Annotated in this window: 210 protein-coding genes and 1 pseudogene (2 of these 211 running past the window's edge); 113 read left to right on the top strand and 98 right to left on the bottom strand. The window is 58.0% G+C overall.

Annotated features, from left to right (window positions below):
* Both pntA and pntB read left to right on the top strand, forming a co-directional pair.
* Nucleotides 1–854 carry the 3' portion of a Re/Si-specific NAD(P)(+) transhydrogenase subunit alpha gene (gene pntA / locus ACX3P5_RS09195; RefSeq protein WP_336755277.1) on the top strand. Its footprint begins 679 nt before the window's first position, so only the last 854 of its 1,533 coding nucleotides appear in the window; its start codon lies off the left edge, out of view; the stop codon is at nt 852–854.
* A gap of 3 nt (nt 855–857) precedes the next feature.
* A complete protein-coding gene (gene pntB / locus ACX3P5_RS09190; RefSeq protein WP_233984225.1) occupies nt 858–2,246 on the top strand; it encodes a Re/Si-specific NAD(P)(+) transhydrogenase subunit beta in 1,389 nt (462 codons plus the stop codon).
* Nucleotides 2,247–2,291: 45 nt separating this feature from the next.
* Here pntB and uspE read toward each other — a convergent pair whose 3' ends face one another.
* Entirely contained in the window at nt 2,292–3,248 is a 957-nt protein-coding gene (gene uspE, locus ACX3P5_RS09185; protein ID WP_159859383.1) for a universal stress protein UspE, read from the bottom strand.
* A gap of 117 nt (nt 3,249–3,365) precedes the next feature.
* Nucleotides 3,366–4,118 (bottom strand): FNR family transcription factor, encoded by a 753-nt coding sequence (locus tag ACX3P5_RS09180; protein WP_094119513.1) that lies wholly within the window; start codon nt 4,116–4,118, stop codon nt 3,366–3,368.
* A 315-nt stretch (nt 4,119–4,433) separates the two neighbouring features.
* Here ACX3P5_RS09180 and smrA point away from each other — a divergent pair, with 315 nt between their 5' ends.
* A complete protein-coding gene (smrA, locus tag ACX3P5_RS09175) occupies nt 4,434–5,000 on the top strand; it encodes a DNA endonuclease SmrA (RefSeq protein ID WP_458968609.1) in 567 nt (188 codons plus the stop codon).
* Here the strand turns inward: smrA and ACX3P5_RS09170 are convergent.
* Nucleotides 4,997–5,917 (bottom strand): LysR substrate-binding domain-containing protein, encoded by a 921-nt coding sequence (locus tag ACX3P5_RS09170; protein WP_233984227.1) that lies wholly within the window; start codon nt 5,915–5,917, stop codon nt 4,997–4,999. The genes smrA and ACX3P5_RS09170 overlap by 4 nt on opposite strands.
* A 322-nt stretch (nt 5,918–6,239) precedes the next feature.
* On the opposite strand from ACX3P5_RS09170, the gene ACX3P5_RS09165 reads away from it, so the two are divergent.
* From ACX3P5_RS09165 to ACX3P5_RS09150, 4 genes are all read left to right on the top strand, one after another.
* Complete coding sequence (locus ACX3P5_RS09165; protein ID WP_336755274.1) at nt 6,240–7,574, top strand: MFS transporter; 1,335 nt, start codon at nt 6,240–6,242, stop codon at nt 7,572–7,574.
* Nucleotides 7,575–7,641: 67 nt separating this feature from the next.
* Nucleotides 7,642–8,982, top strand: coding sequence for a 2-oxoadipate dioxygenase/decarboxylase HglS (hglS, locus tag ACX3P5_RS09160; RefSeq protein WP_458968608.1), 1,341 nt, complete (start codon nt 7,642–7,644; stop codon nt 8,980–8,982).
* 514 nt (nt 8,983–9,496) lie between these two features.
* The gene (locus ACX3P5_RS09155) at nt 9,497–11,017 is read left to right on the top strand and encodes a carboxylesterase/lipase family protein (RefSeq protein WP_458968607.1); all 1,521 of its coding nucleotides are present in this window, start codon (nt 9,497–9,499) and stop codon (nt 11,015–11,017) included.
* Between the two features lie 203 nt (nt 11,018–11,220).
* Nucleotides 11,221–12,888, top strand: a complete 1,668-nt coding sequence (locus ACX3P5_RS09150; protein WP_458968606.1) for a methyl-accepting chemotaxis protein — start codon at nt 11,221–11,223, stop codon at nt 12,886–12,888.
* Here ACX3P5_RS09150 and ACX3P5_RS09145 read toward each other — a convergent pair.
* On the bottom strand, nt 12,846–13,727 hold the full coding sequence (locus tag ACX3P5_RS09145) for a LysR substrate-binding domain-containing protein (RefSeq protein ID WP_458968605.1): 882 nt from the start codon (nt 13,725–13,727) through the stop codon (nt 12,846–12,848). The genes ACX3P5_RS09150 and ACX3P5_RS09145 overlap by 43 nt on opposite strands.
* A 125-nt stretch (nt 13,728–13,852) precedes the next feature.
* Here ACX3P5_RS09145 and ACX3P5_RS09140 point away from each other — a divergent pair, with 125 nt between their 5' ends.
* Both ACX3P5_RS09140 and ACX3P5_RS09135 read left to right on the top strand, forming a co-directional pair.
* Nucleotides 13,853–15,019 (top strand): methionine aminotransferase, encoded by a 1,167-nt coding sequence (locus ACX3P5_RS09140; protein ID WP_233984233.1) that lies wholly within the window; start codon nt 13,853–13,855, stop codon nt 15,017–15,019.
* 74 nt (nt 15,020–15,093) lie between these two features.
* Nucleotides 15,094–15,870, top strand: coding sequence for a transporter substrate-binding domain-containing protein (locus ACX3P5_RS09135; RefSeq protein WP_233984234.1), 777 nt, complete (start codon nt 15,094–15,096; stop codon nt 15,868–15,870).
* A gap of 36 nt (nt 15,871–15,906) precedes the next feature.
* Here ACX3P5_RS09135 and pepT read toward each other — a convergent pair whose 3' ends face one another.
* Nucleotides 15,907–17,133: a peptidase T gene (gene pepT / locus ACX3P5_RS09130; protein WP_458968604.1), complete on the bottom strand. Its 1,227-nt coding sequence runs from the start codon at nt 17,131–17,133 to the stop codon at nt 15,907–15,909.
* A gap of 127 nt (nt 17,134–17,260) precedes the next feature.
* On the opposite strand from pepT, the gene ACX3P5_RS09125 reads away from it, so the two are divergent.
* Nucleotides 17,261–18,856 (top strand): ABC transporter substrate-binding protein, encoded by a 1,596-nt coding sequence (locus ACX3P5_RS09125; protein WP_233984236.1) that lies wholly within the window; start codon nt 17,261–17,263, stop codon nt 18,854–18,856.
* Nucleotides 18,857–18,906: 50 nt separating this feature from the next.
* Here ACX3P5_RS09125 and ACX3P5_RS09120 read toward each other — a convergent pair whose 3' ends face one another.
* Nucleotides 18,907–19,821 (bottom strand): LysR family transcriptional regulator, encoded by a 915-nt coding sequence (locus ACX3P5_RS09120; RefSeq protein ID WP_458968603.1) that lies wholly within the window; start codon nt 19,819–19,821, stop codon nt 18,907–18,909.
* A gap of 145 nt (nt 19,822–19,966) precedes the next feature.
* Here ACX3P5_RS09120 and ACX3P5_RS09115 point away from each other — a divergent pair, with 145 nt between their 5' ends.
* The gene (locus ACX3P5_RS09115; protein ID WP_458968602.1) at nt 19,967–21,388 is read left to right on the top strand and encodes a M20 family metallopeptidase; all 1,422 of its coding nucleotides are present in this window, start codon (nt 19,967–19,969) and stop codon (nt 21,386–21,388) included.
* Nucleotides 21,385–22,653: an MFS transporter gene (locus ACX3P5_RS09110; protein ID WP_458968601.1), complete on the top strand. Its 1,269-nt coding sequence runs from the start codon at nt 21,385–21,387 to the stop codon at nt 22,651–22,653. The genes ACX3P5_RS09115 and ACX3P5_RS09110 overlap by 4 nt, the downstream gene beginning before the upstream one ends.
* A 35-nt stretch (nt 22,654–22,688) precedes the next feature.
* On the opposite strand, the gene aldA is transcribed toward ACX3P5_RS09110, so the two are convergent.
* Nucleotides 22,689–24,125, bottom strand: coding sequence for an aldehyde dehydrogenase (gene aldA, locus ACX3P5_RS09105; RefSeq protein ID WP_458968600.1), 1,437 nt, complete (start codon nt 24,123–24,125; stop codon nt 22,689–22,691).
* 196 nt (nt 24,126–24,321) lie between these two features.
* Between aldA and ACX3P5_RS09100 the strand changes: the two genes are divergently transcribed.
* Nucleotides 24,322–24,588, top strand: coding sequence for a DksA/TraR family C4-type zinc finger protein (locus ACX3P5_RS09100; protein ID WP_233984241.1), 267 nt, complete (start codon nt 24,322–24,324; stop codon nt 24,586–24,588).
* 3 nt (nt 24,589–24,591) lie between these two features.
* On the opposite strand, the gene ACX3P5_RS09095 is transcribed toward ACX3P5_RS09100, so the two are convergent.
* Complete coding sequence (locus ACX3P5_RS09095) at nt 24,592–24,690, bottom strand: YoaK family small membrane protein (RefSeq protein ID WP_008925225.1); 99 nt, start codon at nt 24,688–24,690, stop codon at nt 24,592–24,594.
* A gap of 43 nt (nt 24,691–24,733) precedes the next feature.
* Complete coding sequence (locus ACX3P5_RS09090; protein ID WP_458968599.1) at nt 24,734–25,057, bottom strand: hypothetical protein; 324 nt, start codon at nt 25,055–25,057, stop codon at nt 24,734–24,736.
* Between the two features lie 360 nt (nt 25,058–25,417).
* Between ACX3P5_RS09090 and rhaT the strand changes: the two genes are divergently transcribed.
* Nucleotides 25,418–26,452, top strand: a complete 1,035-nt coding sequence (rhaT, locus tag ACX3P5_RS09085; RefSeq protein ID WP_233984243.1) for an L-rhamnose/proton symporter RhaT — start codon at nt 25,418–25,420, stop codon at nt 26,450–26,452.
* Between the two features lie 44 nt (nt 26,453–26,496).
* On the opposite strand, the gene rhaR is transcribed toward rhaT, so the two are convergent.
* Nucleotides 26,497–27,369, bottom strand: coding sequence for an HTH-type transcriptional activator RhaR (gene rhaR / locus ACX3P5_RS09080; protein ID WP_458968598.1), 873 nt, complete (start codon nt 27,367–27,369; stop codon nt 26,497–26,499).
* An 11-nt stretch (nt 27,370–27,380) separates the two neighbouring features.
* Nucleotides 27,381–28,202: an HTH-type transcriptional activator RhaS gene (rhaS, locus tag ACX3P5_RS09075; RefSeq protein ID WP_233984245.1), complete on the bottom strand. Its 822-nt coding sequence runs from the start codon at nt 28,200–28,202 to the stop codon at nt 27,381–27,383.
* A 295-nt stretch (nt 28,203–28,497) separates the two neighbouring features.
* On the opposite strand from rhaS, the gene rhaB reads away from it, so the two are divergent.
* The 4 genes from rhaB to rhaM are packed head-to-tail and all read left to right on the top strand — an operon-like array spanning nt 28,498 to nt 32,375.
* Nucleotides 28,498–29,970, top strand: coding sequence for a rhamnulokinase (rhaB, locus tag ACX3P5_RS09070; RefSeq protein ID WP_233984246.1), 1,473 nt, complete (start codon nt 28,498–28,500; stop codon nt 29,968–29,970).
* Entirely contained in the window at nt 29,963–31,219 is a 1,257-nt protein-coding gene (locus tag ACX3P5_RS09065; protein ID WP_233984247.1) for an L-rhamnose isomerase, read from the top strand. The genes rhaB and ACX3P5_RS09065 overlap by 8 nt, the downstream gene beginning before the upstream one ends.
* Nucleotides 31,220–31,228: 9 nt before the next feature.
* Nucleotides 31,229–32,071, top strand: a complete 843-nt coding sequence (rhaD, locus tag ACX3P5_RS09060) for a rhamnulose-1-phosphate aldolase (protein ID WP_233984248.1) — start codon at nt 31,229–31,231, stop codon at nt 32,069–32,071.
* Nucleotides 32,061–32,375, top strand: coding sequence for an L-rhamnose mutarotase (gene rhaM, locus ACX3P5_RS09055; RefSeq protein ID WP_233984249.1), 315 nt, complete (start codon nt 32,061–32,063; stop codon nt 32,373–32,375). Before rhaD ends, rhaM begins: the two co-directional genes overlap by 11 nt.
* Before the next feature lie 82 nt (nt 32,376–32,457).
* Here the strand turns inward: rhaM and ACX3P5_RS09050 are convergent, their stop codons facing one another.
* Complete coding sequence (locus tag ACX3P5_RS09050) at nt 32,458–33,108, bottom strand: TetR/AcrR family transcriptional regulator (RefSeq protein WP_458968597.1); 651 nt, start codon at nt 33,106–33,108, stop codon at nt 32,458–32,460.
* A 299-nt stretch (nt 33,109–33,407) separates the two neighbouring features.
* On the opposite strand from ACX3P5_RS09050, the gene bhsA (ACX3P5_RS09045) reads away from it, so the two are divergent.
* Entirely contained in the window at nt 33,408–33,665 is a 258-nt protein-coding gene (gene bhsA, locus ACX3P5_RS09045) for a multiple stress resistance protein BhsA (protein ID WP_233984251.1), read from the top strand.
* A gap of 24 nt (nt 33,666–33,689) precedes the next feature.
* The gene (gene bhsA / locus ACX3P5_RS09040; RefSeq protein ID WP_458968596.1) at nt 33,690–33,947 is read left to right on the top strand and encodes a multiple stress resistance protein BhsA; all 258 of its coding nucleotides are present in this window, start codon (nt 33,690–33,692) and stop codon (nt 33,945–33,947) included.
* A gap of 43 nt (nt 33,948–33,990) precedes the next feature.
* Here bhsA (ACX3P5_RS09040) and ACX3P5_RS09035 read toward each other — a convergent pair whose 3' ends face one another.
* The 4 genes from ACX3P5_RS09035 to ACX3P5_RS09020 form a co-directional block, all read right to left on the bottom strand.
* Nucleotides 33,991–35,175 (bottom strand): sugar transporter, encoded by a 1,185-nt coding sequence (locus tag ACX3P5_RS09035; RefSeq protein ID WP_233984253.1) that lies wholly within the window; start codon nt 35,173–35,175, stop codon nt 33,991–33,993.
* Between the two features lie 174 nt (nt 35,176–35,349).
* A complete protein-coding gene (gene cybB / locus ACX3P5_RS09030) occupies nt 35,350–35,892 on the bottom strand; it encodes a cytochrome b561 (protein WP_233984254.1) in 543 nt (180 codons plus the stop codon).
* 102 nt (nt 35,893–35,994) lie between these two features.
* Nucleotides 35,995–36,255, bottom strand: coding sequence for a hypothetical protein (locus tag ACX3P5_RS09025; RefSeq protein ID WP_233984255.1), 261 nt, complete (start codon nt 36,253–36,255; stop codon nt 35,995–35,997).
* Between the two features lie 166 nt (nt 36,256–36,421).
* Nucleotides 36,422–37,675, bottom strand: a complete 1,254-nt coding sequence (locus tag ACX3P5_RS09020) for an MFS transporter (protein ID WP_233984256.1) — start codon at nt 37,673–37,675, stop codon at nt 36,422–36,424.
* Between the two features lie 97 nt (nt 37,676–37,772).
* Between ACX3P5_RS09020 and ACX3P5_RS09015 the strand changes: the two genes are divergently transcribed.
* From ACX3P5_RS09015 to ACX3P5_RS09000, 4 genes are all read left to right on the top strand, one after another.
* Entirely contained in the window at nt 37,773–38,666 is an 894-nt protein-coding gene (locus tag ACX3P5_RS09015; protein WP_233984257.1) for a LysR family transcriptional regulator, read from the top strand.
* 130 nt (nt 38,667–38,796) lie between these two features.
* The gene (gene mlc / locus ACX3P5_RS09010; protein ID WP_233984258.1) at nt 38,797–40,014 is read left to right on the top strand and encodes a sugar metabolism global transcriptional regulator Mlc; all 1,218 of its coding nucleotides are present in this window, start codon (nt 38,797–38,799) and stop codon (nt 40,012–40,014) included.
* 113 nt (nt 40,015–40,127) lie between these two features.
* Nucleotides 40,128–40,826 (top strand): dethiobiotin synthase, encoded by a 699-nt coding sequence (gene bioD / locus ACX3P5_RS09005; RefSeq protein WP_233984259.1) that lies wholly within the window; start codon nt 40,128–40,130, stop codon nt 40,824–40,826.
* 181 nt (nt 40,827–41,007) lie between these two features.
* Entirely contained in the window at nt 41,008–42,396 is a 1,389-nt protein-coding gene (locus ACX3P5_RS09000) for a nucleobase:cation symporter-2 family protein (RefSeq protein ID WP_233984260.1), read from the top strand.
* A 275-nt stretch (nt 42,397–42,671) separates the two neighbouring features.
* Here the strand turns inward: ACX3P5_RS09000 and osmV are convergent, their stop codons facing one another.
* The 4 genes from osmV to ACX3P5_RS08980 are packed head-to-tail and all read right to left on the bottom strand — an operon-like array spanning nt 42,672 to nt 46,109.
* Nucleotides 42,672–43,808 carry an osmoprotectant ABC transporter ATP-binding protein OsmV gene (gene osmV / locus ACX3P5_RS08995; RefSeq protein ID WP_233984261.1) on the bottom strand — a complete coding sequence of 379 codons (1,137 nt, stop codon included), beginning with the start codon at nt 43,806–43,808 and terminating at the stop codon, nt 42,672–42,674.
* Entirely contained in the window at nt 43,808–44,455 is a 648-nt protein-coding gene (gene osmW / locus ACX3P5_RS08990) for an osmoprotectant ABC transporter permease OsmW (RefSeq protein WP_094119542.1), read from the bottom strand. Before osmW ends, osmV begins: the two co-directional genes overlap by 1 nt.
* 9 nt (nt 44,456–44,464) lie before the next feature.
* Nucleotides 44,465–45,376 (bottom strand): glycine betaine ABC transporter substrate-binding protein, encoded by a 912-nt coding sequence (locus tag ACX3P5_RS08985; protein WP_233984262.1) that lies wholly within the window; start codon nt 45,374–45,376, stop codon nt 44,465–44,467.
* Nucleotides 45,377–45,392: 16 nt separating this feature from the next.
* Nucleotides 45,393–46,109 carry an ABC transporter permease gene (locus tag ACX3P5_RS08980; protein WP_233984263.1) on the bottom strand — a complete coding sequence of 239 codons (717 nt, stop codon included), beginning with the start codon at nt 46,107–46,109 and terminating at the stop codon, nt 45,393–45,395.
* A gap of 392 nt (nt 46,110–46,501) precedes the next feature.
* Between ACX3P5_RS08980 and ACX3P5_RS08975 the strand changes: the two genes are divergently transcribed.
* A complete protein-coding gene (locus ACX3P5_RS08975; protein WP_233984264.1) occupies nt 46,502–47,968 on the top strand; it encodes an MDR family MFS transporter in 1,467 nt (488 codons plus the stop codon).
* A 33-nt stretch (nt 47,969–48,001) separates the two neighbouring features.
* Here the strand turns inward: ACX3P5_RS08975 and ACX3P5_RS08970 are convergent, their stop codons facing one another.
* Nucleotides 48,002–48,298 (bottom strand): DUF1161 domain-containing protein, encoded by a 297-nt coding sequence (locus ACX3P5_RS08970; RefSeq protein WP_159859395.1) that lies wholly within the window; start codon nt 48,296–48,298, stop codon nt 48,002–48,004.
* Between the two features lie 45 nt (nt 48,299–48,343).
* Nucleotides 48,344–48,667 carry a DUF1283 family protein gene (locus ACX3P5_RS08965; RefSeq protein ID WP_233984265.1) on the bottom strand — a complete coding sequence of 108 codons (324 nt, stop codon included), beginning with the start codon at nt 48,665–48,667 and terminating at the stop codon, nt 48,344–48,346.
* 133 nt (nt 48,668–48,800) lie between these two features.
* On the opposite strand from ACX3P5_RS08965, the gene ACX3P5_RS08960 reads away from it, so the two are divergent.
* Nucleotides 48,801–49,127, top strand: coding sequence for a YnfA family protein (locus ACX3P5_RS08960; RefSeq protein WP_233988173.1), 327 nt, complete (start codon nt 48,801–48,803; stop codon nt 49,125–49,127).
* 28 nt (nt 49,128–49,155) lie between these two features.
* On the opposite strand, the gene ydfG is transcribed toward ACX3P5_RS08960, so the two are convergent.
* Nucleotides 49,156–49,902 (bottom strand): bifunctional NADP-dependent 3-hydroxy acid dehydrogenase/3-hydroxypropionate dehydrogenase YdfG, encoded by a 747-nt coding sequence (gene ydfG / locus ACX3P5_RS08955; protein ID WP_336755247.1) that lies wholly within the window; start codon nt 49,900–49,902, stop codon nt 49,156–49,158.
* 410 nt (nt 49,903–50,312) lie between these two features.
* Between ydfG and guaD the strand changes: the two genes are divergently transcribed.
* From guaD to dcp, 5 genes are all read left to right on the top strand, one after another.
* Nucleotides 50,313–51,641 carry a guanine deaminase gene (guaD, locus tag ACX3P5_RS08950; RefSeq protein WP_458968595.1) on the top strand — a complete coding sequence of 443 codons (1,329 nt, stop codon included), beginning with the start codon at nt 50,313–50,315 and terminating at the stop codon, nt 51,639–51,641.
* Nucleotides 51,638–53,080 carry a xanthine dehydrogenase small subunit gene (gene xdhA / locus ACX3P5_RS08945; protein ID WP_458968594.1) on the top strand — a complete coding sequence of 481 codons (1,443 nt, stop codon included), beginning with the start codon at nt 51,638–51,640 and terminating at the stop codon, nt 53,078–53,080. Before guaD ends, xdhA begins: the two co-directional genes overlap by 4 nt.
* Nucleotides 53,070–55,436, top strand: coding sequence for a xanthine dehydrogenase molybdopterin binding subunit (gene xdhB, locus ACX3P5_RS08940; protein ID WP_458968593.1), 2,367 nt, complete (start codon nt 53,070–53,072; stop codon nt 55,434–55,436). Before xdhA ends, xdhB begins: the two co-directional genes overlap by 11 nt.
* A complete protein-coding gene (xdhC, locus tag ACX3P5_RS08935; protein ID WP_233984270.1) occupies nt 55,423–56,199 on the top strand; it encodes a xanthine dehydrogenase accessory protein XdhC in 777 nt (258 codons plus the stop codon). Before xdhB ends, xdhC begins: the two co-directional genes overlap by 14 nt.
* 62 nt (nt 56,200–56,261) lie before the next feature.
* A complete protein-coding gene (gene dcp, locus ACX3P5_RS08930; RefSeq protein ID WP_458968592.1) occupies nt 56,262–58,304 on the top strand; it encodes a peptidyl-dipeptidase Dcp in 2,043 nt (680 codons plus the stop codon).
* Nucleotides 58,305–58,352: 48 nt separating this feature from the next.
* Here dcp and hpxO read toward each other — a convergent pair whose 3' ends face one another.
* Nucleotides 58,353–59,510 (bottom strand): FAD-dependent urate hydroxylase HpxO, encoded by a 1,158-nt coding sequence (gene hpxO, locus ACX3P5_RS08925; RefSeq protein WP_336755242.1) that lies wholly within the window; start codon nt 59,508–59,510, stop codon nt 58,353–58,355.
* A gap of 661 nt (nt 59,511–60,171) precedes the next feature.
* Here hpxO and ACX3P5_RS08920 point away from each other — a divergent pair.
* The 5 genes from ACX3P5_RS08920 (at nt 60,172) to ACX3P5_RS08900 (ending at nt 63,846) form a co-directional block, all read left to right on the top strand.
* Entirely contained in the window at nt 60,172–61,359 is a 1,188-nt protein-coding gene (locus ACX3P5_RS08920; RefSeq protein ID WP_336755241.1) for a glycosyltransferase family 4 protein, read from the top strand.
* A gap of 67 nt (nt 61,360–61,426) precedes the next feature.
* Nucleotides 61,427–61,672: a hypothetical protein gene (locus tag ACX3P5_RS08915; protein WP_233984274.1), complete on the top strand. Its 246-nt coding sequence runs from the start codon at nt 61,427–61,429 to the stop codon at nt 61,670–61,672.
* Between the two features lie 31 nt (nt 61,673–61,703).
* A complete protein-coding gene (gene ampC / locus ACX3P5_RS08910; protein WP_233984275.1) occupies nt 61,704–62,843 on the top strand; it encodes a class C beta-lactamase in 1,140 nt (379 codons plus the stop codon).
* Nucleotides 62,844–62,920: 77 nt separating this feature from the next.
* On the top strand, nt 62,921–63,373 hold the full coding sequence (gene parS, locus ACX3P5_RS08905; protein ID WP_233984276.1) for a type II RES/Xre toxin-antitoxin system antitoxin: 453 nt from the start codon (nt 62,921–62,923) through the stop codon (nt 63,371–63,373).
* Nucleotides 63,373–63,846, top strand: a complete 474-nt coding sequence (locus ACX3P5_RS08900; RefSeq protein ID WP_233984277.1) for an RES family NAD+ phosphorylase — start codon at nt 63,373–63,375, stop codon at nt 63,844–63,846. Before parS ends, ACX3P5_RS08900 begins: the two co-directional genes overlap by 1 nt.
* A gap of 24 nt (nt 63,847–63,870) precedes the next feature.
* On the opposite strand, the gene ACX3P5_RS08895 is transcribed toward ACX3P5_RS08900, so the two are convergent.
* The 3 genes from ACX3P5_RS08895 to ACX3P5_RS08885 form a co-directional block, all read right to left on the bottom strand.
* The gene (locus ACX3P5_RS08895; RefSeq protein ID WP_458968591.1) at nt 63,871–65,694 is read right to left on the bottom strand and encodes a glycoside hydrolase family 15 protein; all 1,824 of its coding nucleotides are present in this window, start codon (nt 65,692–65,694) and stop codon (nt 63,871–63,873) included.
* 92 nt (nt 65,695–65,786) lie between these two features.
* A complete protein-coding gene (locus ACX3P5_RS08890) occupies nt 65,787–66,680 on the bottom strand; it encodes an SDR family oxidoreductase (protein WP_233984279.1) in 894 nt (297 codons plus the stop codon).
* 261 nt (nt 66,681–66,941) lie between these two features.
* Nucleotides 66,942–67,976, bottom strand: coding sequence for a LacI family DNA-binding transcriptional regulator (locus ACX3P5_RS08885; protein WP_233984280.1), 1,035 nt, complete (start codon nt 67,974–67,976; stop codon nt 66,942–66,944).
* Nucleotides 67,977–68,193: 217 nt separating this feature from the next.
* Between ACX3P5_RS08885 and ACX3P5_RS08880 the strand changes: the two genes are divergently transcribed.
* From ACX3P5_RS08880 to ACX3P5_RS08865, 4 genes are all read left to right on the top strand, one after another.
* Nucleotides 68,194–69,222 carry an ABC transporter substrate-binding protein gene (locus ACX3P5_RS08880; RefSeq protein ID WP_233984281.1) on the top strand — a complete coding sequence of 343 codons (1,029 nt, stop codon included), beginning with the start codon at nt 68,194–68,196 and terminating at the stop codon, nt 69,220–69,222.
* Between the two features lie 88 nt (nt 69,223–69,310).
* Nucleotides 69,311–71,530, top strand: coding sequence for an ABC transporter permease (locus tag ACX3P5_RS08875; protein ID WP_458968590.1), 2,220 nt, complete (start codon nt 69,311–69,313; stop codon nt 71,528–71,530).
* Complete coding sequence (locus tag ACX3P5_RS08870) at nt 71,527–72,588, top strand: ABC transporter ATP-binding protein (protein WP_233984283.1); 1,062 nt, start codon at nt 71,527–71,529, stop codon at nt 72,586–72,588. The genes ACX3P5_RS08875 and ACX3P5_RS08870 overlap by 4 nt, the downstream gene beginning before the upstream one ends.
* Before the next feature lie 24 nt (nt 72,589–72,612).
* Nucleotides 72,613–73,407 (top strand): inositol monophosphatase family protein, encoded by a 795-nt coding sequence (locus ACX3P5_RS08865; protein WP_458968589.1) that lies wholly within the window; start codon nt 72,613–72,615, stop codon nt 73,405–73,407.
* Between the two features lie 48 nt (nt 73,408–73,455).
* On the opposite strand, the gene ACX3P5_RS08860 is transcribed toward ACX3P5_RS08865, so the two are convergent.
* On the bottom strand, nt 73,456–73,890 hold the full coding sequence (locus tag ACX3P5_RS08860) for a GNAT family N-acetyltransferase (protein ID WP_336755236.1): 435 nt from the start codon (nt 73,888–73,890) through the stop codon (nt 73,456–73,458).
* 188 nt (nt 73,891–74,078) lie between these two features.
* Here ACX3P5_RS08860 and hipB point away from each other — a divergent pair, with 188 nt between their 5' ends.
* The 6 genes from hipB (at nt 74,079) to ACX3P5_RS08830 (ending at nt 80,493) form a co-directional block, all read left to right on the top strand.
* On the top strand, nt 74,079–74,327 hold the full coding sequence (gene hipB / locus ACX3P5_RS08855) for a type II toxin-antitoxin system antitoxin HipB (protein WP_458968588.1): 249 nt from the start codon (nt 74,079–74,081) through the stop codon (nt 74,325–74,327).
* Nucleotides 74,327–75,640: a type II toxin-antitoxin system HipA family toxin gene (locus ACX3P5_RS08850; RefSeq protein WP_233984287.1), complete on the top strand. Its 1,314-nt coding sequence runs from the start codon at nt 74,327–74,329 to the stop codon at nt 75,638–75,640. The genes hipB and ACX3P5_RS08850 overlap by 1 nt, the downstream gene beginning before the upstream one ends.
* An 87-nt stretch (nt 75,641–75,727) precedes the next feature.
* Entirely contained in the window at nt 75,728–77,128 is a 1,401-nt protein-coding gene (locus ACX3P5_RS08845; RefSeq protein WP_458969176.1) for a M24 family metallopeptidase, read from the top strand.
* A 62-nt stretch (nt 77,129–77,190) separates the two neighbouring features.
* Nucleotides 77,191–77,829, top strand: a complete 639-nt coding sequence (locus tag ACX3P5_RS08840) for a LysE family translocator (protein WP_458968587.1) — start codon at nt 77,191–77,193, stop codon at nt 77,827–77,829.
* A gap of 146 nt (nt 77,830–77,975) precedes the next feature.
* A complete protein-coding gene (locus ACX3P5_RS08835; protein ID WP_458968586.1) occupies nt 77,976–80,021 on the top strand; it encodes an FUSC family protein in 2,046 nt (681 codons plus the stop codon).
* 220 nt (nt 80,022–80,241) lie between these two features.
* On the top strand, nt 80,242–80,493 hold the full coding sequence (locus ACX3P5_RS08830; protein ID WP_458968585.1) for a hypothetical protein: 252 nt from the start codon (nt 80,242–80,244) through the stop codon (nt 80,491–80,493).
* 220 nt (nt 80,494–80,713) lie between these two features.
* Here the strand turns inward: ACX3P5_RS08830 and ACX3P5_RS08825 are convergent, their stop codons facing one another.
* The 3 genes from ACX3P5_RS08825 to ACX3P5_RS08815 all read right to left on the bottom strand — a co-directional run bounded on the left by ACX3P5_RS08825 (nt 80,714) and on the right by ACX3P5_RS08815 (nt 83,865).
* Nucleotides 80,714–81,049: a gamma-glutamylcyclotransferase family protein gene (locus tag ACX3P5_RS08825; protein WP_233984291.1), complete on the bottom strand. Its 336-nt coding sequence runs from the start codon at nt 81,047–81,049 to the stop codon at nt 80,714–80,716.
* Between the two features lie 919 nt (nt 81,050–81,968).
* On the bottom strand, nt 81,969–82,484 hold the full coding sequence (locus ACX3P5_RS08820; RefSeq protein WP_458968584.1) for an O-acetyl-ADP-ribose deacetylase: 516 nt from the start codon (nt 82,482–82,484) through the stop codon (nt 81,969–81,971).
* Between the two features lie 361 nt (nt 82,485–82,845).
* Nucleotides 82,846–83,865: an alpha/beta hydrolase gene (locus tag ACX3P5_RS08815; RefSeq protein WP_233984294.1), complete on the bottom strand. Its 1,020-nt coding sequence runs from the start codon at nt 83,863–83,865 to the stop codon at nt 82,846–82,848.
* 441 nt (nt 83,866–84,306) lie between these two features.
* Here ACX3P5_RS08815 and uraH point away from each other — a divergent pair, with 441 nt between their 5' ends.
* A complete protein-coding gene (gene uraH, locus ACX3P5_RS08810) occupies nt 84,307–84,735 on the top strand; it encodes a hydroxyisourate hydrolase (RefSeq protein WP_233984295.1) in 429 nt (142 codons plus the stop codon).
* Here the strand turns inward: uraH and ACX3P5_RS08805 are convergent.
* Nucleotides 84,732–84,931, bottom strand: a pseudogene (locus ACX3P5_RS08805) (hypothetical protein); the annotation flags it as partial. The gene uraH and the pseudogene ACX3P5_RS08805 sit on opposite strands and share 4 nt — an antisense overlap.
* Before the next feature lie 261 nt (nt 84,932–85,192).
* Between ACX3P5_RS08805 and ACX3P5_RS08800 the strand changes: the two are divergent.
* Nucleotides 85,193–86,296 (top strand): NADH:flavin oxidoreductase/NADH oxidase, encoded by a 1,104-nt coding sequence (locus ACX3P5_RS08800; RefSeq protein ID WP_233984296.1) that lies wholly within the window; start codon nt 85,193–85,195, stop codon nt 86,294–86,296.
* A gap of 47 nt (nt 86,297–86,343) precedes the next feature.
* Here ACX3P5_RS08800 and ACX3P5_RS08795 read toward each other — a convergent pair whose 3' ends face one another.
* Complete coding sequence (locus ACX3P5_RS08795; RefSeq protein WP_458968583.1) at nt 86,344–86,928, bottom strand: NUDIX domain-containing protein; 585 nt, start codon at nt 86,926–86,928, stop codon at nt 86,344–86,346.
* Nucleotides 86,929–87,010: 82 nt separating this feature from the next.
* On the opposite strand from ACX3P5_RS08795, the gene ACX3P5_RS08790 reads away from it, so the two are divergent.
* Nucleotides 87,011–87,760: a DeoR/GlpR family DNA-binding transcription regulator gene (locus tag ACX3P5_RS08790; RefSeq protein WP_233984298.1), complete on the top strand. Its 750-nt coding sequence runs from the start codon at nt 87,011–87,013 to the stop codon at nt 87,758–87,760.
* On the opposite strand, the gene ACX3P5_RS08785 is transcribed toward ACX3P5_RS08790, so the two are convergent.
* Nucleotides 87,753–88,382 carry a glutamate racemase gene (locus ACX3P5_RS08785; RefSeq protein WP_458968582.1) on the bottom strand — a complete coding sequence of 210 codons (630 nt, stop codon included), beginning with the start codon at nt 88,380–88,382 and terminating at the stop codon, nt 87,753–87,755. The two genes, ACX3P5_RS08790 and ACX3P5_RS08785, sit on opposite strands and share 8 nt — an antisense overlap.
* Before the next feature lie 310 nt (nt 88,383–88,692).
* Entirely contained in the window at nt 88,693–89,085 is a 393-nt protein-coding gene (locus tag ACX3P5_RS08780) for a VOC family protein (protein WP_336755227.1), read from the bottom strand.
* Between the two features lie 93 nt (nt 89,086–89,178).
* On the opposite strand from ACX3P5_RS08780, the gene ACX3P5_RS08775 reads away from it, so the two are divergent.
* Together ACX3P5_RS08775 and ACX3P5_RS08770 are read left to right on the top strand one after the other, a co-directional pair.
* Nucleotides 89,179–89,709, top strand: coding sequence for a GNAT family N-acetyltransferase (locus ACX3P5_RS08775; RefSeq protein ID WP_458968581.1), 531 nt, complete (start codon nt 89,179–89,181; stop codon nt 89,707–89,709).
* Nucleotides 89,710–89,839: 130 nt separating this feature from the next.
* Nucleotides 89,840–90,478, top strand: a complete 639-nt coding sequence (locus ACX3P5_RS08770) for a LysE family translocator (RefSeq protein ID WP_458968580.1) — start codon at nt 89,840–89,842, stop codon at nt 90,476–90,478.
* Here ACX3P5_RS08770 and ACX3P5_RS08765 read toward each other — a convergent pair.
* Entirely contained in the window at nt 90,454–91,266 is an 813-nt protein-coding gene (locus ACX3P5_RS08765) for an AraC family transcriptional regulator (protein ID WP_458968579.1), read from the bottom strand. The genes ACX3P5_RS08770 and ACX3P5_RS08765 overlap by 25 nt on opposite strands.
* Before the next feature lie 224 nt (nt 91,267–91,490).
* Between ACX3P5_RS08765 and ACX3P5_RS08760 the strand changes: the two genes are divergently transcribed.
* The gene (locus ACX3P5_RS08760; protein WP_458968578.1) at nt 91,491–92,522 is read left to right on the top strand and encodes an NADP-dependent oxidoreductase; all 1,032 of its coding nucleotides are present in this window, start codon (nt 91,491–91,493) and stop codon (nt 92,520–92,522) included.
* A 40-nt stretch (nt 92,523–92,562) separates the two neighbouring features.
* On the opposite strand, the gene ACX3P5_RS08755 is transcribed toward ACX3P5_RS08760, so the two are convergent.
* The 7 genes from ACX3P5_RS08755 to ACX3P5_RS08725 all read right to left on the bottom strand — a co-directional run bounded on the left by ACX3P5_RS08755 (nt 92,563) and on the right by ACX3P5_RS08725 (nt 101,558).
* Nucleotides 92,563–93,423, bottom strand: a complete 861-nt coding sequence (locus ACX3P5_RS08755; protein ID WP_458968577.1) for a PfkB family carbohydrate kinase — start codon at nt 93,421–93,423, stop codon at nt 92,563–92,565.
* Nucleotides 93,424–93,425: 2 nt separating this feature from the next.
* Nucleotides 93,426–94,283 carry a MurR/RpiR family transcriptional regulator gene (locus ACX3P5_RS08750; RefSeq protein ID WP_233984308.1) on the bottom strand — a complete coding sequence of 286 codons (858 nt, stop codon included), beginning with the start codon at nt 94,281–94,283 and terminating at the stop codon, nt 93,426–93,428.
* The gene (locus ACX3P5_RS08745) at nt 94,283–95,254 is read right to left on the bottom strand and encodes an ABC transporter permease (RefSeq protein ID WP_233984309.1); all 972 of its coding nucleotides are present in this window, start codon (nt 95,252–95,254) and stop codon (nt 94,283–94,285) included. The genes ACX3P5_RS08750 and ACX3P5_RS08745 overlap by 1 nt, the downstream gene beginning before the upstream one ends.
* Before the next feature lie 32 nt (nt 95,255–95,286).
* Nucleotides 95,287–96,789, bottom strand: a complete 1,503-nt coding sequence (locus ACX3P5_RS08740; protein WP_458968576.1) for a sugar ABC transporter ATP-binding protein — start codon at nt 96,787–96,789, stop codon at nt 95,287–95,289.
* 16 nt (nt 96,790–96,805) lie between these two features.
* A complete protein-coding gene (locus tag ACX3P5_RS08735; RefSeq protein ID WP_336755222.1) occupies nt 96,806–97,846 on the bottom strand; it encodes a sugar ABC transporter substrate-binding protein in 1,041 nt (346 codons plus the stop codon).
* A gap of 65 nt (nt 97,847–97,911) precedes the next feature.
* Nucleotides 97,912–98,892 (bottom strand): TIM barrel protein, encoded by a 981-nt coding sequence (locus ACX3P5_RS08730; RefSeq protein ID WP_233984312.1) that lies wholly within the window; start codon nt 98,890–98,892, stop codon nt 97,912–97,914.
* A gap of 308 nt (nt 98,893–99,200) precedes the next feature.
* A complete protein-coding gene (locus tag ACX3P5_RS08725) occupies nt 99,201–101,558 on the bottom strand; it encodes a membrane-bound PQQ-dependent dehydrogenase, glucose/quinate/shikimate family (RefSeq protein ID WP_233984313.1) in 2,358 nt (785 codons plus the stop codon).
* 688 nt (nt 101,559–102,246) lie between these two features.
* Here ACX3P5_RS08725 and ACX3P5_RS08720 point away from each other — a divergent pair.
* Both ACX3P5_RS08720 and ACX3P5_RS08715 read left to right on the top strand, forming a co-directional pair.
* Nucleotides 102,247–103,227 (top strand): GT-D fold domain-containing glycosyltransferase, encoded by a 981-nt coding sequence (locus ACX3P5_RS08720; protein ID WP_458968575.1) that lies wholly within the window; start codon nt 102,247–102,249, stop codon nt 103,225–103,227.
* Between the two features lie 213 nt (nt 103,228–103,440).
* Nucleotides 103,441–104,766 carry an MFS transporter gene (locus ACX3P5_RS08715; RefSeq protein ID WP_458968574.1) on the top strand — a complete coding sequence of 442 codons (1,326 nt, stop codon included), beginning with the start codon at nt 103,441–103,443 and terminating at the stop codon, nt 104,764–104,766.
* A gap of 45 nt (nt 104,767–104,811) precedes the next feature.
* Here ACX3P5_RS08715 and ACX3P5_RS08710 read toward each other — a convergent pair whose 3' ends face one another.
* From ACX3P5_RS08710 to ACX3P5_RS08695, 4 genes are all read right to left on the bottom strand, one after another.
* A complete protein-coding gene (locus ACX3P5_RS08710; RefSeq protein WP_458968573.1) occupies nt 104,812–105,453 on the bottom strand; it encodes a DapH/DapD/GlmU-related protein in 642 nt (213 codons plus the stop codon).
* 612 nt (nt 105,454–106,065) lie between these two features.
* Nucleotides 106,066–107,367 carry a PQQ-dependent sugar dehydrogenase gene (locus ACX3P5_RS08705; RefSeq protein WP_233984317.1) on the bottom strand — a complete coding sequence of 434 codons (1,302 nt, stop codon included), beginning with the start codon at nt 107,365–107,367 and terminating at the stop codon, nt 106,066–106,068.
* A gap of 12 nt (nt 107,368–107,379) precedes the next feature.
* Complete coding sequence (locus ACX3P5_RS08700; RefSeq protein ID WP_233984318.1) at nt 107,380–107,787, bottom strand: DUF2231 domain-containing protein; 408 nt, start codon at nt 107,785–107,787, stop codon at nt 107,380–107,382.
* A gap of 165 nt (nt 107,788–107,952) precedes the next feature.
* Entirely contained in the window at nt 107,953–109,068 is a 1,116-nt protein-coding gene (locus ACX3P5_RS08695) for an ABC transporter substrate-binding protein (RefSeq protein WP_233984319.1), read from the bottom strand.
* Nucleotides 109,069–109,442: 374 nt separating this feature from the next.
* Between ACX3P5_RS08695 and ACX3P5_RS08690 the strand changes: the two genes are divergently transcribed.
* From ACX3P5_RS08690 to ACX3P5_RS08665, 6 genes are all read left to right on the top strand, one after another.
* Entirely contained in the window at nt 109,443–110,597 is a 1,155-nt protein-coding gene (locus tag ACX3P5_RS08690) for a mandelate racemase family protein (protein ID WP_233984320.1), read from the top strand.
* Nucleotides 110,598–110,720: 123 nt separating this feature from the next.
* Nucleotides 110,721–112,352 (top strand): ABC transporter substrate-binding protein, encoded by a 1,632-nt coding sequence (locus ACX3P5_RS08685; protein ID WP_458968572.1) that lies wholly within the window; start codon nt 110,721–110,723, stop codon nt 112,350–112,352.
* Nucleotides 112,349–113,380 carry an ABC transporter permease gene (locus ACX3P5_RS08680; protein WP_336755216.1) on the top strand — a complete coding sequence of 344 codons (1,032 nt, stop codon included), beginning with the start codon at nt 112,349–112,351 and terminating at the stop codon, nt 113,378–113,380. The genes ACX3P5_RS08685 and ACX3P5_RS08680 overlap by 4 nt, the downstream gene beginning before the upstream one ends.
* Nucleotides 113,377–114,282: an ABC transporter permease gene (locus ACX3P5_RS08675; protein ID WP_458968571.1), complete on the top strand. Its 906-nt coding sequence runs from the start codon at nt 113,377–113,379 to the stop codon at nt 114,280–114,282. Before ACX3P5_RS08680 ends, ACX3P5_RS08675 begins: the two co-directional genes overlap by 4 nt.
* Nucleotides 114,254–115,120 carry an ABC transporter ATP-binding protein gene (locus ACX3P5_RS08670; RefSeq protein ID WP_233984324.1) on the top strand — a complete coding sequence of 289 codons (867 nt, stop codon included), beginning with the start codon at nt 114,254–114,256 and terminating at the stop codon, nt 115,118–115,120. Before ACX3P5_RS08675 ends, ACX3P5_RS08670 begins: the two co-directional genes overlap by 29 nt.
* A 9-nt stretch (nt 115,121–115,129) precedes the next feature.
* Entirely contained in the window at nt 115,130–115,888 is a 759-nt protein-coding gene (locus tag ACX3P5_RS08665) for an ABC transporter ATP-binding protein (protein ID WP_233984325.1), read from the top strand.
* A 71-nt stretch (nt 115,889–115,959) separates the two neighbouring features.
* Here ACX3P5_RS08665 and ACX3P5_RS08660 read toward each other — a convergent pair whose 3' ends face one another.
* Complete coding sequence (locus tag ACX3P5_RS08660) at nt 115,960–116,598, bottom strand: RpiB/LacA/LacB family sugar-phosphate isomerase (protein ID WP_233984326.1); 639 nt, start codon at nt 116,596–116,598, stop codon at nt 115,960–115,962.
* A 139-nt stretch (nt 116,599–116,737) separates the two neighbouring features.
* On the opposite strand from ACX3P5_RS08660, the gene ACX3P5_RS08655 reads away from it, so the two are divergent.
* The 3 genes from ACX3P5_RS08655 to ACX3P5_RS08645 all read left to right on the top strand — a co-directional run bounded on the left by ACX3P5_RS08655 (nt 116,738) and on the right by ACX3P5_RS08645 (nt 118,531).
* The gene (locus ACX3P5_RS08655) at nt 116,738–117,079 is read left to right on the top strand and encodes a cupin domain-containing protein (protein WP_233984327.1); all 342 of its coding nucleotides are present in this window, start codon (nt 116,738–116,740) and stop codon (nt 117,077–117,079) included.
* A 387-nt stretch (nt 117,080–117,466) separates the two neighbouring features.
* On the top strand, nt 117,467–117,700 hold the full coding sequence (locus ACX3P5_RS08650; protein ID WP_233984328.1) for a hypothetical protein: 234 nt from the start codon (nt 117,467–117,469) through the stop codon (nt 117,698–117,700).
* A gap of 333 nt (nt 117,701–118,033) precedes the next feature.
* Nucleotides 118,034–118,531, top strand: coding sequence for an AAA family ATPase (locus tag ACX3P5_RS08645; RefSeq protein WP_458968570.1), 498 nt, complete (start codon nt 118,034–118,036; stop codon nt 118,529–118,531).
* Between the two features lie 18 nt (nt 118,532–118,549).
* Here ACX3P5_RS08645 and ACX3P5_RS08640 read toward each other — a convergent pair whose 3' ends face one another.
* On the bottom strand, nt 118,550–119,443 hold the full coding sequence (locus ACX3P5_RS08640) for a dihydrodipicolinate synthase family protein (RefSeq protein ID WP_458968569.1): 894 nt from the start codon (nt 119,441–119,443) through the stop codon (nt 118,550–118,552).
* 540 nt (nt 119,444–119,983) lie between these two features.
* On the opposite strand from ACX3P5_RS08640, the gene tcuC reads away from it, so the two are divergent.
* Nucleotides 119,984–121,294 carry a tricarballylate/proton symporter TcuC gene (gene tcuC / locus ACX3P5_RS08635; protein ID WP_458968568.1) on the top strand — a complete coding sequence of 437 codons (1,311 nt, stop codon included), beginning with the start codon at nt 119,984–119,986 and terminating at the stop codon, nt 121,292–121,294.
* Nucleotides 121,295–121,304: 10 nt separating this feature from the next.
* Nucleotides 121,305–122,126 (top strand): substrate-binding domain-containing protein, encoded by an 822-nt coding sequence (locus tag ACX3P5_RS08630; protein WP_458968567.1) that lies wholly within the window; start codon nt 121,305–121,307, stop codon nt 122,124–122,126.
* Here ACX3P5_RS08630 and psrA read toward each other — a convergent pair.
* Nucleotides 122,101–123,000 (bottom strand): L-proline-binding transcription factor PsrA, encoded by a 900-nt coding sequence (psrA, locus tag ACX3P5_RS08625; protein ID WP_233984333.1) that lies wholly within the window; start codon nt 122,998–123,000, stop codon nt 122,101–122,103. The two genes, ACX3P5_RS08630 and psrA, sit on opposite strands and share 26 nt — an antisense overlap.
* A gap of 24 nt (nt 123,001–123,024) precedes the next feature.
* Complete coding sequence (locus ACX3P5_RS08620; protein ID WP_458968566.1) at nt 123,025–123,510, bottom strand: MarR family winged helix-turn-helix transcriptional regulator; 486 nt, start codon at nt 123,508–123,510, stop codon at nt 123,025–123,027.
* Nucleotides 123,511–123,582: 72 nt separating this feature from the next.
* On the opposite strand from ACX3P5_RS08620, the gene ACX3P5_RS08615 reads away from it, so the two are divergent.
* Nucleotides 123,583–124,518: a quinone oxidoreductase family protein gene (locus ACX3P5_RS08615; RefSeq protein WP_458968565.1), complete on the top strand. Its 936-nt coding sequence runs from the start codon at nt 123,583–123,585 to the stop codon at nt 124,516–124,518.
* A 14-nt stretch (nt 124,519–124,532) separates the two neighbouring features.
* Here the strand turns inward: ACX3P5_RS08615 and ACX3P5_RS08610 are convergent, their stop codons facing one another.
* The 14 genes from ACX3P5_RS08610 to hypA all read right to left on the bottom strand — a co-directional run bounded on the left by ACX3P5_RS08610 (nt 124,533) and on the right by hypA (nt 136,155).
* Entirely contained in the window at nt 124,533–124,973 is a 441-nt protein-coding gene (locus ACX3P5_RS08610) for a thiol-disulfide oxidoreductase DCC family protein (protein ID WP_233984336.1), read from the bottom strand.
* Nucleotides 124,942–125,565, bottom strand: coding sequence for an AAA family ATPase (locus tag ACX3P5_RS08605; protein WP_233984337.1), 624 nt, complete (start codon nt 125,563–125,565; stop codon nt 124,942–124,944). The genes ACX3P5_RS08610 and ACX3P5_RS08605 overlap by 32 nt, the downstream gene beginning before the upstream one ends.
* Nucleotides 125,562–125,999, bottom strand: a complete 438-nt coding sequence (locus ACX3P5_RS08600; protein WP_233984338.1) for a PTS sugar transporter subunit IIA — start codon at nt 125,997–125,999, stop codon at nt 125,562–125,564. The genes ACX3P5_RS08605 and ACX3P5_RS08600 overlap by 4 nt, the downstream gene beginning before the upstream one ends.
* A 9-nt stretch (nt 126,000–126,008) precedes the next feature.
* Nucleotides 126,009–126,278, bottom strand: coding sequence for a hypothetical protein (locus tag ACX3P5_RS08595; protein ID WP_233984339.1), 270 nt, complete (start codon nt 126,276–126,278; stop codon nt 126,009–126,011).
* A gap of 111 nt (nt 126,279–126,389) precedes the next feature.
* A complete protein-coding gene (locus ACX3P5_RS08590) occupies nt 126,390–127,232 on the bottom strand; it encodes a class II fructose-bisphosphate aldolase (protein WP_233984340.1) in 843 nt (280 codons plus the stop codon).
* Nucleotides 127,219–128,586 (bottom strand): PTS sugar transporter subunit IIC, encoded by a 1,368-nt coding sequence (locus tag ACX3P5_RS08585; RefSeq protein WP_293003630.1) that lies wholly within the window; start codon nt 128,584–128,586, stop codon nt 127,219–127,221. The genes ACX3P5_RS08590 and ACX3P5_RS08585 overlap by 14 nt, the downstream gene beginning before the upstream one ends.
* On the bottom strand, nt 128,579–128,893 hold the full coding sequence (locus ACX3P5_RS08580; RefSeq protein WP_031377537.1) for a PTS sugar transporter subunit IIB: 315 nt from the start codon (nt 128,891–128,893) through the stop codon (nt 128,579–128,581). Before ACX3P5_RS08580 ends, ACX3P5_RS08585 begins: the two co-directional genes overlap by 8 nt.
* Nucleotides 128,894–128,903: 10 nt before the next feature.
* A complete protein-coding gene (locus ACX3P5_RS08575) occupies nt 128,904–129,884 on the bottom strand; it encodes a 6-phosphofructokinase (protein ID WP_233988176.1) in 981 nt (326 codons plus the stop codon).
* A gap of 453 nt (nt 129,885–130,337) precedes the next feature.
* Entirely contained in the window at nt 130,338–132,425 is a 2,088-nt protein-coding gene (gene flhA, locus ACX3P5_RS08570; RefSeq protein ID WP_458968564.1) for a formate hydrogenlyase transcriptional activator FlhA, read from the bottom strand.
* Between the two features lie 119 nt (nt 132,426–132,544).
* Complete coding sequence (gene hypE, locus ACX3P5_RS08565) at nt 132,545–133,567, bottom strand: hydrogenase expression/formation protein HypE (RefSeq protein ID WP_458968563.1); 1,023 nt, start codon at nt 133,565–133,567, stop codon at nt 132,545–132,547.
* A complete protein-coding gene (gene hypD / locus ACX3P5_RS08560) occupies nt 133,560–134,732 on the bottom strand; it encodes a hydrogenase formation protein HypD (RefSeq protein WP_458968562.1) in 1,173 nt (390 codons plus the stop codon). The genes hypE and hypD overlap by 8 nt, the downstream gene beginning before the upstream one ends.
* Nucleotides 134,732–135,010 (bottom strand): HypC/HybG/HupF family hydrogenase formation chaperone, encoded by a 279-nt coding sequence (gene hypC, locus ACX3P5_RS08555; RefSeq protein WP_233984345.1) that lies wholly within the window; start codon nt 135,008–135,010, stop codon nt 134,732–134,734. The genes hypD and hypC overlap by 1 nt, the downstream gene beginning before the upstream one ends.
* On the bottom strand, nt 135,001–135,780 hold the full coding sequence (gene hypB / locus ACX3P5_RS08550; protein WP_458968561.1) for a hydrogenase nickel incorporation protein HypB: 780 nt from the start codon (nt 135,778–135,780) through the stop codon (nt 135,001–135,003). Before hypB ends, hypC begins: the two co-directional genes overlap by 10 nt.
* Nucleotides 135,781–135,810: 30 nt before the next feature.
* Entirely contained in the window at nt 135,811–136,155 is a 345-nt protein-coding gene (gene hypA / locus ACX3P5_RS08545) for a hydrogenase maturation nickel metallochaperone HypA (protein ID WP_336755197.1), read from the bottom strand.
* Nucleotides 136,156–136,510: 355 nt separating this feature from the next.
* On the opposite strand from hypA, the gene ACX3P5_RS08540 reads away from it, so the two are divergent.
* From ACX3P5_RS08540 to ACX3P5_RS08480, 13 genes are all read left to right on the top strand, one after another.
* The gene (locus ACX3P5_RS08540) at nt 136,511–136,978 is read left to right on the top strand and encodes a formate hydrogenlyase regulator HycA (protein WP_233984347.1); all 468 of its coding nucleotides are present in this window, start codon (nt 136,511–136,513) and stop codon (nt 136,976–136,978) included.
* 153 nt (nt 136,979–137,131) lie between these two features.
* A complete protein-coding gene (locus tag ACX3P5_RS08535; RefSeq protein ID WP_458969175.1) occupies nt 137,132–137,743 on the top strand; it encodes a 4Fe-4S dicluster domain-containing protein in 612 nt (203 codons plus the stop codon).
* The gene (locus ACX3P5_RS08530; protein WP_458968560.1) at nt 137,740–139,644 is read left to right on the top strand and encodes a proton-conducting transporter transmembrane domain-containing protein; all 1,905 of its coding nucleotides are present in this window, start codon (nt 137,740–137,742) and stop codon (nt 139,642–139,644) included. The genes ACX3P5_RS08535 and ACX3P5_RS08530 overlap by 4 nt, the downstream gene beginning before the upstream one ends.
* A gap of 10 nt (nt 139,645–139,654) precedes the next feature.
* Entirely contained in the window at nt 139,655–140,608 is a 954-nt protein-coding gene (locus ACX3P5_RS08525; RefSeq protein WP_458968559.1) for a respiratory chain complex I subunit 1 family protein, read from the top strand.
* A gap of 43 nt (nt 140,609–140,651) precedes the next feature.
* The gene (locus tag ACX3P5_RS08520) at nt 140,652–142,376 is read left to right on the top strand and encodes a hydrogenase large subunit (protein ID WP_233984350.1); all 1,725 of its coding nucleotides are present in this window, start codon (nt 140,652–140,654) and stop codon (nt 142,374–142,376) included.
* 13 nt (nt 142,377–142,389) lie between these two features.
* Nucleotides 142,390–142,944 (top strand): formate hydrogenlyase complex iron-sulfur subunit, encoded by a 555-nt coding sequence (locus ACX3P5_RS08515; RefSeq protein WP_458968558.1) that lies wholly within the window; start codon nt 142,390–142,392, stop codon nt 142,942–142,944.
* The gene (locus ACX3P5_RS08510) at nt 142,944–143,741 is read left to right on the top strand and encodes an NADH-quinone oxidoreductase subunit B family protein (RefSeq protein WP_458968557.1); all 798 of its coding nucleotides are present in this window, start codon (nt 142,944–142,946) and stop codon (nt 143,739–143,741) included. The genes ACX3P5_RS08515 and ACX3P5_RS08510 overlap by 1 nt, the downstream gene beginning before the upstream one ends.
* Nucleotides 143,741–144,220 carry a formate hydrogenlyase maturation protein HycH gene (hycH, locus tag ACX3P5_RS08505; RefSeq protein WP_458968556.1) on the top strand — a complete coding sequence of 160 codons (480 nt, stop codon included), beginning with the start codon at nt 143,741–143,743 and terminating at the stop codon, nt 144,218–144,220. Before ACX3P5_RS08510 ends, hycH begins: the two co-directional genes overlap by 1 nt.
* Nucleotides 144,213–144,698 (top strand): hydrogenase maturation peptidase HycI, encoded by a 486-nt coding sequence (gene hycI / locus ACX3P5_RS08500; RefSeq protein ID WP_458968555.1) that lies wholly within the window; start codon nt 144,213–144,215, stop codon nt 144,696–144,698. Before hycH ends, hycI begins: the two co-directional genes overlap by 8 nt.
* Nucleotides 144,699–144,912: 214 nt before the next feature.
* Nucleotides 144,913–145,458 carry an electron transport protein HydN gene (gene hydN, locus ACX3P5_RS08495; protein WP_233984355.1) on the top strand — a complete coding sequence of 182 codons (546 nt, stop codon included), beginning with the start codon at nt 144,913–144,915 and terminating at the stop codon, nt 145,456–145,458.
* 23 nt (nt 145,459–145,481) lie between these two features.
* Entirely contained in the window at nt 145,482–147,653 is a 2,172-nt protein-coding gene (gene fdhF, locus ACX3P5_RS08490; RefSeq protein WP_233984356.1) for a formate dehydrogenase subunit alpha, read from the top strand.
* 129 nt (nt 147,654–147,782) lie between these two features.
* The gene (gene hypF, locus ACX3P5_RS08485) at nt 147,783–150,119 is read left to right on the top strand and encodes a carbamoyltransferase HypF (RefSeq protein WP_458968554.1); all 2,337 of its coding nucleotides are present in this window, start codon (nt 147,783–147,785) and stop codon (nt 150,117–150,119) included.
* Entirely contained in the window at nt 150,106–151,131 is a 1,026-nt protein-coding gene (locus ACX3P5_RS08480; RefSeq protein WP_458968553.1) for a HoxN/HupN/NixA family nickel/cobalt transporter, read from the top strand. The genes hypF and ACX3P5_RS08480 overlap by 14 nt, the downstream gene beginning before the upstream one ends.
* A 113-nt stretch (nt 151,132–151,244) precedes the next feature.
* Here ACX3P5_RS08480 and ACX3P5_RS08475 read toward each other — a convergent pair whose 3' ends face one another.
* The 8 genes from ACX3P5_RS08475 to ACX3P5_RS08440 all read right to left on the bottom strand — a co-directional run bounded on the left by ACX3P5_RS08475 (nt 151,245) and on the right by ACX3P5_RS08440 (nt 158,690).
* Nucleotides 151,245–151,829 (bottom strand): YceI family protein, encoded by a 585-nt coding sequence (locus tag ACX3P5_RS08475; RefSeq protein ID WP_233984359.1) that lies wholly within the window; start codon nt 151,827–151,829, stop codon nt 151,245–151,247.
* Between the two features lie 118 nt (nt 151,830–151,947).
* Nucleotides 151,948–154,311: a pyrroloquinoline quinone biosynthesis protein PqqF gene (gene pqqF, locus ACX3P5_RS08470; RefSeq protein WP_458968552.1), complete on the bottom strand. Its 2,364-nt coding sequence runs from the start codon at nt 154,309–154,311 to the stop codon at nt 151,948–151,950.
* Nucleotides 154,312–154,313: 2 nt separating this feature from the next.
* Complete coding sequence (pqqE, locus tag ACX3P5_RS08465) at nt 154,314–155,480, bottom strand: pyrroloquinoline quinone biosynthesis protein PqqE (RefSeq protein ID WP_409520415.1); 1,167 nt, start codon at nt 155,478–155,480, stop codon at nt 154,314–154,316.
* On the bottom strand, nt 155,443–155,721 hold the full coding sequence (pqqD, locus tag ACX3P5_RS08460; protein ID WP_458969174.1) for a pyrroloquinoline quinone biosynthesis peptide chaperone PqqD: 279 nt from the start codon (nt 155,719–155,721) through the stop codon (nt 155,443–155,445). The genes pqqE and pqqD overlap by 38 nt, the downstream gene beginning before the upstream one ends.
* A 3-nt stretch (nt 155,722–155,724) precedes the next feature.
* On the bottom strand, nt 155,725–156,480 hold the full coding sequence (gene pqqC / locus ACX3P5_RS08455) for a pyrroloquinoline-quinone synthase PqqC (RefSeq protein ID WP_458968551.1): 756 nt from the start codon (nt 156,478–156,480) through the stop codon (nt 155,725–155,727).
* Nucleotides 156,481–156,483: 3 nt separating this feature from the next.
* A complete protein-coding gene (gene pqqB / locus ACX3P5_RS08450) occupies nt 156,484–157,401 on the bottom strand; it encodes a pyrroloquinoline quinone biosynthesis protein PqqB (RefSeq protein ID WP_233984363.1) in 918 nt (305 codons plus the stop codon).
* A gap of 54 nt (nt 157,402–157,455) precedes the next feature.
* Nucleotides 157,456–157,527, bottom strand: a complete 72-nt coding sequence (pqqA, locus tag ACX3P5_RS08445; protein WP_009090272.1) for a pyrroloquinoline quinone precursor peptide PqqA — start codon at nt 157,525–157,527, stop codon at nt 157,456–157,458.
* A gap of 146 nt (nt 157,528–157,673) precedes the next feature.
* Nucleotides 157,674–158,690 carry a dipeptidase gene (locus tag ACX3P5_RS08440; RefSeq protein ID WP_458968550.1) on the bottom strand — a complete coding sequence of 339 codons (1,017 nt, stop codon included), beginning with the start codon at nt 158,688–158,690 and terminating at the stop codon, nt 157,674–157,676.
* A 188-nt stretch (nt 158,691–158,878) separates the two neighbouring features.
* Here ACX3P5_RS08440 and leuA point away from each other — a divergent pair, with 188 nt between their 5' ends.
* Nucleotides 158,879–160,588: a 2-isopropylmalate synthase gene (gene leuA / locus ACX3P5_RS08435; RefSeq protein WP_458968549.1), complete on the top strand. Its 1,710-nt coding sequence runs from the start codon at nt 158,879–158,881 to the stop codon at nt 160,586–160,588.
* Here the strand turns inward: leuA and ACX3P5_RS08430 are convergent.
* Together ACX3P5_RS08430 and ACX3P5_RS08425 are read right to left on the bottom strand one after the other, a co-directional pair.
* The gene (locus ACX3P5_RS08430; RefSeq protein WP_233984366.1) at nt 160,515–161,291 is read right to left on the bottom strand and encodes an AraC family transcriptional regulator; all 777 of its coding nucleotides are present in this window, start codon (nt 161,289–161,291) and stop codon (nt 160,515–160,517) included. The genes leuA and ACX3P5_RS08430 overlap by 74 nt on opposite strands.
* Nucleotides 161,288–162,151, bottom strand: coding sequence for an NAD(P)-dependent oxidoreductase (locus tag ACX3P5_RS08425; RefSeq protein ID WP_458968548.1), 864 nt, complete (start codon nt 162,149–162,151; stop codon nt 161,288–161,290). Before ACX3P5_RS08425 ends, ACX3P5_RS08430 begins: the two co-directional genes overlap by 4 nt.
* Nucleotides 162,152–162,162: 11 nt before the next feature.
* Here ACX3P5_RS08425 and ACX3P5_RS08420 point away from each other — a divergent pair, with 11 nt between their 5' ends.
* From ACX3P5_RS08420 to ACX3P5_RS08405, 4 genes are all read left to right on the top strand, one after another.
* On the top strand, nt 162,163–162,498 hold the full coding sequence (locus ACX3P5_RS08420; protein WP_458968547.1) for a hypothetical protein: 336 nt from the start codon (nt 162,163–162,165) through the stop codon (nt 162,496–162,498).
* A gap of 7 nt (nt 162,499–162,505) precedes the next feature.
* Nucleotides 162,506–163,063 (top strand): diguanylate cyclase, encoded by a 558-nt coding sequence (locus ACX3P5_RS08415; protein WP_233984369.1) that lies wholly within the window; start codon nt 162,506–162,508, stop codon nt 163,061–163,063.
* Nucleotides 163,064–163,292: 229 nt separating this feature from the next.
* A complete protein-coding gene (pqqU, locus tag ACX3P5_RS08410) occupies nt 163,293–165,419 on the top strand; it encodes a TonB-dependent receptor PqqU (RefSeq protein WP_458968546.1) in 2,127 nt (708 codons plus the stop codon).
* Between the two features lie 446 nt (nt 165,420–165,865).
* On the top strand, nt 165,866–169,036 hold the full coding sequence (locus ACX3P5_RS08405) for an autotransporter outer membrane beta-barrel domain-containing protein (RefSeq protein ID WP_458968545.1): 3,171 nt from the start codon (nt 165,866–165,868) through the stop codon (nt 169,034–169,036).
* Between the two features lie 62 nt (nt 169,037–169,098).
* Here the strand turns inward: ACX3P5_RS08405 and ACX3P5_RS08400 are convergent, their stop codons facing one another.
* From ACX3P5_RS08400 to ACX3P5_RS08390, 3 genes are all read right to left on the bottom strand, one after another.
* On the bottom strand, nt 169,099–169,653 hold the full coding sequence (locus ACX3P5_RS08400) for an isochorismatase family protein (RefSeq protein WP_233984372.1): 555 nt from the start codon (nt 169,651–169,653) through the stop codon (nt 169,099–169,101).
* Between the two features lie 11 nt (nt 169,654–169,664).
* Nucleotides 169,665–170,096: a MarR family winged helix-turn-helix transcriptional regulator gene (locus tag ACX3P5_RS08395; RefSeq protein ID WP_233984373.1), complete on the bottom strand. Its 432-nt coding sequence runs from the start codon at nt 170,094–170,096 to the stop codon at nt 169,665–169,667.
* Nucleotides 170,097–170,164: 68 nt separating this feature from the next.
* Nucleotides 170,165–170,719: a helix-turn-helix domain-containing protein gene (locus ACX3P5_RS08390; RefSeq protein WP_233984374.1), complete on the bottom strand. Its 555-nt coding sequence runs from the start codon at nt 170,717–170,719 to the stop codon at nt 170,165–170,167.
* 118 nt (nt 170,720–170,837) lie between these two features.
* Between ACX3P5_RS08390 and ACX3P5_RS08385 the strand changes: the two genes are divergently transcribed.
* From ACX3P5_RS08385 to ACX3P5_RS08370, 4 genes are all read left to right on the top strand, one after another.
* The gene (locus ACX3P5_RS08385; RefSeq protein WP_458968544.1) at nt 170,838–172,013 is read left to right on the top strand and encodes a benzoate/H(+) symporter BenE family transporter; all 1,176 of its coding nucleotides are present in this window, start codon (nt 170,838–170,840) and stop codon (nt 172,011–172,013) included.
* 162 nt (nt 172,014–172,175) lie between these two features.
* Nucleotides 172,176–173,489, top strand: a complete 1,314-nt coding sequence (locus ACX3P5_RS08380; RefSeq protein WP_458968543.1) for an SrfA family protein — start codon at nt 172,176–172,178, stop codon at nt 173,487–173,489.
* A gap of 2 nt (nt 173,490–173,491) precedes the next feature.
* On the top strand, nt 173,492–176,455 hold the full coding sequence (locus ACX3P5_RS08375) for a virulence factor SrfB (protein WP_458968542.1): 2,964 nt from the start codon (nt 173,492–173,494) through the stop codon (nt 176,453–176,455).
* Entirely contained in the window at nt 176,452–178,821 is a 2,370-nt protein-coding gene (locus ACX3P5_RS08370) for a virulence factor SrfC family protein (protein WP_458968541.1), read from the top strand. The genes ACX3P5_RS08375 and ACX3P5_RS08370 overlap by 4 nt, the downstream gene beginning before the upstream one ends.
* Here the strand turns inward: ACX3P5_RS08370 and ACX3P5_RS08365 are convergent.
* The 3 genes from ACX3P5_RS08365 to ACX3P5_RS08355 all read right to left on the bottom strand — a co-directional run bounded on the left by ACX3P5_RS08365 (nt 178,818) and on the right by ACX3P5_RS08355 (nt 179,949).
* Entirely contained in the window at nt 178,818–179,084 is a 267-nt protein-coding gene (locus tag ACX3P5_RS08365; protein WP_458968540.1) for a barstar family protein, read from the bottom strand. The genes ACX3P5_RS08370 and ACX3P5_RS08365 overlap by 4 nt on opposite strands.
* 2 nt (nt 179,085–179,086) lie before the next feature.
* Complete coding sequence (locus ACX3P5_RS08360) at nt 179,087–179,521, bottom strand: ribonuclease domain-containing protein (RefSeq protein WP_233984379.1); 435 nt, start codon at nt 179,519–179,521, stop codon at nt 179,087–179,089.
* 86 nt (nt 179,522–179,607) lie between these two features.
* Entirely contained in the window at nt 179,608–179,949 is a 342-nt protein-coding gene (locus tag ACX3P5_RS08355; protein ID WP_009090299.1) for a helix-turn-helix domain-containing protein, read from the bottom strand.
* Nucleotides 179,950–180,249: 300 nt separating this feature from the next.
* Between ACX3P5_RS08355 and ACX3P5_RS08350 the strand changes: the two genes are divergently transcribed.
* Together ACX3P5_RS08350 and oqxB are read left to right on the top strand one after the other, a co-directional pair.
* Entirely contained in the window at nt 180,250–181,404 is a 1,155-nt protein-coding gene (locus tag ACX3P5_RS08350) for an efflux RND transporter periplasmic adaptor subunit (protein ID WP_233984380.1), read from the top strand.
* Nucleotides 181,405–181,416: 12 nt separating this feature from the next.
* The gene (oqxB, locus tag ACX3P5_RS08345) at nt 181,417–184,569 is read left to right on the top strand and encodes a multidrug efflux RND transporter permease subunit OqxB (protein ID WP_336755172.1); all 3,153 of its coding nucleotides are present in this window, start codon (nt 181,417–181,419) and stop codon (nt 184,567–184,569) included.
* 110 nt (nt 184,570–184,679) lie between these two features.
* On the opposite strand, the gene ACX3P5_RS08340 is transcribed toward oqxB, so the two are convergent.
* From ACX3P5_RS08340 to ACX3P5_RS08325, 4 genes are all read right to left on the bottom strand, one after another.
* Entirely contained in the window at nt 184,680–185,039 is a 360-nt protein-coding gene (locus ACX3P5_RS08340) for a type II toxin-antitoxin system HicB family antitoxin (protein ID WP_233984382.1), read from the bottom strand.
* On the bottom strand, nt 185,032–185,346 hold the full coding sequence (locus ACX3P5_RS08335) for a type II toxin-antitoxin system HicA family toxin (protein ID WP_458968539.1): 315 nt from the start codon (nt 185,344–185,346) through the stop codon (nt 185,032–185,034). The genes ACX3P5_RS08340 and ACX3P5_RS08335 overlap by 8 nt, the downstream gene beginning before the upstream one ends.
* Nucleotides 185,347–185,462: 116 nt before the next feature.
* Nucleotides 185,463–185,957 carry an RrF2 family transcriptional regulator gene (locus tag ACX3P5_RS08330; protein WP_458968538.1) on the bottom strand — a complete coding sequence of 165 codons (495 nt, stop codon included), beginning with the start codon at nt 185,955–185,957 and terminating at the stop codon, nt 185,463–185,465.
* A 206-nt stretch (nt 185,958–186,163) separates the two neighbouring features.
* The gene (locus ACX3P5_RS08325; RefSeq protein WP_458968537.1) at nt 186,164–187,348 is read right to left on the bottom strand and encodes an MFS transporter; all 1,185 of its coding nucleotides are present in this window, start codon (nt 187,346–187,348) and stop codon (nt 186,164–186,166) included.
* A gap of 203 nt (nt 187,349–187,551) precedes the next feature.
* Here ACX3P5_RS08325 and tus point away from each other — a divergent pair, with 203 nt between their 5' ends.
* Nucleotides 187,552–188,481 carry a DNA replication terminus site-binding protein gene (gene tus / locus ACX3P5_RS08320; RefSeq protein WP_233984386.1) on the top strand — a complete coding sequence of 310 codons (930 nt, stop codon included), beginning with the start codon at nt 187,552–187,554 and terminating at the stop codon, nt 188,479–188,481.
* Nucleotides 188,482–188,529: 48 nt separating this feature from the next.
* Here tus and fumC read toward each other — a convergent pair whose 3' ends face one another.
* A complete protein-coding gene (fumC, locus tag ACX3P5_RS08315; protein ID WP_233984387.1) occupies nt 188,530–189,927 on the bottom strand; it encodes a class II fumarate hydratase in 1,398 nt (465 codons plus the stop codon).
* 200 nt (nt 189,928–190,127) lie between these two features.
* On the opposite strand from fumC, the gene manA reads away from it, so the two are divergent.
* Both manA and ACX3P5_RS08305 read left to right on the top strand, forming a co-directional pair.
* A complete protein-coding gene (gene manA / locus ACX3P5_RS08310) occupies nt 190,128–191,303 on the top strand; it encodes a mannose-6-phosphate isomerase (RefSeq protein ID WP_233988179.1) in 1,176 nt (391 codons plus the stop codon).
* A 133-nt stretch (nt 191,304–191,436) separates the two neighbouring features.
* Nucleotides 191,437–192,936, top strand: coding sequence for a YdgA family protein (locus ACX3P5_RS08305; RefSeq protein WP_458968536.1), 1,500 nt, complete (start codon nt 191,437–191,439; stop codon nt 192,934–192,936).
* 42 nt (nt 192,937–192,978) lie between these two features.
* Here ACX3P5_RS08305 and malI read toward each other — a convergent pair whose 3' ends face one another.
* A complete protein-coding gene (gene malI, locus ACX3P5_RS08300) occupies nt 192,979–194,004 on the bottom strand; it encodes a Mal regulon transcriptional regulator MalI (protein ID WP_233984389.1) in 1,026 nt (341 codons plus the stop codon).
* Between the two features lie 174 nt (nt 194,005–194,178).
* Here malI and malX point away from each other — a divergent pair, with 174 nt between their 5' ends.
* The 3 genes from malX (at nt 194,179) to add (ending at nt 198,096) form a co-directional block, all read left to right on the top strand.
* Nucleotides 194,179–195,768, top strand: coding sequence for a maltose/glucose-specific PTS transporter subunit IIBC (gene malX, locus ACX3P5_RS08295; RefSeq protein ID WP_233984390.1), 1,590 nt, complete (start codon nt 194,179–194,181; stop codon nt 195,766–195,768).
* 16 nt (nt 195,769–195,784) lie between these two features.
* Nucleotides 195,785–196,957, top strand: coding sequence for a MalY/PatB family protein (locus tag ACX3P5_RS08290; protein WP_458968535.1), 1,173 nt, complete (start codon nt 195,785–195,787; stop codon nt 196,955–196,957).
* Between the two features lie 143 nt (nt 196,958–197,100).
* Nucleotides 197,101–198,096 (top strand): adenosine deaminase, encoded by a 996-nt coding sequence (gene add, locus ACX3P5_RS08285; protein WP_458968534.1) that lies wholly within the window; start codon nt 197,101–197,103, stop codon nt 198,094–198,096.
* Nucleotides 198,097–198,400: 304 nt separating this feature from the next.
* Here the strand turns inward: add and ACX3P5_RS08280 are convergent, their stop codons facing one another.
* The 5 genes from ACX3P5_RS08280 to ACX3P5_RS08260 all read right to left on the bottom strand — a co-directional run bounded on the left by ACX3P5_RS08280 (nt 198,401) and on the right by ACX3P5_RS08260 (nt 204,274).
* Entirely contained in the window at nt 198,401–199,447 is a 1,047-nt protein-coding gene (locus tag ACX3P5_RS08280; protein ID WP_233984393.1) for an oxidoreductase, read from the bottom strand.
* Between the two features lie 226 nt (nt 199,448–199,673).
* Complete coding sequence (araC, locus tag ACX3P5_RS08275; protein ID WP_094121553.1) at nt 199,674–200,591, bottom strand: arabinose operon transcriptional regulator AraC; 918 nt, start codon at nt 200,589–200,591, stop codon at nt 199,674–199,676.
* 77 nt (nt 200,592–200,668) lie between these two features.
* Nucleotides 200,669–201,655 (bottom strand): L-arabinose ABC transporter permease AraH, encoded by a 987-nt coding sequence (gene araH / locus ACX3P5_RS08270; protein WP_031377613.1) that lies wholly within the window; start codon nt 201,653–201,655, stop codon nt 200,669–200,671.
* A 12-nt stretch (nt 201,656–201,667) separates the two neighbouring features.
* Nucleotides 201,668–203,188 carry an L-arabinose ABC transporter ATP-binding protein AraG gene (araG, locus tag ACX3P5_RS08265; protein WP_336755162.1) on the bottom strand — a complete coding sequence of 507 codons (1,521 nt, stop codon included), beginning with the start codon at nt 203,186–203,188 and terminating at the stop codon, nt 201,668–201,670.
* A 102-nt stretch (nt 203,189–203,290) separates the two neighbouring features.
* Entirely contained in the window at nt 203,291–204,274 is a 984-nt protein-coding gene (locus ACX3P5_RS08260; RefSeq protein WP_312056167.1) for an arabinose ABC transporter substrate-binding protein, read from the bottom strand.
* Between the two features lie 365 nt (nt 204,275–204,639).
* Here ACX3P5_RS08260 and ACX3P5_RS08255 point away from each other — a divergent pair, with 365 nt between their 5' ends.
* The 3 genes from ACX3P5_RS08255 (at nt 204,640) to ACX3P5_RS08245 (ending at nt 209,147) form a co-directional block, all read left to right on the top strand.
* Nucleotides 204,640–206,337: a ribulokinase gene (locus ACX3P5_RS08255; protein WP_233984396.1), complete on the top strand. Its 1,698-nt coding sequence runs from the start codon at nt 204,640–204,642 to the stop codon at nt 206,335–206,337.
* A gap of 146 nt (nt 206,338–206,483) precedes the next feature.
* Nucleotides 206,484–207,983, top strand: a complete 1,500-nt coding sequence (gene araA / locus ACX3P5_RS08250; protein WP_233984397.1) for an L-arabinose isomerase — start codon at nt 206,484–206,486, stop codon at nt 207,981–207,983.
* 696 nt (nt 207,984–208,679) lie between these two features.
* On the top strand, nt 208,680–209,147 hold the full coding sequence (locus ACX3P5_RS08245; protein WP_458968533.1) for a GNAT family N-acetyltransferase: 468 nt from the start codon (nt 208,680–208,682) through the stop codon (nt 209,145–209,147).
* A 36-nt stretch (nt 209,148–209,183) separates the two neighbouring features.
* On the opposite strand, the gene yjfF is transcribed toward ACX3P5_RS08245, so the two are convergent.
* Genes yjfF through ytfQ form a run of 4 tightly spaced genes read right to left on the bottom strand, consistent with a single transcriptional unit; the run spans nt 209,184 to nt 213,707 of the window.
* Entirely contained in the window at nt 209,184–210,170 is a 987-nt protein-coding gene (gene yjfF, locus ACX3P5_RS08240) for a galactofuranose ABC transporter, permease protein YjfF (RefSeq protein ID WP_458968532.1), read from the bottom strand.
* Nucleotides 210,167–211,183 carry a galactofuranose ABC transporter, ATP-binding protein YtfT gene (gene ytfT / locus ACX3P5_RS08235; protein WP_233984401.1) on the bottom strand — a complete coding sequence of 339 codons (1,017 nt, stop codon included), beginning with the start codon at nt 211,181–211,183 and terminating at the stop codon, nt 210,167–210,169. The genes yjfF and ytfT overlap by 4 nt, the downstream gene beginning before the upstream one ends.
* The gene (locus ACX3P5_RS08230; protein ID WP_233984402.1) at nt 211,176–212,696 is read right to left on the bottom strand and encodes a sugar ABC transporter ATP-binding protein; all 1,521 of its coding nucleotides are present in this window, start codon (nt 212,694–212,696) and stop codon (nt 211,176–211,178) included. Before ACX3P5_RS08230 ends, ytfT begins: the two co-directional genes overlap by 8 nt.
* A 54-nt stretch (nt 212,697–212,750) precedes the next feature.
* On the bottom strand, nt 212,751–213,707 hold the full coding sequence (gene ytfQ / locus ACX3P5_RS08225; protein WP_458968531.1) for a galactofuranose ABC transporter, galactofuranose-binding protein YtfQ: 957 nt from the start codon (nt 213,705–213,707) through the stop codon (nt 212,751–212,753).
* A gap of 604 nt (nt 213,708–214,311) precedes the next feature.
* Here ytfQ and ydgT point away from each other — a divergent pair.
* From ydgT to ACX3P5_RS08165, 12 genes are all read left to right on the top strand, one after another.
* Nucleotides 214,312–214,527 carry a transcription modulator YdgT gene (gene ydgT, locus ACX3P5_RS08220; RefSeq protein WP_233988181.1) on the top strand — a complete coding sequence of 72 codons (216 nt, stop codon included), beginning with the start codon at nt 214,312–214,314 and terminating at the stop codon, nt 214,525–214,527.
* A 111-nt stretch (nt 214,528–214,638) separates the two neighbouring features.
* Nucleotides 214,639–215,082, top strand: a complete 444-nt coding sequence (locus ACX3P5_RS08215) for a DUF2569 domain-containing protein (protein ID WP_458968530.1) — start codon at nt 214,639–214,641, stop codon at nt 215,080–215,082.
* A gap of 123 nt (nt 215,083–215,205) precedes the next feature.
* On the top strand, nt 215,206–215,787 hold the full coding sequence (gene rsxA, locus ACX3P5_RS08210) for an electron transport complex subunit RsxA (RefSeq protein WP_031377346.1): 582 nt from the start codon (nt 215,206–215,208) through the stop codon (nt 215,785–215,787).
* Nucleotides 215,787–216,365, top strand: coding sequence for an electron transport complex subunit RsxB (rsxB, locus tag ACX3P5_RS08205; RefSeq protein ID WP_233984405.1), 579 nt, complete (start codon nt 215,787–215,789; stop codon nt 216,363–216,365). The genes rsxA and rsxB overlap by 1 nt, the downstream gene beginning before the upstream one ends.
* A complete protein-coding gene (gene rsxC / locus ACX3P5_RS08200) occupies nt 216,358–219,006 on the top strand; it encodes an electron transport complex subunit RsxC (RefSeq protein WP_458968529.1) in 2,649 nt (882 codons plus the stop codon). The genes rsxB and rsxC overlap by 8 nt, the downstream gene beginning before the upstream one ends.
* Nucleotides 219,007–220,065 (top strand): electron transport complex subunit RsxD, encoded by a 1,059-nt coding sequence (gene rsxD / locus ACX3P5_RS08195; protein WP_233984407.1) that lies wholly within the window; start codon nt 219,007–219,009, stop codon nt 220,063–220,065. It begins immediately after the preceding gene.
* A gap of 3 nt (nt 220,066–220,068) precedes the next feature.
* Nucleotides 220,069–220,701, top strand: coding sequence for an electron transport complex subunit RsxG (rsxG, locus tag ACX3P5_RS08190; RefSeq protein WP_233984408.1), 633 nt, complete (start codon nt 220,069–220,071; stop codon nt 220,699–220,701).
* The gene (locus ACX3P5_RS08185) at nt 220,694–221,398 is read left to right on the top strand and encodes an electron transport complex subunit E (RefSeq protein ID WP_233984409.1); all 705 of its coding nucleotides are present in this window, start codon (nt 220,694–220,696) and stop codon (nt 221,396–221,398) included. Before rsxG ends, ACX3P5_RS08185 begins: the two co-directional genes overlap by 8 nt.
* The gene (nth, locus tag ACX3P5_RS08180) at nt 221,395–222,027 is read left to right on the top strand and encodes an endonuclease III (RefSeq protein ID WP_233984410.1); all 633 of its coding nucleotides are present in this window, start codon (nt 221,395–221,397) and stop codon (nt 222,025–222,027) included. Before ACX3P5_RS08185 ends, nth begins: the two co-directional genes overlap by 4 nt.
* 186 nt (nt 222,028–222,213) lie before the next feature.
* Nucleotides 222,214–222,936: an HPP family protein gene (locus tag ACX3P5_RS08175; RefSeq protein ID WP_233984411.1), complete on the top strand. Its 723-nt coding sequence runs from the start codon at nt 222,214–222,216 to the stop codon at nt 222,934–222,936.
* 199 nt (nt 222,937–223,135) lie between these two features.
* On the top strand, nt 223,136–224,479 hold the full coding sequence (locus tag ACX3P5_RS08170) for an MFS transporter (RefSeq protein ID WP_458968528.1): 1,344 nt from the start codon (nt 223,136–223,138) through the stop codon (nt 224,477–224,479).
* Nucleotides 224,457–225,803, top strand: coding sequence for an enolase C-terminal domain-like protein (locus tag ACX3P5_RS08165; protein ID WP_458968527.1), 1,347 nt, complete (start codon nt 224,457–224,459; stop codon nt 225,801–225,803). Before ACX3P5_RS08170 ends, ACX3P5_RS08165 begins: the two co-directional genes overlap by 23 nt.
* A 37-nt stretch (nt 225,804–225,840) precedes the next feature.
* Here the strand turns inward: ACX3P5_RS08165 and ACX3P5_RS08160 are convergent, their stop codons facing one another.
* Together ACX3P5_RS08160 and ACX3P5_RS08155 are read right to left on the bottom strand one after the other, a co-directional pair.
* Nucleotides 225,841–226,539, bottom strand: coding sequence for a CTP synthase C-terminal region-related (seleno)protein (locus ACX3P5_RS08160; RefSeq protein ID WP_458968526.1), 699 nt, complete (start codon nt 226,537–226,539; stop codon nt 225,841–225,843).
* Between the two features lie 301 nt (nt 226,540–226,840).
* Nucleotides 226,841–227,854, bottom strand: a complete 1,014-nt coding sequence (locus tag ACX3P5_RS08155; RefSeq protein WP_233984415.1) for a zinc-dependent alcohol dehydrogenase family protein — start codon at nt 227,852–227,854, stop codon at nt 226,841–226,843.
* Between the two features lie 180 nt (nt 227,855–228,034).
* Here ACX3P5_RS08155 and ACX3P5_RS08150 point away from each other — a divergent pair, with 180 nt between their 5' ends.
* Nucleotides 228,035–228,928, top strand: coding sequence for a LysR family transcriptional regulator (locus ACX3P5_RS08150; protein WP_458969173.1), 894 nt, complete (start codon nt 228,035–228,037; stop codon nt 228,926–228,928).
* Nucleotides 228,929–229,674: 746 nt separating this feature from the next.
* Nucleotides 229,675–230,686: the 5' portion of a dipeptide/tripeptide permease DtpA gene (gene dtpA / locus ACX3P5_RS08145; protein WP_458968525.1), read on the top strand. 485 nt of this gene lie beyond the right edge of the window; 1,012 of the gene's 1,497 nt are visible here — the first part of the coding sequence; the start codon lies at nt 229,675–229,677; its stop codon lies beyond the right edge, outside the window.

Here is a 230,686-nt window from a genome sequence, read left to right as displayed (position 1 = left end):
CCAAAGTCATGTCTGAGGCGTTTATCAAGGCCGAGATGGCGCTGTTCGCCAGCCAGGCCAGAGAAGTGGACATTATCGTGACCACCGCGCTGATCCCTGGCAAACCGGCACCGAAGCTGATTACCGAAGAGATGGTGGCCAGCATGAAGCCGGGCAGCGTCATTGTCGATCTGGCGGCGCAAAACGGCGGCAACTGCGCGCTGACCGTAGCCAACCAGGTGACCGTTACCCCGAACGGCGTGAAAATTATCGGCTATACCGATCTGCCCAGCCGCTTGCCGACCCAGTCATCCCAGCTCTACGGCACCAATCTGGTGAACCTGATGAAGCTGTTGTGCAAAGAGAAAGATGGCAATATTACGGTCGACTTTGACGACGTTGTGGTGCGCGGCGTCACGGTGATCCGCGAAGGCGAAGTCACCTGGCCAGCACCGCCCATTCAGGTGTCGGCGGCACCCCAGGCGGCACCTGCTGCGGCTAAGAATGTGCAAAAAGTGGAGGCGAAACCGGTCTCACCGTGGCGGAAATATCTGCTGATTGCGCTGGCGATTGTACTGTTCGGCTGCCTCGCCAACGTCGCGCCCGCTGATTTCCTGTCGCACTTCACCGTCTTCGCGCTCTCCTGCGTGGTCGGCTACTACGTGGTCTGGAACGTCAGCCATGCGCTGCATACGCCGCTGATGTCGGTAACCAATGCCATCTCCGGCATTATCGTTATCGGTGCCGTGCTGCAGATGGGGCACGGTGGCTGGGTCACGTTCATCTCCTTTATTGCCGTGCTGATTGCCAGCATCAATATCTTTGGTGGCTTTACCGTCACCCAGCGCATGCTGAAAATGTTTCGTAAGGGGTAATTCATGTCTGGCGGATTAGTAACTGCAGCCTATATTGTCGCTGCGATTCTGTTTATTTGTAGCCTCGCCGGTCTCTCCCGACATGAGACCTCAAAGCAGGGCAATCTTTTCGGTATCAGCGGCATGGCGATTGCGCTGGTGGCGACCATTTTTGGCCCCGACAGCGGCAACGTGGTGTGGATCCTGCTGGCGATGGTGATCGGCGGCGCGATTGGTGTGCGTCTGGCGAAGAAAGTCGAAATGACCGAAATGCCGGAGCTGGTGGCGATTCTGCACAGCTTTGTCGGTCTGGCGGCGGTACTAGTGGGCATCAACAGCTACATCGACCATGCTCCTGGGCTGCCAGCGGTGCTGGAAAATATCCATCTGAGCGAAGTCTTTATCGGCATCTTTATCGGTGCGGTGACCTTTACCGGCTCGCTGGTGGCGTTCGGCAAGCTGTGCGGTAAGATCTCCTCCCGGCCGCTGGCACTGCCGCATCGCCACAAGCTCAATCTGCTGGCGCTGGTGGTGTCGTTCCTGCTGCTGCTGTGGTTTGTTAACACCGAGAGTACCGTGGCACAGGTGTTCGCGCTGCTGCTGATGACGCTGATTGCGCTGGCGTTTGGCTGGCATCTGGTGGCTTCTATCGGCGGAGCGGATATGCCGGTGGTGGTGTCGATGCTCAACTCATACTCCGGCTGGGCCGCTGCCGCCGCGGGCTTTATGCTCAGCAACGATCTGCTGATCGTCACCGGTGCGCTGGTTGGCTCATCCGGTGCGATCCTCTCTTACATTATGTGTAAGGCGATGAACCGTTCCTTTATCAGCGTGATTGCCGGCGGTTTTGGCACCGAATCTGGCAGCAGTGATGAGAGCGAAGCGGCAGGTGAGCACCGTGAGATCAGTGCGGAAGAAACGGCTGAGATGCTGAAAGCCTCCTCTTCGGTGATCATCACGCCCGGCTACGGGATGGCGGTGGCGCAGGCGCAGTATCCGGTTGCCGAAATCACTGCCCGGCTGCGTGCGCTGGGGATCAAGGTCCGTTTTGGCATCCATCCGGTGGCGGGGCGTTTACCGGGACACATGAACGTGCTGCTGGCGGAAGCCAAAGTGCCCTATGACGTGGTGCTGGAGATGGATGAAATCAACGATGACTTCAGCGAAACCGATACCGTGCTGGTGATAGGCGCTAACGATACGGTGAATCCTGCCGCGCAGGACGATCCACGCAGCCCGATCGCTGGTATGCCGGTACTGGAAGTGTGGAAAGCCCACAACGTTATCGTCTTTAAACGTTCAATGAATACCGGTTATGCCGGAGTACAGAACCCGCTGTTCTTCAAAGAGAACACCCAGATGCTGTTTGGTGATGCCAAAGCCAGTGTCGAAGCGATTCTGAAAGCGCTGTAATAAAAAGGGCGGCTGATAAGCCGCCCGATTCTTTTCTGAAGAGGGTTAATCCTCCTCATCCTCTTCATCATCCAGATCGATTGGCGATTTGAAGTCGTCAGGTTTGATCGCCAGCAGATCGCAACGCAGATGATCAATCACCTGTTCCGCCGTATTGCCGAGGAAAGCGGCAGACAGGCCGGTCCGTCCGATAGTCCCTAACACCACCACGCCCGCACCCAGATGCACGGCCAGATCGGGAATGACTTCCTCAGGTAACCCTTTAGCCACATGGGTGAACTCTTCACCAATGGAGAATTTCTGCCGAAGCGCTTTCATTGCCACCAGGTGCTGGCCGCGGATGGCGTCGTTGTAGACGCTGGGATCAAAATCGGGCAGTTCGATAGCGATATTGATGGGCGTAATGGGGTAGGCACCCACCAGATGCACTTCGGTGTGATTCACGGTTTCCGCCAGCTTGACCGTTTCACGGATCAGCTTCTGATTCAGGCCATCGTGATGGGGTTCTTCACTGGCAAGGTTGACCGCCACAATCGCTTTACCGCCTTCCGGCCACGGCTGGTCTTTTACCATCCACACCGGGCACGGGCATTTCCGCAACAGGTGCCAGTCGGTCGGGGTAAAAATAACCGATTCCAGCCGGTCGTGCTGATGCGCCATTTTCAGCACTAAATCATGCTGATGGGCCAATACTTCCTGAATAATCGCTTCGTAGGGGCGGTTATGCCAGATCACTTTAATTTCGATCTCAACACCGGCATCCAGATAGGCGTGCGCCTGCTCGCGAATCCACTCGGTGCGCTGACTGATCACGCCCTGACGCATCGAGGCGCGTTCATCAGGCGAAAGCAGGGTGGTCATTTCGTAGGAGAAATCATAGATGGGCAAAAAGGCTTTGATTTTGCCGCCGATGAATTGATTCAGATAGACCGCACGCCGCAGCGCAGGCTGGTCGTCTTGCTGGGCATCGATCGCGACCAGAATATTTTGGTACTGGGACATGAGGAACTCTCCTTAAACCAGAGCGACTGGATTAAAGATAGCCTATGTTGCACAGCGGAAGAAGTGAAAAAGTTACTGCCGGATCAATAAAATAACAATTATTGATCCGGCCCGGTATCAGGCAGCCTGATGGCTCTGACCCGCTAACTCTTCCAGTAAGGCGTGGTTCTCAATGGTAATGTATTTACCCTTAACCGCCAGCATGCCTGATTTCTGGAAGCGGCCCAGCAGACGGCTGATAGTTTCTACCGTTAAGCCCAGATAGTTACCGATATCACCACGGGTCATGGTGAGACGAAATTCACGCTGGGAAAAACCACGCTGACCAAAGCGGCGTGACAGATTCCAGATAAACGCAGCCAGACGCTCTTCAGCATTTTTCTTCGACAGCAGTAAAATCATGTCCTGATCGCCTTTGATCTCACCGCTCATCAGTCGCATCATCTGCTGACGCAGGGCCGGCATTTTGCCTGACAGATCATCCAGCGTTTCAAACGGAATTTCGCACACCATCGCCGTTTCCAGTGCCTGAGCAAAGCTCGGATGGCTGGCACCCATAATGGCATCAAAGCCGACTAAATCCCCGGCCAGATGGAAACCGGTGATCTGCTCATCACCCTGTTCGGTGATGGTGTAGCTTTTAATGGTGCCGGAACGAATGGCGTAGAGCGATTTGAGATCGTCACCCGCTTTAAAAAGGGTTTGCCCTTTCTGAATCGGTTTTTTACGCTCAATGATATTGTCGAGCTGATCCAGCTCATGTTCATTTAGCGTGAAGGGGATGCAGAGCTGACTGATGCTGCAATCCTGGCAGTGAATGGCACAACCGCCCGACTGAATACGACGAATGCTGCGTTTTTCAGGGATCATAATGGTTTGCTCGACGATTATTGACTGGGGTCAATTTTAACATTTTTTGTGCTGAAGGGAACTCATCCGAGCAGTTTTAGGCTTACAAAAAGTATGGATGTGCAACAGGGCGCTAAACGCAGATGTGACGGGGCTCTCAGAATGACGCATCCTCTCACTGTCACGAAAAGTTGCCGCTTTTATGATCTGCTACCGGGATTTAATCTGCCCGGCGGCAGCGAAAAAGAGGATTAGCGCAGTGTCGTCAGCTTTTGCTACGCTTTCAGACTGAGCCTGTTTTGCCCTCCATCAATTTTAATCAGGTGTGAGAAAACCATGAACCTTGATGATAACGATCTTTTTCGAGACGCCATGGGAGATGTCACTCCGTTAAAAGACACCACCAGCACCTTGTGGCTGAAATCACCTTCCACCAAAGCGCCGCGCCATCCGCCGCGCGATCCCGAACAGGAGAATTTCCTGACCCGTGGCTATCTGGATATCGTGCCGCTGAACACGCCGCTGGAGTATAAGGCGGATGGTATCCAGCAGGGCGTGCTGGATAAACTGCGGAAAGGCGAGTATCGGCTGGATGCCAGCCTCAACCTGTTGCGTCAGCCGGTCGAAACCTGTCGTCAGGCGCTGTTTAACTTTATGGTGCAGGCGCATAAGCAGGGATTACGCAATCTGCTGATCATCCATGGCAAAGGCCGGGAGGATGAGTCGCACGCCAATATTGTGCGCAGCTATCTGGCGCGCTGGCTGACCCAGTTTGAGGATGTGCAGACTTTTTGCGTCGCCCAGGCGCAGCATGGCGGTGCCGGCGCGCTCTATGTCGGGCTGCGCAAGACCGATAAAGCGCGGCTGGATAACCGCGAGCGGCACGCCAAACGCAGCCGCTAGCTGTGGAATTTGCGCATGGTAGACATCAGCACTTCGGCGCTCAGGCTGAGCTGACTGCCGGTGCGGGTAATAATGCCGACCGGCTCGCCCGGCCCGGATGAGTTAATCGGCAGGGCGCAGACGGCGTTATGGTTAAGATCTTCCTTAATCGCGCCGGATGGCACAAACCAGATATAGTCGTAACGCAGCGCCAGCTGGCGCGCCAGTGAGGTAGAAGAGGTCTCGATACAGTGCGGTGGCAGTGAACAGCCCTGTTCGTCCAGCATTTGCTGAGCAATACGGCGGGGCGCGGTGCCTTCGGGTGAGATCACAACCGGCCACTGCATCGCTCGTGAAAGCGTGACATTGTCACTCAGAAGCGGGTGTTCGGGCCGCACCACCAGCTTCAGCGATTCGAGAAATAGCAGCTCATAGGTCAGTCCGGTCATCATTTCACTGTCTGCCATCCTGCCGATACCTATGTCGAACTCACCCGCCCGTAAGCCGGCTAACAGCACGTTATTATGTAAGGTTGCCACCTGAATAGTGGTGTTAGGTTGTATCTGATGAAAGCGATCGAGGATCTGCGGCAGCATCCCCATGGCGGCCGTGGTGAGCGCACCGAGCCGGATGATGGCTGGCTGGTCGGCAGGCTGCTCATTGAAACTCTGTCCGGCATGGTTGAGGGCGTCCAGTACCCGTACAGCATGAGTCAGGAACTGCTCTCCCATGGTGGTCAGCTGCGCGCCGAGTCGGCCGCGCTCAAACAGCCTCACGCCGGTCAGCTCTTCCAGCTCATTCAGGGTTTTCGACAGGGCAGGCTGGCTCAAGCTGAGCGTTTCTGCCGCCCGGCCCAGCGTGCCTTGCTGCGCGACCGCAACAAAGGTATGTAAATGGCGCAATCGAATGCGCTGATTGAAAAGGATATTTTTTTCCATCTCTCAAACTTAATGAGAATCACCGCTAACAGGCAACCTTTTAAAATGGATTTTGTTAACTTAGCTGCAAAATTATATTAACAAATAAGGCAAGGCGACAGGATTCGGGAGTAAGCCGCTGAAAATAAACGTGTCATATGAGAATGCGATGAAAGCAGTCCAAATCGGGAATGTGTCAGATCAACCGCTTAGCGATATAAAGTTGAATAATTCTCAATATCATATAAAAATCTGACGTCATAACCTTAACGATCGGCTATCATTGGCGCCGTTTTTTTTACTAAAACTGATGTCACATCCCGGTGCCAGAGAGGAGTTTTCATTGTCCAGCGTAGAGGCGGTAGATGTACGCCAGCTCATTAACCAGCAGGCGCTGAGTCGCTGGCAAAAGCGGTTAATTGCGCTCTGCTTTGTTGTGGTGGCGCTCGATGGTATGGACATCGCGATTATGGGCTTTATTGCGCCTACGCTCAAAACCGCCTGGGGCGTGACTACGCATCAGCTGGGGATGGTAATCAGCGCCGCGCTGATTGGTCTCGCACTCGGGGCGATGGTCGCGGGGCCGCTGGCCGATCGCTATGGTCGCCGGATGATGATTATTCTCAGCGTCTTCTTTTTTGGTCTCTGGACGCTGGCAACGGCGCTGTCACACAATATCGAACAGATGATGCTGTTCCGCTTTCTTACCGGGCTGGGGCTGGGTGCAGCAATGCCAAACGTCGGGACGCTGGTGGCCGAGTACGCACCAGAACGACGCCGGGCATTCATCATCACCGTGGTGTTTTGCGGATTCACCTTTGGTGCCGCCAGTGGGGGATTTGCGGCCTCCTGGCTGTTGCCTCGTTACAACTGGCATTCGGTCCTGCTGCTCGGCGGGATTCTGCCGTTACTGATCCTGCCTTTTCTGATCCGGGGTCTGCCGGAATCGGTGCGTTTTCTGATCAGCCGTGGCGCGCCTGCCGCGCGCATTCACGCCATTGTTGAGCGGATGATGCCGGGCACCACCCAGCCGGACAGCGCCTTTCATGCGCCGGAAGCCAGCGTCGCGGCACGGGGCGCCATCGGCACCGTCCTGTCGCGCAGCTATCTGTTTGGCAGCACCATGCTGTGGGGCGGCTATTTTATGGGGCTGTTTCTGGTCTATCTGATCGGCAGCTGGCTGCCGTCACTGGTCAACACCCTTGGGATGTCCGTCACCGAAGCGGCGATTATCACCGCCATGTATCAGGCCGGCGGAACCCTGGGATCGCTGTTTGCCGGCTGGCTGATGGACCGTTTCAATGCCAACCTCGCGCTGGCCGCTATCTACTTCTGCGGCGGGCTGTTCATTGTGGCGCTCGGCTTTTCACCGGCGGAAGTGGGCATCATGAGCGGCATCGCTTTCTGTAGCGGCTTCTGCTTCAACGGGGCCAATACCGGAATGAACGCCTTATCTGCCAGTTATTATCCGACCCATGCCCGTGCTACCGGTTCCAGCTGGATGCATGGCGTCGGCCGTGTCGGTGCCATTCTCAGCGCTTTTGTCGGCGCAGAAATGCTGTCGCTCGGCTGGTCGTTTAGTTTTATCTTCCTGCTGCTGGCCATTCCCGCTGTGATCACCACCCTGATGCTGGTGCTGAAAAACCGCTACGGCTTTAAGCCGATCACAAATTCGTGATTTTTTCCGCTGGCGCCAACGCGTTGCATTACATTAGCAACAACGCTCACGGTGTCAGGTAGAACAGATGGACAACTTTCTCAGTGCGGATGCAATCCGCACCCGCTTCTCTCAGGCCATGTCCGCCATGTATCAGCAGGAGGTGCCGCAATACGGCACGCTGATGCAACTGGTAATGGCGGTTAATGACCGCACGCTGGAGTCCGATCCCGCGCTAAAAGATCGCCTGGCAGCGGCCGATGATCTGAGCCGCCTTAACATTGAGCGTCACGGCGCTATCCGCGTCGGTAGCGCCAGCGAACTTGCCACGCTGCGGCAGATATTTGCGGTGATGGGAATGGTTCCGGTCGGTTATTACGATCTCTCACAGGCGGGCGTGCCGGTGCATTCCACCGCTTTCCGGCCGGTCGATGACGCTGCGCTGCGGCGTAATCCTTTCCGTGTCTTTACCTCTCTGCTGCGGCTTGAGCTGATTGATGATGTGGCATTACGTGAAAAAGCGGCAGCGATACTGGCGGCGCGCGACATTTTCACACCGCGCTGCCGGCAACTGCTGCAACTGCATCAGCAGCAGGGCGGATTCACCGCTGAGCAGGCGGCAGAGTTTGTCAATGAAGCGCTGGAAACCTTTCGCTGGCACGCGCACAGCAGCGTTGATAGCCAGACCTACCAGGCACTGAATCAACAACACCGGCTGATTGCTGACGTCGTCTGCTTCCCGGGCTGCCATATTAATCACCTGACGCCCCGCACGCTGGATATTGATCGGGTTCAGCAACTGATGCCATCCCGCGGAATCGAACCCAAAACCCTGATTGAGGGACCGCCGCGTCGTCAGGTACCGATTCTGTTACGTCAGACCAGCTTCAGAGCGCTGGAAGAGGCGATAATCTTTAAAGACGGTCATCAGGGCAGCCACACGGCACGCTTTGGGGAAATCGAGCAGCGCGGCGCAGCGCTGACCCCGAAGGGACGGGCGCTGTACGACCGGTTACTGCAACAGGCAGGTAGCGGCGAGGATAATCAGCAGCATCAGCAGCATCTTGCCGATGTGTTCCGGGATTTTCCCGACGATGAACAGACGCTGCGGCAGCAGGCGCTGGCGTGGTTCCACTATCGTCTGAGCGAAAAGGGCATTGCAACGCCGCCAGCCCGGGGCGAAACGCTCGACAGCCTGATCGCGCAAGGACGCATCATTGCCGAACCTATTATCTACGAAGATTTTCTGCCGGTCAGCGCAGCGGGCATTTTTCAGTCCAACCTCGGCGATCACGCGCAGGTGCGTTTGACCGGCCAGGCCAGCCGGGCGGCGTTTGAAGCAGCGCTCGGCAGTGCGGTGACAGACGAAATGACGCTTTATGCGCAACGTCAGCAACGTTCGCTGCTGCGATGTGGTGTGATGAACTGATCACGCTGAAGGGAATAAACGGGACCATCGTCGATGGTCCCGTTTAACCGCTGCGCATCGGCAATCGATCTGCACATTCTTTCTGACTCTGAATAGCGCAGTCTCAGCGTTATACCCTGTTAAAAATAGCTGGATAAGCAAAGCGATAGATAAGGTTTGCTGTAGGACGGGTGTTCCCTGATGCTGGCGTAAAATAATAAATTAAATTTAACTATAAAGGCGATAAGTGGCAGCGCAACCGCCGCGCTACGCCGATATGATTTGTTGTAATTAACTGTGTGCAGGCTTTTTTTATATTGCCATCCCTGTTTTACCGCACCGTAGCAATGCCGGTACTTTCTGGAAAGCGTTAATAAATATAAACAGAAAACGGGCGGATGCCTATTCAAACCTTTTGATAATGTTGTTCAGTGCTTTGCTTCAACCTTCGGCATAATCTGCAAATCTGTTCCGGACATGGACAATGTCTCAAGGCCTGCAAATAATGGAGAGACGTTTGAACAGGGAAACAGGAATGAAAAACGAAACAGGTCTGCGGATCATGACGGCAGAGGGTGAGTTGCGTGGATGCATGGATGACGACCTTTTCGTATTCAAAGGCATACCTTATGCCGCCGCGCCGGAAGGCGCACTGCGCTGGCGTCCACCGCAGCCGGTAACCCCGTGGCAAAACGTGCGTGATGCCACACAGTTTGCCGCTTCAGGCTGGCAAAACCGTGATTATTGCCGGGCGGTAGGGGGCGGCGATCCGGGCCAATTTAGTGAGGATTGCCTGTACCTGAATGTCTGGACCCCGGATGTTGAACCAGCTACCCCGCTGCCGGTGATGGTCTGGTTACACGGTGGCGGATATACCATCGGCGCGGGCGGCCTGGCACCTTACAGCGGCAAACCGCTGGCCTCGCGCGGCGCGGTGGTGGTGACCATCAATTACCGACTCGGCCATTTTGGCTTCTTTTCCCATCCGGCATTAGATGCGCAATATCCGGTTGCCGGTTCGGTCAATAATTTTGGTCTGCTTGATCAGATCGCCGCGCTGCAGTGGGTGCAGCGTAATATTCCCGCGTTTGGCGGCGACCGCCGTAATGTCACCCTGTTTGGCGAATCGTCAGGCGCTCGCAGCGTGCTGTCACTCTGCTGTTCGCCGCTGGCGGAAGGGCTGTTTCACAAAGGCATCGTCCAGAGCGCCTACAGTTTACCCGATACCCCGCTGAAAAAAGCGCGCCAGCAGGGCATGGCGGTGGCTCGCCATTTCGGCCTGCCGCCTGATGCCAGTGCCGATGCGTTGCGTGCTTTACCCGCTGATGCCTTCTGGTCGCTGGAGGGTGCGCTGGCGATCCAGCCGGTGCCGATCTCCGGCGATGCGGTGCTGCCTGAGCCGATGCTGAAAACCTTTCTGGCGGCAAAGCAGCATCGGCTGCCGTTAATGGCCGGCAGTAACAGCGACGAAGCCAGCGTGCTGGACTATTTTGGCGTCGATAGCACCGCCGTGCTGCATCAGCTGCGCGATAAAAATCGGGTGCTTTACCGGATGCTCAAGTGGATGTATGACCTCCATGACGATCGGCGTCTCGGTCGTGCGGTGGCGCGCGATATGGCCTTCAGCGTGGTGCCGTGGCTGGTGATGCGCGCCCAGCATAATAGCGGGATGCCTGGCTGGCGTTACTGGTTCGATTATGTTTCGGAGAATGCGCGCGATCTCTATCCGGACGGGACCTGGCACGGCAATGAAGTGCCCTATGTGCTTAATACCCTGAGTCAGATGCCCGATCCCAGTGAAAATCGCCCCTTCAGTGAGGAGGATCGGGCATTCGCCGCGCGCGTCAGCGACTACTGGTTCCGCTTCGCCTGCGATGCCAGCGAATATAAGCATCAGCTTGAAGGAGAGGTTGTCTGGCCAGCCTGGCACCCCGGCGAAGATGTGACAATGTCACTGGGTGAGGAGCGCCGCAGTGGTTTAGTCCTCAAAAAGAACTTTATGCGCGCCAGAATGCGGCTGTTGCGATTGCTGATGACCAAAATGGTGCGCCTTTAATTAGCGTGCTAACCATCAAATTGCGCGAATGGGATTATCAATGCCATTCGCGCATAATTTTCTGAAAAATAAAGAGATTAATAGAACTCCGCGCTAAAGACGCTGTAAAATTTTAGATAACAAAAGAGTTACATCTTCACTATCCACTGCCGATAGATCTCCTATGCCCGACACTTACGGGTCAACGTGTATAGGATTTTGGTATGGGAATGCTCAAAAATTTCACCATTCGCGCTGTGATGCTCTCCATTCTGGGCCTGTTCTGCTTACTGTGGAGCGGTGTCGGGTTATTCAGCATCCATTCTCTCGGCGCGCTGAGCGAAGGGAATGATGTTGACCGTCATCTGGTCGCGCAAATGACGGTGCTCAGTAAAGGCAACGATCAATATTTCCGCGTTATCACCCGTCTGTCGCGCGTGATGGACAGCAAGGCGGGCGGCAAAACGCTGTCCGATGATGCCTATGCGCCGGTACAGCAGGCGCTGGATAACATGACCCAGCAACTGGCGACCTTTAAACAGCTGGCACCAGGACCAATGAACCCGGATGTGGTCGACAGCGTGGTACAGAGCTGGCAGAAATTGCTGGATGAAGGCGTCACGCCGCAGTTGCAACTCGCCCGTCAGGATTCACCCGATGCCTATCGTCAGCAGGCCAATAATGTCACGCCGCAGCTCAGCCGGGCCTTTGGTGCCAGCGCTGAAAAATTCAATCAGGGCGCGGCACAGGTACTGGATCATACCCGGGTTGAAGTTGACCGCTTAACCGCACTGACCAAAATGATTATCACCGTAACGGTGATCCTCGGCCTGCTGATCCTGTTGTTCACCGATCGCTATCTGGTGGCGATGCTGGTCAGGCCGCTGGAAACTATCCGTAACCATTTTGCCACTATCGCCACCGGCGATCTGAGCCAGCCGGTGGCCGATTTTGGTCGCAACTGTGTCGGTAAACTGGTGCCACTGCTGAGTGCCATGCAGGATAGCCTGCGTGAAGCGGTCAGCGCGATTCGCAGCGGCACCGAGAACATCTCGCGCGGCGCGGCAGAAATCTCGGCGGGCAACAACGATCTCTCTTCGCGTACCGAAGAGCAGGCGGCGGCGCTGGAGCAGACTGCGGCCAGTATGGAGCAGCTGACTGCGACGGTGAAATTTAACGCCGACAATGCGCGTCAGGCGAGCCTGCTGGCGGAAACCGCCACCACGACCGCACAACAGGGCGGCCATCTGGTGAGCGAAGTGGTCAGCACCATGAACGGCATTTCTGGCAGTTCGAAGAAAATTGCTGAGATCACTAACGTGATTAATGGCATCGCCTTCCAGACCAACATTCTGGCGCTGAACGCCGCGGTAGAAGCCGCTCGTGCCGGTGAACAGGGGCGCGGTTTTGCCGTAGTGGCCTCTGAGGTGCGTAATCTGGCCCAGCGCAGCGCCAACGCCGCCAAAGAGATTGCTACCCTGATTGAAGATTCCGTTCAGCGGGTCGGAAAAGGGGCCGAGCTGGTCGGCACCACCGGCGGCACCATGAATAACATTCTGAAATCGGTGCAGGATGTGGATGCGATCATGAAACAGATCGCTGCCGCCTCGGAAGAGCAGAGTAAGGGGATCTCGCAGGTTGGGGCCGCCGTAACTGAAATGGACAGCGTGACGCAGCAAAACGCCTCGCTGGTTGAGGAAGTCTCGGCCGCCGCCAGCGCCCTGGCGCTGCAGACCGAAGCGTTACAGGCCTCAGTCGCGAAGTTCCGCCTTTCCAGCAACGTGAGCCAGGCTGCGCCCGCCGCACCGCTGAGGCCGAATGCGCCAAAAGCGCCGGCGCTGGCGACCGCTCAGGCTAAGCCTGCTGACAATGGCGACTGGGTGACCTTCTGATCCTGAACCAGCCACGCCACCAGTTCCGCCAGTAACGGCGGCGCTTCTCCGGACGGCCGCTGCAGTAAACTGTAGGCCGCTCCGGTTTTTACCTCGCCAGCGAAGGGTTTAACCAGCCTGCCGCTGGCGATATCACTCTCCACCAGATTGCTGTCAGCAATCGCCACGCCAAATCCCTGAATCGCCGCACTAATCGCCAGATCCATGGTGGAAAAGTGCTGATTGCGCTGCATCGTCACTGCGATCCCTTGTCCCTGTAGCCAGCATTGCCAGTCGCGCATATCGTCGGTGGGATGCAAAAAGGTCATGCCAGCCAGCTCTGCGGGTGAAGCGGGTAGCGACGTTCCCGCCGCCATCACCGGCGTCAGCGACTCCTCAAACAGCGTTATGGCATCACGGCGGGGTTTGCCATAAACGATAGCGGCGTCGAAGTTATCAAGCTGAGAAGCATGATCCAGCGTGGTGGTCAGCGCCACATGCAGCTCCGGCTGCCGTTGCTCCAGCGCCATCAGCCGTGGTACCAGCCAGCGCATCGCACAGGTTGGCGCTTTAAGGCGAATACTGGCCTGGGTGCGGCGCGCTTTTTCGCCGGCCTGAGCGATCAGTTCATAGCCCTGACGCCATTCAGGCAGCAGCGCCGCGCCCTGCGGCGTCAGGCGCAGGCCGCGGGCGTGGCGATCAAACAGACTCAGGCCGAGCCAGTGCTCCAGCGCCGCGATCTTGCGGCTGACCGCGCCCTGGGTTATGCACAGCTCCCGGGCGGCATGGGTCAGATTGAGGTGGCGGGCCGTCACCAGAAAAGCGTGAATGGCGTTAAGCGGCAGGGTTGAACGCGACACAGAGAACCTCAGCTATGCATTTTTATCATGGCTATTATGACGACATTTCGCTTGCCGACTCAAGTCACAGCCCGTTGAATAGCTATTTATCGTATTCGCTTATCTATGCTTCTGACGGAGAGATCATGTCCCTGAACACGCCTGTCGCCATTCACTCAAAGTTGCCAGATGTTGGCACCACCATCTTCAGCGTTATCGGTCAGCTCTCAGCGCAGCATCAGGCGATTAACCTGTCGCAGGGCGCACCCAATTTTCCCTGCGATCCGGCGCTGGTCGAGGCGGTCAGTCAGGCGATGCGTGACGGCCAAAATCAGTATGCGTCGATGACCGGCCTGCCGGCGTTGCGTGAAGCCTTAGCCAGCAAGGTGGCGACGCTCTACGGTCAGAAATATGATCCGGCCAGCGAAGTGCTGATCACCGGCAGCGCCAGTCAGGGCATCTATATGGCGATTACCGCGCTGGTGCATCCGGGCGATGAGGTGATTTTCTTTGAGCCAGCCTTTGACAGCTACGCACCGGTGGTGCGGTTGCAGGGCGGCAAGCCGATTGGCCTCAAACTTCAGGTGCCGTCATTTGCCATTGACTGGCAGCAGTTGCGCGCTGCGATTACGCCACGCACCCGGATGATCATCATCAATACGCCGCATAACCCCAGCGCTCAGGTGCTGACGCCAGAGGATCTTAATCAGCTGGCGGCACTGACGCGTAACACGGACATTGTGGTGCTCTCTGATGAAGTTTATGAACATATTTTGTTTGATGGGCGCAGGCACTGCGGCATGGCGACCCATCCGGAGCTGGCGGCGCGCAGCGTTATCGTCTCTTCGTTTGGCAAAACCTTTCACGTTACCGGCTGGCGGGTCGGCTACTGTCTGGCACCGGCAGAGCTGATGACGGAGCTGGTGAAAGTCCATCAGTTTATGATGTATGCCGCCGACACACCGATGCAGGTCGGCTTCGCGCAATATCTGCAGAACGCGGAAAACTATCTCTCGCTGTCGGCGTTTTATCAGCAAAAGCGCGATCGGCTGATTGCGCTGCTGCAGGATTCACCGTTTGAACTGCTGCCGTGCGCCGGTTCCTTTTTTATGCTGGCCAGCTATGGACATTTCAGTGACGAACCGGACAGCGAAATGGTAAAACGTCTTATCGTCGATCATCGGGTAGCCACTATCCCGCTGTCGGCGTTTTATATGGATGGCACCGACAACAAACTGATCCGTCTTTCCTTTGCCAAAGATGAGGCGACGTTACAGGCTGGCGCTGCGGCGCTGTGTGCCTTCCCGCAGTAACGGGAAACGTTGCCTGACGGCCGCACTGCGAAGCAGGACAGCGATCGGTTAAAACAATAATTTCGGGGTAAGTAATGAAAAAACGCAACGCACTCTTTCTGGCACTCGGCATGATGGCTTCAGTACAGGCACTGGCGCAGGATTTACGTTATGGCCTGGAGTCGCAGTATCCGCCTTTTGAAAGCCGCAACGCCAAAGGGGAACTGGAAGGTTTTGATATCGAGCTGGGCAATGCCATTTGTCAGGCCGGTAAATTTAACTGTCACTGGGTGGAAAGCAGCTTCGACGCGCTGATCCCGGCGCTGCAGGCGAAGAAGTTTGATGCCATCAACTCGGCGATGAACATCACCGAAGCGCGGGCCAAAAGCATCGGTTTCACCCAGCCCATCTACCGTATTCCCACCATGCTGGTGGCGAAAACTGGCGAGAAGCTGGCACCGACCGCTGAATCACTGAAGGGCAAGAATATCGGGGTGCTGCAGGGTTCGATTCAGGAAACCTATGCCAAAAAGCACTGGGAATCCCAGGGCGTGACCGTCACCTCCTATCAGGATCAGAACCAGGTCTATAACGATATGGTCGCCGGGCGTCTGGATGGCACGCTGGTGATGTCTGCTGCCGGTCAGTCGGGCTTCCTCGATAAACCACAGGGTAAAGGCTTCGGCTTTATCGGTAAGCCGGTCGAAGATGATGCCATTCTGGGATCGGGGATCGGCTTTGGTCTGCGTAAAGATGACACCCAGCTCAAGCAGTCGCTGGATGCGGCGATCGCCAAAGTGCAAACCGACGGCACGCTGAAAAAGCTGGCGGAGAAATACTTTCCGGGCATTGATGTCAGCGTGAAGCCATAAGCCAGAATCGGGCGCAGAGTGCGCCCGATTTGATTGTTACTCCGCTGCCAGATAACAGAGCTTCTCGGCCACCTGGTAGGATTTTACAAACGACGGCAGCGGCAGGAACTCAAAGCGCGAATGGAAGTTATGCGCGCCGGTGAAGAAGTTCGGCGTCAGCAAGCCTTTAGCTGACAGCGCCGCACCATCAGTGCCACCCCGCATCGGAATCACCTTCGGTTCAATATCCAGCGCGCTAAGCGCCTTAAAAATCAGGTCAATCGCCCGGCGATCTTCACCCAGCGCATTGCTGATATTGCTGTAGATATCGGTGAGGGTAATCTCGACCTTACCGGTTGGATAGCGAGCGGCAATTTCCTGCGCCTGCTGCTGAAGCTGCTGCTTGCGGTCGGCAAAGCTGGCGAGGTCAAAGTCGCGGATGGAGGCTTTCAGAATCGCCTGGCTGGCATTGGCCTGCATCTCATTGAACCAGATATAGCCTTCACGCCCTTCGGTCTGTTCCGGTGTCTGCTGACGATCAAACTGGCTGATGAAGTCATGGGCCATCAGCAGCGGATTAACCAGCACCCCTTTACCTGACATCGGATGCGCCGGCACGCCGGTGAAGCGAATCTCAGCAGCGGCGCCGTTGAAGTTTTCATAAACCACTTCGCCCAGTTCGCAGCAGTCGATGGTCCAGGCGAAGTCCACATTGAATCGCGTTTCCAGATCGAGCGCTTTGGCCCCGCGCAGGCCAATCTCTTCATCGGGGACAAACGCCACCACGATATCGCCATGATCGCCGTGCAGGTTTTCCATCAGCGTCATCACCACGGTTACCGCCGCTTTGTTGTCGGCGCCCAGCACGCTGGTGCCGTCGCTGAAAATGATCTCCTGACCGATATAGGGGGCGATCTCCGGATGCTGGTCGCGGCGCAGCCAGATATCCTCCCCGGCATTCAGGCAGAGATCTTCATCCTGCCAGCGCAGAATTTGCGGTTTGATATCGGGTGAGAGACCAACGTCAACGGTATCGATATGGGTAATGAACCCGATGCGTGGCGCGTTGGGACGGTTACCGCGTTTCACCGCCGTTACCGTAGCATGTTGATCAATTACCACCTGTTCCAGCCCCAGTTCACGCAGCTCAGCCGCCAGCAGCTCCGCCATGGCGTGCTGGCTCGGCGTGCTGGGCAGGCTGGTCGATTTCGCATCACTCTGACTGCTGACGGCAAGGTAACGGAAAAAACGCTCGGTGAGTTGGGTCTCAAGTTTGTCGGTCATCACTATTCCTTATTAGTCAGCTACGTGCGGGGTTCGCTATGGTGCCGAATCGTGCTATCAATGAAGCATCTGAATGATTCATTTAGGTATTCTGATCACCGGAAGTCAATACAAAGCGAGGATGATAATGAAAATGAAGATAGCCACCTTAGCGCTTGTTACGGCTGGGATGACGCTGGCGGCCAGCGTTAACGCTAAAACGCTGGTCTACTGCTCTGAAGGATCGCCAGAGAATTTTAACCCGCAACTCTATACCTCAGGCACCAGCGTCGATGCCAGCGCCGTACCGGTGTTTAACCGCCTGGTGGATTTTAAACCGGGCACCACTGAGCTGGTGCCCAGCCTGGCAGAAAGCTGGGAGATCACTCCGGACGGCACCGTCTATACCTTCCATCTGCGCAAAAACGTTAAATTCCAGAGCAACAAGCAGTTTAAACCGGGCCGCGACTTTAACGCCGACGATGTCATTTTCTCTTTCATGCGCCAGATGGACCCGAAGAATCCCTACCACAACGTCTCAGGCGGCACCTATTCCAACTTCGAAAGCCTGGAGCTGTCGACGCTGATCAAACAGATTGATCGGGTAGATGACCATACGGTGCGCTTCACGCTGTCGCATCCCGAGGCGCCGTTCCTGGCCGACCTCGCCTGGTATTTCGCTTCGATTCATTCCGCTGAATATGCCGATCAGATGCTGAAAGCCGGTACGCCGGAGAAAGTGGATATGAACCCGATCGGCACCGGTCCGTTTGAGCTGGTGCAGTATCAGAAAGATTCGCGCATTCTGTACCGCGCCTTCCCGGATTACTGGCAGGGCAAGGCGAAGCTGGATCGGCTGGTGTTCAGCATCACCCCGGATGCCTCGGTGCGCTATGCCAAGCTGGAGAAGAACGAATGCCAGGTGATGCCGTTCCCCAATCCGGCCGATCTGGAGAAAATGCGCGCCAATCCGGACATTACGCTGGAACAGAAAGCCGGACTGAATACCGGTTTCCTGGCGTTTAATACCACCAAAGCGCCCACTGACAATGTCCAGGTGCGTCAGGCGCTGGCGATGGCGATCAACAAACCGGCCATCATCGACGCGATTTTTAAAGGCACCGGCACGGTGGCAAAAAATATTCTGCCGCCGGGCGTCTGGAGCGCTGACAAGGATCTGAAGGATTACGACTACGATCCGGAAAAAGCCAAAGCGTTACTGCAACAGGCGGGGGTGAAACCGGGCACCGAGATCGCGCTGTGGGCGATGCCGGTCCAGCGGCCCTACAACCCCAATGCCCGTCGCATGGCCGAGATGATCCAGTCGGACTGGGCGAAGGTGGGTATCAAAGCCAATATCGTCAGCTATGAGTGGGGCGAATACCTGAAACGGGTCCGCAGCGGCGAGCATCAGGCGGCTTTGATGGGCTGGACCACCGCCACCGGCGATCCGGATAATTTCTTTGGCCCGCTCTACAGTTGTACCTCGGCCCAGGGCGGTTCGAACTCGTCAAAATGGTGCTATCAGCCGTTTGAGAAGTTAATTACCACCGCCCGTGCCGAACCGGATCAGGGCAAACGTACCGCGCTCTATCTGCAGGCGCAGCAGATGATGCACGATCAAATGCCGGCCGTGATGATCGCGCACTCGACCATTTTCGAGCCGGTACGCAAATCAGTCAGCGGCTATCAGGTCGATCCGTTCGGTAAACACCTCTTTTATCAGGTCGACATCAGGCAGTAACAGAGGCCCTGTTGCCCACCGCAAGCGGGACAACAGGGCGCTTTAACCGGTTATTCCTGCCGCAGTTGCCGATCGATTTCGCTTAACCGCTGCTGTAAAAAATCCAGAAACAGCGACAGGGCCGCCGAACGCTGGCGGCCTGATACCGTTTGCAGTTGCAGGGTACGCTGGCTGAGCTGATCGACCCCCATCGTCCGCAACACCAGATTTTGCGACTCGCGCTCAAACAGCAGGGTAAACGCGCTACAGATGGTGACCGCCTGCGGCGTGCGCAGCAAAAAGTGATACAGCGTGGCGAAATAATCACAGGTCAGCACCGGCTCTACCACGCTGCCGTTCATCTGACAGGTGAGATCAAACAGTTGCCGCACCGTGGTGTGCTGACCCGGCAATGCCAGCGGCCAGCGATGGAGATCGGCCAGCGTCACCTGGCGTGACGCCAGCGGATGGCTCTGATGCATCGCCAGCAGCACCGGCGCTGGCCATGAGCCGAGCACCTCTACGCTGCGTTCCGGATGCAGGCTGAGCTGCAGCGCAACGTCGCATTCACCGGCACGCACCGCTTCAGCCACGCCCTGCGAGTGAGTGACATTCAGCGCAAACAGCACGCCCGGATTGGCGAGGCGAAACTCAGACAGCAGGCCTGGCAGCAGGCTGAATGCCATGCCATCGGTACAGGCGATACGGATGCGGGTGCGGCGTACCGCTTTCAGTCCCTTGATCTCCGCCAGCGCATATTCCATATCCAGCTGACTCTTGCGCACATGGTGCGCGAAAATTTCCCCGGCCTCATTCAACACCATTCCGCGCGCATGACGTTCAAACAGCGGAACGCCCACCTGCGCCTCCAGCCGCTGAATCTGGCGGCTGATGGCCGAGACGGCAACATAGAGCTGCTCACTGGCCGCGCTGAGCGAACCACCGTTCACCACCGCCAGAAAATAGCGGATTTCACTGCTCAACATGGTCACTCCTTACCGACCGGACGCATTAAAAAGGGGCAGGCTGATGTTGCTTTAAAAGCAAAGCTCACTCGATAAATTGATAATTGTGGCAAAGCCCGAAGTTTGTCAAAGATAACTGACCATTAAAAAAACAAACAGGGCAAACATGACAGAGCAACAGGCGGTAAATCAGGCGATGCGCTATTTCGACAGCGGGGCGTTTCAGCAACTGCTGGCCCGACGCATTGCCTGTATCACGGAGAGTCAGCATCCCGGTCGTCAGGCGGAACTGCAGCACTATCTGCAGGCTGAGATTGGGCCTCAGCTTGAGGCACTCGGTTTTACGCTTCACCTTTTTGATAATCCTCAGCCGCAGAGCCCACCGTTTCTGATCGCTGTGCGGATAGAAGATCCGGCGCAGCCCACGCTGCTTTGCTACGGTCATGGGGATGTGGTGTCAGGCGATGCAGAGAACTGGCGCCAGGACTTATCACCGTGGCAACTGACCGCGGAAGGCGATCGCTGGTATGGCCGGGGCAGCGCGGATAACAAAGGCCAGCACTGCATCAATCTGGCGGCGCTGGAACAGGTGATGGCGGCACGCGGCGGCCGGCTGGGCTTTAACTGCAAAATCCTGTTTGAGATGGGGGAAGAGATCAGCTCGCCGGGACTGGCGCAGATATGCCAGCAGCAGCAGGCGCTGCTGGCCGCCGATCTGTTTATCGCCTCCGACGGCCCGCGGCTTAATGCTGAGCGGCCGACGCTGTTCCTTGGCTCACGCGGAGCCGCTAACTTTCGTCTGACTATTACGGCGCGCGACAACGCCTATCACTCAGGAAACTGGGGCGGATTATTAAGCAATCCGGGCACGCAACTGGCGAATGCGCTGGCCTGTCTGGTGAACGCGCAGGGCGTGTTACAGGTGACGGCGCTAAAGCCTGACTCACTGACGCCAGCGGTGCGCGACATCCTCAGTGACATCGAGCCAGGGGGCATGCCGGGCGATCCGGCGCTGGCTGAAAACTGGGGTGAACCGGGTTTAACCGCGGCCGAACGGTTATATGGCTGGAATACGCTGGAGGTGCTGGCGTTTGAAACCGGTCACCCGGCGCGGCCGATGAACGCCATTCCGGGCCGCGCCACGGCGGTCTGCCAGTTGCGGTTTGTGGTCGGCACCGACTGGCAGAATCTGACGCAGCACATCGACCAGCATCTGCGTCAGCACGGTTTCGATAATGTCAGCGTGGAGTTTATGCGCGGCTCGCCGGCGACGCGGCTGAATCCGCAGGACCCGCTGGTGGCATGGGCGCTCAGCAGCCTGGCCCGCAGCAGCGGTAAAAAACCGGCGCTGTTGCCCAACCTTGGCGGATCGCTGCCCAATGAGGTGTTTGCCGATATCCTCGGCCTGCCAACGCTGTGGGTGCCGCACTCTTATCCGGCCTGCGGGCAGCACGGGGTCAATGAGCATATGCTGACTTCAATCGCACGCGAAGGGCTGGAGATCATGACCCGGCTGTTCTGGCAACTGGGTGAAGAGGGCCAGCTGTTAATCGCCCGCCACCGTGACTGGCAGGAGAGTGGACAATGAGCAGCATCGCGCAGAGCACGCCACGGATCACGCCCAGCCTGCATAAAACCCTGTTTGCCACCTGTATTGGTAACGCGCTGGAGTGGTTTGATATCGCGGTTTATGGCTTTTTCGCCAGCTATATCGCCCACGCTTTCTTTCCGGTCAGCGATCCCTCGGTGTCGCTGCTGCTGACGTTTGGCAGCTTCGGTATTGCGTTTCTTATCCGCCCACTGGGTGCGCTGGTATTAGGTAACTACGCCGATCGCCACGGTCGTAAAAAGGCGTTGCTGCTGTCGATCAATCTGATGATGCTGGGCGGGGCGATCATCACCTTTATGCCGGGTTACGCCACCATTGGGCTGGCTGCGCCGCTGCTGATTATCCTGGCGCGGCTGATACAGGGATTTTCAGCCGGTGGCGAGTTTGGCAGTTCCACCGCTTTTCTGGTGGAGCACTTTCCGGAACGGAAAGCGTTTATCGCCAGCTGGCAGTTTGCCACCCAGGGCGCGAGCACGCTGATGGCGTCGGCGTTTGGGCTGGGGCTGACGCAGTGGCTGAGTGAAAGTGAAATCCAGGCATGGGGCTGGCGGATCCCGTTTGCCTTTGGCTTACTGATTGGTCCGCTGGGTGCCTGGATTCGCCGCCACGTTCACGAGCCTGCCAGTTTCGTGGCGCAGGAGAAGCACAGTGCGCCGCTTAAAACCCTGTTCGGTCGGCAGAAGGCGCTGATCACGCTGGCGATTGGGGTGATGGTTATTTCAACGGCGATCAACTACATGCTGAACTACATTCCGACCTATGCCACCAAAACGCTGCACTTGTCGGGATCGGTAGCCTTCACCGCTACGCTGGTGGCGGGGATCATCCTGACGGTCGTCACGCCAGTGATGGGGTTGTGGGCAGAGCGTATTGGCCGTCTGCCGCTGATGTGGGGATCGCTGTTACTGCTGATGGTGACCATCTATCCGGCCTTTAAAGGCATGGTCGATCACACCACGCCGACCACGCTGATTCTGCTGGTGGCCTGGATGGCGCTGCTGAAGTCCGTTTACTTCTCGACGGTGCCGTCGGTGATGGCCGATCTGTTTCCTGCCACCACCCGGGCCAGCGGTATGGCAATCAGTTATAACGTGGCGGTGACGGTGTTCGGCGGTTTTGCGCCGTTGATTTGCAGCATGTTGATCGCCGCTACCGGCAGCAGCCTGGCGCCAGGCTATTATCTGATGGCGGTCGCCGTCCTGAGTGGTGTGGCGCTGTCGCGCAGCCGTAAGCATCTGGGATAACAAAACGGGCCGCTATCATGGCCCGTTTTTGCTGTTTAGCTGAACTGAAGATAGGCGACGTGAGTCTGCAGATACTCTTCCAGCCCATGTTTGCCGTCGGCACCGCCAACACCCGATTTACGCCAGCCGGCATGAAAACCCTGCATCGCTTCAAAGTTTTCACGGTTGACGTAGGTTTCGCCAAACTTCAGCTGACGCAGCGCCTTCATCGTGGTGTTCAGATTCTGAGTATAGAGCGAGGAGGTCAGGCCATACTGGCAGTCATTAGCCAGCGCGATCGCCTCGTCCAGCGTGTTAAAGGCCATCACCGGCAGCACCGGACCAAAGATCTCCTCCTGCATAATCTCCATCTCCTGACGCACACCGGTGATCAGCGTTGGCTCAAAAAAGAAGCCTTTATCGCCAGCCCGTTTGCCGCCCAGCACCACCGTTGCGCCTGCCGCTACCGCATCCGCCACTTTCTGTTCGACACGCGCCAGAGCCGCCGCATTAATCAGCGGGCCCATATCGATATCGCTGTGCTGAGCCGGATCGCCCAGTTTCACCTGGCGGAACGCGGCGGTAAGGGCGGTGATAAATTTATCGTAGATGCCCTGCTGGACATAGACCCGTTCTGCACAGTTACAGACCTGGCCGCTGTTGATCATCCTGGAGCTGACGATTGCCCGCACCGCGAGATCGATATCGGCATCCTCCATCACGATAGCCGGTGCTTTACCGCCCAGTTCCAGTGACACCTTAGTGACATTTTTCGCCGCTGCCTGCATGGTCGCAATGCCGGCACCCACGCTGCCGGTCAGGCTGACCAGGCCCACTTTCGGGTTTGCCGCCAGCTCCTGTCCTACTTCCGGGCCATAGCCATAAACAAAGTTGATCACTCCGGCGGGCAGCTCAATCTGCTGTAAAATCTCAGCAAAAATAGCGGCGTTATTCGGGGTCAGTTCACTGGGTTTGATAACGATGGTATTGCCGGTGATCAGCGCTGGCGCGGCTTTACGCGCAATCAGGAAGAACGGGAAGTTCCACGGCAGAATACCGGTGGTGACGCCAATCGCTTTTTTAAACAGGAAAATATTCTCGTTGGCGCGGTCGCTGTTGATGATTTCTCCTTCGTAACGGCGGGCCCATTCAGCCATATAGTCGAGATAGTCTGCGGTAAACAGCACTTCGGTCTGCGCCAGCCCCTGCGTTTTTCCTCCTTCCGCCACAATGGTCCAGGTCAGCTGCGGTTCGCGTGCGCGAATCGCCGTGGCGATCTTATGCAACCAGCGACCCCGCTCCACTGCGGGCAGCGCTTCCCAGGCTGGCTGCGCCGCTTCGGCGGCGAGGATAGCGCGCTGTGCATCCTCTTTGCTGCCCTGCGGGATGCGCGACAGCAGCGCCTCAGTGGCGGGATTAATCACCTCAATCCACTTATCATTGTGATCGGCGATAAACTCGCCATTGATGTAATGTTGATGATGTGTTGTCATTCGCAGGACTCTCCGCTAACGGTACGTTGCAATAATGTGATAGCAGGGTGAAACAGATCCGGCGGGTCTACCTTTTCCTGATTGCCAGGCGTGAAGAACTGCTGGCAACCAATCACAGAAATCGGCGCGTTTTACGGCAAAAACCGCAAATTGTTATAGATTTAAAGGAGAGAAGCCGTAACAGGAGGATCACATCATGGCAAACGGATGGGCGTCGGAAGGCGCAGTACAGGAGCAGATCGACAGCACCGTCAACGACGGCATTGAACGTGTCCGGCAGTCAATCGGTCAGGGCGAAAGCGCCACCGAATGCGAACTCTGCGGCGAACCCATTCCCGAGGCGCGCCGTAAAGCGTTAAAAGGCGTACGCTACTGCGTATCCTGTCAGGAGAAGCTGGACAAGCAGCAGCAGAGTAGCAGCTTATATAACCGGCGGGGCAGTAAAGACAGCCAGCTGCGCTAGGCGTCAGGAGCCCGGCATCGCCAGGCCACTGCCAATAAACCAGGCCAGAAAGCCTACGCCCGCCACGATAATGGCGATAGGAAAGAGGATGCCAATTCTCATTATTTTCCTGCTGATAACAGAGAGGGTAAGGCGGGCGATCTTATCACGACAGCTGTAACACTGCGCGGTGGGTTTTCAACAGGGTAAACAGTTGAAACTGCGTCGCATCAGTAACCTCACGCAGCAGCTCCCCTTTTTTAAACACAATATGCTCAACGTGTCCCAGCTGACGCCAGATGACGATGGCTGCGGCGATCAAGGCACAATGCTGTTCAGCCTGCACGCATTCAATGGTGGCGTAGTGCGTTTCATCCAGCCCGTTGACAAAAACCTTCATGGCATCTGCGGGCAAAATCGCCCGCAGATCATCCAGCATCACCTGGCTGACTGCGCGTGAAAGAAACAGCGTTAACCACTTCGTCGTCATCCTAATCCCTGAATCCGATCAATTTCCCCCAGTTTATACGAACCTCGCCGCCGTAAGGAAAGGCTTCTTTGTTCTTTTGCCAAAATGATCGCGCGCATGGCAGCCAGGCTGATAATGTGCTGCGCCACACAGCAAAATCACAAAAAACACTGAATAATAAGCGACTTAGCCAGGAAAGCGTCCGGCAATCTGACAAAGAGCAATTTGTGATCCCTGGCGGGATTAATCGGGCAATTTTGCCATTACGTTGCGGCATCCGGCATTCATTCAAAGGCTGAGGAATTCCTGCAAAACGTAGACTGCCTGCTAAGCGGAAATCGTCTGGTTTCCGTCAGGCCTCAACCTAACCAGGAAAAAACAATGAACAGTGCCATTATTGCAGGAATCTTCTGGCATTTTGTCGGAGCTGCCAGCGCCGCGTGTTTCTACGCGCCTTTTAAACAGGTGAAAAGATGGTCATGGGAAACCATGTGGTCGGTGGGTGGTGTGATGTCGTGGCTGATTTTGCCCTGGGCGGTGAGCGCCATTTTGCTGCCCGACTTCCGCGCCTATTACAGTAGTTTCAGCCTGGCCCAGCTGATGCCGGTGTTTCTGTTCGGCGCGATGTGGGGGATCGGTAACATCAACTACGGTCTGACGATGCGTTATCTCGGCATGTCGATGGGCATCGGTATTGCCATTGGCATTACGCTGGTGGTTGGCACGCTGATGACGCCGCTGCTGCAAGGCCGGTTTGGTGAGCTGTTCGCCTCCGCCGGTGGCCGCTTAACCCTGCTTGGCGTGCTGGTGGCGCTGATTGGGGTGGGCATAGTGACCCGGGCTGGCCTGCTGAAAGAACGGGCGCTGGGCATTAATGCGGAAGAGTTCAATCTGAAAAAAGGACTGGTGCTGGCGGTGATGTGCGGCATTTTCTCTGCCGGAATGTCGTTTGCGATGGATGCCGCGAAGCCGATGCACCAGGCCGCCGCGCAGTTGGGCATCGATCCGCTCTATGTCGCGCTGCCCAGCTATGTGGTGATTATGGGCGGCGGGGCGCTGGTCAACCTGGCGTTCTGTTTCTTCCGGCTGGCAACCCGACCCGAACTGTCAGTGCGCCGTGATTTCTCGGTGGCAAAGCCCCTGCTGATGGCGAACGTGGCGTTTGCCGTCCTCGGCGGCACCATGTGGTATCTGCAATTCTTCTTTTACGCCTGGGGACATGCCCGAATCCCGGCGCAGTATGACTATGTGAGCTGGATGCTGCACATGAGCCTCTACGTGCTGTGTGGCGGTCTGGTCGGTTTGCTGATGAAAGAGTGGAAGTCAGCGGGTCGTCGGCCGGTTAGCGTTTTATCGATTGGTTGCGTGGTGATTATCATCGCCGCCAATATCGTTGGGCTGGGCATGGCAGCCTGACTGTAAACCGCAGTGAAGCGCGAGCCTGCCGATGCAGGCTCGCGCTATTGTGATTCAAAATCCGCGTTTTTTAATACGTGGCCGGGTGAAATGAAACGCTGACGCCAGGCGCTGGGCGTCAGGCCGGTATCGCGGGTAAACACCACCGAAAAGTAGTTACTGTCATCAAAGCCGCAGCGGGCCGCCACTTCACTAATCAGACAATCCTGGGTACGCAGCAGATACTTCGCCTGGCAGAGCTGCAACTGGCGCAGATAATGGCTGATGGTCATACCGGTCTGCTGGCGAAACAGCTGCCTGAGCGCCCGCTCGTTAAGCTGGTTATGCTGGCAAAACTCGGCGAGGTCAAAAGGACGGGCAATCGCCCCCTGTAATGCAGACATCAGCAAATCTAACTGCTCACCTTCCGGCAGCGCCCACGGGCGATCGGCAGCATAGCCATGACGGCGCAGGATCAGCGCCAGCTGCAAAAACAGCGCCTCAGACAGCTGCACCGACAGGGAATCGCTTTTGCGGCTTTCGCGTTCCAGCTGACTAATCACGCCGCGCGCCAGCGCCATACCGCGCGTGGTCAGACGCCAGTAGCCGGGCGCATCGGCGCCCTGGGGTGGCAGCAGCTGATTCCAGTCCAGCCCAAGGGTGAAGCGGTCACGACAATAGAGGATATTATCCAGCACCAGGTCGTTGACGCTGTCGTAGCTGTGGCAGTCACTGTCGCGGATATAAAAAACGTCGCCACAGGTGATTAGCCAGGGACGATCGTTGAGGAGATGCAGACCGTTGCCGCGCCAGACAATGACGATTTCGCTAAATTCATGTTGGTGCGGCGGAAAAGAGGGTTGGGGCATCCGTTCGGCCACCGCCACCGGTAAGCTGGTGGCAGGAAAATAATCATCCCGGCTGAGTATCAACGCCATACTGTGCTCCTTTACAACATCTGCTGGCGCTCCGCTCGCGGTGCGCAGCCAAATTCGCGCCTGAACAGGGTGGAGAAGTGGTTACTGTCACCAAATCCACACTGAAAGGCGATATCGGTAATTCGCATATCACTGTGACGCAGCAAATGGCGCGCCTGCAATAACCGCAGCCGGTTGAGGTAACGCTGCGGCGTGCTGCCGGTTTGCTGCTTCATTTGTCGATGCAGCGTGCGCAACGACAGGGAAAAACGATCGGCCAGTTCATCCCAGACAATCTCATCACTGTAGTGATCGTTGAGCCAGTCGAGCAGCCGATGCAGACGTGCCTCCTGATCCTGGCTCTGTTCGTCACGACACGCTTCACGCAGCAGCACCAGCAGTTGCAGAAACAGCTGCTCCTGGCGTGCCTGCTTCTCCAGTGACCAGACCTCATCCTGCCGCATCTGCGTCGCCACACTCAGCGCCTGGGCCATCACTTTGTGATTAATACGCCAGTGCGAAGCATAGTGTCCATCCTTATCACAGGGCAGCAGCGCCTGCAGTCCGGAGAGAAAGCGAAACGCACCCGGACTGCGATACAGCACGTTGGTCAGGCAGAGGTTCTCGGTCTGCTCATACAGGTGTCGATCGTGATCGCGCACAAAGCAGACGCAGCCAGCGCACAGCGTTTGCGGCTGCCCGTTGAACACATGAATGCCTGACCCATGCTCTACCAGCACAATTTCATGAAAATCATGATGATGTTCCGGAAAAGCCTGCTGTGGAACACGCGGCTCAATGGCGATTGCATAATCGCCTTCCGGGAAAAAATCCGCACTGTGCAAAATGGTCATTATCGCCTCTCGCCACTGTTAACAAAACCGTAACGGAGTCTAATCAGCACAGGGTCACCTTACCTTGAATTTTCCGCTCATCTCAGCAGTAATCTTGCTGATTATTCAAGAAATCCTCAGCAGTTAACAAATTTGCGGCAGGGGTCACATCGCCTTAGCTCTCGTCTCTGTGATCTCTCTCACGAACTTCTTTGCAAGTCTGCCAGTGGCCTTCGCCCGCTGGCACTGTCGGGAAGGTGGCGACCCGGCAGGATTTCTACTCTGTGACCATCAAATCACAGGAAAAAATGCTGCCATGACCAAGCGAAATATTGTTGCTATCGATCTCGGCGCATCCAGCGGACGGGTGATGCTCGCACACTGGGATGCCGCTCAGCGCCACCTCAGCCTGCGCCAGGTGCGGCGTTTCGCGAATACCCGCCAGCGTCGTGCCGGCTATGACTGCTGGGATGTGGCGATGCTGGAGCAGGAGATCCGGGCCGGACTGGCGCAGCTGGATGAAGAGGGCGTAGTGCCGGACAGCATCGGCATTGATACCTGGGGCGTGGACATGGTGCTGCTGGATAGTGACGGCGAGCAGGTGGGTGAAGCGGTCAGCTACCGCGATGCCCGCACCCACGGTCTGATGGAGCAGGCGCAGCGCGATCTGAGCCACAGTGCAATCTATGCCCGCACCGGCATTCAGTTTCTGCCGTTTAATACGCTTTATCAGATGCGTGCGCTGCACCAGCAGCAGCCCGACTGGCAGGCCCGCGTCGCGCATGCGCTGATGATCCCGGACTATCTGCACTATCGCCTGACCGGCAATCTCAACTGGGAATACACTAACGCCACCACCACCCAGATGCTGAATATCGACAGCGGCGAATGGGATCGCGATCTGCTCAGCTGGGCCGGTGTCGATGCCGCCTGGTTCGGCCAGCCACAGCCGCCGGGTAATACCGTCGGCCACTGGCTAAACGCCCGCGGTGAGCGCATTCCGGTGATTGCCGTCGCCACCCACGATACCGCCAGCGCGGTACTGGCGACGCCGCTAATGCAGGACGATGCTGCCTATCTCAGTTCCGGCACCTGGTCATTAATGGGCTTTGAAAGCCTGCAACCTTACGCGTCAGAGGCGGCACTGCGTGCCAATATCACCAATGAGGGCGGCGCGGAAGGCTACCGCGTACTGAAGAACATCATGGGATTATGGTTATTGCAGCGCGTCTGCGATGAACTTCATATCGACGATCTCAGCCCGCTGATTGCCGACACCGCCCGACAGCCCGCCTGCGTGTCATTGATCAGCCCGAACGATGCCCGCTTTATCAATCCGGACAGCATGGTCAATGAGATCCAGAATGCCTGTGCGGAGCAGGGTATGCCGGTGCCGCAGTCCGCCGCGACCCTGGCGCGCTGCATTTTTGACAGCCTGGCGCTGCTCTACCGCGAAGTCATCACGGAGCTGGCACAGCTGCGCGGCAAACCCTTCAGCCAGCTGCACGTTGTGGGCGGCGGCAGCCAGAATCATTTCCTTAATCAACTGTGCGCCGATGCCTGTCAGATTCCGGTGCTGGCCGGACCGATCGAAGCATCCACGCTGGGCAACGTAGGCTGTCAGCTGATCGCGCTCGGCGAGCTGACCGATGTAGCCGATTTCCGCTGCTGCGTGGTCAACAATTTCCCGCTCAAAAAATTTGAACCGCAAACAAACAGCGCTTTCGGTGCCAGTCAGGCACGCTTTGTGGCGCTGAGTCAACCCGCTAAGGAACTCGCTTATGACTAAGCAGATTGAACAGGCTTTTGAACTGGCTAAACAACGTTACGCCGACATCGGGGTTGATGTTGAACAGGCCATCCGCCAGCTGGATAGCATCCCGGTTTCCATGCACTGCTGGCAGGGCGATGATGTCCGGGGCTTCGAAAACCCGCAGGGCGAATTAACTGGCGGTATTCAGGCAACCGGTAACTATCCGGGACGCGCCCGTAACGCAGGCGAGCTGCGGGCCGATCTTGATAAAGCGATGTCACTGATTCCCGGCGCTAAACGCCTGAACCTGCACGCCATCTATCTGGAGAGCGACAAGCCGGTGGCGCGTGATGCGATTGAACCGGAACATTTCGCTAACTGGGTCAGCTGGGCCAAAGAGAACAAGCTGGGGCTGGACTTCAATCCGAGCTGCTTCTCGCATCCGCTGAGTGCCGACGGTTTTACGCTTTCCCATGCCGATAAAACCATTCGCCAGTTCTGGATCGACCACTGTAAAGCCAGCCGCCGGGTCTCCGCCTCATTTGGTGAGCAGCTGGGCACGCCTTCGGTCATGAACATCTGGGTACCGGATGGCATGAAAGATATCACCGTGGATCGTCTGGCCCCGCGTCAGCGTCTGATGAGCGCCCTGGATGAGATCATCTCAGAAAAACTCAACCCGCAGCACCATATCGATGCAGTAGAGAGCAAGCTGTTTGGCATTGGCGCTGAGAGCTACACCGTGGGCTCAAATGAGTTTTATCTCGGTTACGCCGCCAGCCGCCAGACGGCACTTTGTCTGGATGCCGGTCACTTCCATCCGACCGAAGTGATCTCCGACAAAATCTCCGCCGCCATGCTTTATGTCCCGCGTCTGTTACTGCATGTCAGCCGTCCGGTGCGCTGGGACAGCGATCACGTGGTGCTGCTGGATGATGAAACGCAGGCGATCGCCAGCGAGATTGTCCGTCATCAGCTGTTTGACAAGGTACACATCGGTCTCGACTTCTTTGATGCCTCCATCAACCGCATCGCGGCCTGGGTTATCGGTACCCGCAACGCCAAAAAAGCGCTGCTGCGCGCCTTGCTGGAACCCACCGATCGTCTGCGCCAAGTGGAAGCTGACGGCGATTACACCGCCCGACTGGCGCTGCTGGAAGAGCAGAAGTCACTGCCGTGGCAGGCGGTATGGGAAGCCTGGTGCCTGCGTCACGATGTGCCCGCCGATGCCAGCTGGCTGAGCGATGTCCGTCACTATGAACAACAAATCTTGAGTCAACGTTAAGGATTCACTATGCAAAGCATTCTTTCTTCCTGGTTTGTTCAGGGAATGGTTAAAGCAACCAGCGATATGTGGCTGAAGGGCTGGGATGAGCGTAACGGCGGTAACGTCAGCCTGCGTCTGCTGGAGGAGGAGGTGAAACCTTTTGCTGCCGATTTCTATGCACAACCGCGCTGCATTGAACTGACACAACCCGCGCCCGCGCTGGCAAACTGCTGGTTTCTGGTGACCGGATCGGGCAAGTTCTTCCGTAACGTGCAGCTCGATCCCGCCGATTGTCTGGCGCTGCTGCAGGTGGATGACAAAGGACTCTCGTTCAAAATTCATTGGGGACTGTCGAATGGCGGCCTGCCAACGTCTGAACTGGCCTCCCATTTCCAGTCACATGGCGTGCGTAAAGCGGTCAGCAACGGCGCGGATCGCGTCATCATGCACTGCCACGCCACTAACTTCATGTCCCTGAGCTATGTGGTTGAACTCGATTCAGCCCGCTTTACCCGTCTGTTGTGGGAAGGCAGTACCGAATGTCTGGTGGTGTTCCCGGATGGCGTCGGCATCTTACCCTGGATGGTACCCGGCACCGACGGTATTGGCGCGGCCACCGCGGAACAGATGCAGTCGCACAGCCTGGTCATGTGGCCGTTCCACGGCATCTTTGGCAGCGGACCCACACTGGATGAAACCTTTGGTCTGATTGATACCGCGGAAAAATCCTCTGAAGTGATCGTTAAGGTGCTGTCGATGGGCGGGATGCGGCAGAGTATCACCACCGAACAACTGGTGGCGCTGGGCGAACGCTTCGGGGTGAATCCGTGGCAGGCGGCGCTGGACGTGGGGCCAGCCAATGCTTCGTAAAGCCTTTGTGATGCAGGTGAATGCTGACTGTCACGCAGAATATGAACGTCGTCATTCTCCCATCTGGCCAGAACTGGCCGAAACGCTGAAGGCGCATGGCGCGCACAACTATGCCATCTGGCTGGATGCGGATCGCAACCTGTTGTTCGCCAGCGTTGAGATCGAGTCAGAAGCGCGCTGGAATGCTGTTGCAGAGACGGAAGTGTGCCAGCGCTGGTGGGCATCGATGAAGGATCTGATGCCTTCTAATCAGGACAACAGTCCGATCAGCCAGCCTTTAAAACCGGTTTTCTTTCTCGACTGATCGCCTTCGGGTCACAGACAGGCTATCGGCTCACCAACAATCAGGACGGTGTTATCACCGCCCTGATTTTTTTACGCTGATTTTACGCTTTGTGCTGACACAAGCCGGTCAGCGTCGGCCACATCGCCATCAGCGTATCAATGATGTTGTCCAGATCGGCCCGCGGCGCACCTTCGCGCGCCCGAACAGACATCCCCTGCAGCATACAACCCAGATAGCGCGCGACCGCCGCAATATTTACCGATTCGCTCAGTTCGCCACGTTGCTGACGTCTCAGCAGAAAATGGCTCAGCGTACTCTCCTGTGACTGATGCTGCTGCTGCAACATCGTGGCGATCTCAGCTGAGGCCGCTGACAGGGTGGTAGACGTACAGATAAAGAAGCAGCCGCCGGGCGAATCGCGATCGGTGAAGCAGGCCGCCGTGGCACGAAAATAGCCTTCGATCGCCTGATCGACCGGCAACTCATCGTTACCCAGTGACGTATCACGCCAGGCGCTGAACTTCTCCACGTAGCGCTCCATGGCTGCCCGGAATAATCCCTCTTTATTGACGAACTCAGCATAGAGCGTGGGTGCTTTTGCACCGGTTGCCGCCACCAGATCGGCCAGCGACGTCCCCTCGTAACCGTGGGTCCAGAACAGGTTCAGCGCCTTATCGAGCGCAGCTTCACGGTCGAAAACTTTGGGACGACCGCGGCACTTCTTCACGTCGCATTCCTGAATCTGGCTCATAGATCCTCTCGGGTAGTGAAATACCCTATTAAATTACCGATCATTAATAAAATGTGCAAGGGCCGGTTCACGCAGCCGCAATACCCATTGCCATTTTGTGCGACGGCGCTCGCTTATCGCCCCTAAGGTTAAGTGAAAAAGGGGGCCGAAGCCCATAATCACGCCACTTCGCGAATAAAATAACGCTCATTAAATAAATATTGACGACCTGCCACAAAGGGTTCTATCATTTAGTTAATGATCGTTAATTAAATAACGACACACATTTTCCACTACCGAATATGAAGAGAGAGAAACCCATGAAAAGTATCAAACTCAGCCTGGCCGCCATCGCACTGACTACTCTGACTTTTGGCGCATTCGCCGCTGAACAGGTCAGCAGTGACCCAATCAATCAGCAGCCTGTCGGCACTATTTCAGTCCAGGGCGGCAGCAACCTGCAGTCTGTTGAAGCACAGTTAAATGCCAAAGCGGATGAAGCCGGTGCCAAATCGTTCCGCATCACCTCAACCAGTGGTCAGAACAAATTACACGGCACGGCTGTGATTTATCAGTAATTGATTGTTGAGAAGGGGTTCGTTATGAAAAGGTTCACTATTATGGCGGTGGCTGCGCTACTCAGCAGCCTCTCCTTTGCCAGCGTGGCGGCCCAGCAGGTGACACATTCACCGCTGGATCAGCAAAAAATCGGCGTCATCAGCGCGACAGGCAGCACTAACCTGACCTCGCTGGAACAACAACTGTCAGAAAAGGCCAGCGATGTCGGCGCAAAGTCTTTCCGCATCACTTCGACCTCTGGCAACAACAACCTGCATGGCACCGCAGTACTTTATAAGTAAGCTGAAACAGGCTTCAGATAAACCCTTATCTGAAGCCTTTTTTCTAGCCGTTGCTGCGTAATTGCGGGTAGCGGCGGAAAATATAGACGCACCAGAGCAGCGCCACCAGACCAATCATCCCACCGACATTGCCCACATCGGCCATCTTAAAGTGCAGGCTGACCTGATTCCCCAGCAACGCACCTGCGCCAATCCCGATATTGTAGATACCCGACATCAGCGACATCGCGACGTCGGTCGCGTCCGGTGCCAGCGACAATACCCGCACCTGCATCCCCAGGCCGATCATCATCATCGCCATTCCCCAGACAATGCACAGGATGGAGATCGCCGTGGGGCGAACCGCAGCGAAAATCAGCAGCCCCATGCAGAGCGTAATCAGCGCTATCGCGGCAATCAGCAGGGCGGAAGGGAATTTATTGCCCAGCGAACTGAACAACAGGCTACCGATAATGCCCGCTGAACCAAACATCAGCAGCAGCAGAGTGGTGAAGTTCTCGCCCGAATGCGCAACCGCCTGCATAAAGGGTTCGATGTAGCTGTAGGCGGTGTAATGCGCCGTCACCACCAGCGTGACCAGCAGATACATGCTGACCAGCGCCGGACGACGGAACAGCATCGGTACGCTGCTCAGTGAGCCGGTGTGTTCACTCGGCAGACGCGGCAGAATCCGCACCAGCATGATCATCAGCACCAGCGCGGAAAGGCCGATAGCGCCAAATGTTGTACGCCAGCCCAGATACTGACCGACCACGCGGCCAATCGGTACGCCCAGCACCATGGCAAGCGCCGTACCGGTGGCGAGCATGCTCAGCGCCTGGGTTTTCTTACCGGCCGGGGCCACGCGGATTGCCAGCGAGGCGGTGATCGACCAGAACACCGCATGGGACAGCGCGATGCCGATGCGTGAAACGATCAGCGATCGGAAGTCCCAGGCTACCGTTGACAGCACATGGCTGGCGATAAAAATCAGGAACAGCACACCGAGCAGCATTCGTCGCTCAATATTGCGGGTCAGCAGCATCAGCGGCAGAGAGAGCAGCGCCACCACCCAGGCATAGATGGTCAGCATAATGCCAACATCAGCGGTCTGCATCGAAAAATCAGCGGCGATATCGGAGAGCAGGCCAACTGGCACAAATTCAGTGGTGTTGAACACAAAGGCGGCAATAGCCAGCAACACCACGCGAAGCCAGGCCGTTTTACGTGAAACAGTAGTTGATTGCATGAGGAGTCAAGTCAGTCAGAACAGCGAATCGGATGTGGCAGAAACATCCAGCGAAAGTGACCTGCGTCACAAATTACTGACTATTGTAGTGAATAAACCGGGAAGGGGAACCTTATAAACCGTTTTTAATCCTGATTATTTTTTATCGCCCGTTGGCCGGGCGATAGCCTGAGGTTATTGACCGCGTCGGCGTGCCGGCATCATTCGCAGCAACGTATTGTCCTTTAGCAGATAATGATGAAACAGTGCCGCCACCGCATGCAGTCCGATAAGCCAGTAACCCAGCGGTGCCAGCGTCTCATGCCAGTCAATCAGCCAGTCGGCGAGATCAAAATTGGGTACGGCTGCCACCGGCATACTGATGCCGAACAGCCACCACTCGCGGCCTTTCAGATAGCGTGACGTCAGCCCAAGAATCGGCAGCGTGATAAACAGAGCATAAATAAGCGTATGGGTCAGATGCGCCAGCCCGGTTTGCCAGCGACGTATAGCCGGCGTAATCGCTGGCGTACGATGACGGGTGCGCAGCACCAGACGGGCAATCATCAGCACCAGTACCGACGCGCCTGCGCTGAAGTGGGTAATGATCATGGCATAACCCTGCCACGAACCGCGCTGTGCAAAACCGCGCAGCTCAATCGTGGCATAGGCGATGACCACCAGCACAAAGGTCAGCCAGTGAAGGGCAATTTGAGATCCAGCATATTTTTCCCGCATGGTAAAACCCGCTAAACAGAATCAGGCCTTCTAACATAACGGAAAATAGCGGTAAATCTTAACAAATTAGCGCAGCGGGATAACTTTTCCGCCGCCACGACGCTAGCGTGACGTCAGGGTATGTTTCAGGGCCACGCTTTGCTGTTGATTAAGGCCGGATTTACCGTTCAGCGGACAGCAGGTATCGCAGCCCATCGCGCCTGGGTAATACTTTTTCGCCTGTAATAGAGCCGCGTTGACCTGATAAAAGCTGCCGAGAAACAGTCTGTCAGCGGGCAGCGGCAGAAACGCACAGCCAGCGGCATGGACCACATGGTTTTCGTTGTAGCCTGATTGTTTGTTCACGTAATAGTAGAGAGCCACAGGCGTTCCTTTTTGCTGTGTTAAGCGACAAATGTAAGCAAATATCACAATCAGACCGATTATAGCGGGAAAACCGCGTTTTGTTACGGCTGGATCTGAAGGTTGTGTCGCCTGCGGCAAAAGCGGCCCAAAAGCGTTCCGGGTCGCGCGGTCAGTCTGGCTGACCTCAGAGCTGTTTAGATTGCAGTCGCCACGCAACCAGCAGCGCCAGCAGCAGCAGGGCGCTGATAAACAGCGTGATGCCGATCCAGCCATAGTTGTGCCAGAACAGCCCGCCAAGCGTCCCGGCCACGCTGGAACCGACGTAATAGCTGAACAGATAGAGCGAAGAAGCCTGCCCCCGCGCCCGACGCGCTCGCGGTCCTATCCAGCTGCTGGCCACCGCATGAGCAGCAAAAAAGCCGGCGGTGAATAGCATCATGCCAGGCAGAATCAGCCACAGCGAATTAAATGCAGTGAACAGCAGGCCTGCCAGCATAATCGCGGTGGCACCGAACATCACCGGGCCACGGCCCATCCGGCCGGTTAACGCACCCGCTTTGGGGGAACTCCAGGAACCGGTGAGGTAGACCACTGACAGCAGGCCCACAACGGCCTGACTCAGGTGCCAGGGCGCAGCCAGCAGGCGATAGCCGATGTAGTTAAACAGGGTGACGAACGCGCCCATCAGCAGAAAACCTTCAGCAAACAGCCACGGCAACCCTTCATCGCGCCAGTGCAGGCGAAAATTAATCAGCAGGTTGCGCGGGCGCAGCGAGGTGGCGCGAAAATGGCGCGACGGTGGCAGGATTTTCCAGAACATCAGCGCCGAGGCCAGTGAAAAACAGCCGATAACCGCAATCGCAACGCGCCAGGAGTAGAAGTCAGTCAGAACGCCACTCAGCAGGCGACCACTCATGCCGCCGATTGAGTTGCCGCTGATATAGAGCCCCATCGAGAACGCGACAACCCGCGGTGACATCTCCTCGCTCAGATAGGTCATGCCGACCGCTGCGACGCCGCTCAGTGACAGCCCCATCAGCGCGCGCATAATCAGAATGCCGTGCCAGCTGGTCATGGTGGCGGAGATCAGCGTACAAATCGCCGCCAGCATCAGGGCGGTCACCATCACAGATTTACGCCCGACAGCATCAGAGAGCGGCCCGGTTACCAGCAGGCCGAGCGCCATCAGCCCGGTGGAGATAGAGAGCGACAGGCTGCTGGCCGCTGGCGACACGCCAAACTGCTGCGACAGCACCGGCAAAATCGGTTGCACACAATAGAGCAGGGCAAAGGTCGCCAGACCGGCTGAAAACAGGGCCAGCGTGACGCGCATAAATTGCGGCGTACCGCGGGTAATCCAGCCTGATGAGGCTGGTGAGGCTGTCGGTCTGCCGGCAACCTGATCCTCGACGGTAGCGGCCTGAGTAGTGCGACTCACGATCTTTCCTTTAGTGATAAAAAAACCTGTCGTCAGCTTAAAAAAGGGTGATTATGATGTCTAATATATTAATAATCTCAAATAAGACGTTTAACATATGAATATTGAGCTGCGTCACCTGCGCTACTTCATTGCCGTGGCCGAAGAATTGCATTTTGGCCGGGCGGCGTTGCGACTGAATATCTCTCAGCCACCCCTGAGCCAGCAGATTATTCAGCTGGAAAATGAGACCGGAGCCCGTCTGTTTAATCGCACTAACCGCAGCGTGCAGCTGACGGCTGCCGGACAGCAGCTGTTGCAGGATGCCCGCGCAATCCTGTTGCAGGTTGAACAGGCGTCAGATCGGGCGGCACGGCTGCATCGCGGTGAAGAGGGCGAACTGCGCATCGGTTTTACCTCTTCGGCACCCTTTACCGCAGTGGTGTCAGATGCGCTCTACCAGTTCCGTCAGCGCTGGCCGCAGGTGCATATTCAGATGCAGGAGATCAATACCCGTCAGCAGCTGGCACCGCTTCATGATGGGCGGCTGGACCTCGGGGTGATGCGCAACACGCCTTTACCGGCGGATTTACGCCACCAGCTGCTGCTGAGCGAGCCGCTCTATGCGGTGGTGCACTGGGCCCATCCGCTGGCGACAGCAGAGAAAATCTCCGTTGCCGCGCTGGCGGCTGAGCCTTTTGTCTTTTTTGATCCCCAGGTCGGCACCGCGCTCTACAGTGAGATTCTGGCGCTGCTGCACCGTTATCAGATCAAACCCTACATCACCCAGGAAGTGGGCGAGGCGATGACTATTCTGGGACTGGTGGCGACCGGGTTAGGCGTGTCGATTTTGCCAGCCTCTTTTCGCCGGGCGCAGCTGGCGGATGTGGTCTGGCTGCCGCTGGAAGAGCGCGATGCCCTTTCCGAGCTGTGGCTGGTCTGGTCCGCAGAGCGCGAAATAAATGAACAGATGCGCCATATGATGGCGTTGCTGCAGCAAAATAAGGCGTAACTTCGGCCAGTCTCCACGACAATATGTGCGATAAATCACATTTCTAATCAAATATTTGACGCTGCCGCCTGATCTGCCTCACCATGACGCATGTTTATTTAGAAGCGCGAAAATAACCGGGAGCAGGGTTGTGAATCTGGACAGTCAACCTGGCCATATTGACCAAATTAAGCAAACCAATGCAGGCGTCGTTTACCGATTAATTGATCAATACGGTCCTATTTCGCGCATCGAACTTTCCCGACGCGCCCAGCTTGCGCCGGCCAGTATCACCAAGATCGTCCGTGAAATGCTGGATGCCCATCTGGTCCAGGAAACGGAGTTTCAGGAGCCAGGTAGCCGGGGTCGTCCGGCGATTGGGCTGATTCTGGATACCGATGCCTGGCACTATCTGGCGATTCGCCTTCATCGCGGTGCCATGACCTTTACCCTGCGTGACCTTAGCAGCCGCGAACTGGCAGAAGATACGCTGCCGCTGCCGGACGAAGCGGCGCAGCCGCTACTGACCGCGCTGATTGAACAGGTTGACGCCTTCTTTATTCGTCATCAGCAGAAGCTGGAACGCCTGACCGCCATCGCGGTCACCCTGCCGGGCTTAATTAACGCCGCCTCTGGCGTGGTGCATCGCCTGCCGGGCTATCAGGTGCGTGACATGCCGCTGGGTGACGCGCTGGCAGCCCGTACCGGCTTACCGGTGTTTGTGCAGCATGATATTTCCGCCTGGACGCTGGCCGAATCGCTGTTCGGTGCTTCTCGCGGCGCCGAAGATGTGATTCAGATTGTGATTGATGAAACGGTAGGGGCTGGCGTTATCAGCGGCGGTCAGCTGCTGCATAAACGCGGCCGGGCGCTGGTGGAGATCGGCCATACTCAGATCGATCCTTACGGTCAGCAGTGTTACTGCGGGAATCATGGCTGTCTTGAGACGGTCGCCAGCATCGGCAGTTTGCTGGCGCTGGCTGCTCAGCGTCTGCCGACCCAGCCCGACAGCCTGCTTAATCAGCAGCCGCTGACGCTGGCATCGCTCTGTGAGGCGGCCCAGGCGGGCGATCGGCTGGCACGCGATACCATCGCCAGCGTCGGGCATCATGTCGGGCGAATCCTGGCGATGATGGTCAATATCTTTAATCCGCAACAGATTCTTATTGGTTCGCCGCTGAATGCCGCGGCAGAGGTGCTGTTTCCGGCGGTCAGCAACACCATTCTGCAACAGTCTCTGCCGGCCTACAGTGCCGTTATCCAGCTGGCACCCACCGCCTTTAGCGAGCCAGGCACGCTGGGTGGCGCGGCGCTGATTAAGGACGCGCTCTATAGCGGTTACCTGTTAGTGAAGCTATTGCAAGGTTAAGCCAGACTAATCTTGCGCTAACGCAATCTGTTCTCATCAACCATTCCTTAAAATGCCGCTTATCCGCACGGTTAATCGTCGATTAGCCATTAACGGTTTAAGAGGAGAGTGGAGTGAAGAGACTATTCGTTACCGGCACCGATACCGCAGTGGGTAAAACCGTGGTGTCACGCGCCCTGTTACAAAGTTTTATCAAGGCAAACTTCAGTGCGGTCGGGTACAAACCCGTGGCGCGCTGCGCAGTGAAAACCGCTGACGGCCTGCGCAATAAAGATGCGCAGGTGCTGCAAAGCGCGTCCTCTGTGGCATTGCCGTATCAGGCCATCAATCCGCTGCTGTTTGAAGAGCAGGAAATCTCAACCCACAACGGCCCGATTATTGATTATGACGCTCTGACTCAGGGCTTAACCAACCTGACGCAGCAGGCGGACCGGGTGGTGGTCGAAGGCACCGGCGGCTGGCGTAGCCTGATGAACGATGCGCGGCCGCTCTCCTGCTGGGTCATCGAGCAGCAACTCCCGGTGGTGCTGGTGGTTGGCATCCAGCCGGGCTGCATCAGCCATGCGCTCTTAACGGCAGAGGCTATCCTGCAGGATGGATTACCGCTGGTTGGCTGGGTTGCTAACCGCATCAATCCGGGGCTGGCGCAGTACAGCGACATTATAGAAGTGCTGCGTGAAAAAATTCGTGCGCCACTGCTGGGTGAACTGCCTTATCTGCCGCGTGCAGAGCAGCGCGATCTGACGCCCTATATCGATATTTCACTGCTGGATCGGCCTGACCTGCACGCTGTGAGTGCAAAGATCGCCTGATCATGAAACAAATTAACTCATATCTGCCGGTAGTGAACGTAACGTTGCAGGTTGATTACCGGCGTGTCACAAAAATATTATCTTAAATATTCAATCACCTGGCGGGAAAAGCGAGGTGAGGCTGACGTGATGGCGTAAAAAATGCATTAACTCCGCTAATAACTGTTGCCGGAGCACCATCATGTCGCAATCGCACGAGAAAGGTTTGTTGTACGGACTTGACGCCCGTATTGGTCCCGTCCCGGCGTTTTTCGCCGCCTTACAGCATCTGCTGGCCAGCGTCGTCGGGATCATCACGCCGCCGTTAATTATCGGTTCGGTGCTGGGTCTGCAGGCCTATATCCCTTATCTGATTAGCATGTCCCTGTTTGTTTCAGGCCTGGGGACATTCCTGCAGGCCAGGCGTTTTATGGGCGTCGGGGCGGGCATGATCTGCCTGCAAGGCACCAGCTTTGCCTTTCTTGGCGTGCTGATATCGGGCGGGCTGATGGTGAAAGCGCGCGGGGGATCGCCTGAAGAGATCCTGGCGATGCTGTTCGGCTGCAACCTGGTGGCGGCACTGATCCCGATTCTGATCAGCCGCTGCGTGGGTCAGTTACGAAAAGTGCTGACGCCGGTGGTGACCGGCACGGTGATTACTCTGATCGGTATCAGCCTGATTAAAGTCAGCATTACCGACTGGGCTGGCGGACACAACGCCCGCGATTTTGGCGCGCCGGGCAATCTGGCGCTGGGTGGGCTGACGCTGCTGGTGATTGTGGCGCTGAACCGTTCGCGCAACCGCTGGGCGCGCCTGATTGCGGTCGTGACCGGTATTGTGGTCGGCTGCATTGCAGCAGCATTAACCGGCCATCTGCAGCTGAAAGCGCCTGACAGCAGCGACTGGCTGGTGCTGCCCGCCTTGTTTAAGTTTGGCTTTGCCTTTGACTGGACCCTTTTCCTGCCGATTGCGCTGGTCTCGGTCATTGCCGTGATTGAGGCGGTAGGGGATCTCACAGCGAATTGCCTGATTTCACAACAGCCCATCAGCGGCGCGGCGTTTCAGCAGCGGCTGCAGGGCGGTATCGTCGCCGACGGCCTGAGCTGCGTGCTGGCTGCGATCTTCTCGGCCTTTCCCAACACCACCTTTGCGCAAAACAATGGCGTGATCCAGATGACCGGTGTCGCCAGCCGTTATGTCGGGATGGTTCTGGGCATGATGCTGGCGCTGCTCGGCCTGTTCCCGGCGATTGGCTCACTGTTGCAGCAAATCCCGCCGCCGGTACTGGGCGGGGCGACGATTGTCATGTTCGGCAGCGTGGTTGCGGCGGGCATCCGGGTGATGACGCAAACGCCATTAGGCCGTCGTGAGATGCTGATCGTGGCGGTGTCGTTTGGCGTCGGTCTGGGCGTTGAAGCGGTGCCGGAGGTGCTGAAGCAGCTTCCGCCACTGATCAATACCTTGTTTGGTCATGCGGTGACCACTGGCGGACTGCTGGCGATCCTGCTGAATATGGTGCTGCCAGACGAGGCGCGTGCCGAAACGGCGTCAGAGGCGTCAGCGCTGAGCGGCAGCGAAGAACAGGCATAACCTTTTAACAGCACGCACTGAAGCTCAGAGCAGGTTGATGCCGCTCCGGGGCAGGCAATCCGCAGCGCTGTACAGAATGAAGGAAAGCCCGCAGCACGCGGGCGAAAGGCGGGGCGGCACAGGATGTGCCATCCCGGCGGTCCGTCAGGCAGAATAAAGTGAAGGTACCGCGCGATGACCGCCAGCCCCGGAGCGGCACCAGAGTGCGTTATCACTGGTTGCCTCGCTGACGGGCATCAGGGCCGTGATGGCCCTTTTTTATGACGGATTTTTCATTACGGATTCAGGCGGCGGCGGGTCCGGCCTGAACTGAGGTAGTCCGCGATATAATCCTGCGAAATTTCACCGCTGTAGCGGCCCTCTTCATCGACGATCGGCATCCAGACGGTATTGTGCTCATACAGTTTTGACAGCACCACGCGCAGGTTCTCTTCCGCTTTACCGGTCACCTTAAAGGTGTGCAGGCGTTCTTCACAGCGGCCGCTGGCGTGACGCGCTTCACGTCGCTTCACAAAGCCGAGCGGTTTGCCATCCTCATCCACCACGGTGATCGAGCGCATGTCATTCTCATCCATGGTGCCGAAAGCCTCTTCGAGCGGAGTGGAACGCCGGACGGTGATGGTCGGCTGCTGATCGGTCACGTCACCCGCCTGCACCAGCAGCAGGCGCTTCAGCGTCCGGTCCTGGCCGACAAAGGAGCCAACAAAATCATTGGCCGGTGTCGCCAGCAGCTCATCCGGACTGGCGCACTGCACGATTTTCCCCTGACCAAAGACCGCAATCCGGTCACCCAGCTTCAGCGCTTCGTCGATGTCATGGCTCACCAGCATCACGGTTTTCTTCAGCTGACGCTGCATATCGAGAAACTCGTTCTGGATCACTTCGCGGTTGATCGGGTCAACGGCACCAAAAGGCTCATCCATCAGCAGCACCGGTGGATCTGCCGCCAGCGCACGAATCACGCCGATACGCTGCTGCTGGCCGCCTGACATTTCACGCGGATAGCGATGCAGGAATTTGCTCGGGTCGAGCGCCACCATGCTCATCAGTTCGGTGGCCCGTTCCCGGCAGCGCTTCTTGTCCCAGCCCAGCATACGCGGCACCACGGTTATGTTCTCTTCGATGGTCATGTTCGGGAACAGACCGATCTGCTGGATCACGTAACCGATGTTGCGGCGCAGGGTGGTGGTATCCTGGTTACTGGTGTCTTCGCCATTAATCAGAATCCGGCCGCTGGTCGCCGGGATCAGCCGGTTAATCATCTTCAGGGTGGTGGTTTTGCCGCAGCCCGACGGTCCAAGCAATACGCACATCTCACCGGCAGGGACTTCCAGGCTGACATTATCCACGGCTTTCATGGTGGTGCCGTTTTTCTGGGTAAAGGTTTTCGTCAGGTTTTCCAGTGTAATCATTATCGAATTCCCTTAGGAGTCAGCGCCTGCTGCAAACGGTGCAGCAGCCAGTCAAGAACAATTGCCAGCAGGCAAATCATTAACGCCCCGGCGATTAACATACGAATATCACTGCCGCTGATGCCATCCAGCAGCAGCTGGCCCAGCCCACCGGCGCCAATCACCGCAGCGATCGCCATCACGCCGACGTTCATCACCACCGCGGTGCGGATGCCGCCAAAGATCACCGGCAGGGCCATCGGGATTTCCACCCAGCGTAACCGCTGCCAGAAAGTCATGCCGATGCCGCGACCGGCTTCACGCAGACCGCCGGGCAGGTTCTCCAGCGCGGTATGGGTGTTACGCACAATCGGCAGCAGCGAGTAGAGAAACACCGCAGTAATCGCTGGCAGCGCACCAATGCCCTGACCGATCAGCGAAAACAGCGGGATCATCAGGCCAAACAGCGCGATGGTCGGGATGGTCAGCACCACGGTCGCAATACCGAGGATCGGCGTAGCCAGCCAGCGCACCCGGACAATCAGAATGCCGAGCGGCACGCCGATGACAATTGCCAGCCCGACAGCGACCAGCACCAGCCAGGTGTGTTGCCAGCTCAGCGTCAGCAGGCTGCTCCAGTTATCCATGATGTAGTGAAGGGTATCCACAGTGCCTCCTTACAGCATGTTTTTAGATTTAAGGAAATCACGCGCCACCTGTTCCGGTGACTGGTGATCGATATCGACCCGCTTGTTCATCTCGGTGATCGACTCATCGGTAATCAGCGGGGAGAGCTGGTTCAGCGCCGCTTCCAGGCCAGGATGGCTCTCCAGCACATCCTTACGCACCACCGGCGTGACGTTATAGCTCGGGAAGAAATGCTTATCATCCTCCAGCACTTTCAGGTCAAAGCCTTTCACCCGGCCGTCGGTGGTGTAGATCAGACCGGCATCGACGAAGCCATCGCGGATGGCGTTATAGACCAGGCCAGGGTCCATCTGGCGGATCTGCGGCCGATCCAGCGCCAGGTTGTAAGTCTTCTGCAGCGGCTTCATGCCGTCTGAGCGGCCGGAAAACTCCAGGTCCAGCCCCAGTCGCCAGTTATGGTCGGGATCGCGCTGGCGTACCTGTTCAATTTTTGCCACCAGTTGCGACATCGTGGTGATGCCCTCTTTCTCCGCCCGCTGCCGGGTCATGGCGAAAGCATAGGTATTGTTCATCGGGGCGGGCTGAAGCCACACCAGGCCCAGTTTCGCATCGAGTTTTTTAACCGTGTCATAGGCCTGCTCTGACGACATCGGCTGGTTGATATGGTTGAAAATGATCAGTGAAGTTCCGGTGTACTCCCACGTCATATCGATCTGCTTATTCAGCAGCGCATTCCGGCCAATAGTGGTGGCGATATTGCGCTTTGGGATCACCTCAAAGCCTTTCTTCTGTAACCACAGCACCGTCATCGCCGACAGAATGTGCTGCTCGGTAAAGCTCTTGGTGGCCATCACCAGCGGGGCCGCCGCCTGGGCGGTCTGACTTAATGCCAGCGTCGCCAGCAGGGTCAGGGCACTCTTTTTTATCCAGCGCGTAAGCATCGCAAATTCCTTATTGTTATGCCGCAGCGTGCGGACTGAGAAAGCGGCCGAGCGCGGCCAGCAGCATATCCAGCACCAGCGCCACCAGCGCAGTCGCCGCCGCACCCAGGATCAGCGTCGGGAAGTCGTTGAGGTAGATGCCGGGAAAAATCAGTTCGCCGAAGCTGCTGGCACCAATCAGAAACGCCAGCGGCGCGGTACCCACATTGATGGCTGTGGCAATACGCACGCCCGCGAGGATAACCGGCAGCGCATCAGGCAGTTCGACCTGGCGCAAACGCTGCATTTTGGTCATACCAATGCCGTTGGCGGCTTCGATCAGTGAAGAAGGGACCGCACTCAGGCCGGAGAAAGTGTTACGTACGATAGGTAGCAGAGAAGCGAGAAACAGCGCAATCAGCGCCGGACGGTCGCCGATGCCGATAATCACCATCGCTAATGCCAGCACCGCCAGCGGCGGCAGCGTATTACCGACGTTAAAAATCTGCATCACATATTCGGCCCAGCGACGGGCGAAAGGGCGACTGAGAATGATGCCGCTGGGAATACCGACCAGCAGAGCAAACAGCATTGACCAGAAGACTAAAAACAGGTGTTGCTGGCCGAGATAGAGCAGATCAACTTTTCTGGCGACTAACTGGTCCCAGCCAAGGCCCCAGATTAGCGCGCCAATCACCGCGGCCACAGCCAGCAGTGCCAGACCAGCGCGGCGGGCCAGTGAAGCATTTTGCATAAGGGACTCTCCCTGATTACGATCTCAATTGTTATACCCATCACTAGCAGCCCGACAGAAGCAGCAAAACCCGCCGCCGCTTCCAATACCGAAACTGCGATAAAATGCACATCAAATGACTGTTTATCGACGATTTTTAACTGAACGCTGAAAAACAGGCTTTAATGCTATAGCAGCCCTAAGCGAGCCGCGCTAGCTTTAACGCCCTAAAGCAGTCGGTGAAAAACAGGTTAAAATAGTGTTAAGGCCGCGTGGTGATTGGGCTAACACATCAATGAAAATTTTTCATCGACTTTTGGTGACAACGTCACACATTGCGCCCGTGATGCGCACTGACGGGAAACTGCATTCACTCAATCTGCGCTAGTGTTGCAGCTTAAAAAAGGATCTCTATGACTGAAAGCGCACAGATTCAGACCGGGCACCGCCACTGGATTTTAATCGCCTGTATGCTGGCCATGTTTATGGCGGCGATTGAGGTCACCATTGTTGCCACCGCGATGCCGACCATCATTGCTGAACTGGGCGGCTTTTCGCAGTTTGGCTGGGTATTCTCCATCTATCTGCTGACGCAGGCGGTCAGCGTCCCGCTCTACGGACGACTGGCGGATATCTATGGCCGTAAGCGGATGTTTTTTATCGGCACCACGCTGTTCCTGATCGGCTCGGTGTTGTGTGGCTTTGCCCATACCATGACCTGGCTGATTCTGTTCCGCGCTTTTCAGGGACTGGGAGCCGGTGCCATCATGCCGCTCAGCTCAACTATCGTGGCGGACATCTACTCACCGCGTGAGCGCGCCAGCGTGCAGGGCTGGCTCTCAAGCGTCTGGGGCGTGGCCGCCATCGTCGGTCCGCTGACCGGCGCCTGGCTGGTACAGCACTTCAGCTGGTCGGTGATTTTCTGGGTCAATCTGCCGATAGGGCTGATCAGTATGCTGATGCTGGCGCGCTGGTTACCGGCGCATCAACAGGAGGCGCAGGCGCAGCCGCTGAACCTGGCGGGCAGTGGCTGGCTGATGCTGTGCGTCAGCGCACTGCTGGTTGCGCTGCTGCAGGCTGAACAGCTGGGCTACTGGCTGATCCCGTTCCTGCTGTTTTCCCTGTTTGCTGGCTGGCGGCTCAAGCGCCACGAGCAGCAGGCTGACGCACCGTTGTTCCCACTGATTATCTGGCGCAGCCGGCTGATTATTGCCGGTAACGCCGGCAACCTGATCATCGGGGCCGCCATGATGGGGATCAGCGCTTTTCTGCCGACCTGGATTCAGGGTATCGGCGGCGGTTCGCCACTGCAGGCGGGCAGTGCGCTGGCGATGATGTCGATTGGCTGGCCGCTGGCCAGTACCCTGAGCGGCCGTCTGATGCTGCGCACCTCATACCGTTTCACCGCACAACTGGGCGCGCTGTTGCTGATTACCGGCAGTGGATTACTGCTGCTGTTGCAGCCTGACAGTTCGTTGTATCAGGCGGGCTTTACCGCGTTTGTCATCGGTACCGGTATGGGCATGACCAGCACCACCTTTCTGGTATCGGTACAGAATCAGGCGGATTACCAGATTCGCGGCATCTGTACCGCCTCGATTATGTTCAGCCGGATGATGGGTTCGGCGATTGGCACCGCCATCATGGGCGCGGTGCTGAACCTCAATCTGCAGTGGCGACTGCCGCAGGCGCAGGACCCGGTGCAGCAGATTATGGCGGATGAGAGTCGGCGTCAGCTGGCCCCGGAGACGCTACAGCAGATGGTGCAGGCGATTGCGAGCTCACTGCATTGGGTGTTTGTGGTGGCACTGGTGATAGCGCTGTTTGCGCTGGGCGTGGCGTGGATGATGCCGCGTCAGCGGCCGGAACATGCAGAATAGCGGAGCAGGGCGACAGGTCGTCGCCCTGGCAATTTACTGTGCGGGCGCGTCCTGTGAACTGCCGGCACTGTCTGGCACGCTGGCGTCATCGTCACGCCCCATGCGCTTATAAACAATCTTTTGTGTGTCGTTCTCACAATGTCCCACCACCTGACCGCCAGCCTGATCAACCTGATCGTTGGCGACGATGTCGAGACTAAAACCCGATTCGGGCACACCGTTCTGAATAATTTTCTGGCTGATCTCGGTTTTTACCGATTCACAGGATGCCTGTGCCAGTACCGGCAGCGCAAACAACGTCGCGGTTAACAAAACCCTCTGTAGCTTCATCACGTATTCCTTATGTTAGTTGTCCGTCATTACTATAGCTGAAAATCAGGGTGCAATCGGTCGGCCGGAGCGGCGATCCAGACAACGCAGGGTATTCGGCTCCCAGTAGGCGTTGAGATTCAGGCTCTGCTCACACTTATCGCGGGTATCAAAAGCACGATCGGTCTTATCAAACTCCTTCTCAACGCGGCTGTTCACTTTGTTACGCAGCATCCGCGTGTCATTCCACTGCTCTTTATCCTGACGCGCCGCTTCATTACTGGCGGCGCTGCTGCCATCTTCAATGATCAGGCGATTGGTGGTAGCGCTGGCATTGAATGCTGCCGCTGACAGCAGGCTCACCAACAGGACCGGGATAAATTTTTTCATTGCGCTTTCCTTCAGTTAACGCAGACATCACCAATGGGAACGGCTGTTGCCGCGGGTAGCCTTAGTATATCATCGCCGTTTCTTTGCTCACCAGCCGTGAGTGGTTTGTTTACGTTTATGAGAGGTCGGGATGCTGATCAAAACCGCCGTGCTGTTTTTTATCACCGCGCTGGCGGAAATCATCGGCTGCTTCCTGCCGTGGCTGTGGCTGAAAAAGGGCGGCTCCGTCTGGCTGCTGCTGCCCGCCGCCGCCAGCCTGGCGCTGTTTGTCTGGCTGTTAACGCTGCATCCCGCGGCCAGCGGACGGGTGTATGCCGCCTATGGCGGGGTTTACGTGCTGACTGCACTGCTGTGGTTACGGGTGGTCGATGGGGTGAAACTCAGCGCCTGGGACTGGAGCGGGGCGATCGTCGCCTTTATCGGTATGCTGATTATCGTGCTGGGCTGGGGACGCGGATAGGGCCAGCCGGTGCGGCTGGCCCTGAGGGTTACGGCTTGTGCACCTTGAGACCGGCCAGCGTCTGGCTGACGGGCATCATCTCAAGGGTATTGATGTTGACATGCTTAGGCAGCGTGGCGACCCAGTAGACCGCTTCGGTGACATCTTCCGGCGTTAAAGCGGTGGCGCCTTCATAGACCTGGCCCGCTTTATCATCGTCGCCCTTGAAGCGCACGTTAGAGAACTCGGTGCCGCCGACCAGTCCCGGCTCGATGTCGGTGACGCGCAGCGCCGTGCCGTGCAGATCGGTACGCAGATTCAGGCTGAACTGACGCACAAAGGCTTTGGTCGCGCCATAGACGTTGCCACCGGCATAAGGCCAGCTACCGGCGATTGAACCGATATTGATCACATGGCCGACGTTACGCTCCACCATCTGCGGTAGCAGGGCGCGCGTCATATAGACCAGCCCTTTGGTGTTGGTGTCGATCATGTTTTCCCAGTCTTCGACGTTGGCGCGGTGCGCGGGCTCAATCCCCAGCGCCAGACCGGCGTTATTCACCAGCACGTCGATGTCACGCCAGTCGGCAGGCAGCTGATTCACCGCCTCTTCAATTGCCGCGCGGTTCCGCACATCAAGCTGCACGGTATAAAGATGCTCGCCCAGCTCATCTTTCAGCGCTTTCAGCCGCTCGGCACGCCGTCCGCTGGCAATCACTTTGTGACCATTTGCGATAAAGCGACGGGTGATGCTTTCACCAAAACCGGCGGTCGCGCCGGTGACAAAAATAATCATCTCACTGTTCCTTATGCCATTTTCAGAGTCGATGGCTTCACCATAGCATTTCATTTCCGCTTGCGCCCGCCGAAAAACCGATCGGGTTGTAAAGGCATTTTACCGGCCCGTCAGCTGCGCTGTTTTGGGGCGCACTGCACACAAACGGGGCAGAGCAGGCGCGCATTCAGCCGCTTAAACCCACCCGATTCGTGACGAGCTTGCCAGGCAACCGATTGCGACTGCCAGGCAATCGGTTGCGGGGCCCTATTGCCCTGCATCAGTTGCGCAACAAGCAAGATTTTACTTAACTATTTGATAGTAAAAGTAAAAGTGGTGATTACAATCTGGCACGGCAGTTGCAACAGGGTATTAAGGCAATCATCTGCATAATGAAAAGAAGGCCGCAGTGCTTTCAGAAAGGAAAAGTCATGTCACCAGCGACAGATACGGCGATACGCGCCAGTTTTTTTGACTTCACCTCGGTGGCGGACCAGCCCGACGGGCTGCTCTCTGCCGCGCGCTATCTGGAGGATGGCGTGCTGCGGCTGCGCGACGGACGCGTGGTGGGGTTAGCGCCGTGGGAGGCGTGCAGCGCCGCACTGGCGGGTCAGCCGATCATTGACCTGCGCGGCAAGCTGATCGTACCGGGCTTCGTCGATACCCACATTCACTATCCGCAGACCGAAATGATCGGCGCGTTCGGCGAACAGCTGCTGGAGTGGCTCAACCACTATACGTTTCCGGTGGAGGCGCAGTATCACTGTCCGGACCACGCGGCCCGGATGTCGGCCTTTTTCCTGCATCAGCTGCTGTCGAATGGCACCACCAGCGCGCTGGTGTTTGGCACCGTGCATCCCCAGTCGGTTGAGGCGCTGTTCAGCGCGGCGGAAGCGCTGAACATGCGGCTGATTGCCGGCAAAGTGATGATGGATCGTAACGCGCCTGACAATCTGACCGAAACCCCGGAACAGAGTTATCAGCAGACCCGCGCGCTGATTGAGCGCTGGCACCAGCGCGGACGACTGAGCTACGCGCTGACGCCGCGTTTCGCCCCGACCTCCTCGCCACAGCTGCTGGAAAAAGTGCAGCAACTGCGGCAGGAGTTCCCGGATACCTGGCTGCATACTCATCTGAGCGAAAATCCGCAGGAGGTCGCCTGGGTGAAGCAGCTGTTCCCGGAGCGCGCCGGCTACCTTGATGTCTACCATCACTATCAGCTCACCGGGCGTCGCAGCGTGTTTGCTCACTGCGTCCATCTCGACGACGGCGAATGGCAATGCCTGCACGACACCGATTCCACCATCGCTTTCTGCCCGACCTCAAACCTGTTTCTTGGCAGCGGGCTGTTTAACCTTAAACGCAGCTGGCAGCAGGGCGTTAAAGTCGGTATTGGCACCGATGTGGGCGCCGGCACCACCTTCAGCATGCTGCAAACGCTGGGCGAAGCCTACAAAGTGGGCCAGCTGCAGCAGTATAAGCTGAGCGCCGCCGAAGCCTTTTATCACGCCACGCTGGGCGGCGCGCGGGCGCTGGATCTCGATCACGCCATTGGCAATTTCAATCCGGGTAAAGAGGCGGATTTTGTGGTGCTCGATCCGGCAGTTTCCGCCTTACAGACTTTGCGTATCGGCAACAGCAAAGATATCTGGGAAAAACTGTTTGTTCTGATGACGCTCGGCGATGACCGCAATATCGCCCAGACCTGGGTCAACGGGCGTCCGGTATGGCAGCGCGATGCGGGAGAGCAAGCGGCATGATCCAGTTCCTGTTAAATAATCAATTAGTTACCGAAGAAGCGTTAGATCCGAATCTGACGATACTTAACTATCTGCGCGGTCATCTGCGCCGCACCGGTACCAAAGAGGGCTGCGCCTCAGGTGACTGCGGTGCCTGTAGCGTCACGCTCGGTAAAGCGGTCAATGGCGCGATGCATTATGAAACGGTCAATAGCTGTCTGACGCTGGTCTCCACGCTACAGGGCAAGCAGCTGATCACCGTCGAGGATCTGCGTCACGGCGGTGCTCTGCATCCGGCGCAGCAGGCGATGGTGGATTGCCACGGCTCGCAATGCGGCTTCTGCACGCCCGGCTTTGTGATGTCGCTGTTCAGTCTGCAAAAATCGGTCAGCGGCTGGGATCGCCATCAGGCGGAGAGTGCGCTGGCGGGCAATCTCTGTCGCTGTACCGGTTACCGGCCAATCATGGTGGCCGCGCAGCAGCTCTGTTCACAGCCGGTCAGCGACCCGTTCGATCACCATGCGGCCAGCGTGGCGCAACGGCTGGCGGCGCTGGCGAATCAGGAGATGCAGCAGCTCAGCGGCGACGGGCGGCACTGTTATCTGCCTAAAACCCCGGCCCAGCTGGCGCAGATCTATCTGGAACATCCTGAGGCGCGGCTGATTGCCGGTGGCACCGATCTGAGCCTCACCATCACCCAGCAGCATCAGCGCATACCGGTGCTGATCGCGCTGGAGCAGGTTGCGGCGCTGAAAGTGTGCAGCGAATTTGACGATCACTATCTGCTCGGTGCCAGCGCCTCTCTGCAGCAGGTTGCCGAATTTCTGACCGACCGGATTCCGGGCATCAGCGAAATGCTGCAACGTTTCGCGTCGTTACAGATCCGGCTGCAGGGTACGCTGGGCGGCAATATCGCCAACGCCTCGCCGATTGGCGATGCCTCACCGATGCTGCTGGCGCTGAACGCCACTCTGCTGCTGCAGCAGGGCGAGCAGCAACGGCTGCTGCCGCTGGACCAGTTTTTCACCGGTTACCGGCAGACCAGACTGTTGCCGGGCGAGTTTATCCGGGCGATACGTATCGATAAAGTGACGGTGTCACCTGACTTTGTGGCCTGGAAAGTCTCTAAGCGGCTGGATGATGATATTTCAGCGGTGTTTGCGGCCTTTAACCTGGAGATTGAGCAGGGTCAGGTACGCGCGGCGCGCATCGCTTTTGGCGGCATGGCCGCGACGCCGAAACGGGCAACGCACTGCGAACAGGCCTTGCTGGATCAACCCTTTAACGCCGTGACGGTGTCACGCGCGGCCGCCGCGCTGGCGGAAGATTTCCAGCCGCTCTCCGATTTCCGCGCCAGCGCTGACTACCGCCTGCAGGTGGCGCGTAATCTGTTGCGGCGCTACTACCATCGCTACAACGGCGAATTAACCTGTATCGAGGTGGCCCGCTATGTCTCATAACCGTCCTGAACTGAGTGAAGAGGTGCGCAAAGCGCAGCATACCGCCGGCATCCAGAGCGGCGTTGGCCGCAGCAATAAACATGAAAGCGCAGAGATGCATGTCTCCGGTGAGGCGCGGTTTATCGACGACAAGCCTGAGCTGCCCGGTATGCTGCACCTCTGTCCGCGGCTGAGTGAACACGCCCATGCGCGCATAACCCGGATTGATGTTGAGCCGTGCTACGCCATTCCCGGCGTAGTCAGCGTGCTGACCTGGCAGGATGTGCCCGGCATCAATGATGTTGGTCCGCTGGAGCCGGGCGATCCGCTGCTGGCGCACGACAAAGTCGAATATATGGGTCAGATTGTGATTGCGGTGGCGGCCGATTCCCCGGACGCTGCCCGGCTGGGCGCCGCCGCTGCCGTGATTGAATATGAGGTGCTTGAACCGCTGCTGGATGTTGAACAGGCGCTGGCGCAGGGCAGCTTTGTGCAGGAGCCGCACGTTCATCGGCGCGGTGACGTTGATGCCGCGCTGGCACGCGCCCCGCATCGCATCAGCGGTTCCTTTCATATTGGCGGTCAGGAACACTTCTATCTGGAAACCCAGACGGCAATGGTCATTCCCGGCGAAGATCAGCAGCTGCAGGTCTTTTCCTCGACTCAGAATCCCACTGAAGTGCAGAAGCTGGTGGCGGAAGTGATGGGCATCAGCCTGAATCAGGTCACAATTGATATGCGGCGGATGGGCGGCGGATTTGGCGGCAAAGAGACCCAGGCGGCGGGCGTGGCCTGTCTCTGCGCCATAGTGGCGCGCCAGACTGGCCGGGCGGCGAAGATGCGGCTTTCCCGCCGCGACGACATGCGCATCACCGGCAAACGGCATCCGTTTTTTGTCCGTTACGAGGTGGGTGTTGAGGATGACGGGCTGTTATGTGGGGTGAAGATTGACCTGGCGGGTAACTGCGGTTATTCACTCGATCTCAGTGGATCGATCGTCGATCGGGCAATGTTCCACGCCGACAACGCCTACTACCTCGGCGATGCGCTGATAACCGGCTATCGCTGCCGCACAAATACAGCCTCAAATACTGCCTATCGGGGTTTTGGCGGTCCGCAGGGCATGGTGGCGATTGAGCAGATCATGGATCACATCGCGCGGCACCGCGGCCTCGATCCGCTGGCGCTGCGCAAGCGCAATTACTACGGTAAGCAGGATCGCAATATCACCCATTATCATCAGCAGGTTGAGGATAATCTGCTGGACGAAATCACCGAACAGCTGGAACGGAGCAGTGATTATCAGGCGCGGCGGGCGGAGATTCAGGCGTTCAATGCCCGCAGCCCGCTGCTGAAACGCGGTCTGGCGCTGACGCCGGTTAAATTCGGCATCTCGTTTACCTCCAGCTTCCTTAACCAGGCGGGCGCGCTGATCCTGATCTACACCGACGGCACGGTGCAGCTCAACCACGGCGGCACCGAGATGGGTCAGGGGCTCAACACCAAAGTCATTCAGATCGTGGCTGAAGTGCTGCAGATTGAGGTCGATAAGATTCAGATCACCGCCACCGATACCGGCAAAGTGCCGAACACCTCGCCGACGGCGGCCTCCAGCGGGGCCGATCTCAACGGTAAGGCGGCGCAGAATGCGGCGGAGATCCTGCGCGAACGCATGACGCAGATGCTGTGTCAGCTGCATCAGTGTGAAGCATCGGCGGTCAGTTTCCGTAACGGCATTGTGCGCGCCGGGGAAAAACATTACACCTTCGCAGAAGTGGCGCAGCTGGCGTGGTTCAATCAGGTGCCGCTATCCGCCACCGGTTACTATCGTGTGCCGGGCATTCATTACGATCGACTGGCCGGGCGTGGTAAGCCCTTTTACTACTTCGCTTACGGCGCGGCCTGCTGTGAAGTGGTGATCGATACCTTAACTGGCGAATATCGTCTGTTGCGCGCTGACATCCTGCATGACGTGGGGGCCTCACTGAATCCGGCCATCGATATCGGTCAGGTCGAAGGCGGTTTTGTGCAGGGCGTCGGCTGGCTGACCTGTGAAGAGCTGGTGTGGAACCACAAGGGGCAGTTGCTGACCGATGGGCCGGCCAGCTACAAAATTCCGGCCATCAGCGACGTGCCGGCCGATCTGCGGGTGACGCTGGTGGAGAACCGCAAAAATCCGCAGGATACGGTTTTCCACTCCAAAGCCGTCGGCGAGCCGCCCTTTATGCTGGGCATTGCGGCCTGGTGCGCGCTACAGGATGCGGTAGCCAGCGTGGCCGGTTATGCGCATCCTCCGCTGCTGGACGCGCCCGCCACGCCGGAACGGGTACTGAACGCGGTGCTGCAGCTGGCAGGAGCCTGTGATGATCTACCATGACTGGATAAGCGTGCTGCACCAGCTGCGTGAAAAGCGCCAGAGCTGCGTGCTGATCACCGTGCTCAGTGAGCGCGGTTCAGTACCGCGCGACAGCGGCAGCAAGATGGTAGTCACGCTGCAGGAGAACTTTCTGACGATTGGCGGCGGCCAGCTTGAATTTCAGTGCATTGCCCAGGCGCGCGCCATGTTGCAGAGCGGAGCCCGCGCACCGCATACCGAGGAGTACAGCCTCGGCGCACGGCTGGGTCAGTGCTGCGGCGGCAAAACCACGCTGCTGTTTGAGCCGCTGTTGCAGTGTCAGCCTGAGATCCTGCTGTTCGGCGCCGGTCATGTCGGCCAGGCGCTGGTTAATTTGCTGGCAACGTTACCCTGTCACATTCGCTGGATCGACAGCCGTCCCGGCCAGTTTGAGCGGGTGCCGCCAGGCGTGGTCACGCTGCAACCGGAAGACCCGCTCGACTGCGTGGCGCAGGCGGCTCCCGATAGCTATTTCATTATTATGACCCATCATCATCCGCTCGATTTCGAACTGTGTGAGGCGGTGCTGAAACGCGGCGATTTTCGCTATGCGGGCGTGATTGGCTCGCAGACCAAAAGCCAGCGCTTCCGCTACCGGCTGGCGGGCAAGGGCGCGCAGGCCGATCGGCTGGCGAAATTGCGCTGTCCGATTGGCCTGCCGGACGTCAAAGGCAAGCTGCCCGCCGAGATCGCCGTAGCGATTGCCGGTGAAGTGATCAGCGTTTATCAGCAGCACCTGGCCTGAGTTGTTCAACTGCCCGCAACCTGCCAGGATAAGGCTTTGCGATGCCCATTCAGGAGCGAATCATGAACGCCCGTCAGAATCCTTTCTTTAGCGTCAGCCCCTTGCCTTATCAGGCGCCGCCGTTTGACCAGATTCAGCAGCAGGATTTTCTGCCCGCCTTGCAGGCAGGCATTGAAGAAAAGCGTCGGGAAGTTGAGGCGATCGCCACATGCAGTGACGAGCCGACGTTCCTCAATACCTATGAGGCGCTGGAGAAGAGCGGGCAGTTGCTGAACCGGGTTAATCTGGTGTTCAGCGCCATGACCTCGGCGCATACCAGCCCCTATCTGCAACAGGTGGATGAAGAGATCGCACCGGAGCTGACCGCACTCAACGACGAGATCATGCTTAACCGACCGCTGTTCTCACGGCTCGATGCGGTCTATCTGCAGCGCGCCCAGCTTGATGCTGAATCCAGGCGGCTGGTTGAGGTGATCTGGCAGCGCTTTCAGCTGGCGGGTGCCAATCTGCCCGAAGCGCAGAAACAGCAGCTAAAAGCCCTGAATCAGGAAGCGGCGCGTCTCAGTACCCGCTTTACCAACAGGCTGCTGGCTGCTACCAAGGCGGGCGGTCTGGTGGTGGATCAGGCAGAGAAACTGGCGGGGCTTTCCGCTGCAGACCTGGCGGTCGCGCAGGCAGAAGCGCGCGCCCGCGGGCTGGAGAATGCCTGGCTGCTGGTGCTGCAGAACACCACTCAGCAACCGGCGCTGCAAAGCCTGAGCGATCGCGAAACCCGCGAGGCGCTGTTTAAAGCGGGCATGACCCTAACCGAAAAGGGCGACGAAAATGACACGCGTGAGCTGGTGCTGCGTCTGGCTCAGGTGCGGGCCGAACAGGCCAGGCTGCTGGGCTTTGCCAGTTATGCCGAGTGGAAATTGCAGGACCAGATGGCGAAAACCCCGGACGCTGCGTTTGCCTTTATGCGTAACATCGTGCCTGCCGCCCGTGCGCGGTCTGAACGTGAAGCGGCGGCTATCCAGCAGACTATCGATCGCCAGCAGCAGAGCTTTACGCTGCGCGCCTGGGACTGGAATTTTTACGCCGAACAGGTGCGTCACGCGCAGTACGATCTCGATGAGAGCCAGATCAAACCTTACTTCGAGCTGAACTCGGTGCTGCAGAATGGCGTGTTCTGGGCGGCCACGCAGCTCTATGGCATCCGGTTTTCGCCTCGCCAGGATCTGCCGGTTTACCATCCCGACGTGCAGGTATACGAAATTTTCGATGCCGATCAAACACCGCTGGCGCTGTTCTATACCGACTTCTTCAAGCGCGACAGCAAAGGCGGCGGGGCGTGGATGAGCAATTTTGTTAACCAGTCGACGCTGCTGGAGAGCAAGCCGGTGATCTACAACGTCTGCAACTACACCAAACCGCCAGCCGGTGAACCGGCGCTGCTGAGCTGGGATGAGGTGATCACGATGTTTCACGAGTTTGGACATACGCTGCACGGCCTGTTCGCCAGCCAGCGCTATCCGAGCCTGTCAGGCACCGAGACGCCGCGCGATTTTGTGGAGTTTCCGTCGCAGATTAATGAGCACTGGGCCAGTGAGCCGCAGGTGTTCCGCCATTTCGCCCGCCACTATCAGAGCGGAGAACCGATGCCCGCCGCGCTGCACGAAAAAATCATCCGCGCCGGAAAATTCAACAAAGGTTACGAGATGAGTGAGTTGCTGGCGGCCGCGCTGCTCGATCTGCACTGGCACAGTCTGCCAGGCGACCGGGCACCGCAAAGCGTGGACGGTTTTGAACAGCAGGCGCTTCAGAGCGACAATCTGGCGTTAGCGGCGGTGCCGCCACGCTACCGCTCCAGCTATTTTCAACATATCTGGGGCGGAGGCTATGCCGCCGGTTACTACGCCTATATCTGGACCCAGATGCTGGCTGATGACGGTTACCAGTGGTTTGTTGAACAGGGCGGACTGACACGGGAAAATGGCGAGATTTTCCGTCAGAAAATCCTCTCGCGTGGCAACAGCAGCGACCTGAAAACCCTGTATGAAAGCTGGCGTGGCGGCCAGCCGAAGCTGGAGCCGATGCTGAAGAATCGCGGCCTGGCAGAGTAGCTAATCAACGGGCGGTCATGCCGCCCGCTGATCTAAGAAACGGACGGGTTAACCCAGCGGTCCGCCTTCAATGGTTTCACACATGCCGGCCAGCACCCGCTCGCCGGTTTCACTTTTCAGCGAGCGATACCACTCTGCGGTCACCGCCGGATCTTTCGCATGGGTGACGTCACAGCGCTTACGCGCTTTCAGCACCAGATCTTTGACCCGCTCAACCCGGCGCGCCTGATAACGCAGCAGGGCATCTTCAATCCCCAATGAATGCGACGCCAGCGTAGAGGCGAGCACGATGGCATCTTCCATCGCTGCACAGCCGCCCTGACCGATATCAGGTGTGGTGCTGTGGGCTGCATCCCCCAGCAGGGCAACGCGACCTTTAACCAAGCGGCTGAACGGTTCGATATCGTGGATTTCGACCCGGTTGGTGGTGTCGGGATTGATCGCGGCAATCAGCTTCTGCACCGGTGCGGCCCAGCCGGCAAAATAGCCGCTCAGATCGGCTTTAACGGTACTACGGTCCTGCGGCAGCCCTTTGGGCAGCGGCACGTCGAAGAAGAAATAAAAACGGTTATCGCTCACCGGCATCAGCGACACGCGCTTGCCTTCGCCGACAAAGGTCGTCCACTGATCGGCAGGAGCGATGCTTTCGTCTATCGTCACCAGCCCGTTCCAGTTGACGTAACCGGCATAGCGCCGCTCCAGCGTCTGCTCCAGCACATAATCCCGGATCACCGAATGGGTGCCGTCCGCGGCAATCAGAAAATCACCCTGAACCTGGCTATTATCGGCAAAGGTGGCAATCACACCGTGATCGCCTTGTTCAACCTGAATGACCCGTTTGCCGAAATTGACCCGCTGACGGCCAAAGGTATCGATCAGCATCGCCTGCAGTTCAGCACGCGCCACCGGATAGGGGAACTCACCGACCTGCTGCACCAGCGGCGACATACTGAAGCGGGTCAGCGGTGCGCCGCTGACCGCATCGTGATAGGCCATGTAGGCCATATTGCCACCCAGTGCGCGCAGCGCCGCCTTCATGCCCAGCGCATTCAGGCATTTAACGCCGTTTGGCCAGATGGAAATCGCGGCCCCGACCGGCTTCATCTCTTTTACCGCTTCGAATACCTCAACCTCAAAACCCGCTTTCTCCAGCGCGATGGCGCTACTCATGCCGCCGATACCACCACCGATTACGATCGCTTTCATAGTTATCTCCTGTCTGCTTGCAACGGATACTGCAACTTTTGTACCAGTGCCTTACAACGCAGCCAGAAAATAAGGATTTACAGCCTTTTCAATAATATAGTACGTCACGACAACCTAAGGATGCTGCGCCAGAGGATGCTGGCGCACACTTATGTTGCAATGCGATGCGCTTAAACAGTGCATCGCAGGCAAAAAAAGTGGCTGCTGTATCATTTGTTTCATCAGGCAGGCGTCAGGAGATGAGGCAAACAATCACTGCTAATGACAGACGCTACCGTCAGATGCATAAAACAGGCCGATCTCTGAAAAGCCACTACAGGAAAACTGATTAGTTGAATTGTTATCAACTGATCGCCCCTGGGGCACGCCGGATTATTTTTAACAAATCTTTAAACTTACACATAATAAATGGCGCACCGGTTGACGGCGCTTTATTCCTCTTCATTAATCAACGAGTTAATTAATGAAATATGAGAACGGATGTAAAAATATTTCTGTAACCGTTACGCTGCTGCGACAGACCAGGAATAAACCCCGATCGGCAATCATAAATAAATTGCGCGATTGGCCGCTAAAAACATTTTTAGGATATTCTGCAGGCGCGCCTGCCGACATCGCATGATATAGATCTCCCGGGACTCAAGGACTCTGGAATACGATCATGAAAATCGGAATCACCAATAACCACTATCCGGAGCAGCGTAATATTTTAGTTAATCCGGAAAATGAATATATAAATCTCAAAAAGTACAATCTGTTTTACTTTATTAACCCGCTACGGACTCGCTTACTCAAAAAAAATAAATCCTTCGTTTTTCTGCCGCTGCCATTTTCACCCGCATCCCGGCCAGACGTCCTGCATCTGTTTAATGAAGTGGCGATAACCCGTCAGAAATGGGTTGCCTCGTTTGAAACGGAATTACCGCGCGTCTTACCGGTGCCGGGCGTTGCAAAACAGGATAACCCCGAACTGAAGCGGCTGATCCCGCATCTGCTGAAAGAGAACTGTCTTGGGCTGATAGCCATTTCGGACGCGACGCTGAACATACAGATGAAACTGTTCCCGCCCGGAGACGGCGTGGCGCAGCAGATCAGACGTAAAACGGTGGTGTTGCATCCGCCACAGACTCTGTTCACGCCGCATAAAGCGCCACGCCAGGCTGGCATATTCCGGCTGGTGTTTGCCGGCAACGAGTTCTACCGTAAAGGCGGGGCCGAAGTGGTACTGGCGATAAGTGAGCTGATTGAAGAGCGCAAGCTGGAAGAGTCGCAGCTGGATGTGCAGCTGATCGGCGATCTCACCAAACGTCATAACGTAGCGCACCGGCAACATCAGGACGATGAGGCATTCTGTCGCTCAATTGAGAGCCGCATCGGCCGTTATCGCTGTTTTACCCACCGCTCCCGGCTGGATAATGCCGCGCTGCTGCAACTGTTTCGTGACAGCGACATCGGCCTGCTGCCGACCTGGCAGGAGACCTACGGCTTTTCGGTGCTGGAGATGCAGGCGAACGGCTGCCCGGTGATCACCAGCAACGTGCGTGCCTTACCAGAGATTAATCCGGCCAGCGCGGGCTGGGTGATTGGTGGCGCGCTCAACGGCGATCGTGAATACAGTGTCACTACGCCTCAGGAGAAACAGCAGCTGCGTCAGGCGCTGGTGGCGGGGCTGAAACAGACACTGCTCGCCATCTTCGATCGGCCTGAGATGCTGCAGGAAAAAGGGGAGGCGGCGATTCTGCGCATCAAAGATCAGCACGATCCGCAGCGTTATATCGTCCGGCTGCACGATATTTATCACCGCGGCGTGATCAACGTCACTCAACATCCTCCGGTGATCCCCGTTTGATAAGATTTTCCAGACGACGCGTGCCAGATTAGTCATACTTAGTGCAGCGTTCATCTGGAGATTAATCATGAAAATAGTCATCAGCCTGCTGCTGTCCGGACTGCTGGGCAGCAGCGCCTTTGCTCAACCCTCATCCCCGTTTCCGGCGCGTGCGCCGCTGCCACAGTTGACGCCCGTCGCCGCACGCTGCGATGTCTCAGCCTGTCAGACCAATTGCTATGTCGAACGATCCCATTGCAACACCCGTGATACCGGAGCGTGCAGTTCACAGGCACAAATCTGTGTGCAGGCCTGTGCCGATCAGTGCAAATAATTTGAATCAGAGAAAAAACTGTTAATTGCCAATGAAAAAGTCTTTGTCTTACCTTGTTTTGTGGTCCCTTTCTGCCAGCTGTGTTGCCGCCGATCTCACCTCACAGCAGGTCACTTCTCTGGTTAAAGCCGCGATAGAACCGCTGATGGAGCAGCAGGAGATCCCCGGTATGTCGGTCGCGATCCTCTATAAAGGCCGCACCCAGTTCATCAATGCCGGCGTCGCGGATCGGGAGTCCGGCCGCCGGGTCACCGAAAATACTCTGTTCGAACTCGGCTCGGTGAGTAAAACCTTTACCGGCGTGCTGGCCGGCGTGATGATCCGCAATGGGGATATCGCGCTTAACGATCCGGTACAGAAATACTGGCCACAGCTGACCGGCACGCAGTGGCGGCACATCCGGATGCTGCATCTGGCGACCTATACCGCGGGCGGCCTGCCGCTGCAGCTACCGGATGCGGTAACCGATCAGGCCTCGCTGCTTAACTATTATCAGCAGTGGCAACCGCAGGCCGCGCCGGGCACGCTGCGTCAGTATTCCAATGCCAGTATCGGTCTGTTTGGTGCGCTGATGGTGAAGGGCGATTACGAGCAGGCGATGGAGAAAAATGTCTTTCAGCCGCTGCGGCTGACGCGCACCTATATTACCGTGCCGCCGTCAATGATGCTGAATTATGCCTGGGGCTACAAAAACGGTCAGCCGGTGCGGGTATCGCCGGGAATGCTGGACGCGGAGGCCTACGGAATCAAATCGACCGCCCGCGATATGCTGACCTTTATGCAGGCGAATGCCGATCCTAATCGTCTCTCTTCAGGAAATACCGTGCTGCGCAATGCGATTCGCACGTCGCAGTCCCGCTATTTTAGCGTGCGCAGTTTCTATCAGGGACTGGGCTGGGAGATCTACGACTGGCCGGTGAGCGCCGCCACGGTGATCGCTGACAGTGAAAACGGCGTCGCGCTTAAACCTCAGCCCGCCACGCCACTCAATCCCGTCGTGCCTTCTCAAAGCGCCAGCTGGGTGCATAAAACCGGTGCCACCAACGGTTTTGGTGCCTACATTGCGTTTATTCCCGGCAGGAATACCGGCATCGTGATGCTTGCCAACAAGAACTACCCCAATCCGCTGCGGATAAAAACCGCCTGGCAAATTCTTGAGGCGTTGCAGTAATCTCCGGCGTCACTCTCCGCTGGCGCGCCTTGTTCATTTGCGCTAAAATTTAAATCAAATGAACAGAGGGTGATGCTATGTCAATTGCCATTTATACGCCCGCCAGCAGTGGCCGCAACCGTTCACTGCTGCATGCGCTGAACCTGCCGGAAACCCTGCCGGATGCGCATCAGCGGATTGCCGTCGGCTTCAGCAGCGGGGTACTGAAACGTACCGCGTCGCTGTCCGCATTTGATGAAGCCTGGCTGTGCCGGCTGGCGGGCATCGATCGCAGCACCTACAACCGCAAAGTGAAAGATCCTGAGCAGACTTTTTCGCCCGATCAAAGCGGACGGATTTATATGCTAATCCGCGTGCTCTCTGCCGCCAGCACGCTGTTGCGTGACGATCCGGCGCGGCTGGTACAGTGGCTGGAAACCCCAGCCAAAGCGCTGGGCGGTAAAAAACCGGCAGAGATGACCACTACCGTTGCGGGCGCGGAAGCGGTACTGAATCTGATTGGTCAGCTTGAACATGGCGTCATTACCTGATGGCGTCAGTGCATTTTTACCGGCTGGTAAAAAGCGAATATGCGATGACCGCCTTTGATGGTTTTGGTGCCCGCACCTACGGCGGACGCTGGAATTCAGTGGGCACCGGCTGTGTTTATCTGGGGTCGAGCCGGGCGCTGTGCGTGCTGGAAGCGCTGGTGCATCTCACTATTCAGGATCTGGCGCAGGACTATTCGATGCTGTCGATCAGCGTGCCTGACTCGCTGATTGCCGAGCTGTCGCTGGCGGCACTTCCCGCCGACTGGCAGGCCGATCCCGCACCGCCATCGACGCGGGAGATTGGCGACGGCTGGCTGGCCAACCCGGATAACGGGCTGATACTGAAAGTCCCGAGCACCCTGACCGGAGAGTGGAATGCGTTGTTGAATCCTGCTCACCCGGCCGCGGCGGCGATTATCAGCAAGGTGGTGGTCGAGCCATTTTTCTTTGACCCGCGCTTCAGGCTGCAATAGCTCCTGACCGGTCAGGCCTGCGCCTCAGTGGGCAGCTCTGGATTCTGAAATGGCCTGCGCGGCACAGATCAGCGCCAGGTGACTCAGCCCCTGCGGCATATTGCCGCGCCAGCTCTGGCTGCGCACATCAAACATCTCGTTAAAAATGTCGACGTTGCCATGCCGGTCAAGCGTGGCGAGGATCTGCTCCATCGCCTGGTCGGCCTGCTCAATGTTCCCCATCTCGGCCCAGGCCTCTGCCAGCCAGAACGCACAGGCGAGAAACGTGCTCTCTTCCTGGTCGACGCCGCTATAGCGATAGAGCATGGCGCTGTCATTGCCCAGTTCATGATGGATGGCACGATAGGTCGAGAGCATCCGCTGCGGATTAACCGCGTTGCCGTAGCTGTGTACCAGCGCCAGCGAGGCGTCAAGGCGATCCTCACTGCCGACGTAAAACAGGTAAGCCTGCTTCTGTTCCGACCAGCAGTGCGTCTCAATCCAGTCCCGAATCCGGTCGCGTTCCCGCTGCCAGCGGCCCAGCCAGGTGGGTTCGATGTGCTGGTTTTCGGCCAGCGCGACCGCCTGATCCAGCGCCATCCAGCAGGCCATTTTGGAGTGGGTGTAGTGCTGTAAGTCCGGCAACTCCCAGATACCGCAATCCTTTTGCCGCCAGTGATCGGCACAGCAGTTCGCCAGCTCGCCCAGCATCCGTGAGGTGGTGATATCCAGCACGTGTCCCGCTTCGATAAACAGTTGCGCGGTGGCCAGCATGTCGCCATACATGCTGAGCTGCACCTGATCGCGGGCGTTATTGCCAACCCGAACCGGCTGAGAATCCTGATAGCCGCTTAACGGCGGAAAGCGTTCTTCCGGGACTTCATCGCCATTCAGCGCATAGCAGGCACGCAGCCTGACGCCGTGGCGCAGGATGGTCTGTGACAGCCATGAAAAGGCCGCTTTACAATCCTCCAGCGCGCCGAGATAAACAAAGGCTTTGATGATCAGACAGGCGTCACGCACCCAGGCGTAGCGATAATCATAATTCTTCTCGCCGCCAATGCCTTCCGGCAGCGAGGTGGTGGCCGCAGCCGCCAGCGCACCGGTCGGTGAGTACCAGAGAAACTTGAGTGACAGGGCAGAGCGCTTCACCAGCGCCGGATAGCTGCCGTCATAGCTCAGACTCTCCACCCAGCTGGTCCAGCCGGTGTGGCTGGTTTCGATCCGCTGATCGATGGCGGAGAGCTCAGGCACTGCCAGCGGCTCATTCTCGGTGATCAGCAGCGCGCAGAGTGAGCGCGAACCGGCCGAGGTCCGCAGCGTGGCACAGACCTGCTCATCATCCAGTAAGGTAATGCGGATATCGTCGCTGGTACGGAACATCGCCATCACGTCAGCAATGTGAAACACCTTGCCTTTCTCGGTGTCGGCAATCCACGGCGAACGGGTTTCAGCCGCAGTGCCGAATCGCAGGCTGATCTCCAGTTCAACGTTGCCGCTCACGCCTTCAATCCGACGGGCCAGTTCGCCCCACGGCAGTCGTCCCGCCAGCGTGCTGTTGATCGATTCGGTCAGCAGCACCGTGCCGCTGTCGGTCTCATACCGGGTTTCCAGCACATTGCTGTTATCGCGATAGCGGCGCGTGACCTGATAAGGCTCGCGCGGCACGATTTGAAAATAGCCGCCGACACCGGCATCCAGCAGACGGTCAAACAGCGGTTTAGCATCGAGGTTCGGGGCGCACCACCAGTCGATCGAGCCATCCGGCGCAATCAGCGCTACCGAACGCCCTTCACCAATGGCGGCATAATCACCCAGACCTGCAAAGCCATTATCCCGGGACGGCTGCCGGAAAATTTCGTTTTCCATGGTTTTCTTCCTTGTATCACTGTGACGACAAAGACAACAGGCGAAGGCAGGACAAAAAAGTGGCCGCATTATGCGGCCACCGGGGAACGGGTTTACAGGGTGCCGGTGCCGCCATCTGAGCACCAGACCTGGCCGGAAGAGTAACTGCTCTCCGTCGAGGCCAGCGTGACGTAGAGCGGGGCGATTTCAACCGGCTGACCGGGACGACCCATCGGTGAATCGGCACCAAACTGCTTCACTTTTTCCTGTGGCTGACCGCCGCTCGATTGCAGCACGGTCCAGTATGGGCCAGGCGCTACCGCATTTACCCGGATACCGTCGCCACCCAGCTGCTTCGCCAGTGATTTGGTAAAGGCGACAATCGCCGCTTTGGTCTGGGCGTAATCCAGCAGAATATCGCTGGGTTTAAAGGCCTGTACTGACGAGGTATTAATAATTGACGCGCCGCGTGGCAGATATTCCAGCGCCGCTTTGGTGATCCAGAACATCGCATAAACGTTGGTTTTAAACGTCGCGTCGAAATCTTCGGTACTCAGGGTACGAATGGACTCATTAAACTGCTGGCGTCCGGCGTTATTCACCAGAATATCCAGGCCGCCTAATTTATCGACCGCCTGTTTTACCAGCTGCTGACAAAATTCTTCAGAACGAATATCGCCCGGAATAGCGAAAACTTTACGGCCTTCCGCTTCGATTAATTTAATCACTTCATCGGCATCGGGCTGTTCTTCTGGCAGATAGTTAATCACCACGTCTGCACCTTCGCGAGCATAGGCAATCGCGACGGCACGGCCAATACCGGAGTCACCGCCGGTAATCAGCGCTTTGCGGCCGGTCAGGCGGCCGGTGCCGCGGTAGCTGGTTTCACCGTGGTCGGGAAACGGAATCATTTTGCTGACTAAGCCTGGTGCCTGTTGCGGTTGTTCCTCAAAAGGAGGCTTAGGAAATTGATCGAGATCGAGCGTCTTGTTCGTTGGTGTCGTCATTGTAAGCTCCTTGTACATCATTATCTGAGTGATTAAGCCTGGCACAAATGTGATATTTGTCACATCTGACTGCTTATTCATTAAGCAGTGGCGGTCAGGGTGAATTAATAATGCTGATCAAGAATAGTCATAAAATCGGAGGTTGTGCCGCCGGATGGCGATATTCTGGCGAGAAGAGGAGAGATATTTAAAGCGAAGCGTGAAAGAGAGTGAGGGTTATTTCACCGGCGCTCAGGCACCGGCAATAATATAAAAAAGGGATTACCCGCCGCGTACCGAACCCCGCCAGACCACATCAGCCTGATATATTCGCCGATCGCTTTGCTGTTCAGCGGCGGGCGTTAATTGGTCCTGCTGCGCTTCGCTCTCTGTCAGCCAGCGGATGGCGTCACGGGCAAACTGCTCCACCGGCTGGGCGAAGGTGGTGAGGTTATAGGATGACCAGCCAGACTGCGGGATATTGTCGTGGCCGACAATGCACAGATCTTCCGGGATGCGCAGGGCAAAACGGTGGCGCGCCTCATCCATAAAGCCGCACGCCAGCAGGTCGGTGGCGCAGAACACCGCGTCAGGACGGACTTTGCGGGTCAGCAGCCGCTGCGCCAGGATCTGACCGCTTTCATAGGAGGTCGAGCCAAAGTGTTCCACCTGGACCGGGACCCCGGCTCTCTCTGCCGCTGCCAGAAAATCCCGCTCGCGTTTCAGCAGGCTTGGGGTACCGGCCAGCGAATTAACAAATGCGATGCGCTGGCAGCCGGCCCGGACAAAGGCGTTGACCGCCATCTCCGCCGCCGGACGCGAGTCGAGGTTAATACTCAGCGAGCCGGGCAGGGATTCATCACGGTTAATCAGCACCAGATGCTGGCCGTGTTTATAGCAGAGCCGGGTGATGGCGCTGTCAGGCATGCCGGAAAGTATGATCGAAGCATCGGCGCGAAAGTTGATCGCTTGCTGTAACGCGGCAGAGACCCGATCGTCGGAGCGGTCGGTGTTGATCAGCATCGCTACCTTTCCCGCTTCCTGCAGGTACTGGGTCATCCAGCGGACCAGGCTGGCACGGTAGGGCGTATCCACTTCAGAGGCGATCAGGCAGACAATGCCGCTGCGGTTGCGCACCAGACCGCGCGCCAGATGGTTAACGTGGTAGCCCAGCTCTTCGGCGGCTTTCATCACCCGCGCCCGGGTCGCCTCCGACACGCTGGCGCCTGGCGTAAAGGTGCGCGATACCGCCGAGCGGGACACGCCCGCCCGGTCAGCGACATCCTGCGCACTGACCACCGCCTTGAGTTGATGCATGAGTTTCTCCCGCGTTATGCATGATCCGTTCTGAGTCTGCCTGAGTTTGCAAGGCTGTGCAAAAGTAATCTCGCTGCTGGTGTTGCAAATTTGTGACAGCGACTGTCAATTGCTTCACATGCCAATTGACAGGGCAATCGGGTCGCCTTACTACTTTGCACAGCAGTGCAAAATAAAAGCGCGTCCAGGCGCTATCCTCGCCCTCAAGGAGAACACCATGCGTTACTCATCTCTGTTCGCTGCGGTTATCGTCAGTTGTCCGGCTCTGCCGTTTGCGGCTGCCGCGGCTGGCAATCTCAACATGGTCTGTTCGGCGGATGTGGTGGTCTGTGAGCAGATGACCCGCCTGTTCAGCCAGTCTCATCCCGATATCCATCTCAGCATGGTGCGGCTGTCAGCCGGAGAAGCTTATGCGCGTATTCGCAGTGAGGCGCGTAATCCCCGTACCGATATCTGGTGGGCGGGCACCGGCGATCCGCACATGCAGGCGGCGGAAGAGGGATTAACCCAGCCCTACAAATCACCGCTGCTCGACCAGCAGCAGACGTGGTCGCAAAAAGTGGCGGAGATCTCCGGCTATCGCACCGTGGGCGTCTATGCCGGTGCGCTGGGCTGGGGTTACAACACTAAGCTGCTGGCGGAGAAAAAGCTGAAGGTGCCCGCCTGCTGGGCCGATCTGCTCGATCCGGGCTTTAAAGGGGAAATCCAGATTGCTAATCCTAACTCCTCCGGCACCGCCTATAACACCCTGGCGACGCTGGTGCAGATCATGGGCGAAGACAAGGCCTTTGATTACCTGAAAAAGCTCAACGCCAACGTTTCGCAATACACCAAATCGGGGTCGGCACCGGTAAAAGCCGCCGCCCGCGGTGAAACCACGCTCGGCATCGTCTTTATGCATGATGCGGTGGCGATGGAAGTGGATGGCTTCCCGATTAAACCGGTCGCGCCCTGTGAAGGCACCGGCTATGAGATTGGATCGATGTCGATCATCAAAGGGGCGCGTAATCTGGCGAACGCCAAAAGCTGGTACGACTGGGCGCTGAGCGCTGAGGCGCAGTCGCACATGAAAGAAGCGAAATCGTTCCAGCTGCCGTCGAACCGCAAGGCGGAGATCTCGGAATATGCGCCGCGCTTTGAGAACATCAAACTGATCGATTATGACTTCAAAACCTACGGGGATTCGGCGAAACGCAAAGCGCTGCTCGGACGCTGGGATAAAGAGATCGGTGCCAGCGCGCAGTAATGCTGTTTTTCGTCCGGCGATGCGAAGCCGGATACCTGCAGAACCGCGGTGGCGCAAGCCTGGTGTCCGCATCAGATCGAGGTGATTCATGAATGCGCACAATCGTCGCTTAACCGGCGCGTTAATGGCCGGTGCGGCTGCCCTGATGCTGTTGCCCTGGTACAGCCTGGAGCAGGGCTTTTTCTCGGGACACTGGCTGGTGTCGCTGTGGCGTGATGAGAACAGCGCGCCGGCGCTGTGGCAACTGATGCAGCATGGCTGGCTGGCTATTGCCGTGGCGCTGTGGCTGCTTGCTGCTGCCTGCGTATTTCTGCCACCCGGGCGCAGCCGCAGCGGCTTACTGTCACTGTTCAGCGTCTGCGGCATTCTGTTCCTGGTAGTGGAAGGCCATGCTATCGGGTTTAGCGGCTGGAACTGGCTGTGGCTGGAGAACCTCGCTGGCCCGCTGGAACAGGGGCAGCCGGCGATGGGTGCGGGCGCGCTACTGCTGCTGACGGTGTTTCTGCTGATTTTTTCCTTTGCGCTGGCCGAACGCGGCGTGCTGAAAGGTGATGCCTTTGTGGTGGCGGCGATTGTGCTGCTGGTGGCGCTGGTAACCACCTTTGTGCTCTATCCGGTCCTCAGCCTGTTTGTCGCCTCGGTGCAGGATATTGATGGCAGCTTTAAGCCTGACGGGCTGATCGCTAATCTGCAGGACCCGGCTATCTGGAGCGTCGCCTGTGTGACCGGCGGCACCTGCGGCACGGCGTGGCGCACGCTGGGCCTGGCGCTGATGACCGCCAGCGGCTCCACATTACTGGGACTGGCGTTTGCGCTGGCGGCGACCCGGACCTCGCTGCCGTGTAAAAAAGCGCTGCGGATGCTGACTATTCTGCCGATCATTACGCCGCCGTTCGTCATCGGCCTGGCGCTGATCCTGCTGTTTGGTCGTTCCGGCGTGGTCACCACCTCGCTGGCGACGCTGCTTGGCGTTGAGCCTGGCCGCTGGCTGTATGGCCTCACCGGGATCTGGCTTGCTCAGGTGTTGTCCTTTACCCCGATTGCGTTTCTGGTGCTGATTGGCGTGGTTGAAGGGGTCAGCCCGTCGCTGGAAGAGGCGTCTCAGACCCTGCGTGCCAGCCGCTGGCGCACCTTTTCCCGCATCTCTCTGCCGCTGATGGCGCCCGGACTGGCCAACGCCTTTCTGATCAGCTTTATCGAAAGCATGGCGGATTTCGGCAACCCGATGGTGCTGGGCGGCAGTCACGGTGTGCTGTCGACCGAAATCTTCTTCTCGGTGGTTGGGGCGCAGAACGATCCGAGCCGTGCCGCAGTGCTGGCGATGATCCTGCTGGGCTTCACCCTGACGGCGTTTCTGCTGCAGCGCGTCTGGCTGTCGGGGAAAAGTTTCGCCACCGTGACCGGCAAAGGCGACGGCGGCCGTCATGTGCTGCTGCCGCGCCCGGTGCGCTACAGCGTCTATGGCATGGTGATCCCGTGGGGCCTGTTCACGCTGGTGATTTACGGCATGATCATGATTGGCGGCTTTGTGCAGTCGTGGGGACTGAACAACGCGCTGACGCTGGATCACTATATCCGCGCCTTCAGCGTCAGCCTGAATCAGGGGCAACTGGTCTGGAGCGGCGTCGCCTGGAACTCTTTCTGGACCACGCTGGAGATCGCCCTGATTGCCGCGCCGCTTACCGCGGTGGTGGGGTTGCTGACTGCCTGGCTGATTGTGCGGCAGAAATTCGCCGGGCGGCAGACCTTTGAGTTCATGCTGATGCTGAGCTTTGCCATTCCGGGCACCGTCATCGGTGTGAGCTATGTGATGGCCTATAACCTGCCGCCGCTGGAGATCACCGGCACCGCGATGATCCTGATCGCCTGCTTTGTGTTCCGTAACATGCCGGTCGGAGTGCGGGGCGGCATTGCGGCGATGAGCCAGCTCGATAAAAGCCTGGATGAAGCCTCTCTGACGCTGGGTGCCAACAGTTTCCGGACCTTACGTAAAGTGGTGCTGCCGCTGCTCAAACCGGCGATCAGCGCGGCGCTGGTTTATGCCTTTGTGCGCGCCATTACCTCGATCAGTGCGGTGATTTTTCTGGTCAGCGCGCAATACAACATGGCGACCTCTTACATTGTCGGGCTGGTGGAGAATGGCGAGTATGGCGTCGCCATTGCCTACTCGTCGGTACTGATCGTGGTGATGTTAGCCATTATCGGGCTGTTCCAGCTGCTGGTGGGTGAACGCCGCCTGCGCCGTGCCAGTCAATCTGCGGCCGTTGCCGCACCTGTTCCCACTCTGACTCAGGAGAGAGCCGTATGACCCCCATCCATGCTGGATCGGTCGTTTTTGAACATGTCGCGAAACGCTTTGATGGCTTTACGGCACTGCCGGATCTTTCATTAACCGTGGAGCCAGGCACGCTGGTGACGCTGCTGGGGCCGTCCGGCTGTGGCAAAACCACCACGCTGCGGCTGCTGGCCGGGCTGGAGCATCCCACCTCGGGCCGTATTCTGATCGGCGGTAAAGATGTCACCCAGTTGCCGGCCAATGAACGCGACGTGGCGATGGTGTTTCAGTCCTACGCGCTGTTTCCTCATATGAACGCGCTCGACAATATCCTCTACGGGCTGCAGTCGTCGGGAATGAACAAGCGGGAGGCGCAGGATCGGGCGCGGGAAGGGTTGAAGCTGGTCGGGCTGGAAAGTCAGGGGCAGCGTCTGCCGTCTGAACTTTCCGGCGGACAACAGCAGCGTATTGCGGTGGCCCGCGCGCTGGTGCTGGAACCGCAGGTGCTGCTGCTGGATGAGCCGCTGTCGAATCTGGACGAGCGTTTACGGCGTCGGGTGCGGACGGATATTCGCGATCTGCAGCAGCGGCTGGGTTTTACCGCGGTCTATGTGACGCACGATCAGGAAGAGGCGCTGGCGGTCTCCGATAAAATTATTGTCATGAAAGAGGGCGATATTGCTCAGCAGGGCGCGCCGGAAACCCTTTACCATTCGCCCAACTCGGTGTTTATCGCTGACTTTATGGGCGAAGCCAATATTCTGCCGTGCGACATTGAACAGGCGGAAGCCGGTGAGGCGCTGGTTCGGGTCGGCAATCAGCGATTCCGGCTGCGCGATGCCGGAGCCACCATCGGCAGCGGTCAGCTGGCGGTTCGGCCGCAGTTTATCACGCTGTCCGGCGACGGGCAGGGCGCGCTACAGGGGGAAGTAATTCACAGCACCTGGCTGGGCGACCATATCGAATATGAAGTCACCACCGAGCTGGGGTCGCTGTTTATCATCGATCCTCACATGGAGCAGCGCCTGCCGCTTGCCGCCCGGGTTGGCGTTAATTTTAAGCCGCAAGGGCTGGCCCTGATTGCCCGCTAATCTGCTTAACCGCAAGGAGTCACAATGGAACTGCACGATGAAATGATGTCGCGTCTGGCGCTGGCTGAGACGGTCGCCCGCGCGGGCGGTGCCACGGCGTTATCCTACTTTTCCCGCCGCGACACGCTGGTGGTGGAAACCAAATATGATCTGCAGGATGTGGTGTCGATTGCCGATCGCGACGTAGAGCAGATGATCGCCGCCGCCATCCGAGAGGCATTCCCGGAGGATGGCTTTCTCGGTGAGGAAACGGGCCTGCAGGCGGGCCGGAGCGTCTATACCTGGGTAGTCGATCCGATCGATGGCACCAGCCCGTTTCTTAATGGGATGCCAAACTGGTGTGTATCGGTTGCCGTGCTGCGGGACGACGTGCCGATTATCGGGGTGATTTATGCTCCGACCTTTGATGAATGCTATGTGGCGGCGCTGGGCGAGGGCGCAACGCTTAATGGCCGTCGGTTGCAGGTTGATCCGGCACGCACCCTACAGAATCACGTCACGGGCTTTGGTGCCAACAGCTACGTCAGCCCACAGCAGGTTGGGGAGATTGTGGCGGCCTTGCTGACAGCGGGCGGTAACTTTATCCGCATCGGCTCAGGCGCCCTGATGCTGGCATGGGTGGCGGCTGGTCGGGTAGTGGGCTACTACGAACCTTATATGCACGCCTGGGATTGTCTGGCCGGTTACTGTCTGGTGAAAGAGGCGGGCGGTTGGGTGCATCCGTTCAACACCGACGGCGATCGCATCACCAAAGGGGCACAGGTGCTGGCGGTGGCTCCCGGTGCTGAAGCGGATTTGCGTCGCATCGCCGGCTTGTGACCCTGTCACGACGCTCAGGTCGGTACAGCCACCTCAGCGTCGTGATCTTTATCCCTTCAGCGTTTTGGTCAGGTAGTGGCGCTGCATACCGGTTTGCGGAAAGTCGGGCAGGGAGATCTGCTGCTGATAACCCTGTTTCAGATAAAACGGCAGCGCCTGAAAACTGAAGGTATCCACCAGCGCCTGCTGACATCCGTAAGTTATCGCCTGCTGTTCTGCTGCCCGCAGTAAAGCACTGCCCAGACCGGTGCCGCGCAGCGTATCGTCCACCCACAGATAATCGATACAGAGCCAGTTCCCCTTGCGCGAGGCCATTACGCCGCCGCGCAACTTACCGTCCGCGTCATGATCAAATACCGCCAGCGGTCCGTGGTTTTCACTGCCGATAAACTGCCGGTTGAAACTGCCGAGCCCGGCGAATAACGCCTCCCGGTCTTTGTCCTCTGGCTGCTGCGTCACGGTAAAAGTCGCGCTTAGTGTCATGATTTTCCTCCTGTCGTGCTACTTCACTGGGGTGCATATCCGCAACAGAGGATAATAAATCACTTATCCCCTGATGGGTATAAAATGATAATTATCCCTTATTGGGGATAATGAGCTAATTATCCTCTTTCGGGGATAATCGGAATGCGCTATGCTGATCGTCTGCCGACTTCGGAGGAACAGACACGATGATATACAGTCCGCTGCAGCTGGCTAACCGGCTGAAACTTATCCGTCAGCGTAATGGCTGGACCCAGAGCGAGCTGGCAAAAAAGGTGGGTCTGAAACAGGCGACCATTTCGCATTTTGAAAATGCGCCGGACAACACCTCGCTGGCGACGCTGTTTAAGCTGTTACAGTCGCTGGAGCTGAGCCTGGAGGTGCAGGAGAAAACGGTCGCCGCACCACCGCCGCTCAATGACGAGGATGACTGGTAATGCAGAAGCTGATTGCGTGGATGAACGGCGAGCGGGTTGGGGTGCTGACGCGTCAGCGCAATGGCGCGCACGAATTTCAGTACGATAAAGCGTGGCTGAGCAATCCGCTCGCCAGGCCGCTGTCGCTCTCAATGCCGCTGCAGGTTCCGGTCATCACCTCCCACGCGGTAATTAACTTTTTCGATAACCTGCTGCCGGATAGCCCGTTGATTCGTGACCGGATTGTGGCGCGCTACCAGATAAAATCCCGTCAGCCGTTTGATCTGTTGCAGGAAGTGGGACGTGATAGCGTCGGTGCGACCATGCTGTTGCCGCCGGAGATGCCGCTGCCGCCGTTACAGGTGCGTTACGAGCTGCTGGATGAGGCACGACTGGAGAGTGTGCTGTCAGCCTATCAGTCCGACATTCCGCTTGGGATGCTGCGCGAAGAGACTGACTTCCGGATTTCGGTAGCGGGCGCGCAGGAGAAAACCGCCCTGCTGCACACTGAGCAGGGCTGGAGTATTCCTGCCGGGGCCACGCCGACGTCGCACATCATCAAACTGCCAATTGGCGAAATTAAGCAGCCGGCGGCGACGCTGGATATGCGCGAAAGCGTAGAAAATGAGTATCTCTGCCTGGCGCTGGCCAGAGCGCTGGGGCTTAACGTTCCGCAGGCCTCCATTATCCGTGCTGGCGCGATGCGGGCGCTGGCGGTGGAGCGCTTCGATCGCCGCTGGTCACGCGACAGAACCCGGCTGATACGGCTGCCGCAGGAGGATTTCTGTCAGGCGCTGGGGCTGCCATCTTCCACCAAATATGAATCGGACGGCGGGCCGGGCATCGCGGAGATCATGCAGTTGCTGATGGGATCGAGTAATGCGATAGAGGATCGTTATCACTTCATGATGTTCCAGGTGTTTCAGTGGCTGATAGGGGCAACGGATGGTCACGCAAAGAACTTCTCGCTGTTTATTGAGCGCGGCGGCAGCTACCGGCTGACGCCCTTTTACGACGTGATTTCCGCCTATCCGGTGCTGGGCGGCACCGGCCTGAATAAGCGCGCGCTGAAGCTGGCGATGGGGCTGCGGGCCAGTAAGGGTAAAAAAACCGAGATCGATAAGATATTCCCGCGTCACTTTTTCGCTACGGCAAAAAGCGTCAATTTTGATAGCGGCAGCCTGCAACAGATTTTTGACTTCTTTATCCGGGCTTTTCCGCCAGCGGTGATCGCGGTGCGGGATGCGCTGCCCGCAGGATTTCCGCAACATATCGCCGATGCCATCTTCAGCCACTCGCTGATTATGCTGGAGCGGTTACGGCAGAAAGATTGATCGCGGCGGCAACAGGGCGGTCCGGAACCCCATAGACTGATTCTTTTTCCCGTTAGCCTGGAGCCTGTTATGCACACCGATACTGTCATGCACACTGATCGTTACGCTCTGGAAGTCATTGCGCCACCGCCGACCTTTCCTGACGCGGTAAGCCACGTCATGGCGGATGAAACCCTGCATCGCCGGCTGGCGGCGATAGTTCAGCGCATGAAACAGCATCAGATTGCGCACCTGATCATCTATGCCGATAAAGAGCACGGCAGCAACTTTGAGTATCTGGCGGGCTTTATTCCGCGCTTCGAAGAGGCGCTGCTGGTGGTTAATCAGCAGGGCGAACTGGCCTACATCATGGGCAACGAAAACCTCAAACTGGTGCCGTTTGCCCGTAATCCGGGCCGCTGTCTGCACGCGGCGCTGTTTTCGCTGCCCAATCAGCCGATGAGCGGTGAACCGTCGCTCTCCCGCTTGCTGAGCCAGGCGGGAATTGTGCCCGACAGGCGTACCGGGCTGGTGGGCTGGAAGTTGTTTAGCAGCCAGCAGCCAGCGATGTTCGATTTACCACACTTTATCTGTGCGGCAGCGGCTGAAGCGGCGGGCGGCATGGCACATCTGGTGAACGCGACCGGGTTATTTATCTCACCCGATGAGGGCGCGCGCTGCATTAACAGCGCCGATGAGGTGGCCTTTTACGAAGCGGGAGCGAATCGGGCTTCCACTGCCATGCTAACGGCACTGGATAGCGTAGCGCCAGGCATCAGCGAGAAACGCATTGGCGCGCTGCTGAACCGCGATGGCCAGCCTCACAGCGTGATGACCATTGCGGCTACCGGCGATCGCTTTGCAAACGCGCAGCTTTATCCATCGGATAAACAGATTGCGACGGGGGATAAGCTGTCGTTAACCGTCGGCTACAAAGGCGGGCTGACCAGCCGCGCCGCCTATGTGGTCAGCCAGGCTTCAGAGTTACCCTGTCACGTTGCAGACTGGCTGACCCGGCTGGCGATCCCCTATTATCATGCGGTGGTCAGCTGGCTGGAGCAGTTACGCATCGGCATCACCGGTGGCGAACTCTATGGGTTAATCGAGGCGGTACTCCCCAAAGCGCAGTATGGCTGGCACCTTAATCCGGGGCATCTGGTGGCTGACGAAGAGTGGCTCAGTTCACCGGTTTCGCCCGGTTCAGCCATTCCCCTGAAGAGCGGCATGTTGCTGCAGATCGATATCATTCCTTCGGTGGCCGGTTACGGCGGCTGCAGTATTGAGGATACCGTTGGTCTGGCGGACGCGGCACTGCGTGCTCAACTGGCGGCTGAATTTCCGGCGGTCTGGCAACGGATGATGCAACGCAAAACTTACCTGAGTGAGGTATTGCGGCTGAAGCTCTCCGATGAGGTGATTTTACTCTCTAACACGGTGGGTTATCTGCGGCCGTTTTTGCTGGATCAGCACCGCGCGCTGGTGCGGCAACCGATCAGCGACGGGGTTTAAAAAAACGTGGTCGGCTGTTAAGTTAATAGCCTGTTAACCCCGGATAAAGGTCAGGAGCCGTAATGTCCGATATTGTGCATTTCCCGCTATTTGTTGCCTCCATTTTACTGCTCTGTATTACGCCAGGCCCCGATCTGGCCTATGTAGTGGGACAAAGCGTCGCCAGGGGACGATGTTCCGGTATCCTGTCAGCCGCCGGGGTTGCACTGGGCAGTTGTACCCATGCCGTGGCCAGTGCGCTGGGGCTGACTGCGCTGATTGCCGCCTCGCCGCTGCTGTTCACGCTGATCAAGTATCTCGGTGCGGCCTACCTGATCTACCTGGGGGCCAGAATGATTGGGTCAACCTTTATTACATCCGCAGCAGCGGAGATCACGCCGCCGCGCGCGCAGCCGGGCACCCGCTTACTGCTGCTGCGCGGTTTCATCACCTCAATCACCAATCCCAAAGTGCTGTTGTTTTTTATCGCCTTCTTCCCGCAGTTTGTGGTGGCTGGAAGTGAGCATCACGCCAGTGCCTTCCTGTTGCTGGGGATGACCTATGCGCTGGTCGGCCTGATGACCGACGTGATGTTTGCGCTGCTGGCGGGCGGGGCCGCAGGCGCGGTGGCGAACAATAAGAGGTTACAGAAAGTGCTGGATCGGCTGGTCGGAGCCACTTTTATCGGCCTTGGGATCCGTCTGGCGCTGACCCGTCGCTGAGTCGAATCTGGTGCTGCCGGCCCGGTCAGCCGCAGCCTGAACCGGCCAGGGAAGGCCGGTAATAATTTGTATAATTTAACTGAGAGTAAAAGCCGCGCGCTTCTGTCAGGATACGCGCCACAGAAGTATTTCGGTCCTCTCATTCGATGAAATGGTTTACCAAAAACGCGGTTTTGTTTGCCTGCAAAACCTCCCTGGCCGCGTTTATCGCGTTATCTGTTGCTCTGATTCTTAACTTTGAAAAACCAGCCTGGGCGCTGACCACCGTATTTGTCACCTCTCAGCTTTATGCCGCCTCGACCGTCTCGAAATCGCTGTTTCGTCTGATGGGAACCGTGCTCGGCGGCGTCTTTATCCTGTTGATCTACCCGGAAACGGTGCAGTCGCCGCTGCTGTTCAGCCTGTGCGTCTCGCTGTGGGTGACCTTTTGCCTTTATCTGTCGCTACATGACCGCACGCCGAAAAGCTACGTCTTTATGCTGGCCGGTTACAGCGCGGCGATCATGGGCTTCCCGGAGGTAAACACGCCGTCGGCTATCGTGAATACGGTGATTTCCCGTATTGAGGAGATCACCCTTGGCATCCTGTGCAGCACCCTGGTTCACCGGCTGGTTTTTCCGGTATCGATGCACCATTTACTCGGGCAGAGCGTCGACCACTGGTTTCAGAATGCGCGTAAATTGTGTGATGAACTGGTCAGCGGCATGGCGAAGAATAAGTCTCTGGAGCGCGAGGATATTCTGATCCAGATGGCGGGCTATCCGCTGAATGTCGAAACGCTGCTGACACACTGCGTGTATGAAGGAGAGGCGGCGCGTAATGTTATCCGTCTGGTCAGCGTACAGTATCAGCATCTGACCTATCTGCTGCCGACGCTGACGGCGATCGAATCGCGGCTCGGGGTGCTGGCAGAACTGAATATCCGCTTTCCGCTCTGCGTCACTTCGGTGTTCCAGCAATTTCTGCTGTGGCTTAATCACGATCGGGTCAACGATATTGAAGGGCTGCGTAACGCCATCGCAGAAGGACAGGCGACGCTGGAACGTGACTGGCAGGCGGGAAACCTGGCGACCGAAGAGAGCCTGCTGCTGATTGGCTTGCTGGAGCGGCTGGCGAACTTTGTTCGTATTGCGGATGCTTATCAGAACGTCAGCGCCCGTGCCGGCGATCTCTACAGTCATGGCGATGGGGCGGCGATCAGGAATATCCGCGAGCATCGTCATATTGATAATGGGCTGCTGATCCTGTCGGTGCTGACGGCTTTTCTGGCGACCTTTCTCTCCAGCCTGTTCTGGATTGGCAGCGGCTGGGCGGATGGGGCGAATGCGCCGCTGATGGCCGCGATTATCAGCTCGTTTTTTGCCAGCGTGGATTCACCGGTGACGCCGATGAAACTGTTCGTTAAAGGGGTGGTGATTGCGCTGGTGGTCAGCCTGTTTTATATCGCCTTTCTGATCCCGCAGGCCAACACGCTGCAGGCATTGATGATTTGTCTGCTGCCGGGGCTGATGCTGCTGAGCCTGGTAATCGCTAATCCGGCCACTAACCTGATTGGACTGAGCGTGGCGATCCAGATACCGGGCTTTATCGGGCTGAGTCATCACTACGTGCCGGATCTGATCGTCACCCTGAATGCAGCTATCTCGTCGATGGTGGGCATTATGTTTGCGGTGGTGCTGACGGCGCTGATCCGTAACAAGCGGCCCTCGTGGATTGCCCGACGCGCGGTGCTGCGCGGACTACGTGACCTGCTGAGTTTTATTAAAAAAGTTGAACGTAATTCGGCCACGCTGCTGTCGCGGCAACAGTTTATTGCCCGGATGCTGGACCGGGTGAACGTTATTCTGCCGCGTAAACGGCTCGATCCGGTACCGGACATTGTGGTGGGTGGCTATCTGATTAGCGAAACCTGGCTGGGTGCCAACTGTTATGACTATTATGCCCGCTATCGTGAGGTATTAGAGGCACACCGTCTCGACAGCGGCCAGATGTTTCACGAGCTGGGACTCTATCTGAAGCGCAAAATGAAGTCGCTTCAGCTGCTGCCGCATCCGGATCTGCTGGAGGAGCTGGATCTGTTGCTGCTGCGGCTGGAGACCATCGCGCGGCAGGAGAGAGCGGCGGTGGCACCGCTGGTTCACCTGTTTAACATTCGTGTCTCGCTGTTCCCGCAACAGCGCTGGCCGGGCTGATCGTGTTATAAAAGTCGGCGAAAAGCACCGCTAACCCGAGGACGTATAACCCGATGTCACCGCAACCACAAACGCTGCCGAAACAGCCGAATCCCTGGCGCCTGGCGGGAAGTGAGAAGGGTGATCGCCAGTGTGTGCGGCGGGTCCGTCTGGAGACCGGCACGCAGCGTCATTCGAGGTCCGAAACCCTGGATCGCTGTCGGTAGCCGAACGGGTCAGCTTGCGTGGCGTAAAGCCTCAGAGTATACGGCTGGTGGAAGCTGAACTGGAAAGCCAGCCGCAGGTTTATCGCAGCAAAGATCCAGAGGATGGCCGCGCGCAGCGGATTGCGTTAACTCCACTGGCGGAAGTCGGCGCGGGCAGCCTGGCACAGGCGATTAGCCATCAACTGAACCTCACGCAGGAAGCGCGGCTCATTGTTCAGGCGGAAGGAGAGCGTCTCGCTGAAGTCATTAGAAATGTGCTATTTTAGTTACATCATACATAAGGCATATCTAATAATTATCTATCTGACATTGTACCTGTCTGTTTTTGTCGATCAGTTAGAGAGGCCGAACCAGGCGGTAATTCCGTGTGTAAGGTTAGCTCGCTGAACGCGGCACAAACCTTGTAAAGCAAACGTGAACAGCGACGATAACGAGCTAAAAGAGCAGGGTGCAGGCAACGAAAACAGTGCCGAATCCGTAAAGCTGTCAGGCGGATAAGGGCGGCTGCAGCTGGTAAATCCAGGCGGTTAGCTGCTGATTGTTCTCTGTTTTTACCGTGACCTCAACCCGATCGTAGCCGTCTTCAAATTCATCCAGCATCGGCCAATGCGCGTCGAGTTGCTCGGAGATAAACAGATAGCCCGGCACGGGTGCCGCCTGATCATCAAGGATAATGCCGGGGAAATCCGCTGCCGCACCCCAGCCACGCGGGTAGAAAATGCCGGTTACCGAACCGGCCAGCCATTCGCCGCCAATATTTTCCAGCAGATGCGCATTCTCGCGGCCAGGACAAAGCGTGCCATAAACAAATAAGCGTTTCATGTTTCCTCATCGGGAGTGAAAGCCGAAGCCGGAAACTGTAACCTGGCTGAAAGCCGTTGTCATGCAGGCCGGGTGCATTTCAGCGTTCACCATCAGGTGAGGTTTCAGTCAGTGATAAAATGGCGCGCTGTGATAAATTCTGCGGCCCATGAGCCACATAGCAGGCGCAGAATTTACGTAGCGTTGTCAAAAATGGGGTGTCTGACCGTGCGTTTTATGGCGATCGACTGCTAAGCGAGTAAGACCATTGGCTTTGAGCGCCGCCAGTGGCATAGATAATTTTCAGCGGCACGGGAGCGGCAAAACCCGATACAGTGCGCATGAGCTGGCCGAAAGAGAGCTGCGAAGCGCGTATTATCTGGCAGCACGGCTACAACCGGCAACGACGTCACGCCGTTTGAAATGAATGATGCTGGTCGCCGAACAAAGTTGCCGTTGCAGAAGAAGGTTTGTCGTAAGGCAAATCCGGCAGGATGTGTTGAAACAAAGGATGATGCTACAAGGCGTATTGATCGGGAAGTTCGTCGAAGAGAACGTTGTAGCGAATAAGACGGTAGCGAATAAATTTGGCAGCGCAGTACAGCGAAAAAAACAGCTGTCGTGGAGGCAGGCAGTTTATGCAGGGAACGCAGAATGAGAATCAGGTGTTAAAGGTGTATGGGCGTCGGATGAGTATGGGGCCAGGCGGCCATTCTGATAACGGAGGAAACCAATGCGGATTCATGCTGAAAGCACAGTAAACAGCAAAATCAAGCGATGTCCGGGCATCATAATCGGAGGGTTATCTAAGGGCGCATAATGTATATTATGTTAAATTTAAGGCGTACTTGTATTATGTCCACATTCAGTCCGTCTTACCTCTGGCAGGCTTTTGTGCTCTGGCTGATAAACATATCCCCTGACCTACCTGCGCCAATCCTTAGGCTAGTAGTTTAAGGTACAGATCATAATTTTCCGTATCAAAGCAGACTAAGTTAACCTTCCCGATTTTGCTGTTCTCAGCGATGCAATGTTTAATGACCTCTAAGGCAATCTCCGCAGCACGTTCTTTAGGGAAACCATAAATTCCTGTGCTGATGTTGGGAAACGAAACCGTTTTGATGCCATGCTGGTCGACGAGTTTAAAACAACTCAGGTAAGCACTTCTCAACAGCGCATCTTCGTCATGTTGTCCATCGCTCCAGCGCGGGCCAACGGTATGGATGACGTAATCAGTGGGCAAATTGCCTGCACCGGTAATTACCGCTTCACCGACTTTGCATCCACCCTGACGATTGCGGATTGCCTGACACTCAACCAGAATCGTCGGTCCGCCTGCGCGGTGGATTGCGCCATCAACGCCACCACCACCCAATAACGAAGTATTGGCCGCATTGACAATTGCTTCTGCCGCGACTTTAGTAATATCACCCTGAATTACGGTTATTTTATTCATCATATTCCACGATTTTTAACTTAAGTGATTGGCTCGTGCCACACTGACTGTGTGTGCTTCGCCGCCTTCAGCGGAAGATCTGTTGTCTCCTGATGTTAGGGAGAATTTTCATCAAAGCGTGATTATTGCTGACTATATATGATTCACTAAAGGATAGAACAGTCGTTCGCAATCCTGCAGAGAAATTGGTGAGGCTATTTAGCTATTCATCGAGAATGTCTGCTCGCTGCCCTGATTATTGCGCAGCATGGTTCCCCCTGAAACTGCTGTATAACCACGCACAAAGAAAATGCCAGTCAACTGGCTGCGATTTATAAAGGAAAGAAAAGAATCCGGGCGGCATCCTCACCGCCCGGCGCCCTTATTTCAGATGCGATCGCAGCGCTTCACCGGCCTGGTTGATGGCCGTTCTGACGGTGGGTTCCTGGCTCAGTGCGTTCAGCAAACCGTAATCATGGATCATGCCGTTATAGCGTGTCACGGTAACCGGCACGCCTGCCGCATCCAGTTTCCGGCCAAAGGCTTCACCCTCATCACGTAACACATCCAGCTCAGCGGTCTGAATCAGTGTTGGCGGCAATCCTTTCAGCTGCCCGGTGGTTGCACGCAGCGGCGATGCCAGGATGTTATTACGATCTTTCTCTGATGTGGTGTAGTTATCCCAGAACCACTTCATCATATTCTTCGTCAGGAAATGTCCGTCGGCAAACTGATCATAAGAAGCGGTATCAAAACGCGCGTCAGTAACCGGCCACAGCATCACATCATAACGAATGGCTGGGGTTTTAAACTGCTTCGCCTGCAAGGCAACGGCAGCCACCATATTTCCGCCGACGCTGTTACCGACCAGCGCCAGACGTTTACCGTCCACGCCAATTTCAGCGCCATGTTCGGCCACCCATTTAGTAGCTTCATAAGCCTGCGTAATCGCCACCGGGAAATGTGCTTCTGGCGACGGGTCATAATTAACAAATACGGCTGCCGCGCCGGATGCATTCACCATGTCACGGACCAGACGTTCATGGGTCGGGAAATCACCCAGTACCCAGCCACCGCCGTGGAAGAACATAAACACCGGCAACGTCGCGCTGGCATTCTCAGGTTTTACGATGGTCAGCGTCAGTGGCTTGCCCAGTACCGTAATGATTTTTTGTGAAACCTCTGCCGGCGGCAGTTCAGCGCCCTTTTGTGCCCCGGTCAGTACCGCACGGGCCTCTTTGACGGAGAGCTGCTCAATCGGCTTGCCGCCTCCGCTGTTGAGCGCCGTCAGAAAAGCGGCGACGCCAGCGGTCGGTTGCGGGCTATTTTCAGTGGGTGCTGCAAAAGCGGTACTCATCTGGCTGGCTAATAACAGTGCGCTGGCGGTCAGTTTCATGTTCATTATGGCTTTCCTTTAATTTGCTATTAAATAGTGTGCTATCTGGTTGACGCAACAATGCCACGCCGCAATTTGATTGTAAACTATTAGATAGCGCACTATTTAAAAGGCAAGTTTACCCTGCACATCATTTTCGTCGTTTATAGCGTAGTCTGCCGCCATCTGTGTCGATTACCCACCATTTTCACCCTTCCAGGGAGCAAGAAATAAATAAAAAAAAAGCCATCCGGCTCGCTTTTCTTACTGTATGGCGGATGAAGACCGCACTTTGTCAGATGATTGTTAGTTGAAAGAGTAAATGCATGATGTAACTAAAATCACTTATGACCACAATTTCTGACCGCTCCACCTCAGAAATTTCACATTTTCCGCCGCAAAATATCGCTTTGCGGTTATCCACCCTACTATTGCTGCAAATAAACCCCGTCAATAAAGGAAACATTGATGAAAACCTCACATGCTTTGATCGCAACTGTACTTCTGGCCACTGGCATTTCTGCTTCTGCTGTTGCTGCACAACCCGCGGCGGCTAAAAATCCGTTAAGCGTCCACGTCCTGAACCTGCAAACCGGCCAGCCGACCGCTGGCATTGAAGTGGAACTGGATCAGAAACAGCAGGATAACTGGGTGAAACTGGCCACTGGCGTCACCGACAATAATGGTCGCATCAGCGCCCTGTTCCCGCAGGATAAAATGGCCAGCGCTGGCAGCTATCGCGTCGTGTTCAAAACCGGTGACTTCTATAAGAAGAACAACCAGAAAACGTTCTTCCCGGAGATCCCGGTTGAGTTCAACATGGATGCCAACGGCGAGCACTACCACATTCCGTTGCTGCTGAGCCCGTTCGGTTACTCGACCTATCGCGGTAACTAAGATTCTGAATGAATCCGGCGCGCCTGCGTGCCGGATTGCCCTTCTCCCGCGACCCGCCGCAGAGCCAGTCAATAAACACCCGCAACCGATGCGTAACGTGTCGATTCTGAGGATAGACCAGATGAAACGGATAACCCGCTGGTCGCCAGTCAGGCAAAATTTCCACCATCTCACCCTGCTGTAAAAACGCCCCAAGGCGTTTGTCGATGGCGGCATGGCGCAGGTATGATCGTCAGCCCGCAAATAACCGCAAAGTTCGGCGCAGTTCGCCGGTTCTCTGCGGTTATTCGCCTTATCTCACCGCTTAGTCTGTCATCTGCGGCCCGACTCAACGCGGCAAAAATCCACCGCCAACCCGCGCGCTGACATAAAATGTCACCTTGCGCCGCACCCGATCCGCCCAATCGCCCGCTATAGTTATTCCCTGTCACGTTAGTCATAAAACCATGGAGATAACATGAGCCAACTTTTTTCACCTGTCTCACTGGGCGAACTTACCCTGGATAACCGCATTGTGATTGCACCGATGTGCCAGTATTCAGCCGATTCCGGCAACGCGTCTGCCTGGCACCGTATTCACCTTGGTCAGCTGGCCTTTTCCGGTGCCGGCTTGTTGATTATTGAAGCCACCGCCGTCGAAGATATCGGCCGTATCTCTCCCGGCGATTTAGGACTGTGGAACGATGACAATGAAGCGGCGCTGAAATCCGTGCTGGAGGATGTGCGCCGTTACTCCTCAATTCCGATTGGCATTCAGCTGGGACACGCCGGACGCAAAGCGTCATGCGCGGTGCCGTGGGAAGGCGGCAAACAGATAGCGCCTGATGCCCCCGAGGGCTGGCAAACCGTCGCGCCTTCAGCGCTGAGCTACAGCGAAAATGAAGCCAGACCGCTGGCGATGGATCGTGATGCGCTGGAGCGGGTTAAACAAGCCTTTGTCGACAGCGCCCGTCGGGCAGTGAAACTGGGCATAGAGCTGATTGAGGTACACGGCGCACACGGCTATCTGCTGCATCAGTTCCTCTCACCGCTGTCGAACCAGCGCAGCGATGAGTATGGCGGCTCACTGGAAAACCGGATGCGCTTCCCGCTGGAAGTGTTCCAGGCGGTGCGTGATGCGGTACCGGCGTCAATTCCGGTCGGCGTGCGCATCTCGGCAACAGATTGGGTAGAGGGCGGCTGGGAAGTGAATCAGTCGATCGCGTTCTCCCGCGAGCTGGAAGCGCGCAACTGCGCCTATATTCACGTCTCCAGCGGTGGCCTGTCGGAGAAGCAAAAAATCAGCGTCGGCCCGAATTACCAGGTGCCGTTTGCCCGCGATATCCGTGAGCAGGTCTCGATTCCGGTGATTGCGGTCGGCCTGATTACGGAGCCCCAGCAGGCGGAAGATCTGCTGCAACAGGGCGAAGCCGATCTGGTGGCGCTGGCGCGCGGTATTCTCTACGATCCACGCTGGCCGTGGCACGCAGCGGCTGCGCTGGACGGTAAAGTCCGGGTTCCGCCACAGTATCTGCGTTCAGAACCGCACGATGTTAAAGGCATTCTGACCCGCGACGAATAAGCTCATCGGCAGGCCGCGTCGCTGCGGCCTGCCAGCCTGACGGCGTACTAAAGAATACCCTTCAGCCGCAGATGCTGCAGCAGCATGATGGTTTTGGCATCCATGATTTCACCGTCCGTAATCGCCTGCAGCGCCTGGTCAAAATCCATCTCCAGTACCTCAATATCCTCGCCCTCTTCTGCGATACCGCCGCCTTCACCGCTGCGCTGCTGATCTGCATATTCAGCAATAAAGAAATAGAGCTTTTCCGTGACCGATCCGGGGCTCATAAAGGCTTCAAACACCTTCTCCACCCGCGTGACGCGAAAACCGGTCTCCTCTTCGGCTTCGGCGACAATGCGCGCCTCCGGCGAGGCGTTATCCAGTAACCCCGCCGCCGCTTCAATCAGAAAGCCGTGGTGACCGTTAAGGTAGATGGGGAAACGGAACTGTCGCGTCAGCACGACCCGTTTTTTTTCACGGTTATACAGCAGGACCACCGCACCGTTGCCCCGATCATAGGCTTCCCGGCTCTGCTCCTGCCACTGCCCATCACGTCGCAACAGCGAAAAGGTGTATTTCTTCAGGGTGTACCAGTTATCGGATAGCAACTGCTTGCTGATGATGCGCACTCGGTCAGAACTCTGCTGCATGATGATCTCCTCGATGGGTGGACAGCAGTCAAGCTATCATGCACAATCGTGCAATATCAAGAAAAAACAGGCAACCATAACTATGCTCTCGGGACAACGTAAACAGGCGATCCTCGCCCTGCTTGCCAGCGAAAAACAGGTGCAGTCGGGCGATCTCAGCCAGCGGTTTGGCGTCTCGGAAGATTCCGTTCGCCGGGATTTGCGGGAGCTGGCAGCCGAAGGATTGCTGCAGCGGGTTCATGGCGGCGCTCTGCCGGTTTCAGCGGCTCTGGCGGGTTTTGAAACACGCAAAAGCGTGCAAACTGATTCGAAACGCGCCATTGCGCAGAAAGCGGTAGCGCTGATTCAGCCGGGACAGATCGTCCTGATCGATGGGGGGACCACCAGCGCGGAACTGGTACGGCTGCTGCCCGCCACGCTGGATTTCACCGCCGTGACCCACAGCCCCAGCGTGGCGCTGACGCTGGCCGACCATCCGCGCGTCGAAGTGATTCTGATCGGCGGCCAACTCTATAAGCACTCGGTGGTGGCGGTCGGCGCAGCGATGCTGGAGTCGATCAACCGCATCAATGCCGACCTGTTTTTTATGGGTGTCACCGGTGTGCATCCGGCGGCAGGCTTTACCACCGGCAACTTTGAAGAGGCCACGGTAAAACGCGCGCTCGCTGGCCGGGCAGCGGAAACCGTGGTGATGGCCTCAGCGGAGAAGCTCAACTCCGCCTCCGCCTTTGCAATTGGCGATCTCTCGCTGGCCAGCACGCTGGTGGTCGATACGCCGCCGGGCGAGCCGCTGCAGCAGGCGCTGACTGCCCACGGCGTCACCCTTATCTGAGGGCGTAGCAGGCCTGCAAGGCCAGATGCGGCGCGGTGAGCGGTCGCTGGCCAACAGCAAACCGCTGCGCCACCGGCGTCATGGAACTTTGCGCAAGCGCCACCTGACCTGCTCCCTGTTGATAAGCCTGCTCTGCCGCGTCCGCAATCAGAGCAAAATAACGCGCATTATCCCCGGCTTTGAAGGCGGCCCAGGCACCGGCCACCAGCCGGACTTCAACCTCGCCGCCAGCCCGGTAAAACAGTGCCCGCGTCGCTTCAAGCGTCGATTCCGCTGCACAGAGCGCCACCGAGGGACCCTTATAACGCTGCAGCGCCTCGGCCAGCATTTTATCGCTGCGCAGCACCCAACCAGGCTGACCGGCAACGGCAAAGTCATCGGCGACCGGTGCCAGGGTTGAGCAGGTCATCACTATTGCCTCCATCTGCGGCAGCAAAGCCTCAATCAGCCGGGCAATCCGGGCGCGTAATTCCACGCTCATCCCGCCGCTACGCTCCGCCTCCGCCAGCCATTCCGGCATCACCAGATGGTTAAGCGGACGCGCAGTCACGCCCAGCGAGGCGGCAGCGTCATCGAAAATGGCGATATTACTGGCCGCAGTATGAAGACAGAGCAGATTCATGGTTCTCTCCGGGCAAGGCTAGCGGTGAGTTAAGTAAGCAGCTTACAGACTTACCGCGTTTGTTCGCCTTGTCCAGCGCCTGAGGCGATCCGCTGACGTAAAAAGTCGATAAAGCCCCGTACCTTCTCCGGAACGTGACGTGTATCCGGGTAGACGGCATAGATGCCCTGCATCGGAAAGGTGTAGTCCGGCTGAACATCACCACCAGCCAGGCCAGACGCCCATAGTCCGCTGGTCTAGCGTGCTGTTTACGCTGCAGGGTGAACAGCTGCTGTGGCGGCACCTGCACGAGACGCGCCAGCCAGAGTAGTCAGGGTTGCCAGGCGGCGTGCTGCAACACCACCCGATAGCCATCGGCATCAACAAAGGTTATTCCCTGCCGATCCCAGTACGGATTGAAGGCCGGCCGCCGCTGGAATCCCGCCTGATCCATCCGCTTACAGTGGGTCAGCCACTCTTCTCTGGCTGGAATATAGAGCACCAGCAGGTCGTCGTCGGAAACCTGCGGCGTCAGCGGATGCGCATCACAGCGGGTAAATTCCAGATGCCAGTTTAAATCGACCCGACCCAGCATCACGCCGCTGAATCCCTGATGCTGTTCAAACGCGCCAATCGGGCTGAGCGCCAGTCCGTGACAATACATCCTGCTGCTTAGGTTCAGATCGGCCACCGGCCGCGCGATACGCAGGTGTTGAATATTCATCGCTTTCTCTCCTCAGGGTTTACTGTTATTTATCACAGCATCCCGATCTCCCCGTTACGCCGGGTGCGCAACCCTATCCTACAGAGGCTGAAAATGTTGCAGAGTGAACGATTGCTGTTACGGCCGGTGCGGCCAGAAGATGAAGCCGATCTGTTTCGGATTTATGGCGATCCCGCCACCAACACCTTTAATCCGGCTGGCCCGATGCGCGATCGCCAGCAGGCCCATAGCGAGCTGCGTAACTGGCTACAGGGCTGGCAGGATGACGGCTTCGGCCGCTGGGCGATTGCCCGTCAGGCGCAGCCCGATCACCCGATCGGTTTTGGCGGGCTGAGCCTGCACCTGCTGGATGAGCACCGGATGAATAATCTGGGGTACCGCTTTGAAACCGCCGCCTGGGGCCAGGGATACGCCACGGAGTTTGCCCGCTTCACGGTCGATTATGGGTTTACCGTGCTGGGGCTAAGCACGATTGAAGCGCGGGTCAGAGAGCATCATCAGGCGTCGATTAAGGTGCTGGAGAAAGCCGGCCTGCACTATGTCAGTGAGATTCAGGATGTCACCGGTGCTCCGCCGAGCCGCCTTTATGCCCTGTCACAGGCTGAGTGGCTGGCCCGGCGCTAATCCAGGCGCAATTTTTTCCAATATTCCCCTGGCCGGTTAGTGATGAACTCGGGTTTTCTTCCAACAGATAACAGGAAACTCCGATGCTGACCCGAACGCTTTACGTGACTTCACTCTCAGGCGGTGAAGCATGATGCCCTTTTCGAATGGTTTTCTGCTGAGCCTGTCGCTCTGTCTGGATATCGGTATCGCTAACATCGCGATGATCACCCTGGCGATGCAGCGTGGCTATTTCCAGGGGTTCTGGCTGGGGATCGGCACCTGTATCGGCGATCTGTTTTATGCTCTGCTGGCGCTCTCCGGCCTGGCGGTGCTGCTGCAGTTTACTCCGGTACGCTGGGTGCTGTGGCTGGGCGGCAGTGCGATGCTGCTGTGGTTTGCGGTGAAAATGGCGATGGCTGCATGGCAACCCGCCGCGCAGATTGCCTTTGAAAAAGCCGCGCCGCCGCGCCCGCTGCGACAGGAATTTTCCCGTGGCGTGCTGCTGGCGATCTCCTCGCCCAGTGCGATTTTGTGGTTTGCCACCGTTGGCGGCGCGCTGATTTCCCGCATCGGTCAGCAGAGCACTGGCACTTCCGTCGCCTTTCTCAGCGGTTTTTTTATTGCCGGCGTGATCTGGACCGGCGTTCTGTGCCTGGTCGGGCATCTGGGCGGCCGGGCGCTGGGTCAGCGCTTACTGAAATATTGCGCCATCGCCTCGGCCATCATCTTCAGCTATTTCGCGATTATCGTGATCGTCTCTGGCTATCGGGAATTTATGCTGCGCTGACCGGTCTGTTGCGCGTAGTCGTGCGGCGTCACGCCCATCACTTTCCGAAACGCATTGATGAAATGGCTCTGATCGTAAAAGCCGAGTTCCAGCGCCGCCTCCAGCGGATGCACCCGATTGCGCAGCAGCTGACGGGCGCGATGCAGCCGCAGCTGCATGTGATATTGCAGCGGTGGCAGACCGGTATGGCGGGTAAAACAGCGCACCAGATGATACTTGCTGACGCCCGCCTGACTGGCCAGATCGTCCAGCGAAGGTTTGATCTCAGGCGTCGCCAGCAGCGCTTCTTTAACCCGGGCCACCAGCCGATGCTCCGTCCGGTCGGCGGGCTGTTCGGGTTGCAGCAGTTCGCCACACAGCGACAGCAGCCGCTGTTGCTGATCCGCCAGGTCATCGTCGCGGCTCGCCCCGGCGAAGGCACACAAGGCGCTAAACAGACGAGGTTCATCCAGCACGCCTTCACGCAACGCCGGAGCCTGATGGTGGCTGGTGAGGTTGTGCTGTGTGGCAAGGTTTTGCAGTAGCGCCTGCGGCAGATGCACGCTGATGAAGTTCACCTCCTGATGATCAAAGCGTGAGGCCTGCAGCGTGGCCGGATTATAAAGCGTGACCTGCCCGGCCTTCACCTCGGCGGTTTTGCCCGCCAGCCAGATCTGCTCAACGCCGGTCAGGTTAGCGCTGATCACATACTCGTCGTGCAGATGACGTGGAAACAGGGCGTCGCGGGCGCTGACCTGCGAGCATTCAATGCCGTTGAAACTGAACCAGGCCGAGGAGTGTAACGCCACGCTGTCGATCCTTTTGCAAGCGGATGTTTCTATCACGATGATTCATCACACCATTTTGCCGTGGCGAATGCAATTGCCGCCGCGCGCTGCATAACTCACGCCATCCCGAATCATTGCCGTTACCGCCCACAGCGCTAAACGCACACCGCCAGATGTCATCTACACTTTGTCGACGTTCACCCGGCAATGCACTGCGCATTGCCCCGCAATAAAAGGATGACAGCATGACTGAACACGCCAGCCAGAATCACGCATGGTTACTGGCTTCTCGCCCGCATGGCGAGCCGACCAAAGAGAATTTTCGCTATGTGGCGCAGCCCATCCCGGAACTGAAAGAAGGCGAAGTGCTGCTGCGCACCGTCTATCTTTCGCTCGACCCCTACATGCGTGGCCGGATGGATGAGGGAAAATCTTACGCCGCGCCCGCCGAGCTGGATCAGCCGATGGTCGGCGGTACCGTCTGTCAGGTCGCCGACTCAAAAAACAGTGACTTTAAGAGCGGTGACTGGGTGCTGGCGCAAAGCGGCTGGCAGGAATATGCCGTCTCGGATGGCAAAGAGATCGCGAAGCTGGGCAATGACCTGCCACATCCGTCATGGGCGCTGGGCATTCTCGGGATGCCGGGCTTTACCGCCTACATGGGGCTGATGGATATCGGTCAGCCGAAAACGGGCGAAACCCTGGTCGTCGCGGCGGCCACCGGACCGGTCGGCGCAACCGTTGGCCAGTTGGGTAAACAGCAGGGCTGCCGGGTTGTGGGTGTCGCAGGCGGAGAAGAGAAATGCCGTTACGCGGTGGAAACGCTGGGCTTTGATGCCTGTCTCGATCACCACAGCGCCGATTTTGAACAGCAGCTGAAAAATGCCTGCCCGGATGGCATTGATATCTACTTCGAAAACGTTGGCGGTAAGGTGTTTGATGCGGTGTTCCCGCTGCTGAATACCGCGGCGCGCGTGCCGGTCTGTGGTCTGGTTTCCGCCTACAGCCAGCGCGAGCTGCCGGCTGGCCCGGACAGAACCTCGCTGATCATGGCGGGTATCCTGAAACGCCGCATTCGTATGCAGGGCTTTATCATCTTCCAGGATTACGGTGACCGCTATCCGGAGTTCCTTGAAGCGATGCGTCCGCTGGTGGAGAGTAAAAAGATCCACTATCGCGAGCATATGATTGAAGGGCTGGAGAATGCGCCACAGGCGTTTATCGATATGCTGAACGGCAAAAACTTCGGTAAGACCGTGGTGAAAGTCGCGTCATGAGGTAAAGCGTGCAGCGTCACTGGCGCTGCACGCCCGCTAATCAGTGTGGCAGCCGCGAAACGTGCTCTGCCGCCGCCCGGTTCGCCTCACCCACCGCAGCCGCCAGCGTCGCCCCGTCGCTTAATTGCTGACACAACACTCCGACAAAGCAATCGCCCGCACCGTGCGTGCTGACCAGCGTCACTTTTTGCGCCGCCAGACTGACGGTTTCGCCCGCCTCGCTATACGCCACGCCATGTTCGCCTGCCGTGACTACCACCCGCGCAAAGCGTCTGCTCAGCGCCTCGGCCGCAGCCCGCGCTGAAGCCAGATCCTGCACGCTGATCTGACACATATCACGCGCCTCAATCGCATTCACCACCAGCAGATCAATACAGCTCTCGAACGCCGCCGACAGCGTTCTGGCCGGCGCGGCATTAACGCACACCGCTATGCCGCGTGCCCTGGCCGCCTGCGCCGCCCGCAGATTGACCGCTTCCGGCACCTCATTTTGCAGCACCAGCATCGTCACGTCCTGCCAGAAGGCGGGCTGCTCAAAAGCCGACAGCGCAATGTGCTGATTGGCGTTAGAGACCACTACCGCGCCATAATCGCCTTCGGCATCGGTAATCGCCACGCTCATGCCCGACGGCAGATGATCAATGATGGTAACGGCGGCGCAATCCACACCCGCCTGAAGCAGATGATCGCGCAGAAAGTGGCCCTGTGGATCGCTGCCCACTGCCCCGGCAAAGCGCACCGTTGCGCCCGCGCGGGCCGCGGCCACCGCCTGATTGCCGCCCTTGCCGCCAAACTTATAGTGACAGGCAGTGCCCATCACCGTTTCGCCTTTCTCCGGACGATGGGGCGCGTCCAGCATAATGTCATAATGAAGACTGCCGGTGACTGCAATTTTGCTCATAGCTAAAATTCCCGCAGATCCTGAACCGCATGCTGGGTTTTCATCAGGTTTTTTTCCGCCCGCTTTAAATCTTTTTTCGCGATAGCGACAAACAGCGCATCCAGAATATTGAGCTGGGCGATGCGTGACGCGGCGTTTTCCCCTAACAGATGCGATCCCTGAGACGTTGAATTGAGGACCACATGCGCGCTGCGGGCAATCGGCGATTCGGCATAGTTGGTAATGGCGATCACCTTCGCGCCATTCCGTCCCGCCAGTTTTACCGGATCGTTCACCGCGCGCGTGGCACCCGAATGACTGATAGCGATAACCACATCGTCATCAGATAACACCGCGGCTGACATCAGCATAATATGGGCGTCATCGTAGGCCGTCGACTTAATGCCAATCTTCAGCATCTTGTGCGAAAGATCGCGCGCAACGGCGGCCGAGCCGCCTACGGCATAAAGATCGATATGCCGTGCTTTATAGATAATGTCTGCCGCGCGATTAAATTCAGAGACATCCAGAATCGATAAGGTTTCTTCGATCGCCTGAATAGAGGTTCTGAATACTTTTGCCAGCAATTGTTCCGACGAGTCATCCGGCTCAATTTCCGCATGCAATCCCGCCACCTCAGACTGGTTGTAATAAATCAGGCTGCTTCTGAAATGCCGGAAACCGGTGAAGTTAAGTTTTTTAGTGATCTTAACAATCATCGCTTCAGAGACATTATTCTCTCCGGCAATCTCTTTTAATGACGACTGCTCGGTAATATCGGTTCTGGCGATAATCGCCTCAACAACACGGCGTTCTAACGGCGTCAGCTGGGGCAAACGCATACGAATCTGAGCACCAATGGCTCGCGGATCTTGCTTCATTACTTGCCTCGGGTCGCCCGGTCAATCAACATCGCTATGATAATAATAAGGCCGGTAGCGAGCAATTGGTAAAAGGCCTGAATGTTCAGTAAGGTCAAGCCATTACGTAACGCACCGAGGATAATCACCCCAATCAGCGTGCCGAATATGCTGCCCTTGCCGCCCATCAATGAGGCGCCGCCAATCGCCGCCGCCGCGATGGCATCCAGCTCCCACAGGTTACCAATGGTCGGCTCGGCTGCACCCAGTCGGCCAATCAGGATCAGCGATGCCAGTGACGCCAGCAGGCCGGAGAAGATATAGACCGTCACTTTGGTGCGCTTCACCGGGACACCGGCAACCCGCGCCGCCTCTTCATTACCGCCAATTGCCAGAATATATTCCCCCAGCGGGGTTTTATTCATCACAGTCCACAGCAGCAGCGCAATCACCGCCACAATCACAATCGGCGTCGGGATACCGAACAGCGTGCTGTTGATCAGGCTGCGAAATTCCAGCGGAATACCAAAGATCGGATTGCCGCCGGTGTAGATCAACGCAATGGCGCGGAACAGTGACAGGCCGCCCAGCGTGACGATAAAGGGTTGCAGGCCCGCATAGGCAATCAGGGTGCCGCTGAACAGACCACACAGCGCCCCGACGCCCAGCGTGGCGAGGATCGCCAGCGGCACCGGTACGCCCGACACCATCAGGGTTGCGCCGAGCACCGCCGATAGCGCCGCGCTCGGACCAACCGAGAGATCGATACCGCCGGAAATAATCACCAGCGTCATCCCCAGCGCAATTAAGGCGTTAATTGAGGACTGTTGCAGAATATTCAGCAGATTCGGCAGGGTAAAAAAGACCGGCGACAGAAATGAAAATGTCACCACGATGATTAATAATCCAATTAAGGTGCCGGCATCGCGCAGATTAAATTTCAGCAGCGCGGGCGTGCGTACACCCGCCGGCGTGGTGGTCTGAGTCATCATAGTTATAACCTTTAATAGAGTCCGATAAGAGGTCAGGCGGTCTGGTCAATCTCTTTAATGGCAAAGCGGGCAATATTCTCTTCGGTGATCGCGCTACCGGTTAACTCCTGGGTAATTCGCCCTTCGCGCATCACCAGCACCCGGTCGGAGATCCGCATGATTTCGGTCATTTCGGATGAGACCACCACAATGGCCTTGCCTGCCTGGGCCAGTTTTTCAATTAAGTGATAAATTTCAGACTTGGCGCCAATATCGATACCGCGCGTTGGCTCATCAAACAGAAACACCCTGGCGTCGGCGGCTACCCAGCGGCCAATAATGACCTTTTGCTGATTCCCGCCGCTCAGCGTGCCGATGCTTTTTTCGATATCCAGCGGGCGCAGTTTCAGATCGCCCATCACCGTCTGCGCTTTGCGGTTCAGCCGCACCTGACTGAGCAGGCCGCCGAAGGTGAAATGGTGCATCGAAGGCAGCGCCATATTCATCTTCACCGCCCGTTCCTTAATGATGCCCTCTTTTTTCCGGTCTTCCGGAACCAGACCGATGCCCGCTTTAATGGCGGCCCGCACGTTGTGATTTTTCACGGCGGTGCCGTTCACGCTCACCGTGCCGCTGGTGCGCTTGTCGATACCGGCAATCAGTTTCAGCAGCTCGGTACGACCTGCACCGACCAGACCGGCAATACCCAGCACTTCACCGGCCCGCACGCTGAAGTTCGCCGCCGCCACCTCATTGCCACGTCCGAGGTTCTCTACCCGCAGCACCTCGCGGTCACTGACGAAGGCCTGGTGATCGAGTTTGTCGATCTTACGCCCGACCATTTTGGCAACGATGCTCTCTTCATTCTCATCACAGATATTGACCACCCCAACCTGCCTGCCATCGCGCATGATGGTGGCGCGGTCACAGACCCGGAAAATCTCATTCATCTTATGTGATACGTAGATCAGTGAGACGCCGGTCGATTTCAGATCGGCAATCAGCTCCGCCAGCCGGTCAAATTCGGTTGGCGTCAGGCTGGAGGTCGGCTCATCCATCGCGATGATTTTGGCGTCATCGAGCAGCGCCCGGGCGATTTCAACGATCTGCTGCTGCGACACCTTGAGATTCTTAATCGGTGTGTTGGGATCGATACTCGGGTCCAGCGTTTTCAGGATCAGCGTGGCCCGCGCCAGCTGGGCCGATTTATCCACCCAGCAGCCACCGGCTCGGGTCAGCGGGCGACCGAGAAACATATTCTGCGCCACCGAGAGTTCCGGAACGTGCTGTAACTCCTGATGAATCATCGCAATACCGGCGTGACGGGCGCTGAGTGGATTCTTCATCTGCACCGGCTGACCGTTAACGCTGATTTCGCCACTGTCCGCCGCCCGCACGCCAGAAAGGATGTTCAGCAGCGTCGATTTCCCGGCGCCGTTCTCACCAATCAGGGCATGAACTTCGCCAGGCCGCACTGAAAAATCGACGCTCTGCAGCGCGGCGGCGTTGCCGTAGGTTTTACTGATGCCACGCATCATTAAACGATTCTGTTCCATACGCGCTCCGCCTGACTTATTGCTGGGTCAGTAACTGACGCAACCGGCTGTTGTCTTTGGTCGAAAAGGCCTCGACGTTCTCTTTGGTGATCAGCGCCTGCGGCGTCGAGATCACCCGCGAGAGTTTCTGGCCGTTAATCAGCCGAATCATCACGTCCATCGCCACTTCGCCAGTCAGCACCGGGAAACTGTCCACCGTGCCGGTCAGCTCACCGCGCTTGATCGAGGCGTACGCATCGGAGATACCGTCGGTGCCAAACACCGCCACCTGTGCCGCTTTGTTCTGCGCCCGCACCGCTTCCACCACGCCGAGCGCCATGGTGTCGTTGTTGGCGTAGAAACCAATCAGGTCCGGATGCTGTTGCAGAATGGTCGAGGCGGCGTTAAAGGCCTGCTCGCGGCTCCAGTTGGCCGGTACGCTGGCGGCAAGGGTGAATTTGCCGTTGGCCTGCAAGGTCTCTTTAAAGCCACGGGTACGCTGTCCGGCGGCATAGACGCCCGGCTGCCCTTCGATCACCGCCACTTTGCCGCCCTGTGGATGGTGTTCAATGAACCATTTCGCTACCCGCACGCCGTTGTCTTTCTGCACGTTACCGACGTAGTAGCGCGCGTTGGGCATCACCGCATCGTTGACGTTAACCACCGGGATATTCTTGCTGTTAGCCGTTTCCAGCGCCGGCTCCAGGTTGATGTCGGTCTGCGGGGAAACCAGCAGGCCGTTAAAGCCCTGGGAGATCAGGGTTTCGGCGATCGACAGCTGACCCAGCTGATCATCTTCATTGGCTGCCGCCTGATACGCAACGGTGAAGCCATATTTTTTCGCCACGTTCTGATAACCCTGGCCGAGGGAGCGCCAGTATTCATTGGTCAGGGTTTTCGATACCCCACCAATCTTCAGCGTCTTGTCCACTTTTGGCAGAGCGCCATATTTAGTATCAAGCTGGGTCCAGTCAGTGCGATCCGGTTCGGTGTCGGACTGCAGCGGTGCCAGTTCCGCCGCATAGACGGTGCTGCACAGCAGTGAGGAAGCAATGACGGCAAGCAGGAGTTTCTTCATACGATGACCTTTCTTCTCTGGGTGTTGGGTAGAGGTTTTTTTATTTTTTACCGGCGGTGTGACCGTTAGCGTGCCAGCATGATGTCATTAACGATCTGTTGTGAAGCCACCGCATCCTGACGATCGATTGCCGCCTGTAATGCTGCATTGTCATCCAGTTGCTCACACAATTTCAGTAAACGGGTGACGGTGGCGATATTGCTTTCCGCTTCCCGAATCGGGTCGAGTCCGCTGGCGTCCGGGAAGGTATCGAAATAGTACGCACCGCTGTAGCCGTCACGCTGCATCTGCCAGAGAAACTCCAGCGTGGCGCGCGGATTCACCGAGCCCACCATCAGCCCGTCATCGCGTTTACCCCAGCCGTCGTTCAGATCGAGCCCCAGCAAACGGGAACGGCGCGCTACCATCGCCGCGGCATAAGCCGGGATCTCATTGGCAAACAGTACGTGGGCGAAGTCGAGCGTAATGCCGAGGTTCGGAGAGCCCGCTTCCTCCACCGCCAGCAGACAGGTCGTGGCGTTAGGGAAAATGCTGTAAGCACGCGGCTCGTTGGGTTTGTATTCAATGCTGACGTCGACGTCGGGCGCATAGTCCGCCACTTCACGCACCGCACTGACCGCGTCTTCCCACATCTTTTTGTAATTCGCCTGGAAGCAGTAATCGAATCCATCCTGCCCCATCCACAGCGTCATCAGCCGTGAGCCAAACTCCCGGCCGGTATCAATGCCGCGCTTAGTCAGCTCGATTGCTTCACGACGGACTTTCGCATCGGGATGGGTAAAGGCACCGATTTTGAACTGCGGGGCATCCCAGCGCATCTGCATCCCATTGACCGCCAGACCGGCATCAGCAATCGCCTGACGCAGCGTGGCTATGTCGCAGGTAAGGTGCTGCGGGAAATTGAGATCGAGATGGGTCAAGCCTTTAACCTTACCGGCGCGGGCAATCATCTGCAGTACCGACGGTTTGCCCTGCAAATCGGGCCAGTAAAGATGAGCGCCCGAGGCGAAGGAGTTAAGACGGGTGGCAAATTTCAGTTCGGACATGAGGATCAATCCTTCAGATAGCGACTTGTGATGTACTTTCCGTATTCACGATTATTTGTGAAGTTATACATTAATCTACTCTCTGTGCTCAGGCGCGCAAGCATCTCCGGGCGGGATAATCGTCAAACTGAGAGAGCCATCACGAAATAGTTTCGCGAGGTTATTAAGTCAGATGCGGAGAGAAATCACAGGAAAGCATGAAGAAACAAGGCGTTAAGCGGGAAGGTCCGGCGAAGCGGCGAAGAGAAAAACGGGGGAAAGAAAATCAGGAAAGCTGAGCGCCAGCCACTGGCGCTCAGCCTGTCAGGTTACTTCAGTCGGAAAGCGACCACGCTGTCGCCCGCCGTGGTGCCGAGCGAACCGTGTCCGCCCGCGGCAATCACCACATACTGCTTACCATCTTTACCCATGAAGGTAGATGGCGTGGCCTGTGCGCCTGCGCTCAGTTCGGTCTGCCACAGCAGCTCACCGGTGGTGCTGTCATAGGCACGGAAGAAGTTATCCGCCGTCGCCCCGTGGAACACCAGATCGCCCGCAGTCAGTAACGGACCGCCGTGTGCCACCATCCCCATCGGGAAACCGATCGGGAAACGGCCCGGCAGGAAGCTGGTTTTCAGGTTTTTGGTGTTACCCACCCGACGCAGCCATTCGGTTTTACCGGTTTTCAGATCGACACCCACCATGCGTCCCCACGGTGGCGCGATGCACGGAATGCCCAGGCCGGAAGCCAGCTGCTGGATGTGAATCGCATAGTCGCCGTGGAAGTTTTCATTCCAGTACGGCGTGCCGTCCTTGCTGAAGGTACGCTGGGTTTCGGTTTCCGGCGTGCGCTTGATCAGGTTGTATTTGTAAGCCAGACGGACCGGCGCAGCAATCAGCATCTGACGCTGCGGATCGACGGCCACTGAGCCCCAGTTGAAGACCCCGATGTTGCCCGGGAAAATCAGCGAGCCTTTCTCAGTTGGCGGCGTCCACGGGTTACCGTCGTAACGCAGCTCACGGAAACTGGCCCGGCAGCTCATCTGGTCAAACGGCGTGATCCCCCACATCGACTTTTCAGTCAGCGGCTGCGGAATGAAGTTCAGGCTGGAGACCGGCTGAGTGGCGGCATACTGCTCGCCTTTGATGCCGTCAGTGGAAACCTTAACCTGCTCCACCGGATAGACCGGTTCGCCGGTCAGACGGTTCAGCACAAACAGGTTGCCGGTTTTGGTCGGCAGGATCACCGCCGGTTGTGACTTGCCCTGATAGTCGATATCAATCAGCGAAGGCTGTGAAGGGTTATCACGATCCCACAGGTCGTGGTTCGAACTCTGATAACGCCATTTGAAGGCACCGGTTTTCAGATCCAGCGCCACCAGCGCATCGCGGAACTTCTCGGTGTTGCTATTTGGATCGCGTTCGATGCCGACTTCATCCGGCGAAGCGTTGCCAAACGGCACATAGACCAGACCATTTTTCAGGTCAGCACTCAGGGTCGCCCAGGCTACCGGCGTATCCTGCGGATAGGTGGCGGCCGCATCAACCGGTGCGGTATTGGCCGGATTAGCCGGATCGAAGTTCCACACCAGGCGACCGGTGATCGCATCGTAGGCACGGATCACGCCAGATGGGTTGCCGGTGTTGAAACCGTTATCCATCACCGAGCCGCCAACAATCACCAGATTGCCTGCCACCAGCGGTGCCGCAGTCTGCATTAGCGCATGGGGACGCAGCTCGCCCATGTTGGCGCGCAGGTCCACCACGCCGTTGTCACCGAAGTCGGCGCAGGCTTTACCGGTATCGGCATCCAGCGCAATCAGGCGGGCATCGGTGGTGGCGTTGAAGATACGCTTGCGGCAGATCGCCGGCTGGGTGCTGCTCTGCTGCTGCGCCTGCTGACCGGCGTCGAAGTAGCTGACGCCACGACAGGTCTGGTGCTGCTGCAGATAGGAGCGGTTTTTATCCGGCGCAGTTTTCCACTTCACCGCACCGGTTTCCGGATCGAGCGCATGCACTTCGTTATGCGGCGTACAGAAGTAGAGCATCCCGTTGGCTTTCAGCGGCGTCGCTTCAAAGGTGTACTCGGTGGCATCATCACTCTGACGCAGATCGCCGGTATGATAGGTCCACGCCACTTCCAGATCTTTCACGTTATCTTTGGTGATCTGATTCAGCGCCGAGAAGCGCTGGCCGTCAGGGGTTCCGCCGTAAGCGCTCCACTCGTCTGCCGCGCCGTTGCTGGCTGCCGGCGTCCGGGCGTTATTGATGGTGCCCTGCTGAGGGATCGGATCGTAGAAACAGAGGCCGATCACCAGCACGACCATCAGCGCAACCGTACCGCCGAGGAAGGGATGGAAGCGGCGCTGTCCCTGATAGAGTGGACGAACCACCCACGGCAGGGCCAGCCAGACGCCCAGCACGCCAAACAGGTCACCGCGCGGGATCCACTGCCATTTATCAAAGCCCACTTCCCAGATAATCCAGAACAGGGTGATCCACATCAGCAGCGCATAGAGCGTCAGCGCGCTGCGCTTGTTCATAAACAGCAGGATAGCGCTGAGCAGAACGCCCACGCCAATCAGCGCATAGAATGCACTGCCTCCCACCAGCAGGAGTTGTCCTCCCATGTAAATCAGGGCGATAGCAAATATCGCCATGATTACACTGGTAATTTTGTTAATCATGATCCATCCTCGGGTCATTAGCGGCGGTAGAAAATCAAATTTGAAAACATAAAATCAACGGGATTTTAACTAACGTAAGAAATATGTAAAAACATGTCGAAAGGTAAGACATTAGGCTGACTTATTAATCTCACACTCTGTGATAGCGTAACGGCTGCTTTTTTTACTTTCCGAAGCGGTAAAACCGCGACATTCATCACAAAAAATTAATCATTGGGCAAAACAGACCGCACCTTTTGTTCAAAGGTGAAGATTAAACAGACAAATTTTGCTTCAGCAACTCCGGTCCGGGGCGATACGGCGCAGAAGAGGAATGTCAAAAAATAGTAATCAGTGGAGTGCCGTGTGGTGGCTATAAATCTTATGCCGCGGCGGGAATATCCAATGCGGGATTTACGCATTGCAAAATAAAGCTGAAAAATAATTCATTAGCACAACCGGTTAGCCCTGTGCGATTAGTCTTAATTAATCTCACCCCGACATTTTACAATACACAATCTTTTTACAAGCCATCCCGTAATCCCGAAAAAATATTAACCACCCTGTTAATTAAAGCGCGCAAAAACGCTTTAAGATATTCCTCAGCTTGGCAGCTAATTATGATGTGATATAAATAGAAACACATCCCCCCCTTCTTCTCTGCGGGCGCAGCAGGCTTTGCGTGGCAGGATAAACAGGCAGGCTAATCATGTCCGCACTACATGCTATTTATCGTAAATTTCGTTTCCCATTTAAATTCATCAATGCGGCGATGCGTTATCCGGCGGCGCAGGCGCAGGTTAAACGTTTTTCGGTCATGTCGATTGAAGAGACTATCGATCTGTTATTAGCGAACCCGCAATTATCGCTGGCACGCTACGGGGATGGTGAACTGGAGATGACCTACTATAAAAATATAGGTTTTCAGCCTTTTAACCCGCAGCTTTCGGCCAGGCTGAAAGCGCTGCTGCAACAGGGACCGCAGGCAAATCCTCACTGTCTGGTCTGCCTGCCGGATGCCTTTCGCACCACGCGAAATATGCGTTCAGGTTCGGCCCTGTTCTGGTTCTTTCACAAGTCATTTTATTTTAAATATTATGCTTCTCTGCTCAATTCTCAGTACCAGTATGGTAATACCTCTGTCACCCGTCCTTATCACGATTATAAAACTAAACAATTGTCCCAGACGATATTTGATAAATTTAAGCAACTCTATAAAGACCGCCGGCTGTTAATTGTTGAGGGAAGCGGAACGCGGCTGGGATTAGGCAATGATTTACTGGCAGATGCGCGCGAAGTTAAACGCATCACCACGCTCAACCGTAATGCCTTTTCGGTTTATGACCGTTTATTCGCCGCGATATTAGCGCACGCCTCTGATTATGATCTGGTCTTAATTTCATTGGGTCCTACCGCAACGGTACTGGCCTATGATCTGAGCCAGCATGGCATTCGCTGTATTGATAGTGGTCACGTTGATATTGAATATGAATGGATGCTGGCCAGTGCCACCACAAAAATGAAAGTGGCGGGGAAAAACGTTAATGAAGCGGGTGTGCTGCTCAGTGAACAGAGTGCAGTAGCCGATGCCGGTTATCAGTTGCAGGTGCTGCAACATGTCGGCGAAACGGCCGAACCCCCGGTAGTTCCGCTGCCCCAGGGCCCGCTGGCGCAGCACAGCGCGGCTTGATGGTTTTCCCTGCGCTCCCTGTTTTCAGGCAGCCACTGCACCGGATTGATGCGCAGGCGAATAATTAGCCGGGTAATTCTCCATCCCGGCTGTCCGATGCGGCAGCGGGAAACGTCCGTTGTCGCGGGCAAGCCGGTCCTTTTTCCCCTTTCCGCCATTTCCGGCACTCATTTTGCTTTATCGATCCTGTTATCCCCATTCAGGAGAAGTGAGATGAAGGCCAGCCGTTACCGTTACACCATATTTTCACTGTTGTTCCTGATCGCTCTGATCAACTACATCGACCGCGGCGCGCTCTCGTTTGCCGCCAATGCGATTGCCACTGAGTACCACTTCAGTAAAGTTCAGCTGGGCGCAGTGCTGGGCTACTTTGGCTTCGGCTATCTGTTTGGTTCGCTGTGCGGCGGCTTTCTTGCCGATCGCATCGGCACCAAAAAAGTGTGGTTAATGGCAGGCGTGCTCTGGTCACTGCTGGAGATTGCCACCGCCTGGGCCGGTGAGCTGGGTATCGCGCTGTTTGGCGGTTCCGCCCTGATGGGATTTGCCGCCCTGCGCATCCTGTTCGGCTTCTCGGAAGGCCCCGCCTATGCGCTGATGAACAAGGCGATTGCCCACTGGGCACCGGATAACGAGCGTGGTCTTGCGCTGGGCATTGGCCTGCTCTCTACCCAGGTCGGGGCACTGCTGACTGCGCCGATAGCGGTCGGGCTGCTGCTGCTGACCGGTGACTGGCGCATGATGTTTATCCTGCTCGGCGTTTTTTCGCTGCTGGCGATGGCGCTGTTTGCCCGCACCTTCAGTGATGGCCCGGAGAGCAGTCCTGCCACCAGCGCCGCAGAACGCAGCCTGATCCGCGACGGTCAGCGGCAGCGCGACTCCGATGGCGTGGCGCTGCCGTGGTGGCGCTTCTTCACCAGCCGCACGCTGGTGTGTAACGCGCTGGGCTATTTCTCTTTCCTCTACATCACCTTTACCCTGGTGACGTGGATGCCGAAATACCTGCAGGATAATTTCCATTACGACCTGCATTCACTGTGGTACGTGGCGATGATCCCGTGGAGCGGAGCCTGCCTGACCGTGCTGCTGGGCGGACGCATTGCTGACCTGCTGCTGGCGCGCTTTAACAACCTGCGGCTGGCGCGAAACCTGTTTGCCGCCGTGACGCTGTGCGGGACCGCCTGCTGTTTTATGGCGATCCCTTACGTATCATCAGCTGCCGGAATTATTGCTCTGATGACGCTGGGTAACGCCCTCAATGCGCTGGTGAATAATGTTTACTGGTCCGTGGTCATTAACGTGACACCCAAAGCCTCGGTCGGCACCTACAGCGGCATGACGCTGGCGATCGCCAACCTGGCGGCAATTATCTCGCCGATGCTGTGCGGCTGGCTGGCGGAATACTATGGCTATAACGCGATGTTCACCGTCACCGCGCTGATCGCCTTTGGCAGTATGCTGGCGATGACCCTGCTGCAACCGGAGAAACCGCTGGTAGCGGAGAGCCGGTCATCTGACGTAGCGGAAACCTCCGCCGCCTGACGGGTCGCCTCTTCGGTTAACGCCGGGGAGGCGTTTGATCTGACGTCAGGCTGATCGGGCGTCGTGACGCTGGCAAAACTGTTCAATATCGCCGTGCTGAAAGTCCGCCAGGTTGGCCAGCAGTTTCTCCAGCGGCCAGTTCCACCAGGCAATGCGTTGCAGGCTGGCGGCGATCGCCGGGGTAAACCGCACCCGCAGCGGTTTAGCCGGTACGCCGCCCACCACGCTGTAAGGCGCCACATCTTTGGTCACGACCGCGCCCGCGGCCAGTACTGCACCATCACCGATGGTCACGCCTGGCAGCACGATCACCGCGTGACCGATCCAGACATCATGACCGATGATCACCCGATCGGCCCGACGCGCAGCGAAGAAGCCGCGATCGCGCGTGGCGTCAGCCTGGTAATACTCCGGGCAGTAGGTGAAGCGATGCTGAGAGGCGCGATCCATCGGATGATTGGGTGCCCCGATGCGCACCTGATTGGCGATGGCGCAGAAGCGGCCAATCTGGCTATCGGCGATGCTGCAATGCTCCCCGACGTAGGAGAAGTCGCCCAGCTCGCAATATTCCAGCGTGGAATGCGCCAGAATTTCACACTGCTGACCGATGCGGGTTTCACGCATACGCACACTCTCATCAATCCGGGTCTGCTGGAGTCTGGCGGGCATAACGGCGGTCTCTGACATAAGGCTCCCGATAGCAAAAGGTGACACCGGGCTGGCGTCACGCTGCCGCCACACTCTACCCGGCCAGCATGACAGCCCGTTGACAACGAAAAAAGGCGGAGTGGTTAGCTCCGCCTTGTTTCAAGTTCCGGTTAACCTGCGTGACCGGTCAGTTGCATAAGGGCAACGATGATCTGCAAGATGACCCGGATGAGATCCAGAATCAGCTTAGTCAGTTCCATCACTTTCCTTCTCCTTTAACAGGAGCGCGCTGTTCGGCAACCGAGGCTTTGACTCTACCCGCCGGGCGCCTAAGCACATCTTTGTGGAGAGAGCTGAGCGGCACTCATGGTTAAAGCCACAGGCCAGCACCACCTGATGCCTGCCGGGATTTTGGAAACCGTGCCCCTGGGAGCGGCCAGTCGACAATGAGGCGTTGCCCAACACTCAACACATGTATAAACATACAGTATTTTGGCGAAACTTGAAATCCTTAGCCGCACATTTTACAATCTGCTGTGTGGAGAGGGCTGAGCACCTCGTTCGCAGCGCGGTTACCAGCCGGGTAGCGAACAAAAAAATAAAGGATTTGGCATCACGCCAAATCCTTTTTTTATGCCCGTCATACCGGTATTAGTTGGCGGCGCTGATCCGCCAGACTGTGTTGCCGGCGTCATCGGCGATTAATACGCCGCCCTGCTGATCGCTGGCCAGGCCAACCGGCAGACCGCGCACCTGCTTCTCATCCTCTGTCAGGAAGCCAGATACCACCGTTTGTGGCTGTCCGACCGGCTTGCCGTTTTCAAACTTCACCCACACCACTTTATAGCCGTTGAGCGGCGTGCGGTTCCAGCTACCGTGCTCGCTGATAAAGGCACCACCGCGATACTGCGGCATGTTATCTGCGCCGTAAAACAGCAGTCCCAGCGGGGCGACGTGCGAGCTCAGCGCGTAATCGGGTTTAATCGCCTTCTCAACCAGGTCAGGACGCTGCGGTTCGGCACGGCTATCGACATGCTGACCAAAGTAGCTGTAGGGCCAGCCGTAAAAGCCCTTATCCTGCACCGAGGTCAGATAGTCCGGCACCAGATCGGAACCAATTTCATCACGTTCGTTGACGATCGCCCACAGTTTGCCGCTCTGCGGCTCCCACTGTAAGCCGGTCGGATTGCGCAGTCCGCTGGCGTAGATACGGCTGGCCCCGCTGGCCGCGTCCACTTCCAGCACCGCCGCGCGCCGGTATTCCGCACCAATGCCGTTTTCGGTGACGTTACTGTTCGAGCCGACGCCGACATAGAGTTTGCTGCCATCCGGGCTGGCTAACAGCGCTTTGGTCCAGTGGTGGTTAATCGGGCCGCCCGGCAGCTCGGTCACCTCTTCTGGCGGCGTACGAATCTCCGTCTGCCCTTCCTGATACGGGAATTTCACCAGGCTATCGGCATTGGCGACATAAAGCGTATTGCCAATCAGCTGCATGCCAAACGGCGAATGCAGATTTTCAATAAAGCGGTGCTGTTCCCACTTCCCGTTGACGTTACGCAGCAACGTAATGCGATTTCCGCCGGCACCGCCTTTGCCTGACGCCTTCTGCACAATCCCCATAATCAGCTGCTTAGGACGGGTGGTTGGCTTCGGCGGTCCGTTGGATTCGGCGACCAGCACGTCATTATTCGGTAGCACGTAAACCTGCCGCGGATGTTGCAGATTCTCCGCGATTTTCTCGATTTTCAGCCCCTGCGCCACTTCAGGCATCTCGCCCGCTTTCCACGGTGTCCCTTCCGGCACCTGCATCGGCGGCATAAAGAAGTTCTGCGCCTGCGGCAGTTCCGGGTTGGGTCCGATCTGTTTTTGCGGATCGACCAGCGCACCATCATCACAGCCGGCCAGCAGAGCCGTCAGGGTGAGCGCCAGTAAGGATTTATGCTGCATTTTCATGGTGGCTCCTCCTTAAGCGCTACGCTGACGTAACGCAAGTTGCACATTCGCCAGCAGCAGCAGCGCCACCACCAGCGTGGAAAGCGTTACGCCAAGCGGTATCACGGCGGCGGCATCGCGGCTGTGAATAAACGCATTAACGATGGCGATGACAATCGCCACCAGCCACAGCCAGAAATGGCTCTTTTCTGCGCTGTCGCTGCCGCGAAACAGATAAACCAGCGCGATGAGTCGCGGCACAATCGCCAGCACCAGCCCCAGCGCGATCAGCCAGCCGGCCGCATCGGTCCAGAACAGCACAAAGGTCTGGCTATAGAGGATGTCAAACAGCCAGGCGGCGACAAAAAAGCCCAGCGGCACCGGCTCCAGCAGAGCGTACAGCGTCACGGCGAACGCCGATCTTCCCGAGGTATTGCGCATGTTTCTCTCCATTTTAGCGATGAAAGCGGATCGGGCCAGCCGTGAAGCTGCCGGCAACAACCGATCTCGCGCCTGTAAAAGATTAGTAAACATGAAGAAAAGCGAAGGGTTAATTCGGCAGGAAGTGAAAATCAGGGCGGTGACAGCGCCGTCACCGCCAGGGGATCAGGACTTATCGGCGGGCAGCGTCACCCAGTAACCCGGCTGATACGGCAGCGGCAGGAACTGCTGATGGAACGCGCGGAAGGTCTCGTCCGGATCAAGATCGGCAAACAGATCGGGATGCAGCCATTTAGCCAGCACCTGAATCGCGACAAACTGATACGGGCTGTCGTAGAACTGATGCCAGATGGCGTGTGCCTTGCCGTTATGTGCCACCGGCAGGGTTTTGAACGCGTCCCGCATCATCAGGGTTTTCAGTCGTGCAATGGCTTCTGCCTGATTAGCACCCGGTCCGACGCCGACCCATTTACCCACGGTGTTGTAGTTCTTCCAGTTTGCGCCGGTCACCACCACCACATCCGGCTGGCTGGCAATAATCTGCTCCGGGTTAACCGTGCCAAAGGTACCGGGGATCAGATCTTTAGCGATGTTACGACCGCCGGCCATCTCCACCATCTGACCGAAGTTTTCATTACCAAATGACATGCAGCACTCATCGCTGTAGCCGCCAGCCCGGTCAATCATTACTTTTGGCCGGTAGCCGGTGAAATTGGCCAGTTTTGAGGTGACCCGATCAATCTGCTGCTGGCGAAAATCGATAATCGCCTGCGCCCGCGCAGGTTTATTCAGCAGTTCGCCCATAATGCGGATACTTTTTTCCGCATTCACAAACGGAGATTCACGGAAATCGATAAACACCACCGGTACGCCCACCGCCTGCAGCTTTTCAATCAGCTTGCCTTCGTCGGTGGCCGCTTTCGACTCCAGGTTCATCAGCACCAGGTCGGGCTTCAGCGTTAACGCCTGCTCCACGTTAAAGGTGCCATCTTTCGCACCGCCAAAGGTGGGTAGCTGCCTGATCTGCGGATAGCGCTGCTCATAGGCCTGATAACCATCCCAGTCCGCTTTCGGAAAATCATCGCGCCAGCCAATCACCCGCTTAAACGGCGCGTCGGTATCAAACGCAGCCAGCAGGTAGATCTGACGTCCCTCGCCCAGAATGATGCGTTTTGCTTCCTGCGGCACCTCAACCTGACGACCTGCCACATCGGTAAGGGTTTTGGCTGACGCCATCCCTGCCAGCGTTATAAGCCCCAGCGCTAAAAACCATTTTTTCATTGTTAACATCCAGAGTAATGATAATGAGAATTATTAATGTCAATCGGCGTTACTATCACTTAAAAACAGCATCAGGGGAAGTGGTGGCAGGAAATGTTTTAGCGCCCGCATCAGCCGGGTAAATTGCGCCCGCCAGCGCATGGAGCGCTGCCTGACTTCCTTTATTCCCCGGATAACGCCAGAAAGCGGCTGTGTCACTGCTCACAAAATGGCCGGCTTTCGTGAATATGCTCACAGTGCCCAGGGCGATTGCCCACATATTCGCCATCAATGTAATCGCTTTGGCTAATGCGTTAACAAAATGTTGCAGTTAGATTGAAAAATGAAACGACGTTTTAATAATCGTCAGGACCGTCAGCCACAGGAGCTTAGCCGTGAAGATCAGCGCGATTGATGTCACTCTCTTTACCTACCCGACCCAACGCTGCAGCGACAGCGCCGGACATTCCCATCCCGGCCCGGAAAACGAGGCGCAGATGGCGCTGCTCACCCTGACCAGTGAGGACGGCACCTGCGGTTACGCCTTTGCCCCGCCTGAAGTGATTCGTTCGCATGTGGTCAACGCCTTCTTTCGTAAGGTGCTGATCGGTCAGAACGCCTTTGACCGCGAGCGGTTATGGCAGGATCTGGCGCACTGGCAGCGCGGCAGCGCCCATCAGCTCACCGAGCGGGCGCTGTCGGCGGTCGAACAGGCGCTGTGGGATTTGATTGGCCGCAAACTTAACCAGCCGGTTCACAAGCTGCTGGGCGGCTATCGGGAAAAAATCCCGGCCTATGGCAGCACCATGTGCGGCGATGAGCTGCACGGCGGCCTCTCAACCCCCGATGAGTATGCGCAGTTCGCTGAAAAACTGGTGGCGCGCGGCTATCAGGCGATCAAACTGCACACCTGGATGCCGCCGGTCTCGTTTGCCCCCAGCCCGGCGATGGATATCAAAGCCTGCGCCGCAGTGCGGGAAGCGGTCGGCCCGGATATCGCGCTGATGCTGGATGGCTACCACTGGTACAGCCGCAGCGATGCCCTGACCATCGGCAAGGCGCTGGAAAAACTCAACTTCGCCTGGTTTGAAGAGCCGATGGAAGAGGAAAGCATGGCCTCTTACGCCTGGCTGGCGGAGAACCTGTCGATTGACGTCCTCGGCCCGGAGAGTCTGGGTGGCAAGCATCACAGCCGTGCCGACTGGGTGCGCGCCGGGGCCTGCGACATTCTGCGTGCCGGGGCCAACGGCGTCGGCGGCATCTCTGCCACCCTCAAAGTAGCCAACCTCGCCGAGGCGTTTGGCATGGACTGTGAAGTTCACGGCAACGGTGCCGCCAGCCTGGCGGTGGTCGGCGCAATCCGCAACTGCCGCTGGTACGAACGCGGCCTGCTGCATCCGTTCCTCGACTATGAGACGCCACCCGCCTATCTCAACAGCCTGGTCGATCCGATGGATGAACAGGGTTTTGTCACTCTGCCGACCCGCGCCGGACTGGGTGAGGACATTAATTTTAGCTGGATCGAGACGCACACGCTGAACCGCTGGTAAATCGCACTACCGAAATACGTCAAACAATAATAACCCCGTCGCCCGCCTGCTGCCTGCCATCCCGTTGGCCAGCAGCAGGCAGAGTCGTAAACGGGAAAACCTCTGACCCGCTGGACTTTACCTATGACTCTGACACAACGATGTGGCGCGTGGCTGATCACGCTGCTGATGCTGACGGGCAGCGCGTCAATCCAGGCAAAGACCCCGGATGACCAGCTGATCGTCGGCATGAACATGAATAACCTGCTCACTCTTGATCCGGCCGCAATGACCGGTAATGAGGTGGTGGGCATCGTGGTTAATCTTTATGACGGGCTGGTGGAACTCAACCCGAAACAGCTGACCGACGTGCGTCCGGCGCTGGCCGAACGCTGGTCGGTCAGCGCCGACCAAACAACCCTGACCTTTCATCTTCGTGACAATGTCACCTTTCACTCCGGCAACCCGCTGACCAGTGACGACGCGGTCTGGTCGATGCGGCGGGTACTGCACCTTAATCTGGCGCAGGCGTCGGTCTGGAAATCCTACGGGTTCAGCCGTGACAACGTTGACCAGATGATCACCGCCCCTGACGCCCGCACCGTGGTTATTACCCTGCCGAAACCCAACGACCCACAGCTGGTGATCTACTCGCTGGCTGCGCTCGGCAGCATGGTGGTGCTGGATCGTAAAACGGTGCAGCAGCATGAGGTCAATGGTGACTGGGGCAACCGCTGGCTCACCACCCATGAAGCGGGTTCCGGTCCGTTCCGGCTGGATCTCTGGCAGGCAAAAGATGTGCTGCGCATGAGCCGGGCCGACGGTTACTGGCGCGGCGAGGCAAAAATGTCACGGGTGGTGTTCCGTCATCTGCAGGAGTCGCAGACGCTGCGACTGATGATGCAGAAAGGCGATCTCGACATCGCCAGTAATATGTCGATTCCCGATGTTCGCGCCCTGCGCCACGATCCCGATCTGGCGATTGATGCGGTCAGAAGAGGCACCCTCTACTACCTGGCGATGAGTATGAAAGATCCGCACTTTAGCGATCGCCGGGTACGCGAGGCGGTGCGTTATCTGGTGGATTATCAGGGGATCAACAAGAGCCTGATGACCGGCTATGGCGAACTGCATCAGCGGCCGATTCAGGCGGGTATGCCGGCCACGCTACCCGATCCCGGCTACCGGCTGGATGTGCCGCGCGCCAGAGCACTGCTGGCCGAGGCGGGTTATCCGGACGGTTTCGACACCACGCTGCGGGTGCTGGCCGATCAGCCGTTCCTCAATATCGCCATTGCCATTCAGTCAACGCTGCTGCAGGCGGGCATCCGCGCCAGAATCATCACCGGCACCGGTAATCAGATCTACGGGGCGATGCGCGATCGTCAGTTCAACCTGCTGGTCGGCCGCGGCGGCAGCGGCGTGGAGCCGCATCCGCACTCCAGCCTGCGTTCACTGGTTTATAACCCGAACAACGCCGACAGCGCCCGCCTGACCAATTTCCAGGGCTGGCGCACCGGTTTTTATGATGCGCAACTCAACAGCATGATCGATCGCGCGCTGTTGGAACGCGACAGCGCCCGGCAACAGCAGGCCTATTTCGCCATTCAGCAACGCTATGACCAGCTGGTGCCGGCGCTGATGCCCCTTTCCCAGATGCTCGATTCGGTGGTGGTCAACAACCGGGTGCAGGATTATCAGCCCCATCCGTCAGCCACCACCTTTCTGCGCGACGTCTGGAAAACCCCTGATAGCCTGGCCGGAGGTGCACAATGACCCTGACGCTCACCCGAAATCACTGCCGTCGCATCAGCAAACGCGGCCTGCAGGTGCTGATCACCCTCTCTGGCCTGCTGATGCTGACCTTCTTTATCGGGCGGGTGATGCCGCTTGATCCGGTGCTGGCGATTGTCGGACCGGATGCCGATCAGGCGACCTATCAGCAGGTTTATCATCAGCTCGGTTTTGATAAGCCGCTGTGGGTCCAGTTCGGCATCTACCTCAATGCGCTGCTGCACGGCGATCTCGGCCATGCGCTGCTCACCGGTCAGCCGGTGGTCAACGATATTCTGCGCGTCTTTCCGGCGACGGTTGAACTGGCAACGCTGGCGATTGTGCTGGGTGCCGGCCTCGGCGTGCCGCTGGGCGTGCTGGCCGCCGCCCGGCGTAACAGCGTGATCGATTATCTGGTGCGGATGATCAGCCTGGCGGGTTACTCAACGCCGATCTTCTGGGTCGGGATGATGGGCCTGCTGCTGTTTTATGCCCACCTCGGCTGGGTCGGTGGCGCGGGCCGGGTTGACTTCAGCCTGGATGGCGTGGTGCCACGCCGCACCGGCTTTATGCTGATCGACGCCCTGCTGGCCGCCAACAGCCAGGTATTCTGGAATGCGCTGAATCATCTGGTGTTACCCGCCTCACTGCTGGGCTTTCATTCGCTGGCCTACATCAGCCGCATGACGCGCAGCTTTATGCTGGCGCAGCTGTCGCAGGAGTTCATCCTCACCGCCCGGGTGAAAGGCTTAACCGAGTGGCAGGTGATCTGGCAACACGCCTTCCGCAATATTCTGGTGCAGCTGCTGACCGTGGTCGCGCTGGCGTACGGTTCGCTGCTGGAAGGCGCGGTGCTGATTGAAACCGTCTTCTCGTGGCCGGGCTTTGGTTCCTATCTGACCGGCAGCCTGATGCTGGGCGATATGAACGCGGTGATGGGCTGCGTACTGGTGGTCGGCCTGATTTTCGTGCTGCTTAACCTGCTCTCCGACCTGCTCTATCAGGTGTTTGATCCGAGGACCAAAGTATGACGATTTCCTTTGATACGCCAGCCACCAGCACCACGCGTGAGCGACTGGCGCGCTGCCGCCGTTTCGCTGCCCGTAGCGGATACTTTATCTGGCGCATGGCCTGTAATCCGCTGACCGCCATCGGCGGCGGCATTGTGCTGCTGCTCTGTATCGTGGCGCTGTTTGCACCGTGGATCGCCCCTTATCATCCGCTGATCCAGGACCTCAACAATGCGCTGATGCCGCCGGGTGCCGCACACTGGTTCGGCACCGACGAATTTGGCCGTGACATCTTCAGCCGGCTGGTCTGGGGGGCGCGTATCACCCTCTATATCGTGCTGCTGGTGTCGGTGACCGTCGGGCCGCTCGGCCTGCTGCTGGGCGTGACCGCCGGCTATTTTGGCGGCAAGGTTGATGCCGTACTGATGCGCGTCACCGATATTTTTATCTCCTTTCCCAGCCTGGTGCTGGCGCTGGCCTTTGTCGCCGCGCTGGGTCCGGGACTGGAGCACGTGGTGATCGCCATTACCCTTACCGCCTGGCCGCCGATTGCCCGCCTGGCGCGGGCAGAAACCCTGTCGCTGCGTCAGGCGGACTTTATCTCTGCGGTGCGTTTACAAGGGGCTTCGCCGCTGCGGGTGCTGTGGAAGCACATCATCCCGCTCTGCCTGCCGTCGGTGATTATTCGCATCACCATGAACATGGCGGGCATCATTCTCACCGCCGCGGGCCTCGGCTTTCTCGGCCTCGGCGCGCAGCCGCCCGATCCGGAATGGGGCGCGATGATCGCCAGTGGTCGCACCTACATGCTGGAGTGCTGGTGGGTCGTCACCGTACCCGGTCTGGCAATTCTGATTAACAGCCTGGCATTTAACTTCTTAGGAGATGGCCTACGTGACCTGCTCGATCCCCGCAGTGAGTAACGCTTCGCCGTTGCTCGACGTGCGCGATTTGCACGTAAATTTTGTTAACGGACGTCAGAGCACCCCGGCGGTACGCGGCGTCTCCTTTCAGCTCGGCCAGGAGAAGCTGGCCATTGTGGGTGAATCCGGCTCCGGTAAATCAACCGTTGGCCGGGCGCTGCTGCAACTGCTACCGGCGAAAGCGCGGATTGAGGCCAGCCGGATGCAGTTTGGCGATGTCGATCTGCTGCACGCTACGCCGGCCCGGATGCGCGACATCCGCGGTAAACGGATCTCGATGATCATGCAGGACCCGAAATATTCGCTCAATCCGGTGGTCCGGGTCGGCGAACAGATTGCCGAGGCGTGGCGCAGTCACCATCGCGGCCAGCAGGCGGCAGCCCGTCAGCGGGCGCTGGCGATGCTGGAGGTGGTACAAATCCGCGATCCTGAACGGGTCTATCAGCTTTATCCGCATGAAATTTCTGGCGGCCAGGGGCAGCGCGTGATGATAGCCATGATGCTGATTACCGAACCGGAGCTGGTGATTGCCGATGAACCGACCTCCGCGCTGGATGTGTCGGTGCGTCTGCAGGTGCTGGCGCTGCTCGACGATCTGGTCAAGGCGCGCGGGCTGGGGCTGATTTTTATCAGCCACGACATTAACCTGGTGCGCCGTTTTTGCGATCGGGTGCTGGTGATGTATGCCGGTCGCGTCGTGGAGTCGCTGGCCGCCAGCGAACTGGATCGGGCGCAGCATCCCTACACCCAGGGCCTGATGGCGGCGCTGCCGGACCTCGATCACCGTCGCAGCCGCCTGCCGGTGTTACAACGTCACGCAAGCTGGTTAACTGAATAAGGAAAAAGCATGATTACCGTCAACAATCTTAATCTCAGCTTTGGTGAGGAGAGCGCCCGCAGTCAGGTGCTGTTCGACGTCAATCTGCAGGTCAGCCAGGGCGAAATCTTTGGGCTGGTCGGCGAGTCAGGATCGGGCAAAACCACGGTGCTGAAATGCCTGGCGGGACTGTTTAACCACTGGCAGGGTGCGCTGGAGATTGACGGCCAGCCGCTGGCGCACTGCATCGATCGGGCTCGCTGCCGTCGGGTGCAGATGGTGTTTCAGGACCCCTACGGTTCGCTGCATCCGCGCCATACGATTGGCGATATCCTCGAAGAGCCGCTTCAGATTCAGGGCATCGGCCAGCGTCAGCAGCGGGTGATCGCTATGCTGGAGAAAGTCGGATTAAATCGCGCCTGGCAGACCCGTTATCCCCACCAGCTCTCCGGCGGTCAGCGTCAGCGGGTGGCGATCGCCAGAGCGCTGATTCTGGAACCGGCGGTGCTGTTACTGGATGAGCCGACCTCGGCGCTTGATGTGTCGGTGCAGGCGGAGATCCTTAACCTGCTGAGTGACCTGCAGCAGCAGGATAACCTGACCTATCTGATGGTGACGCACGATCTGGGCGTGGTGGCGCACCTCTGTCATCGGGTGGCGGTGATGCAACAGGGCAAGGTGCTGGAGACGCTGGATGTCCCGACGCTGGTGAGCAATCGGGCGAGTATGCCCTATACCCGAATGCTGGTGGAGGCGAGCCGCCACGCTACGCCGGTAACGGCGCACTGAATACGGCGACGGGCGGCAGGCATAAAAAAGGCCAGGTTACCCTGGCCTTCTGCTTCTGCACCCTGGCGCGTTTACTGAGTCAGCTGACGCACAAAGGAGACGATCTCTGCGTTCTGTCCGTGCTCAAACAGGCACTGTTGGAAGCGCGGGCCGCTGACCGCAGTCTTCACCAGTTCAGGATCGATGGCGCGCAGCGTATCCAGGTAGTTCTCTTTGATCACCGCCGCTTTCACCTGGTTCAGCAGACCGGCATTGCGCACCTGTGGCTCTCTGCGCTCTGGCGGATAGCCCATGCCTTTCTCGCCGGTAAAGGCTTTTTCGAAGATAAAGCGCAGGTTGAGCTCAGCGCCCCAGCCGAAACCTTTAGCGAACGGCAGCGCCAGCGCATTACCGTTATTAATCTGCGCAAACAGATAAGCATCAGCTGGATCGATACAGTATCCGCAGTTGACGCCCGGATGAATGTTGAGCGACATCAGCGCGCCCTGTCCGGTGCCGCAACCCGCTACGATGAAATCAACGGCCTTGCTGTTCAGCAGCAGGCTGGCCTGGATGCCGAGGTGAATATAGGTCAGATGGTGATCCTGCTCGTCGCTCATCCCGACGTTGAAGACCTGATGGCCCAGCGGCTGCGCGACGCCTTCCAGTTCTTTCAACACGATAGCGTTTTTAGCCGCCTGGCTGTTTTCCATCATTAACGCGATTTTCATGATCTGCCCTTAGCATTTAATTGAAACACCGTTTCATTTTAATGAAAAACCGCTAAAGTGCATGGACTAATTCACCTCCGCGCTGTGAGTAGCGTCACAAAACGGCTACCCTGGCGTCCACCTGCATAAGGAAGTTCTGATGTTTATCTATAAAAAAGAGCGGCCACTGGAAGATTTAGGCAACGGCGTAACCCGTCGGGTGCTGGCGTATGGCGGTACCCTGATGGCGGTCGAAGTCAGTTTCGAAAAAGATGCCGTCGGCCCGCTTCATCACCATCCGCATGAGCAGTTAACGTATGTGCTCAGCGGCCGTTTCGCCTTCACCATCAATGGGGAAACGCGGGAAGTGGGTCCGGGCGATACGCTCTACAAAGCGCCCGATGTGGTACACGGCTGCGTCTGCCTCGAACCCGGCGTGCTGCTGGATACCTTTACTCCACAACGCGACGATTTCCTGCCCGCCCGCGACGCCACCGCCTGACAAAGCGTGAATCAGTCGGCGTGCAACCTGTCGCGCGCTGGCTGATGCTGAATACTCTCCCGCATCGGTCTGGCGTGCCTCTGACGGCTCCGGCTGCCGCTGGCCGGACCGCGGATTATTTTTTCACCTTTTTTTTTCCGGCAGACTGGTTAGCTAACCAAATGATTAGCAGGCTTTTAATATTTACCCGCTACGCAATTCCCGGCGATTGCCGCTCCGCATCCCGCGCCAACCGGGGCTTGCTCAACTATTCTTATTTTCTTCACCCCGCCTCTGATACCCGTTGCGCTTAAAAAGATTCCCGTCAAAATCTGTACAAAAACACGTTTCATGTATAGGTTTAAAGGGTTCACCAGGTCATTTTTTAACCCAAAACAGGATAATTCTATGAACCATACAGAGAGCAATACCCTGGCCGTGAAGGAAAATGTCCACCTGATCAATCCGGCGTTTCACGCGACTGAACAGGATAAACTGAATTTTCTGGTCGAAGAGCTGATGGAAGCGGGCAAGGAAACCAGCTGTATGGCGCTGCTGCGTCATCTGGCTGCCGCAGACAGCGCGGAAGAAGAGGCGTGCTGCCGGGAGTTGCTGACCTTACTGATGGCGAAACAGGCGTGAAGGTGACCGTTTGCGGCAACGCGGTGACTGCGTCCCTTTGCGGGCTGCTGATAGCAGGCTGTCACCGCGCCCGCTGCTCCTCCGCCCCGGCAGCGCTCCGCCGCTGGCTGGCCCATTCCCCTTCAGCGCGGCGTGACCACAATTGCTGTCAGGCGGCAGCGGCGCGATATCTGGCTGCTTAATCCCGCAGACTTTGCTAGTCTCACAGGATGAACCGATACGCTTTACCCCAGTCAGAGATGATTAACACCGTCTGTATCGCGGTGGGATAGCCTGTCTCTTTCTCCCGCCGGTAAGGCGGGCCTTACCGGCGTTAACCCGATAAGGAACCCTATGAATCCTGATACCCTGACACCCGCAACGCTGCATCTGCTGTGCGGCAAAATCGCCTCCGGTAAATCAACCCTCGCTGCCCGTCTCGCCGCAGAGCCTGGTTGCGTCATTCTGAGTGAAGATCACTGGCTGGCTGCGCTCTATGCAGATCAAATGCAGTCGGTCGCCGACTATGTCCGCTGTGCGGCACAACTGAAAACGGCGATGACCCCGCACCTGGTAGCGCTGCTCCGGGCGGGCGTCCCGGTAGTGCTCGATTTTCCCGCCAACACCAAGGCGAATCGTGCCTGGATGATGTCGCTAATCAAGGCATCCTCTGCTGACCATCGCCTGCATTATCTGGACGTCCCGGATGCGCTGTGTAAATCGCGTCTGCACGCCCGTAATCAGAGCGGCGAACACGCCTTTGCCGCAACGGACGAACAGTTCGCGCTGATTACCCGCTATTTCGACCCGCCGCAGGAGGAAGAAGGCTTTAACCTGGTGCGACATGGTTAACGCCTTCTGAGGTGGGGATTAAGAGAGATCGAGCGCCGCGAGCACGGCAGCAATCTGCTGGCAATCCGCATCGGAGAGCGGCAGCAGCGGGCGCGGCAGGCAGTCGCGTTCGGTCAGGCCCAGCAGCCCCGCTGCGGCGCTGATTACCCGCAGGCTGCCGCCATGCTGGCGGAACAGTGCCCATAACGGTTGCAGCTGCGCATCCAGCGCGCTGACACGCTGATCATCGCCCGCCTTTGCTGCCGCGGTCATCGCCTGTGCGATCCGGGGAAACAGTCCGCCGCAGACCGAGTACCAGCCATCGCAGCCTGCCAGCAGACCGGTGGCGGCAAACGCATCGCCGCTGACCCCGATTGAGACCCTCTCCGGCAGCCGAGACCGCAGTTGTGCAATGCGCTCGCGGGCCGCCTGCAAATCGGCGGGTACGCCGGGAATTTTTATTGAGGCAATGCCCGGCAGCGCGGCGATGCGGCCAAGCAGCGCATCGGAAAAAGCAAAATGGGTGGTACCCGGATTGTCATAGACGCAGATCGGCACCGAGACGTGACACGCGACCGTCTGATAAAGCGTGAATACCTCTTCTTCGCGCAGCGCCTGATAGCCGAGTGGCGGCAGCAGTAATGCCGCCGCACCCGCCTGCTGGGCATCCTCAGCCAGCTGCAGCACTTCGGTCGTGCTGACCGCACCAATGCTCACCATCACCGGAATCGCCTCTGAATGGGCAACCGCCAGTTCGGTGATCCGCCTGCGCTGGGCGCGGGTCAGATAGGCGTAGCTGCCGGTAGAACCCAGCACGCCAAGCGAATCGACTTTCGCCTCCGTCAGCCGCTGCAACAGCCGTAAAAATGCCGCTTCATCCGGCTTATCCGCCGTAAAAGGGGTCAGGGGAAACGCACTCAGTCCGCTGAACATCGTCACTGCTCCATAATGGTGGAATACCTGGCTGGCTCATCGCGTCAGCCCAGGAAGATTTCGTTACTGGCCGAAGCATCCTGCCGCCCCGCCCGCTATGTTACTGCTGACTCCCACAGGAGGAGGCTGGTCTGAGAGTATGCCTCTGAACAGCACGTAAATGACACTGTTTGATCGCCCTGTGATGCGGCACAATCGCCCGGCATCCGCCTTTCTGCACCCGACCGGGCAGCCCGCAGCGGTGATGATCGCCTGGCGGCCACCATCGGGATATCGCCAGCCTCATCCCACGCCCGCTGTAACACAGTTATGAATCCTGTCACATTTCTGCAAACTGAGGTCGCGGCTAACATGGCCGGATTAATTTTGCGCCCGACAAATAATCACCTGATATTGCTGGCTTTATTGCTTCATCCTGTCTGAATCATGCAGTTCACGCATCAATCGATGCCCTTTTTGCACTTATTTACCGCCGGTCGCTGATCCACTCTTCGATGACAGGCGCGGTAAAAAGCGTCATTCACAGACTGGAGCTCACTGATGCAAATTCCCTCACCCTCTACGCTTTCCACCCGCGCCCGGATTGGCGCAATATTCCGTGTTACCTCAGGCAACTTTCTTGAGCAGTTTGATTTCTTCCTGTTTGGTTTCTATGCCACCTACATCGCCCATACCTTCTTTCCGGCCAGCAGTGAATTTGCTTCGCTGATGATGACTTTTGCCGTGTTTGGTGCCGGTTTCCTGATGCGTCCGCTCGGCGCGGTGGTGCTGGGGGCCTACATCGACAAAGTGGGTCGCCGTAAAGGGCTGATTGTGACGCTGTCGATCATGGCGGCCGGCACCTTCATGATTGTGCTGATCCCCTCTTACCAGAGCATTGGCCTGTGGGCGCCGTTGCTGGTGCTGCTGGGCCGTCTGCTGCAGGGCTTCTCCGCCGGTGCTGAGCTGGGCGGCGTCTCTGTCTATCTGGCTGAGATCGCCACGCCGGGCCGCAAAGGCTTCTACACCAGCTGGCAGTCGGGCAGCCAGCAGGTGGCGATCATGGTGGCCGCCGCGATGGGCTTTATTCTCAATGCGCTGCTGGCAGAATCGGTGATCCGCGACTGGGGCTGGCGGATTCCGTTCCTGTTCGGCTGCCTGATTGTGCCGTTTATTTTCGTGCTGCGTCGCAAGCTGGAAGAGACGCAGGCCTTCAACGCGCGGCGCAGCCATCCTGATGTGAAACAGGTGTTCCGCATCCTGCTCGCCAACTGGCAGGTGGTGATTGCCGGGATGTTGATGGTCGCGATGACCACGACCGCGTTTTACCTGATTACGGTTTACGCCCCGACCTTTGGCAAGAAAGTGCTGCTGCTCAGCGCCTCCGACAGCCTGCTGGTGACCCTGCTGGTGGCGGTATCGAACTTTATCTGGCTGCCGATTGGCGGCGCGCTCTCCGACCGCTTTGGTCGCAAACCGATCCTGATCGCCATGACCCTGCTGGCGCTGACGACCGCCTATCCGGCACTGAGCCTGCTGGCGGCGGCACCGGGCTTCTCAATGATGCTGGGCGTACTGCTGTGGCTGTCGATGATTTACGGTCTCTACAACGGCGCGATGATCCCGGCACTAACCGAGATTATGCCAGCCGAAGTGCGGGTGGCGGGCTTCTCGCTGGCCTACAGCCTGGCGACGGCGCTGTTTGGCGGCTTCACGCCGGTGATCTCTACCGGCCTGATTGAGCTGACCGGGGATAAAGCCTCGCCCGGCTACTGGATGAGTTTTGCCGCCATCTGTGCGCTGCTGGCCACTCTCTACCTCTACCGCCGGACCGGTGAACGCCTGCCGCAGACCCGCAACTCTTTCAGCTAAGGAAACCCGCATGAAAGGTTATTTTGTCTTATTCGCTCTGCTGATCAGCGTGGCGGGCAGTGTCTGCGCGCAGACCAAAGCAGTGACCGTGATGATCTCAGGCGGCTTTAAAGCGGCGTGGGATCAATTATCCCCGCGCTATGCGCAACGTGAAGGCATTCAGATCCGCACCGTCGCCGGTCCGTCAATGGGCAAGACGCCGCAGGCGATCCCGGCGCGGCTGGCGCGGGGTGAATCCGCCGATCTGGTGATTATGGTGGGCGACGCGCTGGCCGATCTGGAAAAACAGGGCCGCACGCTGCCCGGTTCACGGGTTGAACTGGCCGATTCCCGCATCGGTGCGGTGATCAGACAGGGTGCAACGCCGGTGATTATCGACAGCGAAAGCGCGCTGCGTAATACGCTGCTCAACGCCCGCTCGATCGCCTATTCAGACAGTGCCAGCGGCAAATATGTCAGCAGCCAGCTGTTCAGCCGGCTGGGAATTGCGAATCAGGTCAGGGCGAAGGCGTTTAAAGTCGAACGCATCCCGGTCGCCTCACAAGTCGCGGCAGGCAAATACAGCATCGGGTTTCAGCAGGTCAGTGAGCTGCTGCCGGTCGCTGGCGTGACTTTCGTGGGCGAGTTGCCGGACACACTGCAATACACCACCCGCTTTGCCGGTGCAGTGGTCCGGCAGTCCGCGCAGCCGGACCAGGCGCGTCAGCTGCTGCGCTGGCTCGCCTCGCCCGAGGTACAGCAGGTGGTACGTGAGACCGGGCTGCACCCGATCGTGACGTCGCAGCCGACCGGCGTCACCCGGCCGGTCAGACAGCCTGATACTGTTCAATAATCAGCGTTTCCAGCTCGACGGCCAGATGCGACAGCGTGCGGCCGCTTTTACGCAGCAGCCCGACGGTGCGCCTGACTGGCGGATCGGTCAGCGGCACCGAGGTCAGCGCAGAATGCCCGGAAACCGGCATCGACATCGCGGGCACGGCAGCGATGCCCAGCCCCGCTTCAACCATACCCAGCATCGTGGTGACATGCCGGGTTTCGCAGATGCAGGCTTTCTCCGGCACAATGTGCGCCAGCGCCTGATCGAGCAGGTTACGGTTACCGGAGGTTTTATCCAGCCCGATCCAGCTCTGCTGATAAAATTCGTGCCAGCTCAGGCTCGCTCTGGCCGCAATCGGGTCTTCATGCCGACAGGCCGCCACGTAAGGATCGTCGCGCAGCGGCAGAAAATGCACATCGGGCTGGCTGCGGCCGGAGAAGCTGATGCCAAAATCCGCCTGACCGCCTGTCACCGCGTCATAAACATTGGCGGCGCTGCTGTCGATCAGCTTGACCCGCACCCGCGGATAGCGAGCCTGAAACAGCCGGATAATATTGGGCATGAAGTAATAGGCAGCGGAAGGCACGCAGGCGACGGTGATCAGGCCGGTACGGGTCAGGCTGACCTCACTCAGATCGGCCATTACCTCTTCAAAATCCACCAGCAGCTTGTCCGATCGCTCGGCAAAGGCGTGTCCCTTTAGCGTCAGAGTGACCCGCCGCGTGGTGCGCTCAAACAGGCGAATACCCAGCGCCGTTTCGAGCTTGTCTATTCTGCGGCTCAGGGCCGACTGCGACAGGCAGATCGATTCCGCCGCGAGGCGAAAATTGCCATACTCCACCAGCGCGCGGAAGGCATAGAGATCGTTGAGATCGACATTAACCGGCATGGTGAGTTGCTCCTCTGTTGCGCATCAGACCTCCTCCCGCTCGTCGCCACGCAGCGCGCTGAAATCGGTGACGAAACGCTGCAGTAACTGTTCCAGCGCGCCACGATCTTCCTGCGGCCAGTGCGCAAACACCCGCTGGTAGATCTGCTCCCGTTGCGCATCAATTTTATCGGTCATCGCTTTACCGGCTGGGGTAATCGCCGCCTCGTTGATCCGTTTGTCGCTGGCATTTTTCTGGCGCTGCACCAGCCCGGTCTCTTCCAGCTTCGCCACCTGCCGACTGACGGTGGTGTAATCGCGCCCCACCCGATCGGCGAGCTCTCCAACCCCGATCGGACCGAACCGGCCGATCTGCACCAGCAGCGGAAACAGCGCGCGATCAAGTTCAATCCCGGCACCTTTGATCATGGCCAGGTCGCGCTGAGGGCGGTTAAACGCCCCGACCAGGGTCAGTAAGCTGTTGTGCAGCGGATCAAACTGACCATTATGTGTATTTTGCACCTTTTTCATTGACGCTATCCAGAGGCAGGAATAATGTGTGTAATCTACACTCATTAAGCCCACAACAGAAGGTCCATAGCCATGAAAGCAGCCATCATCGCGCAGCCAGGCGAAAAACCACACTACGGTGATTTTCCTGAACCCCAGGCAACAGCAGAGCAGCTGCGGGTCAGGGTGAAAGCCGCTGCCATCAGCCAGCTGGCAAAATCCCGCGCGGCGGGTACCCATTACAGTTCAGCCGCGCACTATCCGTTTGTCCCCGGCATTGACGGCACTGGCTATCTCGATAACGGCGATCCGGTCTACTTTCTGGCGTTTGACGGAAGCTGGGGCAGCATGGCAGAGACCACTCTGGTGCGTCGCAAAAGCCTGATTCCGCTGCCGCCGACGCTCGACCCGGTCATCGCTGCGGCGATAGCTAATCCCGGTATGTCTTCGTGGGCCGCCCTGACCCGCCGGGCGGCGCTGCGGCCAGGGGAAACGGTGCTGATTAACGGAGCTACCTCCACCTCGGGTCGGCTGGCGATCCACATTGCCCGTAGTCTGGGCGCGGGGAAAATCATCGCCACCGGCCGCAACAAAGAGACGCTGCAACAGTTACAGCATGAGGGGGCTGATATCACCCTGACGCTGGATGCGCTGCCAACAGCGCTGCCCGACCTGATGGCGCAAGGCGTGGATGTGGTGCTGGATTATCTGTGGGGTGACAGTGCGCTGGCGATTATGACGGCGGCGATGCGTGGCGGCGACAAGGTGGTGCGCTTTGTACAGATTGGTTCGCTGAGCGGACAGGAGATTCCGCTGCACAGTAAACTGCTGCGCTCATCCGGATTGACGCTGATGGGCAGCGGCCTCGGCAGCGTCTCTGATGGCGAGCTGATCGCCTCGATTGGCGAAATGCTGCGGGCCGCCGGAGCCCACCCATTCTCCGTGCCTTTCCGCACCCGTCCGTTAAGCGAGGTCGCGCAGGCGTGGGACGAAGACGACAGCCGCTGCCGGACGGTGTTTACGCTGTAATATCTCACGCCGCTTCAGCGCGACGGTTCCAGCGGATGCAAAAAGCGCTCAGGATAATCGGGCGTAATCGCCTGCTGGCTGTCGTAGCGACCAAACAGCTTATAGCGGTTTAAGGCGATGCGGTCGTAGGCGAAATTGCTGATGGCGTCAGGGAAATGGCGCAGCACGCCGAGGCCGCGCCAGGGTGCCGGCAGATGCCGCATGACGCGAAAGACCGCCTGCGCCCGCAGCCAGTGCTGGTCACCGGCGATATAGACAATGGTACTGACGTTCTCTTCCGGTAAGCCCGCCCAGCGCAGCAGCGCCTTGCCCTGCTCGCTCTGTACCGCCGCAAAACGAACCTGCCGCGCCAGTCGATGGCGCAGCAGGAACCGGACCCAGCCGTTGCACAGCTTGCAGACGCCGTCATACAGCACGGCACTCTCACCGGTTTGCAGATAAGGGGGTGATGACATCCTGCAACTCCTCAATGGGTGAACATTGAGGTGAAGTGTAGCTGTTTCTCTCCAGCTGTTGCTGTAACCAACGGGCGACCGCTGCCTCATGCAGATCGCAGGCATCAACCTGCAGCACCGGCCCCAGCGCCATCGGCTGCGCCTGTTGCGCCAGCTGGCGCAGTTCGGGCAGGTATTCCGCGCCGGGATGACCCGGAAGTCGCTGCGACAGCCGCGCCTGGTAACGCGCCACGGCCTCCTCCGGCGTGATCTGCATCCACAGCTCCAGCACCGCGCCAACGCCGGCCTGTTGCAGTCCCTGTTCCAGCAGCGCGCGCGGCTGGAAGCCGAACCAGGCATCTATCAGCCAGATCTGACTGGCTGGCGCCTGGCCGACAATGTTCCAGATCGCCTGATAGGCGGCGCAGCCGAGCTGCCGGTTGCGCTGCCGATCCACCGGCGCGAAGCAGGCCATAAAGGGTTCCTTGAGGCTGTCGAGCGTCAGCACCGGCCAGCCGAAGCGCTGGGAGAGCGCCCGCGTCAGCGTGCTTTTCCCCGAGGCGGGAATGCCGTTGACCAGCACCACGCGCTTTAACGAATTGTTGGTGGTCATAAGATGTCGATGACCTCCGCAACGCTGCTGGCCTGGCGCAATCTGACCAGCGTCTCCGCATCCTCCAGCAATGACACGATGGCGCGGATACCCTCTTCGATATGCGCATTACTGTCGCGAGCACCAAACATAATCACAATGTCCGCTTTATCGCTGCCGTCAAAGGCGATCGGCTCTGTCAGCACAATCAGGCTGAAACAATCACGAATCACTCCGGCTTCCGGCCGCGCATGGGGAATGGCGATCCCCTCTTCAAACACATAATAGGCACCATGCGCCAGGGTATTGGCGATCACCGCGTCCGGGTAACTGGCGTGAAGATAGCCACCGCTGACCAGCGGCTCGGCGGCCAGCGCGATCACCTGACGCCAGTCCGTGGCGTCAATCCCGACCTGAATCGCGTTGGCTTGCTGCAATAACTGCTTAATGCTCATCACGGCTCCTTAAATCGACTGGCGAATGACGTTGCGTAATTCATCGATTTTGACAAACAGCGCATCAATTTCATTGCGGTAGTGACGGCTTTTAGCAAATAACGTTAATGCCCGATTATATTCCAGCATTAATTGTTTTTGCGTTTCGCCATTACGCGGATCGATTGCCAGCTTATTTTCCAGCTCGGTTATTTTTTCACGGCTTAATTCCGCCAGATGATCCTGCTGATCGGCGTCTGGCTGATTGACCGGCGGCGACTTTTTTAAGAATCCAAACATAGCGTCTCCTGCCCCGAATGGCGCCGGGGCACCTCAGGTTATGGCTTAATTAACATTGGAACGGCCGGTGAAGAGATTGGCTGACGACTGACGCGCCCTTACCTTCGCCGGTTAACGGAATAACTGCATCTTCTCCACCAGCACGCTGGTTACCGCATCATTGGCAGGCACCAGGAAATTACGCACGCTGTCGTTGACCTTGCCTTTTTCAAAACTATTTTTGCACTGCGCCACCCATTGAACGTTCATTTCCGTGCCGACATTCACCTTTTCAATGCCGCTGCTGACCGCTAAACGCATATCTTCGTCACTGACGCCGGTCCCGCCGTGCAGCACCAGCGGCGTGTGGGTGGCGGCCGTGATATCCGCCAGCCGCTGATGCTGGATATGCGCTTTACCGGTATAGAGGCCATGCACGGTGCCGATTGAGATCGCCAGCATATCGACGCCGGTTTCTTCGACGAAGCGCCTGGCATCCTCCACCGGCGTAAAGGCTATCGCCTCCATCTCCACGCATTTACCATCTTCCGACCCGCCAATCGCCCCGAGCTCCGCTTCTACCGAGACATTGTGTGGCCGCGCCATATCGATTACCCGGCGGGTATTGGCAATATTCTCGTCAATCGGCAGGTGCGAACCGTCATACATCACCGAACTGAAGCCGGCATCAATGGCGGTCTGAATCGCCGCTAAATCGGAACAGTGATCGAGATGCAGGCAGGTCGGTACTTTCATACTCTCTGACAGCGATTTAATCGCATCAACCAGCAGCTTATGGCCGAGATATTTCGCCGTGCCGGTAGAGATCTGAATCATTAATGGACTATTGGTTTTTTCCGCCGCTTTAAAATAGGCGGGCAGCATCTCCAGACAGTGCAGATTAAATGAGCCGACCGCTTTAAAATCGCGTTGCTTAGCCAGCTGTAACAGATCGGCGAAATTATAAAGTTTCATGGATTTTTTCCTCTTGCGGCTTAGTGGATTTCCCGTTAACAAACCAGGCGAGTGCAGTAACAAAAGCGATAAACAGCGCGACAAACAGCCAGTTGTTCTGGAAGGCGTGGCCCAGTACCAGACCGGTGCTGATCACATCGGAGTCGCTGAAGGTGACACCGGTGAAGCCGTAGCTCTCCAGCATCGGTACCAGAATGGCGGGCAGCAGCGTGATGAACAGGCCGTGGACAAAGCCGCCAATCATCGCCCCGCGCCGTCCGCCGATGGCATTACCGAACACCCCGGCAGTGCCGCCAGCGAAGAAGTTGGTCAGCAGCCCCGGCAGGATCATCGCCAGGCCAAACATCGGAAAGATGAGCATGCCCACAATGGAGCCGAGCGTGGTGGCCAGGAAGCCGACGATCACCGCGTTCGGCGCGTAGGGAAACATCACCGGGCAGTCGAGCGCCGGTTTGGCGTCCGGCACCAGCCGCATCGCAATGCCACGGAAGGCCGGCACCAGTTCGTTCAGCAGCAGACGTACCCCGCTGTAGAGCACGAACACCCCGGCCACGAACTGAATCGACTGCATAAAGGCGTACATCAGGTAGTTCATGCCGTTACTGTACTGCGCGATAAACGCCGGACCGGCCGCCACCGCCGGGATCAGGTACATCGGCACCATCACCAGCGCCATTGACAGATAGGTGTCCTGCAGGAATTTAAAGTTATCCGGCAGCTTCAGGTCTTCGGTGGAGCGCGATCCCTTGCCGACCACTTTCGCCACCGCCGCCGTCACCAGATAGCCAATGGTGCAGAAGTGACCCAGCGCGACATCATCGGAATCGGTAATCCGCCGCACCACCGGCTGCGCCAGCGCAGGCATCACCACCGCCATAATCCCGCCAAAAATACCGCCGGTCAGGATCAGCGGCAGACCGGTCAGCCCGGCTTTGTAGCCAATCACTGCGCCAATCGTCGCCATCCACAGCAGCGCCTGGCCGGTAAGGAAGATGTACTTAAACGGCGTAATGCGGGCGATGATGATATTGACGATAAAAATCACCAGCAGCGTCAGCGCCACTTCCGATCCCAGTTCCCGGTTCGCCAGCCCGGCAATTGCCGCCACATCGGTGATATAGCCCTGCATGCCGAAGCCGTGGGTAAAGATGGTGTTAAGGAAGGTCAGCGTGCCGACGATGATATTGATCCCGGCCATCATAATTAAAAAGCCCAGCAGGGTTTTAAAGGTGCCTTCCACCACCTTGCCCGCCGATTTTTTTTGCAGCAACAGACCGATCAGGGCAATAAAGGCGATCAGAATCGAGGCCTGCCCTAATAAGTCTTTTACCAGGAAGTCGATCACACTATTCATGGGCAGCGACCTTCATATTGCGTTCTTTTAAAAAGGCCACAATCTTCTGCTCTATTTCCGCTTTATCGGTGAGCTTATTAAGAATAATGACCCGTTTGATCTGTTCCGGACTGGCGTCGGCATTTAACACATCGGCAAAGGCTTTTTGCGTCAGAATCATGTCTGATTTAAACGCATTGGCTTCTGAAATGGTGGTGTGGTCAATATCCGCGTCAATTTCCAGCTTTTTTAATACCGCTTTTGCGCTCATCTCAATCGCAAAACTGGACCCTAATCCGCAGCCACAAACACATAAAATTTTCAGCATGGTTATCTCCTCACAATATATTCAGTTGTTTAGCGAGTTTGTAATGATGCCCGTCAGTATCGACCAGGCGTTTTTGCATGCTTATTAAATCAATCGGAATCGGTTTATTGCTGCCATTAATAATGACGGCTTTATTACGCATTCCCGACTGAATACAACGAACCACTTCACTGGCCATAATGGTGCCCTGATAAATTTCCTCGCAGGTCGGTTCACCATTACGCAATCCGTAACCGAGAATGGTTTTGCGGATACGCACACCAATTAACGGTTCAAGCTGTTTGATTAAGGTATCGATCGCCCCCTGAAAACCGGGCGAGTATTCACGGGTGTAACCTTCTGAGCAGAGGATCACCACGCTGTTCTGCTGCGCCAGCCGCTGAGTGATACGCTGGGCCAGCTGCGGCAGCGGGATCTGACACTCCGGGATCAGGGCAAAATCGGCGTTGGATTTCAGGGCCGACTGCAGAGTTAGCTCGCCGCAATAGCCGCCGAGCAGCTCCAGCATAAAAACCCGTCCGGGCAGCGCACGTCCGGTATTACGCAGTTTTGCCACCTCCTTCAGGACCTGCTCGCAGGCGGTGGAAAAGCCGAGGGTATAGTCACTGCCAAAGACATCGTTATCTATCGTCATGCCGACGCCAAAACAATTCACGCCGAACTCCGACAGATGATGCAGAAATTGCAATGAACCATCCCCGCCCGCCATGATTAATAGATCAATGCGGGCACTTTTCAATTGACGGGCAATGAGTTCATATTCGCTGCGCAACAATTTTTTTTGCGTCCGGCCCGATTGCATCACCGGGATCGGGGCGATAGAAAAGTCGAGCAGATCGCGCGGACTAATATCACGATGCTGATGCGCTAATAAGCCTGGAATACCCCCATCGAATATCACGATTTCCGCCTGAGCCAGACGACCGAGCTGGAAAACAAAATTATTAATACCGCTGACATCGCCGCCGCTAATAACCATTCCGATCCGCATCATTTTCACCCCGCTGACGTAATTGGTGCTGGCGTTCATTGTTCCGGGATAAGGGGTTGTTATTTGCAATGAAGATCACAGTTACGCGCGGTATATTTCTGGTGAAGAGATTGACAGCGGATAATTAACCGGGTTATTTGTGAGTTGGATCACAAATTAAAGTCGAGACGGAGATTTACAGAACTTAAATAAATCAGGGGGTAAGGCTTTGACAGACGGGAATCAGGCTAAGGGTTCACCGGCCGCGTTAATCGCCGGGTGATGTCGTTACAGATTTGTGATTTCCGCCTCATTTTTTCCGGTTCGGCCAGGTTTTTCACCCGACAGGCCACGGAGAGGTGAATTAAAAACGCCCGGCGCGCGCGTTTTTAATTTCACCGATGAGAGGATAACGCGGGGAAGAAAGCAGCAAGATTCAGGTCAGCAGCTAAAACGTTCAGCCGTCTGCTATCGCTATGACGGGTTCACATCAATGCCCATTTTTTTCATTCTGGATAACAGCGTGGTTCGTTTCAGCCCCAGACGCACGGCGGCTCCGCGCGGTCCGGCAACGACGCCGTTCGTCTCCTTCAGCATGGCAATAATTCGCTGACGTTCATCCTCTTCGCTCAGGGAGGAAACGGGCGCGGAGTACGGCGCCCCGGATGGCAGGATTGGTGCAGCGAAGATCAGGGGCTGATTAAACTCTTCAAACGGCATCTCCAGCACCGTTCCACGCGTCAGCAGTACCGCACGCTCAATGACATTTTCCAGCTCCCGTACATTTCCAGGCCACGGCATCCGGCTCAGCAAACGCAGTGTTTCGGCCGGAATACTGTCGATCGTCCGCTTCATGCGTTTGGCGATTTTGTAGGTCAGAAACTTCACCAGCTGCGGGATATCTTCCGGACGTTCACGTAACGGCGGAATAACAATCGGGAAGACGTTCAGCCGGTAATAGAGGTCGCTGCGAAACTCTTTGTCTGCGACCATCTGTTTCAGGTCACGGTTTGTGGCCGCGATCATGCGGACATCCACCGAGATCAGTTTGTTACCGCCGACCCGCTCAAACTCCTGCTCCTGCAATATGCTCAGCAGTTTCGGTTGCAGCTCCAGTGGGATCTCGCCGACCTCATCGAGAAACAGCGTGCCCTGATCCGCCAGCTCAAAGCGCCCCATTCTTTGCGCCGTTGCGCCGGTAAAGGAGCCCTTCTCATGGCCAAACAGATCGCTTTCCATCAGCCCGGCAGGCATTGCCGCACAGTTCATTTTTACCATGCGACGATCGCGGCGATCGCCGAGATTATGGATGGCCCGGGCGATCAGCTCTTTACCGGTGCCGGTTTCACCGAGGATCAGCACCGAACAGTCGCTTTTCGCCACGATCTCCACCTGTTTCAACACCGCTGACATACGGGGGCTGCGCCCGACGATGTCACTGAAGTCAGGATTGTTGCTGTTGATCTGCTCGGTCAGATAGAGGTTTTCATGCTGCAGCTTCTCTTTCAGGCTTTTGATTTCCTGATAGGCCAGTGCATTATCCACCGCGATGGCGATGCGCTCGGCGATCTGCTGCAGCACCCGCAGGTTGGTGGAATTGAAATTATCGGGCTGACAGCGCGCCAGCTTTAACACCCCCAGCGTTTTATGCCCGAAGCGTAGCGGCAGAACGCACAGCGTTTTGGTTTGATCGCGCCACAGCAGATGGAACAGCGTTCGCTCTTCAGTTTCTCCCTCTGGCTTCAGATGCGTCAGCAGCATCTCGCCGCTTTTCATCACCTGCTGCTCCAGCGTGCCGGCCAGCGTCATCCGCGATTGCTCACGCTCCGCAACATCGGCCTGCAGGTAATGGGTGGCGTAAACATTTGCCTGCTCGCTCTCCTGACCGGCATCACATAACACGATGCTGATGGCGTTGATATGGAAGAAGTGATGAATGGTTTTGGCGATTTCGCCGGTCAGCTCATCGAGATCTAATTTGGACAGCACCGCATTGGTGATATCCACCAGAATACGAAAATCGTCACGCTCGTGACGCAGCAGGGATTGCTGCAGTAAGGCGTTTTCGCGCAGCTGAATCTGCCCGACCGCAATCGCCGCCAGCGTGGCGAGCTCATACAGGCTGTTCTCCTCCTCCTCACTGAACGGGGCGGCCTGCTGGCGGATAAACTCACACCCGCCCAGCAAGCCGGACGAGGCCAGCAGCGGCACCAGACAGTAGTCGCTAAACGGCGGATAGAGATTCAGTGCCGCCAGTTGCGGATAGCGAAGGTGCAGCGCTTCACTGCGCCAGACCTGGGTTTTTGGATTACTCCGCAATGCCTGCACCGGGCCGGTTGCCAGCAGGGTTTGATCCTGATAACTGATCGGCTGATGATGCGCGTCGAGGCCGTAAAAACTGACGCGCTCACTGTTGTTGTCGAACAACACCAGCGACACGCTATCTGCCATACCGGCGGTCTGAATCACCTGGTTCAGGGCTTGCAGCAGCGCTGGCATGGTCTGCTGAAGCAGTAACATACGTGTCAGTTCCAGTAATCCCTGGTGTGGGGAGGTGCTCATGGTTGCACTCTGCATAGCGTTGGCTCTGGATATCGAAATTAAGTGAAATAAGTTGTTCCTGGGGGGCGAACCGCGTTGAAAAGTCTACCGCTTTCCGCGCCGCCGTCGCCCTGATGAGATCAACAAATACGAGGTAATGGCTCCGAATGCGGCAACATCAGCTGGCGTGAAACACCCAGCGTCCCGCGCAGAGAGACCTGCGGCGTCCGGGTCACTTCACCTATGGTTGCGGCATCAGCACCCAGCGGATGCGTGCGCAGCAGGGAAAGCGCCTGCTCTTCTGCCTCTGCAGAGACCACCACCACCACTTTGCCTTCATTGGCGAAGTTCAGCGGTTCCAGTCCCAGCAGTTCTGCCAGGCCACGCACCGCTGGCTTAACCGGCAGCGCATCCTCATCAATGCAGAAGCCGCATCCGCTGGCCGCGCTGAACTCATGCAAAATGGCATTGATGCCACCGCGCGTCGCATCGCGCAGAGCATGAACCCCGCTCAGCCCGCGCAGCGGTGCAATCATCGGTGCCAGCACCGCGCAGTCGCTCTCCACCCCCAGCACCATTCCCAGCTTTTCACGCAGATTAAGGATTGCTGCGCCGTGATCGCCCAGCGTACCGCTGACGATCACTTTATCGCCCGCGCTAATCTGGCTGGCACACCAGTTAACCGCCGTCGGAATGACCCCGATCCCGGCGGTATTGATAAAAATTTTGTCGGCCGCGCCGCGCTGCACCACTTTGGTGTCGCCGGTGACAATCGCGATGCCTGCCTCACGCGCGGTCTGCGCCATCAGGCTGACGATCTGCTGCAAATCGGCGAGCGGTAAGCCCTCCTCCAGAATAAAACCGCAGGAGAGATAAGCCGGTGTTGCGCCGCTCACCGCCAGATCGTTGGCGGTTCCGCACACCGCCAGCTTGCCGATATTGCCGCCAGGGAAAAAAACCGGATCGATCACGTAGCTGTCCGTGGTAAACGCCAGCCGATCGCCCTGCGCGCTCAGGCTGGCCAGCGACAACCGCGCGCCATCTTCCTGCTGATTAAGCCAGGGATTGTCGAACGCCCGCAGGAAGATCTGTTCAATCATCTGCTGCATCGCCCGTCCCCCGCTGCCGTGCGCCAGGGTGACAACCTCGTTATCCTTACTCATTCAGGCCTGCCTTCTGTTGCTGAAGCTGTTGCTGCGGTGTTGCCGCCGTGGTCGTTTCCTGATGCCGGTACTGATACCACGCCGCGCACGCGCCTTCAGAAGAGACCATCAGCGCCCCAAAGGCGTTGTGGGGCGTACAATCGTTGCCAAACAGCGGACACTGATGCGGTCTGCAGCGCCCGGTCAGAACCTCACCGCACCGGCAGCGCGGATCGTCCGCGACCGGCTGCGCCTGCGGGCGAAAGCGCCGTTCCGCATCAAACGCGGCATAGGCTGGCGTCAGGGCTATTGCCGAGGTTTCGATCAGCCCCAGGCCGCGCCACTCACTGCTACCGGAGAGCGTAAAAACCTCGCGCATCGCCTGTTGTGCCAGCAGGTTACCCTGTTGCGTCACCACGCGGCGGTACTGATTTTCGGTTTTACAGGCCCCCTCGCAAACCTGGTTCACCAGCATCAGCACGCTTTGCAGCATGTCGAGTGGCTCAAAGCCGCTGATCACCAGCGGCTTGTGAAAGGTCTGATTGATGAAGCGGTATGGCGCGGTGCCGGTGATCATGCTGACGTGACCCGGTGCCAGAAAGGCATCAATCCGCACATCCTCCTGTGACAGCAGGCTGCGTAAGGTGGGCATCAGGCTGATGTGCTGGCAGAAGACCGTGAAATTGGTCAGCGCTTCTCGCCGCGCCTGTTGCAGGGTGACAGCCGTGACCGGCAGCGTGGTTTCAAACCCCAGCGCAAAAAACACCACCTGTCGTGACGGATTTTCCCGTGCCAGCTGCAGCGCATCGATCGGCGAGTAGACCACGCGGATTTCTGCGCCGCGCTCGCGCGCCTGCGCCAGCGATCCCTGTTTACCCGGCACCCGTAAGGCGTCACCAAAGGTGCAGAAAATCACTTCAGGATGGGCGGCAATTTCACAGCAGGCATCAATGCGCCCCATCGGCAATACGCACACCGGACAGCCCGGTCCGTGGATAAATTCCAGCTGCGGTGGCAGCAGTTTATCCAGCCCGAATTTAAAAATAGCGTGAGTGTGTCCGCCACAGACTTCCATAATCTGCATCGGCTTGTCGGGGCTAAAAGGCAGCCTCGCCGCCCGCTGATGCAGCCGTTCAACCAGCGCCTGCGCCAGTTGCGGATCGCGAAATTCATCGACAAAACGCATTAGCTTTTGGCTCCCGCAGTGAGAAACAGCGCGACATCAGCCTCGACTTCCCCCATCGCCTGCAGCGCCGCCAGCGTTTCCAGCGCTTCCTGTTGATCAAGCCGGCTCAGCGCGAACCCGACATGGATTAACACCCAGCAACCGATCAGCGCCTCGCGGTCACCTTCGCAGACCAGCGCGATATTCACTTCCCGACGCAGGCCGCAGACTTCGGCCCACGCGTGATCGATCCGCGTCTCATGCAGGGCAACAATCTGTCCCGGAATGCCTATGCACATCGCTGCTGCTCCAGCCAGGCCAGCCACTCCGCCATGCCAGCGCCGCGGGTGGCAGAGAGCGCGATCACCTCAATCTGCGGATTGATCTGCCGGGCGTAAGCGATGCAGGCGTCGACGTCAAAACTGACATAAGGCAGCAGGTCAATTTTATTCAGGATCATCAGCCGGGAAGCGGCAAACATATCGGGATATTTGAGCGGTTTGTCTTCGCCTTCGGTCACCGAAAGCAGCGCCACCTTGTGGCGTTCCCCAAGGTCAAAACTGGCCGGACAGACCAGGTTGCCGACATTCTCAATAAACAGCAGGCTGCCCGGGCTGGGCGACAGATGATGCAGCGCATCGTGAACCATCTGCGCGTCCAGATGGCATCCTTTACCGGTGTTGACCTGAATCGCCGCCACGCCCGTGGCACGGATGCGGTCGGCATCGCGGCTGGTTTGCTGGTCACCTTCAATCACCGTACAGACAACGCGGGCTGCCAGTTGCTCCAGCGTGCGGGTCAGCAAGGTGGTTTTACCGGAGCCGGGGCTGGAGACCAGATTCAGCGCCAGAATGCCCGCTGCGGCAAAGTGCGCGCGGTTGTGCGCAGCAATCTGATTATTCTTCGCCAGCACGTCCATTTCGATATCCACCAGCCGGCGCGGCGCAAACGGCAGGCCAGAAGGATGATGACCCGAAAGATCAGACGAAAAGGCGTGACCGGGACGATCGTCGCGGCTGACGCCTTCGATACGCCGTTCACCGCTGGCGCAACCACAGGTACTGCACATAGCGTTCTCCCCAGGCAACTGTGTTGCCGGTTATTCAATTTCGATGCGTTTGATTTTCATGCCGCTATCGGCCACCACCCGCACATCCTGGCCGCCGCAATGCGGACAGCGCAGCACGCCAGGGCTGAGTAAGCCGATGGCCTGCTGGCAGCGGTGGCACCAGCCTGCCGCCTCCGGCGTTTCCAGATGCAGCGTGCAGCCCTCGGCGAGCGTTTCACGGCACGCCAGCGCAAAGCAGAATTGCACCGCATCCGGCTCAACGCAGGAGAGCGCGCCGATTTCGATCCACACTGCGGTAATTCGGCTGGCGCAGTGTTGCTGCCCGAACTGTTGCATTATTTCTACCGCGTTCTGACACAGCGTAATTTCATGCATTGCGCCTCCTCTGCCTGGCGTTAAATAAAGCGGACACCAACGGGCGTTTGCAATATTGATGCCAGGAAAAGCAATGAAATAAAAAGCTGCCCAATCCTCTGTCAGAATAATGTCGTTCTTTCCGACATAAATGACGAAATAGCGACCATCGACACTTGCGGCTATTTGGTTGGCAGAATGAATAACGCTGATGAGGCCCGTAATCGCCTGATAATCATTCATTTAAGCAATGCGGTAAAAAGCTGGCCCGATTTATGCTTAGAGAGCGTTAATGCTGTCCTTTTTATTCATCGCCACCCTGGCAGCCAGAGGGATAAAAAGGCATTAACGCACCACTCAATGACGGGTAATGACAATGAGCACACTCAGCGAACTGACCAGCAAGGCGGATTACATCGCCTGCAAAAATGGTCATCTGAAATCACAATGGCGGACCTATCAGAACAGCCTGATACAGGCCATCACGCAGCTTAACAGCAAGATAAATCATGAGTTTAGCTGCGGGGAGCAGCAGGATGTCCGCTTCACGCTGTTTAACCACTTTAGCGTCAGCATTCATCTCAGCGACGACTTCTACAGCCAGAAGATCCTCTACAGCCTGAACATGGCACACGACGGCGAACAACCTGACTTCAGGCCGTTTACCGAGGCCTCGCTGAGTGAAGAAGGCTGGGTCGATCGCACCGTGGATATAAAAGATAAAAACGCGGTACTGGAACACTACCTCAATAAAATATCGGGGCTCTATCAGTGTATTTTTGACGCATTAAAAAATGACCAGCCGGTCTATTCCCAGCTGGAACAATTATTCATTCGTCGCTGAACCTGTTTCGGCTTTTAACTTTGTGGTTAAAACCGTAAGGGCTTTTATTGCCGGTCGTGTGCGCGAATCATTCTGACATAAATGTCGATTTAAGTGACGATTTCGTCAGCTTTGACGAAATTAACAGGAGACTTCATGAGCGTTAACGCTGCCATGAATCAATATATTATCGCTGACCCGAAACGGTGTATCGGCTGCAATACCTGTATGGCCAGCTGTTCACAGGAACACCAGCGCCACGGTTTACAATCCGCGCCCCGTTTGCAGGTGATGCGTAACCGGCTCGATTCCGCGCCGGTGATGTGCCACCAGTGTGAAGACGCGCCCTGTGCCCAGGTCTGCCCGGTCAATGCCATCCGCCGCGAAAACCACGCGATTCATCTCAATGAAAGCCTCTGTGTGAGCTGCAAGCTGTGCGGTATCGCCTGCCCGTTCGGGGCAATCAGCTTTTCCGGCAGTGCTCCGCTGGCAATTCCGCGCGACTGCAACAGCGCCAAAGCGCTGCCGGCTCCGCTGCCGCCGCGTGCCGTCAGCCCGTTTCTCGATTGCGTGCCGGGGCTGCGCGCGGTGGCGGTGAAGTGCGATTTGTGCAGCTTCAGTTCCGAGGGTCCGGCCTGCATCAGAACCTGTCCGACCCAGGCGATCACGCTGGTTACCGCGCAGCTGGCGGAAAAAGCCAGCCAGCAAAAACGACTGAATGCCATCAGCGTGCTGCCGGTCGGGCTGATCGCCCTGAGTGCCCCTGAGGGAGAGAGCCGATCATGATGTCACTGTTTGCTTTATCACCGGCGGCGCTGGTGACGCTGGCGCTGTTGCTGTTTGTTGGCAGTGGCCTCGCTGGCGGGTTACTGGCGGCGGCGGCACGAGTCAGCAGCCTGATTTCCGGCATCGGCGGCATGGTGGCCGCCGGCGCGCTAGCGTTAGCCGCCCTTGAGCTGCTGAACAGCGGCACATCGCAGACGCTGCCGCTGCCGCCGCTGCCTTACCGTGCGGCGTTCAGCCCGCTGAATGCGCTGCTGTTGCTGACGCTCGCCGTAACCGCCCTGTGCTGCAGCCTCTATGCCTGCGCCTGGCTGGCGCGGGTCGATCGGCGGCGTCGCGCCCGCACTGGTCTGCTGTGTAATCTGTTGCTGGCGGCCCTGACCGCCGCCACGGTTGCCGCCAATGCCGTCGCGCTGATCCTGATGATGGAAATCGCTGCGCTGTGTGCCTATTTCATCATCGTGCAGGTCGATGATGTTAAAAGCCGCCGTGCCGGTCTCAATCACTATTTATCCGGTCGTCTCGGCACGCTGTGCCTGCTGCTGGCGTTCGGGCTGCTGCATCACGCCGCGGGCAGTCTCGATTTCGACCTGCTGCGCCAGTCATCCCTGACGGCAGGCACGAAATCCGTGGCATTCCTGCTGGCGCTGGCCGGTTTCGGGCTCTACGCCGGCATTATTCCGCTGCACGCCTGGGTACCGCAGTCGCACGCCAGCGCGCCCGCTCACGTTGCCGCGCTGTTCTCTGCGGTGCTGATGAAAATCGGCATTATTGGCCTGGTGAAAGTCGGTCTGGACCTGCTGGGCGCGCCACCACTCTGGTGGGGAATAACGGTGCTGCTGCTGGCGATGCTTACCGCCTTTCTCGGCGGGCTCTACGCCCTGATGGAGCACGATATCCGCCGCCTGCTGGCCTGGCACACGCTGGAAAACGTCGGCATTATTCTGCTCGGTATCGGCGGCGCGATGGTCGGTGTGGCGCTAAATCTGCCGCAGCTGGCCTCGCTGGCGCTGCTGGCGGGCCTGTTCCATCTGTTTAATCACGGACTGTTTAAAACCGCGCTGTTCCTGACTGCCGGTGAAATCGAAATGCAGACCGGCATTCAGGATATGGAAAAGCTCGGCGGGATCGCCCGTCGGATGCCGTTTACCGCCATCGCCATGCTGATCGCCCTGATGTCGATGGCGGCGCTGCCACCGCTGAACGGCTTTGCCAGTGAATGGCTGCTTTATCAGTCACTGTTCCAGCTCAGCGCCAGTCACGCCATCATTGGACGCCTGATCGGACCACTGCTGGCGGTGGGTCTGGCGCTGACCGGTGCGCTGGCGCTGATGTGTATTGCCAAAGTGTTCGGCGTGACCTGTCTGGGTGTTGCGCGCAGTCAGGCGGCGGCAGAGGCCAGCCCTGCGCCGCGGGCCATGACGCTCAGCAGCAGCCTGCTGGCGCTGTTGTGCGTGATGAGCGGCATCGCCTCGCCGTGGATAGTTCCGCACTTCTCCGCCGTGGCCGCCTCGGTGCTGCATCTGCCGATGCTGGCGGCGGCCGGGCATGGCGTGACCTATTCCACCTCTTCTGCGGTCTCCGCGCCGATGATCGCTGTGCTGCTGCTGGCGATGCCGTTACTGCCGTGGATCATCGCCGCTCTGCTGCGCGGCCCGCGCCTGCCCAACCGGACACGCGGTGATGCCTGGGCCTGCGGCTACGCGCATTCCGCCGACATGGTGGTGACCGCAACCGGTTTTGCCCAGCCGCTGCGCGTGATGTTTGCCCCGCTTTATCGCCTGCGTCAGCAACTGACACCCGCCCCGCTGGTGGCTGCGCTGCATCGTGGCTGGCTCGCGGCGTTCTGCCGACGTCTGGCGTTTATCGAACTGGCCGTGCTGCTGGTGGTAGCCGTTGCCTGAGGAACTGACTATGAAAACTTCACTGCTGTTTGCCGGATCGTTATGGCCGCTGGCGCTGCTGCAGGCGATCGCGTTGCTGGCGCTGGCACCGCTGTTTGCCGGCTTCAGCCGGGTCCTGCGCGCCCGGCTGCAAAACCGGCAAGGGCCAGGCCTGTTACAGGAGTACCGCGACCTCGGCAAATTGCTTAAACGTCAGAGCGTGGCACCGGCCGCGGCGGGCATCGCGTTTCGCAGTATGCCCTGTCTGCTGATCGGCGGACTGCTGACCATCGCCAGCGCGCTACCGATGGTGACGCTGGCATCGCCGATGGGTGCGGCAGGCGATCTCATCACCGTGCTTTACCTGTTTGCCGTGGTGCGGCTGGTCTTTGCCCTTGCCGGGCTGGATACCGGCAGCCCGTTCACCGGCATCGGTGCCAGCCGTGAAGCCGTGCTTGGCGTGCTGGTGGAGCCGATTTTGCTGCTTGGGCTGTGGGTGGCGGCGCTGGTCGCCGGTTCCACTTCGCTCAGCGCGATAGCCGCCCGGGTGCTGCACTGGCCGCTCTCCTCGTCGTTAACCCTGATGCTGGCCGCGCTGGCCTGCGCCTTTGCCTGCTATATCGAGCTGGGCAAGCTGCCGTTTGACATGGCCGAAGCCGAACAGGAACTGCAGGAAGGTCCGCTGACTGAATATTCCGGTGCCGCGCTGGGCGTGCTGAAACTCGGCATCAGCCTGAAACAGCTGGTGGTGTTACAGCTGTTCCTCGGCCTGTTTTTCCCGTTCGGGATGGCACAACAGCTGACGCCGCTGGCGTTGCTGATTGCCGTCATCGCCTGTGTGGCGAAACTGCTGATCGCGCTGTTGGTGGTGGCACTGATCGAGAACAGCGTGGCGCGTCTGCGCTTTCTTAAAACCTCCCGAACCACCTGGGCAGGCTTCGGGCTGGCGTTTCTGGCGCTGGTTTCCTGGCTGGTCACAGGCTGATCCCCCCTTTTCTGCTCCCGCTGCGGCGGGAAGAGGCTTTGTCATGAATGAGTTCAGTAGCGCATTAAATCAAAACCCGGTCGGCAAAGAGTATCTGGCCGCGCTGGCGCAGCAGTTTCCGTCGGCACTTTCAGGCAGTGAATGGCAGACCGATACGCAGGTAACGGTCACCATCAGGCTCAACTGGCTACCGGAAGTGGTCGAATGGCTCTGCTACCAGCAGGGCGGCTGGCTGTCGGTGCTGTTTGGCAATGACGAACGCACGCTGTGCGGCAACTACGCGCTCTATTACGTGCTGTCGATGGAAAAAGGCGTGAAGTGCTGGATTACCGTGCGTGCCGAAGTGGACCCGGTGTCACTGGAGTTTCCTTCCGTCACCCCGCGCGTGCCGGCGGCGGTCTGGGGTGAACGTGAGGTCCGGGATATGTACGGTTTACGACCGGTCGGCTTGCCGGACGAACGGCGACTGGTGTTGCCGGATGACTGGCCGGACGATCTCTATCCGCTGCGGAAAGATGCGATGGATTACCGTCAGCGTCCCGCCCCGACCACCGACGAAGAAACCTACCCGTTTATCTCTGAAACCAGAGCAGGCAATAAAATTGTGCCGATCGGCCCGCTACACGTCACCTCAGATGAACCGGGACATTTTCGGCTGTTCGTCGATGGTGAAGATATTATCGACGCCGACTACCGCCTGTTCTACGTCCATCGCGGCATGGAAAAACTGGCTGAAACCCGCATGGGCTACAACGAAGTGACCTTTCTGTCAGATCGGGTCTGCGGCATCTGCGGCTTCACCCACAGCGTCGCGTACACCTCCTCGGTGGAAAACGCGATGGGCATTGTGGTGCCGGAGCGCGCCCAGATGATCCGTTCGATTCTGCTCGAAGTTGAACGCCTGCATAGCCATTTACTGAACCTCGGGCTGGCCTGTCACTTTGTCGGTTTTGATTCCGGATTCATGCAGTTTTTTCGCGTGCGTGAACAGTCGATGAAGATGGCGGAAATCCTGACCGGCGCGCGAAAAACCTACGGCATGAATCTGATCGGCGGCATCCGCCGTGACATTCTCAAAGACGACATGATCGCCACGCTGGCGCTGGCGGCCAGTATGCGCCAGGAGCTTAACCAGCTGGTCGATATCCTGCTCAGCACGCCAAATACCCGCCAGCGCAGCATCGGCGTCGGCATTCTCGACCCGCAGGTTGCGCGTGATTTCGCTAACGTCGGGCCGATGGTGCGCGGCAGCGGCCACCGCCGTGATATGCGCCAGGATCATCCCTACGCCAGCTACGCGAAACTGCCGTTCGAGCTCTGCAGCGAAACCGGTAACGACGTCTATTCCCGCCTGAAGGTGCGGATTCATGAGGTGTTTAACGCCCTGAATATGATCGAGTTCGGTCTGCAAAGCCTGCCCGGTGGTCCGCTGGCGGTTGACGGGTTTACCTATATTCCACACCGTTTTGCCCTCGGCTTCGCGGAAGCGCCGCGCGGTGATGACATCCACTGGAGCATGACCGGCGACAACCAGAAACTGTTTCGCTGGCGCTGCCGGGCGGCGACCTATGCCAACTGGCCGACGCTGCGCTACATGCTGCGCGGCAACACGGTCTCTGATGCCCCGCTGATTATCGGCAGCCTCGATCCCTGTTACTCCTGCACCGACCGCATGACGGTGGTCGATGTGCGCAAGAAAACCACGATCGTCGTGCCGTATAAAGAGATCGAGCGTTACGGCATCGAACGTAAAAATTCGCCGCTTTGAGGAGCCGCGCATCATGCTGAAACTGATTAAAAAAGTGCTCAAAACCGGGACCGTGACGGTAGCTTATCCGTTTAAGCCGCTGGATCTGGCCGCAAATTTTCGCGGCAAACCGCAATACAACGCCCAGCAGTGTGTCGGCTGTGGGGCCTGCGCCAACGCCTGTCCGTCAAATGCGCTGACCATGACCACGGCGGACGATGGCGCATCCCTCCGCTGGCAGCTGTTTCTCGGCCGCTGCATTTTCTGCGCCCGCTGCGAAGAGGTCTGCCCGACCGCCGCCATCCGGCTCTCGTCAGAGTTTGAACTGGCGGTGTGGCGCAAAGAGGATCTGTTCGAGAGCGCTGACTTCCCGATCTGCCGCTGCCGGGGCTGCGGTAAACCTTATGCGGTCCAGAAGGAGATCGATTTCGCGCTGAGTCTGTTACAGGAGAGCGCCGCGCTGAGTGACCAGCAGCTGGCTGACCGGCGTCAGCAGTATGAAACCTGCCCGGAATGCAAACAGCGGCTCAGGATTTGCGCCAGTGACCGGATTGATATCGGTCGCCATTTGATCGGGGAGGCCCACTGATGAGTCAACTGCCGATTGCGCCCCGCGACGAAAATGGTCTGCCACAGCCGATCACGCTGGACCAGAGTATCGCCCGACTGAAATCCACCTTACTGAACAGTATCCGCCGTTCAGCCTATGTCTACCGCGTGGACTGCGGCGGCTGTAACGGCTGCGAAATTGAGATTTTTGCTGCCATTTCGCCGCTGTTCGATGCTGAACGCTTTGGCATCAAAGTGGTGCCCTCGCCCCGCCACGCTGACATTCTGCTGTTTACCGGTGCCGTAACCCGCGCCATGCGGATACCGGCGCTGCGTGCCTGGGACAGCGCGCCGGACCCGAAAATCTGCATCTCCTACGGCGCCTGCGGAAACAGCGGCGGCATTTTCCATGACCTCTACTGCGTCTGGGGCGGCACTGACAAAATCGTACCGGTCGATGTCTATATTCCTGGCTGCCCGCCAACGCCAGCCGCGACAATTTACGGGTTTGCGCTGGCGCTGGGCCTGCTGGACCAGAAAATCAAAGCGGAGCCCCATCATGTGCTGGCGGCCGAACCGGCCGCGTTATTACATCCCGGACTGCCGCAGCCGCTGCGGGTACTGCTGGATCGCGAAGCGCGCCGGATGGCCGGTTACCGTTATGGCCGCCAGATTGCCGATCGGTTTATGGCGCTGATGACGGCGCAGGGCGCTCAGCCGGTGGACCAGCGCCTGTCGGCGTACCTTGAACAACAGGGCGATCCGCGTCTTAACGAAATCATCGGCCAGCTGCAGCAGATCTATCAGCAGGTTCAGCGTGGCGAGGTACGCCTGTAATGCGCACGGATAACGATCAGCGCTTCGCGCGCCATCAGCCGGTGGCCGGTCATCAGCCGCACAAAAACAAAGTGGTTTTCTATTCGCTGAGCAGCAAGTTTGTCGATGAGAAAAGTGCGCAGCAGCGCAGTGCGCAGCCGGTACAGGAGGTGGTCTATTACAGCCTGGCGATCGGCCATCATCTGGGCGTCATCGACTGCCTGCAATCCCGTCTTGAGTGCCCGCTTGATGACTATCAGCAGTGGGTAAATTGCCTGCCAGTAAACAGCGCAGCCCGGCACAAACTGGCTGGGGTGCAGCGCTTCGGGGAGATCACCATCGACAGCACGCATACCCATTTGCTGGCGCTGGCGCTGCGTGCGGCTCGTCCGCAGATGAGTGCCCTGCAGCAGGGCTGGAGCGATCGGCTCATCGCCCTGCTGACCCGGATTGAACACGACCCCGCCCTCTACCTGATGGTCCGGAGATACGATGCCTGATTTCACCTCGCGTTACGCGCTGCTGTGTGTCGGAAACAGCATGATGGGCGATGACGGTGCCGGTCCGCGCCTGGCGGAGCGGTGCGCTGAACATCCGCTGCCCGGCTGGACGGTGGTGGACGGCGGCGCGGCCCCGGAAAACGATATCGGGTATTTACGTGAACTGCGCCCGCAGCATCTGGTGATCGTTGATGCCACCGATATGGGACTGGCAGCGGGCGAGATGCGTCTTATCGACGAAGAGGATATTGCCTACCTGTTCATGATGACCACCCACAACCTGCCGCTGAGCTTTCTGATTCAGCAACTGCGCAGCGATATTCCGGCTATCACCTTTGTCGGCATTCAGCCCGACGTGGTGGCCTTTTACTACCCGATCAGCGCCGCTGTTGAGCGGGCCGTTATCGATCTGCATCAGCGGCTGCCTGCGCTGGAACAGGGGCTGGGAATCGCCCCTTTCCGGGCGGCAGGCGCCTGACAACGGCGTCGTCATAACTGTCGGAATGATGACGAAACCCGGCTGACGTCAGCAGCCGGTTTCGTCACTTCCGACGACAGCCGATATAACCCACTGAATAAAAAGTAAAAAAATTAAATCTGCAAGCTGGCACGCTTTATGTATTACCCCTACAGCCCTCTCGTCAGGCCGGTGTGATCCGGCGTCAGACGAAATCCCCAATCAGGAGATTCAGATGAACCGGTTTATTATCGCCGACCCGAAAAAATGCATCGGCTGCCGCACCTGTGAAATAGCCTGTGTGATGGCGCACAGTGAATCGCAGGATATTTCACAGCTTAACGCCGTTACCTTCGCACCGCGTCTGCACGTTATCAAAGGCGTCAATCTCAGTACGCCGGTGATGTGCCGCCAGTGTGAAGATGCGCCCTGTGCCAATGTCTGTCCGAACGGTGCCATTCTTCGCGCCGCCGATCATGTGCAGGTGATGCAGGAACGCTGTATCGGTTGTAAAACCTGCGTGGTCGCCTGTCCCTACGGCGCGATGGAGGTGATCACCCGACCCGTTTTCCGTCAGAACGGGGCAGCGATGGTCGCCACCTCAGATAAAGCCGAGGCGCACAAATGCGACCTGTGCCACACCCGCCCGGACGGCCCGGCCTGTATGCAAACCTGCCCGACCAAGGCGCTATTCGCCATTGATCGCAACCAGTTGCAGGAAATGAACGCAGAAAAACGCCGCCGTGCGGCGCTCGACAGCCCCTCTCCGCTGCTGTTTTAACCCCGGATTAAGGAAACCCTCTTATGAATAAAGTCACGACCGTCTGCCCCTATTGCGGGGCTGGATGTAAATTGAACCTGGTTGTCGATAATGGAAAAATCATCCGCGCGGAAGCGGCGAATGGCGTCACCAATCAGGGCGAATTGTGCCTGAAAGGTTACTACGGCTGGGATTTTCTCAATGACACCAAACTGCTCACGCCGCGGCTGACCCAGCCGCTGATTCGCCGTGAAAAAGGCGGTAAATTTGAAGCCGTCAGCTGGGATGAAGCCATCCGCTACACCGCGCAGCGCCTGGCGGCGATCAAACAAAAACATGGCCCGCGCGCCATCATGACCACCGGATCGTCACGCGGCACCGGCAATGAAACCAACTTTGTGATGCAGAAATTTGCCCGCGCGGTGATCGGCACCAACAACGTCGATTGTTGTGCCCGCGTCTGCCACGGACCCTCAGTATCAGGATTGCAGGCCACGCTGGGTAACGGCGCGATGAGTAACTCCATCGGTGATATCGAAAACTCAAAATGCCTGCTGGTGATCGGCTATAACTGCGCAGACTCGCATCCCATCGTCGCCCGTCGGGTGATCAAAGCCAAAGAAAAAGGGGCGCAGATCATCGTCTGCGATCCGCGCCGCATCGAAACCGCCCGGATTGCCGATCAGCACCTGCAAATCAAAAACGGCTGCAACATGGCGCTGGTCAATGCCTTTGCCCATGTGCTGATCGAGGAAGATCTGTATGACCACGACTATGTGGCGAAGTACACCGAAGGCTTTGAGGAATACCGTAAAAATGTCGCCAGCTACTCCCCGGAAGCCGTAGAGGAGCAGACCGGCGTCTCCGCCCGGCAAATCCGTCAGGCGATGCGCACCTACGCCGCCGCCCCGTCTGCCACCATCATGTGGGGCATGGGCGTTACCCAGTTTGGTCAGGCGGTTGATGTGGTGAAAGGCCTGGCGGGCCTGGCCTTACTCACCGGCAATCTTGGCCGGGCCAACGTCGGCGTCGGCCCGGTGCGCGGACAAAATAATGTGCAGGGTGCCTGTGATATGGGCGTACTGCCGAACGAATTTCCCGGCTATCAGTCGGTCACCGATCCGAAGATTCGGGCGAAATTCGCCGCAGCCTGGGGCATTGATGTGGATCAGATGGATGCCGAAATCGGTTACCGCATCACCGAAATTCCGCATCTGGCGCTGGAAGGCAAGGTCAAAGCCTATTACATCATGGGCGAGGACCCGTTACAGACCGAAGCTGACCTGGGGCTGGTACGTAAAGGCTTTGAGGCCCTGGAATTTGTGGTAGTGCAGGATATCTTCATGACCAAAACCGCGGAGCAGGCCGACGTCATTCTACCGGCGACCTCGTGGGGCGAACACGGCGGCGTCTTTTCCTGCGCCGACCGGGGATTCCAGCGCTTTGAGAAAGCCATCGAACCGAAATATAACGTCAAACGCGACTGGGAGATCATCAGCCTGCTGGCGACCCAGATGGGTTATCCGATGCAGTACCAGGATAACCAGCAAATCTGGGACGAAATGCGCAGCCTCTGCCCGCTGTTTTACGGCGTCACTTACGAAAAAATGGGTGAACTGGGACACGTTCAGTGGCCCTGCACCACGCTTGAAAGCCCAGGCACGCCCTGGCTCTACGCTGACAATCACTTCGACACCCCTACCGGTAAAGGTCAGCTGTTTGCCGCGCCGTGGCGCGCACCGGCTGAACTGCCCGACGGCGACTATCCGCTGGTGCTCTGCACCGTGCGCGAGGTCGGTCACTACTCCTGCCGATCAATGACCGGTAACTGTGCCGCCTTGCAGACGCTGGCCGACGAACCGGGCTTTGTGCAGATGAATCCGGCTGATGCGCAGGCGCTGAATATCGGCGATCAGCAGCTGGTATGGGTCGCTTCACGGCGCGGCAAGGTGATCTCACGCGTCAACTACAACGAGCGTATCAACGTCGGTGCGGTCTACATGACCTATCAGTGGTGGATCGGCGCCTGTAATGAACTGACGCAGGATAATCTTGATCCGATCTCCAAAACGCCAGAGACCAAATACTGTGCGGTCAACGTCGAGCAGATTGCCGATCAGCGCTGGGCCGAAAACTACGCTCATCAGACCTACAGTGATATGAAAGCGCGCCTGCGCAGCGCGGTGGAAGATGTGATCCCGATCGTCGCGGTCTGATGCTGACCAGCCTGCTGAGTCGCGGCCCGTTTCGTGCGGGTCGCGGTCAAGGCGCAACGCCCGGTATCCGGCTGGCAAAACCGCTCAGCCGGTCTGCCGCGCGAAACTGAAAAAAAGGAGTCGCCGTTCATGTCTGCTTCCGGCTTACGCATCCGCATTAGCGGTAAAGTTCAGGGCGTCGGCTTCCGGCCTTTTATCTGGCAGCTGGCCAGCCAGTTGCAGCTGCGCGGTGAGGTCAGCAACGACAGCGCCGGTGTGGAAGTCAGGCTGCTGCAACCGCTTAACATCGACGCCTTGTTAGCACAGATAGCACGCGACTGTCCGTCGCTGGCGCGTATCGATAGCCTGAGTGTGGAACCTTTCGACTGGCAGACGTCGCCGCAAAACTTCACGATCGCTGACAGCCGTCGCAGCCGGATGAATACCCAGGTGGTGCCCGATGCGGCAACCTGTCCGGCTTGTCTGCAGGAGATGGCGAGCACGGACGATCGCCGGTTTGGCTACGCCTTCACCAACTGTACCCACTGCGGCCCGCGTTTTACGCTGATCCGCGCCATGCCTTACGATCGCCCTTTTACCAGCATGGCCGCCTTCACTCTCTGTCCGGCCTGTCAGCAGGAGTATCAGAATCCCGCCGATCGGCGCTTTCACGCGCAGCCGGTCGCGTGTCCGCACTGCGGCCCTCGCGTCAGTGCGACGTTACAGAATGGCGATCTGCTGGCGCAGGATGCAGCAGCCATAGCGCGGGCCGCGCGGGCACTCCGGGCCGGCAACATCGTTGCCATTAAAGGGCTCGGTGGTTTTCATCTGGCCTGTGACGCCACGCAGCAGGCAGCGGTGATGCGTCTGCGGCAACGCAAACGGCGACCGTCGAAGCCGCTGGCGGTGATGCTGCCGGATATCAGCTGGCTGATGCGGTGCAGCGATGAAGGCGGTGATAGCGGCGCGCAGCCTGAGCGGCGTACGCTGCTGACTTCATCTGCCGCGCCGATTGTGCTGACTCCGCACAGCGCGACGTCACCGCTGTGCGCCGCGATTGCGCCCGGACTGGATGAGGTCGGGCTGATGCTGCCCTTTACGCCCCTGCATCATCTGTTAATGCAGGCCTGTCAGACGCCGCTGGTGATGACCTCCGGCAATATCAGCGACGCGGCACCACCGCTTACCAATGAGGCGGGCCGCTGTCAGCTCGCGGCGATCGCCGACCTGTGGCTGCTGCATAACCGGGATATCGTGCAGCGCGCCGATGATTCGCTGGTGCGTGCGACGCCAGCGGGAACGGAAGTGTTACGCCGGGCGCGCGGTTACGTACCGGACGCCCTGCCGCTGCCCGCCGGATTTGATCGCCCGCCGCCGCTGCTGGCGCTGGGCGGTGACCTGAAAAACACCTTCTGCCTGGTACCGGGTAAGCAGGCCATTCTCAGCCCGCATTTTGGTTCAGTCAGCTATAGCGATATTGCCGCCCAGCAGCAGCAGGCGATCGCCCATTTTCAGCAGCTTTATGACTGCACGCCGCACTACGTGGTCTGTGATGCGCATCCCGGCTCGGTCAGCCAGGCGCAGGCACAGCGCCTCGCCATCAGCAAAATTGAGGTGTTTCACCATCACGCCCACATCGCCGCCTGTCTGGCAGAACATCAGTGGCCGCTGGACGGCGGGACAGTGGTGGGACTGGCGCTGGACGGTCTCGGCTACGGTGAAGATGGGGCGCTGTGGGGCGGAGAATGTGTGCTGGCCGACTATCGGCATTGTGAACATGCAGGCGGATTACCAGCTGTCGCGCTGCCGGGAGGTGACCGTGCCGCCCGTCAGCCCTGGCGTAACTTACTGGCGCAGTGGCAGGCGTTTGTGCCGGACTGGCAGACGCATCCCGATGCACAGGCGCTGTCAGCACATCCGTGGCAGCCGCTCTCCAGAGCCATCCGCGCCGGCGTCAACGCGCCGCTCGCCTCCTCCTGTGGCCGTCTGTTTGATGCCGTTGCTGCCGCCCTCGGCTGCGCGCCCGCCACCCTGAGCTGGGAAGGTGAAGCGGCCTGCCGTCTGGAGACGCTGGCGCGACAGGCACAAGGCGCGAGGCATCCGGTCACGCTGCCGTTGCGGCAGACCCCGCAGGGCATCCGACTGGATCTGGCCCGCTTCTGGCAACAGTGGCTGGCGTGGCGGACATCCTCCGCCGAACGCGCGTTTGCCTTTCATGACGCCCTGGCGCAGGGCTTTGCCGCCCTCGCCCATTATCAGGCGCGGCGATCGGGCTGCAATACCGTGGCGCTGGGCGGAGGCGTGCTGCACAACCGGCTGCTGCGTCAGCTTTTGCCGCACTATCTGGCACCGCTTCGCGTGCTGATGCCGCAACAGTTCCCTGCCGGAGACGGCGGACTGGCGCTGGGCCAGGCGGTTATCGCCTGCGCCCGCCTTCAGCATTGTGACATTTCGTTTACTGACAAGGATCTCCATGATAAAGCGTGATTTTTTTCACACCCATCGTCGCGCCTGCTGGCTGTTAACCGGTCTGGTGGCGGTTAATTTACTCAGCTGGGGCTGGGCGCTGCTGCTGTTTCAGCACAACGCGGCGCTGATCGCGGCCGCGCTGCTGGCTTACGGTTATGGTCTGCGCCACGCCGTCGATGCCGATCACATCGCGGCGATTGATAACGTGACGCGCAAACTGATGCAGCAGGGTCAGCAGCCGGTGGCCGTCGGCGCTTTTTTCTCTCTCGGCCACTCAACCATCGTGGTGCTGGCCTGCGTGGCGATTGCCGCTACCGCGCTGATGTCCGGCCATAACATCGGCTGGCTGCATGATTATGGTGGCACCCTCGGCACGCTGATTTCGGCCCTGTTCCTGCTGCTGATGGCGCTGCTGAATGCGCTGATCCTGCGCGATGTCTGTCGCCGCTTTCAGCGGGTCAAACAGGGTAAAATCCCTGAGCGGCAGGTGGCGCTGGAGGAACTGCAAGGTGGGATCATGAGCCGGATATTCAGGTTTGCGTTTAATCTGGTGAACCGAAGCTGGCAGATGTATCTGGTCGGTTTTTTGTTCGGACTGGGTTTTGATACCGCGACTGAAATTGGTCTGCTGGGCATGTCGGCGGCGGGTGCCTCTTCCGGGATGTCGGTGTGGAGCATTCTGGTGTTCCCGGCGCTGTTTGCCAGCGGCATGGCGCTGGTGGATTCACTGGATAACTTCGTGATGGTCGGCGCATACGGCTGGGCTTTTAATAAGCCGGTGCGCAAGCTCTATTACAACATCACCATTACCGCCACCAGCGTGGTGATCGCGCTGTTTATCGGCGGGCTGGAAGCGCTCGGGCTGATGGCAGATAAGCTGGATTTACATGGCGGGCTGTGGGCGACCGTCGGCCAGCTGAACGACAATATGGGCAGTGTGGGCTACGTTGCGGAGGGGGCTTTTGTGGTGTTCTGGGCGCTCTCTGCGCTGAATTATCGCCGCAAAGGATATGATCGTCTGGTCAGTTAACCGCTGCCGGTCCGGCATCAGGGCGGATCGCAACAGCCAGGCCGATCGGCGTTATGGTGGCAGGTGACGGATAAACGCAATAAGGGCGGCTGCCCTTATTGCGAGGCCCGCACTTATTTAGCGTAGGCTTCGGTCGACAGGGTCAGCTCAACCTCATCACCCACTGCTGGCACATATTTATCCAGCTTAAAGTCGGAGCGCTTGATGGTGCCGGTGGCGTCAAAACCAATCGCCTGCTTCTTCACCATCGGATGCTCGCCCTGCTGGTTCAGCGTCGCGTGCAGCGTTACCGGTTTGGTGATCCCTTTCAGGGTCAGATTGCCTTCAACGTCAAATTTGTTGTCGCCCTTCGCCACCACTTTGGTGCTGTGGAAGGTCGCGGTCGGGTATTTGGCGGTGTCGAAATAGTCTGCACCGTTAAATTCTTTGGTCAGCGCCGCAACGTGGCTGTCGATTTTGCTGACGGGCAGCGTGACGTCAACGCGCGACTGCTCAGGATGGTCTTTATCAAACACCAGCGAACCGCTGGCATCCGGGATGTCCGCCGTCGGATGTGAGAAACCGAAATGATTCCAGCTGACCACTACCGAGGTGTGCTCCGGATTGAGCTGGTAGTGCATCGCTTCTGCCTGAGAGAAAGGGACATACAGGCTGGCAACGGCTAACAGGGGCAGCGCAACACGCTTGAGGTTCTTCACGGTAAATTCCTTGTACAACTCAAAATGTAGAGTGAGTGTGGTGCAATTCGGCGGGAATAAACAGTGAAGAGATTTGTCGGTAATTTTCAAATAAATTCAGCAACCTTGCCGATGGCGCTTACGCCGCGCCACCGGCAGTAAACAGTACCCGCCAGCGGCGACGGGCCTGAATCAGCTCCTGATGCAGCTGCTGCAACCGCGCGTGGTCCAGCGTCTCAATCGCCGCCGCATCCGGCTCAGCCAGACCATTCAGCTGGCGCAACCGGGCCAGCGCCTGGTCCGGGCGCTCACGGTGCAGAGCGGCCCTGATTGCCTCCAGGTCGCAGGTCGCCAGCGTCTCATTCAGCGAACGCAGAAAGTTACGGCAGTAGCGCAGCAGCGACAGCGCACTGTAATCGGGCGACTGCAACGCAAACAGCACGCCATCCTGATCGGCACAGCGCAGGTAGCGGCTGCTGACCACATAGCCTATCTGCTGTTCCACCCGGTAACGCTGAAAAAAACGCGGCTCATACAGCAGCGCCAGCGCCCGCAGCGCGACCCGTTGCTCCGCATCCTGTGGCCCCGAGCGGGACGCATTGTGCAGCGGAATAAACAGCAGCAAGGCGTTGTCGCGGCTGACATGCGGCAGCGCGGTCATGCCACTCTGTGCCGTCATCCGCATCGGCGGTAACGCCGGATTGACCGGCAGCGCCAGGGCGCTCAGCCGTCGGGCAATCAGCGTATGCAGCGCCGTGCTGCCGCCGGTCAGCAGGGCACGCCAGCAGCCCGGCGTAAAGTGGGTTGCCAGCTGGTAAGGCAACTGCCGGAGCAGCGCGCGGATGGCAATCGTATCAGGCGATGAGGGCGGTTCCACGCTGACCGGCGGCGTCAGCGCCAGCACCAGCTGATGCAGCGCCCAGTCCGCCACTTTCAGATCGGCGGTCAGTTGCAGCGTCAGTTGCCACACGCCCTCCACTTCCTGCCACTCGCCCCGGCCGCCCAGATGACGCAAGGCGGCAAACAGCGGACGCAGCCGACGACCATACGCCTCGCCTACGGCCTGGCTGAAGGTCGAAAAAAATTCCGGCCGCAGCAGCAGCGTGGCGGTGGGGTCGGCCGGACCGGCGTCGGGATCAGGGTCAGCGCCTGGAGTGGAGATCGGAACCGGGCTGGACGGGTCGGGAGCGGGATGACAATGCGGTAAGGGGACCGCCTGTGACGGCAGTGGCCCGGCGGTCAGTTCCGCCGCCAGCGGATAGAAGGTGAAGTCTGTCGCCTGGTGAGCAGCGGGCAGCGCGGGCTGCCAGGGATGCAGCGCCAGGCTGAAGCCCTGGGTCAGCACGTTTTCCGCCGCCGCCTGCGGGCTGCACACCAGCGTGGTGCCGGGCCCCTCTGCCAGCGTTGCCAGCAATGCCGGAAACGCCTCAATCGCCGCCTGCGGCTCAAAACCGAAAGCGCGCTCGCGTAACTGATCCAGCGGCGTCAGCGCCGTAAAACGCTGTTGCGCCAGCTGAAGGTAGTGCTGCTGCTGCGGCTCACCGCTGTGTCTGAGTGCGGTTAACCAGCGGTCGAATAGCGCATTGACCGCCTCAGGCTGATCCGTCTCAATGCCCATCGCCAGCCAGACCGCGTTATCCGCCTGATAGAGCCATTTCAGGCTCAGGTTCTCCGCCAGTTGCTGCTGGCGAAGCGTGGCCAGCAGCGAACCCGGTGCTTCATCCAGCAAAAACTCGCGCCACAACGTGACACCGTCACTGCTGTCCAGCAGCCAGCTGCGCCACAGCGCGGCCGGTTCGCTATTGCCAAGCCGGAATGCGGCGCTGGCGGGCAGCCTGGGGCGCGGCGTCTCCTGCTGCCACTGGCCCTGCGGCAGTGCTGCGGCAAAGGTGTGCGCCAGCTGTTCCAGCTGATCCAGTGACTGCGGTCCCTGCAGCCAGAGCCGCAGATTGCCGGCATAAAAATGACGCTGGTGGAACTGGCGTAACGCCTGTTGCAGCGCGGTCATCTCCTCGCCAAATGCCGCCCGGCTGCCCACCTGAAAGCGCTGAAACGCGGCCGGTGACGCAGCCAGATGCAATAACGCCGCCTCGGTACGGGAAGGCTGATGATGGGCTATCAGCTGATATTCGGCCTCTATCACCGCCACTTCCTGGCGGATCGCCTGATGATCGAGCAGCGGATGGGCGATCATATCCTGCAGCCGTGCCAGCCCGTCAGCCAGCTGGGGCGGCGCTACCTCAAAGAACCAGGCACTGCGCCGCGCCAGCGTGGTGGCGTTCACCCGGCCGCCCTGCGCCTGAATCCAGCTCATCAGTCGCCCATCCTCCGGCCAGCCCGCGCTGCCGGTGAACAGCAGATGCTCCAGCAGGTGCGCCAGTCCCGGCCAGCGGTCTGGCTCATCGTGGCTGCCCGCGCCGACCTGAACTAACGCGGCGGCCTGGCGCGCATCGGGCTGATGCACCAGTTCTATCCGAAGGCCGTTAATTTCCAGGCGGCGCACCGTTACAGATTCCGGGTCTTGTAGATCAGCTGGGAATTGCTGCGATTACGGAACTGCAGCTGACCAATTTTGATGTCGCTGCAATCCGCTTCGCGGCGGGCTTCAAGGATTTTGCCATGATGAGGCGATTTGCTGCAGACCGGATCGGCGTTGTCGGCATTGCCGGTCAGCATGTAAGCCTGACAGCGGCAGCCGCCGAAATCTTTCTCTTTTTCGTCGCACGAGCGGCACGGCTCAGGCATCCAGTCGTAACCACGATAGCGGTTAAAACCAAACGAGTGATACCAGATGTCGTCCAGCCGCTGATCGAGCACCGACGGGAACTCCACCGGCAGCTGGCGCGCGCTGTGGCACGGCAGCGCCGTCCCTTCCGGGGTAACGCTGAGGAAAATCGCGCCCCAGCCGCCCATACAGCCTTTCGGACGCTCTTCATAATAATCTGGCGTGACGAACAGCAGATTGGTCAGATTGCCGCTGGCGCTCATCTGCTCGCGGTAACGGCTGACCACGGCTTCAGCGCGGGCGATCTGTTCGCGGGTCGGCAGCAGGCCTTCCCGGTTGAGCTGCGCCCAGCCATAAAACTGACAGGTCGCCAGTTCAACATCATCCGCTTCCAGTTCGATGCAGAGATCGATGATTTTATCGATCTGATCGATGTTATGGCGATGCAACACGAAGTTCAGCACCATCGGATAGCCGTGCGCTTTCACCGCTTTCGCCATCTCCAGCTTCTGCTGGAAGGCTTTTTTCGATCCGGCCAGCGCGGCATTCAGGGTTTCATCACTGGCCTGGAAGCTGATCTGAATATGATCCAGCCCGGCCTCGCTGAACGCATCCAGCTTTTTCTCGGTGAGGCCAATGCCCGAAGTGATCAGGTTGGTGTAGAAGCCAAGGTCGCGCGCCGCTTTGATCAGCTCCGGCAGATCTTTACGCACCAGCGGTTCACCGCCGGAAAAACCGAGCTGCACGCTGCCCATAGCGCGGGCCTGACGGAACACCTCGATCCACTGTTCGGTGGTCAGCTCTTTCTCCTGCTGCGCAAAATCGAGCGGGTTCGAGCAGTACGGGCACTGCAGCGGGCAGCGATAGGTCAGCTCCGCCAGCAGCCAGAGCGGCGAATTGACGTCAGGTTTATGCGGGGTCACGGAACTGTATCCACTTCTGTTCATAGGCTGATTGCAGGAACTCTTTCACATCGTCACCGACGCCGCCCGCTTCCGGGAACTGGCTATCCAGCGTGGCAATGATTGCGGCGATATCCTGTTTACCGTCCAACAGCGCGAGGATCGCCGCCGCCGTTTCGTTGAGCTTCGCCATCCCTTCCGGGTAGAGCACCACATGGCTATCCTGCGCCGCTTCCCACTGCAGCCGGTAGCCACGGCGGAACACCGCTATCGATTTTTCGTTCATCATTTATACCAGTCGGGTGGTGTGCCACGCCGCCTTGTCGGTGACGGTGTGGTAAGGCGGCCGCTTCAGCTCATAGGCCATGGTCATCGCGTCGAGCATACTCCACAGAATATCGAGCTTAAACTGCAAAATTTCCAGCATCCGGTTCTGCTTTTCGGCGGTGGTACAAAATTCCAGCGCCAGCGCCAGACCATGTTCCACATCGCGGTTCGCCTGGCTCAGACGGCTGCGGAAGTAGAAATAGCCCTCTTCTTTGATCCACGGATAGTGCTGTGGCCAGCTGTCGAGGCGCGACTGATGGATCTGCGGCGCAAACAGTTCGGTCAGGGAGCTGCAGGCCGCTTCCTGCCAGTTGGCGCGACGGGCAAAGTTGACGTAGGCGTCAACCGCAAAACGCACGCCCGGCAGTACGTGCCGCTCAGAGATCAATGCTTCACGCGTCAGCCCGACCGCTTCGCCCAGCTGCAGCCAGGCTTCAATGCCGCCCTCTGCGCCGTTGCTGCCGTCGTGATCGAGAATACGCTGCACCCATTTACGGCGGGTGGCCGGATCGGGACAGTTGGCCATGATAGCGGCATCTTTCAGCGGAATGGTGGTCTGGTAGTAAAAACGGTTCGCCACCCATCCCTGAATCTGCTCGCGCGTCGCCTGACCGTTATGCATCGCGATGTGATACGGATGATGAATATGGTAGTAAGCGCCTTTGTCGCGCAGCGCCTGTTCAAAAGCCTGCGGCGAGAGCGTGTCAGTGATCTGCATGATTTAGTCCTGAAGGTGGATCGCCATCCCGTCCCAGCTTACCTCTATTCCTTGTTCTGTCAGGAACTGACGCTGAGGTGACTGCTCGTTGAGGATCGGATTGGTGTTGTTTATGTGGATCAGAATTTTGCGTTTAGCCGGCAGCGAGGCCAGCAGCGCCATCAGCCCCTGCTCTTCCGCCAGCGCCAGGTGGCCCATCGCTTTGCCGGTATTTTTCCCGACGCCGGTGGTCAGCAGCTCATCATCCTGCCAGACGGTGCCGTCAATCAGCAGGCAATCGGCTTTCTGCAGCCACGGCAGGATCACCGCATCCGGCTCTCCGAGGCCCGGCGCATACAGCAGCGTCTGACCGCTGGCGCGGTTTTCAATAAACAGCGCCACGTTGTGGCCCGGCAGTGGCCGATCGCGGTAAGGCGAATAAGGCGGTGCGTTGCTGAGAATCGGGATCGCGGTGAACTGCAGATCGCGGCAGACGTCAACGCTGAACGGCGTCAGCGGCGCAATGGGCCGGTGCTGCAGACCGCCGTTCCAGTGGGTCAGCATCGGGAAGATTGGAAAGCCGCTGCTGAGATCCTGATGCACTTCCGGCGTACACCACACCTGATGCGGACAGCCTTCGCGCAGGCTGAGCAACCCGGTGGTGTGGTCGATCTGGCTGTCGGTCAGGATAATGGCGCCGATCGCCGTGCCGCGCAGCACCCCGTGACGGACTAATTCAGGCGTATGCAGCATCTGCTGACTGATGTCGGGCGAGGCGTTACATAACACCCAGTCTTCGCCATTATCGCTGAGAATAATCGATGATTGCGTGCGGGGACGGGCCTGAATGGAGCCGGTGCGCACGCCGTGGCAGTTGGCGCAGTTGCAGTTCCACTGCGGAAATCCGCCACCCGCGGCCGAGCCGAGGACTTTAATAAACATGAAGGAAAACCAGAAGTTGAAACAAAATGCCCGCACAGAGGGCGGGCAGAATTATTAACGGTTGGAGATGTACAGCGTGACTTCCAGACCGAGACGCAGATCAACGAAAGTTGGTTTTTTCCACATGAGTTTTTTCCTCTTTAGTAACAGTAAATTAGCGGCCTTAAAAAACAACGGCCAGATGTGAAACGCGATCCGAGTCACAAAATTGCCGACAGATGTTGCGCCAATGGCGCGTCGAGATCAACCCGAAAGAAGTAAGGAAATTGTTATCACAGACCGGTTTGTCTTAAAACCCGCTGCCAGTTTCCCCACGCCAGCTTCTCTGTCAGTCTCTGATCATAGCCCGCTTCGCGCAAAGCGGCGAGCAGACGCGGTAAACCGCTGACATCGCCCAGCGCTGCCGGCGGCGTGATACCGTCGAAATCGGAGCCAAAGGCCACATGGTCGCTGCCCATTATCCTCATCAGATGATCACAATGCTTAACAATTTCTGTCAACGGAGTGTTATCGTCGCGCTGACCGTCAGCGCGTAAAAAGGCGTTGCCGAAGTTGATACCGACCAGTCCGCCGCTGTCGCGAATCGCCAGCAGCTGCGCATCGGTCAGATTGCGCGGCTGTGGACAGAGCGCATGCGCATTGGAATGGCTGGCGACCAGCGGCGCAGCGGAGAGCCGTGCGGTATCCCAGAACGCTTTTTCGTTCATATGCGAGACGTCGATCATCATCCGCAGCGCATTGGCCTGCTGGATCAGCGCTTCACCGGCCGCCGTCAGCCCCGGCCCGGTATCGGGCGAGCCGGGAAATGCGCCATTCACTCCGTGACCAAAGCGGTTCGGCAGGTTCCAGAAAGGCCCGATGCTGCGCACCCCGGCCTGCCAGAACGCCAGTAACGCCTCGCCGTCACCGTCCAGCGCATCGGCCCCTTCGATATGTGCCACCATCGCCAGCACGCCCGCGGCGCGGCAGGCTGCGATCTGCTCGCTGTCACGACAGAGTTGCGCCCGCCCGTCCGATTCATCGGCCAGCTGCTGCAATATCGCCAGCTGCTGCCACATGATCGCCTGCGGTTGCCACGGCTCTGCCGCCCGTTCCGGTGCCATCCGGGCGACATACTCCTGTGGCGGAACAAAAATCGCAAACAGTCCGCCGCCCATGCCGCCCTGCTGAATGCGTGGGTAATCGAGATGCCCGCGCGCAATGCCGTGATAAAACGCCTGCACGGGCGCATCGCGGTGATGCAGCCACAGGTTCAGCAGCAGATCGTTGTGACCATCAAAAATCAACATAAACACCCGACTGTAAGAAAGATCGCGCCATGCTACCGCTGCACGGCGGATTCATCAAACCACAGCGCACCCAGCGTTCAGTGACGGCAAAAGCGCACTTGTCACTTTTGCGCTTCAGGTTGTCAGCCTTGCGCGCGCGCCACTGCCGCGCTGCCGCCAGACTGATAAAAAACCACCAGGAGAGAACAATGCTGACCCATCCCGCTGAGAAGTACTGCCCATCCCCGCTGATTAACCTGCCCGATCGCCAGTGGCCTGCCCGTCAGATCACTCAGGCACCGCGCTGGCTGGCGACCGATCTGCGCGACGGTAATCAGGCGCTGGCGCAGCCGATGGATCGCGCCCGCAAAATGGCGTTCTGGGCGCTGCTGCTGCGCTGCGGCTTTAAAGAGATTGAGGTTGCCTTTCCCTCCGCCTCGCAGACCGATTTCGATTTTGTGCGCGACCTGATTGAACAGCGCCAAATCCCTGATGACGTGACCTTGCAGGTACTGACCCAGGCGCGCCACGATTTGATTGAGCGCACCTTCGAGGCATTGCAGGGCGCGCCACGGGCGATTGTGCATCTCTATAACGCCACCGCCCCGCTGTTTCGTGAACGGGTGTTTAAACAGAGCAAAGCGGAGATTGTGGCGCTGGCTACCCGCGCTGCGCAGCAGATCCGCGCCGCCTGCGAGGCGCAGCCGGAGACGGCGTGGACCTTTGAATATTCGCCGGAAACCTTCTGTTTTACTGAAATGGCGTTTGTGCTGGAGATTTGTGAAGCGGTGGCCGATGTCTGGCAACCTGAGGCCGACCGGCCGATGATCATCAACCTGCCCGCCACGGTAGAGGTTAATACGCCCAACGTTTATGCCGACCAGATTGAGCTGTTTTGCCGCCAGTTCAGCCGCCGTGATGCGGTCTGTATCAGCGTGCATCCGCATAACGATCGCGGGACCGGTGTCGCCTGCGCCGAGCTGGCGCTGCTGGCGGGGGCAGACCGGGTCGAAGGCTGCCTGTTTGGCAACGGCGAACGCACCGGTAATGTCGATCTGGTGACGCTGGCGCTCAATCTCTATACCCAGGGCGTGGCTCCGCAGCTTGATTTCAGTCAGATGAGTGAGGTGATCGAGGTGGTGACCCGCTGTAATCAACTGCCGGTCCATCCGCGCCACCCTTACGCCGGTGAACTGGTGTTTACCGCCTTCTCCGGTTCGCATCAGGATGCGATCCGCAAGGGCTTTGCCTGGCGCGCCAGCCAGCCGGAAACCCGCTGGCAGATGCCCTACCTGCCGCTCGATCCGGCTGATATCGGCTGCAGCTATGAAGCGGTGATCCGCGTGAACAGCCAGTCAGGCAAAGGAGGCGCCGCCTGGCTGCTGGAGCAGAATCACGGCCTGCAGCTGCCGCGCGGCTTGCAGCAGGATTTCAGCCGCTGCGTGCAACAGCACACCGATCGTCACGGCGGTGAAATGACCCACTACGCGCTGTGGCAGCTGTTTTGCCGCCACTATGGCGTAGACCAGCCGACGCTGCAGTTGCTGAATGCCAGCAGCCAGAGCGACAGCGGCGCAGAGACGACGCTGACCGCCAGCGTCAGCGATCGGTCGCGCACCCTGACGTTACAGGGCCGCGGCAATGGCTGGCTGTCGGCTGGCGTGAATGCCCTGCGGCAGTGCTTCGATCTGTCGCTGTCGATTGAGGATTATCATGAGCACACGCTGGGAAAACGCAGCGAGAGCCGTTCGGTCGCCTACATTAGCTGTCTGGATGCCAGTGGCCACCGCTACTGGGGCGTGAGCATCGATAACGACACGGCGCGCGCCGCACTGCAGGCGCTGTTTAATGCGGCGAGTCGTTTGAGGGAAAGTAGTCTGTCGGTGCCACGCCCAGCAGACGACGAAACATCGCGCTGAAGGCACTCGGGCTCTCATAGCCGAGATCCAGCGCCACCTGCAGCACCGAATCGCCCTGCGCCAGCCGCGTCAGGGCGATGGCGAGACGGGCGCGCCGGACCCAGTCGCTGAACTGCAGGCCGGTTTCGCGGCTGAAGTGACGCGCCAGCGTGCGTCCCGAGACGTTAAGGCTGTCACTGGCACGCTGCAGCGTCCAGCTCTCGCCTGGCGTCTGCTGAATCCGGTCACACAGCGCCTGCAGGCGGGCGCTGTGCGGCGCGGGCAGCGCAAACGGCAGCACGTCCATGCCGCGGATTTCATCCAGAATTAACTCCAGGATCCGTTCAGCCCGACTGTCCGCACTATAGGCGTCTGGCAAGCTCAGCGCACTGACAATCAGCTCGCGCAGTAATGGCGTGATCTGCACCACCTGACAACTGGCAGGCAGATCGGCGCGCGCCAGCGGATGGATAAACAGCGTACGGGCCGCCACCCTGCCGGTGATCTGCAACGCATGACGGGTAAAGGCCGGCAGCCAGACGCCACGGCTCGGTGGCACAATCCAGCTGCCATACTCGGTTTCGACCCGCACCACGCCGCTCAGCGTGTGGATCAGCTGGGCGCAATCGTGATGGTGCCACGGCTCGCTGGCACCGTGCGCATAATCATGCGCCAGCGGCACCAGCGGACGCTGGCTGAAGTCAAAGCCCGGCGGACAACTCATTGCGCCTTCAGATAACGATAAACCACCGCCAGATCCTGTTCGCCGAGGCCGTCATCCACCGCCTGCTGCCAGACATCCGCAATGTTTGCCAGCGCCGGCAGTGGCGTGTCGGAGGCTTCCAGCGCCAGCCGCGCATCTTTCAGCGCCCAGACCAGATTCATCTGCGGGGTATAGTCGTCGCTGGCGATCATGGCCAGCTTCATTTTTGCATAGGGTGCCGCCAGCGGACCGCCCTCCAGCACCTGCCACAGATCGTCGGTGGAGAAACCAAACTGCGCCGCCAGTTGGGTGCTCTCCGCCAGGCTCTGCATCATGCCGATCAGCCAGCTGTTGATCACCAGCTTCATGCGCGAACTTTTGCCCGCCTCGCCCAGCCACTGTGTGCCTTTGCCAATCGCAGCGAACACCGTTTCCGCCGCGGCTGCGCGGCTGCGATCGCCGCTGGCCAGCACCAGAATCTGCCCATTCTCTGCCGGCGCTTTGGTGCCGGAGACCGGCGCATCGATAAACAGCATATCGCTGCGCGCGTCAGCGAATAACGCGATCAGCGCGTCGGTTTTTTCCACGCCAATGGTGCCCATCTGGCACAGGATGGCACCCGATTTAAACGCATCCAGACTCTGCTGCAGCACCTGCTCCGTGGTTTCGCCATCGGAGAGCATCGCAATCACCACATCGGCCTGCGCCACGGCCACGGCCGGGGAATCGGCCAGCTGCAATCCGGCCTCCAGCAGATCCTCGCCGCGCGCGCGGGTGCGGTTCCAGCCATGAACCTTAAAACCTTTCTTCAGCAGGTTAGCGGCAAACGCGTGCCCCATTGCACCCAATCCCAGAACCGCCACTTCAGGTTGTTGACTCATGCTGACTCCCTTTGATCATTATCGAGGTGATGCGCCACCGCCCCGCAGGCACGTACGCATCATGGGTAAAAAAGGCCGTCTCCAGCCTGGCGGCAAACGGCCAAAAAATCCAGCGCAACAGAATGCGTCATCCCGGAGAATGCGGCGCGTCCATTGCCGGCAAAGAATATTCTTTCGCCAGCACGCTCTCTTTTTTATGTGTCCACACCCCAGGTTCAGATTTACCGCAACCGACCGGGCCGGGCAATATTGGGTATTCTGCCGCGGCCTCATTTTGCGTCCTGCCACCCCAGAACTATGCTTTATTCACTTTTATTTCTGAGAGCGCCCGCTATGCAGCAATTTGATCCGCAGATGCTTCTGTTACTTTATTTCGTATTACCCGTCTGGCTTATTGCTGGCTTTGCCGACTGGATCTGTCATCGGGCCACCGATATTGAAAACACCACCGGACTGAAAGAAACCTGGATCCATATTCTGATGTTTCTGGAGATGGGGCTGCCGTTATTATCGGCGCTGTTTCTGGAGGTGAATGCGCTGGTGATCGGTTTCATGATTGTGCTGTTCTTCTGCCACGAAGCCACAGCGCTGTGGGATGTCAGCTACGCGGTAACGGCGCGCGAGGTCAAACCGGTTGAGCAACATGTTCACAGTTTTCTTGAGATGGTGCCGCTGATGGCGCTGCTGCTGGTTATTTCACGGCACTGGCCGCAGTTCCAGGCACTATTTGGTCTGGGCGATGAGTCGCCCCGTTTTGAACTGAAGTGGCGCGCCGATCCGCTACCGACCGGTTATATTATTTTCGTGCTGTCGGCTATTTTCCTGCTGGAGATGCTGCCCTATCTGGAAGAGTACTGGCGCGGTAAAAAAGCCCGCAGGCGTGCCGCGAATAACCGCGCCGCCGGGGAATAACCGCCGATGACCTTATCGCCCGCTATTTTCATTTTGCTGACCGGCAGAAAACGAAATAGCGGTCGCCGGGCGCAGAACGGATAAAATAACGCCGACGGCCCCGCCGCAGGGTCTGCGCGGAATAAGCGTGACGCCACGTAAAAGGCTATACCCGACCCCGGCAAAGCATTACCATACGCGCCAATTGTTCCAGCTGGTTCATTGTTGATCTTTTCTCAGGCCGCTAAAAATGAAAATAACCTTACTGCGTCAGGCGACGCTGCCGCTGTTGATCCTGCCCGCCCTCTATCCTTTGTCGCCGCTGGCGGCGGAAAATGACAATACCCTGGTGGTCAGCGCGACCCCGGCGGAGAGCGGCCTGAACGTGCTTGATACGCCCGCCGCCGTCAGCGTGGTCAGTGGTGATGAGATGCGCCAGGCCGCGCCGCGCGTCAACCTGTCGGAAAATCTCAGCAGCGTGCCCGGCCTGCAGATCCAGAACAGACAGAATTACGCCCAGGATCTGCAACTGTCGATCCGCGGCTTTGGCTCCCGATCAACCTATGGCGTTCGCGGTTTACGCATCTATGTCGACGGTATTCCCGCCACCATGCCGGACGGTCAGGCGCAAACCTCAAATATTGATATCGGCTCCATCGATCACGTCGAGGTGCTGCGCGGGCCGTTTTCCGCGCTGTACGGCAATGCCTCCGGCGGCGTGCTGAATGTGACGACTCAGGCCGGGCAACAGCCGCCCTCGCTGGAGGCGAGTAGCTGGTACGGCAGCTACGGCAGCTGGCGCAACAGCGTCAAAGCCAGCGGCGCGACCGGCGACGGCAGCCACGCCGGTGATGTGAACTACACCGTTTCCGCCTCACGCTTTACCACGCACGGCTACCGGGACCACAGCGCCGCCCAGAAAAATCTCGGCAATGCCCGGCTCGGGGTGCGGATTGATGATGTCAGCACCTTAACGCTGCTGTTCAACAGCGTGCATATCGATGCGCAGGACCCCGGCGGTCTGACGCCCGCCCAGTGGCGCGACAATCCCCGTCAGGTGGTGAGTAATGTCTCGCTCTACGATACGCGTAAAACCGTTGACCAGACGCAAGGCGGCCTGCACTACCAGCGCCAGATGAGTGAAAACGACGATCTCAGCGTGATGGTGTATGCCGGTGTACGCGAAACCACCCAGTTTCAGTCGATTCCCGCCAGTGTTCAGAGCAGCCCCAGCCATCCCGGCGGCGTAATCGACCTGACCCGCCACTATCAGGGCATCGATACCCGCTGGACCCACCGCGACAGCCTGCTGTCGATTCCGGTGACGCTGACCGGCGGCCTCGATTACGAAACCATGACGGAACGGCGCAAAGGCTACGAGAACTTTACCGTCAGCAATGGCGTGACCCATTACGGCGATCAGGGCAACCTGCGCCGCAATGAGCGCAACCTGATGTGGAACCTCGATCCCTATCTGCAGACGGCCTGGCAACTGACCGATAAGCTGTCGCTGGATGCCGGCGTGCGCTTCAGCACCGTTAACTTCGACTCCAATGACTTTTATGTTCGTAACGGCAACGTTGATGACAGCGGCGATGCGCGCTATCACAAATGGTTACCGGCGGCGTCGCTGAAGTATGCGTTTGACCCGAGCTGGAACGCCTATCTCTCGGCCGGTCGCGGCTTTGAAACCCCAACGATTAATGAGCTGTCTTACCGTTCAGATGGTCAGTCGGGCCTCAATCTCGGCCTGAAACCGTCCACCAGCGATACGCTGGAGATCGGCAGCAAGAAACGGATTGGCAATGGCCTGGTCAGCGCGGCGCTGTTTCAGACCGATACCCAGGATGAAATTGTCGCTGACGCCAGCAGTGGCGGACGCACCACCTATAAAAACGCCGGCGAAACCCGACGTCACGGGCTGGAGTTAGCGCTGGATCAGCAGTTTGGCTGGGACTGGCAGCTGAAAATGGCTTATACCCTGCTGGATGCGCGCTATCGCAGCAACGCCTGCGGCAGTGACAGCTGCGACGGCAATCGCATTCCCGGCATCGCCCGTAATATGCTCTACGCCGGACTGGGCTATGCGCCGGAACAGGGCTTCTATGCCGGAGCGGAAATGCGCTACCTGAGCCAGATCGCCGCCGATGACCAGAATGAGGTCAATACCCCATCCTATACCGTCGTCGCGCTGAACAGCGGCTATAAATGGCAGGTCAGTGACTGGACGCTGGATCTGTTTGGCCGGGTCGATAATCTGTTTGACCGCGAGTATGTCGGGTCGGTGATCGTTAATGAGAGCAATGGCCGCTACTTCGAATCGGCACCTGGCCGCAATTACAGCGTCGGCTTAACGCTGGGTTACGCCTTCCGCTAATTAAAGAGGCTGGCTTGCAAAAGCCAGCTTATTTTCGCCCGCCATTCAGATTAATATAATCTCACCGCTTTATTATTCAACGCTGTTATTTAAGATAAATCGCGCTCCGCTTTATTTGGCTGCCTGATAGCAAAACATTTATAACCTGTTATTAAACTGTATTCTCTTTTGAGAATAAAAATGGAAATAGCGCCTCAATTAAAGTGACAGGAATCCGCCTGTTTCCTGATAGATTAGCGTCAAATTAAACTCATCAACTCAGCCGCTCATCTTGACGGCTTAAATCCTCAATTGTGCGTTGAGCTTTGATGCCATACAGGGATGCTTAGTCAATGAAAAAAATAAACACGCGTCATTTAACCCCATTAGCCCTATTAATAGGATTTATCCTGAGTGGTTCTGCTGCGGGTGAAAATATCGGAAGCCAGACAGGAACAAATATCACATTGAATAATGGCGACATCCTGACTGGTGATGCGCTCTATTCCGGCGGCCTTTACGGCATAATGAATCCCTATGGTCAGACTGGCATCATTAATTTAGGCAGCCAGTCAGTGATTAATGTTAATGATGCGGCTAATTACGCACGGGGTGTGGTCATCTGGGGCAGAAACAGTACGCTGACTGCCGATGGCCTTACCGTCAATGTCAGCGGCGATCGGGCTGTGGGTATTAATATCATCGGAGATAATGTCACCGCCAATCTGGGCAGCGGAACGGCCGTCAATGTGACCGGCACCGGCGATATGATTGCCAGCGGGGTGACCGTTAAAGGCGGGTCCTTTTTAACCGCCGATGCCCTTTCTGTTACAACCGTGGGCGGCACCGGCACCGGCCTCACAATTACCAATCCCGGCAGTGGCGCTGACCTGGGAAACCTGAGTACGATATCGACAAACGGTGATCGAAGCAGTGGGATTGTGGTTGATGCATTAAATGGAACGGCGTCATCCGCCCTTTCATCACTGAAGGCCAACCAGCTGAGCATTACCACCGCTGGCGATTATTCAAATGGCCTTGAGCTGCAGGAAAATACCCTCGCGGATTTAGGCGCTGGCAGTGTCATCACCACCACCGGCGCTGATTCAACCGGTCTGTGGAACTTTGGTGATCTCACCGCTGAAAGTCTGACAATTTCTACCTCTGGCGCTGACGCTATCGCTCTGGAAGTGAGAGGCAATGGTGTTGCCAATATCGGTGCCGACAGCCACGTCACTTCCGCGCTGGCGGGCGGTATTGTCGCCAGTGGTACCAACACAACGATTAATTTTAAGGGTACAGCAGAACAGCGGAATACCATCGATGCCGGTGGCTCTTATGGGGCTTCTGCACAAACCTCTGCCTCAACCGTTAATCTGGATGAGACCGATATTACCAGCGCCAATATGGGCTTATGGGCAATTAATTCGGGTCACATTACCGGTAATAACATCACCATTAAAAATGCAGTAACAGAACAAGCCGCTGTTTTTGCGATGGCAGGCGGTGATATCGATTTAACCGGCGATTTAGCGATTACCCTGCCCTCATCAGATGAGCTGGCTATCGCAACACAATATGACGCGGGTTACGCAGCGGGTAACATTAACGTTGATGGCAAACTGAATATGATGGGTTCAGTTTATTCCAACGGCGGAAAAATTGATTTATCACTGCAGCCGGGATCGGTCTGGGAAGGGAGCGCGTTCAGCGATAATATTAATAGCGGCTATTTAAACGCAACCCTCGATAATAGCGACTGGTATGTTAGCGGAACGTCAAATCTCGATCGGTTAACCCTCACCAACAGTAACGTTGACTTTAGCCGGGCAACCTCTGCCAGCGGGTATTCCACCTTAACCGTTGCGGATCTTCAGGGTACGGGTCATTTCAACATGCGTGTTGATCTGGTCGGTGAAGGAGATGGCGTAAATAACGGCGGTGATAAGCTGGTCGTCACCAACAGCAGTGCTGGCGATTATTCCCTCTCTTTTGTTAACCAGGGAAGTCTGGCTACCACGGGTAATGAGACATTAACCGTGGTGGAAACCCCAGATGGTCAGGCCAGTTTTACCTCAGACTCTGATGTCGAACTGGGTGGCTATCTTTATAGCGTAAGCAAAACGGGTAATAACTGGGCGTTAGCCTCTTCCGGTCGTGTGCCTGCGGTAGATCCGGTTACCCCGGATGAACCGGTAATTCCTGATGAACCCGTTACGCCTGCAGACCCGGTAACGCCGGATGAACCGGTAACGCCTGCAGAACCGGTTACGCCTGACGAACCTGCCACCCCTGCAGACCCGGTAACGCCGGATGAACCGGTAACGCCTGCAGAACCGGTTACGCCTGACGAACCTGCGACCCCTGCAGAACCGGTTACGCCTGACGAACCCGTAACGCCTGCAGAACCGGTTACGCCTGACGAACCTGCAACCCCTGCAGAACCGGTTACGCCTGACGAACCCGTAACGCCTGCAGAACCGGTAACGCCTGACGAACCTGCAACCCCTGCAGAGCCGGTAACGCCTGACGAACCTGCAACGCCTGCAGAACCGGTTACGCCTGCGGAACCCGCAACGCCTGCAGAACCGGTAACGCCTGGCGAACCTGCACCCCCTGCGGAACCCGCAACCCCTGCTGATGAACCCGTCACGCCTGAGCGTGGCGCGGAACCTGACGCTCCCGTTGTCCCGACTGCGCCGGCGGCACCTCAACAGACTAAACCGATCACCACCACCGCTGATGCCGGCGGCAATTTCCTGCACATCGGCTATCTGCTTAACTATGTTGAGAACCAGACGCTGCTGCAGCGCATGGGCGATATCCGTCAGAGCAGCGGCACAGGCAACGTCTGGTTAAGGGGCTATGGCGGTAAGCTGAGTTCTTTCTCAAGCGGAAAGCTGAGCGGTTTTGACATGGACTACAGCGGCTTCCAGTTTGGTGTGGATAAGAACCTGATTGAAGGTAAGAAGCTGTATGGCGGCTTATTCATGGGAACGACTCACGCCTCACCTAAATATCGCGGCGGTGACGGAACAGCAGAATCACAGCATTTTGGTGCCTACCTGACCTGGATGGCTGACAATGGCTTTTACATCGATCAGGTTTACAAAATTAACCGCCTCAGCAACCAGTTCGACGTTAAAGACAGCCAGCAGAATCAGGTTTCCGGTAAAGCAAAATCGACCGGCTACAGCGCCTCTGTTGAAGCGGGTAAACGTTTCAGCTTCTCAGCCGACAATCAGGGTTTCTACCTCGAACCCCAGGTTCAGCTGACCGCAGGCCGCCAGAAAGGCTCGCAGACCCGGGCAAGTAACGGTCTGGTGATTGCGTTCAAAGATTATGATGCGGTTAATGGCCGGATCAGCGCGCTGGCAGGCTACAGCGAGGATAAAGCGGGCAGCAAATATAACGTTTATGTCAAAACCGGACTGGTGCGTGAGTTCTCAGCCAATATGCAATATGCCTTAAACGGCTCCCGCGAGAAGACCGATTTTCGCGGTAACGGCTGGAACAATGGCCTGGGCGTGAGCGCAAGTCTGAATAACGTGCACAATTTCTATCTGGAAGCCGATCTCACCACCGGTCAACGCTTTGATCAGCGTCAGGTCAATGCGGGCTACCGCTTCAGTTTTTAACTCTTAGCAGTAATGTCCTGCCAGCCTGGCAGGACATTTTTCCACCTTCAAAGGCTGTTATCTCACTGCGGTAATAATTCCACAATATCCGCGCTGCTACCGGTTTCGCCCAGACGAGGGAAGATCAGGTTGATGCTGTTGTTATGGGTATTGAGGTCTAAATCCGTCATGGCATCGGTGGCCAGCGTGACGTTGTAACCGAGCTCATACGCCTGGCGTGCGGTCGATTCCACCCCAATACTGGTGGCGATGCCACAAATCACCACCTGCGTAATTCCGCGTTTCTGCAGCTCTTCATGCAGTGGCGTGGCGTGAAACGCGCCCCAGGTTTTTTTGGTAATGGTCAGATCGTTCTGCTGCGGTGTCATCTCCGGCACCAGTGTCGCCCAGTCAGCCGGCAGTTCGCCGCCGTGACGCGCCTGCTCAGTCCGGCCCGGCGCCCCGCCCGCGACGTTAACCAGTACCACCGGCAGATCGCTGGCGCGAAACGCCTGTGCCAGGCGCGCGCAGCGTTCAACCACCGGCTGCGGCTGATGGACCAGCGGCAGCGCAACGATGCCATGTTGCAGGTCAATAACAATCAGCGCCGTTTTCGCATCAAGTGTGGTTACAGCCATATCGTCTCCTCTCAGGATTCATGTTCAGTAAGTCGTTGAAGTAAAGGAATGGCATCGATCAACTGCTGCTGCTCGGCCACACTCAGCTGTGCCTCAAAAGCCCCGATCAACCAGTCATCACGCATCGCACGGCTGGACGCGATGACCGCCAGACAGGCTTCCGTGGGGCGATAGCGGGTTTTGCGTCCGTCATGGGGATCGGGCTCGCCGGTCACCATGCCCGCGTCCAGCAGGGTGGCGACGGTGGCGCCCATTGACTGACTGCGAACGCTTTCCGCCGCGGCCAGTTCAGTGACCGTCATCGCCCCGTCACGCACCAGATAGCCCAGTACGGCCACCTGCGACCAGCTGAGATTGCCGGGCGGCGCGGACTCACGCAGCCGACGAGCCAGTTTACCCACCAGCATACGCAAGGTGGCGGCAGGTTCGCTTAAATCGCACATCGTCCTTCTCCTCAGGTTTAGCGGCCAGTATAGAGATACGAAGGTAAACTGTGTAGTTTACCCTGGTTTCAATTTGTAAGTTCGGGGCGCTGCAGATAGTGGATCAGGCTGTGAAACCGCAGCGGACTGCTGAGCGGATTACGGTAGCTGTGGGTGACGTCAGCGCGAAACTGAAACGCTGCACCGCGGGGCAGACGCCGCCAGAGATCGCCGACCCCAAGCAGCAGTTCCCCCTCTATGACCACAACCTGCTCAACGCAGCCCGCTTCATGGGGCGAAGAGATGCTCTGTGCGCCTGCGGCCAGCTCAACCGCCAGCAGATCAAACCGCAGTTGCGGATCGTAAGGTAACAGCGGCTGGACCGACATCTCGGCGTTGGGCTGACTGAAGCCCGCGGGTGCGCCGGGCAACGGATTGCCGTCGATAAAAAACGAAAACGGCACGTTAAAGCCGGTGGCAATTTTCCACAGCGTCGCCACCGTCGGGCTCGATTCGCCGCGCTCAATCTGGCCCAGCATCGCTTTGCTGACGCCGGTTCGTTCGGCCGTCAGCGTCAGGCTCCAGCCATTGGCCTGACGTAACTGTCTGAGCGCGTTACTCAGATGGTGCTGAATGCTCTCCACTTCTGCTCCTGATTCTGTCGCCAGTCCACACGCTGACCTTATGGCGGCAGTGTAGCACTTGTGCGTTATAGCGCATCATGCGACCATGTGCGCTATAACGCACAAACCGGCTAACATCATGATTCAGACATCTGTTCAACCCCGACTGACCCTGCCGATGGTGGTCTCTGGCTTTGTCGCTGTGCTGGTCGGCTACAGCAGCAGCGGCGCGATTGTTTATCAGGCCTTCGAGGCGGCTGGCGCGTCACCCAGCCAAATCGGCGGCTGGCTGGCGGTGCTGGGCATCGCGCTGGGTATTGCCTCGCTGGGATTATCGCTGCGCTACCGGATGCCGGTGCTGGCGGCCTGGTCAACCCCTGGCGCGGCGCTGCTGGCAACCAGCTTTCACGGCATCAGCCTCAACGAAGCTGTCGGGGTGTTTGTCTTCGCCAATCTGCTGATCGTCCTTTCCGGCGTGACCGGCCTGTTTGCGCGCCTGATGAACACCATTCCCGCCTCGCTGGCGGCGGCGATGCTGGCCGGTATTCTGCTGCGCTTTGGCCTGCAGACCTTTGCCGATTTGCAGACCAACTTTGCCCTGTGCGGCAGTATGTGTCTGGCCTGGCTGCTGGCCCGCCGCTGGCTGTCGCGCTACGCCATTCTGATCACCCTGCTGATTGGAACCGGCGTCGCGCTGGCGCAGCAGGCGATCCATTTTCCGCCACAGCCGATTGTGCTGACGCTGCCGCAGCCGGTAATGCCACATTTTACCCTGACCACGCTGATCGGCATCGGCCTGCCCTATTTTCTGGTCACCATGGCGTCACAGAACGCGCCCGGCATCGCCACGCTGCAGGCACACGGTTACCGCCCGCCGGTCTCATCACTGATCAGCTGGACCGGCCTTATCGCGCTGTTACTGGCACCCTTTGGCGGCTTTTCGGTCTGTATTGCCGCCATCACCGCCGCCATCTGCATGAGTGATGAGGTGGATGCCGATCCGCAGCGGCGCTGGCGAGCAGCCGCGCTGGCAGGGCTGTTTTATCTGCTGGCTGGCGCGGCCGGTGCCCTGATCGCGGTGTTGTTCAGTGCATTGCCGCCGGTGCTGATTCAGACGCTGGCCGGACTGGCGCTGCTGGCGACGCTGGGCGGCAGCCTGCAACGGGCACTGGATCAGCCAGCTGAGCGCGACAGTGCGCTGATCACTTTTCTGATTACCGCCTCCGGTGTCTCGCTGCTTGGCATCGGTCCGGCGTTCTGGGGACTGGTCGGCGGCGTAGTCGCCCATCTGCTGCTGGTGCGAAAAGCACGCTAAGCTGCCGTGCTGGCAGGTTGTTTTTGCGCCAGCCGGTGAAAAAACCGCTGCATTTGGCCCCTTTTCCACCGTTTGATTTGTCATTGTCCCGCGTAAAATCAACCCAATCGTCGATAACACGCGATTTTCTGCCTCAGACAACGACCGATAAGGGCCCAACAGGTGGCAAAAACTTTTCTGCGCAGCGGTAATTTAGATGCGGTTCTGGCGTTAGGTGAAAATGGCCAGCCGGTCTACGCCTCGGCGCTACAAATTCGTGAGACCCTGCGCCTGCGCCGTCAGCGCGCACTGGCAGACTGCCTGGCAATTCCGCAGGCCAATGAACGGGGCGATCGCCTCGACTGGTATGCGCCTTTCAGCGGCAGGGTCAAATCCTGGCTGGGCGCCAGCGATCATGAACGTCGCGCCGCCCTGCAACACCTTACCGCCTGCCAGCAGGATATGCAGGATCTCAGTACGCGCGCGCGCGCGGCTGAGAACCCGGCGATGCGCCTGTTCGGCGCCTTGCTCAGCAAAAGCCTGCAGTTTCCCGATCAGCAATACGTTTATCTGGTGGATGGCAAACCGGTTATCACCTTCTGGGGCTTTGTCGATGCGCAGGCTCGCAGCCGTGATGACGCGCTGGCCTGCCTGCGCGACACGCTGGAAGAGAGCCTGCCGACCGTGCTGGTCGAGCCGCCTGAGCCCATCGCCGAACCGGTCAGCGCCGAGCCGGTTCTGGCCGAGCCGCTGCCGGTGGAACCGCAACCCGAAGCGGAACCGGTGGTTGCGCCTGAGCCGCCTGTGGCCGTCACGCCGCCGGTTGTGGCTGCCCGTGGTCGTTTCCGGGTCTGGATGATTCTGCCGCCGCTGGCGATTGCCGCTGCCGTGGTGATGACGGTGCTGTTGCACCGTCCACAACCGGCTCCTGCGCCGTCAGCGATGCCGGCAGTCCAGGCGTCGGTGACTCCGGTTAAACCACCGGCGGTGGTCAATGCCGCCGGAAAACTGGCCGCCACCCTGCCGCAGAAAGCCGCCACGGTGAATGCCGCCGCCGCGACGCCAGCGCCCGCTGCTGCTACCCTTGCCAGTGTGGTCACACCGGCCGTGCCAGCCCGGCCAGACGATCTGATCGTTACCCCGGATGCGGTGCGCGACGGTCAGGTTGCAGTGATTGATGGCCGCTGGCGCGTCACTATCGGTCCGATGCCAACCCCAACCGGCAAGCCACCGGTGATGCAGTTCCAGTTTAAAAACGGCAAAGGCAGCGTGCAGATTACCCAGGGCAACACCCGCTGTAAGGCGGATGTCAGCGCGGCAATGACCCGCGCCGGTAATCTGGTGATCGAAAGCCGCTATACCGCCCGATGCGAGAACAAATCCCGCTATCGTATGCCGCTGCTGATCTGCCATGCCAGCATCGGTGCCGCAGTCTGCGAAGCGCAATATGCTGATGACCGGGTTTTCCCGATGACGATTAAGCGTGAGAGTAAATAAACATGCTGGCTCCCCTGATCGATGACAAACAAAAAATTTCGCTGATTGAAAACAGCGGCGTGCAGTTTCTGGATTTTGGCCTGCAACTCTCTGCGACGCAGGCGCGTCGCCAGTTCGTGCGTCAGACCGCCAATGGCCCGCTGCTGCGGCTGAATGTCGATGGCAACAGCGGTAAGTTCCTGCTCTACCCGGAAGATGGCGGCGCGCCGGAAGTGGTGCGTCCGGAGTCCGATATCGCGCTGGCTGATTCGCTGAGCCTGCTCTCTGCCTGCTGGCTGCCGCTGCCGATGCTGCGCTGCGCCAGCGGACGCCGCTTTATCGGCGGACCGGAGAACTGGGCGCGGATGCGTCTGGTGGCGCTGAATAGCCCGGATGCGGCGGGCAATACCCATCGCGTCAGCCTCGCCTTCGATACCCGCTGCGTGGCGGAACAGGATGGCGGCGAAAAGCTGGGTCTGTCGGCAGCCGACGCACAGAATGGCGTCACTTTCGCGCTGGCGTGGCACAACTACGAGCTGGGCGAGTTTCTCGACCACACCTGGGTCGACGGCTGGCTGCGTGAAGCCTTTACCGATCGGGTCTCCGATCGTCGCGAACAGGCGATTAATCAGGCGCTGCGTGAGTTTGAATATCAGGCGCACTACCTCAACCTGCTGGAGCTGCTGGGCGAGCAACTCAATCTCAGCGAGATCCACATTCAGGCCGCCACGCTGCAAACGCCAGCGGTCAACGTCGATATCATTCTGGACGTCGGCAACTCGCATACCTGCGGCATTCTGGTGGAAGATCACCCGGAAGAGAGCAACGGACTCAGGCAGACCTATGAGCTGCAGCTACGCGATTTATCCCAGCCGCACCAGGTCTATAACGAACTGTTTGATAGCCGTCTGGAGTTTGCCGAAACCCGTTTTGGTAAAGAAAACTTCTCGCTGGAGAGCGGCCGCGAACACGCCTTTATGTGGCCGTCGCTGACCCGCGTTGGCCGCGAGGCGAGCCGTCTGGCCCTGCAACGGGTCGGTCTGGAAGGCAGAACCGGTCTTTCCAGCCCGCGTCGCTATTTGTGGGATGAAGCACGCTATCAGCCCGGCTGGCGCTTTAACAACGCCGGTGCGCAAACCGAACCGCTGGCCTGTGCCGCGCCGTTCATCACCCTGCTGAATGACGAAGGCCAGCCGCTTTACACGCTGCCGCCTGACGATCGTCTGCCGGTATTCTCGCCGCACTACAGCCGCAGTTCACTGATGACCTTTATGCTGTGCGAACTGCTGGCGCAGGCGATGATGCAGATGAACAGCGCCGCACAGCGCCAGCGGATGCCGCAAAGTCACGCGCCGCGTCAGCTGCGTCATGTGATCCTGACGCTGCCTTCAGCGATGCCGAAACCGGAGCGTGAAATTTTCCGCCGCCGGATGCAGGAAGCGATTGCGCTGGTCTGGAAAGCGGAAGGCTGGCTGAGCGATGAGGACGATGTCGCGCCATCCCGCCCGCATCAGACCCCGAAACCGTTGCCGGATGTGCAGATGGAGTGGGATGAGGCGACCTGCGGTCAGATGGTCTGGCTGTTTAATGAAACCCAGGTGAACTTTGCCGGACGTGCCGAAGATTTCTTCAGCAGCATGGCGCGGCCGGACCGTCCGCGTGAAGCGGATGAGCTGCCGGGTAAAAGCCTGCGCATCGCCTCGATTGATATCGGCGGCGGCACTACCGATCTCGCCATCACCCAGTATCGTCTGGATGATGGTCAGGGCAACAACGTCAAAATCACCCCACGGCTGCTGTTCCGTGAAGGTTTCAAAGTGGCGGGTGACGATATCCTGCTGGATGTGATCCAGCTGTGGGTTCTGCCCGCGCTGCAACAGCATCTGCAGAAAGCCGGACTGACGCTGGCTGAGCCACTGATGAACAAACTGTTTGGTCACGACAGTCGCATGGACGGTCAGGCTACCCTGCGCCAGCAGGTGACGCTACAGCTGTTTATTCCGCTGGCGCAGGCGGTGCTGGAGCGCTATGAAAACTGGGACCCGCTGGAGAGCCACGCTGAGATCAACGCGCTGTTTGGCGAACTGGTCGGGCAATCGCCGGGCGAATCAGTGCTGGCCTTCGTCAACGGTGAAATTCAGCGTGAACTGGGCGTCAACAGTCGCTTCGACCTGTTGCAGGTTCCGCTGGTGGTCAGCCTGGCGCAGCTGCACGGCGAATTTATGCAGCATCGGATGGCGATCATTCCGGCGCTGCGTTCCATGTGCGAAGTGGTGTCGCTTTATCAGTGCGATGTGCTGCTGCTCACCGGGCGTCCGTCGCGCTTCCCTGGCATTCAGGCGCTGGTTCGCCATCTGCAGCCGCTGCCGGGCAGCCGCATCCTGTCGCTGGAAGGCTACCACACCAGCGACTGGTATCCGTTTAACAAGCATGGCCGGATCGATAACCCGAAATCTACCGCTGCCGTCGGCGCGATGCTCTGCCTGCTGGCGCTGGATCTGCGCCTCAGCAGCTTCTGGTTCCGCGCCGGTGATTTTGAACCCTATTCCACCATCCGTTACCTCGGGATGCTGGATGAAAACCAGGCCCTGACCGACGAAAACCTCTGCTACAGCGAGATCGACCTCGACGATGCGGGCTTTGCGCTGGATAAGAAAAGCAGCTTCCGTATTCGCGGCAACGTCTGCCTCGGCTTCCGTCAGCTGGATAACGATCGCTGGCCCGCCTCACCGCTCTACAGCCTGACGCTGAACGATGCGACGCTGGCCCGTAAGGTGGCCGGTGAAAGCGTGCTGCGCATCAAGCTGGCGGTGAAAGCCGGACCTGATGCGCCCGGCCCGGAAACGCTGGTGCTGAGCGATGCGCGGCTGGACGACGGCACCCGCGTGCCGCTGGAGCAGCTGAGTCTGAAACTGAATACCCTGTCGGCCACCGGCAACGCTAATGCGCAGTACTGGATTGACAGCGGGAGCGTATGTAAACGATGAAAGCCCTGAAAACCCGCCAGCCACAGACGCTGGCCAAACGCCTGACCCTGCTGCAGGAGGCGCTGAACGGCAGCCTGAGCTGGATCGAGACGACCCGTGAACAGTCGCCGCGTCTGGCGCTGGAAGCCGATACCCTGACCCTGCAACTGCGTCAGGCGCGGGTGCAGACCCAGGCGCTGGCGCAGCAGGTGGCGCGCCCGGTCACGCTGGCCCTGTTTGGTCAGTCGCAGGCCGGTAAGGCCTGGTTGCTGAATGAGATGGTCGCCGATGCTCAGGGCCAGCTGATGACCCGGCTGGGCGATAAGTCGCTCAGCTATTTCCAGCACATCAATCCCGGTAATCTCGATTTTGCGACCGCCACCCGCTTCAGTCACCAGCGTGAGCCGCTGTCAAATGAATGGCCGGTTGAACTGACGCTGCTGACGGATGCCGAGATCGTCCGGCTGGTCATGGCCTGCGCCGCCAGCACCGTAGCGCCTGATGTGGCGCTGATCGACAGCGGCCTGCAGCGTTTACAGCGTCATCGTCTGACCAGCCCGCTGGCCGGTCTGGAGAGCGATGCGCTGGTGACCTTATGGTCATGGTGCCGCCGCCGTCAGCACTATGACGTCCGTCTCGATCGGCACTTCTGGCCGCAGGCGGTTGAGCTGGCACCCTGGCTGAGCGTCGATGACCGGGTAGAGCTGTTTTCGCTGCTGTGGCCAGCGCAGCCGGCGCTGAACGATACGCTGCGCAGCCTGCTTCACCTGCGCCATCAGCTGCGCAATAGCAGCCGGGTGCTGGCACCGCTCAGCCTGCTGACCGACAGTGCTTTGCTGCCGGCCGAGCAGCTGATTGTGCCCGCCAGCGAGCAGGATCTGCAGCAGCCGGTGGAAGTCTGCCCGATGAACGGCAACCGGCCAGGCAAACCGCAAAACGTGGCGCTGGGTTTGCTGGCGCTGCTGACGCTGGAAGTGGTGATTCCGCTGAGTTCGACGCCGCGTACCGCGCTGTATGACGAAGCCGATATGCTGGAGCTGCCTGCGCCAGGCCAGCCGAACGACAGCGCCGCCCAGGAAGATCGCCAGCGTCTGCAGCAGCGCGATCCGCTGCGGGCGCAGTTGCTGGAACAGAAGCGCGCCCTGCTGCCCGGCCTATATGCCGCGCGTCAGGGCATCGACCTGCTGCTGGTCTGCACCGCCGCCAGTCAGCGTCAGGATGCCGATCGGGTCAGCCAGACGCTGCGCGAGTGGCAGCGGCTGCAACCGACCCAGCAATCCAGCGAAAAACCGCGGCTGATCTGGGCCATCACTCCCTATGATGCCCGTCATCAGCAGATCAATGTGGATGAAGCGGTACAGCGCCAGTTAGGCCAGCCGGGACAACACTGGGGATCGATGCTGGTGCTGGATCGCGCTGGTGTGGATCGGATGGCAAGCTGGCTGCAGGATGAGATGCAGCCGGAAGCCCGTCGCGACCTGCTGCTGGCCCAGCTGGCGCAGATTCAGCACACCGTGGTTGAGCGGCGGTTACTGCCGTGGACCGAGGCGGGCGCCAGCCCGGAACAGGCGGCGCGCAAACAGACTATCGCCGATACCCTGCTGAAATGTTTACAGCACCGTACCGGCCTGCACGGCGAACTGCTGGAGCGTCTGCAACCGCCGCGGGAAGCCCTGCGCCAGCTGTGGCTCAATCAGTCGAACCTGAGCAGCCCCACCACGCCCCATCCGCAGGCACCGGAAAATCAGTTCGGCATTGGGTTTGAATTTGATCTGTTCAGCCAGTCAGAGCCGGAGGTGCCGGTTCAGCCGCGTCAGAGCGGACACGGCGCGCAGCAGTTTCCGCGTCAGGTGCTGCTGCTGTGGCTCGATCACCTGCGCCAGCTGCCGGAAAACCGCAGCCTGCTGGCGTTGCTGAATATTGATAAAGCGACCATGGAGTGGCTGGTAGAAGAGTTGATCACCGCCAGTTTCCGTACCGACATGACGCAAAAACTGCAGCAGGCGCTGCATGAGCCTGACAGCCACAGCATGACCCATGAGTCGCGTGCCGATCGTCAGGTGACGCGTGCGATGACGGTGCTGGGGGACTTCGTCGCCTGGCTCGGCTTTTTACAGCGCCCGGAAGCCGAGCGTCCGGCCAGCCGCGTCAATCGCGGTCAGGCGATCTTTACCCGCCCGCCGACACCGAGCGTCAGCTTCAGTGCCGGACAGCGGCTGACTAAACTGTCGGCGGCTCCGGCTAACCACACCGCTTATTATATCTACGACTGGCTGGTGGGGCTGAATCAGGTGATTATCGAGAATAATGGCTATACCGGCGGCGGTGACCTGCCGCTGGCGGCGCGCGAGGCGCTGATCGCCCTGCTTAAACCGCTGCGCGCTTAATCCTTCACCAGGCGCAGCTCGCCGTTCAGCGACTGCGCCGCCTCTTCCAGTAACGCCAGCACCGGGGCCAGATCGGCATGGTGTTCGGCGTAATGCTGCAGCCGCACCTCTGCCGGCAACGCAATGCCGCCGGTCAGCCAGTCCCACAACGCATCCAGGTTGTTGCCAAAATAGGCAGGCGTCCCGCCGCTCTGTGCGGCAAACTGCTGGTAGAACGCCGCGCGGCTGGTCAGCTGGCGCAGATCAAATTGCATAATCAGCATGATCAGGGTACCTGTTTAAAGCTGCGATAGTGGTCGGTGGACAGAAATACCAGCCCGTCGGAGGAGTAGACCAGCCGGTCAGCATCGCGCCGTCCGCAGCGATAGTTAACGTCCGCCTCATACCACTGGCGGCCAGCGCGTTGCGGCAGGCGTTTTTCCCGGTTGGCAAAGCGATCGCCGCCGATGGCTTTACCAGGCAGCACCTCGCACAGGTTGCCTTTGGCCGGGTTCCAGCCGCGCTTGCGGGCATCATTTTTGGTGAGGTAGTAGTCCGGCAGTTGCTGATGTTGCAGCACCCAGCGCGCCACGGTATGGGCGTCGGTCAGCGCAGCAATGTCTGCCTGAGCAGGCGCTACAGAAGAGTTCAGATAAGGTTTAAGGCCGTAGAAGCAGGCCGCGAGGACCAGGAAAAGTCCAATCCAGAGTTTTTTTGACATGATGGCATCCGTGACGACAGGATGCAGATGATACCAGTTTTGCGCGCCGAGAAAAGCGCGGGCCAGACAGGCTGGCCCTGGCGAGGTTATGCAGCGTGCGAATCACCGCTGTGTCGACGCCATGCACCCGGTGCCACACCGTACTGACGTTTGAAGCTGCGATTAAAGGACTGCTGCGAATCAAAACCCAACGAAATCGCTACGTTCAGGATCGGTTCATCGGTGCTGGTCAGGCGATCGGCTGATTTCTTCAGTTTCTTCACCCGGATATATTCACCCAGCGGATAGCCGGTATGCTCTTTGAACATCCGTTGCAGGTGCCATTTCGAGTAGCCCGCGCGCTCGGATACGGTGTCCAGATCCAGACGTGCTTCAATGTTGTTATCAATCCAGTCGATTAAATCGTGAATAAAGGCGTCACTCATCATTCCAGTCTCTCCCGTCGCCGTGGCGAACAGTATTAGTATCAGTTGCAGTTACACTTAAAGGGTGACTGACTATGTCATTTAATGCAAGTTTTATTAGTACATTAAATGCCGCACACTTTTCAGGGTCTTTCACCTGCCGCTTAGCTTTTAACCGGTGGGCAACAAACCGCACATAAAGTGTATCTGTTATTCTTGCAGTTGCCAGCGACGCCAGCCTACACTCCTCGCGATTAATTGCAATCTTAAAAGTTGCAAATATTGGCCTGCGGGTCGTTTTCACCTTATCGCGGAATAACAACAATGATTACCAACTGGGTTCGTCAGGGTTTTACCCTTTTAGGGATGGTACTGCTGATCGTTCAGCTAAGCGGCTGTGATGATGGCGTGGCGCAAAACGCCCCGCCACCGCCGCCCGAAGTGAGTGCTGCGCCGGTGCTGATCAAGCCGGTCAGCCAGTGGGACAGTTTCAATGGCCGGGTTGAGGCGGTGCAGAGCGTGCAGCTGCGTCCGCGCGTCTCTGGTTACATTGAGTCAGTTAACTATCGCGAAGGCGAAGAGGTGAAGAAAGGTCAGGTGCTGTTCACCATCGACGATCGCAGCTATCGCGCGGCGCTGGAACAGGCCAAAGCGGAATTAGCCCGCGCCCGCAGCCAGGCGAGTCTGGCGCGCAGTGAGTCAGGACGCAGCGAGAAGCTGATTGGCAGCCAGGCGATCTCGCGTGAAGTGTGGGAGCAGCGCCGCTCAGCCGCCAGCCAGGCGCAGGCGGATGTGCTGGCCGCCGAGGCCGCCGTGGATATGGCGCAACTGAATCTCGATTTTACCCGCGTTACCGCGCCGATTGATGGTCAGGCCAGCCGGGCGATGATCACCGCTGGCAACCTGGTGACCGCTGGTGACAGCGCCAGCGTGCTGACCACGCTGGTGTCGCAGCAAAGCATGTATGTCTATTTCGACGTCGATGAAAACACCTTCCTGCACTATCAGGCGATGGCGCGTCAGGGCCAGCAGCGCCATGCGTTGCCGGTGGAAATCGCGCTGGTCGGCGAGCAGGGTTATCCGCATCAGGGCAAAGTCGATTTCCTGGATAATCAGCTGACCGCCAGCACCGGCACCATTCGCATGCGCGCCCTGCTCGACAACCAGCAGCGTCAGTTCACGCCGGGTCTGTTCGCGCGGGTCCGTCTGCCTGGCAGTGCGCAGTTCGAGGCGGTGCTGATTGATGACAAAGCGGTGTTAACCGACCAGGACCGTAAGTATGTCTACGTGGTGGACAGCGAAGGTAAAGCTCAGCGCCGTGATATCGAGCCGGGCGCGATGGTGGATGGCCTGCGCATCGTCAAGTCGGGCCTGAAATCGGGCGATCGGGTGATTGTCTCCGGTCTGCAAAAAGTGTTTATGCCCGGCATGCCGGTCACTGCTCAGCAGGTCGCCATGCGTGCGGCAACCGCTCAATAATCCGAGGCCGCTATGGACTTTTCCCGCTTTTTTATCGACCGGCCGATCTTTGCGGCGGTGTTATCGATTCTGATTTTCGTTACCGGGTTGATCTCAATTCCGCTGCTGCCGATCAGTGAATATCCTGATGTGGTGCCGCCCAGCGTGCAGGTGCGTGCCGAATATCCCGGCGCTAACCCGAAAGTCATTGCCGATTCGGTGGCTACGCCACTGGAAGAGGCGATTAACGGCGTCGAAAACATGATGTACATGAAATCGGTGGCCGGTTCCGATGGCGTGCTGGTGACCACCGTCACCTTCCGTCCCGGCACCGATCCCGACCAGGCTCAGGTTCAGGTACAGAACCGCGTGGCGCAGGCTGAAGCCCGCCTGCCGGAAGATGTGCGTCGGCTGGGGATCACCACCCAGAAGATGTCACCGACCCTGACGCTGGTGGTACACATGTTCTCGCCGAACAACACCTACGATTCGCTCTATCTGCGTAACTACGCCACCCTTAAAGTGAAAGATGAACTGGCGCGCCTGCCGGGCGTGGGTCAGATTCAGATCTTCGGTGCTGGTGAGTATGCGATGCGAGTCTGGCTCGATCCGAATAAAGTGGCGGCGCGCGGTTTAACCGCTTCAGATGTCGTCACCGCGATGCAGGAACAGAACGTGCAGGTTTCTGCCGGTCAGCTGGGTGCCGAGCCGCTGAAAAAGCAGAGTGATTTTCTGCTGTCGATCAACACCCAGGGACGACTGGAGAGCGAACAGCAGTTTGGCGACATCATTCTGAAAACCTCAGAAGATGGCTCACTGGTGCGGCTGCGCGACGTGGCGCGTATCGAGATGGGCTCCGGCAGCTATGCCCTGCGCTCGCAGCTGAATAACAAAGATGCGGTCGGTATCGGCATCTTCCAGGCGCCTGGCGCCAACGCCATCGATCTCTCCAATGCGGTTCGCGCCAAAATGGATGAGCTGGCAACCCGTTTCCCCAACGATGTGAAATGGGCCGCGCCGTACGATCCGACGGTGTTTGTCCGCGACTCGATTAAAGCCGTGGTGCAGACCCTGCTGGAAGCGGTCATTCTGGTCGTGCTGGTGGTGATTCTGTTCCTGCAGACCTGGCGCGCCTCGATTATCCCGCTGCTGGCAGTGCCGGTGTCGGTAGTCGGTACCTTTAGCGTGCTCTATCTGCTCGGCTTCTCGCTGAACACCCTGAGCCTGTTTGGCCTGGTGCTGGCGATCGGGATCGTGGTGGATGACGCCATCGTGGTGGTGGAAAACGTCGAGCGTAACATTGAGATGGGACTGACGCCGCGGGCGGCGGCGCATCAGGCGATGCGTGAGGTTTCCGGCCCGATCATCGCCATCGCGCTGGTGCTCTGTGCGGTGTTTGTGCCGATGGCGTTTTTGTCTGGCGTGACCGGTCAGTTCTACAAACAGTTCGCCACCACCATCGCTATTTCCACCGTGATCTCAGCCATCAACTCGCTGACGCTGTCACCGGCGCTGGCGGCGATGCTGCTGAAAGATCATCACGCGCCGAAAGACAGGCTGACGCGGATCATTGATGCGCTGTTTGGCTGGCTGTTCCGGCCGTTTAACCGCTTCTTCCAGCGCAGCGCTCACGGTTATGAATCGCTGGTGGGCCGTACGCTGCGTCGCCGTGGCGCCGTGTTTGGCGTCTATATTCTGCTGCTGGCGGGTGCCGGATTTATGTTCCATACCGTGCCAGGCGGTTTCATCCCGACTCAGGACAAGCTCTACCTGATTGGTGGCGTGAAGATGCCGGAAGGTTCCTCTCTGGCGCGCACCGATGAAGTGATTCGTAAGATGAGCGAAATCGGTATGCAGACCGAAGGCGTCGCCTATGCGGTGGCGTTCCCTGGCCTGAATGCATTGCAGTTCACCAATACGCCGAACAGCGGCACGGTGTTCTTCGGTCTGAAGCCGTTTAATGAGCGCAAACATACGGCGGCGGAGATCAACGCTGAGATCAATGCGAAGATCGCGCAAATCCAGCAGGGCTTTGGCTTCTCGATCATGCCGCCGCCGATTCTGGGGCTGGGTCAGGGTTCGGGCTACTCGCTCTATGTGCAGGACCGCGCGGGGCTGGGTTACGGTGCGCTGCAGACCGCCATCAATACGATGTCGGGTGCGATTATGCAGACACCGGGTATGCACTTCCCGATCTCCTCCTATCAGGCCAACGTGCCGCAGCTGGATGTGCAGGTTGACCGGGATAAAGCTAAAGCCCAGGGCGTCTCGCTGACCGATCTCTTCAGCACCCTGCAGACCTATCTCGGTTCGTCATACGTTAATGACTTCAACCGATTTGGCCGCACCTGGCGCGTGATGGCACAGGCCGATGGTGATTTCCGCGACAGCGTTGAGGATATCGCGAATCTGCGTACCCGCAACGATCGCGGTGAGATGGTGCCGATTGGCAGCATGGTGAACATCACCACCACTTACGGCCCCGATCCGGTGATTCGTTATAACGGCTATCCGGCAGCAGATCTGATTGGCGATGCTGACCCGCGCGTGCTCTCTTCCGCTCAGGCGATGAGCCAGCTGGAAACGATGTCCGGTCAGCTATTACCCAACGGCATGAACATCGAGTGGACCGATCTGAGTTATCAGCAGTCGACCCAGGGCAATACGGCGCTGATTGTCTTCCCGATGGCGGTATTGCTGGCTTTCCTGGTGCTGGCTGCGCTGTATGAGAGCTGGACGCTGCCGCTGGCGGTGATCCTGATCGTGCCGATGACTATGCTCTCGGCGCTGGTGGGCGTCTGGCTGACCGGCGGCGATAACAACGTCTTTGTGCAGGTCGGACTGGTGGTGCTGATGGGGCTCGCCTGTAAGAACGCGATTCTGATCGTTGAGTTTGCGCGCGAACTGGAGATGCAGGGCAAAGGGATTGTCGAGGCGGCGCTGGAAGCCTGTCGCCTGCGTCTGCGGCCGATTGTGATGACCTCCATCGCCTTTATCGCTGGCACCATCCCGCTGATTCTGGGCGAAGGCGCCGGTGCAGAAGTGCGCGGCGTGACCGGCATTACGGTGTTCTCCGGGATGCTGGGTGTGACGCTGTTCGGGCTGTTCCTGACGCCGGTGTTCTACGTTACCCTGCGTAAGCTGGTGACGCGAAAAGCGGATAAAGCATCGTTGCAGACGGTGTAAACTGCAAAAGGGCGACCGCGGGGTCGCCCTTTTTTTGGCTGTCAGTCGGTGCCATATTCGTATCACGGCTTGATGGCCGGCTGTTCTTCCTGCCGGTTTACGCTTGCCAGTCAGACATGCTTTAACTTTTCATTAAGCGTTTCAATGATAAAGGCGTTTAACGACGTTTGGTTTTGTGCCGCCGCCTGAGATAAGCGTTCGCCGAGCGATTCAGGATAGCGCAGGGTAAAGGTCTTTATTTTCTCCTGCTCAGCGTAAGGATTAACTCCAGATGCCACGCAATCCTCCAGATACTCACGCAAAGAGATTTCCCCTTCTTTATGCAAGCCCTGCACACTATCAGAGACAAAATCGCAGTAGCCTGACAGGCCAAGAAAGCGACCCCTGAACATGTTTATTTCAGGTACATAGCTGATCACCGCCGGTTGTCCGGCAACCGTGATCGTTGATGTATTTACACGACTATTCATGCGGATTAACTCCCGTACTTTCCAGCCATTCACGCAGACTAATAATGGCCCCTTTATCGGTATCCGGTGACGGATGCGGACGATGAAAACGCGCTATTTTTCCACTAAGCAGAAAGCGAACACGCGAACCGCTGCCCTGCTTAATCTGACCGCCCAGCGCCCTGATCAATGACTCAATCGCCTGCCATTTCACTCCGGATGGCGGAGGCGTCTGAAAAATCTGCAGCAGGGTTTCACGCTGTTTTTTCCGTAAAGCGTTGATGGCGTAGTTCATCCTGATCTCCGCGACTTCATAATGTGAAGTCATTTTACCCGGCTATTGGAGAAGATCAATGCGAAATTACCCACCGAAGATGCTTACCTCGCTGATATGGAACGAGCGATCCTCAGCGCTGCCGATTTGCAGGCATAAAAAAAGCCGCATCAGCGGCTCTTTTTACACAGGTCTTCAATCTCATCGGGTTCCGGTTCCGGAACCGCGGTGCAGTTGCTGGTGTCGCGTTTTTTCAGCTCATTGAGCGCATCGGCAACGTTGCGTTTCGCCAGCACGTCCAGCGACGCCTGCTCGGCTTCATCGGCAATCGATTTGAAATACCAGCAGAGATTGGCACTGACCAGGCAACGCGGTGCGACATCAGGACGCGCCGCCCAGATTTTCTTGTCTTCGATCACCGAGACGTAGATATCACGCAGCGTAATTTCTGCGGCGGGGCGACCCAGATGGATCGACCCGGTGCGGCCCAGCGTCGAGACGATGATGCCGTCACGGGTCAGCGGAACCATTAATTTTCGAATGAAACTGGGATTCGCTTCCAGCCCGTAGGCCAGAATCGCGCTGGTAGAGCGTTTTCCCATTTGCTCCGCCATCGCTACGCTCAGAACCATTTGCAAAGCTGTCGGGAAGCGGTAATCAAGCATTTCTTTATCCTGAGTTGCGGTGCATCTTATTGTTTTATTGCCGCATAAGTGAACAATCAATGAGCAATAAATATAACAAACACAGTTGCTTTTTAGAAGCAAGCCAGCGGTGACAAGGCACGTATTCACCAAAGTCTGAGGCCTGATAGCACAAGGTGCTTAGCCTGCTAACGGCCCGCGCTGACTGCCGCATAACGACCCGCGGGTTATGCGGTCGCGGCGGGTGACGCGGGCAACCGTTGTTTCAGTATCATTACCAGCACCACGTTAAAGATTGCTAACGCGCAAAGCAACCACAGTGTTGCTGAAGCGCCCATCCTTTCAAACACATACCCGCCGATCAACGGCGTCAGCGCCTGTCCCATCAGTGCCGGACGCGCCATCCGGCCGACCACAATGGCATAGGACTCTGGTTTGACCATCGCCAGCGGTAAAGTTCCGCGCACAATGGCACGTAAACCATTACCGGCACCATAAAGCACCATGCTCAGCAGCGCCATCTGCGGCGCCAGCGCCAGTAACAACAAGCCCAGCGCCACCAGCCCGACCGAAAATAAGGTGGTACGGATCGGATGACTGCGTTTAAAGGCGATATCCACTATTCGCGCCCCCACCTGGCACGGACCCAGCACCGCGCTGATCGCCAGCGCTGAGGTGAGCGTATGGCCGCTGGCCTGCAACAGGGCGATCAGCTGCACCGAAATGGCGGTCATGATTACCGAGGCCAGGGTGAAAATGGCGCATAGCAGCCAGAAGATGGCAGGCGCAATCTCCGCATGGGTGGTGACCGGGTTACGCGCTTTAACCGGCCTGACCGTCTGGCTCGCCGGTAAGGCAAAGAGATAAGCGGGCAGCACGCAGAGCGTCAACAGCGCAGCAATCGCCAGACAGGCGCCCCGCCATCCCAGCGCGTGAATCAACAGCGCGGTACCCGGCCAGACCAGTGTGGTGCAGAAGCCGGAAATCAGGGTGATGCCGGTAATCGCCGCTCGCGCCTGTCCGCCGTAACAGGTACCCAGCGTGGCAAACAGCGCATCATACAGCCCCATTGCCATCCCGATGCCGATAATCACCCAGGCGAACAGCAACAGCGGCAGTTGATAGCTGAAGGCCATTATCACCAGACCCAGCGCCATGACGATGCCACTCATCGCCAGCAGCAGCCGGCCACCGGTGCGGGCAATAATCCGGCCACTGAGCGGTGCCAGCAGTCCCGACACCAGAATACCGGTCGAGAGCGCGCCATAAATCCACTGCTGTGACCAGCCGGTTTCCGCCGCGATCGGGGTTGCCATCACCGCCATCAGGTAGAACGATCCGCCCCACGACAGGATCTGTACCCAGCCGAGCGTGATAATGGCGGCGACGCCGGGTTTGTTAGTCTGGTTCACATCAGCTATCCGTTAGCGAGCAAACCATTTTTATAACATGTTCTGAGATAAGGAAAAATGCACGCCGCCTTTTCACCCTGCTTTCGCCCGGATGGCTGCACCGGTTTGAGTGGTTACCTTTAAAGTATGTTGTAACTAGTAGCGCTATTGCGTCCACCGCGCGCTTCTGCCACATTATGAACGTTGTAACTATGGAGGCCCGAATGGCGCGCTACGATTTAGTGTCAGATATGCATCAATGCGTAAACGATTTAGAACAGGCGCTGGGCCAGTTGCGCCAGCAGATTGAGGCACAGCCGTTGCTGATCGCCCGCGTGTTCAGCCTGCCGCCGATTGTCAAAGGCCGCGAGCATGAAGCGATTACCCAAATCACCGTTGAGCAGCAACTGGGACAACAGGCCTTAGAGCTGGCACTGAACCACTACTGTCGGCTATTTATGCAGCACCAGTCGGAGCAGCTCAGCACCAAGGCGGCGGTCCGGCTGCCGGGCGCGCTGTGCATTGAGTGTGATGAGCCGCGAGAAGCGGAGATCCGCGCCCAGGTCGATCGCATCAATCAGCTTAAAGCGCAACTGGAGCAGCTGATTACGGTCGACTCCGGCCTGCCCAGCGAGGCACGCTTCGAATTTGTCCATCAGCACCTGCGCGGGCTGATTACGCTTAATGCCTATCGCACCATCACCCTGCTCAGCGCACCGGACAGCCTGCGTTTCGGCTGGGCGAATAAGCACATCATCAAAAATATGAAGCGCGAAGAGGTGATTGCCCAGCTGGAAAAAAGCCTGAAAGCCGGACGGGCTCAGGCGCCGTGGTCACGCGAACAGTGGGCAGAAAAGGTGCAGGAGGAGTTAGCCAGCGTGCGCGCCCTGCCCGCCTCGGCCCGGCTGAAAATCAAGCGACCGGTCAAAGTGCAGCCGGTGGCGCGCGTCTGGCGTGCTGACCAGAAAAAGCAGACGCAGCTGGCCTGCCCGTCGCCGATTCTGGTGATCTGCCGCGACCGCAGCCAGGTGCCGGTATTGGGTGAACTGCTCAATTACGATGCCGATAACATTACCTATCGCCATAAGCCTGCCGCCGAGCCGCTCAACCTGCTGATCCCACGGCTGCATCTGTGGGTCGACTGCCCGATTTAAGCCATAAAAAAAGGCCAGCGTCGGCTGGCCTCCGTCACCGCAGATCTTTTACGACTTCATGCTGCCGACCATCTCTTCCGGACGTACCCAGGCATCAAACTGTTCTTCCGTCAGATAGCCCAGCTTCAGCGCCGCGCCTTTCAGCGTCAGCCCCTCTTTATGGGCTTTCTTGGCGATTTCGGCCGCTTTGTCATAACCGATATGGGTATTCAGCGCCGTCACCAGCATCAGCGACTCATTCAGTAACTGCTCAATACGCTCGCGCACCGGCTCAATGCCAATCGCGCAGTGGTGATTGAAGCTGTCCATGCCGTCCGCCAGCAGACGAATCGACTGCAGGAAGTTATGGATCACCATCGGGCGGAACACGTTGAGTTCGAAGTTACCGGATGCGCCGCCCATGTTGATCGCCACGTCATTGCCCATCACCTGACAGCACAGCATGGTCATCGCTTCACACTGGGTCGGATTCACTTTCCCCGGCATGATCGAGCTGCCTGGTTCGTTTTCCGGAATGGCGATCTCACCAATTCCGCAACGCGGACCGGAAGAGAGCCAGCGCACATCGTTGGCGATTTTCATCAGCGAGGCGGCCAGCCCTTTCAGCGCGCCGTGAGCGTGAACCAGCGCATCACAGGTTGCCAGCGCTTCGAACTTATTGGGTGCGGTGACGAACGGCTGCTGCGTCAGATCGGCCAGCGCCTTCGCCACCCGTACTGCATATTCCGGATGGGTGTTGAGGCCGGTGCCGACGGCGGTGCCGCCCAGCGCCAGCTCCGCCACGTGCGGGATGCTCTGCTCGATGTGCTTCAGATTATGTTCAAGCATCGCGACCCAGCCGGAGATCTCCTGGCCAAGGGTCAGCGGCGTGGCGTCCTGCAGATGGGTACGGCCAATTTTGACAATATCTTTGAAGGCTTCTGACTTCTCGCTCAGGGTTTTCTTTAACACCTGAATCTGCGGGATCAGCTGTTCACGCAGGGCGATCACCGCAGCAACGTGCATCGCGGTCGGGAAGACGTCGTTGGAGCTCTGGCTCTTGTTCACATCATCATTGGGATGGACCAGGCGCGACATACCGCGCTCGCCACCCAGAATTTCACTGGCGCGGTTGGCCAGCACTTCGTTCATGTTCATGTTGGTCTGGGTACCGGAACCGGTCTGCCAGATGGCTAACGGAAACTCGTCGCTGTGCTTATCCGCCAGCACTTCGTCCGCCGCATTGATGATCGCCTCTGCGCGCTCAGCGGGCAGCAGCCCAAGATCGCGGTTAACCGCCGCGGCGGCGCGTTTGGTCAGCGCCAGCGCGTGAACCAGTGCGGTGGGCATTTTTTCGGTTGAGATGCGAAAATGTTCCAGCGAGCGCTGTGTCTGCGCGCCCCACAGTTTATCAGCCGGTACATCAATCGGGCCCATTGAATCTTTCTCAATGCGGTTGCCTGCCATGAATAGGTCTCCTTCGCTCTGTTTTAGATGAATGACCGCCCGATGCATCGTCCTGTGGGCGACATTCGGGCGGGCAAGATAATGACATACAATAATTTAACATTATGAGAGCTTAGCGTCCTTTTGCGCTTGATATGTATTTTCCCTGGCACTTTCTGCTTTAATAGCGCCAATAACATCCCGTGATAAAGGGTTTAATGATGCAAAAAATGAACAATTCGCTGCAGAATTACGCGTGGGGCAGCAAAACGGCGTTAACTGAACTCTACGGCATTGCCAATCCGCAGGGATTGCCGATGGCGGAGCTGTGGATGGGGGCGCACCCCAAAAGTCCGTCAACCGTTGACGACCACGGCACGCCGCGTTCGCTGCGCGAGGTGATCGAGGCCAATCCGACCGCAACCCTCGGCGCTGCCGTGGCAGAGCGCTTCGGTGAACTGCCTTTCCTGTTTAAGGTGCTGTGCGCCGATCAGCCGCTGTCGATTCAGGTTCATCCCAGCAAAAGCGCCGCTGAAGCGGGTTTTGCCCGTGAAAATGCCGCCGCCATTCCCCTGACAGCCGCCGAGCGTAACTATAAAGATGCCAACCATAAGCCGGAACTGGTCTATGCCCTGACGCCGTTTCAGGCGATGAACGGCTTCCGCCCGCTGAGTGAGATGGTGTCGCTGCTTCAGCCGGTCGCCGGTGCGCATCCGCAGATTGCCCATTTTTTGCAGCATCCCGATCGGGCTAACCTGGCCACCCTGTTCTCCACCCTGCTGTCGCTGGAGGGTGAGGCAAAATCGCTGGCGCTGGACCTGCTGAAATCGGTGCTTAACGGCCAGCAGGGCGAACCCTGGCAGACCATCAGCACGATCGCGGCGGACTACCCGGACGACAGCGGCCTGTTTTCACCGCTGCTGCTGAACGTGATTACCCTGCAACCGGGCGAAGCGATGTTCCTGTATGCTGAAACGCCACACGCCTACCTGAAAGGCGTGGCGCTGGAAGTGATGGCGAACTCCGATAACGTGCTGCGCGCGGGGCTAACGCCAAAATATATTGATATTCCTGAGCTGATGGCCAACCTCAAATTTGAGGAGAAGCCCGCCAGCGCGCTGCTGACGCAGCCGGAACAGCAGGGTCATAGCCTGAACTTCCCGATTCCGGTCGATGATTTCGCCTTTGCTATTCACACCCTGAGCGCACAGCCGCAGACGCTGAATCAGTCGAGCGCGGCGCTGCTGTTCTGCATTGAGGGCCAGGCGGTGGTGGCGAAAGATCAGCAACAACTGACGCTGCAACCGGGCGAATCCTGCTTTATCGCCGCCAGTGAAGCACCGGTTACGGTCGCCGGAACCGGCCGGCTGGCGCGGGTGTTTAACCAGTTAGGGTGATACGGCTGACGGACCTGCGGTTAACTGCTATTATTTCAACCTATTAGCATTTAAAACGCCTGCGGGCGTTTTTTCTTCAGTCGTCGGGGTAACCTGCGGCGTAAGCGGACTCAAGGATAAGGACGAATCAGCAATGAAAAAGACCAACGTTGCCGTGGGCGTGATCATCGCGCTGGGCGTAATCTGGACCGGCGCAGCATGGTTCACCGGCAAGCAACTGGAAAGCCACATGGACCAGCTGGTGCAGAATGCCAATACCCAGCTGAATGCTTATGCACCTAACAGTCGACTGAAGATCAGCTATCAGGATTACCAGCGCGGTATCTTCAGCAGCAAAGCTAACCTGGTGATCCAGGCCAGCTCACAGACCGAAGATAACGCCCTGCTGAAACCGGGCCAGAGCGTCATTCTGAATGAAACCATCGATCATGGTCCTTTCCCGTTTGCGCAGCTGAAACACGTCAATCTGATCCCGAGCATGGCGTCGGTGCACACTGAACTGGCAAATACCGATGCGGTGAAGAAGCTGTTTGAGCTGACGCAAAACAAATCGCTGATCAATGCGGATACCCGCATTGGCTACAGTGGTGCCACCGATACCGCACTGCGTATTCTGCCGATCGACTACCAGAACGCGCAAACCGGCGAACGTCTGGCTACCAATGGCGGCACGCTTAACGTTAGCGCCGACCGCAAAGGCGATAAAGTCTCGCTGGACAGCAATGTCGATAGCCTGGCGCTGACCAGCAAAAATGAGATGGGTCAGCCGGTGCTGTTTACCCTTAACGGCCTGAAGCTGAACGGTAATACCCATCTGAGTCCGGAAGGCGTGCGGGTTGGCGATCAGTCAGTGGATATTGAAAAGGTTAATGCCAGCATTAACGGCCAGGATGCCCTGACGCTGCACAAAATGACCGGCAACTCTTCTTTCGATAACAGTGCCGGTAAGATCAGCGGCAATATTGATTACAAGGTCGATAGTGTTCAGCTGCAGAAGCAGGACTTTGGTCAGGCGGCGCTGAAGATGAAGCTGTCGCAGTTTGATGCCCAGGCGGTTAAAGCCTTCTCCGATCGCTATAACGCGCAGATGCAGGATCTGCAGAACCAGAAAGGTCTGGCTGACGATCCGATTCGCTATCAGGCGGGCGTCAATACCATCCTGATGAACAACCTGCCGACGCTGCTGAAAGGCACGCCGTCGATCAGCATCGCGCCGCTGAGCTGGAAGAATGATAAGGGCGAAAGCACCTTCAATCTGACCGCCAATTTTAACGATCCCGCCACCGTCACCGGCGAACCCCAAACCCTGAGCGGCATGGTGGATCGGGTACTGAAAACGCTGGATGCGAAGCTGACCATCAATATGCCGATGGCGACCGAGACCATGCATAAAGTCGGCCTGGCAGAAGGCTATCAGAGCGATGATGCACAGAAGCTGGCCGATCAGCAGGTGAAAGGTCTGGCCGCTATGGGCCAGATGTTCCGCCTGACCCAGCAGCAGGATAACAACATCATCACCAGCCTGCAGTACGCTAACGGCCAGGTGAACATGAACGGCGACAAGATGACGCTGGAGCAGTTCATGTCACGCTATATGCTGGGTATGCCGACCAGCGAAGGGATGCCGCAATAATTTTCAGGCAGCCGTAAAAAAGGCGACTCCGGTCGCCTTTTTTTATGCTGAACCGCGGATGATCAGCTGCGGCGGCATGATCACATTCTGTCGCGCAGCGTCCGGTTGCGCCATCCGTTGCAGGATGCGCTCGGCGGCAACGCGACCAATCTCCCGCGCTGAGCTGGTCACCACGGTCAGTGGCGGATCGGTCAGCTCCGCCTGCGGTTCATCGCCAAATCCCATCAGCGCCAGCTGTTGCCCATAGTAGCTGTCGACCGCACCGCGGGCGAACGTCCGCCCGGTGCGCAGCAGGCCGAAATAGCATCCCAGCGCCGTCGGGGTGTTGTAGGCCAGCACCGCGGTTAAGCGCGGATGGTGCTGAAACAGCTCAATCGCCGCCTCCGCCGCCTCTTTCTGGCTGTTACCGCACTCAATAATCCACTCCGGCCGGAACGGCAGACCGTACTGCAACAGGGTGGCGCAATAGCCGCCAAGGCGCTCCGCCCGGGTTAACGAGGCGCTGTGGCCGCCCAGCCAGGCGATGCGCTGATGTCCCTGACGAATCAGGTACTCGGTGGCGAGACGCGCAGCCTGTGCGTTATCGGGACGGATCGCATCCACCTCTTCCAGACTACTGGCCCGCGCCGCGCAGACCAGCGCGATCTGCAATTCCCGCGCGCGAGCCACCATCTGGCTGGCTTTATCCGCACCGCCACCCAGCACTACGCCATCAACGCCCTGTGCCACCAGCGACTCAAAGCAGCGCTCCAGATGCTGGCCCTGACGGCCGCTCTGGGTCAGGAACAGCAGTTTGCCCTGTTTTTCCAGCGCGTCGCTCAGCCCTGCGGTCATTTCGGCATAAAACGGCTGGCTGAGATCGCGCACGATCAGGCCTATCACCCCACTTTGCCCGCCGCGCAGCATGGTCGCCGAACGGTTACGGACAAAGCCAAGCTGCTCAATGGTCTGATTAACGCGCGCCATGGTGTCAGCAGAAATACGCCCTTTGCCGGAGAGCACCAGAGAGACGGTGGTGACCGAAACGCCTGCGGCGGCAGCCACGTCATGGATGGTAATTCTGCTCATGCCATTACTTGTCCGAATAAAACGCCTGGAAAGAAGATAAAACGTTACACCTTAAAGCCCGAAAATAATATCAGCCCTGGCCGGGATACTGTGATTCAGCGCGCATATCAGCGTGGTAAAACGTTTTATCATCGCTGCACTTTATCACTGTGAATCATCATTGCCGGAGAGATCATGCCCGCACCTCGCCAAAAAATGTCCGTCTGGGAGTTTTTCCAGAGCCTGGGGAAAACCTTTATGCTGCCGGTGGCCCTGCTCTCGTTCTGCGGCATCATGCTCGGCATTGGCAGTTCGCTGAGCAGCCATGATGTGCTAACGCTGCTGCCGGTGCTGGATCAGCCGTGGCTGCAATATCTGTTTCTGTGGATGGCGAAACTCGGTTCCTTCGCCTTCAGTTATTTACCGGTGATGTTTGCCATTGCGATCCCGCTGGGGATGGCGCGCGACAATAAAGGCGTGGCGGCGTTTGCCGGTTTCGTCGGCTATGCGGTGCTCAATCTTAGTATCAACTTCTGGCTCAATGTGAATGGCATTCTGCCGACCACCGATGCCGCGGTGCTGAAAGCCAACAACGTCCAGTCGATACTCGGTATCCCGTCGATCGATACCGGCATTCTGGGTGCGGTGATTGTCGGTATCGTGGTGTTCTGGCTGCACGAGCGCTTTCACAATATCCGGCTGCCGGATGCGCTGGCCTTCTTTGGCGGCACCCGCTTTGTGCCGATCATCACCACGCTGGTGATTGGTATGCTGGGACTGGTAGTGCCGTTGATCTGGCCTTTCTTCGCTCGCGGCATTACCGGACTGGGCTGGATGATCAACAGCGCCGGCGACTTCGGTCCGATGATCTTTGGTACCGGCGAACGCCTGCTGCTGCCGTTTGGCCTGCAGCATATTCTGGTGGCGATCATGCGCTTTACCGATGCGGGCGGCACGCTTGAGGTGTGCGGCAAAAGCGTCAGCGGCGCCCTGACAATTTTCCAGGCGCAGCTGGCCTGTCCGGAAACCCACGGTTTTGCTGAAAGCGCCACCCGCTTCCTGTCGCAGGGCAAAATGCCGGCCTTCCTCGGTGGCCTGCCGGGTGCTGCGCTGGCGATCTATCACTGCGCCCGTCCGGAAAATCGACACAAAATTAAAGGCCTGTTGATTTCCGGCGTGGTGGCCTGTGTGGTGGGCGGCACCACCGAACCGATCGAGTTCCTGTTTTTATTCGTCGCGCCGTTCCTCTATCTGATCCATGCGCTGTTGACCGGCGTTGGCTTTAGCCTGATGGCTATTCTCGGCGTCACCATCGGTAACACCGACGGCAATATCATCGACTTCGTGGTGTTTGGCGTGCTGCACGGCCTGTCAACTAAGTGGTACTGGGTGCCGGTAGTCGCAGCAATCTGGTTTGTGGGTTACTACCTGATTTTCCGTTTCGCGATTCTGCACTTCAATATCAAAACGCCGGGACGCGAAGTGGAGAGTGCCAGCGCGCTGGCGCAGCAGGTCAGCAATGCCGGTAAAGGCAAGTCGGGCTATAACTCACCGGCTATTCTGTCCGCACTGGGCGGCGTGGAGAATATCACTTCGCTGGATAACTGCCTGACGCGCCTGCGCCTGACCATTGCCGACATGAGTAAAGTGGACGATGCGGCCCTGAAAGCCAACGGTGCCATTGGCGTGGTACACCTTAATCAGACCAGCCTGCAGGTGGTGATCGGCCCGCAGGTGCAGTCGGTGAAAGATGAACTGTCGACGCTGATGAACGTCACCGCTTAACGCACCGGGAGCTGATATGTTTAATTTTGATGAGGTGGTCGATCGCCGTGGCAGCTGGTCTACCCAGTGGGATTTTGTTGCCGATCGCTTTGGCGTGCCCGATCTGCTGCCGTTCACCATTTCCGATATGGATTTCAGAACCGCCCCGGTGGTATTACAGGCGCTGGCCCAGCGCCTGGAGCATGGCGTTTTCGGATACAGCCGCTGGCAGCATGATGATTTCCTGGCCGCCTGCTGTCACTGGATGGCCAGCCGTTTTGATTATCAGCCGCAGCCGGAGACGCTGGTGTATGGACCCTCGGTGATCTACATGGTGGCGCAGATGATCCGTCACTGGAGTGAGGTGGATGATGAAGTGGTCATCCATACGCCCGCCTACGATGCCTTTTATAAAACGGTGCGCGGTAACCAGCGCCAGGTGCTGGAGATGCCGCTGCAGCGGACAGCCGAAGGCTGGCAATGTGATATGACGGCGCTGGAAGCGCGGCTGGCGCGTCCGCGCTGCAAAATCCTGTTGCTGTGCAGCCCGCACAATCCCACCGGCAAAGTCTGGACGGCAGATGAGTTGCAGCAGATGGCTGAACTCTGCGAGCGTTATCAGGTGCGGGTGATCAGCGATGAAATCCATATGGATATGGTGATGGCTGACCAGCCTCATACGCCGTGGGCCCGCGTGGCGCGTGGCGACTGGGCGCTGTTTACCTCGGCATCGAAAAGTTTCAACCTGCCGGGCCTGACCGGTGCCTGGGGCATTATCCCGGATGCTGCTGACCGGGCGGCCTGGTTCCAGGCGCTGAAAAATGCCGATGGGCTCTCCTCACCGGCGGTGCTTGCCGTCGCCGCACACATCGCCGCCTACCGGCACGGCGCGCCGTGGCTCGATGCGCTGCGCGACTACTTATCAGGCAACCTGACCTGGGTTGCCGATCGGCTTAACGCCGCGTTTCCGCAACTTAACTGGCAGCCGCCGCAGGCCACCTATCTCGCCTGGATCGATCTTAATCCGCTTGGTATTGGCGAAGAGGCGCTGCAGCAGGCGCTGATCCAGCAACGCGTGGCGATTATGCCCGGCTCAACCTACGGCAGCGCCGGCCAGGGGTTCTTGCGGCTCAACGTGGGCTGTCCACGCAGCAAGGTGGAAGATGGCGTCAGCCGCTTGATTGCCGCCCTTCACGCCTTATCTGCCTGAAATAAACCGGCCAGGCGGCGATCGCTGGCCGGTTATGGGTAATTAACCAGCATCCACGTCAGTTGTTGCGCAAATTGCTGGCGCTGTTGCGCAAGATATTTTTATAATGTTATGCACTTTAGTTACCACTGAGCGAGTGCACCATGATCGATACCACGATTCCTCTTACCGATATTCACCGCCACCTCGACGGCAACATCCGTGCACAAACCATTCTTGATTTAGGTCGCCAGTTTAATCTCGCCCTGCCCGCTACCACGCTGGAGACACTGCGTCCGCATGTGCAGGTGGGCGACAATGAGCCTGACCTGGTGAGCTTTCTGCAGAAACTCGACTGGGGCGTGAAGGTGCTGGGCGATCTCGATGCCTGCCGCCGTATTGCGCAGGAAAATGTTGAAGATGCCGCGCGTGCCGGCATTCACTATGCGGAACTGCGTTTCTCGCCGGGCTACATGGCAATGAGCCACCATCTGCCGATCGCTGGCGTGGTCGAAGCGGTGATTGAGGGCGTCAGAGCCGGTTGCCAGCAGCACAATATCGATGTACGGCTGATCGGCATCATGAGCCGCACCTTCGGCGAAGAGGCCTGCCTGGCCGAACTGGATGGCCTGCTGGCTCATCGCGATCACATCACCGCCGTCGATCTGGCGGGCGATGAACTGGGTTTCCCCGGCAGCGAGTTCCTCAGCCACTTTACCCAGGCGCGCGATGCCGGTTTCCGGGTGACGGTACACGCCGGTGAAGCGGCCGGTCCGGAGAGCATCTGGCAGGCGATTCGTGAACTGGGTGCCGAGCGTATCGGCCACGGCGTGAAGGCGATTGAAGATCGTGCGCTGATGGATTTCCTGGCGGAGCACCACATCGGGATTGAATCCTGCCTGACCTCCAACATTCAGACCAGCACCGTGAAGTCACTGGCGCAGCATCCGCTGAAGGCCTTCCTTGAGCACGGCATTCTGGCCACCCTGAACACCGACGATCCGGCCGTTCAGGGCATTGAGCTGGCGCATGAGTACCACCATGCCGCCCCTGCGGCGGGCCTGAGCGCGGCGCAGATCCGCCAGGCGCAGGAAAATGGCCTCACCATCGCGTTTCTCAGCGACGCCGAGAGAGCCGCGATTCGCGCCCGCGTGCAGTAATTCTGTCGCGTCAGCGAAAAAAAACGGGCCGGATAACCGGCCCGTCACTCTGCTGCTCCAACTCACTCAGGGCAATTCTGACAGCCACGCATATGCCTGACGCGCAGGGAACACGGTCAGAATAGGAAAGCGTCCCGCGCCAGGACGGCACGGGCCGAGCATGCCATGGATGGCGGCTTTTGCGTCTTTCCGATCTGACCGTGTTCCCTTCGCAGGTTCGAACTCCCCGCTAAAACAGCAAACATAACGGGCCGTATAACCGGCCCGTTTCGCTTTTTTACTTATTGCGTTTAGCTCTGACCCATTAAACGCGCTTCAGCGACAGCGTCTGGCGTTTCTCAGCGGATTGCAGACCCAGCTCGATGAGTTCCATCACCTGAATCGCCTCTTCTGCCGTCACCGGATTACTGCCGCGACCGGCAATCGCATCACGGATGCCGGCATAGTAAGCCGGATAGTTACCCGGTTGCGTCAGCTGGCTGCTTTCCTTCAGTGAATCACCGTCAACCAGCGTCAGAGTGCCATCGCGCATGTCGTAGCCCCAATCCTCTTTCGGCGGGAAATCCCCGGATTTCAGGCGATCTTCCTGCGGGTCGAGACCATATTTGACGTAGCTGCCGCGCGTGCCGTGAACGGTATAACGTGGCGACTCGGCTGCCACCAGCATGCTGGCGTGCAGCACCACGCGGCGCTGCGGATAGGTCAGCGTGGCGTGGAAGTAGTCGGTGGTTTGCGCGCCCGGACGCATCTCGGCCAGATCGACATTGATCGCCACCGGCGGGCCAAAAAGCTGCAGCGCCTGGTCCAGCAGATGCGGCCCCAGGTCATACCAGATGCCGCTGCCGGCGCCTTTCATTTCACGCCAGCGATTACGCACTTCCAGCCGAAAACGGTCAAAGTGCGACTCAAAGTAGCGGACTTCACCCAGCGTACCGGCCTCTATCAGCGATTTCAGCGTCAGGAAGTCACTGTCCCAGCGGCGGTTATGGAACACCGATAGCAGCAGCCCTTTGGCTTTGGCTAACGCATCCAGCTCGCGTGCCTGTGACAACGTCACGGTAAAGGGCTTATCGACCACTACATGCTTACCGGCATTCAGCGCCGCTTTTGCCAGCGGAAAGTGAGTGTCGTTGGGGGTCGGGATAACGATTAAGTGCAGAGAGGGGTCGTCCAGCAGCGCCTGCGGATCAGCCACTACCTGAACGGCAGGCCAGTCGGCGTGGACTTTACTGGCATCGCTACTGGAAATCGCGGCCAGCTCAACGTCCGGGGTGCCCGCAATCAGCGGGGCGTGAAATGTTTTGCTGGCAAAACCGTAACCGATTAGACCAACACGCAATTTATCGCTCATTTTAATTCCTCTTAGCGCCTTACCCATCAGGCGTAATTGTTGCAGTCAGTCTGGACCGGGACAGCGCGGAATAACCGGAGCGTACTGGAAGTACGTGAGAATGGTGAGCACTGCCCGGGTTCAGAATGACAAATAATATTGCCTGACTGGCCAGGCGCTTAGTTGCTAACCTGATTGATTTAAGACTATTAACCAGGCCAGGACAAGGAGGAATATCCCGAAAAAACTAAGAGATAGCACTCTGGGTCATCGGCCAGGCGGTCTGCGCGGCCAGGTTGTCATGGGCGTCCTGATTGCGGCGACGGAAGTCACTGGGGCTGACACCGACCCGCTTACGAAACACGCGGGAAAAGTAGAGCTGATCGTCATAGCCTACTTCCCGTCCCACCGTTGCAATCGGTTCCTGGGTGGTTTGCAGCAGCAGTTTGGCGCGGATCACTCGCTGATCTTCGCGCCAGCGCAGCAGATTCACCCCCATCTGCTCGCGGAACAGATGCGCCAGCCGTGACGGTGACAGGCAGACATGGCGCGCCACCTCTTCAATTTTCACTTCGCTGGCCAGATGATTGGTGACGTACTGACAGGCTTCGATCACCCGCGGATCACGGATTAACTGGTGACTGCGCGGATCTTCTTCCACCGCCCGCAGCAACAGCCGCTCCAGCAGGTTCATCGCCAGCTCTTCGGCAAAGCGGCGGCCGGAGTTATGGGTCTGTTCGATGCTGGCAAACAGCCGGTCAAACTCGCCACGCAGCGACTCCGGCAGCAGCAGACGGCCAACGCCCTCCTGCTCATCCTGCCAGCGCAGCCAGTCGTGCCAGTAAGCGCGCGGACGGAAATAGACCCAGCGATGAAACCACTGCGGGCTGTCGGGCGCGCGGCCATAGTAGTGTGCAGTTTTCGGCTGAAACAGCAGCATTTCGCCCGGCTCGCAGTCAAACGCCCGCTCGCCGTCAAATACCCGTCCTTTGCCTTTAATGGTGAGATTTAGGATGTAACCCTTCATGCCGTGCGGACGATCGATAAAAAAGTCCAGCGGACCGTCGGCGGTAATCGGCGTCAGCCCGGCTACCAGCCAGGCATTGAATGAATAACCCGGCAGCAAGGGGTTTTGCTGCCCGGCCGGGGATTCACGGTGATACATAGTGTCCTCACTCAGTCTGTCATTGATCGAATCACCCGCAGACGCGTGCGGCGTCTGCGGGTTAACGGCTGGCCAAATCAGGCTTTATGTTTCTGTTTGTAGCGGTCAAATATCACCGCCGCTAACAGTATCAGACCGCGCACCACATACTGTGAGAATGGCGAGATATTCAATAAATTCATCGCATTCTCAACGGTACCGAGAATCAGCACCCCGGCCACCACATAGGAAATTTTACCGATGCCGCCCTTGAGCGAGACGCCACCCAGCACGCAGGCGGAAATCACCACCAGTTCATAACCCAGCGAGGTCATTGGCTGCCCGCTGGTCATGCGTGAGGCCAGAATGATGCCCGCCGCCGCAGAAACCAGACCGGAGAGGATGAAGATGATGATGCGGGTACGCACCACCGGCACACCGGCCAGTCGCGCCGCTTCTTCGTTGCCGCCAATGGCCAGCGTGTTGCGGCCAAAAGTGGTTTTGTTCAGCAAAAAGCCGAAGATCAGCATGGTGGCGATGGTCAGCCAGATGGGTGCAGGCACGCCCAGCCAGTTGGCAAAGCCCAGCGCGAAAAAGCGCTCATCTTCGATACCAACCGCTTTGCCGTCAGAGAAGATGTAGGCCAGACCGCGCACGATCTGCATGGTCGCCAGGGTGGTGATCAACGCATTGATCTTCAGCCGGGCAATCACAAAGCCGTTGATAAAGCCGGTCAGCATACCCAGCACCAGGCCGGCGGCGACGCCGATCCACAGGCTTTCGGTCATGTTGATCACCACCGCCGTGACGACGCCGGCACAGGCAATCACCGACGCCACCGACAGGTCAAAATCGCCGGACGCCAGGCAGAACAGCATGCCGCAGGCGACCATGCCGGACATCGACATCGCCAGACCGAGGCCTTTCATATTGATAAAGGAACCGAAGTTCGGCACAAACACCGCACAGGCAATAAACAGCAGCGCAAACACCACCAGCATGCCGAAATTGTCCCAGATGCGACCAAACTGCAGGCCGCTGCGTGAGGCTGGCGGCGGCGTATTTGAGGTCGTGGATGAAGCCATGTTGCTCTCCTGTCAGGCCACGGCGGCCGCTTGTGTGGTTTTTGGCATTGCCAGGCTCAGCGTCTGCTGCTCCGTGGCGTCGTCATGCAGCACTTCACCGGCAATCGCCCCTTCACGCATCACCACGATGCGATCGGCAAGCCCCATCACTTCCGGCAGATCGCTGGAGGCGAACAGCACGGCGATACCGTCGCTGGCCAGTTGGTAAATCAGGTTATAAATTTCGTGTTTTGCGCCAACATCAATGCCGCGCGTCGGCTCATCCAGCAGGATCACCTTCATCTCTTCGGATAACCAGCGACCGAGAATCGCCTTCTGCTGGTTGCCGCCGGAGAGGTTCATGATCAGCTGCTCTGCGCCTGGCGTTTTGATGTTGAGCGAACGGATGTGGCTGTCGGCGTTGCGGCTTTCCCAGTCGTTTTTGATCAGGCAGCCCGCGGTGAGGTTGTGACGCCGAGCGCTGATGTTGATGTTGTCGCGCACCGAGTGGACCGGAATAATGCCTTCGGCTTTCCGATCTTCCGGGCAGAGCATAATACCGGCGCGGATAGCGTCGATCGGCTCGCGCAGCGTCAGCGGTTTACCGTCCAGCAATACCCGGCCGCCGCGCAGGCGCGTGCCGCCGAACAGCCCTTTCAGCAGTTCGCTGCGACCGGCACCGACCAGACCAAACAGCCCGACAATCTCACCCGCGTGGACCTTGAGCGAAATCGGCGTACGGACGCCCTTCGCTTCCACCTGGTCCAGCTCAAGGCGCACAGCCCCTTTTTCACGCGGCGTATAACCGTAGATATCACCGAGGTTGCGGCCCACCATCGCCTGCACCAGGTCGTCATGATGGGTATTTGCCATGTCGGTAAAGGTCCGGACATAGCGGCCATCTTTAAATACCGTGATGGCGTCGCTTAGGGCAAAAATCTCCTCCATCCGGTGTGATACATACAGCACCACCCGGCCTTCCTGACGAAGCTGGCGGATGACGCGGAACAGGTTGTCGATTTCGCGCGCCGACAGCGAACTGGTCGGTTCATCAAAGGCGATAATACGCGCGTTACGCGCCAGCGCTTTGGCGATCTCCACCATCTGCCACTGACCCAGCGACAGGTATTTCAGCGGCATATCGGGATCGATATCCATGCCGAGGTTTTTCAGTTGTAGGCCAGCTTCATAACGCATCAGCTTACGGTTGACCAGCCCATGTTTGTGCGGGATCTGACCGAGGTAGATGTTCTCCGCCACGCTCATTTCCGGCACCAGATGCAGCTCCTGGTAAATAATGGCGACGCCCGCGTCCAGCGCATCGGTCGTACGCTGAAAGCTCATCGGCTGGCCTTTAATCCGGATCTCACCGCCGCTGGGCTGATAGCTGCCGCTGAGAATTTTCAGCAGCGTTGATTTGCCCGCCCCGTTTTCGCCCATTAAGGCGTGGACTTCACCGCTGCGGCAGTCGAACGAGATATCCTGCAGCGCTTTCACGCCAGGAAAGGTTTTACTGATGCCATGAAACGACAGAAAAGCTGAATCAGTGTTCATGTTTATCCTCACTCTTTCGCGCCGCAGGCAGGCCAGCGGCGCGAACAATCCAGGCTGACACTCAGATACGCCGGTGTGGTCAGACACCGGCACGCGCAAGGTTTACATCAGCCCTTTTTTCGCCAGTTCGGTCTTGAAGTTGTCGCGGGTGATTAACACCACGTCGGTAACTTCGGTGAATTTTGGTGGCTCTTCGCCTTTGCTGACCCAGTTGTAGAGCATCTGGCTACTTTTGTAGCCATGAACATCCGGGCTTGGCAGCAGCGAGCCGTAGAAGCCGGTCGCTTTGTCTTTCGACAGTTCGCTGATGGCATCAACGCCATTAATGCCGATACCGATGACGTCAGCCGCTTTGAAACCCTGGCCTTCGGTGGCGCGCACGCCGCCCAGCACGGTGTTGTCGTTCATGCCGACAATCAGCCAGTGTTTCACTTCCGGATGCTGCACCAGCAGCGAGTTACCGGCATCGAATGCGCCAGGAATATCGTTGGATTTGGTCGGCACCTGGTAGATCTGGGCGGCCGGGAAGCCCGCGGCTTTGATCGCGTCCATCGAGCCGCCGGTACGACGACGCGCGGTGTCGAGTTCGTTCGCGGTAATTGCCATCACGCCGGTGGTTTTCACATCCCAGCCGCGCTTCTGCATCTCTTTGTAGAGTTCCTGACCCTGACGCTCACCAATTTTGGTGGCGGCCATCATCACCAGCGGAACGGTATCCATCGGCTTGCCTTTGGCGGTGACGAACTGGTCATCGACCGCAATCACCTTCAGACCGTAGCCACGCGCTTTGGCCATGATGGCGGAACCGAGTTTGGGATCGGGCGTACAGATAACGAAGCCTTTTGCGCCGTTGGCGGCCAGGCTGTCGATGGCGTTAAGGGTTTTCTCACCATCGGGAACGGCAATCTTAATCACGTCAAAGCCTAAATCCTTACCGGCTTTATCGGCGAACTTCCACTCGGTCTGGAACCAGGGTTCCTCCGGTTGCTTGACTAAGAAACCGAGCTTCATGGTCTCGGCGATAGCGGATTGTGACATAACCGCTGCCAGGCCGATGGCCGCGAACGCTTTAGTGAATTTATGCATGATGCTCTCCGGTACCAGGTTGTTTTTCTCTGCTATTAACGAATCGGTGTAAACGTTACCAGTTTGTTTTGATTTGTGGGTACAGCCATAAATCAGTGCGTTAGGACGCTAACTGCTGAAAGCCTGTTCAGACGCTGCGCTAGTTTTAACGGGATTAGCGAAGAAAAATGTAGAGCGGTATCACATCTTAAAATCACGGCAGAATGGTCCATATATTCAGCAAATTTAACCGGACGTTAACTTTTGCAATGGATCACAAAATCACTGTCGATGACAGAAAAGTGCATATTGTCAGCCAGCCATGACTAACCGTTCTGGCGCGTCGGACACAGGATGTAAGGGTTCATTAACTACAGGAGATTCCGATGCGTGCTGGAGCCATCACCCTTGGGCTGGACTTTGGTAGTGATTCGGTGCGTGCGCTGGCCGTCGATTGTCATAGCGGCAAAGAGCTGCAGAGTGCGGTGGTCAGTTACCCGCGCTGGCAACAGGGCTTGTACAGCGATCCACACACCAACCGTTTTCGTCACCATCCGCAGGATTATATCGATGCGATGGAACAGGCGATGCTCGGCGTTCTGAATGCACTTAGCGAGACGCAGCGCGCCGCCGTGGTCGGGATTGGCGTCGATACCACTGGCTCGACCCCGGCGCCGATCGATCGCGACGGCAACGTGCTGGCGCTGCGCCCCGAGTTTGCTGACAACCCCAACGCCATGTTTGTGTTGTGGAAAGATCACACCGCCATTGAAGAGGCGGAAGAGATTAACCAGCTCTGTCACAGCGGCCGTTTTCAGGATTACAGCCGCTATATTGGCGGCATTTACTCCTCTGAATGGTTCTGGGCCAAGATTCTGCACGTTTCACGCGAAGATGCGGCGGTACGTGACGCGGCGGTCTCCTGGGTGGAGCTGTGTGACTGGGTCCCGGCGCTGCTGAGCGGCACCACCGCACCCGATCGTCTGCGTCGTGGACGCTGCGCCGCCGGACATAAAGCGCTGTGGCACGGTGACTGGAACGGCCTGCCCGAGGCCGATTTCCTTAACGCCCTCGACCCGATGCTGACGCAACAGCTCGACTCTCCGCTGTTCAGCGACACCTGGACCGCTGACCTGCCGGTCGGCACCCTGAGCCCGGAATGGGCGCAGCGGCTCGGTCTGCCGCAGACGGTGACCCTCTCAGGCGGCGCGTTTGACTGCCATATGGGCGCAGTCGGCGGCGGCGCGAAGCCTTATACCCTGGTGAAAGTGATTGGCACCTCTACCTGCGACATCCTGATTGCGGATACTGAAAAGGTCGGCGATCGCGACATCAAAGGCATCTGTGGTCAGGTCGATGGCAGCGTAATGCCAGGCGCTATCGGGCTGGAAGCGGGACAGTCAGCCTTTGGTGATATCTATGCCTGGTTCAGCCGCCTGCTGGGCTGGCCGCTGCAGCTGGCGGCGGAACGTCATCCGGCGCTGAAACCGCAGCTGGCAGAGATGCAGAAGACGCTGATCAAAGATCTGACCGAGGCCTGGGCGGCCAATCCGCAGCTCGATCATCTGCCGGTGGTGCTCGACTGGTTTAACGGTCGCCGCACGCCGAACGCCAACCAGCGCCTGAAAGGCGTGATTACCGACCTGAATCTCGGCACCGATGCGCCCGCGCTGTTTGGCGGCCTGGTTGCCGCCACCGCCTTTGGCGCGCGCGCCATTATGGAATGCTTCGAGCAGCAGCAGATCCCGGTGGAAAATATCCTGACTCTCGGCGGCATCGCGCGTAAATCGCCCGCCATTATGCAGGCCTGTTGTGACGTGATGAACCGTCCGCTGGATATCGTCGCCTCAGACGAATGCTGTGCGCTGGGCGCGGCGATTTTCGCCGCCGTCGCGGCGGGCGTCTACCCCAGCGTGCCGGAGGCCCAGCAGGTGATGGCCAGTCCGATCGCCGTCACGCTGCAGCCCGATCCGGCGCGCGTGGCGCGCTATCAACAACTCTATCAACGCTATCAACAATGGTGCGTGACGGCTGAACCGCAATACGCCGCCCGCCCCGCTTCCGCTAAGAGCCTATCCCAGTAGGCGTAATTGTTGCAGGCAGTCTGGACACGGACAGCGCGGAACAACCAGGCGTACACCGAGTACGTGAGGATTGTGAGCACTGCTCAGGTTCAGACTGACAAATAAAATAGCCTATTGGGGTAGGCTCAAAGTAAAGGAGCGATCTTATGGAACAGTTAAACAGCTACAGCGTATGGTTTGTGATTGGCACGCAGCACCTCTACGGGGCGGAGACATTACGCCAGGTCGAACAACATGCGCGTCAGGTGGTCGAGGGATTAAATCAGGCCGGTCTGCCACTGCGTCTGGAGCTGAAACCGCTGGTGAAATCACCGGACGAAGCGCTGACCCTGTGCCGCGACGCCAATCACGATAACCAGTGCGTCGGCATCATTACCTGGCTGCATACTTTTTCACCGGCCAAAATGTGGATTGGCGGCCTCAGCGTGCTGAATAAACCGCTGCTGCAATTCCATACCCAGTTCAATGCTGAAATCCCGTGGGACAGCATGGACATGGACTTTATGAACCTGAACCAGACCGCACACGGCGGCCGTGAGTTTGGCTTTATCGGCGCGCGCATGGGGCTGCAACACAGCGTGGTCACCGGACACTGGCAGGATGGCGCCAGCCAGCAGCGTCTGGGTCACTGGATGCACGCAGCGCTGGCGAAACAGGCCAGCCAGCAGCTGAAAGTGGCACGCTTCGGCGACAACATGCGCGAAGTGGCGGTCACCGAAGGCGATAAAGTCGCAGCGCAGATTCAGTTCGGCTACTCAGTCAATGGCTGGGGCGTTGGCGACCTGGTTGAGGTGATCAATCAGGTGAGTGACGGCGACGTCAATGCGCTGATCGACGAGTATGAAAGCCTCTATCGCTTTACCGACGTGGCGGCTTCTGGTGGCGAAAAACGGCAGAACGTGCTGGATGCCGCACGCATCGAGCTCGGCCTGAAGCGTTTCCTGGAAGCGGAAGGCTGCCACGCTTTCACTACCAACTTCCAGACGCTGCACGGCATGACGCAGTTGCCAGGTCTGGCGGTGCAGCGTCTGATGGGCCAGGGCTACGGCTTTGCCGGTGAAGGCGACTGGAAAACCGCTGCGCTGCTGCGCATCTTCAAAGTGCTGGCTGGCGACCGCAAAGGTGGCACCTCATTTATGGAGGATTACACCTATCACTTCTCTCCGGGTAACGATCTGGTGCTTGGCTCTCACATGCTGGAAGTCTGCCCCTCGATCGCCATTGAAGAGAAGCCGCTGATCGATGTGCAGTTCCTCGGCATTGGCGATAAAGCCGATCCGGCCCGCATGATCTTCTCTACACCGGCGGGTCGTGCAATTAACGCCAGCGTCATCGATATGGGCGATCGCTTCCGTCTGCTGGTTAACGTAGTGGATGCGATAGAACAGCCTAAGCCGCTGCCGAAGCTGCCGGTGGCGCGCGCACTGTGGAAAGCCCAGCCATCACTGGCGACCGCGTCCGAAGCGTGGATTCTGGGCGGCGGCGCGCACCATACGGTGTTCAGCCAGGCGCTGACGCTGGATGATATGTATCTGTACGGTGAAATGAACGACATCGAAGTGCTGGTGATTGATGAGCACACCCGGTTACCTGCGTTTAAAGATGCGCTGCGCTGGAACGAAGCGTATTACCGGCTGAAACGTTAATAACCAAAAGGCGCTGTTCATTTTTTAATTAGCAACGCGCCAGATTAAATGAAACCACCGATGCAGGCTTTTGCGGCATCGGTTTTTTTATATAAACGGTGCTATTCAGTCGGGAATAACAGGCGTTCCGTAAAGTCGCCATAAATAGATCCCGGTAGCCCCGGCCGCCGGGCTATTCTCCTCATCCGTCAGGCTCGCCCGCAAGCGGGCACACGCTTCGCGTTGTTCAAAAACGCTCCCAGCGTTTTTGTCCATGCGGCGGACGCTTTACTCCACTGCCCGTCACCTCCTCCTTATTGCTACTTCAGCGCATATTTAAAGGCTCAGGTACCCATAGCAAAAATTAAAAATCCTATGCGGCGAACACCTTACTTCACTGCTCGTTATCTACCCCTTATTAATACTTTCTCGCATGTTTTCAAAAGCAATGATCAAGCCCAACCGGGAAGGAAAGGCATGCCTGAAGAGCAAAGCGTCCGCGCCAGGGAAGGCGCGGCCGATCCGCATGGATGCGGGAATCCTTTGCGATCGGGCATCCCTTTCCTGACCTAGCACCAGCAACCAACAGCAATTGTTTTTCCTGTCATACAAAAGAGAGCCTAAGTCTTTGCTATAACTTAACCCTTTCATGAATTTGCACTTTCCCTCATCAGCCTGTATTGCTTGTAGCCTGAAAAAACAAAGGTAGCCAGAGCCATGCAAATTGCCGAACTGAACCAACATCCCGGCTACGCCGGACAAACCGCACAGTTACTGCACACGGAATGGTCAGCACTGCCTGCATGGTCGCATCAGCCCACCATCCTTGAGCGTATAAAACAGCGGAATCAGGCGCCTGCTGCAGAATTTACCCTCATCGCCACGCCGGATGGCGAAACGGTTGCCGCTACCTGTAGCCTCATTCGTTATGAACTGGATGACATCGCGGCAAGGGAATACTGGATCGGTGAAGTGGTAACGGATAAGAAATTCCGGGGCCAGGGCGTGGCAAAAGCGTTGATCCAGCAGGCAATCGCGCGAGCAAAACAGCAGCAGATTGGCGAGCTCTGGCTCTATACTCCCGATCAACAGGCGTACTATCAGCGTTCAGGATGGCAGGCGGTGGAACAGCGGCAAATAGCGGGTGAAGAGGTCACGGTGATGAGGCTGCATCTGGCGCAGTAATGGGCGGCTCCTGCGAGCCGCCTTTTAGCTGGAAACTCAGGAACTCAATCGTTTTACCGGTGCATTCTGCTGGCGATCCCAGATCACCGTCAGCAGGCGCTGCAACGCGATAAAGGCAAACAGCAGGATACCAATGGCGATTTTGGTCCACCACGAACTGAGCGTACCGTCGAAGTTAATCCAGGTCTGGATCAGCCCCTGAATCAATACGCCAAACAGCGTCCCCAGCACCGTGCCGACGCCGCCCGACAGCAGCGTGCCGCCAATCACCACCGAGGCAATCGCATCCAGCTCCACACCGAGTCCCGCCAGTGCATAGCCAGCCGAGGTATAGATCGAAAAGACGATACCGGCCAGCGTGGCTAAGGTGGTAGAGAGCATATAGATTTTGATGGTGGTGGCGCGGGTCGAAACCCCCATCAGCTGCGCCGAGGTCAGATTTCCGCCGATGGCGTAAACCTGATTCCCGAAGCGGGTGCGGTGCGCCAGAATGATGCCGCCCAGCACCACCACCAGCATAATCACCGCCAGCAGACTAAGGCGTCCGCCGCCCGGCACTTTCCACGCCAGGCTGGAGAGCATGGTGTAGAACGGATGATCGATCGGAATCGAATTTTCCGACACCAGATAGCTGCAGCCGCGCAGAAAAAACATGCCCGCCAGGGTGATAATAAACGCCGGGATCTTCAGCGCATCGATCAGCCAGCCCATCATCGCGCCAAACAGCGCCCCCAGCGACAGAATCACCGCGAAGGCCAGCAGCGGATCGAGGTGGAAATCGCCGATTGCCCGCGCCAGAAACACGCCGGTAAAGGCGATAACCGCGCCGACCGACAGGTCGATACCGCCGGATAAAATCACAAAAGTCATGCCGACCGCGATAATACCGAGAAAGGCATTGTCGGTCAGAATATTGCAGATCACCCGGGTTGAGGCAAAGCCCGGAAACTGGCTCAGGCAGAACAGATAACCCGCCACGAACACCAGCAAGGTGATCATCAACGGCAGATGGCGTTTGATCATGTCGGGCGTCTCCGTTTTAACATCGCAATAAAGCGCGGTGACTGCAGTAACAGTACGCACATCACCACCACCGCTTTCACTACCTGATTCAGCTCAGGCGGGAAGCCGGAGAGCAGAATGCCGGTGTTCATGGACTGAATAATCAGCGCGCCAATCAGTGACAGCACCAGATTGAAGCGTCCGCCCATCAGCGACGCGCCCCCAATCACCACCGCCAGAATTGCGTCCAGCTCCAGCCACAAGCCAGCGTTATTGGCATCCGCACCGCGAATATCCGCGGCCACAATCAGCCCCGCTACCGCCGCACAGACTCCGCTGATGGCGTAGGTGGACATCACCACCAGCCAGCCGGTAACGCCCGCATTGCGCGCAGCGCGCAGGTTAATGCCCACCGCTTCAATAAACAGACCGAGCGCGGTTTTTCGCGTCAGCAGCCAGACCGCCAGCGCCACCACCAGAGTGATCCAGACCGGCACCGGCAGCATCCACAACGAACCGTTACCAAACCAGCCGAGCGCATCGCTGTCGAACGTCACAATCTGTCCCTGAGTAATCAGCTGGGCGATACCGCGCCCCGCCACCATCAGAATCAGCGTGGCAACAAACGGCTGAATCCGCAGCAGCGCAACCAGCACCCCGTTCCAGATGCCGCACGCCAGACCGGTTCCTAGCGTGGCGAGAATAATAAACGGCAGGCTGTGTCCGGCCACGGTTAAGGTTGCCGCCGTCGCGCCGGCAATCGCCATCACCGCGCCCACCGAAAGGTCGATACCGCCGGTGGCGATCACCAGCGTCATGCCAATCGCCAGCAGCGCCACGGGCGCAGCGCGGTTGAGGATATCAATCGGGCTGCCGAACAGACGGCCATCCTGCAGATGAACAGCAAAAAAGTTGTTCGCCACCAGGCTATCGATCAGCAGCACCAGCAGCAGCGCGGCGATTTGCGGCATCCCCGGCGGCAGTTTCAGCTTACGGCGTTGCGGTTTTTCAGGTGTCATAGGGGTCTCAAGCATGTTGTGCCCCTCCGTCAGCGATAGCGTTAACGATCGACGCGACCGAAAGTTGTTCCAGCGGAATTTCTGCCACCTGCTTCAGGTCGCGCATAATCAGCACCCGATCGGCATAACCCACCAGCTCTTCCAGCTCAGAGGAGATCACCAGCAGCGCCAGTCCATCAGCGCACAGGGATTCGATTAAACGGATAATCTCGGCGTGTGCGCCCACGTCAATGCCGCGCGTCGGTTCGTCGAGGATCAGAAATTGCGGTTTAGTCACCAGCCAGCGCGACAGCAGAACCTTCTGCTGATTACCGCCCGACAGCAACTCCACCGGTTGATCGGCGTGCGGCGTACGGATACCCAGGCTCTTGATAAAGCGTTCGGCGATCGCCTGCTGCTCGCGCTTTTTAATCGGCCGCAACCAGCCGCGCTGCGCCTGCAGCGCCAGAATGATATTTTCGCGCACCGATGCCGCGCCAATGATCCCGTCGGTTTTACGATCTTCCGGACAGAACCCCATGCCCAGCTGCGATGCTCTGGCCGGATTGGTAATGCGCTGCACTTTGCCTTTGATTTTTGCCGTGCCGCGATCGGCGCGACGAATACCAAACAGCACTTCCGCCGTTTCGGTACGCCCGGAGCCGAGCAGCCCCGCCAGACCCACCACTTCACCGGGCCGGACTTCCAGGTTGAACGGCTCGATGGTGCCCTTTTTGCCATAATCTTCAAACGACACCACCGGCTGATTACTGCGCAGGGTACTGCCCTGTCGCTGCAGCGCGGTCTCCAGCAGTTCGCGGCCCAGCATCAGTTTAATCAGTTCAATTTGCGGCAGCGAAGCGGTATCGCGGGTCGCGATAAACTGCCCGTTGCGTAATACCGTAATGCGATCGGTAATGCGGTACACCTGGTCGAGAAAGTGGGTCACGAAAATCAGGCTCATCCCTTTGGCTTTTAACTGCGTCATCAGGGTAAACAGCATCTCTACTTCACTGGCGTCGAGGCTGGCGGTCGGCTCATCGAGGATCAACACCTGGGCGGAGAGATCGACCGCCCGGCAGATGGCGATAATCTGCTGCATCGCCACCGAGTAGTGTCCCAGCGGACGCGTCACGTCGAGGGAAAAACCGTAATTGCGCATCAGCGCATCGGCATCGCGCACCATACGCCGCCGATCGAGCATACCGAAGCGACGCGGCTCACGGCCAATATAGAGGTTATCCGCCACCGACATATTCGGCAGCATGTTCACTTCCTGATAAACCGTGCCGATGCCCATCTCCTGCGCTTCGGCCGTGTTGTGTGGGGAAATCGGTTTTCCGTTAAGGGTAATGGTGCCGGCATCGCGGCTGTAGACGCCGGTCAGCACTTTAATCAGGGTCGATTTGCCCGCGCCATTTTCACCCAGCAGCGCCATAATCTCGCCTTTGCGTATATCAAACGAAACGTTGCTCAGCGCCTTCACGCCGGGAAATCCTTTGCTGATGCCGCTAATGGTTAACAGCGATGTTTCATTGGGTGTGGTCATTCTGCTAACTCCGCCTCACGTCATGAAAAACCGCCCCGCAGGGCGGTCTGCGGCTTAGTAACCCATGCCTTTTTTGCGTTCCAGTTCGGTCTGCGCGTCAGCAGGCAGGAACAGTTTTGATTCGGTTTTGATCACTTTTGGCGGCAGCGTGCCCTCTTTCTTAAATTTCTCCAGCGCGTCAAATGCCGGGCCGGCCATGTTTGGCGTCAGCTCCACGTTGGCGTTGGCTTCGCCCGCCAGCATCGCTTTATAGATATCCGGCACACCGTCGATTGAGCCGGTCAGAATATCTTTGCCCGGTTTCAGGCCCGCTTCTTTAATTGCCTGGATGGCACCGATCGCCATGTCATCGTTGTGGGCGTAAACCATGCAGATGTTTTTGCCGTTGTTTTCCGCCTTGATGAAGCTCTCCATTACCTCTTTACCTTTACTGCGGGTAAAGTCGCCCGACTGAGAGCGGATCACTTTAATATTCGGATGGCCGCTGATCGCTTCGGCAAAGCCTTTCTTACGATCGATCGCCACGCTGGCCCCGACCGTGCCCTGCAGTTCCACCACGTTACACTGCTTGTCGCGGACGGTTTTCACCAGCCAGTCGCCAATCAGCTTACCTTCCAGCACGTTGTCCGCCGTGACCACCGCCTGATAGAGCGATTTGTCTTTAACGACGATGGCGCGGTCCAGCAGATAGACCGGGATTTTGGCGTCTTTGGCTTCTTCCAGCACCGGTTCCCAGCCGGTCTGCACCACCGGCGCAATAAAGATGGCATCCACGCCCTGAGCAATAAATGAGCGCACCGCTTTTATCTGGTTCTCCTGTTTTTGCTGACCATCGGCGATTTTCAGCGTGATACCGCGTTTTTTAGCCTCGCTTTTCGCCACGTTGGTTTCTGCTGAACGCCAGCCAGATTCCGAACCCACCTGCGAGAAGCCGACCGTCATGTCCGCAGCCAGCACCGGACCAGTCAACGCGGCGCTGACCAGCGTGGTCAGAAGTAAACGTTTCCACATAGTTTTTATTCCTCTGAAGGGCATTTGCTGTTTAGGGTAGAGAGCTCGCTTAGCCTGGACTAAAAAAGGGTGCATAATGGCGACATGCTTCACAAAATTGAGCAAATTAAAGGAGTTACGTGCAGGCATGCGGTTTTTTTCATGGGCGGTTATGGATAAAATAACTGAAAGCAAAATCCGGGCAGGTTAAATAATTGTAATAAACAGAATCGCTTATGCGCAGCCTCTCTGGAAGCGATTACAGCCAGGCGTACTAAATGGGTTATCTGCCCGTCCGATGAACAAAAAATGGGATTTGTGATTACCCGCACAATGCGATTTCTGGCCTGCTGGCGGGCGAAACGTTTCTCTGGTGGGTTCGGCTGACTTTCCCGCTCTATAGCACGCTGAAAGGTCATCACTGACGGGGAGAAGTTTGCAGACCGGTGATTCAGCCCAACAGGCAAGCCTGTTGCTCAATAATAAAACGTGCAAAAATGGACTTTTAGCGGCGTATCCCGGTCTTTTGTCTGATTTTCACCTTTTTTTCACGACAGGATCTGGACAGCTTTAGGTTGCCCCCTATACTGAGCACTCCTTCGTTCCTTCTACTGTTATGGCAATGATGACTGCGTACGACTACCTGCTTAAATTTCGCAAAGTGAATAACTCAGACAGTCTGGAAAAGCTCTTCGATCACCTCAATTACTCGCTCACCGATGACATGGAAATCATCAATATGTACCGCGCTGCCGATCATCGACGTGCCGAACTGGCGTCGGGCGGACGGTTATATGATCTGGGCTGTGTGCCTCAGACGGTGTGGCGCTACGTGGTTTAATTTCCGGCTGCCCGTTCGCCTTTTTTATCGGTCACGTTGTCCAGGCGGGCACACCCCATCTGGACATGCTATTCTGCTGCGCTTCAACCTCCCGAAACAGGAATACCCGCTATGAATGAACAGGTTGCTGCGCCGCGCATCGGTGGCTGGCTTTTGCTGCCGCTGGCCTGGCTGATTATGACCCTGTTAACCACCGCGCTGGTGATGGCGATGTACCTTACACCGCTGTTTAACCCGGAATGGCGTGCCACACTCTTTTCTCACGGCAGCACCCTTTTCTCGTACTGGGCCATCTCTCTGCTCACCACCGTCGCGGTCTGGGCCTATAGCCTGTGGATCTGCTGGCTGTTCTTTAAACGCTCACGCCGTTTGCCGCGTCATTATCTGCTGTGGTTGCTGATTACCGTGCTGTTAGCGCTGAAAACCTTTGCCTTTACCCCGGTTTCTGACAGCCGCGCCCTGCAGACGCTCCTGCTGTCACTGCTGGCGGCAGCGGTGTTTGTTCCCTACTTCAAACGCTCACAACGGGTTAAAAACACCTTTATCGAGCCGTAATCGCGTGAGTTATGTCAGGAATTTAATTCTGAGTGCGGTCTGCCAGACCGGTCGCGGCGTAGGTGTTGAGATACGCCACACTATCTATGATAATAAGCCGCTTTCTGGTTCCCAGGCGAAAAAATGACCGATTATCTGCTTCTCTTTGTTGGTACTGTGCTGGTTAATAACTTCGTGCTTGTGAAGTTCCTTGGCCTGTGCCCGTTTATGGGCGTTTCCAAAAAACTGGAAACGGCGATCGGCATGGGCCTGGCCACCACCTTCGTCATCACCCTGGCCTCGATCTGCGCCTGGCTGGTGAATCACCTGATCCTGCTGCCGCTGGATCTGGTCTATCTGCGCACCATGGCCTATATCCTGGTGATCGCCGTGGTGGTGCAGTTCACCGAGATGGTGGTCCGTAAAACCAGCCCGTCACTCTATCGCCTGCTGGGCATTTTCCTGCCGCTGATCACCACTAACTGTGCGGTGCTCGGCGTGCCGCTGCTGAGCGTGAACCTGAATCACACCTTTTTACAGGCGGCGCTCTACGGCTTTAGCGCCTCGCTCGGCTTTTCGCTGGTGATGGTGCTGTTCGCTGGCATGCGCGAACGTCTGGTGCTGGCCAATGTCCCGGCACCGTTCAAAGGTAACTCTATTGCCCTGATTACCGCGGGCCTGATGGCGCTGGCGTTTATGGGCTTTACCGGCCTGGTGAAATTCTGATGACCGGGATCTGGATTGCCATTGCTGTATTAAGTGCGCTGAGTCTGGTGTTCGGCGCGCTGCTGGGCTACGCCTCACGTCGCTTCGAAGTCGAAGAAGATCCCATCGTTGAACAAATTGATGCCATTCTGCCGCAGAGCCAGTGTGGACAGTGCGGCTATCCCGGTTGCCGTCCCTATGCCGATGCGGTAGGCAATAACGGAGAAGCGATCAACAAGTGCGCGCCAGGCGGAGAGCAGACCATGCTCAAGCTGGCGGAGCTGCTCAATGTTGAGCCGCAGCCGATTGATGGCGATGAAACCGCCAAAGCGCCAGTCCGCACCGTGGCCTTTATTGATGAAGCGAACTGCATCGGCTGCACCAAGTGTATTCAGGCCTGCCCGGTCGATGCGATTGTCGGGGCGACCCGCGCGATGCACACCGTGCTGAGCGATGTCTGCACCGGCTGCGATCTCTGCGTGGCACCCTGCCCGACTGACTGCATCGAGATGCGGCCGGTTGAGACGACGCCTGCCAACTGGAAATGGGATCTGAACAGCATCCCGGTGCGGGTGATCCCGGTAGAAAACCATGCTTAATTTGTTGAATTTTTTCAAAAAAGATAAGATCTGGGATTTCGATGGCGGCATTCATCCGCCGGAAATGAAAACCCAGTCCAACGGCACGCCACTGAGCGAACTGCCGTTGCCGCACCGTTTTATCATCCCGCTGAAACAGCATATCGGTCATGAAGGTGAAATCTGCGTCGCGCCTGGCGATAAGGTGCTGCGCGGTCAGCCGCTGACGTTTGGCACCGGCCGGATGTTACCGGTGCATGCGCCGACCTCCGGCACCATTGAGGGAATCGGTCAGCACATGACCGCCCATCCATCGGGCCTGTCAGAGCTGTGCATTTTCCTGACGCCCGATGGCGAAGACCGCTGGATGCCACTCGATCCGCTCCCCGATTACCGGCAGCATTCGCGCGCTGACATCGTGCAGCGCATTCACGATGCCGGTATTGCCGGCCTGGGCGGCGCCGGTTTTCCCACCGCCACCAAGCTGAAAGGCGGCCTGCGCGGTGTTAAAACGCTGATCATCAACGCCGCGGAATGCGAACCTTACATCACGGCGGATGACCGCCTGATGCAGGACTACGCCGCTGAAGTGCTGGAAGGCAGCCGGATTCTCGCCTGGGTATTACAGGCAGAGCGGGTACTGATTGGCATTGAAGATAATAAACCTGAAGCCATTGCCGCGCTGAAGCAGGCACTGGGCGGCGAGCGCGATCTGCAAATCCGGGTGATCCCGACCAAATACCCCTCTGGCGGTGCTAAACAGCTGACCCGCATCCTGACCGGGATGGAGGTGCCACACGGCGGACGCTCGACCGATATCGGCGTGCTGATGCAGAACGTCGGTACCGCCTGGGCGGTTAAGCGCGCCATTATCAACGGTGAACCGATTACCGAACGCGTGGTGACGCTGACCGGCGAGGCGATCGCCCAGCCGCGCAACGTCTGGAGCCGTCTCGGCACCCCTATCAGTCATCTGCTGCATCAGGTTGGATTCCGTCCTGGACCGCGCCAGATGGTGATCATGGGCGGTCCGCTGATGGGCTTCACCCTGCCGTCGCTGGATGTGCCGGTGGTGAAGATCACCAACTGTATTCTGGCGCCTTCCGGCAGCGAAATGGGCAATAACGACGAAGAGCAGTCCTGTATTCGCTGTTCCGCCTGCGCCGATGCCTGCCCGGCGAAGCTGCTGCCACAGCAGCTCTACTGGTACAGCCAGGGCGGCGATCACGACAAGGCGCGCGCCCATCATATTGATGACTGCATTGAATGCGGTGCCTGCGCCTATGTCTGCCCGAGCAATATCCCGCTGGTGCAATATTACCGGCAGGAAAAAGCGGAACTGCGCGCCATCGATCTGGAAGCGAAACGGACTCTCGAAGCCAAAGCGCGGTTTGAAGCGCGTCAGGCGCGACTGGAACGTGAGAAGCAGGCGCGTGAAGCGCGACACGAAGAAGCGAAACAGCGCGTTGCCCGCAGTGACAACAGCGAACTGGCCGCAGCGAAAGCACGAGCAACCGCCCGTCGCGCCGAGCCGGATGAAGCCACGGCCGAAGCGCAGCGTGAAGCCCGTCATGCACAGGCACGTTTGCGTCAGGCCGAGGCTCAGGCGGAAACCCAGCCGCTGACTCGTCAGACAACCGATCCGCGTAAAGCGGCGGTTGAGGCGGCCATCGCCCGCGCCAAAGCGAAGAAAATGACGCCAGCCGAGGCTGAAGTCAGTGAAGATGCGGAAGTTGATCCGCGTAAAGCCGCCGTCGAAGCCGCCGTTGCCCGAGCCAAAGCGAAGAAAGCCGCACAGGCTGAAAACGCGGCGGATGCTGAGCCGCAGACGGCTGCTGCTGAGCCTGCCGCTGAAGCCGAAGACCCGCGTAAAGCCGCGGTGCAGGCCGCTATCGCCCGCGCCAAAGCGAAGAAAGCCGCACAGGCTGAAAGCACGGCGGATGCTGAGCCGTATACGGTAGCTGACGCTGAGCCTGCTGCAGAAACCGACGACCCACGCAAAGCCGCAGTGCAGGCGGCTATCGCCCGCGCCAAAGCGAAGAAAGCCGCACAGGCTGAAAACGCGGCGGATGCTGAGCCGCAGACGGCTGCTGAGCCTGCTGCTGAAGCCGAAGACCCGCGTAAAGCCGCAGTGCAGGCCGCTATCGCCCGCGCCAAAGCGAAGAAAGCCGCGCAGGCGGCAAGCGCGGCGGATGCTGAGCCGCAGACGGTAGCTGGCGCTGAGCCTGCCGCTGAAACCGAAGACCCGCGCAAAGCCGCAGTGCAGGCGGCCATTGCCCGCGCCAAAGCGAAGAAAGCCGCACAGGCTGAAAACGCGGCGGATGCTGAGCCGCAGACGGCTGCTGAGCCTGCTGCTGAAGCCGAAGACCCGCGCAAAGCCGCGGTGCAGGCGGCTATCGCCCGCGCCAAAGCGAAGAAAGCGCAGGCGCAGGCGGCGGCCGCAGAAGAAGCGTCGCGGGATGCTGCGGTAGCAGCCACTGCCGCCCACCACGCCGTAGAAAAAGCCGAACAGGCGCAGGAGCAGGCCAACAACGCCAACGCGGAACCGGAACAGGCACCTGAACTGAATCAACCCGATGATGCGCGTAAAGCTGCCATAGCGACCGCCATCGCCCGTGCCAAAGCGCGTAAAGCGCAGTCGTCTACGACGCTTGAGGATTAAATGGCTTTTCGTATCGCAAGTTCCCCTTATACCCATAACCGCCGCAGTACCGGCAATATCATGTTGCTGGTGGTGCTGGCGGCGGTGCCGGGCTTTGCCGCACAGTGTTATTTCTTTGGCTACGGCACTTTTTTGCAGGTTTTACTGGCAACGCTGACCGCCTGGCTGACCGAAGCCGCGATTTTACGGCTGCGTAAAGCCCCGATTGGCAGCAACCTGGCGGATAACTCCGCGCTACTGACCGCGGTGCTGATCGGCATCAGCCTGCCGCCGCTGGCGCCCTGGTGGCTGGTGGTGATCGGTACGGTCTTTGCCATCGTGATTGCCAAACAGCTGTATGGTGGGCTGGGTCAGAACCCGTTTAACCCGGCGATGGTGGGATATGTGGTGCTGCTGATCTCCTTCCCGGTGCAGATGACCAGCTGGCTGCCGCCCGACACGCTTCAGGCGATCAAACCGACGCTGCTGGATAGCCTGAGCATGGTATTCCGCGGCCACACGCTGGCAGGCGAAACCATGCAGCAGTTGCAGATGGGTGTGGATGGCGTCAGTCAGGCAACGCCGCTGGATACCTTTAAAACCGGTCTGCGCGCCGGTCACAGCGCCGATCAGTTACTGGCGCAGCCGATCTACAGCGGCGTACTGGCGGGTCTCGGCTGGCAGTGGGTCAACCTGGCTTATCTGGCTGGTGGTCTGTTTCTGCTGTGGAAAAAGGCTATCCGCTGGCATATTCCTGCCGCTATGCTGCTGTCGCTGGCGTTGTGCGCAACGCTGGGCTGGCTGTTCTCACCTGATTCACTGAACAGCCCGCTGATTCACCTGTTCTCGGGCGCGACCATGCTGGGGGCGTTTTTCATCGCTACCGATCCGGTGACCGCCTCCACGACGAACCGCGGCCGTCTGCTTTACGGCGCGCTGATTGGTCTGCTGGTCTGGCTGATCAGAAGTTTTGGCGGCTATCCGGATGGCGTCGCCTTTGCGGTGTTGCTGGCTAACATCTGCGTGCCGCTGATCGATTACTATACTCAGCCGCGCGTTTACGGCCATCTCAAGGATTAAGCGATGCTGCAGACCATTCGTAAAAATGGCGTGACGCTGGCAATTTTTGCCGCGATTACCACTGCCGCCACCGCCGTGGTGAATACCGTGACCAAACCCACGGTGGAGCATCAGACCCAGCTGCAGCAAAAAAACCTGCTGGATCAGGTGGTACCGGCTACGCTCTACGACAACAATATTCAGCAGGATTGTTACGTTGTCACCGATCCCGCACTGGGCAATAGTGCTCCTCACCGCCTCTATCTGGCGCGGAAACAGGGTCAGCCGGTGGCGGCTGCGCTGGAAACGACCGCGCCGGACGGCTATTCAGGTGCGATTCAGATGCTGGTCGGTGCTGATTTTAGCGGTAAAGTGCTGGGGGTTCGGGTGGTTGAACACCATGAAACGCCCGGTCTGGGCGATAAAATTGAGTTGCGTATTTCAGACTGGATCAACAGTTTTAATGGCAAAGTGGTTCAGGGGCCGACCGATAAAGCCTTTGCGGTGAAAAAGGATGGCGGTGAGTTCGACCAGTTTACCGGTGCCACCATCACGCCGCGCGCGGTGGTCAATGCCACCAGACGCACCGCCCTGTTAATTGAAACCCTTCCGGAGAGATTCTCTTCGTTACCGGCATGTGGAGACGCAAATGAGTGAAGCTAAAAGCCTGCTGGTGGGCGGGCTGTGGAAAAATAACTCCGCGCTGGTTCAGCTACTGGGCCTCTGCCCGCTGCTGGCCGTGACCGCCACCGCCACCAACGCGCTGGGACTGGGTCTGGCGACCACGCTGGTGCTGACCCTGACCAACAGTTTTATCTCCGCCTCACGCCGCTGGGTGCCGTCGGAGATCCGTATCCCGATTTACGTGATGATCATCGCCTCGGTGGTGAGTTGCGTACAGATGCTGATCAACGCCTACGCCTACGGTTTGTATCAGTCACTGGGCATCTTTATCCCGCTGATTGTCACTAACTGCATCGTGGTTGGCCGGGCCGAAGCTGTGGCCTCAAAAAGCAGTATCCCGCTGGCGGCGCTGGATGGATTCGCTATCGGTATGGGCGCGACCTGCGCCATGGTCGTGCTGGGTTCGATGCGCGAAATCATCGGCAGCGGCACGCTGTTCAACGGTGCCGATCAGCTGCTGGGGCCGTGGGCGAAGTCGTTACGCATCGAGGTGGTCCATTTTGACTCGCCGATGCTGCTGGCTATGCTGCCGCCTGGCGCCTTTATCGGCCTTGGCATGATGCTGGCAGGCAAATATCTGATCGACCAGAAGATGAAGCAGCGGGCCGCACAGCGGGCAGAAGCCGCAGCCACTGCGACGCCACAGGGTGCAACCGGGAAAGCGGTGTGAACCAGACGAAACGTAATGAGATCCTGCGTCGGCTGCAGCAGAATAATCCGCATCCGACCACCGAGCTTAACTTCAGCTCCCCGTTTGAGCTGCTGATTGCGGTACTGCTCTCGGCCCAGGCGACTGACGTCAGCGTCAATAAAGCCACCGCCCGGCTCTATCCGGTGGCGAATACTCCGGCGGCGATGCTGGCGCTGGGCGTTGAGGGCGTGAAGGAATACATCAAAACTATCGGGCTGTTTAACAGCAAAGCGGAGAATGTGATTAAGACCTGCCGCATCCTGCTGGAACAGCACAATGGCGAGGTGCCGGAAGATCGTGCCGCGCTGGAAGCCCTGCCCGGCGTTGGCCGTAAAACCGCTAACGTGGTGCTGAATACCGCGTTTGGCTGGCCAACCATCGCGGTCGATACCCATATCTTTCGCGTCAGCAATCGCACCCGCTTTGCGCCGGGTAAAAATGTTGAAGAGGTGGAGCAGAAACTGCTGAAGGTAGTGCCGGCGGCGTACAAGGTCGACTGTCATCACTGGCTGATTCTGCATGGTCGTTACACCTGCGTGGCGCGCAAGCCGCGCTGTGGTGCCTGTCTGATTGAAGACCTGTGTGAGTATCCCGATAAAGTCGATTAACCGGCTGCTCTGACCCTCTACGGCGGGTTTTTTATTGCTGGTCGCGCCGCCACGCAATGATCTTCTTCCGCCCCCATGTCCCGCCGTTGATACCTGCACAGTTTGTCGGGTTGTTACATTGATGTTGATGATGGAAAATCGCCGCCCCTGACGATAAGAAAATGTTATGACACGGTGAGTAAAGTAATGAATAACAGCCCTTCCACCGGCAGGCACGCGGTACGCCTGTTTCTGGCCCGTCTCTGGCCACATCCGCTGGCGGTGAGTAAAAAGCATATTTTTTTTGCCAGCCTGGGTGCCGGTAGCGGATTGATTCTGACCAGCCTGCTCAGCCACTGGCTGCTGGGCGAGCTGAATTTATGGTTTATCGCCCCGGTCGGCGCTTCGGCGGTGCTGCTGTTTGGCGTGCCGGCCAGTCCACTGGCGCAGCCGTGGGCAGTGGTTGGCGGAAATACGCTGTCGGCACTGGCTGGCGTCACGGTGAGTCAGTTTATCCCCCATCCCGCTATTGCCATGGGCGTTGCCGCCGGTCTGGCCATTCTGTTGATGTTTAAGCTGCGCTGCCTGCATCCACCGGGTGGTGCGGTGGCCCTGACCGCCATTTTAGGCGGTCCGACGGTGCAGCAGATGGGCTACCACTTTGTGCTGACGCCGGTGCTGATCAACTCGGTGACGCTGGCCCTGCTGGCTATGCTGTTTAATAACCTGGCCGGACGCCGCTATCCACACCCGCTGGCCCCGGAAGAGGTGAAACCGGAGCCGGTAGCGATGCCGGTACCGCTGACGCGCGCGGATCTGCACCAGGCGCTGGAAGCCGGTGAACTGCTGGATATCGACGAAGATGATTTGCAGGCCCTGTTGCAGCGCGCGGAACTGATCGCCCAGCGCCGTCAGACCGCCAGCGCCTGATTCCCGCCGTATGGCGTCAGCGCCGAACTTGATCCGTGCCACAGATTTGGTCAGCCAAAGCGCAGCGGCTTTTCTATAACATACTGATAACACTCTCGCCCAGGCCGGACGCCCAGTCTGCCTTGGGCGATTGCCCATAGAGCCCGCCTTTTCATCTCCTTACACTTTACTCTTCTTTACGCAACCGCGAGGAAGACCGATGGAAAGCGCCCTGTCACTCGATCACGATGAGCTGATTGCCTCCGCCATCAAAAAGTTTTTCACCCGCATCATTCCGATGCTGGCCGTTATGCTGATCATTAATCAGATCGACCGCGCCAATATAGGCTTTATCAAAGCAGAGCTGCAGACCGATGCCGGCATCAGCGCCGCGGCTTTCGGGCTGGGCGCCGGGCTGTTTTTTATCGGTTACGCGCTGTTTGAGGTGCCGAGTAACCTGATGATGAAGCGTTTTGGTGCCCGGGTCTGGCTGACGCGCATCATGATTACCTGGGGGCTGGTCGTGGTGCTGACCGGCTTTATCACCTCGGCGACGCAGTTCTATCTGCTGCGCTTTTTACTCGGCGTCGCCGAGGCGGGCTTCTTTCCCGGCGTACTGTTCTATTTTCGCCAGTGGGTGCCGAATGCCTGGCGCGGTCGGGCTACCGCGATGGTGCTGAGCGCGACCGCCGGGGCCTTTCTCTTTTCCGGCCCGATTACCGGCGCGATCCTGATGATGCATAATTTTCTCGGCATCGCGGGCTGGAAATGGGTGATGTTTCTGGAAGGTGGCGCTTCGGTGCTGGTGGGGATTCTGGCCGCCTGGGTGCTGGTTTCGCGACCTGCCGATGCTCGCTGGCTCAGCGAACCGGAAAAGCAGGCGCTGGCACAGCAGCTGCACAACGAAGAAGCCCATCGCGACCAGCTTAATCAGCAGCCGGGCCGGATGTCGCTGCTGCGTAACCGCAGCCTGCTGTTCTTCTGCGTTATTTTCTTCACCATGACCATGACCGGCTACACGCTGGTGTTCTGGCTGCCACAGATTATTCAGCGTATTCAGGGCTTCAGCAGTTTTGGCATCGGGATTCTGACCGCCGTGCCCTGGCTGTGCGCGATTGTCGCCATCAACCTGCTGAGCCGCTTTTCTGATCGCCATCGTGACAAGCTGAATAAGGCGCTGGGTGCCGCCATGCTGGTCGCCGCCTGCGGCACCTTTATGGCGACGCTGGGATCGCCGTGGTTTGGTTTCGTGGCGATGATCGTCGCCTGCATTGGCTCGAAAGTCAGCGCCACCTTTTTCTGGCCGATGCCACAGGGCGAACTGCCCGCCTCGATTGTGGCACCCGGCATTGCGCTGGTGAACTCAATCGGTAATCTCGGCGGCTTCTTCGCGCCGACGGTATTTGGCTATCTGGAAATGAAGACCGGCTCAACCACCGGCGGTCTCTACGCCCTGACCAGCGTCTCGCTGCTGACCGGTCTGTGGCTGCTGCTGCGTCGCAAACCGGCCCCGTCTTCCCTTGTCCCTATGGAGAATCAACATGTCAGCCAGTCCAGTCATTAAATCTATGCGGGTGGTGCCGGTCGCCGGCTATGACAGTATGCTGCTGAATATTGGCGGCGCGCATAACTGCTATTTCACCCGCATTCTGGTGATTCTTACTGACTCCGCTGGCCGCACCGGGGTCGGCGAAAGCCCGTGCCACGCCTCGACGCTGGCGCTGCTTGAGCGTTTTCGGCCACAGATTGAGGGCAGCGATCTGCTGCGGCTTAACGCCACCATTTCGACGCTGTTCGCCAGCGATGCGCGCCACCAGCAAAGTGCGCATACCGATAATATTCATATTCCGCAGATGAATCCGGAGAAGTTCTACAACGCCGCCGCGGCGATTGAAGCGGCGTTACTCGACCTGCTGGGGCAGCACCTCGATCTGCCGGTCGCCGAGCTGCTGGCCAGCGGCAAACAGCGCGATCGGGTGCCGGTACTCGGCTACCTGTTCTATATCGCCGACCGGCATCTGACCACCATGAATTACCAGCCGGGCCAGGCCGGTGGCGATGACTGGCTCCGCCTGCGCCATGAAAAAGCGATGGATGCCGAAGCGGTGGTGCGGCTGGCAGAAGCCGCCACCGATCGCTACGGTTTCCGTGACTTCAAACTCAAAGGCGGCGTGCATCACCCCGAAGTGGAAGTGGAGACGGTGAATGCGCTGCTGGCGCGCTTCCCCACGGCGCGGGTCACTGTTGATCCCAACGCCAGCTGGTCACTGGATGAAGCGATTTACTACGGTCGTCAGCTGGCGGGCCGTATTCCCTATCTGGAAGATCCCTGTGGCGCGGAAAACGGCTATTCCGGCCGTGAGACGCTGGCGGAATTTAAGCGCGCTACCGGTATCCCGGTTGCCACTAATATGATCGCCAACGACTGGCGTCAGTTGCAGCACGCTTTACAGCTCAATGCCATCGACATCCCGCTGGCCGATCCGCACTTCTGGACGATGCGCAATGCGCACACCGTGGCGCAGCTGTGCCATGAATGGGGACTGACTACCGGCTGTCACTCAAATAACCATTTTGATGTATCGCTGGCGATGGTAGCGCATCTGGGTGCCGCAGCACCTGGCGATCGGCTGACCGCCTTCGATACGCACTGGATCTGGCAGGATGGACAGCAGCTGACGCAGCAGGCACCGCAGATCCGCGACGGCTTTCTGGAGCTGCCTGAAGGACCCGGCCTGGGGATTACGCTGGATATGAAGCGGGTCGACGCGGCACATGCACTCTACAACGCGCTGCCGGATAAAAATCGCAATGATGCGATCGGGATGCAATTTCTGATCGAAAACTGGGCGTTTGACGCCAGACGCCCGGCGCTGCTGCGTGATTAACCGGGCACGCTGTGACAGTGTCACAGCGTGCCGCGCATTAGCGTTGTGCCAGTGCGGCCTGCATCCAGGCAATCACCAGCGGTGAATCCTGTTGTTGCAGGGCCGCACGCTCTGACTGGAACAGCGTTGCCACAAAGAAAGGATGATCCTGCAGTTCTACGCCGCGCACGTCACCGTCGGCATCCCATGCGGTAATGTCCAGCGTCTTACCGGCCAGCGCTGCCGTGAACTCAGGATTAACGCCGAAGTTACAGTGGTAGCCTTCATCGCTGCTGAGCGTAGCGTAGGCCTGCGCAATGCGTGAACCGGCTTCAAATCTCACCGCGCCCCGCTGCTCCACCAGCGAACAGCTGAGAGGCGCTATCACCATCCGCCCGGTCCGATCGGTCTCAGCATGTGCCGCATCCTGCCAGTCCAGCACGTTGCGGGCATATTCAATCACCGCGTACTGAAATCCGCCGCAGGAGCCGAGAAAGGGTTTGCCCTGTTCCCGCGCCAGCCGGATGGTGGCGAAAACGCCCGCATCATTATGGTAAGGACTGCCAGGTACCACCCAGATCGCCTCACGTTGTTGCAGGCGGCTCAGATCGCCCAGCTGTTCAGTGGCAATCCATTCAGCGTCAACGCGGATATTCAGATGGGCGGCGGCACGTTCAATCGCCAGCGGAATGGCCTGATGGGCTACGGCGTCAGCACGGTAGTCGCCAACCAGAGATAAACGTAAAGGGGAAGACATGGGACGATCCTTATGAGGGAAATTAAGAGGTTACAGTAATGTTAATTTCTTGTCTAGCGCCCTTGCTACGCCTCAACTTTACCGGAAAACGCGGCTCTGGTTCATCTCAACGACCTGATAGCCGCTGTTAAGGTGGTACTGATTTCCGAAACCGCGAAGCACAGCGATCGACCGGGCGGTCTGCTGGCTGCCTTACCGCTTGTCACCCTGCTGATCCGGGTAAAACCGGAAGGGCAAACGCAGGCGATCATTGTCGCCCACGTCGGGTACCTTTTCTTTTTGACAACGACGACTGACGTTATCAGCTATCCATTTTAATAACGATTTTGCCAAATGCACCCCGGGAGAGATGCTCAAAAGCGTCGACTGCCTCGCTAAAGCGGTAAACCTGTTCAATAACGGGTTTGATATGGTGTTTATTCAGGAATGGGTTCATCCGATCAAACGAGGAACGGGGTGCCACTGCAATGCCTCTGATGGTTGTCTGGCGGAAAATTAACGGCATTAAATCAAGCTGCGCTGTCTGACCGGTAAGAAAACCTACCTGTGCAATCGTTCCGGCCACTTTGGTTGCCGTAATTGACTGGTTAATGCCGCTGCCACCGGCAACCTCCACCGTGACATCAGCGCCCTTACCCCCGGTCAGCTCCAGAACTTTATTTTGCCATTGAGGCCATTTTTTATAATTAATCCCCTCATCCGCCCCCAGCGATTTAATCCGTTCGAGGTTGGCATCGTTACTGGATGTCGCAATCACCCGCGCCCCATAGGCATGCGCTATCTGAGCAGCAAACACGGATACACCGCCGGTTCCCTGTACCAGCACGGTTTGTCCGGGCTGCAAATTACCGATATCCATTAGCGAGTACCATGCCGTCAACGCCGCAATAGGAAGAGTGGAGGCTTCCTCATCTGTCATGCTGTCCGGGGCTTTGACCGCGCTATCTTCATGAAGAATCATGTACTCAGCCAGTCCGCCAGGTAACGGCATGCCTATACACCAGGCTGGCTCGTCGGCAGCCGGTTCGCCATCCAGCCAGCGGGAATAGAGATGTGAATTAACGCGATCGCCAATGCTGAAACGGGTTACCCCCTCACCGGTGGCAACCACGGTTCCTGACGCATCAGAGACCGGGATAAGGGGCTTTGGCACCAGATGTGGCTCATAAAAACCCTCCACGATGGCTTTGTCCCTGAAGTTCAGCGAAACCGCGCCAACTTTTACCAGAAGTTCACCCGGACCGGGTGTGGGGGTCTCAACCTCTTCCAGTTTTAAGTTTTCAAGACCAAAATCTTTTAATAACCATGCTTTCATTTCTGTCATTTCCTGTGTGCCTGTATCAGAGAGGCATGATAAGCAAAGCGATCGCGGGTAAAAAGCCATCAAAAAGAGGTTCAGTGTTTCTGCAGGAGAAACAATCGAGCTGGGTTATACTCCCGGCTATCACAATTTTGGTCATACTATTTCAGCGGAGTTAAAAACGTGCGCCCGAACATGCTTGAGTTGATGGACATTTTTGTTCAGGTTGTAGAACTGCGCAGCTTCACCCGTGCCGCTGACGCTTTGCAGTTGCATCGCCCTGCGGTCAGCAAGTCGGTGAAGCAGCTGGAGGATACGCTGGGCGTTAAACTGCTGCATCGCACCACGCGCAGTCTGAGTGTGACGGCTGAAGGAGAGGAAATTTATCAGCGAGCCAAAGCGCTTCTGACCGATGTCAGTGAGATGATGGCCTCTTATTCGCCCGATCAGTTGCCGCACGGTGAGCTTCGCATTGATGCTCCGCTGGCCCTGACGCACAGTATTCTGCTCCCCTTCCTGGCTAATTTTCAGGCTCTGTATCCGCAGATTGACATTGTCTTAACGGCTTCAGATCGTCTGACTGACCTGATTTCCGAAGGCGTCGATTGTGTTATACGTCTCGGTGAGCTTGCGGATTCAAATTTTATTTCGCGTCGTGTCGGCGATCTGCAGATGGTGACCTGTGCAGCCCCCTCCTATCTGAAAAAATATGGCACGCCTCAGACGCCGGATGATCTTGCTGATCATAAAGCCGTCTGTTTTTTTAGCGAGCATAGTCGTGACCTCCATGAATGGAGATTTGTTGTTAACGGTGAGGTTATTTCACGGCGACCGGCACACAGTATGCGGGTTAATAATTCAGATGTGTTGTTATCCTGCGGCCTGCAAGGCCTTGGTATACTTCATGCCATACGCGCGGCATTAGAAACTGACATTGAGGCGGGCAGGCTGACGGAACTGTTATCTGACTACGCAACGGTAACCAAACCGGTTTCCATCCTCTATCCTGACCGACGCTATCTTCCTCCTAAGGTCAGGGTTTTTATCGAATGGTTCGATGAATTATTTAAGCAGTATCACCAGCGTTAATGTTGCTCTACAGACAGGCTGCGGCAATAACATCAGCGCGGTAATCACAGCGGGAGAACAACGTAAAGGAGAGCACCTGGGACGAGCCTTATGACGGGCGCGGGAAGGTGATTAAATGTTAATTTTTTGTCGAGTCTGCCCGGCGGCCTCTTCATCACGGTCGATTTTTGCCGGATAACCCGCGCACCTGATAACTGCCGCAGACAGAAGTTTTATGCTTCGATTGCCACTCGCGCACCGCTTTTGCTGCGTAGATTTCCGCCACGCAAACGGTTTCTTCTTTTTCTTCCTGAATTAAATCATCTGTTTGTGCGCAGGATCGTCATTTGCTCACTTTTAACGCAAAGCAGGCGGGTAAATGAGGTTTTTTTCATCGCTTCGCCTGATAAATAGCCGCTGACTGACTCATAGTGCTGGATAGTGATTATTCAACAAACTATTAATCTGGATAATCGTCCATTAGCAGTTAATATCAATATTATCCAGGCCGTGACTCGCATCCACCCTATTTATACTGCTATAATCCCCGCTTGCCATATTTAAATCCGATTAACAGTTTGTTATAAGTTTTTTAACCCGATAATATCAGGGTCATCCAGTGGTCAGAAAATTCTTGCCCTGTCGCGCTTAATCAGCCAAATTAGGCGCCGCTTTTCCCTTCTAATAACAATCTTGCGCATGGACAACTCACATGACGCGGACTTAATTCCTGTCCCGAAACAGGGTGTGATAAAACTGAGGTACATGTGTCAACTGCAAACAAACACACTGATGAGACAGTTAGTCTCAATGCGTTTAAACAGCCAAAGGCGTTCTACTTAATCTTCTCGATTGAGCTGTGGGAGCGGTTTGGTTTTTACGGTCTTCAGGCCATCATGGCGGTTTACCTGGTGAAACAGCTGGGGATGTCTGAATCCGATTCCATCACGCTGTTCTCCTCGTTCAGCGCCCTGGTCTACGGGCTGGTGGCGATTGGCGGCTGGCTTGGCGATAAAGTGCTGGGCACCAAACGCGTGATTGTGCTGGGTGTCCTGGTGCTGGCGCTGGGTTATGCGCTGGTGGCGTTCTCCGGTCACAACGTGAGCATTGTCTATATCGGCATGGCGACCATCGCTGTCGGTAGCGGCCTGTTCAAAGCCAACCCCTCTTCGCTGCTCTCCACCTGCTACGACAAAGATGACCCGCGTATCGACGGTGCTTTCACCATGTTCTATATGTCGATCAACATCGGTTCGCTGTTTTCGATGATGCTGACCCCGTGGTTAGCGGCGAAATATGGCTATAACGTGGCGTTCTCGCTGTCGGTGATTGGTCTGGTGATCACCCTGTTCAACTTCCTGTTCTGCAAGCGCATGGTGAAAGATTACGGTTCTAAACCGGACTTCGCACCGCTGCATATTGGAAAGCTGCTGATGACGCTGGTTGGCGTGGTGGTGCTGGTGGCGCTGGCTAACTGGATGCTGCATCACCAGTCTATCGCCCGCCTGGTGCTGGCAGTGATTGCGCTGGGTATCATACTGGTGTTTGCCAAAGAGGCCTTTGCCCTGCAGGGTGCCGCGCGTCGTAAGATGATTGTGGCCTTCCTGCTGATGGTGGAAGCGATCCTGTTCTTTGTGCTCTACATGCAGATGCCCACCTCGCTGAACTTCTTTGCAATCCGCAACGTTGAACACAGCATTCTCGGCATCACCTTTGCGCCGGAACAGTTCCAGGCACTGAACCCGTTCTGGATCATGCTGGCCAGCCCGCTGCTGGCGG

The organism is Pantoea sp. S-LA4, from assembly GCF_054482835.1.
The sequence above is the reverse complement of the archived record's forward strand: the minus strand, read 5'-3'. Positions and strand labels throughout refer to the sequence as shown.

Coding starts and splice junctions, on each gene's coding strand:
- pntB (WP_233984225.1), top strand. CDS start 858: ATGTCTGGCGGATTAGTAACTGCAGCCTATATTGTCGCTGCGATTCTG.
- uspE (WP_159859383.1), bottom strand. CDS start 3,248: ATGTCCCAGTACCAAAATATTCTGGTCGCGATCGATGCCCAGCAAGAC.
- ACX3P5_RS09180 (WP_094119513.1), bottom strand. CDS start 4,118: ATGATCCCTGAAAAACGCAGCATTCGTCGTATTCAGTCGGGCGGTTGT.
- smrA (WP_458968609.1), top strand. CDS start 4,434: ATGAACCTTGATGATAACGATCTTTTTCGAGACGCCATGGGAGATGTC.
- ACX3P5_RS09170 (WP_233984227.1), bottom strand. CDS start 5,917: ATGGAAAAAAATATCCTTTTCAATCAGCGCATTCGATTGCGCCATTTA.
- hglS (WP_458968608.1), top strand. CDS start 7,642: ATGGACAACTTTCTCAGTGCGGATGCAATCCGCACCCGCTTCTCTCAG.
- ACX3P5_RS09155 (WP_458968607.1), top strand. CDS start 9,497: ATGAAAAACGAAACAGGTCTGCGGATCATGACGGCAGAGGGTGAGTTG.
- ACX3P5_RS09150 (WP_458968606.1), top strand. CDS start 11,221: ATGGGAATGCTCAAAAATTTCACCATTCGCGCTGTGATGCTCTCCATT.
- ACX3P5_RS09140 (WP_233984233.1), top strand. CDS start 13,853: ATGTCCCTGAACACGCCTGTCGCCATTCACTCAAAGTTGCCAGATGTT.
- ACX3P5_RS09135 (WP_233984234.1), top strand. CDS start 15,094: ATGAAAAAACGCAACGCACTCTTTCTGGCACTCGGCATGATGGCTTCA.
- pepT (WP_458968604.1), bottom strand. CDS start 17,133: ATGACCGACAAACTTGAGACCCAACTCACCGAGCGTTTTTTCCGTTAC.
- ACX3P5_RS09125 (WP_233984236.1), top strand. CDS start 17,261: ATGAAAATGAAGATAGCCACCTTAGCGCTTGTTACGGCTGGGATGACG.
- ACX3P5_RS09120 (WP_458968603.1), bottom strand. CDS start 19,821: ATGTTGAGCAGTGAAATCCGCTATTTTCTGGCGGTGGTGAACGGTGGT.
- ACX3P5_RS09115 (WP_458968602.1), top strand. CDS start 19,967: ATGACAGAGCAACAGGCGGTAAATCAGGCGATGCGCTATTTCGACAGC.
- ACX3P5_RS09110 (WP_458968601.1), top strand. CDS start 21,385: ATGAGCAGCATCGCGCAGAGCACGCCACGGATCACGCCCAGCCTGCAT.
- aldA (WP_458968600.1), bottom strand. CDS start 24,125: ATGACAACACATCATCAACATTACATCAATGGCGAGTTTATCGCCGAT.
- ACX3P5_RS09100 (WP_233984241.1), top strand. CDS start 24,322: ATGGCAAACGGATGGGCGTCGGAAGGCGCAGTACAGGAGCAGATCGAC.
- ACX3P5_RS09095 (WP_008925225.1), bottom strand. CDS start 24,690: ATGAGAATTGGCATCCTCTTTCCTATCGCCATTATCGTGGCGGGCGTA.
- ACX3P5_RS09090 (WP_458968599.1), bottom strand. CDS start 25,057: ATGACGACGAAGTGGTTAACGCTGTTTCTTTCACGCGCAGTCAGCCAG.
- rhaT (WP_233984243.1), top strand. CDS start 25,418: ATGAACAGTGCCATTATTGCAGGAATCTTCTGGCATTTTGTCGGAGCT.
- rhaR (WP_458968598.1), bottom strand. CDS start 27,369: ATGGCGTTGATACTCAGCCGGGATGATTATTTTCCTGCCACCAGCTTA.
- rhaS (WP_233984245.1), bottom strand. CDS start 28,202: ATGACCATTTTGCACAGTGCGGATTTTTTCCCGGAAGGCGATTATGCA.
- rhaB (WP_233984246.1), top strand. CDS start 28,498: ATGACCAAGCGAAATATTGTTGCTATCGATCTCGGCGCATCCAGCGGA.
- ACX3P5_RS09065 (WP_233984247.1), top strand. CDS start 29,963: ATGACTAAGCAGATTGAACAGGCTTTTGAACTGGCTAAACAACGTTAC.
- rhaD (WP_233984248.1), top strand. CDS start 31,229: ATGCAAAGCATTCTTTCTTCCTGGTTTGTTCAGGGAATGGTTAAAGCA.
- rhaM (WP_233984249.1), top strand. CDS start 32,061: ATGCTTCGTAAAGCCTTTGTGATGCAGGTGAATGCTGACTGTCACGCA.
- ACX3P5_RS09050 (WP_458968597.1), bottom strand. CDS start 33,108: ATGAGCCAGATTCAGGAATGCGACGTGAAGAAGTGCCGCGGTCGTCCC.
- bhsA (WP_233984251.1), top strand. CDS start 33,408: ATGAAAAGTATCAAACTCAGCCTGGCCGCCATCGCACTGACTACTCTG.
- bhsA (WP_458968596.1), top strand. CDS start 33,690: ATGAAAAGGTTCACTATTATGGCGGTGGCTGCGCTACTCAGCAGCCTC.
- ACX3P5_RS09035 (WP_233984253.1), bottom strand. CDS start 35,175: ATGCAATCAACTACTGTTTCACGTAAAACGGCCTGGCTTCGCGTGGTG.
- cybB (WP_233984254.1), bottom strand. CDS start 35,892: ATGCGGGAAAAATATGCTGGATCTCAAATTGCCCTTCACTGGCTGACC.
- ACX3P5_RS09015 (WP_233984257.1), top strand. CDS start 37,773: ATGAATATTGAGCTGCGTCACCTGCGCTACTTCATTGCCGTGGCCGAA.
- ACX3P5_RS09000 (WP_233984260.1), top strand. CDS start 41,008: ATGTCGCAATCGCACGAGAAAGGTTTGTTGTACGGACTTGACGCCCGT.
- osmV (WP_233984261.1), bottom strand. CDS start 43,808: ATGATTACACTGGAAAACCTGACGAAAACCTTTACCCAGAAAAACGGC.
- ACX3P5_RS08985 (WP_233984262.1), bottom strand. CDS start 45,376: ATGCTTACGCGCTGGATAAAAAAGAGTGCCCTGACCCTGCTGGCGACG.
- ACX3P5_RS08980 (WP_233984263.1), bottom strand. CDS start 46,109: ATGCAAAATGCTTCACTGGCCCGCCGCGCTGGTCTGGCACTGCTGGCT.
- ACX3P5_RS08975 (WP_233984264.1), top strand. CDS start 46,502: ATGACTGAAAGCGCACAGATTCAGACCGGGCACCGCCACTGGATTTTA.
- ACX3P5_RS08970 (WP_159859395.1), bottom strand. CDS start 48,298: ATGAAGCTACAGAGGGTTTTGTTAACCGCGACGTTGTTTGCGCTGCCG.
- ACX3P5_RS08965 (WP_233984265.1), bottom strand. CDS start 48,667: ATGAAAAAATTTATCCCGGTCCTGTTGGTGAGCCTGCTGTCAGCGGCA.
- ydfG (WP_336755247.1), bottom strand. CDS start 49,902: ATGATTATTTTTGTCACCGGCGCGACCGCCGGTTTTGGTGAAAGCATC.
- guaD (WP_458968595.1), top strand. CDS start 50,313: ATGTCACCAGCGACAGATACGGCGATACGCGCCAGTTTTTTTGACTTC.
- xdhA (WP_458968594.1), top strand. CDS start 51,638: ATGATCCAGTTCCTGTTAAATAATCAATTAGTTACCGAAGAAGCGTTA.
- xdhB (WP_458968593.1), top strand. CDS start 53,070: ATGTCTCATAACCGTCCTGAACTGAGTGAAGAGGTGCGCAAAGCGCAG.
- xdhC (WP_233984270.1), top strand. CDS start 55,423: ATGATCTACCATGACTGGATAAGCGTGCTGCACCAGCTGCGTGAAAAG.
- dcp (WP_458968592.1), top strand. CDS start 56,262: ATGAACGCCCGTCAGAATCCTTTCTTTAGCGTCAGCCCCTTGCCTTAT.
- hpxO (WP_336755242.1), bottom strand. CDS start 59,510: ATGAAAGCGATCGTAATCGGTGGTGGTATCGGCGGCATGAGTAGCGCC.
- ACX3P5_RS08920 (WP_336755241.1), top strand. CDS start 60,172: ATGAAAATCGGAATCACCAATAACCACTATCCGGAGCAGCGTAATATT.
- ACX3P5_RS08915 (WP_233984274.1), top strand. CDS start 61,427: ATGAAAATAGTCATCAGCCTGCTGCTGTCCGGACTGCTGGGCAGCAGC.
- ampC (WP_233984275.1), top strand. CDS start 61,704: ATGAAAAAGTCTTTGTCTTACCTTGTTTTGTGGTCCCTTTCTGCCAGC.
- parS (WP_233984276.1), top strand. CDS start 62,921: ATGTCAATTGCCATTTATACGCCCGCCAGCAGTGGCCGCAACCGTTCA.
- ACX3P5_RS08900 (WP_233984277.1), top strand. CDS start 63,373: ATGGCGTCAGTGCATTTTTACCGGCTGGTAAAAAGCGAATATGCGATG.
- ACX3P5_RS08895 (WP_458968591.1), bottom strand. CDS start 65,694: ATGGAAAACGAAATTTTCCGGCAGCCGTCCCGGGATAATGGCTTTGCA.
- ACX3P5_RS08890 (WP_233984279.1), bottom strand. CDS start 66,680: ATGACGACACCAACGAACAAGACGCTCGATCTCGATCAATTTCCTAAG.
- ACX3P5_RS08885 (WP_233984280.1), bottom strand. CDS start 67,976: ATGCATCAACTCAAGGCGGTGGTCAGTGCGCAGGATGTCGCTGACCGG.
- ACX3P5_RS08880 (WP_233984281.1), top strand. CDS start 68,194: ATGCGTTACTCATCTCTGTTCGCTGCGGTTATCGTCAGTTGTCCGGCT.
- ACX3P5_RS08875 (WP_458968590.1), top strand. CDS start 69,311: ATGAATGCGCACAATCGTCGCTTAACCGGCGCGTTAATGGCCGGTGCG.
- ACX3P5_RS08870 (WP_233984283.1), top strand. CDS start 71,527: ATGACCCCCATCCATGCTGGATCGGTCGTTTTTGAACATGTCGCGAAA.
- ACX3P5_RS08865 (WP_458968589.1), top strand. CDS start 72,613: ATGGAACTGCACGATGAAATGATGTCGCGTCTGGCGCTGGCTGAGACG.
- ACX3P5_RS08860 (WP_336755236.1), bottom strand. CDS start 73,890: ATGACACTAAGCGCGACTTTTACCGTGACGCAGCAGCCAGAGGACAAA.
- hipB (WP_458968588.1), top strand. CDS start 74,079: ATGATATACAGTCCGCTGCAGCTGGCTAACCGGCTGAAACTTATCCGT.
- ACX3P5_RS08850 (WP_233984287.1), top strand. CDS start 74,327: ATGCAGAAGCTGATTGCGTGGATGAACGGCGAGCGGGTTGGGGTGCTG.
- ACX3P5_RS08845 (WP_458969176.1), top strand. CDS start 75,728: ATGCACACTGATCGTTACGCTCTGGAAGTCATTGCGCCACCGCCGACC.
- ACX3P5_RS08840 (WP_458968587.1), top strand. CDS start 77,191: ATGTCCGATATTGTGCATTTCCCGCTATTTGTTGCCTCCATTTTACTG.
- ACX3P5_RS08835 (WP_458968586.1), top strand. CDS start 77,976: ATGAAATGGTTTACCAAAAACGCGGTTTTGTTTGCCTGCAAAACCTCC.
- ACX3P5_RS08825 (WP_233984291.1), bottom strand. CDS start 81,049: ATGAAACGCTTATTTGTTTATGGCACGCTTTGTCCTGGCCGCGAGAAT.
- ACX3P5_RS08820 (WP_458968584.1), bottom strand. CDS start 82,484: ATGAATAAAATAACCGTAATTCAGGGTGATATTACTAAAGTCGCGGCA.
- ACX3P5_RS08815 (WP_233984294.1), bottom strand. CDS start 83,865: ATGAACATGAAACTGACCGCCAGCGCACTGTTATTAGCCAGCCAGATG.
- uraH (WP_233984295.1), top strand. CDS start 84,307: ATGAAAACCTCACATGCTTTGATCGCAACTGTACTTCTGGCCACTGGC.
- ACX3P5_RS08800 (WP_233984296.1), top strand. CDS start 85,193: ATGAGCCAACTTTTTTCACCTGTCTCACTGGGCGAACTTACCCTGGAT.
- ACX3P5_RS08795 (WP_458968583.1), bottom strand. CDS start 86,928: ATGCAGCAGAGTTCTGACCGAGTGCGCATCATCAGCAAGCAGTTGCTA.
- ACX3P5_RS08790 (WP_233984298.1), top strand. CDS start 87,011: ATGCTCTCGGGACAACGTAAACAGGCGATCCTCGCCCTGCTTGCCAGC.
- ACX3P5_RS08785 (WP_458968582.1), bottom strand. CDS start 88,382: ATGAATCTGCTCTGTCTTCATACTGCGGCCAGTAATATCGCCATTTTC.
- ACX3P5_RS08780 (WP_336755227.1), bottom strand. CDS start 89,085: ATGAATATTCAACACCTGCGTATCGCGCGGCCGGTGGCCGATCTGAAC.
- ACX3P5_RS08775 (WP_458968581.1), top strand. CDS start 89,179: ATGTTGCAGAGTGAACGATTGCTGTTACGGCCGGTGCGGCCAGAAGAT.
- ACX3P5_RS08770 (WP_458968580.1), top strand. CDS start 89,840: ATGATGCCCTTTTCGAATGGTTTTCTGCTGAGCCTGTCGCTCTGTCTG.
- ACX3P5_RS08760 (WP_458968578.1), top strand. CDS start 91,491: ATGACTGAACACGCCAGCCAGAATCACGCATGGTTACTGGCTTCTCGC.
- ACX3P5_RS08755 (WP_458968577.1), bottom strand. CDS start 93,423: ATGAGCAAAATTGCAGTCACCGGCAGTCTTCATTATGACATTATGCTG.
- ACX3P5_RS08750 (WP_233984308.1), bottom strand. CDS start 94,283: ATGAAGCAAGATCCGCGAGCCATTGGTGCTCAGATTCGTATGCGTTTG.
- ACX3P5_RS08745 (WP_233984309.1), bottom strand. CDS start 95,254: ATGATGACTCAGACCACCACGCCGGCGGGTGTACGCACGCCCGCGCTG.
- ACX3P5_RS08740 (WP_458968576.1), bottom strand. CDS start 96,789: ATGGAACAGAATCGTTTAATGATGCGTGGCATCAGTAAAACCTACGGC.
- ACX3P5_RS08735 (WP_336755222.1), bottom strand. CDS start 97,846: ATGAAGAAACTCCTGCTTGCCGTCATTGCTTCCTCACTGCTGTGCAGC.
- ACX3P5_RS08730 (WP_233984312.1), bottom strand. CDS start 98,892: ATGTCCGAACTGAAATTTGCCACCCGTCTTAACTCCTTCGCCTCGGGC.
- ACX3P5_RS08725 (WP_233984313.1), bottom strand. CDS start 101,558: ATGATTAACAAAATTACCAGTGTAATCATGGCGATATTTGCTATCGCC.
- ACX3P5_RS08720 (WP_458968575.1), top strand. CDS start 102,247: ATGTCCGCACTACATGCTATTTATCGTAAATTTCGTTTCCCATTTAAA.
- ACX3P5_RS08715 (WP_458968574.1), top strand. CDS start 103,441: ATGAAGGCCAGCCGTTACCGTTACACCATATTTTCACTGTTGTTCCTG.
- ACX3P5_RS08710 (WP_458968573.1), bottom strand. CDS start 105,453: ATGTCAGAGACCGCCGTTATGCCCGCCAGACTCCAGCAGACCCGGATT.
- ACX3P5_RS08705 (WP_233984317.1), bottom strand. CDS start 107,367: ATGAAAATGCAGCATAAATCCTTACTGGCGCTCACCCTGACGGCTCTG.
- ACX3P5_RS08700 (WP_233984318.1), bottom strand. CDS start 107,787: ATGCGCAATACCTCGGGAAGATCGGCGTTCGCCGTGACGCTGTACGCT.
- ACX3P5_RS08695 (WP_233984319.1), bottom strand. CDS start 109,068: ATGAAAAAATGGTTTTTAGCGCTGGGGCTTATAACGCTGGCAGGGATG.
- ACX3P5_RS08685 (WP_458968572.1), top strand. CDS start 110,721: ATGACTCTGACACAACGATGTGGCGCGTGGCTGATCACGCTGCTGATG.
- ACX3P5_RS08680 (WP_336755216.1), top strand. CDS start 112,349: ATGACCCTGACGCTCACCCGAAATCACTGCCGTCGCATCAGCAAACGC.
- ACX3P5_RS08675 (WP_458968571.1), top strand. CDS start 113,377: ATGACGATTTCCTTTGATACGCCAGCCACCAGCACCACGCGTGAGCGA.
- ACX3P5_RS08665 (WP_233984325.1), top strand. CDS start 115,130: ATGATTACCGTCAACAATCTTAATCTCAGCTTTGGTGAGGAGAGCGCC.
- ACX3P5_RS08660 (WP_233984326.1), bottom strand. CDS start 116,598: ATGAAAATCGCGTTAATGATGGAAAACAGCCAGGCGGCTAAAAACGCT.
- ACX3P5_RS08655 (WP_233984327.1), top strand. CDS start 116,738: ATGTTTATCTATAAAAAAGAGCGGCCACTGGAAGATTTAGGCAACGGC.
- ACX3P5_RS08650 (WP_233984328.1), top strand. CDS start 117,467: ATGAACCATACAGAGAGCAATACCCTGGCCGTGAAGGAAAATGTCCAC.
- ACX3P5_RS08645 (WP_458968570.1), top strand. CDS start 118,034: ATGAATCCTGATACCCTGACACCCGCAACGCTGCATCTGCTGTGCGGC.
- ACX3P5_RS08640 (WP_458968569.1), bottom strand. CDS start 119,443: ATGTTCAGCGGACTGAGTGCGTTTCCCCTGACCCCTTTTACGGCGGAT.
- tcuC (WP_458968568.1), top strand. CDS start 119,984: ATGCAAATTCCCTCACCCTCTACGCTTTCCACCCGCGCCCGGATTGGC.
- ACX3P5_RS08630 (WP_458968567.1), top strand. CDS start 121,305: ATGAAAGGTTATTTTGTCTTATTCGCTCTGCTGATCAGCGTGGCGGGC.
- psrA (WP_233984333.1), bottom strand. CDS start 123,000: ATGCCGGTTAATGTCGATCTCAACGATCTCTATGCCTTCCGCGCGCTG.
- ACX3P5_RS08620 (WP_458968566.1), bottom strand. CDS start 123,510: ATGAAAAAGGTGCAAAATACACATAATGGTCAGTTTGATCCGCTGCAC.
- ACX3P5_RS08615 (WP_458968565.1), top strand. CDS start 123,583: ATGAAAGCAGCCATCATCGCGCAGCCAGGCGAAAAACCACACTACGGT.
- ACX3P5_RS08610 (WP_233984336.1), bottom strand. CDS start 124,973: ATGTCATCACCCCCTTATCTGCAAACCGGTGAGAGTGCCGTGCTGTAT.
- ACX3P5_RS08605 (WP_233984337.1), bottom strand. CDS start 125,565: ATGACCACCAACAATTCGTTAAAGCGCGTGGTGCTGGTCAACGGCATT.
- ACX3P5_RS08600 (WP_233984338.1), bottom strand. CDS start 125,999: ATGAGCATTAAGCAGTTATTGCAGCAAGCCAACGCGATTCAGGTCGGG.
- ACX3P5_RS08595 (WP_233984339.1), bottom strand. CDS start 126,278: ATGTTTGGATTCTTAAAAAAGTCGCCGCCGGTCAATCAGCCAGACGCC.
- ACX3P5_RS08590 (WP_233984340.1), bottom strand. CDS start 127,232: ATGAAACTTTATAATTTCGCCGATCTGTTACAGCTGGCTAAGCAACGC.
- ACX3P5_RS08585 (WP_293003630.1), bottom strand. CDS start 128,586: ATGAATAGTGTGATCGACTTCCTGGTAAAAGACTTATTAGGGCAGGCC.
- ACX3P5_RS08580 (WP_031377537.1), bottom strand. CDS start 128,893: ATGCTGAAAATTTTATGTGTTTGTGGCTGCGGATTAGGGTCCAGTTTT.
- ACX3P5_RS08575 (WP_233988176.1), bottom strand. CDS start 129,884: ATGCGGATCGGAATGGTTATTAGCGGCGGCGATGTCAGCGGTATTAAT.
- flhA (WP_458968564.1), bottom strand. CDS start 132,425: ATGAGCACCTCCCCACACCAGGGATTACTGGAACTGACACGTATGTTA.
- hypE (WP_458968563.1), bottom strand. CDS start 133,567: ATGAGTAAGGATAACGAGGTTGTCACCCTGGCGCACGGCAGCGGGGGA.
- hypD (WP_458968562.1), bottom strand. CDS start 134,732: ATGCGTTTTGTCGATGAATTTCGCGATCCGCAACTGGCGCAGGCGCTG.
- hypC (WP_233984345.1), bottom strand. CDS start 135,010: ATGTGCATAGGCATTCCGGGACAGATTGTTGCCCTGCATGAGACGCGG.
- hypB (WP_458968561.1), bottom strand. CDS start 135,780: ATGTGCAGTACCTGTGGTTGCGCCAGCGGTGAACGGCGTATCGAAGGC.
- hypA (WP_336755197.1), bottom strand. CDS start 136,155: ATGCATGAAATTACGCTGTGTCAGAACGCGGTAGAAATAATGCAACAG.
- ACX3P5_RS08540 (WP_233984347.1), top strand. CDS start 136,511: ATGAGCACACTCAGCGAACTGACCAGCAAGGCGGATTACATCGCCTGC.
- ACX3P5_RS08535 (WP_458969175.1), top strand. CDS start 137,132: ATGAATCAATATATTATCGCTGACCCGAAACGGTGTATCGGCTGCAAT.
- ACX3P5_RS08530 (WP_458968560.1), top strand. CDS start 137,740: ATGATGTCACTGTTTGCTTTATCACCGGCGGCGCTGGTGACGCTGGCG.
- ACX3P5_RS08525 (WP_458968559.1), top strand. CDS start 139,655: ATGAAAACTTCACTGCTGTTTGCCGGATCGTTATGGCCGCTGGCGCTG.
- ACX3P5_RS08520 (WP_233984350.1), top strand. CDS start 140,652: ATGAATGAGTTCAGTAGCGCATTAAATCAAAACCCGGTCGGCAAAGAG.
- ACX3P5_RS08515 (WP_458968558.1), top strand. CDS start 142,390: ATGCTGAAACTGATTAAAAAAGTGCTCAAAACCGGGACCGTGACGGTA.
- ACX3P5_RS08510 (WP_458968557.1), top strand. CDS start 142,944: ATGAGTCAACTGCCGATTGCGCCCCGCGACGAAAATGGTCTGCCACAG.
- hycH (WP_458968556.1), top strand. CDS start 143,741: ATGCGCACGGATAACGATCAGCGCTTCGCGCGCCATCAGCCGGTGGCC.
- hycI (WP_458968555.1), top strand. CDS start 144,213: ATGCCTGATTTCACCTCGCGTTACGCGCTGCTGTGTGTCGGAAACAGC.
- hydN (WP_233984355.1), top strand. CDS start 144,913: ATGAACCGGTTTATTATCGCCGACCCGAAAAAATGCATCGGCTGCCGC.
- fdhF (WP_233984356.1), top strand. CDS start 145,482: ATGAATAAAGTCACGACCGTCTGCCCCTATTGCGGGGCTGGATGTAAA.
- hypF (WP_458968554.1), top strand. CDS start 147,783: ATGTCTGCTTCCGGCTTACGCATCCGCATTAGCGGTAAAGTTCAGGGC.
- ACX3P5_RS08480 (WP_458968553.1), top strand. CDS start 150,106: ATGATAAAGCGTGATTTTTTTCACACCCATCGTCGCGCCTGCTGGCTG.
- pqqE (WP_409520415.1), bottom strand. CDS start 155,480: ATGAACAGAAGTGGATACAGTTCCGTGACCCCGCATAAACCTGACGTC.
- pqqD (WP_458969174.1), bottom strand. CDS start 155,721: ATGAACGAAAAATCGATAGCGGTGTTCCGCCGTGGCTACCGGCTGCAG.
- pqqC (WP_458968551.1), bottom strand. CDS start 156,480: ATGCAGATCACTGACACGCTCTCGCCGCAGGCTTTTGAACAGGCGCTG.
- pqqB (WP_233984363.1), bottom strand. CDS start 157,401: ATGTTTATTAAAGTCCTCGGCTCGGCCGCGGGTGGCGGATTTCCGCAG.
- ACX3P5_RS08440 (WP_458968550.1), bottom strand. CDS start 158,690: ATGTTGATTTTTGATGGTCACAACGATCTGCTGCTGAACCTGTGGCTG.
- leuA (WP_458968549.1), top strand. CDS start 158,879: ATGCTGACCCATCCCGCTGAGAAGTACTGCCCATCCCCGCTGATTAAC.
- ACX3P5_RS08430 (WP_233984366.1), bottom strand. CDS start 161,291: ATGAGTTGTCCGCCGGGCTTTGACTTCAGCCAGCGTCCGCTGGTGCCG.
- ACX3P5_RS08425 (WP_458968548.1), bottom strand. CDS start 162,151: ATGAGTCAACAACCTGAAGTGGCGGTTCTGGGATTGGGTGCAATGGGG.
- ACX3P5_RS08415 (WP_233984369.1), top strand. CDS start 162,506: ATGCTTCTGTTACTTTATTTCGTATTACCCGTCTGGCTTATTGCTGGC.
- pqqU (WP_458968546.1), top strand. CDS start 163,293: ATGAAAATAACCTTACTGCGTCAGGCGACGCTGCCGCTGTTGATCCTG.
- ACX3P5_RS08400 (WP_233984372.1), bottom strand. CDS start 169,653: ATGGCTGTAACCACACTTGATGCGAAAACGGCGCTGATTGTTATTGAC.
- ACX3P5_RS08395 (WP_233984373.1), bottom strand. CDS start 170,096: ATGTGCGATTTAAGCGAACCTGCCGCCACCTTGCGTATGCTGGTGGGT.
- ACX3P5_RS08385 (WP_458968544.1), top strand. CDS start 170,838: ATGATTCAGACATCTGTTCAACCCCGACTGACCCTGCCGATGGTGGTC.
- ACX3P5_RS08375 (WP_458968542.1), top strand. CDS start 173,492: ATGCTGGCTCCCCTGATCGATGACAAACAAAAAATTTCGCTGATTGAA.
- ACX3P5_RS08370 (WP_458968541.1), top strand. CDS start 176,452: ATGAAAGCCCTGAAAACCCGCCAGCCACAGACGCTGGCCAAACGCCTG.
- ACX3P5_RS08365 (WP_458968540.1), bottom strand. CDS start 179,084: ATGCTGATTATGCAATTTGATCTGCGCCAGCTGACCAGCCGCGCGGCG.
- ACX3P5_RS08360 (WP_233984379.1), bottom strand. CDS start 179,521: ATGTCAAAAAAACTCTGGATTGGACTTTTCCTGGTCCTCGCGGCCTGC.
- ACX3P5_RS08355 (WP_009090299.1), bottom strand. CDS start 179,949: ATGATGAGTGACGCCTTTATTCACGATTTAATCGACTGGATTGATAAC.
- ACX3P5_RS08350 (WP_233984380.1), top strand. CDS start 180,250: ATGATTACCAACTGGGTTCGTCAGGGTTTTACCCTTTTAGGGATGGTA.
- oqxB (WP_336755172.1), top strand. CDS start 181,417: ATGGACTTTTCCCGCTTTTTTATCGACCGGCCGATCTTTGCGGCGGTG.
- ACX3P5_RS08340 (WP_233984382.1), bottom strand. CDS start 185,039: ATGAATAGTCGTGTAAATACATCAACGATCACGGTTGCCGGACAACCG.
- ACX3P5_RS08335 (WP_458968539.1), bottom strand. CDS start 185,346: ATGACTTCACATTATGAAGTCGCGGAGATCAGGATGAACTACGCCATC.
- ACX3P5_RS08330 (WP_458968538.1), bottom strand. CDS start 185,957: ATGCTTGATTACCGCTTCCCGACAGCTTTGCAAATGGTTCTGAGCGTA.
- tus (WP_233984386.1), top strand. CDS start 187,552: ATGGCGCGCTACGATTTAGTGTCAGATATGCATCAATGCGTAAACGAT.
- fumC (WP_233984387.1), bottom strand. CDS start 189,927: ATGGCAGGCAACCGCATTGAGAAAGATTCAATGGGCCCGATTGATGTA.
- manA (WP_233988179.1), top strand. CDS start 190,128: ATGCAAAAAATGAACAATTCGCTGCAGAATTACGCGTGGGGCAGCAAA.
- ACX3P5_RS08305 (WP_458968536.1), top strand. CDS start 191,437: ATGAAAAAGACCAACGTTGCCGTGGGCGTGATCATCGCGCTGGGCGTA.
- malI (WP_233984389.1), bottom strand. CDS start 194,004: ATGAGCAGAATTACCATCCATGACGTGGCTGCCGCCGCAGGCGTTTCG.
- malX (WP_233984390.1), top strand. CDS start 194,179: ATGCCCGCACCTCGCCAAAAAATGTCCGTCTGGGAGTTTTTCCAGAGC.
- ACX3P5_RS08290 (WP_458968535.1), top strand. CDS start 195,785: ATGTTTAATTTTGATGAGGTGGTCGATCGCCGTGGCAGCTGGTCTACC.
- add (WP_458968534.1), top strand. CDS start 197,101: ATGATCGATACCACGATTCCTCTTACCGATATTCACCGCCACCTCGAC.
- ACX3P5_RS08280 (WP_233984393.1), bottom strand. CDS start 199,447: ATGAGCGATAAATTGCGTGTTGGTCTAATCGGTTACGGTTTTGCCAGC.
- araC (WP_094121553.1), bottom strand. CDS start 200,591: ATGTATCACCGTGAATCCCCGGCCGGGCAGCAAAACCCCTTGCTGCCG.
- araH (WP_031377613.1), bottom strand. CDS start 201,655: ATGGCTTCATCCACGACCTCAAATACGCCGCCGCCAGCCTCACGCAGC.
- araG (WP_336755162.1), bottom strand. CDS start 203,188: ATGAACACTGATTCAGCTTTTCTGTCGTTTCATGGCATCAGTAAAACC.
- ACX3P5_RS08260 (WP_312056167.1), bottom strand. CDS start 204,274: ATGCATAAATTCACTAAAGCGTTCGCGGCCATCGGCCTGGCAGCGGTT.
- ACX3P5_RS08255 (WP_233984396.1), top strand. CDS start 204,640: ATGCGTGCTGGAGCCATCACCCTTGGGCTGGACTTTGGTAGTGATTCG.
- araA (WP_233984397.1), top strand. CDS start 206,484: ATGGAACAGTTAAACAGCTACAGCGTATGGTTTGTGATTGGCACGCAG.
- ACX3P5_RS08245 (WP_458968533.1), top strand. CDS start 208,680: ATGCAAATTGCCGAACTGAACCAACATCCCGGCTACGCCGGACAAACC.
- yjfF (WP_458968532.1), bottom strand. CDS start 210,170: ATGATCAAACGCCATCTGCCGTTGATGATCACCTTGCTGGTGTTCGTG.
- ytfT (WP_233984401.1), bottom strand. CDS start 211,183: ATGCTTGAGACCCCTATGACACCTGAAAAACCGCAACGCCGTAAGCTG.
- ACX3P5_RS08230 (WP_233984402.1), bottom strand. CDS start 212,696: ATGACCACACCCAATGAAACATCGCTGTTAACCATTAGCGGCATCAGC.
- ytfQ (WP_458968531.1), bottom strand. CDS start 213,707: ATGTGGAAACGTTTACTTCTGACCACGCTGGTCAGCGCCGCGTTGACT.
- ydgT (WP_233988181.1), top strand. CDS start 214,312: ATGACTGCGTACGACTACCTGCTTAAATTTCGCAAAGTGAATAACTCA.
- ACX3P5_RS08215 (WP_458968530.1), top strand. CDS start 214,639: ATGAATGAACAGGTTGCTGCGCCGCGCATCGGTGGCTGGCTTTTGCTG.
- rsxA (WP_031377346.1), top strand. CDS start 215,206: ATGACCGATTATCTGCTTCTCTTTGTTGGTACTGTGCTGGTTAATAAC.
- rsxB (WP_233984405.1), top strand. CDS start 215,787: ATGACCGGGATCTGGATTGCCATTGCTGTATTAAGTGCGCTGAGTCTG.
- rsxC (WP_458968529.1), top strand. CDS start 216,358: ATGCTTAATTTGTTGAATTTTTTCAAAAAAGATAAGATCTGGGATTTC.
- rsxD (WP_233984407.1), top strand. CDS start 219,007: ATGGCTTTTCGTATCGCAAGTTCCCCTTATACCCATAACCGCCGCAGT.
- rsxG (WP_233984408.1), top strand. CDS start 220,069: ATGCTGCAGACCATTCGTAAAAATGGCGTGACGCTGGCAATTTTTGCC.
- ACX3P5_RS08185 (WP_233984409.1), top strand. CDS start 220,694: ATGAGTGAAGCTAAAAGCCTGCTGGTGGGCGGGCTGTGGAAAAATAAC.
- ACX3P5_RS08175 (WP_233984411.1), top strand. CDS start 222,214: ATGAATAACAGCCCTTCCACCGGCAGGCACGCGGTACGCCTGTTTCTG.
- ACX3P5_RS08170 (WP_458968528.1), top strand. CDS start 223,136: ATGGAAAGCGCCCTGTCACTCGATCACGATGAGCTGATTGCCTCCGCC.
- ACX3P5_RS08165 (WP_458968527.1), top strand. CDS start 224,457: ATGTCAGCCAGTCCAGTCATTAAATCTATGCGGGTGGTGCCGGTCGCC.
- ACX3P5_RS08160 (WP_458968526.1), bottom strand. CDS start 226,539: ATGTCTTCCCCTTTACGTTTATCTCTGGTTGGCGACTACCGTGCTGAC.
- ACX3P5_RS08155 (WP_233984415.1), bottom strand. CDS start 227,854: ATGAAAGCATGGTTATTAAAAGATTTTGGTCTTGAAAACTTAAAACTG.
- ACX3P5_RS08150 (WP_458969173.1), top strand. CDS start 228,035: ATGCTTGAGTTGATGGACATTTTTGTTCAGGTTGTAGAACTGCGCAGC.